Annotated in this window: 147 protein-coding genes (1 of these 147 only partly in view); 56 read left to right on the plus strand and 91 right to left on the minus strand. The window is 70.1% G+C overall.

Going from position 1 to position 162,701, the window contains the following annotated elements; genetic code table 11:
* Both ACX938_RS06580 and ACX938_RS06585 read right to left on the minus strand, forming a co-directional pair.
* On the minus strand, positions 1 to 734 hold the 5' portion of the coding sequence (locus tag ACX938_RS06580) for a class I SAM-dependent methyltransferase (RefSeq protein WP_459430445.1). It extends 472 nt beyond the left edge of the window; the window shows 734 of its 1,206 coding nt (coding positions 1-734); it begins with the start codon at positions 732 to 734; its stop codon lies off the left edge, out of view.
* 844 nt (positions 735 to 1,578) lie between these two features.
* Positions 1,579 to 3,135: a bifunctional metallophosphatase/5'-nucleotidase gene (locus ACX938_RS06585; RefSeq protein ID WP_459430446.1), complete on the minus strand. Its 1,557-nt coding sequence runs from the start codon at positions 3,133 to 3,135 to the stop codon at positions 1,579 to 1,581.
* 132 nt (positions 3,136 to 3,267) lie between these two features.
* On the opposite strand from ACX938_RS06585, the gene ACX938_RS06590 reads away from it, so the two are divergent.
* Genes ACX938_RS06590 through arsC form a run of 3 tightly spaced genes read left to right on the plus strand, consistent with a single transcriptional unit; the run spans position 3,268 to position 5,052 of the window.
* Positions 3,268 to 3,603 (plus strand): DUF952 domain-containing protein, encoded by a 336-nt coding sequence (locus tag ACX938_RS06590; protein ID WP_459430447.1) that lies wholly within the window; start codon positions 3,268 to 3,270, stop codon positions 3,601 to 3,603.
* Positions 3,604 to 3,649: 46 nt separating this feature from the next.
* Positions 3,650 to 4,708, plus strand: a complete 1,059-nt coding sequence (locus ACX938_RS06595; protein WP_459430448.1) for a quinone-dependent dihydroorotate dehydrogenase — start codon at positions 3,650 to 3,652, stop codon at positions 4,706 to 4,708.
* On the plus strand, positions 4,699 to 5,052 hold the full coding sequence (arsC, locus tag ACX938_RS06600) for an arsenate reductase (glutaredoxin) (protein WP_459430449.1): 354 nt from the start codon (positions 4,699 to 4,701) through the stop codon (positions 5,050 to 5,052). Before ACX938_RS06595 ends, arsC begins: the two co-directional genes overlap by 10 nt.
* A 63-nt stretch (positions 5,053 to 5,115) precedes the next feature.
* Here arsC and ACX938_RS06605 read toward each other — a convergent pair whose 3' ends face one another.
* From ACX938_RS06605 to rpsA, 4 genes are all read right to left on the minus strand, one after another.
* Complete coding sequence (locus ACX938_RS06605; RefSeq protein ID WP_459430450.1) at positions 5,116 to 5,778, minus strand: phosphoribosylanthranilate isomerase; 663 nt, start codon at positions 5,776 to 5,778, stop codon at positions 5,116 to 5,118.
* Positions 5,779 to 5,860: 82 nt separating this feature from the next.
* Positions 5,861 to 6,211, minus strand: a complete 351-nt coding sequence (locus ACX938_RS06610; protein WP_459430451.1) for a LapA family protein — start codon at positions 6,209 to 6,211, stop codon at positions 5,861 to 5,863.
* Positions 6,212 to 6,217: 6 nt separating this feature from the next.
* Positions 6,218 to 6,502 (minus strand): integration host factor subunit beta, encoded by a 285-nt coding sequence (gene ihfB / locus ACX938_RS06615; RefSeq protein ID WP_459430452.1) that lies wholly within the window; start codon positions 6,500 to 6,502, stop codon positions 6,218 to 6,220.
* Positions 6,503 to 6,760: 258 nt separating this feature from the next.
* A complete protein-coding gene (rpsA, locus tag ACX938_RS06620; protein ID WP_232753350.1) occupies positions 6,761 to 8,443 on the minus strand; it encodes a 30S ribosomal protein S1 in 1,683 nt (560 codons plus the stop codon).
* A 304-nt stretch (positions 8,444 to 8,747) separates the two neighbouring features.
* Here rpsA and ACX938_RS06625 point away from each other — a divergent pair, with 304 nt between their 5' ends.
* Positions 8,748 to 9,221, plus strand: coding sequence for a type II toxin-antitoxin system PemK/MazF family toxin (locus tag ACX938_RS06625; protein WP_459430453.1), 474 nt, complete (start codon positions 8,748 to 8,750; stop codon positions 9,219 to 9,221).
* 171 nt (positions 9,222 to 9,392) lie between these two features.
* Here ACX938_RS06625 and ACX938_RS06630 read toward each other — a convergent pair whose 3' ends face one another.
* From ACX938_RS06630 to modA, 11 genes are all read right to left on the minus strand, one after another.
* On the minus strand, positions 9,393 to 10,466 hold the full coding sequence (locus tag ACX938_RS06630; RefSeq protein WP_459430454.1) for a hypothetical protein: 1,074 nt from the start codon (positions 10,464 to 10,466) through the stop codon (positions 9,393 to 9,395).
* On the minus strand, positions 10,466 to 11,086 hold the full coding sequence (locus ACX938_RS06635; protein ID WP_232753348.1) for a (d)CMP kinase: 621 nt from the start codon (positions 11,084 to 11,086) through the stop codon (positions 10,466 to 10,468). Before ACX938_RS06635 ends, ACX938_RS06630 begins: the two co-directional genes overlap by 1 nt.
* Positions 11,087 to 11,156: 70 nt before the next feature.
* Positions 11,157 to 11,597, minus strand: coding sequence for a GFA family protein (locus tag ACX938_RS06640; protein ID WP_459430455.1), 441 nt, complete (start codon positions 11,595 to 11,597; stop codon positions 11,157 to 11,159).
* Positions 11,594 to 12,103 carry a hypothetical protein gene (locus ACX938_RS06645; protein WP_459430456.1) on the minus strand — a complete coding sequence of 170 codons (510 nt, stop codon included), beginning with the start codon at positions 12,101 to 12,103 and terminating at the stop codon, positions 11,594 to 11,596. Before ACX938_RS06645 ends, ACX938_RS06640 begins: the two co-directional genes overlap by 4 nt.
* On the minus strand, positions 12,100 to 13,449 hold the full coding sequence (gene aroA / locus ACX938_RS06650; protein ID WP_459430457.1) for a 3-phosphoshikimate 1-carboxyvinyltransferase: 1,350 nt from the start codon (positions 13,447 to 13,449) through the stop codon (positions 12,100 to 12,102). Before aroA ends, ACX938_RS06645 begins: the two co-directional genes overlap by 4 nt.
* 669 nt (positions 13,450 to 14,118) lie before the next feature.
* Complete coding sequence (gene trmB / locus ACX938_RS06655; RefSeq protein WP_459430458.1) at positions 14,119 to 14,829, minus strand: tRNA (guanine(46)-N(7))-methyltransferase TrmB; 711 nt, start codon at positions 14,827 to 14,829, stop codon at positions 14,119 to 14,121.
* A gap of 43 nt (positions 14,830 to 14,872) precedes the next feature.
* Entirely contained in the window at positions 14,873 to 15,778 is a 906-nt protein-coding gene (locus tag ACX938_RS06660) for an EamA family transporter (RefSeq protein ID WP_459430459.1), read from the minus strand.
* Between the two features lie 57 nt (positions 15,779 to 15,835).
* On the minus strand, positions 15,836 to 16,879 hold the full coding sequence (locus ACX938_RS06665) for an aldo/keto reductase (RefSeq protein WP_459430460.1): 1,044 nt from the start codon (positions 16,877 to 16,879) through the stop codon (positions 15,836 to 15,838).
* Positions 16,880 to 17,601: 722 nt separating this feature from the next.
* Complete coding sequence (modC, locus tag ACX938_RS06670) at positions 17,602 to 18,696, minus strand: molybdenum ABC transporter ATP-binding protein (RefSeq protein ID WP_459430461.1); 1,095 nt, start codon at positions 18,694 to 18,696, stop codon at positions 17,602 to 17,604.
* Positions 18,693 to 19,388 (minus strand): molybdate ABC transporter permease subunit, encoded by a 696-nt coding sequence (gene modB, locus ACX938_RS06675; RefSeq protein ID WP_459430462.1) that lies wholly within the window; start codon positions 19,386 to 19,388, stop codon positions 18,693 to 18,695. Before modB ends, modC begins: the two co-directional genes overlap by 4 nt.
* A 16-nt stretch (positions 19,389 to 19,404) precedes the next feature.
* The gene (modA, locus tag ACX938_RS06680) at positions 19,405 to 20,286 is read right to left on the minus strand and encodes a molybdate ABC transporter substrate-binding protein (protein ID WP_459430463.1); all 882 of its coding nucleotides are present in this window, start codon (positions 20,284 to 20,286) and stop codon (positions 19,405 to 19,407) included.
* 97 nt (positions 20,287 to 20,383) lie between these two features.
* On the opposite strand from modA, the gene ACX938_RS06685 reads away from it, so the two are divergent.
* Positions 20,384 to 21,007: an ImuA family protein gene (locus ACX938_RS06685; protein WP_459430464.1), complete on the plus strand. Its 624-nt coding sequence runs from the start codon at positions 20,384 to 20,386 to the stop codon at positions 21,005 to 21,007.
* Here ACX938_RS06685 and ACX938_RS06690 read toward each other — a convergent pair.
* Both ACX938_RS06690 and ACX938_RS06695 read right to left on the minus strand, forming a co-directional pair.
* Positions 20,983 to 21,585, minus strand: coding sequence for an inner membrane-spanning protein YciB (locus ACX938_RS06690; RefSeq protein WP_459430465.1), 603 nt, complete (start codon positions 21,583 to 21,585; stop codon positions 20,983 to 20,985). The two genes, ACX938_RS06685 and ACX938_RS06690, sit on opposite strands and share 25 nt — an antisense overlap.
* Before the next feature lie 38 nt (positions 21,586 to 21,623).
* Entirely contained in the window at positions 21,624 to 22,526 is a 903-nt protein-coding gene (locus ACX938_RS06695; protein WP_459430466.1) for an EamA family transporter, read from the minus strand.
* Positions 22,527 to 22,634: 108 nt separating this feature from the next.
* Between ACX938_RS06695 and ACX938_RS06700 the strand changes: the two genes are divergently transcribed.
* Complete coding sequence (locus ACX938_RS06700; RefSeq protein ID WP_232753336.1) at positions 22,635 to 23,123, plus strand: MgtC/SapB family protein; 489 nt, start codon at positions 22,635 to 22,637, stop codon at positions 23,121 to 23,123.
* A gap of 61 nt (positions 23,124 to 23,184) precedes the next feature.
* On the opposite strand, the gene ACX938_RS06705 is transcribed toward ACX938_RS06700, so the two are convergent.
* Together ACX938_RS06705 and ftsY are read right to left on the minus strand one after the other, a co-directional pair.
* Positions 23,185 to 23,580, minus strand: coding sequence for a GNAT family N-acetyltransferase (locus tag ACX938_RS06705; RefSeq protein ID WP_459430467.1), 396 nt, complete (start codon positions 23,578 to 23,580; stop codon positions 23,185 to 23,187).
* Complete coding sequence (gene ftsY / locus ACX938_RS06710) at positions 23,577 to 25,184, minus strand: signal recognition particle-docking protein FtsY (RefSeq protein WP_459430468.1); 1,608 nt, start codon at positions 25,182 to 25,184, stop codon at positions 23,577 to 23,579. The genes ACX938_RS06705 and ftsY overlap by 4 nt, the downstream gene beginning before the upstream one ends.
* Before the next feature lie 106 nt (positions 25,185 to 25,290).
* On the opposite strand from ftsY, the gene ACX938_RS06715 reads away from it, so the two are divergent.
* Positions 25,291 to 26,202, plus strand: a complete 912-nt coding sequence (locus ACX938_RS06715) for a lytic transglycosylase domain-containing protein (protein WP_459430469.1) — start codon at positions 25,291 to 25,293, stop codon at positions 26,200 to 26,202.
* A 43-nt stretch (positions 26,203 to 26,245) separates the two neighbouring features.
* On the opposite strand, the gene ACX938_RS06720 is transcribed toward ACX938_RS06715, so the two are convergent.
* Both ACX938_RS06720 and ACX938_RS06725 read right to left on the minus strand, forming a co-directional pair.
* A complete protein-coding gene (locus ACX938_RS06720) occupies positions 26,246 to 26,665 on the minus strand; it encodes a hypothetical protein (RefSeq protein WP_459430470.1) in 420 nt (139 codons plus the stop codon).
* A gap of 41 nt (positions 26,666 to 26,706) precedes the next feature.
* Positions 26,707 to 27,720, minus strand: coding sequence for an alkane 1-monooxygenase (locus tag ACX938_RS06725; protein ID WP_459430471.1), 1,014 nt, complete (start codon positions 27,718 to 27,720; stop codon positions 26,707 to 26,709).
* A gap of 196 nt (positions 27,721 to 27,916) precedes the next feature.
* Between ACX938_RS06725 and ACX938_RS06730 the strand changes: the two genes are divergently transcribed.
* Entirely contained in the window at positions 27,917 to 29,602 is a 1,686-nt protein-coding gene (locus ACX938_RS06730) for an NAD(P)H-dependent oxidoreductase subunit E (RefSeq protein WP_459430472.1), read from the plus strand.
* Positions 29,603 to 30,045: 443 nt separating this feature from the next.
* Here ACX938_RS06730 and ACX938_RS06735 read toward each other — a convergent pair whose 3' ends face one another.
* The gene (locus ACX938_RS06735) at positions 30,046 to 32,328 is read right to left on the minus strand and encodes an NADP-dependent malic enzyme (protein WP_459430473.1); all 2,283 of its coding nucleotides are present in this window, start codon (positions 32,326 to 32,328) and stop codon (positions 30,046 to 30,048) included.
* Positions 32,329 to 33,092: 764 nt separating this feature from the next.
* On the opposite strand from ACX938_RS06735, the gene ACX938_RS06740 reads away from it, so the two are divergent.
* The 6 genes from ACX938_RS06740 to ACX938_RS06765 all read left to right on the plus strand — a co-directional run bounded on the left by ACX938_RS06740 (position 33,093) and on the right by ACX938_RS06765 (position 39,026).
* Positions 33,093 to 33,485 carry a cytidine deaminase gene (locus ACX938_RS06740; protein WP_232753328.1) on the plus strand — a complete coding sequence of 131 codons (393 nt, stop codon included), beginning with the start codon at positions 33,093 to 33,095 and terminating at the stop codon, positions 33,483 to 33,485.
* A complete protein-coding gene (locus ACX938_RS06745) occupies positions 33,485 to 34,792 on the plus strand; it encodes a thymidine phosphorylase (protein WP_459430474.1) in 1,308 nt (435 codons plus the stop codon). Before ACX938_RS06740 ends, ACX938_RS06745 begins: the two co-directional genes overlap by 1 nt.
* 315 nt (positions 34,793 to 35,107) lie before the next feature.
* Entirely contained in the window at positions 35,108 to 36,325 is a 1,218-nt protein-coding gene (locus tag ACX938_RS06750; RefSeq protein ID WP_459430475.1) for a phosphopentomutase, read from the plus strand.
* A gap of 4 nt (positions 36,326 to 36,329) precedes the next feature.
* The gene (locus ACX938_RS06755) at positions 36,330 to 37,361 is read left to right on the plus strand and encodes an adenosine deaminase (protein WP_459430476.1); all 1,032 of its coding nucleotides are present in this window, start codon (positions 36,330 to 36,332) and stop codon (positions 37,359 to 37,361) included.
* Positions 37,358 to 37,990 carry a uracil phosphoribosyltransferase gene (gene upp, locus ACX938_RS06760; protein WP_232753324.1) on the plus strand — a complete coding sequence of 211 codons (633 nt, stop codon included), beginning with the start codon at positions 37,358 to 37,360 and terminating at the stop codon, positions 37,988 to 37,990. Before ACX938_RS06755 ends, upp begins: the two co-directional genes overlap by 4 nt.
* 70 nt (positions 37,991 to 38,060) lie before the next feature.
* Positions 38,061 to 39,026 carry a hypothetical protein gene (locus ACX938_RS06765; protein ID WP_459430477.1) on the plus strand — a complete coding sequence of 322 codons (966 nt, stop codon included), beginning with the start codon at positions 38,061 to 38,063 and terminating at the stop codon, positions 39,024 to 39,026.
* Between the two features lie 264 nt (positions 39,027 to 39,290).
* Here the strand turns inward: ACX938_RS06765 and ACX938_RS06770 are convergent, their stop codons facing one another.
* On the minus strand, positions 39,291 to 40,319 hold the full coding sequence (locus ACX938_RS06770) for a hypothetical protein (RefSeq protein WP_459430478.1): 1,029 nt from the start codon (positions 40,317 to 40,319) through the stop codon (positions 39,291 to 39,293).
* Positions 40,320 to 40,767: 448 nt separating this feature from the next.
* Entirely contained in the window at positions 40,768 to 42,393 is a 1,626-nt protein-coding gene (locus ACX938_RS06775; RefSeq protein WP_459430479.1) for an AMP-binding protein, read from the minus strand.
* A 134-nt stretch (positions 42,394 to 42,527) separates the two neighbouring features.
* Between ACX938_RS06775 and ACX938_RS06780 the strand changes: the two genes are divergently transcribed.
* From ACX938_RS06780 to ACX938_RS06790, 3 genes are all read left to right on the plus strand, one after another.
* A complete protein-coding gene (locus tag ACX938_RS06780; protein ID WP_459430480.1) occupies positions 42,528 to 43,010 on the plus strand; it encodes a pyridoxamine 5'-phosphate oxidase family protein in 483 nt (160 codons plus the stop codon).
* Complete coding sequence (locus ACX938_RS06785; protein ID WP_459430481.1) at positions 43,007 to 43,663, plus strand: sulfotransferase domain-containing protein; 657 nt, start codon at positions 43,007 to 43,009, stop codon at positions 43,661 to 43,663. The genes ACX938_RS06780 and ACX938_RS06785 overlap by 4 nt, the downstream gene beginning before the upstream one ends.
* 112 nt (positions 43,664 to 43,775) lie before the next feature.
* A complete protein-coding gene (locus ACX938_RS06790; RefSeq protein WP_459430482.1) occupies positions 43,776 to 45,674 on the plus strand; it encodes a propionyl-CoA synthetase in 1,899 nt (632 codons plus the stop codon).
* Between the two features lie 177 nt (positions 45,675 to 45,851).
* Here ACX938_RS06790 and ACX938_RS06795 read toward each other — a convergent pair whose 3' ends face one another.
* Complete coding sequence (locus ACX938_RS06795; RefSeq protein ID WP_459430483.1) at positions 45,852 to 46,388, minus strand: DUF421 domain-containing protein; 537 nt, start codon at positions 46,386 to 46,388, stop codon at positions 45,852 to 45,854.
* 358 nt (positions 46,389 to 46,746) lie between these two features.
* A complete protein-coding gene (locus ACX938_RS06800) occupies positions 46,747 to 47,502 on the minus strand; it encodes an NAD kinase (RefSeq protein WP_459430484.1) in 756 nt (251 codons plus the stop codon).
* A gap of 197 nt (positions 47,503 to 47,699) precedes the next feature.
* Between ACX938_RS06800 and glyA the strand changes: the two genes are divergently transcribed.
* Positions 47,700 to 48,995: a serine hydroxymethyltransferase gene (gene glyA, locus ACX938_RS06805; RefSeq protein ID WP_459430485.1), complete on the plus strand. Its 1,296-nt coding sequence runs from the start codon at positions 47,700 to 47,702 to the stop codon at positions 48,993 to 48,995.
* Positions 48,996 to 49,319: 324 nt separating this feature from the next.
* On the plus strand, positions 49,320 to 49,733 hold the full coding sequence (locus tag ACX938_RS06810) for a (R)-mandelonitrile lyase (protein ID WP_459430486.1): 414 nt from the start codon (positions 49,320 to 49,322) through the stop codon (positions 49,731 to 49,733).
* Between the two features lie 142 nt (positions 49,734 to 49,875).
* Here ACX938_RS06810 and ACX938_RS06815 read toward each other — a convergent pair whose 3' ends face one another.
* On the minus strand, positions 49,876 to 50,250 hold the full coding sequence (locus tag ACX938_RS06815; protein WP_459430487.1) for a hypothetical protein: 375 nt from the start codon (positions 50,248 to 50,250) through the stop codon (positions 49,876 to 49,878).
* A gap of 75 nt (positions 50,251 to 50,325) precedes the next feature.
* On the opposite strand from ACX938_RS06815, the gene ACX938_RS06820 reads away from it, so the two are divergent.
* Positions 50,326 to 51,090, plus strand: coding sequence for an alpha/beta fold hydrolase (locus tag ACX938_RS06820; protein WP_459430488.1), 765 nt, complete (start codon positions 50,326 to 50,328; stop codon positions 51,088 to 51,090).
* Between the two features lie 77 nt (positions 51,091 to 51,167).
* On the opposite strand, the gene ACX938_RS06825 is transcribed toward ACX938_RS06820, so the two are convergent.
* The 3 genes from ACX938_RS06825 to ACX938_RS06835 all read right to left on the minus strand — a co-directional run bounded on the left by ACX938_RS06825 (position 51,168) and on the right by ACX938_RS06835 (position 52,871).
* The gene (locus ACX938_RS06825; protein ID WP_459430489.1) at positions 51,168 to 51,632 is read right to left on the minus strand and encodes a hypothetical protein; all 465 of its coding nucleotides are present in this window, start codon (positions 51,630 to 51,632) and stop codon (positions 51,168 to 51,170) included.
* Positions 51,633 to 51,909: 277 nt separating this feature from the next.
* A complete protein-coding gene (locus ACX938_RS06830; RefSeq protein ID WP_232753311.1) occupies positions 51,910 to 52,266 on the minus strand; it encodes a hypothetical protein in 357 nt (118 codons plus the stop codon).
* A 326-nt stretch (positions 52,267 to 52,592) separates the two neighbouring features.
* Complete coding sequence (locus ACX938_RS06835; RefSeq protein WP_459430490.1) at positions 52,593 to 52,871, minus strand: acylphosphatase; 279 nt, start codon at positions 52,869 to 52,871, stop codon at positions 52,593 to 52,595.
* A gap of 128 nt (positions 52,872 to 52,999) precedes the next feature.
* Here ACX938_RS06835 and lepA point away from each other — a divergent pair, with 128 nt between their 5' ends.
* Positions 53,000 to 54,805, plus strand: coding sequence for a translation elongation factor 4 (lepA, locus tag ACX938_RS06840; RefSeq protein WP_232753309.1), 1,806 nt, complete (start codon positions 53,000 to 53,002; stop codon positions 54,803 to 54,805).
* A 188-nt stretch (positions 54,806 to 54,993) separates the two neighbouring features.
* On the opposite strand, the gene rbsD is transcribed toward lepA, so the two are convergent.
* Both rbsD and ACX938_RS06850 read right to left on the minus strand, forming a co-directional pair.
* Positions 54,994 to 55,371, minus strand: coding sequence for a D-ribose pyranase (gene rbsD, locus ACX938_RS06845; protein ID WP_459430491.1), 378 nt, complete (start codon positions 55,369 to 55,371; stop codon positions 54,994 to 54,996).
* A gap of 37 nt (positions 55,372 to 55,408) precedes the next feature.
* Positions 55,409 to 55,867: a low molecular weight protein-tyrosine-phosphatase gene (locus ACX938_RS06850; protein WP_459430492.1), complete on the minus strand. Its 459-nt coding sequence runs from the start codon at positions 55,865 to 55,867 to the stop codon at positions 55,409 to 55,411.
* Between the two features lie 57 nt (positions 55,868 to 55,924).
* On the opposite strand from ACX938_RS06850, the gene ACX938_RS06855 reads away from it, so the two are divergent.
* On the plus strand, positions 55,925 to 56,617 hold the full coding sequence (locus ACX938_RS06855) for an NAD-dependent deacylase (protein ID WP_459430493.1): 693 nt from the start codon (positions 55,925 to 55,927) through the stop codon (positions 56,615 to 56,617).
* A 201-nt stretch (positions 56,618 to 56,818) separates the two neighbouring features.
* Here the strand turns inward: ACX938_RS06855 and ACX938_RS06860 are convergent, their stop codons facing one another.
* From ACX938_RS06860 to meaB, 4 genes are all read right to left on the minus strand, one after another.
* Positions 56,819 to 57,355: a copper chaperone PCu(A)C gene (locus tag ACX938_RS06860; RefSeq protein ID WP_459430494.1), complete on the minus strand. Its 537-nt coding sequence runs from the start codon at positions 57,353 to 57,355 to the stop codon at positions 56,819 to 56,821.
* 50 nt (positions 57,356 to 57,405) lie between these two features.
* Positions 57,406 to 57,747, minus strand: coding sequence for a hypothetical protein (locus tag ACX938_RS06865; protein ID WP_459430495.1), 342 nt, complete (start codon positions 57,745 to 57,747; stop codon positions 57,406 to 57,408).
* A 200-nt stretch (positions 57,748 to 57,947) separates the two neighbouring features.
* Positions 57,948 to 58,238 carry a 50S ribosomal protein L28 gene (gene rpmB, locus ACX938_RS06870; RefSeq protein ID WP_232753303.1) on the minus strand — a complete coding sequence of 97 codons (291 nt, stop codon included), beginning with the start codon at positions 58,236 to 58,238 and terminating at the stop codon, positions 57,948 to 57,950.
* A 123-nt stretch (positions 58,239 to 58,361) separates the two neighbouring features.
* Positions 58,362 to 59,360 (minus strand): methylmalonyl Co-A mutase-associated GTPase MeaB, encoded by a 999-nt coding sequence (gene meaB / locus ACX938_RS06875; RefSeq protein ID WP_459430496.1) that lies wholly within the window; start codon positions 59,358 to 59,360, stop codon positions 58,362 to 58,364.
* 106 nt (positions 59,361 to 59,466) lie between these two features.
* Between meaB and gndA the strand changes: the two genes are divergently transcribed.
* The gene (gndA, locus tag ACX938_RS06880; RefSeq protein ID WP_459430497.1) at positions 59,467 to 60,867 is read left to right on the plus strand and encodes an NADP-dependent phosphogluconate dehydrogenase; all 1,401 of its coding nucleotides are present in this window, start codon (positions 59,467 to 59,469) and stop codon (positions 60,865 to 60,867) included.
* Between the two features lie 380 nt (positions 60,868 to 61,247).
* On the opposite strand, the gene hrpB is transcribed toward gndA, so the two are convergent.
* The 3 genes from hrpB to ACX938_RS06895 form a co-directional block, all read right to left on the minus strand.
* Positions 61,248 to 63,692, minus strand: coding sequence for an ATP-dependent helicase HrpB (gene hrpB, locus ACX938_RS06885; protein WP_459430498.1), 2,445 nt, complete (start codon positions 63,690 to 63,692; stop codon positions 61,248 to 61,250).
* Between the two features lie 319 nt (positions 63,693 to 64,011).
* The gene (gene argF / locus ACX938_RS06890) at positions 64,012 to 64,938 is read right to left on the minus strand and encodes an ornithine carbamoyltransferase (protein WP_232753299.1); all 927 of its coding nucleotides are present in this window, start codon (positions 64,936 to 64,938) and stop codon (positions 64,012 to 64,014) included.
* A 70-nt stretch (positions 64,939 to 65,008) separates the two neighbouring features.
* The gene (locus tag ACX938_RS06895) at positions 65,009 to 66,193 is read right to left on the minus strand and encodes an acetylornithine transaminase (protein WP_459430499.1); all 1,185 of its coding nucleotides are present in this window, start codon (positions 66,191 to 66,193) and stop codon (positions 65,009 to 65,011) included.
* 477 nt (positions 66,194 to 66,670) lie between these two features.
* Between ACX938_RS06895 and ACX938_RS06900 the strand changes: the two genes are divergently transcribed.
* Positions 66,671 to 68,245 (plus strand): 2-isopropylmalate synthase, encoded by a 1,575-nt coding sequence (locus ACX938_RS06900; protein WP_459430500.1) that lies wholly within the window; start codon positions 66,671 to 66,673, stop codon positions 68,243 to 68,245.
* A 487-nt stretch (positions 68,246 to 68,732) separates the two neighbouring features.
* Positions 68,733 to 69,791 (plus strand): GGDEF domain-containing protein, encoded by a 1,059-nt coding sequence (locus ACX938_RS06905; protein WP_459430501.1) that lies wholly within the window; start codon positions 68,733 to 68,735, stop codon positions 69,789 to 69,791.
* Here ACX938_RS06905 and ACX938_RS06910 read toward each other — a convergent pair.
* Positions 69,767 to 70,753: a 2-hydroxyacid dehydrogenase gene (locus ACX938_RS06910; protein ID WP_232753295.1), complete on the minus strand. Its 987-nt coding sequence runs from the start codon at positions 70,751 to 70,753 to the stop codon at positions 69,767 to 69,769. The two genes, ACX938_RS06905 and ACX938_RS06910, sit on opposite strands and share 25 nt — an antisense overlap.
* A 100-nt stretch (positions 70,754 to 70,853) precedes the next feature.
* On the opposite strand from ACX938_RS06910, the gene ACX938_RS06915 reads away from it, so the two are divergent.
* Complete coding sequence (locus tag ACX938_RS06915) at positions 70,854 to 71,357, plus strand: SH3 domain-containing protein (protein ID WP_232753294.1); 504 nt, start codon at positions 70,854 to 70,856, stop codon at positions 71,355 to 71,357.
* A gap of 135 nt (positions 71,358 to 71,492) precedes the next feature.
* Here ACX938_RS06915 and ACX938_RS06920 read toward each other — a convergent pair whose 3' ends face one another.
* The 7 genes from ACX938_RS06920 to ACX938_RS06950 form a co-directional block, all read right to left on the minus strand.
* Positions 71,493 to 72,557 (minus strand): Hint domain-containing protein, encoded by a 1,065-nt coding sequence (locus ACX938_RS06920; RefSeq protein ID WP_459430502.1) that lies wholly within the window; start codon positions 72,555 to 72,557, stop codon positions 71,493 to 71,495.
* A gap of 254 nt (positions 72,558 to 72,811) precedes the next feature.
* Entirely contained in the window at positions 72,812 to 73,192 is a 381-nt protein-coding gene (locus ACX938_RS06925; protein WP_459430503.1) for a Na+/H+ antiporter subunit G, read from the minus strand.
* On the minus strand, positions 73,189 to 73,476 hold the full coding sequence (locus ACX938_RS06930) for a K+/H+ antiporter subunit F (RefSeq protein ID WP_232753291.1): 288 nt from the start codon (positions 73,474 to 73,476) through the stop codon (positions 73,189 to 73,191). The genes ACX938_RS06925 and ACX938_RS06930 overlap by 4 nt, the downstream gene beginning before the upstream one ends.
* The gene (locus ACX938_RS06935; protein WP_232753290.1) at positions 73,473 to 73,997 is read right to left on the minus strand and encodes a Na+/H+ antiporter subunit E; all 525 of its coding nucleotides are present in this window, start codon (positions 73,995 to 73,997) and stop codon (positions 73,473 to 73,475) included. Before ACX938_RS06935 ends, ACX938_RS06930 begins: the two co-directional genes overlap by 4 nt.
* 2 nt (positions 73,998 to 73,999) lie before the next feature.
* On the minus strand, positions 74,000 to 75,655 hold the full coding sequence (locus ACX938_RS06940) for a monovalent cation/H+ antiporter subunit D (protein WP_459430504.1): 1,656 nt from the start codon (positions 75,653 to 75,655) through the stop codon (positions 74,000 to 74,002).
* Entirely contained in the window at positions 75,652 to 76,020 is a 369-nt protein-coding gene (locus tag ACX938_RS06945) for a Na+/H+ antiporter subunit C (RefSeq protein WP_232753288.1), read from the minus strand. Before ACX938_RS06945 ends, ACX938_RS06940 begins: the two co-directional genes overlap by 4 nt.
* A 1-nt stretch (position 76,021) precedes the next feature.
* The gene (locus ACX938_RS06950) at positions 76,022 to 78,883 is read right to left on the minus strand and encodes a monovalent cation/H+ antiporter subunit A (RefSeq protein WP_459430505.1); all 2,862 of its coding nucleotides are present in this window, start codon (positions 78,881 to 78,883) and stop codon (positions 76,022 to 76,024) included.
* A 427-nt stretch (positions 78,884 to 79,310) separates the two neighbouring features.
* Here ACX938_RS06950 and ACX938_RS06955 point away from each other — a divergent pair, with 427 nt between their 5' ends.
* The 3 genes from ACX938_RS06955 to ACX938_RS06965 are packed head-to-tail and all read left to right on the plus strand — an operon-like array spanning position 79,311 to position 81,547.
* On the plus strand, positions 79,311 to 80,243 hold the full coding sequence (locus ACX938_RS06955; protein WP_459430506.1) for a sulfurtransferase: 933 nt from the start codon (positions 79,311 to 79,313) through the stop codon (positions 80,241 to 80,243).
* Positions 80,244 to 80,246: 3 nt separating this feature from the next.
* Positions 80,247 to 81,380: a YeeE/YedE family protein gene (locus tag ACX938_RS06960; RefSeq protein WP_459430507.1), complete on the plus strand. Its 1,134-nt coding sequence runs from the start codon at positions 80,247 to 80,249 to the stop codon at positions 81,378 to 81,380.
* Positions 81,377 to 81,547, plus strand: a complete 171-nt coding sequence (locus ACX938_RS06965) for a hypothetical protein (protein ID WP_232753285.1) — start codon at positions 81,377 to 81,379, stop codon at positions 81,545 to 81,547. The genes ACX938_RS06960 and ACX938_RS06965 overlap by 4 nt, the downstream gene beginning before the upstream one ends.
* 87 nt (positions 81,548 to 81,634) lie before the next feature.
* Here the strand turns inward: ACX938_RS06965 and aroQ are convergent, their stop codons facing one another.
* Positions 81,635 to 82,072 carry a type II 3-dehydroquinate dehydratase gene (aroQ, locus tag ACX938_RS06970; protein WP_459430508.1) on the minus strand — a complete coding sequence of 146 codons (438 nt, stop codon included), beginning with the start codon at positions 82,070 to 82,072 and terminating at the stop codon, positions 81,635 to 81,637.
* A 395-nt stretch (positions 82,073 to 82,467) separates the two neighbouring features.
* Between aroQ and rpe the strand changes: the two genes are divergently transcribed.
* Together rpe and gph are read left to right on the plus strand one after the other, a co-directional pair.
* Entirely contained in the window at positions 82,468 to 83,148 is a 681-nt protein-coding gene (gene rpe, locus ACX938_RS06975) for a ribulose-phosphate 3-epimerase (protein ID WP_232753283.1), read from the plus strand.
* Positions 83,145 to 83,789, plus strand: a complete 645-nt coding sequence (gene gph, locus ACX938_RS06980) for a phosphoglycolate phosphatase (protein WP_459430509.1) — start codon at positions 83,145 to 83,147, stop codon at positions 83,787 to 83,789. The genes rpe and gph overlap by 4 nt, the downstream gene beginning before the upstream one ends.
* Before the next feature lie 364 nt (positions 83,790 to 84,153).
* Here the strand turns inward: gph and ACX938_RS06985 are convergent, their stop codons facing one another.
* The 3 genes from ACX938_RS06985 to ACX938_RS06995 form a co-directional block, all read right to left on the minus strand.
* On the minus strand, positions 84,154 to 85,368 hold the full coding sequence (locus ACX938_RS06985; protein ID WP_459430510.1) for an acetyl-CoA C-acyltransferase: 1,215 nt from the start codon (positions 85,366 to 85,368) through the stop codon (positions 84,154 to 84,156).
* 70 nt (positions 85,369 to 85,438) lie between these two features.
* The gene (locus ACX938_RS06990) at positions 85,439 to 86,488 is read right to left on the minus strand and encodes an FAD-binding oxidoreductase (RefSeq protein ID WP_232753280.1); all 1,050 of its coding nucleotides are present in this window, start codon (positions 86,486 to 86,488) and stop codon (positions 85,439 to 85,441) included.
* An 8-nt stretch (positions 86,489 to 86,496) separates the two neighbouring features.
* On the minus strand, positions 86,497 to 87,732 hold the full coding sequence (locus tag ACX938_RS06995; RefSeq protein ID WP_459430511.1) for an aromatic ring-hydroxylating oxygenase subunit alpha: 1,236 nt from the start codon (positions 87,730 to 87,732) through the stop codon (positions 86,497 to 86,499).
* A gap of 634 nt (positions 87,733 to 88,366) precedes the next feature.
* Between ACX938_RS06995 and ACX938_RS07000 the strand changes: the two genes are divergently transcribed.
* The 8 genes from ACX938_RS07000 (at position 88,367) to ACX938_RS07035 (ending at position 97,627) form a co-directional block, all read left to right on the plus strand.
* Positions 88,367 to 89,020, plus strand: coding sequence for a paraquat-inducible protein A (locus ACX938_RS07000; protein WP_459430512.1), 654 nt, complete (start codon positions 88,367 to 88,369; stop codon positions 89,018 to 89,020).
* Positions 88,990 to 89,631: a paraquat-inducible protein A gene (locus ACX938_RS07005; protein WP_232753564.1), complete on the plus strand. Its 642-nt coding sequence runs from the start codon at positions 88,990 to 88,992 to the stop codon at positions 89,629 to 89,631. The genes ACX938_RS07000 and ACX938_RS07005 overlap by 31 nt, the downstream gene beginning before the upstream one ends.
* A gap of 6 nt (positions 89,632 to 89,637) precedes the next feature.
* Positions 89,638 to 92,094 (plus strand): PqiB family protein, encoded by a 2,457-nt coding sequence (locus ACX938_RS07010; RefSeq protein ID WP_459430513.1) that lies wholly within the window; start codon positions 89,638 to 89,640, stop codon positions 92,092 to 92,094.
* A gap of 4 nt (positions 92,095 to 92,098) precedes the next feature.
* Positions 92,099 to 92,665: a PqiC family protein gene (locus ACX938_RS07015; RefSeq protein ID WP_232753276.1), complete on the plus strand. Its 567-nt coding sequence runs from the start codon at positions 92,099 to 92,101 to the stop codon at positions 92,663 to 92,665.
* A gap of 770 nt (positions 92,666 to 93,435) precedes the next feature.
* Positions 93,436 to 94,059, plus strand: a complete 624-nt coding sequence (locus ACX938_RS07020) for a CDP-alcohol phosphatidyltransferase family protein (protein WP_459430514.1) — start codon at positions 93,436 to 93,438, stop codon at positions 94,057 to 94,059.
* Entirely contained in the window at positions 94,056 to 95,279 is a 1,224-nt protein-coding gene (locus ACX938_RS07025) for an ABC transporter substrate-binding protein (protein ID WP_459430515.1), read from the plus strand. The genes ACX938_RS07020 and ACX938_RS07025 overlap by 4 nt, the downstream gene beginning before the upstream one ends.
* Before the next feature lie 4 nt (positions 95,280 to 95,283).
* Positions 95,284 to 96,993 (plus strand): ABC transporter permease, encoded by a 1,710-nt coding sequence (locus ACX938_RS07030; RefSeq protein ID WP_459430516.1) that lies wholly within the window; start codon positions 95,284 to 95,286, stop codon positions 96,991 to 96,993.
* Entirely contained in the window at positions 96,986 to 97,627 is a 642-nt protein-coding gene (locus ACX938_RS07035; protein ID WP_459430517.1) for an ATP-binding cassette domain-containing protein, read from the plus strand. Before ACX938_RS07030 ends, ACX938_RS07035 begins: the two co-directional genes overlap by 8 nt.
* Before the next feature lie 745 nt (positions 97,628 to 98,372).
* Here ACX938_RS07035 and ACX938_RS07040 read toward each other — a convergent pair.
* The 3 genes from ACX938_RS07040 to ACX938_RS07050 form a co-directional block, all read right to left on the minus strand.
* The gene (locus ACX938_RS07040; protein ID WP_459430518.1) at positions 98,373 to 98,807 is read right to left on the minus strand and encodes a c-type cytochrome; all 435 of its coding nucleotides are present in this window, start codon (positions 98,805 to 98,807) and stop codon (positions 98,373 to 98,375) included.
* Positions 98,808 to 99,010: 203 nt separating this feature from the next.
* Positions 99,011 to 100,093 carry a Gfo/Idh/MocA family protein gene (locus ACX938_RS07045; RefSeq protein ID WP_459430519.1) on the minus strand — a complete coding sequence of 361 codons (1,083 nt, stop codon included), beginning with the start codon at positions 100,091 to 100,093 and terminating at the stop codon, positions 99,011 to 99,013.
* 18 nt (positions 100,094 to 100,111) lie between these two features.
* A complete protein-coding gene (locus ACX938_RS07050) occupies positions 100,112 to 100,813 on the minus strand; it encodes a GntR family transcriptional regulator (protein WP_459430520.1) in 702 nt (233 codons plus the stop codon).
* A 92-nt stretch (positions 100,814 to 100,905) separates the two neighbouring features.
* Between ACX938_RS07050 and ACX938_RS07055 the strand changes: the two genes are divergently transcribed.
* The 12 genes from ACX938_RS07055 (at position 100,906) to ACX938_RS07110 (ending at position 113,470) form a co-directional block, all read left to right on the plus strand.
* Positions 100,906 to 102,063, plus strand: coding sequence for an LLM class flavin-dependent oxidoreductase (locus ACX938_RS07055; protein ID WP_459430521.1), 1,158 nt, complete (start codon positions 100,906 to 100,908; stop codon positions 102,061 to 102,063).
* A 2-nt stretch (positions 102,064 to 102,065) separates the two neighbouring features.
* On the plus strand, positions 102,066 to 102,956 hold the full coding sequence (locus ACX938_RS07060) for an aldo/keto reductase (RefSeq protein ID WP_459430565.1): 891 nt from the start codon (positions 102,066 to 102,068) through the stop codon (positions 102,954 to 102,956).
* A gap of 13 nt (positions 102,957 to 102,969) precedes the next feature.
* Positions 102,970 to 103,476 carry a flavin reductase family protein gene (locus ACX938_RS07065; protein WP_232753267.1) on the plus strand — a complete coding sequence of 169 codons (507 nt, stop codon included), beginning with the start codon at positions 102,970 to 102,972 and terminating at the stop codon, positions 103,474 to 103,476.
* A gap of 82 nt (positions 103,477 to 103,558) precedes the next feature.
* Positions 103,559 to 104,146 carry a TRAP transporter small permease gene (locus tag ACX938_RS07070; RefSeq protein ID WP_459430522.1) on the plus strand — a complete coding sequence of 196 codons (588 nt, stop codon included), beginning with the start codon at positions 103,559 to 103,561 and terminating at the stop codon, positions 104,144 to 104,146.
* Entirely contained in the window at positions 104,146 to 105,621 is a 1,476-nt protein-coding gene (locus ACX938_RS07075) for a TRAP transporter large permease (RefSeq protein WP_459430523.1), read from the plus strand. The genes ACX938_RS07070 and ACX938_RS07075 overlap by 1 nt, the downstream gene beginning before the upstream one ends.
* A gap of 29 nt (positions 105,622 to 105,650) precedes the next feature.
* Complete coding sequence (locus ACX938_RS07080) at positions 105,651 to 106,712, plus strand: TRAP transporter substrate-binding protein (RefSeq protein WP_459430524.1); 1,062 nt, start codon at positions 105,651 to 105,653, stop codon at positions 106,710 to 106,712.
* Positions 106,713 to 106,835: 123 nt separating this feature from the next.
* On the plus strand, positions 106,836 to 107,834 hold the full coding sequence (locus ACX938_RS07085; RefSeq protein ID WP_459430525.1) for a YeiH family protein: 999 nt from the start codon (positions 106,836 to 106,838) through the stop codon (positions 107,832 to 107,834).
* A gap of 252 nt (positions 107,835 to 108,086) precedes the next feature.
* Entirely contained in the window at positions 108,087 to 108,425 is a 339-nt protein-coding gene (locus ACX938_RS07090) for a hypothetical protein (protein ID WP_459430526.1), read from the plus strand.
* Positions 108,426 to 108,619: 194 nt separating this feature from the next.
* The gene (locus ACX938_RS07095) at positions 108,620 to 110,779 is read left to right on the plus strand and encodes a GumC family protein (RefSeq protein ID WP_459430527.1); all 2,160 of its coding nucleotides are present in this window, start codon (positions 108,620 to 108,622) and stop codon (positions 110,777 to 110,779) included.
* Between the two features lie 40 nt (positions 110,780 to 110,819).
* Positions 110,820 to 111,350, plus strand: a complete 531-nt coding sequence (gene nusG, locus ACX938_RS07100) for a transcription termination/antitermination protein NusG (RefSeq protein WP_232753260.1) — start codon at positions 110,820 to 110,822, stop codon at positions 111,348 to 111,350.
* A 106-nt stretch (positions 111,351 to 111,456) separates the two neighbouring features.
* Positions 111,457 to 112,119 (plus strand): potassium channel family protein, encoded by a 663-nt coding sequence (locus ACX938_RS07105; protein ID WP_459430528.1) that lies wholly within the window; start codon positions 111,457 to 111,459, stop codon positions 112,117 to 112,119.
* A gap of 1 nt (position 112,120) precedes the next feature.
* Positions 112,121 to 113,470: a TrkH family potassium uptake protein gene (locus ACX938_RS07110; protein ID WP_459430529.1), complete on the plus strand. Its 1,350-nt coding sequence runs from the start codon at positions 112,121 to 112,123 to the stop codon at positions 113,468 to 113,470.
* A 284-nt stretch (positions 113,471 to 113,754) separates the two neighbouring features.
* On the opposite strand, the gene ACX938_RS07115 is transcribed toward ACX938_RS07110, so the two are convergent.
* The 6 genes from ACX938_RS07115 to ACX938_RS07140 form a co-directional block, all read right to left on the minus strand.
* Entirely contained in the window at positions 113,755 to 115,170 is a 1,416-nt protein-coding gene (locus tag ACX938_RS07115) for an alkaline phosphatase D family protein (RefSeq protein WP_459430530.1), read from the minus strand.
* An 80-nt stretch (positions 115,171 to 115,250) separates the two neighbouring features.
* Positions 115,251 to 116,168: a lysylphosphatidylglycerol synthase transmembrane domain-containing protein gene (locus tag ACX938_RS07120; RefSeq protein ID WP_232753256.1), complete on the minus strand. Its 918-nt coding sequence runs from the start codon at positions 116,166 to 116,168 to the stop codon at positions 115,251 to 115,253.
* A 239-nt stretch (positions 116,169 to 116,407) separates the two neighbouring features.
* On the minus strand, positions 116,408 to 117,436 hold the full coding sequence (locus ACX938_RS07125; protein ID WP_459430531.1) for a histone deacetylase family protein: 1,029 nt from the start codon (positions 117,434 to 117,436) through the stop codon (positions 116,408 to 116,410).
* 251 nt (positions 117,437 to 117,687) lie between these two features.
* On the minus strand, positions 117,688 to 119,910 hold the full coding sequence (locus tag ACX938_RS07130) for an NADP-dependent isocitrate dehydrogenase (RefSeq protein WP_459430532.1): 2,223 nt from the start codon (positions 119,908 to 119,910) through the stop codon (positions 117,688 to 117,690).
* Between the two features lie 124 nt (positions 119,911 to 120,034).
* Complete coding sequence (locus ACX938_RS07135) at positions 120,035 to 121,648, minus strand: PAS domain S-box protein (RefSeq protein ID WP_459430533.1); 1,614 nt, start codon at positions 121,646 to 121,648, stop codon at positions 120,035 to 120,037.
* Positions 121,649 to 121,815: 167 nt separating this feature from the next.
* The gene (locus tag ACX938_RS07140) at positions 121,816 to 123,825 is read right to left on the minus strand and encodes a PAS-domain containing protein (RefSeq protein WP_459430534.1); all 2,010 of its coding nucleotides are present in this window, start codon (positions 123,823 to 123,825) and stop codon (positions 121,816 to 121,818) included.
* A 204-nt stretch (positions 123,826 to 124,029) separates the two neighbouring features.
* On the opposite strand from ACX938_RS07140, the gene ACX938_RS07145 reads away from it, so the two are divergent.
* On the plus strand, positions 124,030 to 124,410 hold the full coding sequence (locus ACX938_RS07145; RefSeq protein ID WP_232753251.1) for a response regulator: 381 nt from the start codon (positions 124,030 to 124,032) through the stop codon (positions 124,408 to 124,410).
* A 39-nt stretch (positions 124,411 to 124,449) separates the two neighbouring features.
* Here the strand turns inward: ACX938_RS07145 and ACX938_RS07150 are convergent, their stop codons facing one another.
* The 5 genes from ACX938_RS07150 to ACX938_RS07170 all read right to left on the minus strand — a co-directional run bounded on the left by ACX938_RS07150 (position 124,450) and on the right by ACX938_RS07170 (position 130,110).
* Positions 124,450 to 124,809, minus strand: coding sequence for an Hpt domain-containing protein (locus ACX938_RS07150; protein WP_232753250.1), 360 nt, complete (start codon positions 124,807 to 124,809; stop codon positions 124,450 to 124,452).
* Positions 124,806 to 125,807 (minus strand): response regulator, encoded by a 1,002-nt coding sequence (locus ACX938_RS07155; RefSeq protein WP_459430535.1) that lies wholly within the window; start codon positions 125,805 to 125,807, stop codon positions 124,806 to 124,808. Before ACX938_RS07155 ends, ACX938_RS07150 begins: the two co-directional genes overlap by 4 nt.
* A gap of 193 nt (positions 125,808 to 126,000) precedes the next feature.
* Positions 126,001 to 127,377 (minus strand): polysaccharide biosynthesis/export family protein, encoded by a 1,377-nt coding sequence (locus ACX938_RS07160; RefSeq protein ID WP_459430536.1) that lies wholly within the window; start codon positions 127,375 to 127,377, stop codon positions 126,001 to 126,003.
* 37 nt (positions 127,378 to 127,414) lie between these two features.
* Complete coding sequence (locus tag ACX938_RS07165; RefSeq protein WP_459430537.1) at positions 127,415 to 128,023, minus strand: YjbF family lipoprotein; 609 nt, start codon at positions 128,021 to 128,023, stop codon at positions 127,415 to 127,417.
* On the minus strand, positions 128,020 to 130,110 hold the full coding sequence (locus ACX938_RS07170) for a YjbH domain-containing protein (protein ID WP_459430538.1): 2,091 nt from the start codon (positions 130,108 to 130,110) through the stop codon (positions 128,020 to 128,022). Before ACX938_RS07170 ends, ACX938_RS07165 begins: the two co-directional genes overlap by 4 nt.
* A gap of 253 nt (positions 130,111 to 130,363) precedes the next feature.
* Between ACX938_RS07170 and ACX938_RS07175 the strand changes: the two genes are divergently transcribed.
* Entirely contained in the window at positions 130,364 to 131,095 is a 732-nt protein-coding gene (locus ACX938_RS07175) for a metallophosphoesterase (RefSeq protein WP_459430539.1), read from the plus strand.
* Positions 131,096 to 131,108: 13 nt separating this feature from the next.
* Here ACX938_RS07175 and ACX938_RS07180 read toward each other — a convergent pair whose 3' ends face one another.
* The 4 genes from ACX938_RS07180 to hmgA form a co-directional block, all read right to left on the minus strand.
* Complete coding sequence (locus ACX938_RS07180; RefSeq protein WP_459430540.1) at positions 131,109 to 131,312, minus strand: DUF2783 domain-containing protein; 204 nt, start codon at positions 131,310 to 131,312, stop codon at positions 131,109 to 131,111.
* Positions 131,309 to 132,934 (minus strand): FAD-dependent oxidoreductase, encoded by a 1,626-nt coding sequence (locus ACX938_RS07185; protein ID WP_459430541.1) that lies wholly within the window; start codon positions 132,932 to 132,934, stop codon positions 131,309 to 131,311. The genes ACX938_RS07180 and ACX938_RS07185 overlap by 4 nt, the downstream gene beginning before the upstream one ends.
* A gap of 78 nt (positions 132,935 to 133,012) precedes the next feature.
* A complete protein-coding gene (locus tag ACX938_RS07190; protein WP_459430542.1) occupies positions 133,013 to 133,963 on the minus strand; it encodes an MBL fold metallo-hydrolase in 951 nt (316 codons plus the stop codon).
* Between the two features lie 39 nt (positions 133,964 to 134,002).
* Entirely contained in the window at positions 134,003 to 135,364 is a 1,362-nt protein-coding gene (gene hmgA, locus ACX938_RS07195; protein ID WP_459430543.1) for a homogentisate 1,2-dioxygenase, read from the minus strand.
* Positions 135,365 to 135,560: 196 nt separating this feature from the next.
* Here hmgA and ACX938_RS07200 point away from each other — a divergent pair, with 196 nt between their 5' ends.
* Positions 135,561 to 136,001, plus strand: coding sequence for a MarR family winged helix-turn-helix transcriptional regulator (locus tag ACX938_RS07200; RefSeq protein ID WP_232753241.1), 441 nt, complete (start codon positions 135,561 to 135,563; stop codon positions 135,999 to 136,001).
* Between the two features lie 394 nt (positions 136,002 to 136,395).
* Here ACX938_RS07200 and ACX938_RS07205 read toward each other — a convergent pair whose 3' ends face one another.
* A complete protein-coding gene (locus ACX938_RS07205; protein ID WP_459430544.1) occupies positions 136,396 to 137,592 on the minus strand; it encodes a winged helix-turn-helix domain-containing protein in 1,197 nt (398 codons plus the stop codon).
* A 186-nt stretch (positions 137,593 to 137,778) separates the two neighbouring features.
* On the opposite strand from ACX938_RS07205, the gene ACX938_RS07210 reads away from it, so the two are divergent.
* Complete coding sequence (locus ACX938_RS07210; RefSeq protein WP_459430545.1) at positions 137,779 to 138,804, plus strand: LacI family DNA-binding transcriptional regulator; 1,026 nt, start codon at positions 137,779 to 137,781, stop codon at positions 138,802 to 138,804.
* Between the two features lie 6 nt (positions 138,805 to 138,810).
* Here ACX938_RS07210 and ACX938_RS07215 read toward each other — a convergent pair whose 3' ends face one another.
* The 19 genes from ACX938_RS07215 to ACX938_RS07305 all read right to left on the minus strand — a co-directional run bounded on the left by ACX938_RS07215 (position 138,811) and on the right by ACX938_RS07305 (position 161,608).
* Complete coding sequence (locus tag ACX938_RS07215) at positions 138,811 to 140,070, minus strand: glycerate kinase type-2 family protein (protein ID WP_459430546.1); 1,260 nt, start codon at positions 140,068 to 140,070, stop codon at positions 138,811 to 138,813.
* Positions 140,067 to 141,089 (minus strand): LacI family DNA-binding transcriptional regulator, encoded by a 1,023-nt coding sequence (locus tag ACX938_RS07220; protein ID WP_459430547.1) that lies wholly within the window; start codon positions 141,087 to 141,089, stop codon positions 140,067 to 140,069. Before ACX938_RS07220 ends, ACX938_RS07215 begins: the two co-directional genes overlap by 4 nt.
* Positions 141,082 to 142,245: a dihydrodipicolinate synthase family protein gene (locus ACX938_RS07225; protein ID WP_459430548.1), complete on the minus strand. Its 1,164-nt coding sequence runs from the start codon at positions 142,243 to 142,245 to the stop codon at positions 141,082 to 141,084. Before ACX938_RS07225 ends, ACX938_RS07220 begins: the two co-directional genes overlap by 8 nt.
* A 23-nt stretch (positions 142,246 to 142,268) precedes the next feature.
* On the minus strand, positions 142,269 to 142,586 hold the full coding sequence (locus ACX938_RS07230) for a Dabb family protein (RefSeq protein ID WP_459430549.1): 318 nt from the start codon (positions 142,584 to 142,586) through the stop codon (positions 142,269 to 142,271).
* Positions 142,583 to 144,175: a GMC family oxidoreductase gene (locus ACX938_RS07235; protein ID WP_459430550.1), complete on the minus strand. Its 1,593-nt coding sequence runs from the start codon at positions 144,173 to 144,175 to the stop codon at positions 142,583 to 142,585. Before ACX938_RS07235 ends, ACX938_RS07230 begins: the two co-directional genes overlap by 4 nt.
* 9 nt (positions 144,176 to 144,184) lie before the next feature.
* Positions 144,185 to 144,943 carry a 3-ketoacyl-ACP reductase gene (locus tag ACX938_RS07240; RefSeq protein ID WP_232753233.1) on the minus strand — a complete coding sequence of 253 codons (759 nt, stop codon included), beginning with the start codon at positions 144,941 to 144,943 and terminating at the stop codon, positions 144,185 to 144,187.
* Positions 144,940 to 146,418: an FAD-dependent oxidoreductase gene (locus tag ACX938_RS07245; protein ID WP_459430551.1), complete on the minus strand. Its 1,479-nt coding sequence runs from the start codon at positions 146,416 to 146,418 to the stop codon at positions 144,940 to 144,942. The genes ACX938_RS07240 and ACX938_RS07245 overlap by 4 nt, the downstream gene beginning before the upstream one ends.
* 6 nt (positions 146,419 to 146,424) lie before the next feature.
* Positions 146,425 to 147,531: an ABC transporter ATP-binding protein gene (locus tag ACX938_RS07250; protein ID WP_232753231.1), complete on the minus strand. Its 1,107-nt coding sequence runs from the start codon at positions 147,529 to 147,531 to the stop codon at positions 146,425 to 146,427.
* A gap of 4 nt (positions 147,532 to 147,535) precedes the next feature.
* Complete coding sequence (locus ACX938_RS07255; protein WP_459430552.1) at positions 147,536 to 148,462, minus strand: carbohydrate ABC transporter permease; 927 nt, start codon at positions 148,460 to 148,462, stop codon at positions 147,536 to 147,538.
* Positions 148,462 to 149,364 (minus strand): carbohydrate ABC transporter permease, encoded by a 903-nt coding sequence (locus ACX938_RS07260; RefSeq protein WP_459430553.1) that lies wholly within the window; start codon positions 149,362 to 149,364, stop codon positions 148,462 to 148,464. Before ACX938_RS07260 ends, ACX938_RS07255 begins: the two co-directional genes overlap by 1 nt.
* Positions 149,365 to 149,425: 61 nt before the next feature.
* Positions 149,426 to 150,670, minus strand: a complete 1,245-nt coding sequence (locus tag ACX938_RS07265) for an ABC transporter substrate-binding protein (protein ID WP_459430554.1) — start codon at positions 150,668 to 150,670, stop codon at positions 149,426 to 149,428.
* A 41-nt stretch (positions 150,671 to 150,711) separates the two neighbouring features.
* Positions 150,712 to 152,250: an aldehyde dehydrogenase family protein gene (locus ACX938_RS07270; protein WP_459430555.1), complete on the minus strand. Its 1,539-nt coding sequence runs from the start codon at positions 152,248 to 152,250 to the stop codon at positions 150,712 to 150,714.
* A gap of 2 nt (positions 152,251 to 152,252) precedes the next feature.
* The gene (locus tag ACX938_RS07275) at positions 152,253 to 153,020 is read right to left on the minus strand and encodes an enoyl-CoA hydratase/isomerase family protein (protein WP_459430556.1); all 768 of its coding nucleotides are present in this window, start codon (positions 153,018 to 153,020) and stop codon (positions 152,253 to 152,255) included.
* Positions 153,017 to 154,588, minus strand: a complete 1,572-nt coding sequence (locus tag ACX938_RS07280) for an acyl CoA:acetate/3-ketoacid CoA transferase (RefSeq protein WP_459430557.1) — start codon at positions 154,586 to 154,588, stop codon at positions 153,017 to 153,019. Before ACX938_RS07280 ends, ACX938_RS07275 begins: the two co-directional genes overlap by 4 nt.
* A gap of 2 nt (positions 154,589 to 154,590) precedes the next feature.
* Entirely contained in the window at positions 154,591 to 155,589 is a 999-nt protein-coding gene (locus ACX938_RS07285) for a Gfo/Idh/MocA family protein (RefSeq protein ID WP_459430558.1), read from the minus strand.
* Positions 155,590 to 155,879: 290 nt separating this feature from the next.
* A complete protein-coding gene (locus tag ACX938_RS07290; RefSeq protein ID WP_459430559.1) occupies positions 155,880 to 157,199 on the minus strand; it encodes a short-chain fatty acid transporter in 1,320 nt (439 codons plus the stop codon).
* Between the two features lie 21 nt (positions 157,200 to 157,220).
* Positions 157,221 to 158,657, minus strand: a complete 1,437-nt coding sequence (locus tag ACX938_RS07295) for an amidase (protein WP_459430560.1) — start codon at positions 158,655 to 158,657, stop codon at positions 157,221 to 157,223.
* Between the two features lie 59 nt (positions 158,658 to 158,716).
* Positions 158,717 to 160,240, minus strand: coding sequence for a malonate--CoA ligase (locus tag ACX938_RS07300; protein WP_459430561.1), 1,524 nt, complete (start codon positions 160,238 to 160,240; stop codon positions 158,717 to 158,719).
* 42 nt (positions 160,241 to 160,282) lie between these two features.
* A complete protein-coding gene (locus ACX938_RS07305; RefSeq protein WP_459430562.1) occupies positions 160,283 to 161,608 on the minus strand; it encodes a malonyl-CoA decarboxylase in 1,326 nt (441 codons plus the stop codon).
* Between the two features lie 125 nt (positions 161,609 to 161,733).
* Between ACX938_RS07305 and ACX938_RS07310 the strand changes: the two genes are divergently transcribed.
* Positions 161,734 to 162,414 carry a GntR family transcriptional regulator gene (locus tag ACX938_RS07310; RefSeq protein ID WP_459430563.1) on the plus strand — a complete coding sequence of 227 codons (681 nt, stop codon included), beginning with the start codon at positions 161,734 to 161,736 and terminating at the stop codon, positions 162,412 to 162,414.
* Positions 162,415 to 162,701 lie beyond the last annotated feature (287 nt).

A 162,701-nucleotide genomic window follows, 5' to 3' on the forward strand; every position in this document is an offset into this window, starting at 1 on the left:
TGCCAGCCGGTGCGCGCCAGCGCCTCGGCGAGGTCGGTGACGCTATAGGCGCGGTCCTGGCTGTGCAGGAGCAGGTCGTAGAAGCCCGCGTCGCTTTGCTCGTGATCGACGAGGTTGCGGTTGGCGCGGAAGGGATGGCCCTCGGGCAGCGCCGCCACGATCTGCCGCGCGCGCTCGAGCCGGGCTTCGGGCGGCAACCCCTCGAACAGCGCGCCGAAGGCCTCCTGCAGGGGGTAGACCCCGGAGCGGCCATAGGGCGCATAGACCATGATCCCCGCCCCGCCGCCCGGCGCCAGCGCCGCGCGTAAAGCCCGGAAGCCCTGGTCGGGTTCGGGCAGATGGTGCAGCACCCCGCAGCAGTCGATGTAGTCGAAGCGCCCGAAGTCCGGCGCATCGAGGAGGCTCGCCTGGTGGAAGGTGATCCCGCTCAGCCCGCGCGCCTCGGCCCGGGCCTCGGCCACCGCGCGGGCGCGTTCGGAGAGGTCGAGATAGGTGATCCGGTAGGGCCGCCTGGCGCTGGTCAGGACCTGGGCGAGCTGGATGAGCCCGTCCCCGGTGCCGCCCCCGGCGACCAGGATGCGGATCTCGCGCGACCAGTCGCGGGTGCCGCCCCAGAGGAAATGGTCCATCTCCAGGGGATGCGAGGGCGAGCCGGTGATCAGCCGGCGCGCCTCCTCGGCGGGGTCGCGCTCGGGGTAGGGATAGGCCTCGTATTGTTCCTGAACGCTGACCATGGATCTCCGCCGGGCTGCGGCCCCCGGTCGGGCCGGTGCCGGTCTGTCTGAGGGCTGTCTGCCGGGCGGCGGGCCGCCCTTTCCGACAGGTCTACCCAAGCGCAGGGCGCGGGGAAATCCCCCTTGGCGGGGGAATGTGGGGGGATGGGTTTGGTTGCGGCTGATCAGCCGGTTGTGGCGGGCGGCGGGCGGCGTTGCCTGTGCGAGTGGCGCGCGCCATGGCCCTTCCCAAGCGGGCGGCGGACGCGCGCCGGATGCGATCGTCGCTCAGACCAGCAGGCTTTCCGGTTCGAGCGCTGTCACGGTGAGAGGACGGGCCAACGGTCTCCTTCTCCCCCGCGCCGTGTCCTACTCTCCCCGAGCGGGCGTCGGGCGCGCGCCGGGCCGGGGACTGGCGCTACGACAGACGAGCGGCAGCGCTTTATGGCGGCCATGTTCCTCCACAAGACGAGCGATGCGCGCCACCCACAAGAGCGCCAGGCCGAGGGGCCGGCCAGGCGCGCGCCCGGCGCCTGCGGCGCTGTTCGGGCGCAAGGGGGGGGCGTGGGGTGGTGAGGTTGGGTTGGGATTTGAGGCGGAGTGCTGGGCGGCCGGGACTGCTAGTCCAGCCGGCGACTGGGGTTTGCCTGCGCAAGTGCCGGGATTGGGCGGGCGCTAGACGTCTCCCGTCCAACTCGCGCTCAAGCGTCACCAATACAGGCCTCCAGCGCCTTCCTCTTGAAAGCCCCTCATCCCCAAAGCCACGCGCCCCTACCCCAAGAACCCCAAACAAAAAAGACCCCCGCCAACCGGCGGGGGCCCAAAACCGCACGACGGGAGGCCCCAAAAGCCCCCCGCCAGCGCCTTACTTCATCGTGATCCGCCCGTCGGTATAGGGCGCATAGGGGCCGTTCTCGGCCAGGTATTCCGCCGTCACATCGGCCAGGTCCGGGCCGAAGTCATAGGCGTCCTGGGCGTCGATGAACATCCGGTAGCCGTCGCCGCCGTTGCGGACGTAGTTGTTCGACACCACGCCGTACATCTTGTTCGCCTCGAGCGGCGCGCCGCCGACCATGATCTCGGAGACCCGCGCGCCGGGCTCGGCGGCGGCATCCACGGTGAAGCTCATGCCCGCGACCTGGGGGAAGCGGCCGGCGCCTTCCTCGATCTGGCCGACACCGTTCTCCAAGGCCTCCTTCAGCACCGCGCCCGAGACCCGGAAGGTCGAGAGCGTGTTCTGGAAGGGCAGCACCGTCAGCACCTCGCCCATGGTCACCTCGCCCGCGTCGATCGAGGCGCGCAGGCCGCCGGAGTTGGCGATGGCGACCTCGATGCCCTGGTCGGCCACCCGGTCGAGCATGGCGTCGGCGACGAGGTTGCCCATCTGGCACTCCATCGCACGGCAGACGTCGCGCGAGCCCTCGATCGCGGCCTCGGTCTCGGCCACCACCTCGTTGCGGATCTCGTCGAGCGGCACGGCCGCCTCGGAGATGCGCGCCACCGTGGCCTCGTCCTCGCTGACCGCGGCGTCGAGCAGGTTCGGCTGGCCCGACGCCTCGGTCACATTGCCCGCGTCGTCGAAGGTCACCGAGAGCTCGCCCAGGAACTTGCCGTAGGCATAGGCCTGCACGATGGCGGTCTCGCCCACCATGGTGGGATAGGGGCCCGCGGCACCGTCCATGTCGCCCAGGAGCGTGTTGGAATGGCCGCCGACGATCACGTCGACGCCGGTGGTCTCCTCGGCGACCCGCTGGTCGACCCCGTAGCCCGAATGCGAGAGCACCACGATCTTGTTGATGCCCGCCTCGGTGAGCTTGTCGACCTCGCCCTGCACGGCGTCGACCGGATCGGTGAAGATCACGTTCGGGCCGGGGCTCGCCAGCTCGTCGGTGTCCTGCGGCGTCAGACCGATGAGGCCGATCTTCTCGCCGCCCTTCTCGATCACCGTGGACTTCATGATGGCATCGGCGAGCTCGGGCTCCTGGCTGACGTCGGCGTTGGACATCAGCACCGGGAACTCGACCGCATCGATGAAGCCGCGCAGCACCTCGGGGCCGTCGTCGAACTCGTGGTTGCCCACGGTCATCGCGTCGTAGCCCATCTGGTTCATCATCTCGGCGGCGAGCTTGCCCTTGTAGTAGGTGTAGAAGAGCGTGCCCTGGAACTGGTCGCCGCCGTCGACCAGCAGCGGGTTCTCGACCCGGTCGCGCGCCGCCTCGATGGCGGTCACGAGCCGCGCGGAGCCGCCGAAGCATTCGCCGGCCTCGTTGTCCTCTGCCGCGCAGGTCGAATCGTATTTGGAAATCGGCTCAAACCGCGCGTGGAAATCATTCGTGTGAAGAATGGTCATTGTATACTCGGCCTGGGCCGCGCCCGCGACAAGCGCGAGCCCGGCAACGCCGGAAAGAAGTCGGATCGACATGGAAACCTCTCTGTCGGAAGGATCGTGATTTGATCGTGCTACGCGCGCGGCGCTCTGTCAAAGCTGCCGTGGCGCCGCCCTTGCCCCGCGCGCGGTCTTGACCGACCCCGGCGAACCCGGCATGTCCGCGGCATGCTGATTTACAAGATCCTGCGCGCCGAGGAATGGGCCGCGCTCGAGGCCGAGGGCGAGACCGGCGGCGCGCCGATCGACCTGGCCGACGGCTACGTGCATTTCTCCACCGCCGAACAGGCCGCCGAGACCGCGGCCAAGCATTTCGCCGGCGCCGAGGGGCTGAAGCTCCTGGCCTATGACGCCGAAAGCCTGCCCGAGCTGCGCTGGGAGCCCTCGCGCGGAGGGCAGCTTTTTCCGCATCTCTACGCGCCGCTCCGCCGCGACCAGGCGCTCTGGGTGGCGGATCTGCCGCTCGGCCCCGAGGGCCACGTCTTCCCGCCCGAGATGCGATGACCCCGCGGCGCCGCCCCTGCCCCGCCGCCAGACCGGAGACCCCGCGATGAGGCTCACCGAACGCGCCGGCATGGCCCTCCTGCACCGCGTCGACCCCGAGCGCGCCCATGGGCTGGCGCTGACCGCGCTCCGCGCCGGCGTCGCGCCCTCGCCGGGGCTGCTGACCTCGGACCGGCTGGCCTGCGAGCTGGCCGGGCTGCGGCTGCCGAACCCGCTGGGCCTGGCCGCGGGCTTCGACAAGAACGCCGAGGCGCTGCGCGGGCTGTCGCGCGCGGGCTTCGGCTTTCTCGAGGTCGGCGCCGCCACCCCGCGCCCGCAGCCGGGCAACCCCCGCCCGCGGCTCTTCCGGCTCTCGCAGGATCACGCGGCGATCAACCGCTTCGGCTTCAACAACGACGGGATGGAGAGCATCGCCGCCCGGCTCGAGACCCGGCCCCGCGACGCGGTGATCGGGCTCAACCTCGGGGCCAACAAGGACAGCGCCGACCGCGCGGGCGATTTCGCCCGGGTGCTGGCGCGCACCAGCGCGACGCTGGATTTCGCGACGGTCAATGTCTCCTCGCCCAACACCGAGAAGCTGCGCGACCTGCAGGGCAAGGAGGCGCTGGCGGCGCTTCTGGCCGGGGTGCTCGAGACCCGCGACACCCTGCCCCGGCGGCTGCCGATCTTCCTGAAGATCGCGCCGGACCTCGACCCCGAGGGCCTGAAGGACGTGGCCGAGGTCGCCACGGCGGCGGGCGTCGACGGGATCATCGCCACCAATACCACGCTCTCGCGCGAAGGGCTCATCTCGCCCCAGGCGCAGGAGGTCGGCGGGCTCTCGGGCCGGCCGCTCTTCGACCGCTCGACGCGGGTGCTGGCGCGGCTCTCGGAGCTGACCGAAGGGCGGATGCCCTTGGTCGGCGTCGGCGGCATCGAGACCGTCGAGACCGCCTTCGAGAAGATCCGCGCCGGGGCCTCGGCGCTGCAGCTCTACACCGCGCTGGTCTACGGCGGGCTCGGCCTCGTGCGTGAGATCGTCGAGGGGCTGGACGCGCGGCTCGCCGCCGAGGGCTTCGCCTCGGTCGCCGAGGCCCGGGGCACGGGGCGCGCGGCATGGCTCTAGAGTTCTGGCACAACCCGCGCTGTTCGAAGTCCCGCGCGGCGCTCGCGCTTCTGGAGGAGCGCGGCGTGGCGCTGAACCTGCGCCGCTACCTCGACACGCCGCCCGACCAGGAGGAGCTGCGCGCCCTGGCGGCCAAGCTCGACCGCCCGGTGATCGAGATGGTGCGGGTGAAAGAGGCGGGCTTCAAGGCCGCCGGGCTGACCCGGGAAAGCAGCGAGGACGCGCTCTTCGCCGCCATGGCCGCCGATCCCAAGCTGATCGAACGCCCGGTGCTGATCGGCCAGGAGCGCGCCGCGATCGGGCGGCCGCCCGAGGCGGTCCTGGCGCTGATCGAGGACGATTGAGCGGGGAACGCCCCGGGATCGCAAGATAAAACTGCCGTCAGAGAGCCCCGCGGGCGCCCCGGTTCAGAGCCGCGGCACCGCGCCCGCGCCCTGGGCGCTCTCGATGAAGGCGCGGATCTTGCCCGCATCCTTCAGCCCCGGCTCGGACTCCACGCCGGACGACACGTCGAGCTGCACCGCCCCGGTCATGCTGACCGCGCGGCCCGCGTTCTCGGGCGTCAGCCCGCCCGCGAGCATCCAGGGCACCGGCCAGCGCCGCCCCTGCACCAGCCGCCAGTCGAAGGCCAGACCGTTGCCGCCGGGCAGCGGCGCGCCCGCGGGCGCCTTGGCGTCGATCAGGAGCTGGTCGGCCACCCGGCCATAAGCCGCGACCTCGGCGAGGTCGGCCTCGGAAGAGACCCCCAGCGCCTTCATCACCGGCAGGCCCATGCGGGCGCGGATCTCGGCCACCCGCTCGGGGCTTTCGCGGCCGTGCAGCTGGATCATGTCGAGCGGCACTTCCGCCAGCACCGCGTCCAGAAGCGCATCCTCGGGCGAGACGAAAAGCCCGACCTTGGCGCGGCCGATCGGCGCCGAGAGCGCCAGCGCCCGGCCCTGGGCGACCTCGACGTTGCGGGGGGATTTCGGGAAGAAGACGAAGCCCAGGTAGGCCGCGCCCGCCTCGGCGGCGGCGGCGACATCGGCTTCGCGCGTCAGCCCGCAGATTTTCACGCGCACATCGGGCACGGGGCGGATCCTGCTTGTCTTGTGTCGTCACGGCGAAGGGCCAAGGGGCGCGCGCGGGCGCACCCCTGCCCGGACCCGGGGTCTAGCTCGCCTGATCGAGAATGGCGAGCACCTCGTCCTTGTCCTTGTCACGCTCGTTCTGGGTGCGCTTCAGCTCGCGCTCGAGCCGGCGCACCTCGCGGTTCTTCTGCGCCGCCTCGGCGCGGTGCTTGTGTTCGCGCAGCCATTCCCAGGCGAAGCCCAGCATCAGCCCCGAGACGATGCCGAGGAAGATCACCAGGAACAGCGGCAGCGACACCGAGTGCTGCACGCCCAGAAGCTCGGCCAGGTCGCCGGGCAGGAGCTGCAGCGTGACCAGGCCGCGATTGGCCAGCGCCACGGCGATCAGCACCACCGCCACGGCGGCAAGGAAGGCGTAACGAATGTATCTCATGGGGGCTCAGGCCTTTCCGTTCAGCCGGTCGCGTAGGAGCTTGCCGGTCTTGAAGAAGGGGACGTGTTTTTCCTCGACCTCGACCGCCTCGCCGGTGCGCGGGTTGCGCCCGGTGCGGGCGTCGCGCTTCTTCACCGAGAAGGCGCCGAAGCCGCGCAGCTCGACCCGGTCTCCGCGCGCCATGGCGCCGATGATCTCTTCGAAGATCGTGTTCACGATCCGCTCCACGTCACGTTGATAGAGATGCGGATTCTCATCCGCGATCTTCTGGATCAGTTCCGATCGGATCATCCCTCATCCCTCCCAGGCACACGCAGTTGTCGCGTGTTTGTTTCCCACGACTATAGGGCGGGGCGGGCGAGCGCGAAACCAATTCCTGCCGGTTTTGGGTCGCGAATCCGCATACTTGGCGGAAATCGCGCCATGAGCGCGCCCCGCGGGCGCATGGGCGGCAAGGCCACCGGCCGGGGGCGGCTCGGGCGATTCGGCCAAGAAAAAGGCCCCGGTCGCGGGGACCGGGGCCTTTCTCGTGCGATGATCGCGGGGCGATCAGTCGTCGTTCTGCTTGAGCGCCGCGCCCAGGATGTCGCCGAGCGATGCACCGGAATCCGAGGAGCCGTACTGCTCCACCGCTTCCTTCTCTTCGGCGATCTCGCGAGCCTTGATCGACAGACCCAGGCGGCGCGACTTCATGTCGACGTTGGTGACGCGGACGTCCACCTTGTTGCCGACCGAGAAGCGCTCGGGGCGCTGCTCTGCGCGGTCACGCGACAGGTCGGAGCGGCGGATGAAGGACTTCATGCCCTCGTATTCCACCTCGATGCCGCCGTCCTCGATCGCGGTCACTTCCACGGTGACGATCGAGCCGCGCTTCACGCCGCCGGTCGCCTCGGCGAATTTGTCGCCGCCCAGTGCCTTGATCGAGAGCGAGATGCGCTCCTTCTCGGTGTCGGTCTCCTGGACCACCGCCTTGACCACGTCGCCCTTGCGGTAGTTCTGGATCGCGTCCTCGCCGCGCTCTTCCCAGGACAGGTCCGAAAGGTGGACCATGCCGTCGATGTCGCCCTCGAGGCCGATGAACAGACCGAATTCGGTGATGTTCTTGACCTCGCCTTCGACCTCGGTGCCCGGGGGGAACTGCTCGTCGAAGACTTCCCAGGGGTTGCGCATGGTCTGCTTGAGACCCAGCGACACGCGGCGCTTGGCCGGGTCGATCTCGAGAACCATGACGTCCACTTCCTGGGAGGTGGAGACGATCTTGCCCGGATGGACGTTCTTCTTGGTCCAGGACATCTCGGAGACGTGCACCAGACCCTCAACACCCGGCTCCAGCTCCACGAAGGCGCCGTAGTCGGTGATGTTGGTCACGCGGCCGGTGTGGACCGAGGACAGCGGGTACTTGGCGCCCACCAGATCCCAGGGATCTTCCTGCAGCTGCTTCATGCCGAGGCTGATGCGATGGGTCTCGCGGTTGATCTTGATGACCTGCACCTTGACCGTCTCGCCGATCGAGAGGATCTCGGAGGGGTGGTTCACCCGGCGCCATGCCATGTCGGTGACGTGCAAGAGGCCGTCGACACCGCCGAGATCGACGAAGGCGCCGTATTCGGTGATGTTCTTGACCACGCCGTCGACCGCCTGGCCCTCTTCGAGGTTGGCGATGACTTCGGCGCGCTGCTCGGCACGGCTCTCCTCGAGGATGGCGCGGCGCGAGACAACGATGTTGCCGCGGCGACGGTCCATCTTGAGGATCTGGAACGGCTGCTTGAGACCCATGAGCGGGCCGGCGTCACGCACCGGGCGCACGTCGACCTGGCTGCCCGGCAGGAAGGCCACGGCGCCGCCGAGGTCGACGGTGAAGCCGCCCTTGACGCGGCCGAAGATCGCGCCTTCGACGCGGGCGTCGTCGGCATAGGCCTTCTCGAGACGGTCCCAGGCTTCCTCGCGGCGTGCCATCTCGCGGCTGAGGACGGCCTCGCCGCGGGCGTTCTCGGCCGCGCGCAGATAGACCTCGACCTCGTCGCCGACGGTGATGTCCGCGGATTCGCCCGGGTTGGCGAATTCCTTGAGCTCGACGCGGCCTTCCATCTTGTAGCCGACGTCGATGATGGCCTGGCCCGCCTCGACGGCGATGACCTTGCCCTTGACGACAGAGCCCTCGTCGGGCGTGTCCATTTCGAGGCTTTCGTTCAGGAGGGCCTCGAATTCCTCCATAGATGCGTTCTGAGCCATGTGGCGTCTGGTTCCTTTACGTCATTCTATTCCGGCCGCGCGGTTGTCTCCGCCGGTCTTTGGGTTGGTCCTTGGCCCGCAAAACAAAGAGGGCCGGACGGGGCCGACCCTGCTCGCCTCACTCTTCGCTTCGCGGCGTTTGCGCCTTTTCGACGCGCGCGTGTCTACTCCCGGGAGGCGGCTTTGGCAAGCCCCGGCGGGGGTGTGACGGGGGAATGCGCAGGACGGAGCGTGAGATGGGCAGTTTTGGCCAATCCGACTATCGTCATGACAAAAACAACCTTAACGTGCATAATGCGTATTAATGATTGACCATACGGCGAGGCGCCGGCGCAGCCCGGTCGTCCCTGCCATTTACGAGCAAAACGCAGTGCCGATTAAATACTTTCCCCGCGCCGGCCAGGTATTGGTTTGCAGCTTTCGCGGCTTCGAAGTGCCTGAAATGGTGAAAACAAGGCCGGTCATGGTCATCTCACCGCGCCTGCCCCACCGCAGCCAAATCGTGACGATCGTTCCGATCAGCACCTCACCGCCTCTGCACGACCTGCCGTTCGTGGTGCGCCTATCCAAAAACTACCATCCGAACGAGCGTGACGATCTCCCGTGCTGGGCCAAGTGCGACATGGTGATGAACCTCAGCCGTGAGCGCCTGGACGGCTTCAAGATCGACCGCCGGAAATGGGCCACGCCCCATGCTTCCGCGGATAACCTGAAGGCGGTGCAGACAGGAGTTGTTTACGGTCTTGGCATAGAACACTTGCTGGCAAGCACCGACTAGCCTACTTTTAAGGGGTATCCCGGTCATCGGGCTTTAAGACCTAGAGTACTAGGCAGGTTGGCCATCGGGCGATGACAAGCCCTGGTCAACCTAGGTTTTCGAAGGCAAGCCCCCCGCTTTGGCGGGGGTTTGTTTTTTCGGGCCGAGGCCCTGCCCCACCTCAGGACGCCCCTACCCTTCCCCGTCATGGGCGGCGAAGAAGGCGCGGGCCTCGGGGTCAGGCTCGGTCCGCTGCGAGACGTTCAGCCGGTTCTTGTTCTTCCAGTTGGTGCTCACCCCGCGGCAGTGCAGGTAGCGCAGCCCCTTGGCGGGGAACCGCTGCAGAAGCGACAGCCGCTCAAGCGTGTGGATGTCCCAGCTCGCCCCGCCCAGGGGGCCCGAGGGATCGAGGCACCATTTCGTCGGGCTGGGCTTCGGCGGGCGGTAGCGGAAGTGGTGGTCGGCATGGGTGAAGGGCGCCGCGGCGTCGGGCGGCGGGCTCATCCATTCGCCGGCGATCTGCACGAAGCCCAGCCGCGCGGCGCGGGCGCGTTCGAAGACGTTGTCGCCAAGGACGATCTCGTCGATGTCGGCGTTCAGCACCGCCCCGGCCCGGTCGAGCCCGCGCAGCCTCAGCGCGTTGAACAGCGCGGTCTGCAGGTATTTCTCGGTGCGGCGGTAGGGCTTCAGCCCGACCGGCCCGTAGGGGAAGGGCGCCTCGAAGACCAGCGGCGTCACGCCCGCGCCCTCGAGCGCCGCACCGATCTCGCCGGGCGCGTAGCGGCTCGAGCCGTTGTCGATCACCGCCACCGCCTCGAGCCCGTGCACCCGCCGGGTCAGCCGGGCGTGTTCGGCGATCCAGGCCAGGTCGTTGTCCTTGTTGATGCAGAAATGCACCCGCGCGCCGTCGATCCCGGGCAGCCCCGCCTGAGCGACCAGCGTGCCGCCCTGCCAGTCGCCGATCTGCACCTCGATGCGGTCGGGCGCATGGGCGGCGAGGATCTCGAGCACCGCGTGCCGCCGGTAGCGGCGATGTGCCCGGATCGAGGCGGGCTTGCCGTCGAGCCGGTAGTCGGCCCCCAGAACCGCGCCGGCCAGGTTGTTCAGCGGCGGGCAAACCAGGTGCACCACGCCCTGCCGCCAGATCGCGTCGTACCAGAAGGTCTCGGCGTCGAAGCCCGCCTCGTAGCCCTCGGGCCGGTAGGCGGGCTTGACCGCCGAGGCGCGGCGCAGATGCGCGGGAAAGGCCAGCCGGTGGAACTGCATCAGCGCGCCCTGCGGCCGCCCGCCCCTTCGATCGCCGCCACGGCGGCGGCCACGGCCTCCTCGACGCTGAGCCGGGTCGTGTCGATCTCGACGGCATCCTCGGCCGGGCGCAAGGGCGCATCGGCCCGGCCCATGTCGCGGGCGTCGCGGGCGCGCACGTCCTCAAGGACCTTGTCGTAATCGACCTCGGTGCCCGCGGCGACATATTCCTGGAAGCGCCGGCGCGCGCGGGTCTCGGGGGTGGCCACGACAAACAGCTTCGCCTCGGCCTCCGGGCAGATCACCGTGCCGATGTCGCGCCCGTCCAGCACCGCCCCGCCGTCGCGCCGGGCGAAGGCGCGCTGGAAATCCACCAGCGCGGCGCGGACCTCGGGGATCGCCGCCACCTTGGAGGCCGCCTCGCCCGCCTCGGGGCTGCGCAGACCCTCGGCCTCGAGATCCTCCGGTCGCAGGTCGCGGGCGGCGGCCACGGGTTCCTCGCCCAGGAGCATCCGCTTGCCCACGGCGCGATAGAGCAGCCCGGTGTCGAGATGCGCGCAGCCGAAGAGCCGGGCGACCTCGCGCGAGATCGTGCCCTTGCCCGAGGCGGCGGGTCCGTCGATGGCGATGGTGAAGGCCATGGCGAGGCTCCTTCCTTCGGTCGGTGTCGCGGCGGGCGGCCTTCGGGCCGCGGCCCCCGCGCGCGGCAGGTCAGCGCGGCGCCAGGGCCAGGTCGGGGTCGTCGCCCGCGGCCTGCGGCAGCCCGTCGGTGATCTCGTAGTAGGCCCCCTTGTCGCCGCAGAAGATATGGCCCGCAAGCCTCAGATCCGCGGGCGCGGCATCGAGCGAGCCGGCCCAGAGCGAGACCCGCCCGGCGCTCCGCCAGAAGAGGTTCGACCCGCAGGTCGGGCAGAAGCCGCGCTCGGCCCGCGCGGAAGAGCGATACCAGCGCGCCTCACCGGTGATGGCGACATGCTCTTCGCGGGCGGCGGTGGCGGCGACGAAATGGCCCGAGGTCTTGCGGCACATGACGCAGTGGCAGGCCACCACCAGGCGCAGGGGCCCGGTGACCCGGTAGCGCAGCGCGCCGCAGAGGCAGGAGCCGCGCGCGACCTCGGCGCCGGATGCACTGGGCCCGCCCGCGCCGCTCATCGCGAGCGCTCGATCCGGGCGGCGCGGCGCGACCAGACCGACAGCAGGATCACCGCCGCGAGGCCGAGCTTGGCCAGAGTGAACCAGGCCGCCGGCGCCAGCGGCGCATCGGCCAGGGGCAGCGCGAGGATCGGGTCGGCGAGGCTCGAGCCGAAGCCCGTGGCGCCCAGGAGCAGGAAGTTCTCACCCAGGTCGGCCAGCGTGAAGGCCAGCGGCAGAAGCACCCAGCGCCGCCCGAGCGGGCGCAGCGACAGCCCGCCCCAGAGCGCGAAGGCCAGGATGAAGAGCGGGTCCACCACCGCGAGCTGCAGGTGGTAGAGGCGCGCGATGTCTGGGCGGCCGGCGATCTCGAAGCCGAAGACCGCGAGCTCGGTGGTGCTGTAGCCCCACCAGGCGGCCTGGGGCAGGAAGCCGCCGGTGACCTCGGGGGCGACCACCAGGAGGTTGTAGGCCGCCATGACCAAGAGGAGCGCCAGCGCGCTCCAGCCCAAGAAGGAGCGCATCATCCCTCTGCCCTCCAGATCGCCGCGCCGAGCCCCTGCATGAGCGGTTCGAAAACCGGGAAGGAGGTGGCGATCGGCCCGCCGTCGTCGACCGCGATCCCGTCGCGCGCGGCCAGGCCGAAGACCAGGAAGGACATGGCGATCCGGTGGTCGAGCCGCGAGGCGACCCGGGCGCCGCCGGCCACATCGCCGAAGCCGCGGCCGGTGACCGTCCACCAGTCCTCACCCTCGTCGACCTCGATGCCATTGGCGCGCAGCCCCTCGGCCATGGCGTCGATCCGGTCGCTTTCCTTGACCCGCAGCTCCTTGACGCCCGGCATGTGGGTCTTGCCGCGGGCGTAGGCCGCGACCGCCGAGAGGACGGGGTATTCGTCGATCATCGAGGCGGCGCGCTCGGGCGGCACCTCGATGCCCTGCAGTTCCGGCGAGAAGCGCGCGCGCAGGTCGGCCACGGGCTCGCCGCCCTCCTCGCGCTCGTTCTCGTAGGTCAGATCCGCGCCCATCTCGCGCAGCGTGGTGAAAAGCCCCGCGCGGGTCGGGTTCAGCCCGATGTTGGGCACCAGCACGTCCGAGCCCTCGGTGATCAGCGCCGCGCAGACCGGGAAGGCCGCCGAGGAAGGATCGCGCGGCACCGCGATGGTCTGGGGTGCAAGCTCGGGCTGGCCGGTGAGCGTGATCACCCGGCCCTCGGCGGTGTCCTCGCTGAGGACCTTGGCGCCGAAGCCCGCCAGCATCCGCTCGGAATGGTCGCGGGTCGCCTCGCGCTCGATCACCACGGTCTCGCCGGGGGCGTTGAGCCCGGCCAGCAGCACCGCCGATTTCACCTGCGCCGAGGGCACCGGCGTGGCGTAGCGCACCGGCACCGGCATCTCGGCGCCCTGGATGGTCATCGGCAGCCGCCCGCCCGAGCGCCCGAAGGCCCGCGCCCCGAAAAGCGCCAGCGGATCGGTGACCCGCGCCATGGGCCGGCCGTTGAGGCTCGCGTCGCCGGTGAAGGTGGCGGCGATCGGCGAGGTCGCCATGGCGCCCATGATCAGCCGCACGCCGGTGCCGGAATTGCCGCAGTCGATCACCTGGTCGGGCTCGGCGAAGCCGCCGACGCCGACGCCGCGGATCACCCAGGTCTCGCCGTCCTTCCAGACCTCGGCCCCGAAGGCGCGCATCGCCGCCCCGGTGTCGAGCACGTCCTGGCCCTCGAGAAGCCCGGTCACCCGGGTCTCGCCCAGCGCCATGGCGCCGAGAATCAGCGACCGGTGCGAGATCGACTTGTCGCCGGGAACATGCGCCTCGCCGGTGAGCGGGCCGGAGGGTTTGGACTGCATCGGGATGGCTGGGCCGTGGCCGGACATGGGGGGCTTCCTCGCTGAGACTTGAGCGCGCTTTAGCAAGCCCGCGGGGCGGGGTCTATCCGTCGTGGCGGCTGGCGGGGGTGTGGGTGTGGTTTGGGGTGGTGTGGTGCGGTCGGTGGCTTGCGCTTTGTCCGGGGAGCGTGGGGCCCCGGATGGGGCTTCGATCAGTTCTGGCCGGCATGACGCGGGTTTTGCTGGACGGACCGCGCGTGGCGCAGGGTGGGCCGGGGCGGAAGCGCGCCGGTGCCCGGCGCGCGAGGGGGCTCGCCGCCCCCTCTGCCGCCCGTGCCGGGCGGCATTCACCCCGCGAGTATTTTCGGCCCGGTCAGGCCTGAAGTGGGGCTGCGCCCGGAGCGGCGTGGTCAGCCGCGGCAGGCCGAACGAGGGAAGTCGGTCGGGTGCGGGTGGCGGGCTTCGGGACTCTTCTTGCCGGCCCATTGGCGGTGCGCGGGGTGGCGGGGCCTGCCGCTGGAGGCCGAACCGGGGGACGGTCGGGCGCGGGAGGTGGGCGTGGGGCTCAATTTCCGGCCGAGGGACGGTCGCAGGCGACGGGGCGTGGAGCCCGGCTCCCGGCCGATTGGCCGGGTGCGGGGTGGCGCGGGCGCGCGGTGTTTCACCGGGGGCGCGGCGGCGGCCCGGCGGTGGGGGCGGTGCCCCCGGCGGCCGCGCTCAGGTCTTGATGAAGGTCAGGTAATGCGGCGTCCGGCCTTCGCGCAGGGCCTTCTGCTCGTAGCGCGTCGAGAGCCAGTCGTCCCAGGGGCGGCGCCAGTCCTCGGGGCCTTCGGCTTGCCAGCGGAAGCCGGCGCGGGGCACCTCCTGCAGGGTCTGGCGCACGTAGTCGGGGATGTCGGTCGCGACCCGGAACTCGGCGCCGGGCTTCATCGCCCGGGCCAGCGGCTCGAGGTGTTCCGGCGTCACGAAGCGGCGGCGGTGGTGCTTCTTCTTCGGCCAGGGGTCGGGATAGAGCAGGAAGCACTTGTCGAGGCAGTCCTCGGGCAGCACGTCGAAGAGGTCGCGCACGTCGCCGGGGTGGATCCGCACGTTGCCCGCCGGGTTCTCGCGCAGCTTGCCGAGCAGCATGGCGACGCCGTTGATATAGGGCTCGCAGCCGATGATCCCGGTGCCGGGGTTGGCCAGCGCCTGGTGCACCAGGTGTTCGCCGCCGCCGAAGCCGACCTCGAGCCAGACCGGGCGGTCGCCGAGGGCGGCCTTGAGGTCCAGGGGCGCGCGCTCGGGGTTGGCCTCCCAGTCGACGGCGCCGGGGGCGTAGCTTGCGAGATCCTCCTCGAGGTAGGCTTCCTGCGCGCGGCGCAGGCCCTTGCCCTTGAGGCGGCCGTAGAAGTTGCGCCAGGGGGCGCCGGAGGGATGCGATTTCGACATGACGCGGGCGGCATAGCGCCCCCGCGGGTTTTCCGCAACGGGCCTAGAGCAGCACCAGGAGCGCCAGGATCGAGAGCGTCAGGAGGCCGATGCCGCCGAGCTCGCGCCGGGTGATGCGCTCGCGGAAGATCAGCGCCGAGACCATCATCGAGAAGATCAGCTCGATCTGCCCCATGGCCTGCACATAGGCCGCCTGCTGCAGGGTGAAGGCGCTGTACCAGCAGGCGCTGCCGGCCATGGAGGCGAGCCCGAGCCAGACGCCCTGGCGCCGCGCCGCCCAGACCGCGGCGAGGCCCGCGCGGTCGCGCAGGCCCATCCAGAGGATAAGCGCGAGGCTCTGCGCCGCGGTCACGATGACCAGCGCCAGGAGCGCGCGGGACAGCGGGTCCTCGGCGCCGATCGCCAGGGTGGCGCCGCGGAAGCCCACGCCCGAGAAGGCGAAGAAGAAGCCCGAGCCGAGCCCCAGCGCCACCTCGCGCGGGCCGATCCGCTGCCACCAGCGCCCCGCGAGCCCCGGCGTTTCGGAGAGGAGCAGCACGCCGCCAAGACCCAGCAGGATCGCCAGCCAGCCGCCGGGCGAGACCACCTCGCCCAGGACGATCAGCCCCAGGATCGCGGTCTGGATGACCTCGGTCTTCTTGAAGGTGATGCCGACGGCGAAGTTGCGGGTCTCGAAGAGCGCCACGACGCAGATCGTGGCGAGGATCTGGCCCAGCGCGCCGACGCCCGCATAGGCCCAGAAGGCGGGCGCGATCTCGGGCCAGGCGCCGGGCGCAGGCCCGAGGTAGAGCATGGCGGCCAGCGCCGCGAAGGGCAGCGCATAGGCGAAGCGCGCCAGCGTCGAGCCGGTGCTGGTGAGTCCGCCCAGGCTCAGCACCTTGTGCAGGGTGAAGCGCAGCGTCTGGAAGGCCGCCGCGCCGATGGTGAAGAGGATCCAGGGTTCCATCATCTCGCACCCCTTGGGGGCGGAGGCCGGCCGCCGGGCGGTCCGGCCTCGCCCGCGCCGTCAGTAGGGGAAGGGATGCGCGCGCCAGGCGGCGTCGAGCGCGGCGAGGCACTCCTCGGAGAGGGTCACATCCACCGCCCCGAGCGCATGTTCGAGCTGGTCGAAGGTGGTCGCCCCGAAGATCGAGGAGGTCACAAAGGGCCGCGCTGCCGACCAGGCGAAGGCCATCTGCACCGGGTCGTGGCCGAAGTCGCGGGCGATCTGCAGGTAGGTCTCGACCGCTTCGAAGGCCCGGTCGCCCTTGCGCCCGCCAAGATCGCCGTTGATCGCCATGCGGCTGCCCTCGGGCAGGGCGCCGGCCTGGTATTTGCCCGACAGGAGGCCCGCAGCGAGCGGCGAATAAGGCAGGAAGCCCACCTCTTCGTGCAGCAGCACCTCGGCGAGGTCGGTGTCGGCATGGCGGTAGAGCAGCGAGTATTCGTTCTGCACCGACTGCATGCGCGGCAGGCCCTCGGCCTCGGCGATGCGGTTCCAGGTCATCGTGCCCCAGGCGCTCTCGTTCGAGAGGCCCATGGCGCGGATCGTGCCGCGCTCGACCTGTTCGGCGGCCCATCCCAGGGCATCGGCCATGTGCTGGCGCTCGGCGGCGGCGTCCTGCCGCCAGGGCGCGAAGCCCCACATCTTGCGGAAGGCATAGGAGCCGCGGTTCGGCCAGTGCAGCTGGTAGAGGTCGATGACATCGGTCTGGAGCCGCCTGAGCGAGGCTTCCAGCGCCTCGGTCATGGTGGCCGGGCTGATCGGCGCGCCGTCACGCACCGCGGCGAGGCCCTCGCCCGAGACCTTGGTGGCCAGCACCCAGTCGGCGCGGCGGCCGGACTTGGCGAACCAGTCGCCGAGGATCTCCTCGGTGCGGCCCACGGTCTCGGCGGCGACCGGGTTCACGGGATACATCTCTGCGGCATCCATGAAGTCGATGCCGGCGGCGGAGGCGGCCTCGATCTGGCGGTGTGCGGTGGCGGCGTCGGTCTGGCTGCCGAAGGTCATGGTGCCGAGGCAGAAGGCGCTGACCTCGATGCCGGAGCGGCCAAGGGGGTTTCGTCTCATCGGGGGTCTCCTTTGTCGCGCGCGACCCTAGCGGCCCGCGCCCGGTCCGCAAGCCCTTGGTTGGGGGGGAGCGGGAGCGGGTTGGGAGTCGGTGAGTTTGGATTGGAGGGATGGAGGATGGGTGCCGGATTGGTTCAGATTCGGGAGGCGCGGACGGTAGCGCGGCACTTGGAGCAGGTATGGGTCGGAAAGAACGGCAGGCTAGTCGGGTTGGCAGATGCCGCCATGGGTCAGATGGAAGTCGGCGTCGAAAACGCTCGCTATCGGCAGCGAGCTACTCGGCAAAGACCGACTCGCCCCCTAGCCGTCCTGCGCCCCGACTCAGCTCCCCCCCACACGCGCCTTCTCCCAAATTGCAGAACCACCTACTGCAACAGGCACCAATCCGCCCTCCACCCCTCACAACAGAGGGCGCGCGCCGGACCGGGGGCCGGCGCTGCTAAGGTCTGAGCTAGGCGCTTTATCCCAGCATGGTCAGGGCTAGGGGTGAGCTACGCACTCCGCCCCAGGGAGCGCCGGCCCAAGGGGCCGGTCCGGCGCGCGCCCGGCACCTTCGGTGCTATTCGGGCGCAGGGTGGGGAAGACGTCGCGGAGGGCGACTTTGGATGATATTGGGGTGAGCGGGGCGCATCTGAGCAGCGGGGCGCCACGATCGGGAACTGTTCGCTTCTCAGCATCTGCGCCCCACTCCGGCCGAACACCTCAGCCTCAACCCTCTCAAGTCACCCCCGCAACCCCTGCCCCACGTCCGCGGGCGCAACGGCGACCGTCTTCATCACCGCGTAGCAGGCGCGGCCGGGGACCAGGCCCAGGGCCTCGGCGCTGCGCTGGGTCACCCGCGCGAGGATCGTGTCTCCGCCGAGGTCGAGCTGGGCGACCATGCCCGGGCCCTCGCCGCGGCGGATCGCGGTGACCGTCGCGGGCAGCACGTTCAGGGCCGAGATCCCGCGCGGCGGCTCGGTCGCCACGATCACGTCCTGCGCCAGGATCCGCACCCGCAGCTCCGAGCCCGGCGCGGCCTCGATGCGCGGCAGGTAGAGCCGCCCGCCGGCGGCCTCGAGCGCGGTCAGCCCGTCGGCCTCATGCCCCGCGACCCGGGCGGTCAGCACCGCCCCGGCCTCGCGCAGGCCCATGACCGGCACCAGGTCCGGGTCCGACAGAAGCGCCCCGATGGGTCCCGATTTCAGCACCCGCCCGCCCTCGAGCACCACCAGGTGTGTCGCCAGCCGCGCCACCTCGGAGAGGTTGTGGCTGACGTAGAGGATCGGCAGGCCGGTCTCGGCGCGCAGGCGCTCCAGATAGGGCAGGATCTCGCCCTTGCGCGGGGCGTCGAGCGCCGCCAGCGGCTCGTCCATGAGCAGCATCCGGGGCTCCGACAGCAGCGCCCGGCCGATCGCCACGCGCTGTGCCTCGCCGCCTGAAAGCGCCCCGGGCCGGCGGTCGAGTAGCGGGCCGAGCCCCAGCAGCTCGGTCACATGGGCCAGGTCCCCCTCGCCCCGCAGATGCCGCGCGCGGCGGCCGTAAAGCAAGTTCTGCCGCACGCTCAGATGCGGAAAGAGCCGGCTTTCCTGGAAGACATAGCCCAGCCGCCGCCGGTGCACCGGCAGGTCGCGCCGCCGCGCCGCATTGAACAGCAGATCCCCGTTGAGCGCGATGCGCCCGGCGTCGGGCTGCATCAGCCCCGCGATGGCATGCACCAGCGAGGTCTTGCCCGCGCCCGAACGCCCGAACAGCGCCGTCACCCCGTCGGGCGCCTCGAACTCGAGGTCGAGGCCGAAGGCGCCGAGGCGCTTTTTGATGGCGACGGAAAGCGTCATCGCCCGGCCACCCGCCGCGCGACCCGCCGCGCCAGCCATTCCGAGACAAAAAGCGCCCCGAGCGACAGCGCGATGGAGATCACCACCAAGGTCATCGCCGCGCCCTCGCCGCCCGGCACCTGCAGGAAGGCATAGATCGCCGTCGGCACGGTCTGGGTCTGGCCGGGGATGTTCGACACGAAGGTGATCGTGGCGCCGAACTCGCCCATGGCCTTGGCGAAGGCCAGGACTGCACCCGCGATCACCCCGGGCAGGATCAGCGGCAGGGTCACCGTGGCGAAGACCCGCGCCCGCGAGGCCCCGAGCGTCGCCGCCGCCTCCTCGAGGCCGGGGTCCACCGCCTCGATCGCCAGCCGGATGGCGCGCACCAGGAGCGGGAAGGCCATGATGCCCGCGGCCAGCGCCGCCCCGGTCCAGCGGAAGGCCAGGCTGACGCCGAAGACCGCCTCGAGCGGGGCGCCGAGCCAGCCCTGCCGCCCGAAGCTCAGAAGCAGCAGGTAGCCGGTCACCACCGGCGGCAGGATCAAGGGCAGATGCACCAGCCCGTTCAGGAGCCCGTGGCCCGGGAAGCGCCCGCGCGCGAGCAGGTAGGCCACCGCCAGCCCCGGCGGCAGCGCCACGAGCGTCGCCCAGAAGGCGACCTTGAGCGAAAGGCGCACCGCCTCCCAGGCTTCGGGTCCGAGGCTCTCCATCCCTTCTGCCGATACCCTAGTCCGGCACCGGCGGGAAGCCGTGGCGCCGGTAGATGGCCTGGGCCTCGGGCCCGGCGAGCCAGTCCAGGAAGGCCGCGGCGGCCTCGGGCGCGCGCGCGGAGCGGGTCACCGCGGCGGGGTAGCGGATCGGCGGGTGGCTGGCCTCGGGGAAGACCGCGAGGGCGCGCACCCGCGGCTCGGCCCGGGCGTCGGTGGCATAGACCACGCCCAGGGGCGCCTCGCCGAGCGCCACCAGCGCGAGCGCCGCGCGGACGCTGTCGGTCTCGGCCAGCCGGGGGGCGAGCCCCTCCCAGAGGCCCAGGCTCTCGAGCGCCGCCCGGGCATAGAGCCCCGCCGGCACCGCGTCGGTCAGCGCCACCGCGAGCCGCCCCTCGGGCCCGAGGGGCTCGAGGATCGAGGTGGTCCGGGTGACCTCGGGCAGGTCTGGGAGGTGCGTGGCGGAGAGCTCCGGTCCCGTGTCACCCCCCTGCCCGCCGGGCGCCTCCGCCGCGTCCCCGAGCGCCTCACCCTGCCCCGCGCCATGACCGATCAGCACCAGCCGGTTGCCGAAGAGCACCCGCGGCGCCCCCGCCAGCGCGCCCTCGCCTTCCAGCCAGTCCATCCAGCCGGGATTGGCCGAGACAAACAGATCCGCCGGCGCGCCCCGGGCGATCTGCCGGGCGAGCGTGGCGCTGCCCGCCGGGGCGACGCGGATCGTCACGTCGCGACTCTCGGCGTAGCGCGCCGCCGCCGCCTCCAGCACCTCGCGGGTCGAGGCGGCAGCGAAGACGGTCAGCTCCACCCCCCGCGCCGGCAGGCCGGCACCGAGGATCATCAGGAGTAGAAGCGGCAGAAGGCGCATCGGCGGGTCCGGCTCCGGCAGGGGTCCTGCGCCCATGGGTGGCATGCGGCCGGCCCGCCCGGCAAGCCGCCTTTGGTCGCTGCCCCGCCACACGCCGCTTGAGAACAAAATGGGAACACGCTACATTTGACCCATGTCCGACACGCTCCTTGCCCGCAAACCCCAGACCGCCGCGCCGGCCCTGACGCTTGTCGGGGACATCCGCCTGACCGAGGGCCGGGTGCACGAGGCCTGCGGGCTTGGCCGCCACGCCTTCGCCGCGGCGCTGGCCGGGCGCTGCACGGGGGCGGTGGTCTGGATCGGCGACGCCGAGGCCGCCGGGCTCGCCGCCGAGGGGCTGGCGCCCTATTGCGATCCCGGGCGGCTTCTCTTCGTGGCCGCGCGGCGCCCGGCCGACCGGCTCTGGGCGCTGGAGGAGACGCTGCGCTCGGGCGCCACGGCGCTGGCGGTGGCCGATCTCGACACCCCGCCCGCGCTGACCCCGGTGCGGCGCCTGCAGCTTGCCGCCGAGGCCGGCAGCCAGGGCGGGCTGCGCCCGACGGGGCTGCTGCTGACCCCCGATCCCGGCGGCGCGGCGGGGGTCGAGAGCCGCTGGCGGCTGACCCCGGAGCATGCGCCCGGCCGGACCCGCTGGCAGGCCGAACGGCTGCGCGCCCGCATGGCCCCGCCCCGCGCCTTCACCCTGTCCCGCGGCCCCGGCGCGCCGGCGCACCCCGCTTGGTCAGCAGAGCCCTACTCTTCCTCCTCCACCCCGTAGTCGCGGAAGAGCGCGCTTTGCGCGAGGAAGAACAGAAACAGCGCCGCGGTCAGGCCGAAGGTCTTGAAGTAGACCCAGCTTTCCGTCGACATCGTCCGCCAGACCAGCTCGTTCAGCAGTGCCAAGGCGAAGAAGAACCCGCAGAGCCGCTTCGTCAGCTTCATCCAGCCGGCCTCCTGGAGCGGCATCAGCCCCTCCATCAGTGAGCGCAGGTAGCTCTGCCCGCGCATCAGACCGATGCCGAGGACACCGCCGAAGAGCAGGTAGATCAGCGTCGGCTTCATCTTGAAGAACCGCTCGTCGTTGAGCCAGACCGAGAGCCCGCCGAAGACCACGATCAGCACCGCGGTGACGAGCTGCATCCGGCTCAGGTGCCCGGTCAGCGCCCAGAGCGCCGCGGTCGAGGCCAGGATCACCGGGATGAAGCCCGCGGTGACCACGATGAAGCCATCGTATTCCCTGCCGCCGATGGTGAAGACCTCGTCCTTCAGCCAGAGGTAGGCGGCGAAGAACAGGATCACCGGGCCCAGTTCCAGGGCCGTCTTCACTAGCGGGTTGACCTCGCGCCGGTCGCTCATCTTCGTCCTCACTTTGGTTTCCGGGGGATATGGGGCGCTCAGCCGCCGAACTCAACGATGACCGCGCCCAGCGCGATCAGGGTCATCAGGAAGATGCGCCGGGGCCCCACCGTCTCTTTCAGGACGATCCAGCCGATCAGCGCGGCGAAGACCGTCGAGGTCTCGCGCAGGACCGCCGCCTCGCCGACCTTGTCGAGCCGGGTCGCCAGCATGATCGACCCGAAGCTCAGGAAGGCCACCATGCCGCCGATCAGCCCGCGCAAGGCCAGCGGCCCGGGCGGCGGCGGATCGGGCATCCGCGCGTAGCGGAAGGCCGCGAAGATCGGCATGGCGATGCCGTCGATCATGAAGAACCAGGCCAGGAAGGTGAAAGGATCGGCGGTCGAGCGGATGCCGAAGGCGTCGTAGGTGGTGTAAAGCGCCACGAAGAGCCCGGTCGCCACCGCGAAGGCCAGGGCCGGGCCCAGCGTCGCGCGGCCCTGTTCGAGGAAGATGTAATTGTAGACCGCGAGCCCGAAGATCCCGGCCATGAGCACGCCGACGCCCAGCCATTGCATCGGCGCGAAGGTCTCTCCGAAAAGAAGATAGGCGCCGATCACCGCGAAGAAGGGCGAGCTGCCGCGCACCACCGGATAGACCACGGTATAGGCCCCGCGGGTATAGGCCAGCGCCTGCAGGATCTTGTAGACCGTGTGGATCGCGAAGGCCCCGGCGAAGATCGGCCACATATGCGGCTCGGGCCAGGGCACCAGGAACAGCGCCATGGGCGCGGCCATGAGCCCGTAGGAAATGTCGATCGCCCCGCGCGACAGCCAAGGATCGTGCCGGCCTTTTTGCAGCGCCCCGAAGACCGCGTGCAGGAAGGCCGCGAGCAGCGCCAGCCCCATGGCGAGGTGGTGCCCCGCCTCGGTGCCCTCGAGCGAGAGAAGCCAGGCGCTCATGAGCGCATCCCGGGGGATGGAGCGGGGCCGAGGCCCGTCCCGCGCAACCGCGCGCCAGGGGCGCGCGTTGGGCCCGCGTCAGACCCGCAGATCCCCGAGGAGGCCCAGATGCTCGACCTTGTGCGCACCGAACTGCTCACGACCTTTGCCGCGACCTCGCTGCCCGCGGCGCTTTTCCGGCTGATGGCCGCCGCGCTGCTTGGCGCGGTGATCGGCTGGGAGCGCGAGGCCCATGACAAGCCCGCGGGCCTGCGTACGCATATCCTGATCTCGATCGCGGCCTGCCTGTTCACGCTGATCGCCTTCGACCTCATGGCGCTGGACGAGAAGGCGGCGGGCGATGCGCTGCGGGTCGATCCGATCCGCGTGATCGAGGCGGTGACCGCGGGCGTGGCCTTCCTCGCGGCGGGCTCGATCATCACCCAGGGCGCGCAGGTGCGCGGGCTGACGACCGGCGCGGGCATGTGGATGGCGGGCGCCGTGGGGCTCTCCTGCGGGACCGGCAACGTGCCGCTGGCGGCGCTGGCGACGACGCTGACCGTGGTGGTGATGTGGCTCCTGCGGCGCTTCGTGCGCGACACCCTGCAGGAGCGCTGAGCCCGCCCCGTCGCGCGCCCGGGCGCCTGGCCCGCCGCGCCTGCGAGCAGGGCCGCGTCGCTCACGGCAGCGTCCGCGCCATCCCGGTGCGGATCTCGAAGCCGAAGCGCTTGTAGAGCTCGAAGGCGCCTGGGTCCGCGATCAGGCTCAGGTGGCAGGAGGCCGGCAGCTCGGCCTCGGCCCAGGCCATGAGCCGCTCCAGCACCCCCGTGGCGATGCCCTGGCCGCGAAAGCCCGGGTCGGTGGCGATGTCCACGACCTGGGCGAAACAGCCGCCGTCGCCGACGATCCGGCCCATGCCGACCAGCCGCCCGCGATTGCGCACCGAGACCGCCGCCAGCGAGCCCTCGAGCCCGCGCGCCGCCGCGCCGGGCGCGCGCCGCCCGAGCCCGGCGAGCCGGCGCAGCTCGGTGTATTCGCCCACGGCGGGCACTTCGTCGGACCAGGTCAGGCTCACGCGCCCACCCCGGTCAGGGCCGCGGCGAACTCCTCGGGGTCGAAGGGCGCCAGGTCGTCGATCTGCTCGCCGACGCCGATGGCGTGGATCGGCAGGCCGAAGCGGTCGGCGAGCGCCACCAGCACGCCGCCCTTGGCGGTGCCGTCGAGCTTGGTCATCACCAGCCCCGAGACATCGGCGAGCTTCTGGAAGGTCTCGACCTGGTTCAGCGCGTTCTGCCCGGTGGTCGCATCCAGCACCAGGAGCGTGTTGTGCGGCGCATCGGGGTCCTTCTTGCGGATCACCCGGACGATCTTTTCCAGCTCGGCCATGAGGTCCGCGCGGTTCTGCAGCCGCCCGGCGGTGTCGATCATCAGCAGGTCGGCGCCCTCGGACTGGGCCTTGCCCATGGCGTCGAAGGCGAGGCTTGCGGGGTCCGAGCCCTCGGGCGCGGTCAGGACCGGCACCCCGGCGCGGTCGCCCCAGACCTGCAGCTGTTCGACCGCCGCGGCGCGGAAGGTGTCGCCGGCGGCGATGACCACGGATTTGCCGGCGGCGCGGAACTGGCTGGCGAGCTTGCCGATGGTGGTGGTCTTGCCCGAGCCGTTCACGCCGACGACCAGCACCACCTGCGGCTTCGAGGGGTAAAGCGGCAGCGGCTTGGCGACGGGCTCCATGATGCGGGCGATCTCGGTCGCCAGGAGCTCCTTGATCTCGCGCGAGGAAAGCCGCTTGCCCATGCGTCCCTCGGCCATATTGGCGGTGACGCGCAGGGCGGTCTCGACGCCCATGTCGGCGGCGATGAGCAGCTCCTCGAGGCTTTCGAGCATGTCGTCGTCGAGCGCCCGGCGGGTCTCGCCCGGAGTGTCGCGCAGCCCGAAGAGCCGCGAGAGCATGCCGCCCTTGGGCGCTTCGGGTTCGGGCGCCGGGGCGGCCGCCTCGACGCCGATCGGCGCGGGGCCCGCGGGGGCGGGGTCGCTGCGGGGGGTGTCGCTCTGGGGGGCCGCGTCGCGACGGGCTGCGGGTGCGGGGGCGTCGCTCTTGGCGGGCGCCGGGTCGGCGGGTTTGGCACTTGCAGGGCGTGCCTCGGGCGCGGGCGTCTGGCTCTCCGCCCGCGGCGCGGGACTGGCGGGCTCCTGTGCGTCGGGGCGCGACGTGGGTTCCGGGTCGCTCTCGGGGGTCTGCGGCGCCTCTTCGGACGTCGGTGCCGCCTCGGGCGTCGTGCTTTCGGGAGTCTCCGGGCGCGGAGCGGCTTCGGGCGCGCGCGTCTCGGGGCGGGTCTCCGGGGTCTCGGGCTCCGGCGCGGGAGCTTCGGTGCGCTCTGCGGGACCACGGTCGCGCGGGGCGGGCTCGGCCTGCGGGGCGTCCTCGGACGGTCTGGGAGCCTCCTCGGCCTTTTCGGGCGCGGGGGAGGTCTCGGCGCTCTCGGGCGCAGGCGGCGTCTCACCAGGTGCCTCTGCCGCCCCCGTCTCCGGTCCGGTCTGCCCGTCACCCTCCCGGCGGGTCTCCGCCTCAGGGGCCTCCGGCTCGGCGCTGCCGCCCTCGGCGACAATCGCGTCGAGCCCCTCCTCGAGCTTCGAGGAGGATTTGAACAACCGGGATTTCAGCTTGCCGAAAAAGGACATCTGAGGGGGGCCTCGCGCGCTTCCAGACCCTTTTCACCTATCCCCTCACCCGCCCGAGGAAAAGGCCCGTTGACCGGGCGGCGGCGGCGGCCCTTAGACTGGCGCCATGCGCCGCGCCCTCAGAGCCCTTTTCCTTGCCTGCCTCCTGGCGCCCGGGCTGACGGGTCCGGCGCCCGCAGCAGGCCCGCGCGATCCCGGCACGCTCTGTTCCGCGGGGCGGTTCAGTGCCCCGCTCTGCATCCGGCCCGCGCATCATGTCTACGACACCTGCGCGGCGATCGGCAGCTTCGCGCGGACCCATGGCATCGACCCGCATTTCTTCGCGCGGCTTCTCTGGCAAGAAAGCCGCTTCGACCCCAATGCCCTCTCGCCCGCCGCGGCGCGCGGCATCGCGCAGTTCATCGACAGAACCGCCGCGCGGCGCGGGCTCACCGACAGTCTCAACCCCGCCCAGGCGCTGGAATATTCCGCCCATTACCTGGGCGAGCTGACCCGCCGTTTCGGCAATCCCGGGCTGGCGGCGGCGGCCTATAACGCGGGCGAGGCGCGCACCGCGGCGCATGTCCGCGACAAGCGCCCGCTGCCGCCCGAAACCCGCGACTACGTGCGGATCATCACCGGGCTCAGCGCCGAGACCTGGCGCGACGACCCGCCCGAGGCGCCCGATTTCCGGCTCGACGGCGCGGCGCCCTTCGAGCCGGCCTGCCGCGCGCTGGCCCGCACGCGGCGGCTCAGCCCCTATCCCGCGCCCGAGCGCGAGCACGCGCCCTGGGGCGTGCAACTGGCCTTCGGGCCCGACGCCGAGGCCGCCCGCGCGGCCTTCCGCGCCCGGACCCGCGCCTGCCGGGCGCTGGCCGAGAGCGCGCCGCTCGAACTGGTGTCGGTGGCGCATCGGGTGGCGGGGCGGCAGGGCTACGTCATGGCCCGGCTGGGCGTCGAGACGCCGGAGGCGGCGGGCAAGCTTTGCGACGGGCTGCGCGCCCGGGGCTGCCGCTGCGCGGTGCATGAGAACCCGTGAGGGGTGAATTTTTGGCGGGGGAGCGCCGGCTGACCGCCCGCGCCTAGACCCCGACCTCGGGGCCGAGGCAGAGCATCTCGCCCTCACTCTCGGCCTCGTAAAGCTCCGTCGCCCCGCCGCCGTCGAAGAGCGCCCGAAGCCCGCCCGGCTCGCGGAAGAATCGCCAGCACTGCGGCATCGGGTCGTCCTCGTAGACAAAGCAGATGCGCTCGCCTTGCGGGAACCAGCGCCCCTCCTTGCAGGCGCCGTCGAGGAAGGACCAGCGCACCCGGCGGTCGGGCAGGTAGCGCTCGATCCCGTAGGGCTGCCCGGCCTCCGAGAAGGTCAGCGTGCGCCCGGTCACATAGGCCTCGAACTCCGCCGCGGTCATCGGCGCCTCGAGCGCCCGCGCGGGCGGGGCTGCAGCGGCGGTCAGAAACCCCAGCGCGAGGGTCAGGGCGAGAAGGAAAACACGCGGCCTCATGCCCTTCAGTCTGACATGAGCGCCCCCTTCTGCGGAAGGAATCACCGCCAGGCCCGCGCCCGGCGGTCCATCATCCGCCGCCAGACCGGCGGCACCAGCGCGATCACCGCCATGACCGGCAGCGACTGCGGCAGGATCGGCATCTCCGCGCGGTCGAGCCGCAGGCCGGGATAGGCGCGCCCGGGATGCGCGTGATGGTCCGAATGCCGCGGCGCGTTCAGCATGAGCGCGCCCGAGAACCCCTGCGGCGCGTTCCAGCTGTGCCGCGCGCCCATGGGCTCGGGCCGGCCCGCCTTGCCGAGCCGCCGCCGCAACCCGTAGTGCTGGACGTAGTCGGACAGCAGGAGCTGAAGCTGCGCGTAGAGGCAAAGCGCCCCGTAGATCAGCGCCGCCCGCCAGCCGCCCGCCGCCAGGACGCTCAGGAAGGCCGCGAGCCCGCCGCCGAGATAAAGCGCATAGGGCGTGCGCCAGGAGGGCCGGCCCGCACGGGCGGCGCGCTTGGCCTCGGCACGGTAGCCCGCCCGGAAGCTGCCCCGCCAGGCCCGGAGCGCGAAGCGCCAGAAGCCCTCGCCCAGGCGCGCGGAATTGGGGTCGCGCTTGGTCGCCGCATGGACGTGATGCACCAGCCGATGCGCCGAGGCGTGATGCCCGAAAAGCAGGCTCACGTAGACCGCGACGCCCAGGGCGCGCGGACCCCGGCCCGGCCGGTGGATCAGCTCATGCGCGTTGGCCATGCTGACCTGCCCCAGGAACAGCGCGAGCCCGAAGAACAGCGCCGCGGCCTCGGCGAGGCCCCGCCCGCCTGCCGCAAGCGTCAGCGCGCCGCCGAAGAGCAGCGGGAAGTGCAAGACCCCGAGCGTCAGCGACAGCGCGAGCCCGGCGGGAAACTCCGCCCCCTCGGGCGCATCGGGCGCGGCAAGCGCCCCCAGCCGGTCGAGGAAGAAGGCCACAAGCGTGATATGGGCCAGCGCCGCCCAGGCCAGCGCCCCGCCATGGACGACCCCCAGCGCCAGGAGCGCCACGAGCGACAGCGTGATGAGCGTGAAACGCGCCATGGGCCTCCAGTGGAGTTTGACGGGGGTCGGTCTATATCTGCCCCCGTCTCCTATCGGAAAATTTCGTCGCCACGAAGGCCCCTTCGCGGCAGGATGAGGTCGCAAGGCGGCCCTCAGGCGCCGCATCCCGCGTGACGGCGGGGCCCTGCGCGGGCTACACCCGGGGACCAGAGACAGCAGCGCGCGAGGAGGCGACATGGCGCTCGATCAGGGCAAGGGCAGCTGGAAATCCGGGCGCGGCAAGGGCCGCCCCACGCCCAAGGGCCGGCCGCTCGACGAGACGGCCCAGGCCGAGGTGCGCGCGCTTCTGGGCACCGCGCCCAGGCGGCGCGATCTGCTGATCGAATTCCTGCACCGCATCCAGGACGCCTACGGGCATCTCTCGGCGGCCCATATCCGCGCGCTCGCCGAGGAGCTGCGCCTGTCCCAGGTCGAGGTCTACGAGGTCGCGAGCTTCTACGCCCATTTCGACCCGGTGAGCGAGGGCGAGACCCCGCCGCCGGCGCTGACCGTGCGGGTCTGCGATTCGCTCTCCTGCGAGCTGGCCGGGGCCGAGGCGCTGCGCGAGGCGCTGGAGGCCGGGCTCGACCCCGCCGAGGTGCGCGTCCTGCGCGCCCCCTGCATGGGCCGCTGCGACACCGCCCCGGTCTGCGAGCTGGGCCACAACCACATCGACGCCGCCACGCCCGAGAGCGTCAAAGCCGCGATCACCGCCGGCGCCATCCATCCCCGCATCCCCGACTACGAGGCCCTCGCGGCCTATCGCGCGGGTGGCGGCTACGCGGCGCTGGAGCAGCTCCACGCCGAGGGCGACTGGCAGGAGGTGCAGGAGCGGGTCCTGGGCGCGGGCCTGCGCGGCCTCGGCGGCGCGGGCTTCCCCGCCGGGCGCAAATGGGGCTTCGTGCGCGCCGAGCCCGGGCCGCGCTACCTGGCCGTCAACGGCGACGAGGGCGAGCCCGGCACCTTCAAGGACCGGTATTACCTCGAACGCCAGCCGCATCTCTTCCTCGAGGGGCTCCTGATCGCCGCCTGGGCGGTCGAGGCCGACCACGTCTTCCTCTACATGCGCGACGAATATCCCGCCGTCCTCGAGATCCTGCGCCGCGAGATCGCCGCGCTCGAGGAGGCCGGGCTTGCCCCGCGCGACTACATCGAGCTGCGGCGCGGCGCCGGCGCCTATATCTGCGGCGAGGAAAGCGCGATGATCGAATCGATCGAGGGCAAGCGCGGCCTGCCCCGCCACCGCCCGCCTTATGTCGCCCAGGTCGGCGTCTTCGGCCGCCCGACGCTGGTGCACAACGTCGAGACCCTGCATTGGGTCGCCCGGATCTGCCGCGAGGGGCCCGAGGTGCTCTCATCCACCGAGCACAACGGACGGCGCGGGCTGCGCAGCTTCTCGGTCTCGGGCCGGGTCGCCAAGCCGGGGGTCTACCTTCTGCCCGCCGGCTCCACGATCACCGAGATCATCGCGGCCGCCGGCGGCATGGCCCAGGGCCATGTCTTCAAGGCTTACCAGCCCGGCGGCCCCTCCTCGGGCCTCCTGCCCGCCGCGCTTGACGATGTCCCGCTCGATTTCGACGTGCTGCAGGAGCACGGCTCCTTCATCGGCTCGGCGGCGGTGGTGGTCCTTTCCGACCAGGACAGCGCCCGCGGCGCCGCGCTCAACATGCTGCGCTTCTTCGAGGACGAAAGCTGCGGGCAATGCACCCCCTGCCGGGTCGGCTGCGAGAAGGCGGTGAAGCTGATGCAGGCGGAGCACTGGGACCAGGGGCTGCTCGAAGAGCTGAGCCAGGCCATGGTCGACGCCTCGATCTGCGGCCTCGGCCAGGCCGCGCCGAACCCGATCCGCGCGGTGATGCGGCATTTCCCCGAGGAGATCTGAGGGGCGGTTTGGTTGGGCTGTTGATTGGGCGGTCGCCCGCCTGGCGGCGGGCGGATGGTCTGGCCCGCTGATCGTGCCGATCATCGGGCGGGGCGAGGGCGCTGCCCTCGCGCTCCCGGAGGTATTTTCAGCCCGGTCATGCGCAAGGAGGGGCTGCGCGCCGGGGTGATGGCGGGCGCGGTTTTTTTGGGTTTGGGTGGTGAAGTGGGTCGGCTGTGGCCGGTGTGGGCGCGGGTTTTCTGGTCCGGGCGCGGCTGGGATTGCGCGGCGGCGCTTTGATGGAAGCGTTGCGCGGCGCGGGCGTTCGCGCGGCGGTGCGCTCGATCGAGGTGCCGGGCGGCGCAGACTTTTGTCGCGCGCGGCGGCGCTGGTCACGCGCCTCTGCTCAGGGCCGGGCTTTGGCGGCGCGCGCCCGACCTCCCAGCGGCAGGGCGCGCGGGCTGTCAGCCGTAGTCCGAGACCGGCGTGCCGGCGAGGGCGGCCATGTTCAGGAGGCCGCGCGTGGTGATCGAGGGGGTCACGATATGGGCGCGGTTGCCCATGCCCATCAGGATCGGGCCGACCTCGAGGCCGCGGGCGGTCATCTTCAGGATGTTGCGCACCCCCGAAGCCGCGTCGGCATGGGCGAAGATCAGCACGTTGGCCTTGCCGACCATGCGGTTGCCCGGCAGGAGCCGCTCGCGCAGATCGGGGTCGAGCGCCGCCTCGACGCTCATCTCACCCTCGTAGCAGAAGTCCCGCGGCTGCGCGTCGAGCAACTCGAGGCCCGCGCGGATGCGCGCGGCGGCCTCGTTCGACTGGGTGCCGAACTGCGACTGCGAGCAGAGCGCGATCTTCGGCTCGAGCCCGAAGCGGCGCACGTGGCGCGCAGCGCCCACCGCGGCGCGGGCGATCTCTTCGGGGGTGGGGGCGAAATGCACATGGGTGTCGGCGATGAAGAGCGGCCCGTCCTCGAGGATCATCAGGCTCAGCGCGCCGTGAGGCGAGAGCTCCGGCGAGCCCAGCACCTGCTCGATGTAGTTGAGATGCCAGCGGTATTCCCCGAAGGTGCCGCAGATCAGGCTGTCGGCCTCTTCGCGGTGCACCATGACCGCGCCGATGGCGGTGGTATTGGTGCGCATGATCGCCCGGGCGATGTCCGGGGTCACGCCGCGGCGGGCCATGATCTCGTGGTAGGTGGTCCAGTAGTCGCGGTAGCGCGGGTCGTTCTCGGGGTTGACGATATTGACGTCGCGCTCGGGCCGGATCTCGAGGCCCATGCGCTCGCAGCGCATGTTGATGACCTCCGGCCGGCCGATCAGGATCGGCTGTTCGGTGGTCTCCTCGAGGATCGCCTGGGCGGCGCGCAGGACGCGCTCGTCCTCGCCCTCGGCGAAGACGATGCGCCGCGAGGCCCCGGCGGCGGCGGCGAAGACCGGGCGCATGATCAGCGCCGAACGGTAGACCGAGGCGCGCAGCTTGGCCTTGTAGGCCTCCATGTCGGCGATCGGCCGTTCCGCCACGCCCGAGGCCATGGCCGCCTCGGCCACCGCCACCGAGACCGTGGCCGAGAGCCGCGGGTCGAAGGGCTTGGGGATCAGGTAGTCGCGCCCGAAGGTCAGGCTTTCGCCGTGATAGGCGGCGGCGGCCTCGGCCGAGGTGGTGGCCCGCGCCAGCGCCGCGATACCCTCGACGCAGGCGATCTTCATCTCGTCGTTGATCGTCGTGGCGCCGACGTCCAGCGCACCCCGGAAGATGAAGGGGAAGCAGAGGACGTTGTTGACCTGGTTGGGAAAATCCGACCGGCCGGTGGCGATGATCGCCTCGGGGGCAACCTCGCGGGCGGCGTCGGGCATGATCTCCGGGTTGGGGTTGGCGAGCGCGAAGATGATCGGGCGCTCGGCCATCTTCGCCACCATCTCGGGCTTCAGGACATTGGGGCCGGAGAGGCCGAGGAAGAGGTCGGCGCCCTCGATCACGTCGCCGAGGTCACGCGGCCCGCCGGGCTGGGCGAAGGCGGCCTTCTGCGGGGTCATGGCCTCGTCCTCGCGGCCCTCGTGCACCAGCCCGTTGATGTCGCAGAGCCAGACGTTCTCGCGCTTGACGCCGAGCTTCAGGAGCATGTTGAGGCAGGCGATGCCCGCCGCGCCGCCGCCGGTGGAGACGATCTTGATGTCCTCGAAGGATTTGCCCGCGAGCTTCAGCGCGTTGAGCGCCGCGGCGGAGACCACGATGGCGGTGCCGTGCTGGTCGTCGTGGAATACGGGGATGTTCATGCGCTCGCGGCAGATCTCCTCGACCACGAAGCAGTCGGGTGCCTTGATGTCCTCGAGGTTGATCGCCCCGAAGGAGGGCTCGAGCGCGCAGACGATCTCGGCCAGCTTCTCGGGATCACGTTCGTTCAGTTCGATGTCGAAGCAGTCGATGCCGGCGAATTTCTTGAAGAGCACCGCCTTGCCCTCCATCACCGGCTTCGACGCCAGCGCGCCGATGTCGCCGAGGCCCAGGACCGCGGTGCCGTTGGAGACCACGGCGACGAGGTTGCCGCGGGCGGTGTAGTCGCGGGCGGTGGTCGGGTCGGACTTGATCTCGAGGCAGGCCTCAGCGACGCCGGGCGAATAGGCGCGGGCCAGGTCGCGGCCGTTGGCAAGCGGCTTGGTGGCCTGGATCTCGAGCTTCCCGGGCTTGGGATAACGGTGGTAGTCGAGCGCCTGCTGCCGTTGCCCCTCGGTGGTCTGATCCGACATGCCTCTCTCCCCTCACTGGTCCGGGAATCTCGCGTAGCGCAAAACGCGGGGGGCGGAAAGACGTGACGTCATTTGGGGGGAGGTGGTGAGCCTGAGGTTGGGGCCTGCGCAGATCTGTGGAGTGGGGAAGCGCTGAACTGTCCAAGGCAAGGAAAGCGTCAGTGTGCAAGCGGGGTTGTTTCTCAGGAAGCTGCAACATCGCGGCGAGGCTGCGCCTCTGAGGACAGCTACGGCCCAAGCGAGGCCCAATGCTAACCCATCAAAACACCGGCCCCTTCTTGCGCCCGAATAGCATCGAAGATGCCGGGCGCGCGCCGGACCGGCCCGATGGGCCGGCGCTCCTTGGAATGGCGCGCCTAGATCACCTCTAGCCCTGACCTTGCAGGGATAAAGCGCCTCGCTCGAAGCGCAGCAGCGCCGGCCCCCGGTCCGCCGCGCGCCCTCTGGTGCGAGGGGTGAGAGGGCTGGGCGACGTGGGGTCCGGGTTTGGGCGGTGTGTTTTTCCGATGGGTTTGGCTTGTGCTTCGCCGGGGGCCTGTGATCCCGAACCGGGGAAGTGCCCGAGCGAGTGGATGGCCACAAAACCAAACCACCCGAGCGAAGGACGGCCTCTGCGCAATACGCCCAGCCCGCGCAGTCTTGCCCAAGCCCCCCTGCCCTTCCCGACCCCGCGTCAGCTCCTGACCGCCCCAAGCCTCCCCCCTTGCGCCGCCTCCGCCCGCGCTCCACCATGCCGCTTCCCGAGAGCTGCGAGAGGTGCCCCGATGTCCCTGCGCGACGCCGCGCTTGCCGTGCGCGAAAACGCCCATGCCCCCTATTCCGGCTTCAAGGTGGGGGCGGCGCTGACCACCCCCTCGGGCGCCGTCCACCGGGGCTGCAACGTCGAGAACGTCGCCTACCCCGAGGGCACCTGCGCCGAGGCCGGGGCCATCGCCGCCATGGTCGCCGCGGGCGAGACCGAGATCGCCGAGATCTACGTGGTCGCCGACAGCCCCGCCCCGGTGCCGCCCTGCGGCGGCTGCCGCCAGAAGATCGCCGAGTTCGCGGCCCCCGCGACCATGGTCACCCTGGCCACGCTCGAGGGCACCGAGACCCGCCTCTCGGTGGGCGAACTGCTGCCCGGGGCCTTCGCCGCGTCGCATATGGACAAGTCCTGATGGAGCCCGCCCGGCTGATCGCGGCCCTGCGACAGGGCCAGGAGCCCGACCCCGCGGCCATCGCGGGCTTCGCGCGCGGGCTCGCCGACGGCTCGGTCTCGGACGCCCAGGCCGGGGCCTTCGCCGTGGCGGTCTGCTGGCGCGGGCTCTCCGAGGCGGGGCGCACGGCGCTCACCCGGGGGATGCGCGATTCGGGCCGGAAGCTCGACTGGGACCTGCCGGGCCCGGTCCTCGACAAACATTCGACCGGCGGCGTGGGCGACTGCGTGAGCCTGGTGCTCGCCCCCGCGCTGGCCGCGCTCGGGGTCTATGTGCCGATGATCTCGGGGCGCGGGCTGGGCCATACCGGCGGCACGCTCGACAAGCTCGAGGCGATCCCCGGCTTCCGCACGGCGCTCAGCGAAACCGAGTTCACCCGCTGCGTCCGCGAGACCGGCGCGGCCATCGTCGGCGCCTCGGCGGATATCGCGCCCGCCGACCGGCGGCTCTACGCGGTGCGCGACGTGACCGGCACCGTGGCCTCGATCGACCTGATCACCGCCTCGATCCTGTCGAAGAAGCTGGCCGCCGGGCTCGAGGGGCTGGTCCTCGACGTCAAGCTGGGCTCCGGCGCCTTCATGAAGACCGAGCCCGAGGCCCTGGAACTGGCCGGGGCGCTGGCCGCGACGGCCAATGACGCGGGCTGCCCGACGGTGGCCTGCCTGACCGACATGGACGCCCCGGCGGCCCCGGCGCTCGGCAATGCGCTTGAGGTCTGGGAGGCAGCGGCGGTCCTCAAGGGCCAGGACCCCGAGGGCCGGCTCGCGGCGCTGACCGAGCTTCTAGGCGGTGCGCTCCTGGCCAAGGCGGGGCTTGCCAAGGATGCCGAGGCCGGCGCGGCCCAGGTCCGGGCGACGCTGGGCGACGGGCGCGCGGCCGAGGCCTTCCAGAAGATGGTCTATGCCCAGGGCGGGCCCATGGGCTTTGTCGAGACGCCGGGCCGCTTCCTGCCCGAGGCGCCGGTGATCCGCGAGGTCACCGCCGAGGGCGCGGGCCATGTGGCGGCGATCGACGGCGAGGCGCTGGGGCATGTGGTGGTGCGGCTCGGTGGCGGGCGGCGGGTCGAGACCGACAGCGTCGACCCGGCGGTGGGTCTCTCCGAGGTGGCGCCGCTCGGGCGCGCGGTCGCGCCGGGCCAGCCGCTGGTGAAGCTGCACGCCGCCCGGGTCGAGGACGCCGAGGCGGTGGAAGCGGCGATCCGCGCGGCCTTCACCCTGGGCGAGGCCCCGGCGCGCAAGCCCATCGGGCGGATCGCGGCGGGGGCCTGAACGGGGGGCGGATCAGCACCGGGCGGCCCTGAAGCGGGCGTGTCAGCCGAGAGCGCCCGAGCCGGGGACAGCCCAGCAGCGGCTGGCTCCACGGCGGGCCCCGGAGCAGCGGGCGCCGCAGACCTGGGCCTCTCAGCGGCAGGTGTCTCAGACCTGGACCTCCAGGCCGCACGCGGCCCGGCAGCGCGCAGCCCTGCGCCAGGCGCCAGACCACCGCCCGACGCGGCGGCGCCCCGCCGCCCGCCCCTTGCCCAAATCTTTCGCGCGCGCTAGGCCCGGTGCCACCCTCAGACGCCTGCCCGTGAAGGATCACCCATGCCCCGCGCCTTCCTTGTCGTGATGGATTCCGTCGGTATCGGCGGCGCCCCGGATGCGGGCGACTTTTTCAACGACGGCAAGCCCGACAGCGGCGCCAATACGCTCGCCCATATCGCGCGGGCCTGCGCCGAGGGCCGGGCCGAGGAGGGCCGCTCGGGCCCCCTGCGCCTGCCGCATCTCGACGGGCTGGGCCTCTCGCGCGCGGTGACGCTGGCCTCGGGCGATCCGGCCCCGGACCTGGGCGGCGGCGACCTCTCCGGCACCTGGGGGGCGGCGACCGAGGTCTCGCCCGGCAAGGACACGCCCTCGGGCCACTGGGAGCTCGCCGGTCTGCCGGTGCCCTGGGACTGGCATTACTTCCCCGACACAAGGCCCGCCTTCCCCGAGGATCTGACCGCCGAGGTCTGCCGCCTCGCCGGCACCGAGGGTATCATCGGCAATATCCACGGCTCGGGCACGGTGATGCTCGATCGTTTCGGCGCAGAGCACATCGAGACCGGCTTCCCGATCTGCTACACCTCCGCCGACAGCGTCTTCCAGATCGCCGCCCATGAAGAGCACTTCGGCCTCGACCGGCTGCTCCAGCTCTGCCGCGACATCGCCCCGCGCCTGCACGAGATGCGCGTCGGCCGGGTCATCGCCCGGCCCTTCGTGGGCCGCCCCGGGGCCTTCCAGCGCACCGCCAACCGCCGCGACTACGCGATCCGCCCGCCTCAGCCGGTGCTGACCAACTGGGCCCAGGACGCCGGGCGCCGCGTGCGCGCCATCGGCAAGATCGGCGATATCTTCACCATGGAGGGCATCGACGAGCTGCGGAAGGGCGCCGACGCCGAGCTGATAACCCATCTCGGCACGGCCATCGACGAGATGCCCGAGGGCAGCCTGACCTTCGCCAATTTCGTCGAGTTCGACAGCCACTACGGCCACCGCCGCGACGTCTCAGGCTATGCCCGGGCGCTCGAATGGTTCGACGCCGAGCTGGGTCCGCTCCTCGACCGGCTGCGCCCGGGCGACATGCTCTGCCTGACCGCCGATCATGGCAACGATCCGACCTGGTTCGGCACCGACCACACCCGCGAGCGGGTGCCGGTGCTGATTGCCGGCCAGGGCCCGGGAGAGCTGGGCCGGATCGCTTTCGCCGATGTCGCCGCGACCATCGCGCGACACCTCGACATTCCCGCAAAGGGGCCCGGACGCCCCGCGCCCCACGAGTGACCAGATGACCGACGAGACCCAAGAGATCCGCCACGACGAAGAAAGCCTCGCAGCGATTGCCAACCTGCCCAAGGTCGAGCTGCACCTGCACCACGAGGGCGCCGCCCCGCCGGAGTTCATCCGCCGCCTCGGAGAGGAGAAATCCATCCGCCTCGACGGCGTCTTCGACGCCGATGGCGGCTATGCCTTCTCGGGCTTCGAACGCTTCCTGCGCACCTATGAGGCGGCCACCGCCGTGCTGAAGTCGCCCGAGGACTTCCACCGCCTGACCCTGGCGCTCCTTGAGCAGTCGGCCGAGAACGGCGTGGTCTACACCGAGAGCTTCCTCTCGCCCGATTTCTGCGGCGGCGGCGACCTTTCGGCCTGGCAGGACTACCTGGCCGCCATCCGCGAGGCCGCCGAGATCGCCGAGCGCGACATGGGCGTGACCCTGCGCGGCGTGGTGACCTGCGTGCGCCACTTCGGCCCCGACCAGGCGCGCCGCGCGGCGCGCTGCGCCGCCGAGACCGCGGGTGACTTCATCACCGGCTTCGGCATGGGCGGCGACGAGAACCAGGGCGCGCTCAAGGATTTCGCCTGGTCCTTCGACATGGCCCGCGAGGCCGGGCTTCAGCTCACCGTGCACGCCGGCGAATGGCGCGGGCCCGCCGAGGTCGCCTCGGCGGTGGACGACCTGCGCGTCGCAAGGATCGGCCACGGCGTGCGCGCCGCCGAGGACCCCGCCCTGGTCGAGCGGCTGGCCGAGGCGGGCATCTGCCTCGAGGTCTGCCCGGGCTCGAACGTGGCGCTGGGGGTCTACAAGCGGCTTGCCGACCACCCGATCGCGCGGCTGCGCCGCGCCGGGGTGCCGGTCACCGTCTCGACCGACGATCCGCCCTTCTTCCACACCACCATGCGCGACGAATACGTGAACCTCGCGCGCTGCTTCGGCTGGCAGGCCGAGGATTTCACCACCCTCAACCGCACCGCGCTGGCCCATGCCTTCTGCGACGAGACCACCCGCGCGGCCATCGCCAAGAGACTGGACACCCAATGACCGAGACCCTGAAGATCGTCGATCACCCGCTGGTGCAGCACAAGCTCACGCTGATGCGCGAGAAGGAGACCTCGACCGCCTCCTTCCGGCAGCTCCTGCGCGAGATCTCGCAGCTCCTGGCCTATGAGATCACCTCGGAACTGCCGATGACCACGCGCCGCATCGAGACCCCGCTGATGCCGATGGAAGCGCCGGTCCTCGACGGCAAGAAGCTGGCGCTGATCTCGATCCTGCGGGCCGGCAACGGGCTCCTGGACGGCGTGCTCGAGCTGATCCCCTCGGCCCGGGTGGGCTTTGTCGGGCTCTACCGCGACGAGGAGACGCTGCAGCCGGTGGAATATTACTTCAAGGTGCCCGAGGGCCTCTCGGACCGGATGACCATCGCCGTCGACCCGATGCTGGCCACCGGCAATTCCTCGGTCGCGGCCATCGACCTTCTGAAGAAGGCCGGCGCGACGAACATCCGCTTCCTCTGCCTCCTGGCCTCGCCCGAGGGCGTCCAGCGCATGGCCGAGGCACATCCCGACGTGCAGGTGGTGACCGCCGCGCTCGACGAGCGGCTGAACGAAAAGGGCTATATTGTGCCCGGTCTCGGCGATGCGGGCGACCGGATGTTCGGGACTAAATAGGCCATGGCATAGCTTTACAGACGCAACCTGTTGCGGCATCGTTGCGAAAACGCCTTCGGGGGGCCGTGATATGAAACTGACACGTCTGGCCGTGCTGGCCCTGGTTGCCGGGACCTTCGGTCTTGCGGGCGAGCTCTCCGCCCAGCAGCGGTCGACCGATGTGCCGATGGAGTTTCCGCCCAGTTCCTACGAGGGCCGCCAGTATGTCGACAGCCGCGGCTGCGTCTACATCCGCGCGGGCATCGACGGGGCGACCAACTGGGTGCCCCGGGTGAGCCGCCAGCGCCGCCACATCTGCGGCCAGACCCCGACCCTGGGCGAGAGCGGCACCCGCACGGCCGCCGCCGCACCGGGCAGCGAGGTGGAGCGGATCACCCTCGACAGCGCGCCCGCAACCTCGGCCGCGGCGCCGCGCCAGGCGCAGGCTCAAGCACAGGCCCGGACCACGACCACCGCGCCGCAGCCGCAGGCCCAGCGCCGCGCCCCCGCGCCGCAGCCGCAACAGGTCAAACCCGCCCCGCAGATCGTCCGCCAGGTGCCCGCGCCCGCCGCGCAGCCCGCGCCCGCCCGGACCCGCGTCGCGACCGAGGGCGGCTGCCGGGGCGCCTCGGCGATCTCGCAGCAGTATATCGGCAATTCGCAGGGGCTGCCGGTGCGCTGCGGGCCGCAGACCACCAGCCATGTGACGGTGATCCGCCGCGGCGAGACGCCGGGGCCGAACGCCAATGTCTACATCCGGCAGGGCTATGACGACAGCAACCTGCGCCTCGCCCCCGCCGCCCCCCGCAGCGGGCCCGGGCCGACCATCGTGCCCGACCAGGTCTACGAGACCCTGCGCGCCGAGGCCGCCGTCCGCGTGCCCGAGGGCTACGAGCGCGCCTGGGACGACGACCGCCTGAACCCGCGCCGCGCCTTCCAGACGCCAGAGGGCTACTACGCGACGCAACAGGTCTGGACCAACACCGTGCCGCGCCGGCTGGTCGCCACCGCCGACCGCCACCGGGTGCGCGATCCGATCATCATCATTCCGCGCTGAGGTTGGCGCCGAGGTTGGGCGGGGCCGCTTGAGGCGGGTCTGCGCTGAACTGGTGCGGTGCGCATCTCAAACCATTTGGTGAGACAGCCAGAAGCCGCGTCGTGGGGCGTTCCCCGTGCTTTGAAAAGCCTTGCAATATCACCCTGCCGAGGTGATGTGCGCAGCCTCGGTCATGCCGTCGTGCCTCCGGCAGCTTTCCTGACCTAATCCGAGACACACGACGCGCCTCCCGAACGGCACCTCGGCGCCCTCAGGCCCAACACCCTACCCCGTGCAGATCCCCTGCAGCCGCACCCATTCCGCGTCCGTCAGCACCGGGCGGCTGCCGGTCTCGCGCCGGGGGTCGGCCTCGATCAGCGGCAGCGTCGTCTCGCCGGTCATGTCGAGCGCATAGGCATAGGGGCTCGAGCGCAGCTCCGCGCCGTCGAAGGCCGTCAGGAGCGCCTCGGTCGAGACCCGCGCCGGGGTCTCCGAGAGGATCGCCTCGGCATGGGCGTCGAGCGCGCTTTCCGGCAGCTCGCCCGTGGTCAGAAGCTTCAGCGTCGCGAAAAGCCCCGCGCGCTGGAGAAGCTCGCCCAGCGGATCGGCCCGCCCGGCGCGCAGCGCCTCGGCCAGGACATAGCCCGCGGTGACATCGGGATCCTCGGGATCCTCGACCAGCCGCCGGTTCAGAAGGATGCGCCCGCCCGGCAGATGCGCGGTGTCCGGCACCGCCTGGCGCAGCACCGTCAGGTCGCCGCCCCGCTCGGGGCCGAGCACCCGGCGGCCCAGCGCGCGCAGGGGCTCCTCGGCCTCGCTGGCGCTGCAGGGCCGGCCCGCCACCCGCTCGATCCGCTCCAGAAGCGCCGCGCCGATCTCGTCGCGCTTGACCGGCGGGACGACCTCGGTCGAATAGGCCAGAAGCGCGCCGGGCAACCAGAAGACCGTCGCCAAGACGCCCGCCGCCGCCAGCCCGCCGGTGATCCAGAGCCGCAGCTTGCCCGGCCGGGGCCGCGCCCGCGAGATCGCCCGCAGCACCCGGTCGATGCCCTCGATCATCTCGGGCGCGTCCTCGCCCAGCTCGAGCGTCTCTCCGGGGTCGCCGTCGGGGTGGTAGATCGCCGGCAGCTCGCCTCGCGCCGTGGCCCGCTCCACCGCCGCCAGCGACCAATGCGCCAGCGGGCGCTCGTTGCCGTCGCTGATCGTCAGGGAAGCCTCGCCCAGCGAGACGATCACCTCGCGCCGCTGCGCCTCGGCATCGGCACGCCAGAGGCCCGAGGCTTCGAGACGCTGGTATTGGGTAAGGGCTGTCATGCGCTCCGGGGGCTCGTCTGCACCTGTGGCTCGGCGCAAGCTACACGCGGCGGTGGGAGACGGCAATCGCATGGGCGCGCGGGGCGGTGGCGCCGGTTTCGGACAGGGGGAGTGCGGTATTTTTGCCGAGGGTGAGGGCGTTGGGGCTTGGCGGGGGCGCTGGGGTGAGACCGGGGTCGGGGGCGCGCTGCCCCGGCGGGGGCGGCGGCTGAGAGCGTCGGTTTAGGTATTTTTGCCAAGCTGAAGCCTGGGGGGGGGCGCTTCGGGCCTTGGCTGGGGTGTTGGGTTGAGAGCGCGGTGCGTGGAGTGCTGCCCCGGCGGGCGTGGCGGCTGAGAGCCGGGTGCGTGACGCGCCGGCCTGGCGGGCGTGGCGGCTGCGGGCGGCGCGGATGTCGAGGGCCGCGCCTTCACCTGGGTGTCCGGCCCGAGCCCCCTGCCCTGCCCGGCCTCACATCTCCTTGGCCTGCGCCCTGAGCTGAAACTTCTGGATCTTCCCCGTCGAGGTCTTCGGCAGCTCTCCGAAGACCACCTTTTTCGGCGTCTTGAACCCGGCGAGCTGGCCGCGGACGAAGGCGATCAGCTCCGCCTCCTCCGCCGCTGCGCCGGTCTTCAGCTCCACGAAGGCGCAGGGCACCTCGCCCCAGGTCTCGTCGGGCTTGGCCACCACCGCGCAGAGCGAGACCGCGTCATGGCCCATCAGCACGCCCTCGACCTCCACCGAAGAGATGTTCTCCCCGCCCGAGATGATGATGTCCTTGGCGCGGTCGGCGATGCGGATGTAGCCGTCCTCTTCGAGGATCGCGATGTCGCCCGAATGGAAATAGCCGCCCGCGAAGCTTTCCTCGGTGGCCTCGGGGTTCTTGTAGTAGCCCTTCATCACGCCGTTGCCGCGGAACATGATCTCGCCCTTGGTCTCGCCGTCATGCGGCACCTCGACCATGCGCTCGTCCATGACGGTCACATGTTCGAGGAAGGGCATGGCCACGCCCTGCCGGGCCTTCAGATCGGCGCGCGCCGCGCCCTCGGTGCCGTCCCACTTGGCCTGCCAGGTGCATTCGGTGCCCGGCCCGTAGGTCTCGGTCAGCCCGTAGACATGCGTGACGTTGAAGCCCATGGGCTCGATCTTCGCCAGCGTCGAGGGCGCCGGCGGGGCGCCCGCGGTGAAGACCTCGACCACCTGCGAAAAGGCGCGCCGCTCGGCCTCGGGGGCGTTGATCAGCGTGTTGAGCACGATCGGCGCGCCGCCGAAATGGGTCACGCCCTCCTCGGCGATGGCGTCGAAGATCGGCTTGGCACGGATCTCGCGGCAGCACACCAGCGTGCCGCCGACCACCGGCATCATCCAGGTGTGGCACCAGCCGTTGCAGTGAAAAAGCGGCACGATGGTCAGATAGACCGGGTTCAGCACCATGCGCCAGGACAGCACCTGCCCCATGGCGTTCAGATAGGCGCCCCGGTGGTGGTAGACGACGCCCTTGGGCCGCCCGGTGGTGCCCGAGGTGTAATTGAGCGCGATGCTCTCCCATTCGTCCTCGGGCATGATCCAGGGCGCATCGGGCGCGCCCTCGGCCAGAAGCGCGTCATAGGTGGTGTGGCGCCCGCTGGCGGTGCAGCCCGCCTCGGCGTCGACCACCTCGATCAGCACCGGGCCCGGGCCCTCCATCTCGGCCAAGGCCGCCTCGGCGACCTCGATCACCTCGCTGTCGACGAGCGCCAGCTTGGCCCCGCCATGGGCGAAGATATAGGCCACGGTGCCAGCGTCGAGCCGGGTGTTGATCGCGTTCAGCACCGCCCCCGCGGCGGGCACGCCGAAATGCGCCTCGGCGTGGGCGGGGATATTGGGCAGGAGCGTCGCCACCACGTCGCCGGGCTGGATGCCGCGTCCGGCCAGCGCCGAGGCCAACCGGCTCACCCGCGCGGCATAGGCGCGGTAGTCGACCCGGTGGCTGCCGTAGGCCACGGCCAGGTGGTCGGGATAGACCTCCACCGCGCGCTTCAGGAAGGACAAGGGTGTCAGCGGGGTGTAATTGGCGGGCACCTTGCCCAGCCCGGTCTCGTCCGGCAACCAGCCCATGCTGTCCTCCCTTGCCCGTCACTCGCGCTCAGATTGCGGCCAAGCGCGGGCGCAGGCAAGCCTTGCGGCGGCCCTCGGGCTGGAGGCAAGCTGCGCCCGACCTGACCCCGCCACCCCGCCATCCCGGAGGCCCGATGTCCCGAAGCGCGCTTTCCGACGACAGCCGCGCCGCGCTCGACCGCGCGGTGCTGGTCTGGCTCGCCACCGCCGATGCGGAGGGCCGGCCCAATGTCTCGCCAAAGGAGGTCTTCCTGCCCGCGCCCTCGGGCGAGATCCTGATCGCCGAGATCGCCTCGGCCGGCAGCCTGCGCAACATCCGCGCCAACCCCGCGGTCTGCGTCTCGGCGCTGGACGTCTTCCGGCAGAAGGGCATGACCTTCCACGGCACCGCGCGGATCATCGCCCCAGAGGCGCCCGACTTCGCCGAGGCCGCCGCACCTCTGGCCCGAAAGGCCGGGCCCGCCTTCGCCATCCGCCATGTCATCGCGGTCAGCGTGCGCCGCGCCCGGCCGCTCCTCGCGCCGGGCTACCGGGTCTTTCCCGACAAGACCGAGGCCCAGATGGTCGCCGAGGCCCATCGCCTCTACGGCGTCCGCCCCGGAGGCGAGCGCCCATGATCATCTCGCCCGGGCGCGGCTATCTCTTCGTGCATATCCCCAAGACCGGCGGCACCTCGCTGGCGCTGGCGCTCGAGGCGCGGGCGCATCGCGACGACATCCTGATCGGCGACACCCCCAAGGCGCGCGCCCGGCGCAAGCGGCTGAAGACGCTGGGTCCCGCCGCCGGGCGGGTCTGGAAACACGCCAGCCTGCGGGACGTGGCGGGCCTCCTGCCCGAGGCGGCGCTGGCGCCCCTGAAGGTGGTCACCCTGGTGCGCAACCCCTGGGACCGGATGGTCAGCTATTACCACTGGCTGCAGGATCAGAGCTTCGACCACCCCGCGGTGCGGCGCGCCAAGGCGCTGAGCTTCGCCGATTTCCTCGCCGACCCCGCCACCGGCGCGGCCCTGCGCGCGGCCCCCTACGACAGCTATGTCACCCGCCCGGATGGGCGGGAGGCCGAGACGCTCTTCCTGCGGCTCGAACACCTCCAGACCGACCTGCCCGCCTTCGAGGCGCTCCTGGGCTTCCGGCTCGCGCTGCCCCATGCCAACCGCTCGGCCCGGGCCGAGGACTGGCGCGGCTATTACGACGCCGAGACCCGTGCCCGGGTGGCCGATCTCTGCGCCCCCGACATCGCCCGCTTCGGCTACCGGTTCGAGCCGGCCTGAGCGCCCTCTCCGACCATTTTCCGACCCGGGCCGCGCGCGCGGCGCTTGCATCCCCGCCCCGTGGCTCCGTAACACAACAGACGAGGAGCTTGAGGCAGGGAGGAGCCGCAAAATGACATATGCCGATGTCTACCAGTCCTGGAAGACAGACCCCGAGGCCTTCTGGCTGGAACAGGCCCGCGCCATCGACTGGGACGAACCGCCGACCCGCGCGCTCTACGACCGCGGCCATCATGTCTTCGAATGGTTCGCCGAAGGGCGGCTCAACACCTGTTACAACTGCGTCGACCGCCACGTCGAGGCCGGCCGCGGAGAGCAGGCGGCGATCATCTACGACAGCCCGGTGACCGGCACCAAGGCGACAATCACCTATGCCGAGCTTCAGGACCGGGTCGCCCGGCTGGCCGGCGCGCTGAAGGCGCGCGGCGTGGAAAAGGGCGACCGGGTGATCATCTACATGCCCATGGTGCCCGAGACCGCGGTGGCCATGCTGGCCTGCGCCCGGCTCGGCGCGATCCATTCGGTGGTCTTCGGCGGCTTCGCCAGCCACGAGCTCGCGGTGCGCATCGACGACGCCACCCCCAAGGCGGTGATCGCCGCCTCCTGCGGCATCGAGCCCGGCCGCACCGTGGCCTACAAGCCGCTGCTCGACGGGGCGCTCGACCAGGCCAAGCACAAGCCCGAGTTCACGGTGATCTTCCAGCGCCCCGAGGAAGAGGCCGGCCTGACCGAGGGCCGCGACTTCGAGTGGCACGCCTTCCAGGAGGGCGCCGAGCCCGCGACCTGTGTCCCGGTCGAGGGCACCCACCCGGTCTATGTGCTCTATACCTCCGGCACCACCGGCGCGCCCAAGGGCGTGGTGCGGCCCACCGCCGGGCACCTCGTCGCGCTCTACTGGTCGATGAAGAACATCTACAACGTCGACCCCGGCGAGGTCTTCTGGGCCGCCTCGGACGTGGGCTGGGTCGTGGGCCACAGCTACATCGTCTACGGCCCGCTGGTGCACGGCAACACCACGGTGCTTTTCGAGGGCAAGCCGGTGGGCACGCCCGACGCCTCGACCTTCTGGCGGGTGATTGCCGAACACGGGGTGCGCAACTTCTTCACCGCGCCCACCGCCTTCCGGGCGGTCAAGCGCGAGGACCCCAAGGGCGCGCTTCTGGAAGGCCACGACATCTCCAAGCTCCGGGCGATCTATCTCGCCGGGGAACGCGCCGATCCCGACACGGTGGAATGGGCGCAGGAGATCTCCGGCAAGCCGATCTACGACCACTGGTGGCAGACCGAGACCGGCTGGCCGATCGTCGCCAATCCCGCCGGGCTCGAGGCCATGCCGGTCAAGGTCGGCTCCCCCTCCGTTGCCATGCCGGGCTACGACGTGCAGGTCCTCGACGAGGGCGGCACCCCGGTGGCGCCCGGCAACCTCGGGGCCATCGCGATCCGCCTGCCGCTGCCGCCGGGCACGCTGCCGACGCTCTGGAACGCGCCCGAGCGCTTCCACAAGAGCTACCTCGCGCGCTTCCCGGGCTACTACGAGACCGGCGACGCGGGGCTGATCGACAAGGACGGCTACCTCTACATCATGGCGCGCACCGACGACGTCATCAACGTGGCGGGCCACAGGCTCTCGACCGGCGCCATGGAAGAGGTGCTGGCGGGCCACCCGGATGTGGCCGAATGCGCGGTGATCGGGGTCGCCGACGACTTCAAGGGCCAGCTGCCCATGGGCTTCGTCTGCCTGACCAAGGGGGTGAACCGCCCGCACGACGAAATCGAGGCCGAATGCGTCGCCCGGGTGCGCCAGCAGATCGGCCCGGTGGCGGCCTTCAAGCTCTGCAAGGTGGTGGACCGGCTGCCGAAGACGCGCTCGGGCAAGATCCTGCGCCGGACCATGGCCAATCTCGCCGACGGCCAGGACTTCAAGATGCCCGCGACGATCGACGATCCCGCCATCGTCGACGAGATCCGCGCCGCGGTGAAGACCCTGGGCTACCCGCAGAGCAGCGGCTGAAGCGCGCGTCCGCGGCGGCTCCGGGCAGTGCCGGGGCCGCCGCGGAGTATCTACCCTGAGAGCGGACGGGACGGTCGCCTTTCCGGTCAGTCAGCGCGCCAGCACCGACGCGATCACCCAGCGCGCCACGCTTGCCTCGCTCCCGCCAATCTGCCCATCAGGGCCCGCCGCACGACCTCACCCCCGCCCCGGCGCCTCGCGCCCGCGCGGCCCCGCGACCTCCACCACATCCGCCAGAAGCGCCTCCGCAACCGCCCGGCCCTCGGTGTTCTGCACCACGCTCACGACGCCGGTGCTCTCGACCACCACCGCCTTCACGTCGGCGAGGTCATGCACGTTCGACTGCCGCAGCTTGGCCATGAGGTCCTCGCGGGTGACATTGGCGCGCATCATGCCGTCCCAGAGGATCTCGCCGTCGCGCATCACCAGGACCGGCCGCGCGTCGATCAGCCGGCGCAGCCAGTCGACCCGGGTGCGCAGCGGCGCCATGGCCATCTTCCACAAATAAAGCGCCGCGATCGCCCCGATCCCGGTCCAGAGGCTCTTGTCCGGCGAAGACACAACCGCCGCCAGCACCGAGCCAATGGCCACGGTGACCGCGAAGTCGAAGGCCGACATCTTGGAAAAGGAGCGCAGCCCCAGAAGCCGCGTCAACAGGATGATCGCCGCCATGATGGCGACGGTCTTGACCAGCATGTCGAGAAATTCGGCCACCCCAGTGCCCCCTTCGCCCCGCGCGCCAAAAAAACGCCCCGCCGCGCCCCCGGTTCCCCACCCCCGTCGACGCGTCCGGGCGCCCCCGCCCCACCAAGCGCCACCCCTTCCAGGCCTGACCGGGCCGCAAATACTCCGGGAGCGCGAGGGCAGAGCTCTCGCTCCGGCCGGGCGGGCCTCAATGGCCCGGCCGGACGGACCGCCAGCCCAACCCCAGACAAGAAAAGCACAAACCCAACCACCCAGGCCCAGCCCCCCAGGCCTGACCGGGCCTCAAATACTCCGGGAGCGCGAGGGCAGAGCCCTCGTTCCGTCCGGGCGGGCCTCAATGGCCCGGCCGGACGGATGGCCCTCCCCCTCAGACGAATTGTTCGCGGATCAGCCGTTCCTCGAGCCCATGGCCCGGGTCGAAGAGCACCCGGTGGGCGATCTCCGGGGCGCTGCGGATGTCGACGCGCAGCACGTCGCGGACCGAGCGGCTGTCGGCCTCGGCCATGACCGGGCGCTTCTCGGGCTCCAGGACCTCGATCGAGACATCGGCGGTCTTGGGCAAAAGCGCCCCGCGCCAGCGCCGGGGGCGGAAGGCGGCCATGGCGGTCAGCGCCAGCACGTCGGCGCCGATCGGCAGGATCGGGCCGTGGGCGGAGTAGTTGTAGGCCGTCGACCCCGCCGGCGTCGCCACCAGCGCCCCGTCGCAGACCAGCTCGGCCATGCGCAGCTTGCCGTCGACCGAGATCTTCAGCCGCGCCGCCTGCGGCCCGGCGCGCAGGAGCGAGACCTCGTTGATCGCCAGCGCCTCGTAGGTGCCGCCGTCGGTCTGCACCGCGCGCATCGCGAGCGGCGTGATCACCGCCTCTTCGGCGGCGGCCAGCCGTTCGCTCAGATTGTGCTCGGAGTATTCGTTCATCAGGAAGCCCACTGTGCCGCGGTTCATCCCGTAGACCGGGGCGGCCAGCTCCTGCGTTCGGTGCAGCGTCTGCAGCATGAAGCCATCCCCGCCCAGCGCGACGATGACGTCCGCCTGGGCCTCGGCGTGATCGCCGTAACGCCGCGAGAGCGCCGCCTTGGCGGATTGCGCGATGGCTGCATGCGAGGCGGCAAATGCGATCCTCATCCGTCTCGACCTGTTTCCTGTCCTGCCTGTGCCGTTCCGAAACAAGCACAGCGGCCCGCAAAGCGCCAGCGGGGACGGCATATTGTCCCGAAACGCCGCTTGCGGGCTTTGTGCCGGCGGCGAAACGCGATACATCGCCGCCAGACCCGATGCCGGGGGCCCGGCGCCCCCAGGCCAGATTGCAAGGAGATCTGCCCATGAACGCGCCTCATCGTGACGACGGTTTCTTCACCGAGACGCTCGCCAGCCGCGACCCCGAGCTTTTCGCCGCGATGGAGGGCGAGCTTGGCCGCCAGCGCGACGAGATCGAGCTCATCGCCTCGGAAAACATCGTCTCCCGGGCGGTGATGGAGGCCCAGGGCGGGGTGATGACCAACAAATACGCCGAGGGCTACCCCGGCCGGCGCTACTACGGCGGCTGCGACTGGGTCGACGTGGCCGAGAACCTCGCCATCGACCGGGCCAAGCAGCTCTTCGGCTGCGACTTCGCCAACGTGCAGCCGAACTCGGGCAGCCAGGCCAACCAGGGCGTCTTCACCGCGCTCCTGCAGCCCGGCGACACGATCCTCGGCATGAGCCTCGACGCCGGCGGGCACCTGACCCATGGCGCCAAGCCGAACCAGTCGGGCAAATGGTTCAACGCGGTGCAATACGGCGTGCGCCAGCAGGACAACATGCTCGACTACGACGCGGTCGAGGCCCTGGCCCTGGAGCACCAGCCGAAGCTGATCATCGCCGGCGGCTCGGCGATCCCGCGGCAGATCGACTTCAAGCGCATGCGCGAGATCGCCGACAAGGTCGGCGCCTGGCTGCATGTGGACATGGCGCATTTCGCCGGCCTCGTGGCCGCGGGCGAGCATCCCTCGCCCTTCCCGCATGCCCATGTGGCGACCACCACCACCCACAAGACCCTGCGCGGCCCGCGCGGCGGCATGATCCTGACCAATGACGAGACCATCGCCAAGAAGGTCAACTCGGCGATCTTCCCCGGCATCCAGGGCGGCCCGCTGATGCATGTCATCGCCGCCAAGGCGGTGGCCTTCCGCGAGGCGCTGGAGCCGGGCTTCAAGACCTATGCCCAGTCGGTGATCAAGAACGCCCAGGCGCTCTCGGACCAGCTGATCAAGGGCGGGCTCGACACGGTGACCCATGGCACCGACACCCATGTGGTGCTGGTCGACCTGCGGCCCAAGGGCGTGAAGGGCAACGAGACCGAGAAGGCGCTCGGCCGTGCGCATATCACCTGCAACAAGAACGGCGTGCCCTTCGACCCCGAGAAGCCGACGGTGACCAGCGGCATCCGCCTCGGCTCGCCCGCCGGCACCACCCGCGGCTTCGGCGAGGCGGAGTTCCGCCAGATCGCCGACTGGATCATCGAGGTGGTGGACGGGCTGGCCGCCAACGGCCCGGAGGGCAATGCCGAGGTCGAGGCCAAGGTGAAGGCCGAGGTCGAGGCGCTCTGCGCGCGCTTCCCGATCTACCCCGGGCTCTGAGCGGCGGTTTCTTCGCCGAAGAATGACAGAGGGGACGCGGTGCATGGCCCGCGTCCTCTTTTTTTGCCGATGCTTATGGGTCGGCTTGGGCATTCGCGGGGGTGGCAGGCAGGCCGCTCTTGTCGCCCTGTGGCGTCCGGCACGCCGGGCGCCCAAGCCCGCCGCGCGTCCATCACGCCCGAACCTGCGCTCAGCCCAGGGCCAAGACCTCCGGCCCCAAGCCCCCTCCCCCCCCGCGCCCGTGCCCGCACCTTTGACCCCGCCGCCGGGGCGTGGTCATCTGCCTGCAACCGCTCCGCTCCCGTCTTCCCGAAAGGACGCCCCATGCAGATCACCCGCGCCGGCAACCGCCCCTCGCAGACCCCTTCGCCCGAGTATTTCACCGGGCGCGTCCGCATGGACCCGATCGGCGCCGCCGAGGAGCCGGGCCGCCACCGCATCCTGCGGGTGACCTTCGAACCCGGCGCGCGCACGAATTGGCACACCCACCCCTACGGCCAGACGATCCACGTGGTCTCGGGGCTCTGCCTCGCGCAGGTCGAGGGCGAGGCCATCGAGGAGCTGCGCCCCGGCGACACCGCCTGGTTTCCCGCCGACGTGCGCCACTGGCACGGCGCCGCGCCCGAGGTGGCCATGGTGCATATCGCCGTGCAGGAGGCCCGCGACGGCGCCACCGCCGATTGGGCCGAGCCGGTCTCGGAGGCGGATTACAGCGGCCCGCGGGCGGGCGGCTCGTAAGGCGGGCGGGCGGCTCGTAAGGGAGGTGCGCCTGGCGCATTGGGGCGGTCCGCGCTATCGGCCTGCCCCGGTTCCAGCGCGGAGGCCCCTGCGCGCTGACCGCCTGCCCCGCGTCAGGCGGTGACGCGCGCCCGCTGCGCGCTCAGAGATACCCGCGCCAGAGCAGCACCGCCAGCACCAGCGCGAACAGCAGGATCAGGTTGAAGGCAAGCCCGCCCAGCAGCCCCAGGAGCCGCCCGATCCGCCTGTCGCGCACATCCACGGTCTTCAACCAGTCCTCGGCCCGCGACCCCGCCGCCAGCGTCTTCGGCAGGTCGATCTGCCGGCCGAGCTTCGGATGCCGCGCGAGCGACCAGGCGCGCTCGACTTGATCGAGGTCGCGCCGGACCTTGCCGGGCAGAAGCCGCCCCGGCGCCGCGATCCGCCGCCGCAGCGGGCCGCGAGACGCGCCGAACTTCGCCTCGAGCAGACGCTCGAGCCGGGCCACCATCTTTTCCAGTTTGGGATCCGCGCGCATGGCGTCCTCCTATCCCGCCCCGGGCGCGAGGAAAAGCGGCTGGATGCCCGCGCGGCCTGCCGCTATCCATGCCTCATGCTGAACACCATCCGCCACGGCGACGCCTCCCTGCCCCCGCTTGTCATCGTCCATGGCCTCTACGGCCAGGCGAAGAACTGGACCCGCATCGCCCGCGCGCTTTCGGGCATTCGCCACGTCGTGGCGGTCGACCAGCGCAACCACGGTGCCTCGGATTGGCGCGAGAGCCACGGCTACGAGGACATGGCCGCCGATCTGATCGAGGTGATCGAGGATCTCGGCGGGCCGGTGGACCTCGTGGGCCATTCCATGGGCGGCAAGGCCTCGATGCTGGCGGCGCTGACCCGGCCCGAGCTGGTGCGCCGGCTGGTCTCGGCGGACATGGCGCCGGTGAGTTACGACCACGACCACCAGTCGGGCTACATCCGGGCGATGCAGGCGGTGGATCTGGAGCAGGTCAGCAAGCGCTCCGAGGCGGCGGCGCAGCTCGCAGAACATGTCTCGGACCCGACGCTGCAGGGGTTCTTCACCCAGTCGCTCGACATGAAGGAGAAGCGCTGGCTTCTGAACCTCGAGGTGCTGGGCCGGGAGATGCCGAAGATCCTCGGCTGGCCGGGCAGCGAGGGCGTTTTCGAGGGGCCGACGCTGTTCCTCTCGGGCGCCGAGAGCGATTACGTCATACCCGAGATGCGCCCCGCGATCCGCGCGCTGTTCCCCCGCGCGCGCTTCGCGAAGATCCGCGGGGCGGGGCACTGGCTGCACGCGGAGAAGCCCGACGAGTTCATCGCGGCGCTGGAGGCGTTTCTGACGGCGGAGGGGTGATGATGGGGGGGTGGCGAAGGGCTTCCTTAACCAAGAGCGCCCTTCGTCAATTGAGGAATTCGCTCACAATCTGCGACTTACCAAGGCTCGCACGCAGCAAAGAAGTCCCGTTGTTCGAACTGTCCCCCGACAAGGACACCGCCGAACATTGAATAGCCTACGTATCCGCCCATGCGGTTCTTGCCGTTGACTTCGCCACAGACCCGGCGCTCCTGTTCACCGTTTTCAAGCGTCACATCTACAGCCCGAATGTCGCGGAACTGAGCCGCTGCGGGGTCGAAGAAGTCTCGGGTAACAGTGGTCTCAATTTGCCTTACCTGAGAAGTAGTGAGCGGAACCGGTTCGCTTTTTGCGATCGGCGTCATCTGCATGCAGCCAGCCAAAAAGATGCCCAGAAGAGGTGTTGTCCATCGCATAAAATTCAATCCCAAGTTGCTTAAAGCCATAGAGAGCAATAGGAGCGCTGGCCCGATCAACCCCTTCCAACCAAGCACCACCAGAGGGCGCGCGCCGGACCGGGGGCCGGCGCTGCTGACTTCCAAGCTATGCGCTTTATCGCAGCAAGGTCAGGACGAAAGACAAGCTAGGCACGCCACCCCAAGGAGCGCCGGCCCAAGGGGCCGGTCCGGCGCGCGCCCGGCACCTTCGGTGCTATTCGGGTGCAAGAAGGGGATGGGTGCAGCGTTCGCTCAAATTGTGTGAGCGCGTGAAAATCTAAAAGACCGGAGACCGGTCTGCGAAAAGCGCCGACGCTGACCCGCCGCCCTCGGCCAACCCACGACCCGACACTCGCCGAACCGCGCCAACCTCGCCCCGACCTCACAGCCCCCGGCAGGTCCGTTCCGAGCGCGAGACGAAGGCCTCGTAGCGGTCCCAGAAGGCGTCGTCCCGGGCGGTCTTGGAGTATTTCACGTCATGCGCCTCCTGCGGGTCGCGGAAGAAGCGCGCCGCGCGCCGCGAATCGGAGCCGGTGAGCGTGTCGTTCGCCATGGCCTGCACGCAGCCGCAGAGCGCCCGACTGCGCGCCTTGCGGTCCGAAGCCATGCAGCCCGAGTAGATCGGGCCCGAGGCGAATTTCACCACCGGGGCCGAATAGGACGACCCGCCGCCGCCGCATGCCGAAAGGATCAGAAGTGCCGAGACCGCGCCCAGAAGCGCCCGTGCATTGCCCGTCATAACTCCGCCTGCTCATGCCTGGCCGGGTTTGTCCCGGCATTCTTGGGGACATGATGCCCGAAGCGGGGGCGCGCTGCAATTGACCTCTGGCCAAAAGCGCGCGGCCCGGCGGGAGGTGGCCAGCGGGCGCCGGGAGGTGCGGCAAAGGCGAGGGCGCATGAGCTCCGCATGGGCGCCTCGGCGCCTGCGCTGCCGCCGAGTTGGCGCTCCAGACACGCGCCCCAGAATGCCCTTGCCCCGGCACAGACGCTCGTTCCGCAGCAAATCCGCCGCGAGAGACGGCAAGAGACGCATTGATCACCGCACCAACGGCCCGCGCCCACATTTCACCCCGGCCGGATCTCGAAACCATCCGCCAGCGAGCCGCTCGCCGGGCTTACCGCCACATCCGAGACGCGCGCCATGCGCGGGCCCTGCCAGAGCCGCTCGCAAAGCGCCGCTACCTGCGCCTCGGGGCCCGCGATCTCGGCCTCGACGCTGCCGTCCTCGCGGTTGCGCACCCAACCCGAAAGGCCCAGCTCGCGCGCGGTCGCCTGGGTCCAGGCCCGGAAGGACACGCCCTGGACCCGCCCGGTGACGATCACCCGGATGTGCTGTCGCGCCATCTCGCCTCCTTCACCTCGTGCCGGGGCGGCGGGGCCCCGCGACACGGCGACCCCCAGCCTGTCAGCGAGGGGCCCCGGCATTCAACCCACCTTGACCGTGACGCCCCCCCGCGTCATATCCCAGCCCCATGACAACGCCTCTTTCGCGCATCCGCAACTTCTCCATCGTCGCCCATATCGACCACGGGAAATCCACCCTGGCCGACCGGCTGATCCAGCTCACCGGAACGGTCTCAGAACGCGACATGAAGGACCAGCTCCTCGATGCCATGGACATCGAACGCGAGCGCGGGATCACCATCAAGGCCAACACCGTCCGCATCGAATATCCGGCCAAGGACGGCGAGACCTACGTGCTGAACCTGATCGACACGCCCGGACACGTCGACTTCGCCTATGAGGTCGCGCGCTCCATGCAGGCGGTCGAGGGCTCGCTCCTGGTGGTCGATGCGACGCAAGGGGTCGAGGCGCAGACCCTCGCCAATGTCTATACCGCGATCGACGCCGACCACGAGATCGTGCCGGTCCTGAACAAGGTCGACCTGCCCGCGGCAGAGCCCGACCGGGTGCGTGAGCAGATCGAGGACGTGATCGGCATCGACGCCTCCGAGGCCTGCCTGATCTCGGCCAAGACCGGCGTCGGCATTCCAGACGTGCTCGAGGCCATCGTCCAGAAGCTGCCCCCGCCCGAGGGCGGCACGGCGGATGCACCGCTGAAGGCCATGCTGGTCGATTCGAAATACGACCAGTACCTGGGCGTGATCTGCATCGTGCGCATCGTCGAGGGCACCCTGAAGAAGGGTGACCGGATCCGCATGATGAAGACCGGCGGCACCTATGACGTCGACGACGTCGGCGTCTACCGCCCGGCGATGAAGGCGGTCGAGAGCCTGGGCCCGGGCGAGATCGGCTATCTCAACGCCTCGATCAAGCAGGTCCGCGACACCCGCGTCGGCGACACGATCACCCACGAGAAGAAGCCCTGCGCCCAGGCGCTGCCGGGTTTCAAGCCCTCGGTCCCGGTGGTCTTCTGCGGGCTCTTCCCGGTCGATGCCAACGACTTCGAGGACATGCGCGAGGCGATCGAGAAGCTGGCGCTGAACGACGCCTCCTTCACCTACGAGATGGAGACCTCGGCGGCGCTGGGCTTCGGCTTCCGCTGCGGCTTCCTGGGGCTTCTGCACCTCGAGGTGATCCGCGACCGGCTGGAGCGCGAATACAACATCGAGCTGATCACCACCGCGCCCTCGGTGATCTATCACCTCTATACCAAGGACGGCGAGCGCCGCGACCTGCACAACCCCGCCGACATGCCCGACATGACCTATGTCGGCCATATCGAGGAACCGCGCATCAAGGCGACGATCATGGTGCCCGACGACTACCTGGGCGACGTGCTGAAGCTGTGCCAGGAGCGCCGCGGCATCCAGATGGACCTGACCTATGTCGGCGGCCGCGCCATGGCGGTCTATGACCTCCCTCTGAATGAAGTTGTCTTCGACTTCTACGATCGCCTGAAATCGGTAACAAAGGGTTACGCCAGCTTCGATTACGAGATGATCGGCTACCGCGAGGACAACCTCGTGAAGATGTCGATCCTGGTGAACGACGAACCGGTCGACGCGCTCGCCATGATGGTGCACCGCGACCGTGCCGAGATGCGCGGCCGGGCGATGTGCGAGAAGCTCAAGGAGCTGATCCCGCGCCACATGTTCAAGATCCCGATCCAGGCCGCGATCGGCGCCAAGGTCATCGCCCGCGAGACGCTCTCGGCGATGCGCAAGGACGTGACCGCCAAGTGCTACGGCGGTGACGCCAGCCGAAAGAAGAAGCTGCTCGAGAAGCAGAAGGCCGGCAAGAAGAAGATGCGCCAGTTCGGCAAGGTGGAGATCCCGCAAGAGGCCTTCATCTCGGCCTTGAAGATGGACAGCTGAGGGGCGGTCATCGCCTCTCGCCACGGGCTTCGGGCCGGGCAGATGCCCGGCCTGGGCCAAGCCACCGCTAAAGCGCGGTGCCCTGCCCTCACAGCAACAAATCTAGCCCCGCCGTCAGCCGCCCTTCAGCGGCGAAGCCCTGACGCGGGGTCTAGCACCCGGGCCCCTAACGGCGCGTTAAAGCCCGCTCAGAATCCCGTCCCGCTCCAGAGAATCACGTTGGTATAGGGCACCACTTCGCCGGTGCGCACGAGGCAGACCGCCCCAGCGGAGAGCGCCTTCAGCTCGGCATGCGGCACCGTCTCGGGGGTCAGCCGTTGTGCGAAGCCTGCGCGGACTTCGGCGCCCGCCTCCTCCGCCACCACGGCGCGTTCGACGACCATCTCGGAGAGCACCGCGTCGAGCACCGGCCAGAAGCTCGGCAGCCCGCGCGTCACGGCGAGGTCGATGACCGCAACGCCGGGCGGCACCGGCAGGCCCGCGTCGCCGATCACCAGCGCGTCGGTATGGCCAAGCGCCGCCACCACGCGGGCCAGCTCGGCGTTGAGAATTCCCTCTTTTTTCATGCGCTTGCCTTTCCTTGCGCGGGGATCATCCCGCCCCTCACCCCGCCGCCTCGAGCTGGTCCAGAAGCGCCTCGGCGGCCTCTTCCACGAGGTCGAGCACGCCGTCGAAATCGCGCGTGTAATAGGGGTCGGGCACCTCGCTGAGCCCGGGCCGGCCCAGCGCCTCGGTGAAGAGCCGGGGCGCGGGCGCGCCCTCGGGTCGCAGTGCCTGAAGCGTCGCGAGGTTCTCCGCGTCCATCGCCAGGAGAAGGTCGAAACCGTTGAAATCACCCGCCGAGACCTGCCGCGCGCGCTGTTCCGAGAGGTCGTAGCCCCGGGCGGCGGCGGCGCGGATCATCGGCGGATAGGGCGGCTCGCCCAGGTGCCAGCGCCCGGTCCCGGCGCTGTCGAGCCGCAAAGCCAGCCCCCGCGCCCGGGCGCGCGCGCCCACGACCCCTTCCGCCACCGGCGATCGGCAGATATTTCCAAGACAGACGAAGAGGATAGATCGGATCATGCGCAACAGGCCCCGCGTGTGTTCCGGAGCCTAGCAGGCCAACCCGAGGAGGCAATCATGGCCCCGAAAATCGTGATTCTGACCGGCGCCGGCATCTCGGCGGAAAGCGGTCTCGGCACCTTCCGCGACAAGGATGGGATCTGGACCAAACACCGGATCGAGGATGTCGCCACGCCCGAGGCTTTTGCCCGCAACCCCTTGCTGGTGCAGGATTTCTACAATGCCCGAAGGGCGCAGGCGGCGGAGGCCAGGCCCAATCCCGCCCATGCCGCCCTGGCCGAGTTGCAGCGCGGCCACCCGGGCGAGGTGGTGATCGTCACGCAGAACGTCGACGGGCTGCACGAGGCAGCGGGCGCCGAGGTGCTGCACATGCACGGGGCCCTGGCGGGCGCGCTTTGCGGGGCCTGCAACCACCGCTGGGAGGCCCCGGCCGCCATGGGGGCCGAAAAGCCCTGCCCTGCCTGCAACCGCCCCGCGGCGCGCCCAGATGTGGTGTGGTTCGGCGAGATGCCCTACCACATGGAGGAGATCCTCGATCACCTGCTCTCGGCGGATCTTTTCGTGGCGATCGGCACCTCGGGCAATGTCTATCCCGCCGCGGGCTTCGTCGAGGAGGCGCGGGTGGCCGGGATCGAGACGCTGGAGATCAATCTCGAGGCCACCGAGGCTTCGGCGCTTTTCGACCGGACCCTGACCGGTCCGGCAAGCGAAGCGGTGCCGGACTGGGTGGCGGGGCTGCTGCGCGGGTAGCTGTGCGTTAAGCGGGTCGGGTGCTCGGAGGCTTGGGGGCCTAAGGGCCTCAAGGCTCAGAGGCTCAGAGGCTCAGAGGCTCAGAGGCTCAGAGGCTCAGAGGCTCAGAGGCTCAGAGGCAAGGCTGGCCGGGCGATACAGCCCGGCGCAACCTGCGACGCCGCGCGCGGATCCTAAGCAGGACACAAGCGCGTCACCCGCTCACTCCTTGGCGCTGTCGTCCTTGGCCGCGCCGTGGCCCATCTCCCCATGGCCCATCGCGCCATCACTCGAACCGTGATCCATCTCCCCGTGACCGCCATGCGCATCCTGCCGCTCGCGGTCGACCGGCACTTCGAGCGCCACCTCGCTGCCGTCCTCGAAGATCAGCGTCAGCGGCACGCTGGCGCCCTGCTCAAGCGCATCGGCGAGCCCCATGAACATCACGTGATCCCCCCCACGCGCGAGGCGGTGGCTGGCGCCCGGGGCGATCTCGATGCCGCCCTCGATCTCGCCCATGACCATCATGCCGTTGGGGTCCTCGCTGTGGCTGTGCAGTTCGACCCGGGCGGCGGCCTCGGAGGCGGCGCCGGTCAGGCGCATGGGCGCCGCGCCGGTGTTCTCGATCACCATGAAGGCCGCGCCGGTCGGCGAGACCGGCGTGGCCGAGCGGATATAGGCGTCCGAGACGCGGATCTCGGCGCTGGCAAGCGTGGCGGTTGCGGCGAGCGCCGCGGCGACAAGGGAGGTGCGAAGCATCTGCGGGGTCCTTTCCCGGCTGCTGAAATCTGGAAATTCTTCTTGGGATTTCAGAGCACTGCTGGCGGCGCCCGGGCCCGAGGCGCGGGGCCCCGGCGGCAGGAGGCATGGCGCGCGGCGGCCTCCCAGCGGGGGGCGGTGAGCACACCTTCGCGGGGGGCGAGGGCCAGGGTCTCGGGGTCGAGCGCCAGCAGCGCATCGCCCGCATCGGGGCAAAGCACGCTCTGGCGCACGGGGCGCCCGTCGCGGTCGAGGTGAATCACCACCCGCTCGAGCCCGGTGCAGAGCACGACGCTGTCCGCCGGCTGCGGCGCGGCGCGCGCGGCGGCCGTCTCGACGCTGGTCAGCGCGAGCAGGACGGCCAGGCAGAGGGAGAGGAGGCGGGCGTGCATGGGCGCATGTCTACCCGCTGGGCCGGGCGCGGGAAAGCCGCACCGGGGGTCTGGGGCCCGCGACCAAGCGTCCCTTCGCCGAGGGGGCGCTCCGGCACCGGGCGCGCGCGCCCCGCGCCGCCACGCCCCAGCCCGTCACACAACAACAAAAAAGGCGCGCCGCCATGCGGACGCGCCTTCTTCGCGTTCTTCCGAAAGGATCAGGCCTGGGCGGCGCGCGCCTTGGCAATCTCTTTCTTGACCTTCAGCGCCACGTCGGACAGCTGGCTGTCCTTCGCCTTCTCCAGGAACCGGTCGAGCCCGCCGCGGTGATCCACGGTGCGCAGCGCCGCCGAGGAGATCCGCAGCTTCACGCCACGGCCCAGGGTCTCGGACTGCAGGGTCACGTTGTTCAGGTTCGGCAGGTAGCGCCGCTTGGTCTTGTTGTTGGCGTGGCTGACATTGTTGCCAACCATCGGGCCTTTACCGGTCAGTTCGCACACGCGCGACATGGGTTCATCCTCGTCAATGTCAGGGCGAAAGATCGGTGGTCGACTTTCACCAAATGGAAAGGGCGCCGCGGGAGCGACGCCCGGAATCTCGTCGCGCTTCTCTAGGCAAGCGCGGGAGCGGCGTCAAGTCCTGAGGCCGGGCCGTTGCAGGTAGGTGGTCAGAAGCTCCTCGGCGGCGGCCGCCGCGGTCAGATCGCCGGTCTCCACCGCGCCCGCAAGCCGTGCCATGGCGCCTTTCACGGGCTCCCGGGCCAGGGTGGCGAGCAGCGCCTCGCGCACCTCGGCCTCGAACCAGTAGCGCGCCTGGGCCCGGCGGCGGCCATCCCAATGCCCGGCCTCCCGGCGCCATTCGGCCAGCGCCGTCATCTCGTCCCAGGCCTTGGCGAGCCCTTCTGATTCCACCGCCGAGACGGTCAGCGCCTTGGGAAAGCCCTCGGGGTCCTGCGGGCGCTTGCGCAGCAGCCGGAGCGCGCCGGCGTAATCCGCGCAGGTCCGCGAGGCGGCGGATTTGAGCTCGCCGTCGGCCTTGTTGATCAGGATGATGTCGGCCATCTCCATGATCCCGCGCTTGACCCCCTGCAGCTCGTCGCCGCCCGCGGGCGCCAGCAAGAGCACGAAAAGATCGGAAAGCTCGGCCACCACGGTCTCGGACTGGCCGACGCCCACGGTCTCGATCAGGATCACGTCGAAATCGGCGGCCTCGCACAGCTCGATCGCCTCGCGGGTGCGGCGCGCGACGCCGCCCAGGTGGCTCTGGCTCGGCGAGGGCCGGATAAAGGCGTTGGGCTCGCGCGAGAGCCGCTCCATCCGCGTCTTGTCGCCCAGGATCGACCCGCCCGAGCGCGCCGAGGAGGGATCGACCGCCAGCACCGCGACCTTCATGCCCTGCGCGGTCAGCATCATGCCGAAGGTCTCGATGAAGGTGGATTTGCCGACGCCCGGCGTGCCCGAGAGCCCGATCCGCAGCGCCTGGCGGCCGTGGTCGGCCTCCTTCAGCCGCTGCAGCAGCGCCACCGCATCGGCGCGGTGATCGCCGCGGCCGCTTTCGACCAGCGTGATCGCTCGCGCCAGGGCGCGCCGCCGGCCCGCCAGAATGTTCGCGCTTTCCGCCTCGATGTCCATCGCGCCCCCAGATGTGCCGGTTCCGCCTCGTTCTGACGCCGCCTCCGCCTCTTGTCCAGCAACCCGCAGATGCATACGAGGAGGGCCAGCTCGGAAAGGAACGCATATGGCAGACCCACAGATCGGCATCTACGGCCTTGGCACCATGGGGGCCGCGCTGGCCCTGAACCTGGCGGAAAACGGCGTGGAGATCGCCGTCGCCAACCGCAGCACGGAAGCGATCCCGGCCTTCCTCGACCGCGCCGGGCCGCTTGCTGCGCGGATCGCCACCGCCGAGGACCTCGACGCGCTGATCGGCGCCCTGCCCCGGCCGCGCCAGCTTCTGGCGATGATCCCCTCGACCGCGCCGATGGATGCGCTGATCGAGGAGCTGATCCCCAAGCTGGCCGAGGGCGACACGCTGATCGACGCCGGCAACGCCGATTTCCACGCCACCCGCGCACGCAGCGCCAAGCTGGCAGAGCACGGCATCCATTTCGTGGGTCTCGGCGTCTCGGGCGGCGAAGAGGGCGCCCGGCGCGGCCCCTCGATGATGTTCGGCGGCACCGAGGACAGCTGGGAGCGGCTGGCGCCGATGCTGCGCGCCATCGCCGCGCGCTTCGGCGATGACCCCTGCGTGGCGCATCTCGGCCCCGACGGCGCGGGCCATTTCGTCAAGACCGTGCACAACGGCATCGAATATGCCGACATGCAGATGATCGGCGAGCTTTTCGACCTGCTCGAGACCGGCGGCCGCGATGTGGGCGAGATCGCCGATATCTTCGCGGGCTGGAACGAGGGCCCGCTTGGCTCCTATCTCTTCGAGATCACCGCCGGGCTCCTGCGCCGCACCGACAGCGCCACCGGCGCGCCGATCCTCGACGTGATCCAGGACAGCGCCGGGCAGAAGGGCACCGGACGCTGGACGGTGATCGAGGCGGTCAAGCTCGGCCAGTCGGCCACGATGATCGAGGGCGCGGTCGCGGCCCGCGCCTGGTCTTCCGAACGCGACGCCCGCCGTGCGGGGGCCGAGGTCTTCGGCAGCGCCCGCGGTGCCGTCGAGCTTGAGGTCGAGACGCTGGAGGCCGCGGCCCGCGCGGCGCGGGTCCTGGAATACGCCCAGGGCTTCCGCATCCTCGCCGCCTCTGCCGAGGAATACGACTGGCCGCTGGCGCCCGCGCGGATCGCCGAGATCTGGCGCGCCGGCTGCATCATCCGCGCCAAGATGCTGGACGACATCGCGGGGGCCTTCGCCGAGGGCACGCCGATGGCCGACCTGATGCGCGCCGAGGCCTTCCGCGAGACGCTGGAGACGGGCATCCCGGCCCTGCGCAAGGTCGTCGGCACCGCCGTGGCCGCGGGGTTGCCGGTGCCGGTTCTGGCCTCGGCGCTGGCCTGGTTCGACACCATGCGCACCCCGCGCGGCACCGCCCGGCTGATCCAGGCCCAGCGCGACGTCTTCGGCCGTCACGGCTTCGAGCGCACCGACCGCGAGGGCAAGGGCTTCCACGGCCCCTGGTGGGATTGATGTGCTCGGGGGCGGGCCGGGTGCCTGCCCCTTTTCCTAGGGTCTTGGGACTGCCGGGGGCGGGCCCGCGCGCCGAAGGTCATTGGGCGTGGCGCAGGGCTCCTCGGCCCAACGGCTTGATTTGTGCGTTTATGAGCCCGCGCGCAGCGCCAGCCCAACGGCTCAAAATGACGGCGCGCCGCCCGACGGGACGACCCGTCACAAAGGCGTATCCAGGCGCAACCGCTCTCTCCTAGCAAGCCACCTCAAAACGCCCCCAAAAACCGCCACCCCCAAAACGCACCACACCACGCCCCCAAAGCGCCCCGCCCCTGCTTCAGCTTGGCAAAAATACCTCGGGGGCGCGGGGGCAGAGCCCTCGCAAAACCCTGAAGCCAACCCTACCCCCGCCGCTTCGCACGCAGCGTCGGATCGGCCTCGCGCGGATCCTCGGGCCAGGGGTGCTTGGGGTAGCGCCCGCGCATCTCCTTGCGCACCTCGGCGTAGGAGCTCTCCCAGAAGCCCGGCAGGTCCATGGTGGTCTGCACCGGCCGCCCGGCGGGGGACAGGAGCGTCACCCGGAGCGGCTTGCCCGCCACCTTGGGGTGGTCGCGCTGGCCGAACATCTCCTGCAGGCGCAGGCTGATCTCGGGGTCCGGCGCGCCGTAGTCGATCGGGATCGAGCGGCCGAGCGGGGTGGTGAAGGCGCCGGGCACCTGGGCGTCGAGCGTCTGGCGCGCGGGGTAGTCGAGCCTTGCCTCGAGGGCCGGCAGAAGGTCGAAGCGCCGCCAGTCCTCGCGGCTGGTCACGCCGGTCAGGAAGGGCAGGAGCCAGTCCTCGGCGGTCTCGAGCAAATGCGCCTCGTCCGAGGCCGGCAGGTCGATGCCCCCGGCCCGGCCGATCTCGATCCGGGCGAGGAAACGGCGGGCCTTCTCCGAGAGCCGCAGGCCCATTTCCGAGACGCCTTCGAGCATGGCGCGGGACAGCGCCTCGGGCGGGGCGTCGCGCCAGATCCGGCTGTCGAGCGCGATGGCGCCAAGGCGCTCTTCCTGGCGGGCGATGACCTTGCCCTCGCGGCGCGACCAGGCGCAGATGTCCTGCCAGGCGATGGCCTCGGGGAAGAGCGCGCGCAGGGCGCTCTCCTCGATGCGCAGGGCCTGGCGGATGCGCGCCTCGCGGCGGTCGCCGTCGAGGTCGGTCGCCACGATCAGCCGGGCGCCGCCGAGGCTGTCCTCCTCCGGCAGGGCCGCGCCGCTGCCGCCCGAGAGCCTGTAGCGCGGGGCGTCGCCCTTGCGGCGAAGCCCGATGCGGTCGGGATAGGCCAGCGCCGCCATCTCGGCGGGGCCAAGCCCCCGGTCGGGCCCGGCCCCGCGCGCGAGGCGCTTGGCCTCCGCCTGGATGCGGCTCAGGCCCGGGCGATGGACTTGATATGGCCGCCGTTCGGCGAAGCCCTTGGGATCGCGCAGCGCCTCGAGCCGAAGCGCCAGGTCGGCGGGGGCGCCCCGCAACGGGTCGCGTTCGGCCAGAAGCGCCGCCAGCGGCGCCGCGCCTTGGCCCGCCCGGGCCAGCATATGCGCGAGCCGCGGGTGCAAGGGCGTGCCCGCCATCTCGCGGCCATGGGCGGTGACGCGATGCTCGGCATCGAGCGCGCCCAGCATGCGCAGGAGCGCCTGGGCCTCGGCATAGGGCCCTGCGGGCGGCGGGGTCAGGAAGGGCAGATCCTCTGGGCCCGCCCCCCAGACCGCCAATTCCAGCGCCAGCCCGGCCAGGTCGGCGACCTCGATCTCGGCGGGCGGGAACTCCGGCAGCGCGCCCTCCTCGCCGCGGGTCCAGAGCCGGTAGGCACGGCCCGGCGCGACGCGGCCGGCCCGACCCGCGCGCTGCGCGGCCTCGGCGCGCGAGACCCGTTCGGTGACCAGCCGCGACATGCCCGAGCCGGGATCGAAGCGCGCCCGCCGGGCCAGCCCGGCATCGACCACCACGCGCACGTCCTCGATGGTCAGCGAGGTCTCGGCGATGGCGGTGGCCAGCACCAGCTTGCGGCCCTGGGGCTCGGGGCGGATGGCGCGGCGCTGCTCGGCGAAGGGCAGCGCGCCGTAGAGCGGGCGGATCATGGTGTCGGCAGCCAGCCGGCCCGAGAGTTTCGCCGCGGTGCGCCGGATCTCGGCCTCGCCGGGCAGGAAGACCAGGATGCCGCCGCTGGTCTCCTCGGCGGCCTCGGTCACGAGGTCGGCCAGCGCCTCTTCCAGGCGGCGGGACTTGGGGCGCGGGGTCTCCAGCCAGCGGGTCTCGACGGGGAAGCTGCGGCCCTCGGAGGTGATCACCGGCGCGCCGATCAGCTCCGCCACCGGGCCCGCGTCGAGGGTCGCGGACATCGGCAAGAGGATCAGGTCCTCGCGCAGGGCCTCGGCGACCTCGAGGCAGAGCGCGAGGCCGAGATCGGTGTTGAGCGAGCGTTCATGGAACTCGTCGAAGAGCACCGCGCCGACGCCTTGCAGTTCGGGATCGCGCTGCAGGCGGCGGGTCAGGATGCCCTCGGTCACCACCTCGATGCGGGTCTCGCGCGAGACCTTGGCCTCGCCGCGGATGCGGTAGCCGACGGTGGCGCCGAGCGGCTCGCCCAGCATCTCGGCCATGCGTTCGGCGGCGGCGCGGGCGGCGAGCCGGCGGGGTTCGAGAACGAGGATGGTGCCGGAGGTCAGCCCGGCCTCGAGAAGCGCCAGCGGCACGCGGGTTGTCTTGCCCGCACCGGGCGGGGCCTGGAGGACGGCGCGGCCGTGGGCCCCGAGGGCGTCGAGCAGCGCGGGCAGCGCCTCTTCGATGGGCAGGTGCGGCGCGCGGGTCATGCAAAACCTTTCCAAGGTTTTGCGGGGAATTTCACGGAAATTCCCGCGCGCCGCTCGGGGTGCGTGCCAAGGGCGACGCGGGTGCGCCGATCGGGCCAGGGTGCGCGAAACCTTCCCAAGGTTTCGGGAGGAATTTCACGGAAATTCCCGCGCGGCGCGCGGGTTGGGCGCCTGGGGTGACGCGTGGCCGCCGGGCGGGCCGGGGCGCGCGAAACCTTCCCAAGGTTTCGCCGGGAATTTTGCGAAAATTCTCGCCCGGCGCCCATGCAGCACACCCCGGGTGACAGGCGGGCGGTGTCCGGACAGGACCCCGCCCCGCTCACGCCCCGAGGCACCAGCGCATGATGGCCTTCTGCGCGTGCAGCCGGTTCTCGGCCTCGTCCCAGATCACCGAGGCCGGGCCGTCCATGACCTCCGAGGTCACCTCTTCCTCGCGGTGCGCGGGCAGGCAATGCATGAAGAGCGCATCGGGCTTCGCCGCCGCCATCAGATCGGCGTTGACCTGGTAGGGCCGCAGCATGTTGTGACGCCGCTCGCGCGCGCTTTGCGCGTCATGCATGGAAACCCAGGTGTCGGTGACCACGAGGTCCGCGTTCTCCACGGCCTTCTTCGGGTCGCGCTCGATGCCCACGGTCACGCCCTGGTTCCGCGCCAGGCCGACGAACTCCATCTCGGGATCGAGCTGCACCGGCCCGGTGAAGGTGAAGTCGAAGCCGAACTGCGCGGCGGCATGCAACCAGGAGGAGCAGACGTTGTTGCCGTCGCCCGACCAGACCACCTTCTTGCCGGCGATCGGGCCGCGGTGCTCCTCGTAGGTGAGGATGTCGGCCATGATCTGGCAGGGGTGGGTGCGGTCGGTCAGCCCGTTGATCACCGGCACCTCGGCGAACTCCGCCATCTCGGTCAGCACGCTTTCGTCGAAGGTGCGGATCATGATCAGGTCGACGAAGCGCGAGAGCACCCGCGCGGTATCGGCGATGGTCTCGCCGTGGCCGAGCTGCAGGTCGGAGCCCGAGAGCACCATGGTCTCGCCGCCCATCTGGCGCACGCCCACGTCGAAGGAGACCCGCGTCCGGGTCGAGGGCTTCTCGAAGATCAGCGCGACCATATGGCCGGCGAGCGGCTGCTCGGCGTCGGGCGAGGCCTTGGGCGCCCCGTCGCGGGCGGTCTTGATCCGCCGCGCGGCGTCGAGGATCGCCCGCAACTCGGCGGGGTCGGTCTTATGGATGTCGAGGAAGTGGTTCATCGGCTTCAGCTTTCTGCGGTCCGGCGGCACGGGGGTCAGCCCCGCGCGCACCGGAGACGGTCGATCGGGATCACGAGGCTTCGGCGGGCGCGAGGCTTTCGGCGGCGCGCGCGAGGCGGTCGGTGGCCTCGCCGATCTCCTCTTCGGTGATGGTCAGGGGCGGCAGGAGGCGCACCACGTTGTCGGCGGCGGGCACGGTCAGAAGGCCCGCGGCATAGCCCGCCTTCACCACCTCGGTGTTGGGCGCCTTGCAGACCAGGCCCAGCATCAGGCCCGAGCCGCGCACCGCCTCGAAGACCTCGGGGTGATCGGCGACGAGCCCCTCGAGCCGCTGGCGGAAGAGCCCCGCGCGGCGGCTGACCCCGGCCAGGAACTCGGGGTCGGCGATGATCTCCATGACCTTCAGGCCCACCGCGCAGGCCAGCGGGTTGCCGCCATAGGTCGAGCCGTGGCTGCCCGCGCTCATGGCCGCGGCGGCGCTCTCGCTGGCCAGGACCGCGCCCAGCGGGAAGCCCCCGCCGATGCCCTTGGCGACCATCATGATGTCGGGCGCGATACCCGCCCATTCATGCGCGAAGAGCTTGCCGGTCCGGCCCATGCCGCATTGCACCTCGTCGAAGATCAGAAGCGCGCCGGTCTCGTCGCAAAGCTCGCGCAGCCCCTTCAGGCAGGCGTCGGGCAAGGGGCGGATGCCGCCCTCGCCCTGCACCGGCTCGACGATCACCGCGGCGGTCTTCTCGGTGACCGCGCGCTTCAGCGCCTCGTGGTCGCCGAAGGGCACATGGGTGAAGCCCGGCAGGAGCGGCCCGAAGCCCGCGGTCATCTTCTCCGAGCCCGCCGCGGCGATGCCCGCCGAGGAGCGGCCGTGGAAGGAGCCGGTGAAGGCGACGATCTCGGTGCGCTCAGACTGGCCCGCCGCGGACCAGTGCTTGCGCGCCATCTTCACCGCCAGCTCGCAGCTCTCGGTGCCGGAGTTGGTGAAGAAGACCGTGTCGGCGAAGGTCTCGGCGACCAGCGCATCGGCCAGCGCCTCCTGCTGCGGGATCTTGTAGAGGTTGGAGACATGCCAGAGCGCATGCGCCTGTTCGGTCAGCGCCGCGACCAGCGCGGGATGGGCATGGCCCAGCGCGTTGACCGCGATGCCCGCGCCCAGGTCGAGAAAGCGTCGCCCGTCCGCCTCGATCAGCCAGGCGCCTTCGCCTTTCACGAAGGTCAGCTCCGCGCGGTTGTAGGTCGGCAGGACGGAGGGGATCATGGATGTCTCCTAGGCATGAAGGCCGAAGTGGTGCCAAGCACCCGGGGCCAAGTCAAGTTTCTGAGGGCAGATTGATGGGGACGCAGCGCGACGGCCCGGGCGCCGTCCGGCACCGGGCAGGGAGGACCTAGCGGCCTCGTCGGATGGAAGTCACACGCATCATGGGAAACGCCTTAGCCCGGAGCCTGCCCTCACGGCAAGGACATTCCGCCGGGCGCCGCGAGATCGCCGAAATTGCCCCCGCGAAAATCGGGGCTTTTCATTTGGCCTTTGTCACTTATAGTCCGCCCCATGACGATGACGGGCCATATCAGCTGCACGACGCCGCGCGACCTGCGCGCGCTGCCGCTTGCCCTGCTTCTTCTGCTTACCCGCCTCTGAGCGTGGGCCGCACCGGCGCGACCGCTCAGGGGAGATCGGGACACCGCGCCGGACCTTGAAGCCCCGCGAGAAGAAGCGACAGCAAGAGACGACATCATGAACACCACCGACAAAGACCGCGTGTTGATCTTCGACACGACCCTGCGCGACGGCGAACAGAGCCCCGGCGCGACCATGACCCATGACGAGAAGCTCGAGATCGCCGAGCTGCTCGACGACATGGGCGTCGACATCATCGAGGCCGGCTTCCCGATCGCCTCCGAGGGCGATTTCCGCGCCGTGGCCGAGATCGCCGACCGCTCCAAGCAGTCGGTGATCTGCGGGCTGGCGCGCGCGCAGCTGCCCGACATCGACCGCTGCTGGGAGGCGGTGCGCCGCTCCGAGCGGCCGCGCATCCACACCTTCATCGGCACCTCGCCGCTGCACCGGGCGATCCCGAACCTCAGCCAGGACGAGATGGCCGAGCGCATCCACGAGACGGTGACCCATGCGCGCAACCTCTGCGACAACGTCCAGTGGTCACCGATGGATGCCACCCGGACCGAGTGGGACTACCTGCGGCGGGTCGTGGAGATCGCCATCAAGGCCGGCGCCACCACGATCAACATCCCCGACACCGTGGGCTATACCGCGCCGCGCGAAAGCGCCGACCTGATCCGCCGGCTGATCGAAGATGTGCCCGGCGCCGACGAGGTGGTCTTCGCCACCCATTGCCACAACGACCTCGGCATGGCGACCGCCAACGCCCTGGCCGCGGTGGAAGGCGGCGCGCGGCAGATCGAATGCACGATCAACGGTCTCGGCGAGCGGGCGGGCAACACCGCGCTCGAAGAGGTGGTCATGGCGCTCCGCACCCGCGGCGACATCATGCCCTGGGACACCCGCGTCGATACCAAGAAAATCATGCATATCTCGCGCCGCGTCGCGACGGTCTCGGGCTTCCCGGTGCAGTTCAACAAGGCGATCGTCGGCAAGAACGCCTTCGCGCACGAGTCGGGCATCCACCAGGACGGCATGCTGAAGAACGCCGAGACCTTCGAGATCATGCGCCCCGAGGACGTGGGCCTCGCCGCGACCAACCTGGTGATGGGCAAGCACTCGGGCCGGGCGGCCCTGCGCGACAAGCTCAAGAACCTGGGCGTCGACGTGGGCGACAACCGGCTCAAGGACATCTTCGTCCGCTTCAAGGAGCTCGCCGACCGCAAGAAGGAGGTCTACGACGAGGACATCCTGGCGCTGGTGACCGCGACCACCACGGACGGGCACAAGGACCGGCTGCAGCTGGTGAACCTCGCCGTGACCTGCGGCACCGGCGGGCCCGCCGAGGCGACGCTCGAGATGGAGGTCGACGGCACCGAGGCCAGCGCCACCTGCCAGGGCGACGGCCCGGTCGACGCCACCTTCAAGGCGGTGCGCGAGCTGCATCCCAACAAGGCGCGGCTGCAGCTCTACCAGGTGCACGCGGTGACCGAGGGCACCGACGCCCAGGCCACGGTCAGCGTGCGGCTCGAGGAGGACGGCATGATCGCCACCGGCCAGTCGGCCGATACCGACACGGTGGTGGCCTCGGCCAAGGCCTATATCAACGCGCTCAACCGGCTGATCGTCCGGCGCGAGAAGTCCGGCCCCGGCTCGGACCAGAAGGAGATCAGCTACAAGGACGTGGGCTGAGGCCCGGTTTTTTGGGCCAGGAGCCTTGGGGCGCGCGGTCGGCGGATCGCGCGCCCCTTTTCTTTTGGGCGGCGCTTGGTTGTCCGGCTCCCGGAAGGCGGCGTTGCAGCTTTGAAGGGCGGCACGCGGGCCCGCGTTAAGGATTTGTTCACCTCCTCGGCGCAGTCTCCCGGGGCAAAGGATGAGGTGAGGCATGTCCTATCGCAGCAGGGCGCGCGCCGCGGCGCGCCGGTCTCCGGCCGCCCCCGGCCCGGAGGACAGAAGCGACCCCAGGGACCCGGGCCGCGCCGCCTCGGGCGGCTGTCGCGGCGGCAAGGTCGTCGCGGGCGCTGGGGATGGCGGCGCTCTGGTGGAGGCGCAGGGTCTTGCACTCGGCGCGGGCGCGCAGGCCGGCCCGCCGGGCGCAGGGGTGCCTGCCATCGCTCCACGTGTGGCGGGCGCAGAGGCGCAGGCTCAGGGCGCAGGGACACAGGCCGGTGCGCCGCGTGTGGCGGGCACTGGGGCCGGCGCCCCGGGCACGGCAGGCGAGGACGCCGCGCTTGCGCCTCTCGCAGCGCTCTTCGGCGATGCGCCCCGGCGGATCATCGTCTGCGATCGCGTGGGGCGGGTGATCTACCTCAACCCCGCCGCCCGGGCCTCCCTGCCCTCCCTGGTGCAGGCGGGGCTCCGTGCCGGTGGCTCCGTGGCGGGCGCGAAGGCGGCGGCGCTAAATGGCTCACCCGAGTTGGGCACCAAACGCCCCGCCCCGCCCACCGGCCCCGACCGCGCGGCGCTGCGGGCATTGGCGCAGATCGCCGAGACCGGACGCGCGCGGGTGCTCTCGCTGACCATCGCGGGCCAGCGGCACGCGATGCTCGGCTGGCGCGTGGGCGAACTGCCGGGGCTACCGCCGGGGCTCGTTGTCCTGAAAGACGCCGAACCGACCGCGCCGAGCCGGGGCCATGACCCGGCCGCGCGCCCGACCGCCGCCTTCGAGGAAGAGCGCCGCCGCCTGCGCAGCCAGGCCGCCTGGCTGTCGCGCATGGCCACCGCGGACGCGCTGACCGGGCTTCTGAACGCCGCGGGCTTCGAGCAGCGCTGCGCCGGGCGGCTGGCCGCAGCCAGCGGCGCCGCGGGCGCGCTGGTCTTCCTCGACATCGACCGTTTCAAACAGGTTAACGACCGCTTCGGCCATCCCGCCGGCAACAGCGTCCTGACCGAGATCGGCAGCCGCCTGCGCGCGGTGCTCGGCCCCCGCGACCTGGCCGCGCGCATCGGCGGGGACGAATTCGCGCTCTGGCTCGAGGGCGCGCGCCCCGAGGCCCTGCCCCGCCGGCTCAAAACCCTGCGCGAGGCGCTCGACCGGCCGGTCGCCCACATTTGTCCAGCGGAGAACACAGCGCAGGAAATCCCGGTGAGCCTCGCGATCGGGGCCGCCACGGCGCCGGGGGACGGCAAGGGCTACGCGCTCCTCCTCGCGCTGGCCGATGACCGGATGTATGCCGACAAGCGCGCGCGGCAGACCCGCGCCAGCGCCGGGCCTCACAGCATCGCGGGCACCACCTGATCCGGCGGGCGGTGCCCGTCGGCGAAGGTCTTCACGTTGATGATCACCTTCTCGCCCATCTCGAGCCGCCCTTCGCGCGTGGCCGAGCCCATATGCGGCAGCAGCACCACGTTCGGCAGGTTGCGCAGGTCGGGATTGATGTCGGTGCCGTGCTCGTAGACGTCGAGCCCCGCGCCCGCCAGCTCCCCCGCGCGCAGCATCCGCACCAGGGCGTTCTCGTCGATCACCTCCCCGCGCGAGGTGTTCACGATCACCGCGTCGGGCTTCATCAGCTTCAGCCGCCGGGCGTTCATCAGGTGAAAGGTCGTCGGCGTATGCGGGCAGTTGATCGACAGGATGTCCATCCGCGCGACCATCTGGTCGAGGCTGTCCCAATAGGTCGCCTCGAGCGCGGCCTCGGTCTCGGGGCGCAGCTTGCGGCGGTTGTGGTAATGGATCTGCATGCCGAAGGCCCGCGCCCGGCGCGCCACCGCCTGGCCGATCCGGCCCATGCCCAGGATGCCGAGCCGCCGCCCGCCGAGCCGCCCGCCGAGGAAGGCCGTCGGCGCCCAGCCCTGCCAGTCGCCCGCCTGCATGGTCGCCAGCCCCTCGGGGATGCGGCGGGTCGCTGCCAGCATCAGCGCCAACGTCATGTCGGCGGTGTCCTCGGTCACCACGCCGGGGGTGTTGGAGACCAGGATGCCGCGCGACCGGGCGGTGTCGACGTCGATGTGATCGACGCCCGCGCCGAAGTTCGCGATCAGCTTCAGGCGGTTGCCCGCCTGCCCGATCAGGCCCGCGTCGATGCGGTCGGTCACCGTCGGCACCAGCACGTCGGCCTCGCGCATGGCGGCGGCCAGTTCGGGCTTGGTCATCGGGGTGTCGTCATCCCTCAGCGACACGTCGAACAGCTCGGACAGGCGGGTTTCCACCGCCTCCGGCAAGCGTCGCGTGACGACAACACTCAGACGTTTTGACGGCATCCGAGCCCTCCTCATCTTTCCCGATCCGCTGATCGGAGGCAGAGTGTCCCAAGACCGGACGGGGCACAAGAACCCCGCCTCAAAAACTCGAGCAGAGGCCATGATCCAAGCGTTTACGGGCGTCCTCCTCGCCCTCGCCCTTCTCGCGCAGAGCGTCGCGGCCGAGGCCGCCGAAGAGCGCGGCCCCATCACAAATCTGCCGCTGCCGCGCTACGTCTCGCTGAAGGCCGCCGAGGGCAATGTGCGCCGCGGCCCCTCGCTCAGCCATCGCATCGACTGGGTCTACGTGCGGCGCGACATGCCGCTGGAGATCACCGCCGAGTTTGGCCACTGGCGCCGGGTGCGCGACCGCGACGGCGCCGGCGGCTGGGTGCATTACGCGCTGCTTTCCGGCGTGCGGACGGTGATCGTCGAACGCGACAAGCTGCAGATCCGCGCCCGCCCCGAGGACGCCGCCCCCGCCACCGCCGAGCTGGCGCTCGGGGTCATCGCGCGGCTCGGCCGCTGCGAGCCCGCCTGGTGCGAGATCGAGGCCGGGGGCTATTCCGGCTGGGCGCCGAAATCGGCGCTTTGGGGCGTGAAGCCGGGCGAGCTGCGGGAGTAAGCGGGGGGCGTCCGAGCGCGCCTGCGCCGCGGCTTCGCAAGAGACGCGCGCAACCCGCAAACCGGACAGGCCCTGAACCGCCCTGCCCCGCGTCACCGCACCTCTAGGAAAACCTCTAAACCTAGCCCGCGCCCGTCAGGCCGCGTCGTGGAACAGGATCGCCGCCTCCGAAGCGCTCAGCATCCGCCGCGCGCAGGCGCCATAGGCCTGGGGCATGCGCTCGACCTCGGGCACCACCCGCGCGAGCCGCGCCCGGTCGCCGGGATCGAGCGTGTCGAGCGCGGTTTCCCCGGGATGGAAGCTCTCGGATTCCACCCCATTGGCAAAGAGGATCTCGTGGCGCGGCAGCAGGAGGTGAATATAGGTCACCTCGCGCACCTGGGTGTCGCCCAGGACCGAGCGCCCATCGATCAGGTCCGAGGCCGCGACCAGCACCTCGTCGGTGTTGAAGAGCGACCGCGCCTTGCGCCCCTGCACCAGGAGCCGGTGCTGCGGCGAGACCAGCAGCTCCTCGTCCGGCCGCTCGATGCCAAGCGCGCCAGCGCGGATCCGCACCGGCCGGAGCTTCGGCAGCGCGAAGAGCCGCGCGCCGCTCATCCGGCGGCTGCCGATCCAGGCGATGGGCTGCAGCCCGTTGTCCTTGGTCTGCACCAGGTCGCCCTCGCGCAGATCCTCGACCGCGCGGCTGCCGCCCGCGGTGCGGATGCGGGTGCCACGGGTGAAGCAGATCACTCCGGTGCCGAGATGCGATTGCGGGTCGCCCTGGGCCCGGTCGAGGCTGTGATGCACGACCCAGAGATCGGTGCGCGGCGGCGGCACCGCGTCGACGAACATCAGCAGCGGCGCGCTGTCCGGGCCGACCTCGATCAGCGTGACGGTGAAGCTTTGCCGCCCGTCGGTGACCACGAAGCTCTGGTCGGCGAGCGGCGGTTCGGGCAGATCCTCGGCGGGGCTGCGGCTGCTATCCAGCGCCGCGCCCACGAGGCGCCGCACCATGCGCGCCGCGCGCTTCCTCAGATGCACGTCATCCTCGGTCCGTTCGAGTTGCAACACGGCGCTCGGTCCGTCCACACGCACCGCCTCGCCCTGCCAGGACCATACCGCCCCAACGTCGATCGACGCGACTGGTGCCGCGTCGAGCCCGTCTATACCCGTTTGAGACCACGAGATGACGAACGTGCCACGATAGCCCGTTCCCATTCTCTGCTGCCTGCCTCTGTTCTTTTTTTCTTCGGCAAACCTAGCAAGTCGCGATTGTTTCTCAAAGAAAGACAGCGAGCGAGGCGCCGCTTCGGGCCCGGTCGGAGGCCACGGGTGGCTTCTGCGCAACAGAAAGGGCGGGGTTTGGCGGGCGGGTGGCGGGAAATGCGGCGCGGCCCCTGCCCCGCCGAGACGCAAGCCAAGGTGCGCAAAACACACCCGGAGAGGCGCCCCGCACGCGAGGCACCTTCCCCTCAGGCGTCGGTGCTGTTGGCCCCGCCGATCTCCTCGGGGCGGGCGCGGGTCGCCCAGTCGCGGCCCGGTTCGGGCGCGGGCGGCTCGGCGCAGGTGCCCCGGTGCAGATGCACCTTGGAGACGAAATGCGCCGAGATCGGCGCAGTCACGAAAAGGAAGGCCATGACCAGCACCTCGTGCACCGAGTTCCCGCCGGTGGCGAAGGAATGCAGGATCGAGGCCATGATCAGCGAGCCGATGCCCAGCGTGCCCGCCTTGGTCGGCGCGTGCAGGCGCTTCATCGGGTCGTCGAGCTTCAAGAGCCCGTAGGAGCCCACCAGCGTGAAGAGCGCGCCGATGATCAGCGCCAGGGCCGCGGCAAATTCCAGAAGCTGGCTCATTCGATGATGTCCCCCCTCAGGATGAAGCGCGCATAGGCCACGGTCGAGACGAAGCCCAGCATGGCGAAGATCAGCGCACCCTCGAAGTAGACCTCGGAGCCCTCGGCGATGCCGAGCAGCACGATCAGGCCGATGGCGTTGATCACCATGGTGTCGAGCGCGAGGATCCGGTCGCCGGTGTTCGGCCCCAGGATCAACCGCACCATGGCCAGCACCTGGCTCAGCGCCACCGCGGCGACGGCGATGACCAGCGCCCAGTCGAACAGGCTCTCGGGAGGCATCATTCGAAAATCTCCTTCAGGCGGGCCTCGTAGCGGCTCTTGATCTCGTCGCGCACCGCCGCCGGGTCCTCGGCGTCGAGCGCATGCACCAGGAGGCAGCGCCCGTCTTCGGACAGATCCGCCGAGACGGTGCCCGGGGTCAGGGTGATCGTGCCCGCCAGTGCGGTGATCGCCTCGGGGGTGCGCAGCTCGAGCGGGATCGTCACCCAGCAGGACCGCATGTCGGCGTTGCGCCGGGTCAGCACGATCCAGGCCACCACGACGTTGGCGACCATGATGTCCCAGATCACCAGGCCCGTGTAGCTGAGCATCTTCAAGGGCCGGAAGCCCGCCGGCACGTTGGGCCAGTAGGGATAGGTGAAGAAGGGGATCAGGACCCCCAGGATCACGCCCAGGACCAGCGTGTTTAGCGTCAGCGCGTTCGACAGGATGCACCAGACCACGATCAGCAGGAGCGTCAGCAGTGGGTGCGGCAGGATGCGCCGGATCAGGCCGGGGCCTTCGGTGTCACGGGGTTCGGCCATGTTCAGTGCCCTCCGCTTTCGTCGCTGCCCTTGGCCGCGTCATCCTTGCCGCCCTTGTCCTTCTTGTAGCCCAGCGCGTTGCCACCCTCTTCGATGGTCTTGCCCTCGGTGCCGAGCACCAGGTTGATATAGGGCGCGGGGTTCAGAAGCTGGTCGGCGGTGGCCCGGAAATAGGCCGTCGCGGGCCCCGCCCAGAGCGAATGCACCGCGATCAGCGCCACGAGCCCGCCGATCGCCACCGCCGGCAGCGCGGCGGGCTGGCCCTCGGGGTAGTCGGGCTTGGAGGCGACGTTGTCCATCTCGCTGCGCGGGTCGTCCTGCTCCGAGGCGATCTGCTTGGCCTTCCAGAAGACGATGCTGCCGGCGCGGGCGAAGCCCACCACGGCGATCAGCGAGGAGCCGAGGATCACCGCCCAGGCCCAGACCACCAGCTCGCTGGTGAAGGCCGCATCCAGGATCATCAGCTTGCCGAGGAAGCCCGAGAGCGGCGGCAGCCCGGTCATGGCGATGGCCGAGGCGAAGAAGAAGCCCGCGATCATCGCGTTGCCGCGAATGGGCGTGGTCGCGTAAAGCCGCAGCCCCGCGCCGCCGCGCTGGGTCAGCACCAGGTCGGCGATCAGGAACAGCGCCGCGGTCGCCAGCGTGGAATGCACGATGTAGTAGAGCCCCGCGGTGATGCCCGCCTCGGTGAAGATCGAAATGGCGATGGTCACCATGCCCATCGAGCCGATCACCGAGAAGGCGACCAGCCGGTCGAGCCGCCAGGCGCCCAGGACGCCGACCATGCCGACGGCGAGCCCCAGAAGCCCCAGCGGCATCAGCCACCAGCCGTGCAGCCCCGCCACGATGTCCAGCTCTGGCGGGAAGACCATGGTGTAGATCCTCAGGATCGCATAGGCGCCGACCTTGGTCATGATGGCGAAAAGCGCGGCCACCGGCCCCGGCGCCTCGGAGTAGGAGGAGGGCAGCCAGAAGTGCACCGGCGCCACCGCCGCCTTGATCGCGAAGACGATGATCAGGAGCACCGCCGCCACCCGGATCCCGGCGTTGCCGTCCTCGGGGATCGCCGCCACCCTTCCCGCGAGATCGGCCATGTTGAGCGTCCCGGTCTCGGCGTAGATCGTGCCGAGCGCGAAGAGGAAGAGCGTCGAGCCCAGGAGGTTATAGAGCACGTATTGCGTGCCCGCCTTCAGCCGCCGCGCGCCGCCGCCGTGGATCATCAGCCCGTAGGAGGCGATCAGCAGCACCTCGAAGAAGACGAAGAGGTTGAAGAGGTCGCCGGTCAGGAAGGCGCCGTTGATGCCCATGATCTGGAACTGCATCAGCGCGTGGAAATGCCGCCCGCGGGCGTCCCAGCCCGAGCCGATGGCGTAAAGCAGCACCGCGATCGACAGCGTGCCGGTCAGCACCAGCATCATCGTGGCGAGCCGGTCGGCGACCAGCACGATCCCGAAGGGCGCGGCCCAGTCGCCGAGCTGGTAGAGGCTCAGCGTGCCGTCCGAGGCCTGGACGAAGAGCCCCAGCGCGATGACCAGCCCGAGGGTCGCGCCGCCCAGCGACACGGTGCGCTGGATGCCGCGGTGGAAGCGCGCGGTCAGCACGATGAAGGCCGCCAGGAAGGCCGGCAGCACGACCGGGGCGATGATCCAATGGCTCATTGCGCGTTCTCCTTGCGGCCTTCGCGCCCGTTGTCGAAGGCGGCCTGCGCGTCGTTCACGCGGTCGTCGTCGCCGCCCAGGTAGGCCCCGAGCGCGATCACCACGACCACGGCGGTCATCCCGAAGGAAATCACGATGGCGGTCAGCACCAGCGCCTGCGGCAGCGGGTCGGCATAGCTTTCCATGCCGTCGCGCAGGATCGGCGCGGCGCCGACGGTCAGCCGTCCGCTGGCGAAGAGGAAGACGTTGACCGCATAGGTCAGAAGCGCGGTCCCGAGGATCACCGGAAAGGTTCTCAGCCGCATCACCAGGTAGATGCCGGCCGCGGTCAGCACGCCGACGGCGCTTGCAACGACAAGTTCCATGTCAGGCCCCTTCCCTCGTGTCCCCGTCCCCGCGCGAGGGGTCGATGTCCATCGGATGTTCCGGATCTCGGCTGTCGGCGCGCCGGGCGAGCCGCGAGAAGCTCTCGAGCGACAGGAGCACCGCGCCCACCACCGCGAGGAAGACCCCGAGGTCGAAGAACAGCGCCGAGGCCACCTCGAAGGGTGCTAGGCCCGGCAGCTTCACGTAGCCGAAGCTCGAGGCCAGGAACTCGGTCGCGGTGAACCAGGCGCCGATGCCGGTCAGCCCCGCCGCCAGCACGCCCGAGCCGATGATCCCGTGATAGGGGAAACGCTGCCGGTCCGAGGCCCAGGCAAAGCCCGAGGCCATGTATTGCATGACCACCGCCACCGCGACGATCAGCCCCGAGATGAAGCCGCCGCCGGGCTCGTTGTGGCCGCGCAGGAAGATGTAGACCCCGACCATGAGCACGATCGGCATCATCACCCGGGTCAGCACCACCATCATCAAAGGATGCATGTCCCCCGCCAGCGGCTTGTCGGCGACGCGGTTCAGGAGCCGCGCTCGCACCGGGCCGGACAGAAGCGTCTCGGTCAGCGCGTAGATCACCAGCGCGGCGATCCCCAGCACGATGATCTCGCCGTAGGTGTCGAAGCCCCGGAAGTCGACGAGGATCACGTTGACCACATTGGTGCCGCCGCCGCCGAGGTAGCTGTTCTCGAGGTGATAGCCCGAGATCGGCGCCATGACCGCCTCGCGGTTCAAGAGGTTGAAGCACAGAAGCCCCGCGCCGAGCCCGCCCAGCACCGCGACCGTGCCGTCGAAGAAGCGCTGCATCGGCAGGCTTTCCTTGGGCGTCCAGTCGGGCAGGAAGTTCAGCGCCAGGAGCATCAGGATGATCGTGACCACCTCGACCGAGATCTGCGTCATCGCGAGGTCGGGCGCGGAGAAATAGGCAAAGCCCACCGACACCATGGTGCCGATCACCCCCATGAGGATCAGCGCCAGAAGCCGGTTGTGATGGGTCAGGACCAGAAGCCCCGTCGCCGCCACCAGCATCAGCCAGCCGAGGCCCGCGGCGAGGTTCGGCAGTTCGGCCTCCTGGGTGGCGGGCGCGCCGGTGCCGGTCATCCAGGCATGGCCCGCCGCGGCGATGATCGCCAGCGCCAGGATCGCGGCGTAGCGGGTGAAGGCCCCGTCGTGCAGCGCCCCGGTCAGCCCGCGCGCCAGCGTGATGGCGCCCTGGATGATCGCGTCGAAGATGGTCTTGGCCTCGGGCCGCGGCGCCGCGTCCCAGCCCTTCTGCAGGCCGCGGTGCAGCGCCAGGAGGACCAGGCCGCCCGCGACGGCCACCGCCGACATGTAGAGCGGCGGCTTGAAGCCGTGCCAGATCGCCAGGTGATACTCGGGCACCGGCGAGACGCCGCCCAGCACCGCCCCGGTGACGAATTTCACGAAGGGCTCCGCCAGGAAGGGCGCCACGCCGATCACCACCACCGGCACCACCAGAAGCGCCGGGGGCAGCCACATGCCCGGATTGGGATCATGCGGATGCGAGGGGTAGTCATTGCGCTCGGGCCCGAGGAAGGCATGGGCGATGAAGCGGAAGGAATAGGCCGCCGAGAAGAGCGCGCCGAAGGTCGCCAGCACCGGCACCAGCCAGCCCGGACCGAAGAGCGTGGTCTTCACCGCCTCTTCCAGCATCATCTCCTTCGAGATGAAGCCGTTGAGGAGCGGAATGCCCGCCATGGCGAGCGCCGCGGTGATCGCGATGGCCGCGGTCACCGGCATCAGCCGCCTGAGCCCGCCGAGCCTGCGGATGTCGCGGGTATGCGCCTCGTGATCGACGATGCCCGCCGACATGAAGAGCGCCGCCTTGAAGGTCGCGTGGTTGAGGATGTGGAAGACCGCCGTCAGCACCCCGAAGGCCGTGCCGGTGCCCAGCAGCATGGTGATCAGCCCCAGGTGCGAGACCGTCGAGAAGGCCAGGATCGCCTTCAGGTCATGCTTGAAGAAGGAGATCACCGCGCCGAGGCACATGGTGATCAGCCCCGCCGTTGTGACCAGGTAGAACCATTCCGGCGTGCCCGAGAAGGCCGGCCAGAGCCGCGCCATCAGGAAGATGCCCGCCTTCACCATGGTCGCCGAGTGCAGATAGGCCGAGACCGGCGTCGGCGCGGCCATGGCGTGCGGCAGCCAGAAGTGGAAGGGGAACTGCGCCGACTTGGTGAAACAGCCCAGCAGGATCAGGATCAGCGCCGGGGTGAAGAGCTCGGAGCTCTGGATCGCCTCGCGCGCCGCGATGATGTCGGAGATGCGGTAGCTGCCGGCGATCTCGCCCAGGATCAGCGCGCCACCGATCATCGCGAGCCCGCCCGCGCCGGTCACCGCCAGCGCCATGCGGGCGCCCTGCCGGCCCTCGGGCAGATGCTTCCAGTAGCCGATCAGCAGGAAGGAGGACAGCGAGGTCAGCTCCCAGAAGATCAGCAGAAGCAGGATGTTATCGGAGAGGACAATGCCCACCATCGCGCCCTGGAAGAGCAGCAGATAGGTGAAGAACTCGCCCATGTGGTCGCCGCGCGACAGGTAATAGCGCGCATAGGCGATGATCAGGCAGCCGATGCCCAGGATCAGCGCCGCGAAGAAGAAGCCCAGGGGGTCGAGCCAGAGCTCGAGGTTCAGCCCCAGGACCGGCAGCCAGTCGACCCGGGCCGAGATCACCTCGCCCCGCCAGAGCGCCGGAAGATGGGTCAGAAGCCCGATGAGCGCGGTCAGCGATACGGCCAGGGTCACGCTCGCGCAGGCGCGGCGGCCCGCACCATACATCAGCCCGGGCAGAAGCGCCCCGAGGAATGGCAAGGCCACGATGAGGAAAAGCGACAAGACTACCCCTTCCCAGGAATGACACCGATGGCGGCGTTATTGCGAAAATTTTGCCCCGGTCTCAAGGCGAACCGGACCGGATTGCACGATTTCTGAGGCGAAATGGTGCGGAAACGGACCGGGTCAAAGCGGTTTCGGCAGCTCCGCAGCGTGGGGTTGCGCGCGCTCGGCGCGCCACCCGCGGCCCCGGTGCCGCTTTTTTCGGCAGTTTGGAAAAATAAGGACGGGCGTCGGGCGCTTGCCCGGGGCGCGAAACGGCTGTTTTGCCCCGCCCGCCCGGTCCAAAACAGCGCCGCGGGCCCGCCTGCCCCGGCGGAACGCTGTTCCCGGCGCGGGATGCGCGCCTGGCCCACCCCGCCTTGTCCCTGGCCGTCCGAGCGACAATTCAGAAGGGAGACACAGACACAATCGGCTTTGGGGATCCGACATGAAAACTCTTGCCACATCTTCCGCGCTGGCGCTTCTCGCCGCGCCCGCCTTCGCCGCCATCGACGGCCCGCTGGTCTCGGCCGCCGATCTGCAGGCCGAGCTGGGCCAGGGCGAGGTGCAGCTTCTCGACATCCGCGCCGAGGGCGAGGACGGCTACGGCGGCGGCCACATCGAGGGGGCGGTGAACGCGCCCTACGGCCTCTTCCGCGGCCCCTCCGACAACCCGGGCCAGCTGGTGCCCGCCGGGGAGCTGACCGCGACCTTCCAGCGCCTCGGCCTCGAGCAGGACAAGCCCGTCGTGGTGACCTACCAGGGCGCAAGCGAGACCGACTTCGGCGCCGCCGCGCGCGTCTACTGGACGCTGAAGTCCTCGGGTTTCGAGGAGATCGCCATCCTCAACGGCGGCATCAACGCCTGGGACGCCGAGGGCTTCGCGCTCTCGACCGAGGCGGTGAGCCCCGAGGCCTCCGACATCACCGTGAGCTGGGACGACAGCTGGACCGCCAGCGTCGAGGACGTGCAGACCGCCATCGACGGCGGCAGCGACACGCTCCTGCTCGACGCCCGGCCCGAGAGCTTCTGGAACGGCCAGCAGTCGCATCCGGCCGCCGCCAAGCCCGGCACCCTGCCGCAGTCGCAGTATTTCGTGCACTCGAGCTGGTTCTCGGGCGGCCCGGCGATCATCGACGCCGCCGCCGCGCGCTCGCTGGCCGAGGAGAACGACCTGTCCTCGGCGGAGAACCTGATCTCCTTCTGCAACACCGGGCATTGGGCCGCGACCAACTGGTTCGCGCTTTCCGAGCTGGCCGGGATCGACAACGTGAAGCTTTATCCCGAAAGCATGGTCGGCTGGTCGAACGCGGGCTATGACATGGCCAATGTGCCGGGTCCGCTCAGCACGCTGTGGAACCAGATCAAGGACGTCTTCTAAACCATGTCCCATGCCAGCGCGACGGGGGCCGCTGCGGCCCCCGCGACATCGCTTCTGACCCGCACCGGCCTTCTGGCCGGTGCGCTTGTTCTTGTCCTCGCCGTGGCGATGCTGGTGGGGCTGCGCTTCGGGCTGCTCCTGGCCATCGGCCTCGGCTTCGGCCTGGTGCTCGAGGGCTACCGCTTCGGCTTCGCCGGCCCCTGGCGGCGGCTCATCCGCGAGGGTGACCCGACCGGCACGGTGGCGCAGCTCGTCTCGATCGCCGCGGTGGCGCTGGTCGCCTTCCCGCTCCTGGCCTCGAGCGGCGGCGAGCTGATCGGCGCGCATGCGCCGGTGGGCTTTGCCATGATCGGCGGGGCCTTCGTCTTCGGCGCCTGCATGCAGGTGGTCATGGGCTGCGGCTCGGGCACGCTGGTCAATTCGGGCAGCGGCAACCCGGTGAGCCTCCTGGCCCTGCCCTTCTTTGCGCTCGGCAGCTTCTTCGGGGCCGATCACCTGCTCTGGTGGACCGGCTTCGGCACCCTGCCGACGGTGGTCTTCGAGGGCACGCTTGGCCTGCTGATCACGCTGGCCGCGCTGGCGAGCGTCGCCGCCGTCCTGATGTGGCGCGCCGCCCCCGAGCAGCGCAGCATCCCGCGCCGCTACTGGGTGGCGGCGCTGCTGCTCGCGGGCCTCGCGGTCCTGAACCTGGTGGTCGCGGGCCAGCCCTGGGGCGTGGTCTACGGGCTCGGCCTCTGGGCCGCCAAGGGCGCGACGGTGCTCGGCGCCGACCTCTCGGGCTCGAGCTTCTGGGGCACCCCGGGCAACATGGAGCGGCTGGGCGACAGCCTTCTGACCGACGTGACCTCGCTCACCAACCTCGGGATCATCGGCGGCGCCTTCTTGGTCGCGGCCTGGCGCGGCGGCTTCAGCCAGGGGCTGCCGAAACTGCCGGCGCGGGCCTGGGTCGCCACGGTGATCGCCGGGTTCCTGCTGGGCTATTCCTCGCGGCTGGCCTTCGGCTGCAACGTGGGCGCCTTCTTCTCGGGCATCTCCACCGGCTCGCTGCACGGCTGGGCCTGGTTCGTTGCGGCCTTCGGCGGCGCCTTCTACGGCGTGAAGCTACGCCCCTGGCTGGGGCTGGAGGCGCGCTCATGAGGACGCGCAAGCTGACCGCCGGGCTGACGCTGGCCTTCGTCCTGGGGCTCCTGATCCTCGATCAGGCCCAGAGCGGGCCGGTAAACCGCTTCCAGCAGCCCGCCGCCATCGCCTGGGGCAGCAACGAGAGCGCGGGCGGCGCGCATTGCGCCGCGCTGCCGCAGTAGGGACTGAGGACGCGGGACCGGGGGCGCAGGCATCCGGTCCTGCGCCGCCGCTCGTCCGAATTTTCCTGAAATACCGCCCGGGGCCCTTCAGCCCAGAAGCCGCGCCAGCCGCTCCAACGCGAAGAGATAGCCCTGCGTGCCCGCCCCCGCGATCACCGCATCGGCGCGGTGTGAGACATAGCTGTGGTGGCGGAAGCTCTCGCGCTTGTGGATGTTGGAGATATGCACCTCCATCACCGGTCCCTCGAAAGCGTTGAGCGCATCGAGGATCGCCACCGAGGTGTGCGAATAGGCCCCGGGGTTGATCACCAGCCCCGCGGAGTCGAGCCGTGCCTCCTGGATCCAGTCGACCAGCTGCCCCTCGGAGTTCGACTGCCGCGCCTTCAGCGCAAAGCCCAGCCGCTCGGCCAGCTCGGTGCAGTCGCGGGTCACATCCGCCAGCGTCTCGGACCCGTAGATCTCGGGCTGGCGCTGGCCGAGCAGGTTCAGGTTCGGCCCGTTGAGAAGAGTGATCTGTGTGCTCATGGCTGGCACCTCGCGCGGCAAATGCCGCCCTTGTGGGGCCTCCCTGCCCTGCCCGGCAAGGGGCGGGCGCCGGTCGGGCCCCGCGCTGTGGCGGAAAAACCGCCGCGCGGGGCTCGGGGCCAGCTCAGTCGAAGAGGTCCGGCCGCGGCCGGCCCAGAAGCCGGGCGATCGGGCCGCTCGGCGAGGCCGCGAAGCAGCAGGTCAGCACGTAGCGCAGCGGGTTCAGCTCCATCATCTCTCGGTCCCCCGGATCCGATCCATCTCTGCCCCGCCACCTAGCCCAGCCCCGTGACGCTGCCATGACACTCGGCGGGGGCCCGCCGCGCGCCGCTCTCGACCTGGGCGGCCCGGCGTGCCAGAAGCGGGCCGATCCAGACCCACAAGAGGGACAGCCCATGCCGTTCGACCGTTCGATCAAGATCGCCCCTTCGATCCTCTCGGCCGATTTCGCCGACTTCGGCCGCGAGATCCGCGCCATCGAGGACCAGGGCGCCGACTGGGTGCATATCGACGTCATGGACGGGCATTTCGTGCCCAATCTCACCTTCGGCCCGCCGGCGGTGAAGGCCTTCCGCCCGCATGTGAAAACGGTCATGGACGTGCATCTGATGATCGCCCCGGTCGATCCCTATATCGAGGCCTATGCCGAGGCTGGCGCCGACATCCTCACCGCCCATGTCGAGGCGGGCCCGCACACCCACCGCACCCTGCAGGCGATTCGCGCCGCGGGCATGAAGGCGGGCGTCGCGCTGAACCCCGGCACCCCGGCCGAGGCGGTGGAGCATCTTCTGCCGCTCGCCGACCTCGTTTGCGTGATGACCGTGAACCCGGGCTTCGGCGGGCAGAAGTTCATCGACCTGACCGAGAAGGTGCGCCGGCTGCGCGCGATGATCGGCGACCGCGAGACCCACATCGAGATCGACGGCGGGGTCGACACCACGACCGCGCCGCTGGTCGCCGAGGCCGGCGCCGACGTGCTGGTCGCGGGTTCGGCGGTCTTCAAGGGCGGCTCGGCGGATGCCCCCGGGGTCTACGGCGAGAACATCGCGGCGATCCGCGCGGCGGCCGGCCGGTGAGGATCGCCTTCGACCTCGACGGCACGCTGATCGACAGCGCCCCCGAGATCCGCGGCATCGCCAACGGGATCCTGGCCGAGGAGGGCCGCGCGCCCCTGAGCCTGGCCGAGGCCACCGGCTTCATCGGCAGCGGCGCGGGCGTCTTCATCGCCCGGATGCGCGCCGCCCGCGACCTGCCCGAGAGCGCCCAGGAGGACCTGCGCGCCCGCTTCGAGGCCCGCTACGAGGTGAGCTTCGGGCTGACCCGGCTGTATCCCGGCGTGCCCCGGGCGCTCGAGGCACTGGCCGCGGCGGGCCACCGGCTGGCGCTCTGCACCAACAAGCCGATCGGCCCGACCCGGGCGGTGCTGGCGCATCTCGGTCTGACGGGGATTTTCTCGGCGGTCTTCGGGGGCGACAGCCTCTCGGTGCGCAAGCCCGATCCCGCGCCGCTGCTCGCCGCGCTCGGGGCCATGGGCGCCGGGCCCTGCCTCTACATCGGCGACAGCGAGGTCGACGCCGAGACCGCCCAGCGCGCCGGGGTGCCCTTCCTTCTCTACTCCGAAGGCTACCGCAAGACGCCCGCCGAGGAGCTGCCGCAGGCCGGGCGCTTCTCGGATTTCGCCGAACTGCCCGACTGGGTCGCGCGGCTGGCGGGGTAGCGGTAGGGCGAGGGTTGTTTCGGGCGCAGCGCCGGGGTGAGCCCGGACGCGTCAGACGCGCCCTCGACCGTCCCACCCCGCCCGAACAGAGCGCCAGCGCCGTCCCGAGGGGTGGCGCCTCCAACAGCCGGGCGGCGCGCTTTATGGCAGCAAAATACCTCCGCCCCACGCCCTGCGCGTGTCCCTATCAAAAGCGCCGCCCCAAAGGGGCGGGACGGCGCTGGCGCGGCGGCCTGCGGCCTTGTTCCGCGCCGGGTGGGCTCGGGTGTGAGCGTCGGCTATTTCCAGACCGACAGAACATCACCTGCCCGAGGAGCAGCGAGGCACCCCCAGGCCAGCGGACAGCACCGCCGAGCCCAGCCCCCTACCCCAGCATCTCCACACCCACGGCGGTCGCCTCGCCGCCGCCGATGCAGATGGAGGCCACGCCGCGCTTGGCCTTGGCCTCGCGCATGGCGCCCAGAAGCGTCACCAGGATCCGCGCGCCGGAGGCGCCGATGGGATGGCCCAGCGCCACCGCGCCGCCGTGCACGTTGAGCTTCTCGTGCGGGATGTCGAGCTCCTTCATGGCGGCCATGGCGACCACCGCGAAGGCCTCGTTGATCTCGAAGAGGTCGACGTCCTCGACGCTCCAGCCGAGCTTGTCGAAGAGCGCCCGCTTGGCGTGGATCGGCGCGGTGGTGAACCAGCCCGGCATGCCCGCATAGGCCGCGTGGCCGACGATCCGGGCGATGGGCTCGAGCCCCAGCCGCTCGGCCTCGGAGGCCCGCGCCAGGACCAGCGCCGCCGCCCCGTCGTTGATCGAGGAGGACGAGGCTGCGGTGATCGTGCCCTCCTTCTTGAAGGCCGGGCGCAGGTTGGGGATCTTCGCCGGATCGATCCGGTCCGGCCCCTCGTCGCGGCCCACCTCGACCGCGCCCTTGCGGCTCTTCACCTCGACCGGCGCCAGCTCCCAGCCGAAGGCGCCGCTGTCCGAGGCGCGCTTGGCCCGGGTCACGCTTTCGATGGCATAGGCGTCCTGCTGGTCGCGGGTGAACTGATAAGCCTCGGCGCAATCCTCGCCGAAGGTGCCCATCGAGCGGCGGGTGCCGTCGGGGGCGATGTCATAGGCGTCCTCGAGCCCGTCGAGCATCATGTGATCGAGCATCCGCGAATGCCCGAGCCGCGCGCCCGCCCGGCCCTGCGGCAGGAGATACGGCGCGTTGGTCATGCTTTCCATGCCGCCCGCCACGGCCACGCCGACCGAGCCCGCGCGCATCGCGTCGAAGGCCTGCATCACCGATTTCATGCCCGAGCCGCAGACCTTGGAGACGGTCGTGCAGGGCACCGAGACCGGCAGCCCCGCCCCGATCGCCGCCTGCCGCGCCGGCGCCTGGCCGAGACCCGCGGGCAGGACGTTGCCCATGAGCACCTCGCCCACCGCCTCGGGGGCGAGGCCCGCGCGCTCAAGTGCCGCGCGGATCGCGGTCGCGCCCAGCTCGGTGGCGGAGACCCCGGAGAAGGCCCCCTGGAAGGCCCCGAGCGGCGTGCGGGCCGCCCCGCAGATCAGGATCGGATCGTCGGCTGTGTCGCGTGGCATCGCGCCCTCCCTTGCGCAGACAAGTTTCCGCGCAGTCTGACCGAGCCCCGCGGGAAGCGCAATTCGACGCTCAGGCCTCGACCTCGACCCGGCCCACCGGATGCGAACAGCAGGCCAGGATGTAGCCCGCGGCGATGTCCTCCTCGGAGATACCGCCGTTATGCACCATGAGCACCTCGCCCGCGGATTTGCGCACCTTGCAGGTGCCGCAGATCCCGAAGGTGCAACCCGAGGGGATGCGCAGCCCGTTGGCCCGCGACAGCGACAGCACCGTGTCGGTCTGGTGGCAGGGCACCGAGACGCCGGAGCGGGCGAAGACCACCTCGGCCTCCTCGGCCTCCTGCGGGGCGAGATGCTCGTAGTCCGGCACGTCCTCGGCCAGGGCCACCGGCGCGGCAAAGCTTTCCTGGTGGTAATGCTCCATGTCGAAGCCCATGCCGACCAGCGCCTCGCGCACCATGGTCATGAAGTCCTCGGGCCCGCAGCAGTAGATCTCGCGGTCGAGGTAGTCGGGCGCCATGAGGCCCAGCATGAGCTGGTTCATCCGCCCGAGGTAACCGGTCCAGACCTCGTAGGGCTCTTCCTCGGTCACCGCGAAGCTCAGGTGCAGCCCCGGCACCCGCGAGGCCATGTGAATGAGCCGCTGCCGGAAGATCAGGTCCGAGGGCCGCCGCGCGCAGGCGATGAGCCGCGCGTCGGGCTCGTGGCCGTAGTCGTAGAGGTAGCTCGCCATGGACATCATCGGCGTGATGCCCGAGCCCGCGGCGATGAAGAGATACTTCCGCTCCGGCGATCCGAGCTGGAACTGCCCCGCCGGCCCGTAGGCGCGGAGCCGCATGCCCGGGCGCAGGTGCTCGAACATCCAGCGGGTGCCCTGGCTCTCGGCCTGGCATTTCACCGTGACCGAGAGGACCAGCGGCCGCGAGGGGCTCGAGGAAATCGTGTAGGTCCGCTCCACCGGTCCGCCGGGCAGCGGCAGCTCCAGCGTGATGAACTGCCCCGGGCGGTAGGCGAAGGGCCGCCCCGAGGGCGCGCGGAAGGCGAAGGTCTTCACTCCCGGCGCCTCGGGCACCACCATCACGCAGTCGAGCGGTTCCTCGTCGGTCCAGTGATCCGCCATGTCCCCTCTCATTCCGCCACGTAGAGCGCCCGGCCGGTCAGCCGCGCGGTCATCACCCGGCAGTACCAGTCGACGAACTGGGACACGCCGCTTTCCTGCGCCGGGCTGTAGGGCCCGGGTTCATAGGCCGGGGAGTTCACCCCCAGCTGGTTCTCCTCGACGATGGCGCGGTCCTCGTCGTTGGTGTGCCGCCAGACCGTGGTCAGCCGCTCGAGGTCGTAGTCCTGCCCTTCGACCGCGTCGCCCCGGACGAACCACTTGGTGGTGACCGCGGTCTCCTCGGGGCCGATGGGCATCATCGAGAACAGCATCACCACGTCCGAGAGGAAGTGGTTCCAGCTGTTGGGATAGTGGAAGAACAGCAGCGAGCCCGCGTCGCGGATCGCCACATCGCCCACCAGCTTCTCGCAGGACGGGCCGCCGTCGAGCGTGTAGCTGACCGCCTTGCCCAGAAGCGGCACCCGCACGAAGCGCCATTGCTCGTCCGGCGCGATGGTGAAGCCCGAGGGCAGGCCCGCGCCTTCGCATTTCGCCAGATGCGCGGCGATGGCGGGATCGTCCCGCCCCGAGCCGTCGCCCGCGATATTGGGGTTGTCGTCGAAGCTGACGCAGAGCGAGGGATGGCTGCCCGAGCAGTGGTAGCACTCGCGGTTGTTCTCCATCACCAGCTTCCAGTTGGCCTTCTCGATGATGGTGGTCTCATGGGCGAGCTTGCAGCCCTCGAGCCCGTGCGGCCCGGCGTAGCGCCGCGCGGCGGCGGCCAGCGCGTCGAAGGCGGGCGCCTCGGCGGCGAGCGAAAGGAACAGGATGCCCGCCGCCTCGCGGCAATGCACCGGCTTCAGCCCGTGCCGGGAAGGGTCGAAGCCCGGCCCCATGTCGCGCGCCCAGAGCAGCCGCCCGTCGAGGTCGTAGGTCCATTGGTGGTAGGGGCAGACGAGCTTGGGGCTCGCTCCCTTGCCGGTCTTGCAGAGCCGCGAGCCGCGGTGCCGGCAGGAGTTGTGGAAGGCCCGCACCTGCCCGTCGGCGCCGCGCACGACGATCACCGAATAGGCGCCGATCTGCAGCATCATATGGGCGCCGGGCTTGGCGATCTCGGCACCCGCGCCGATCAGCAGCCAGTCGCGATACCAGATCTGCTCCATGTCGACCTCGAAGAGGTCAGCGTCGCGGTAGAGCGCGCGGGGCAGCGTGTAGCCGGGGCTGCGGCTCATCAGGTGGGCCAGCATGTCGGAGCGGGCGGTCATCGGGCGGCTCCCGTGTTGGGCGCGGTGGGGTTCAGGGTGGCCGCAAGGGAAGCGGAGTGCCTGTGCGGGGTGCGGCTCGGGGGTGCGGGGTGTCTGCGCAGAGCGCGGCTCAGGGGGGCGATACCGGACGCGGGGTGTCTGCGCAGGGTGCGGCTCCGGGATGCCGCAGCGGGCGCGGAACGGCGGCTCCCGAGGCGGCAGGTTGCGAAACCCGGCGTGGGACGGAGGCCGGCGGGACGGCGGGGCACGGAAGCCTGCGCGGGGCCGATGCGCCGGGGGCGGCGGGGCGCGGGACCGGAACGGTGTGACATGGGACCTCCCCTCTCTGGGCGCCGCCCCGAGGGCGGCTCTGGCCCCGAGCAATCCGCCAAAGCGCCCGGCCCCGCCTGTCGCAAGGCGACCCCGGCGTGCCTCTTTGCGACCAAACGCCGCTTTGCGGCCCCGCACCGCGAAAGCCCGTCCCGAGCGGCCCCTGACGCGATCGTGACGGGCCGGACGGGCGCCCAACCCGCCCCGAGGGCACGCACAAAGGGCACGCGGCCTTTTCCTTGTGGCCAACTGCCCCTAGTCTTCACCTTCGGTTGCCGCACCCGCCCGATGCGCGGGTTTAACCCCCGGGGAGAGAGCCGCCCAGATGCAGGCAGAGATGACCACCGACGCGCCCCTGGGCGGCCGGCCGATCGAGGAGCTGATCGCCTGCCCCCATTGTGACGCGCTCTACGTGGCGCGGATGCCCGAGAAGGGCGGCCGCGCGGTCTGCCGCGACTGCCACACGGTGCTGATCTCGCCCCGCCGCAAGGCCGGCGCGCGGATCATCGCGCTGACGCTGGCGGTGATGATCCTGGTGATCGGGGCGCTGTTCTTCCCCTTCCTCGACATCAACGCGCGGGGCTTCGGCAATTCCACCTCGATCCTCGACACCGCCTCGAGCTTCCGCTCGGGCTACATGACTTTCCTGTCGGTGGTGGTGGCCGCGGGGATCATCGTGATCCCGCTGATCCGCACGCTGCTGATCCTCTACGTGCTGGTGCCGGTGGTGGCCGACCGCCGGCCCTTCCCGCAGGCCCGCCGGGCCTTTCGCCTGAGCCAGGAGCTGAAGCCCTGGGCCATGGCCGAGATCTTCGCCATCGGCTGCGCCGTGGCGCTGGTCAAGGTCGCCGATCTGGCGCAGATCGGCTTCGGCCCCGCCTTCTGGATGTTCGCCGTGCTGGTGATCCTGGTCCTCTTCAACGACAACTACCTGTGCACCTGGTCGGTATGGAAATCGCTGGAACTGGAAGAAGAGTGACCGCCCGCGAGGCGGGGCTGGTAGCCTGCCGCCGCTGCGCCCGGGTCTGGCCGATGGGCCAGGACCGCTGCGGGCGCTGCGGCAGCCACCTGGTCTCGCGCGATCCGACCAGCCTGCAAAGGGTCTGGGCCTGGTGGATCGCCGGGGTGATCGCCTACATCCCGGCCAACATCTACCCGATGCTCAGCACCCGGACGATCGTGTCCTCTTCCGAGAACACCATCGTCGGCGGCGCGGTGGAGATCGCCAGCCACGGCTCCTACGGGGTCGCGGCGATCATCCTCATCGCCAGCGTGCTGATCCCGGTCGGCAAATTCCTGGCCATCGCCTTTCTCGCCATCTCGGCGCGGCGCGGCTCGACCGTGCCCGCGCGCAAGCGCACGCATCTCTACGAGGTCGTGGAGTTCATCGGCCGCTGGTCGATGATCGACGTCTTCGTGGTCGCCATCCTGTCGTCGCTGGTCCAGCTTTCCGTGGTCGCCTCGATTCGGCCCGGACCCGCGGCCTTTACCTTCGCCCTTTCCGTCATCTTCACCATGCTGTCCGCGCAGGCCTTCGATCCGCGTCTCATCTGGGATGCCCGCTCGCGCGAGGCCAAGAGGACCGATTAACCGCCCATGACCGACCGTCCCGAACCCGATGCCGTGCCCCTTGAAGAGGGCAAGCCGCCGCTCCGCGAACGCCTGTCGCTGATCTGGCTGATCCCGCTGGTGGCCCTGGCCGTGGCGCTGGGGGCGGCCTGGCGCAACTACGCCGACCAGGGCCCGCTGGTCGAGATTACCTTCGACAATGCCGCGGGCGTCAAGGCCGGCGAGACGCTCCTGCGCTACCGCGACATCGAGGTCGGCCTGGTCGAGACCGTGCGCTTCAGCGCCGACCTCGAAAAGGTCGTGGTCGAGGTCCGCATCGAGAAGGACTTGGCCGATTACATCGACGGCGACTCGCGCTTCTGGGTGGTCCGCCCCGAGGTCTCGGCCCGGGGGGTCAGCGGGCTCGATACGGTGCTGTCGGGCGTCTACATCCAGGGCGCCTGGGACAGCGAGCCCGGCGGCTTCGCCAGCCGCTTCGAGGGCCTGCCCAACGCGCCGCTCCTGGGTGCCGACCAGGAAGGCGTGGCCTTCCGCCTGCGCTCGGCCCAGGGGCTGCCCGCGGCCAATACGCCGATCTACTTCAAGGGCGTCGAGGTCGGCCAGGTGGCTGCCGCCGAGATCAACCAGGATGGCTCGGGCGTGGCCACCGAGGCGGTGATCTACGAGCCCTACACCCGGCTCGTGACCGACACGACGCGGTTCTGGGACGTCTCGGGCTTCTCCTTCTCGCTCGGGGCCTCGGGCGCGCGGCTGAACTTCGACAGCTTCGCCTCGCTGATCTCGGGCGGCATCACCTTCGAGAACATGGGCTCGGGCGGCGCGCCGCTGGCCGATGGGGCGGTCTTCGACCTCTTCCCCGACGAGGAGGCCGCGCGCGACGACTTCCTGGTCGAGGGCGACGGGCGCAGCGTCACCATGTCCATGGTCTTCGAGCAGAACCTCTCGGGACTTTCGACCGGGGCGGCGGTGGAACTGGGCGGCCTGCGCGTCGGCGAGGTCACCGCGATCACCGGGCTGGTCGACGCCGAGCGCTTCGGCGACGAGGACGTCCGCCTCCTGACCACCGTGCGGATCAACCCGGGCCGGATCGGCCTTGGCGACGGCGCGGGCGAGGAGGAGCTGTTCGACTACCTCACCTCGCGGGTCGCGGACGGGCTGCGCGCGCAGCTCACCAATGCCTCGATCCTGACCGGCGGGCTGAAGATCGTGCTGGTCGAGACCGGGACCGCCAGCGAGGCGCGCTTCGAGCGCGCCGCCGATCCCTACCCGCAGATCCCCACGACGCGGGCGGATGTGACCGACATCTCCACCTCGGCCCAGGGCGTGCTGCAGCGCGTCAGCGACCTGCCGATCGAAGAGGTCATGCAATCGGCCATCGGCTTCCTCGACAACGCCACCGCGCTCGTTGGCAGCCAGGCGTTGCAGGAGGCCCCGGACGAGCTGCAGGGCATTCTCGCGGCGGTGCGCGGCGTGGCCGAAAGCCAGGACGTCCAGGGCCTGCCCGGGCAGGTCTCGGGGCTCGTCGGCGACCTGCAGGAAATCTCGGGCTCGCTCAATGCGATCCTCTCCGAGCTCGAGCGCCAGGGCATCTCCGAAACGCTCGCCGGCGCGGTGGCGGACCTCGGCCGGGCGGCCGAGGGGCTGCCGGGCGTGGTCGAGGAGGTCGACGCCGTGGTCGCCCGCGCGGGCGAAGTGCCGCTCGATGCGCTCAGCGCCGATGTGCGGGCGCTCCTGGCCTCGGTGCAGAGCTATGTCGACAAGCCCGCCACCCAGGCGATCCCCGACGAGCTGGTCGCCGCCATGGACGAGGTGCAGGCCATCCTCGCCGATGTCCGCGGGCTGACCGGCGGCGCGGCGGTCCAGGGCGCGCCCGACCAGATCGCCGCGGTGCTAGGCGACCTCGAGGAGATCTCGGGCTCGCTCAACACCATTGTCTCCGAGCTCGAGCGCGAGGACATCGCCGCGCGGCTGACCGCGACGCTCGAGGACGTGCAGCGTTCGGCGGAAGGGCTGCCGGGCCTCGTGGACCAGGCCGAGGGCATCCTCACCGAGGCCGGCGAGGTGCCGCTCGAGACGCTGGCCAACCGCACCTCCGAGCTTCTGGCCTCGGCCGAGGCGATCCTCGACCAGCCCTCCACCCGGGAGCTGCCGGGCGAGCTGAACGGCGCGCTCTCCGAGCTGCGGCTGATGCTCGAGGAGCTGCGCGAGGGCGGCGTGGCCGAGAACGCCAACGCCACGCTGGTTTCGGCCCGCGATGCGGCGGCGGCGGTGGAAGAGGCGACGCAGCTTCTGCCCGGCATCGCCACGCAGCTGCGCAGCGTCGCCAACCAGGCCGGCGCCACGCTCAGCAACTACGGAAGGGAGTCCGAGTTCTCGCGCGACACGCAGCAGGCCATCCGCCAGATCGAGGCGGCGGCGGCGGCGATCGAGCGGCTGGCCCGGACCATCGACCGCAAACCCAATTCGCTCATCCTGGGACGGTGATCACATGACGATGTTGAAACTCTCGCGGCTGGCCGCGCTTGGCCTTGGCCTTCTCGTCGCGGCCTGCGGGCCGGAACCGCGCTTCGCCAGCCCCATCAGCCCGCCCGAGGCGCGGGTCGCCTCGGCCTTCCCGAGCCTCGAGGTGGTGGAGGTCACCCTGCCCTCCTATGCCGCCGACGAGCAGATCTTCCAGCGCGGCGCCGACGGGGCGATCGCGCCGGCGGGCACGCTCTGGGCCGATCTGCCGGCGCGGGCGATCACCCTGCAGCTGTCGCGGGACCTCGCGGTGATCACCGGGGTGACCGTGGCGCCCGAGCCCTGGCCCTTCCGGCCCTTCCCCGCCGCGCGGGTCGACGTGCGGCTCGAGGAGATGCTGGCGACCTCCGAGGGCACCTTCCGGCTCGCCGGACAGTATTTCGTCGCCCCCGAGGCCGGCGGGCGGGCCACGGCGGGGCAGTTCGCCATCGTCGAGCCGATCCAGGGCGACACCGGCTCCGCCGCCGCCATCGCCACCGCCCGCGGCCGCGCCGTCGCCCGCCTCGCCGAGCAGATCGCGCGGGAGGGGCTGTGAGGTGAGGGCGCGGGCGCCCTCTTCCTCCTGAGCGGAAGTGTGGAGGACGGTGGAGCGTTGCAGGGTCCGCGAGGCCGTGACGCGGTGAAGCCGGGCTTCCCCGTTCTCCGGGTCAACACGGTCCCCTTCCGCGCAACAGAGGGCGCGCGGCGGACCGGGGTCCGGCGCTGCTGTCCACTGAGCGAGGCGCTTTAACCCAGCAAGGTCAGGGCTAGCGATGATCTAAGCGCTTCGCCCACAAGAGCGCCGGCCCATCGGGCCGGTCCGGCGCGCGCCCGGCACCTTCGGTGCTATTCGGGCGCAAGAAGCGCGGCGTTACCTTCGGCGCCTCAATGTGCAGGACGGCGGTGCATTGGAGGAAGGGCGAAGCCGTGACGCGGTGAAGCCGGGCTTCCCCGTTCTCCGCGTCAACACGGTCCCCTTCCGCGCAACAGAGGGCGCGCGGCGGGCCGGGGGGCGGCGCTTCTGACGACTGAGCCGTGCGCTTTATCCCAGCAAGGTCATTGCTCACTGTGAGCTAGGCACGCCACCCCAAGGAGCGCCGGCCCAAGGGGCCGGTCCGGCGCGCGCCCGGCATCTTCGATGCTGTTCGGGCGCAAGGGGGTGCGGCGTTACCTTCAGGGCGGGAAAGTGCAGGACCGTCGCGCCGCGGAGCGCGCCAACCCTCCCTCCCCCGCATTACGACCCATCACGTTCCCGTTGAACCGATGGACGGGTCCGGCGCCCGGGTGCATTGATTGGCCGCATCCAACGCTGGAAGGTTGCCGCCCATGCTCGATGCCCGTCTCAGGCCGCTGATCGACCCGCCGCTGAACGCGGCCGGGCGGCGGCTGGCGGATATGGGGATCGGGGCCAATACCGTCACGCTGGCGGGCCTGGCGCTTGGCCTCGCAGCCGCCGCGATGATCGCGCTTGGCGCGGTGACCTGGGCGCTCCTGCCGCTCCTCGTCTCGCGGCTCGCCGACGGGCTCGACGGGGCCATCGCGCGGGCCAGCCGCAAGACCGACTACGGCGGCTATCTCGACATCACCAGCGACTTCCTCTTCTACGGCGCGGTGCCGCTGGCCTTCGTGCTGCTCGATCCCGCGCAGAACGGCCTCGCGGGCGCCTTCCTGCTCGCCGCCTTCTATTTCAACGGCGCGAGCTTCCTGGGCTACGCGATCCTCGCGGCCAAGCGCGGGCTGACCACCGAGGCCCAGGGCTCCAAGTCGCTCTACTTCTCCAACGGCATCCTCGAAGGCACCGAGACCATCGGCTTCTTCGTGCTACTCTGCCTTCTGCCGTCCCAGTTCCCGGCGCTCGCCTGGATCTTCGGGGCGCTCTGTTATCTGACCGGCGGGCTCAGGCTCTGGGCCGCCTCCGGTGTGTTCACCGACCCCAAGGAGAGACAATGACCCCGTTCCAGACCGCCCGGACGCTTGCCCTCGCGGCGTCGCTCGCCCTGCCCGCGCCCCTGGCCCTGGCCCAAGCTCCCGATCCCGCCGACTGGGCCCAGGTCACCGCGGCCGCCGAGGGCCAGACGGTCTACTGGCACGCCTGGGGCGGGGACACCGCGACCAATGACTTCATCTCCTGGGTCGGCGACCGGGTCATGGCCGAACACGGCGTCACCCTCGAACACGTCAAGCTCTCGGACACCGGCGATGCGGTCACCCGCGTCCTCTCCGAGAAACAGGCCGGCGAGGACGCGGACGGCGCGGTCGACCTGATCTGGATCAACGGGCCGAATTTCGCCGCCATGAAAGAGGCCGGCATCCTCTTCGGCCCCTTCGCCGAGGACCTGCCGAACTGGCAATACGTCGATGTCGCGGGCAAGACCGTGCAGACAGATTTCACCGTGCCGACCGAGGGGCTCGAGGCGCCCTGGGCCATGGCGCAGGTGGTCTTCATGTATGACACCGCCGACATCGACCGCCCCCTGCCCTCAGCCGAGGCGATCCGCGACTGGGCGGCGAACAACCCGGGCCGCTTCACCTATCCGCAGCCGCCGGACTTCCTGGGCGCGACCTTCCTCAAGCAGACGCTGATCGAGCTGGTCGACGACAACGCGGTGCTGGGCGCCCCGGTCGACGAGGCCGACTTCCAGGCGGTGACCGCGCCGCTCTGGGACTATCTCGACGCGCTGACGCCGAACCTCTGGCGCCAGGGCCGGGCCTATCCCGCCTCGGGGCCGGCGCAGATCCAGCTTCTGGCCGATGACGAGATCGACCTGGCGATCTCCTTCAACCCCAACGAGGCCTCGCGCAACATCGCGCAGTTCAAGCTGCCCGAGACGATCCGCACCTTCGTCCTCGAGGACGGCACGCTGGGCAATGCCTCCTTCGTGGCGATCCCCTACAACTCGGGCTCCAAGGCCGGCGCCATGGTGGTGGCCAACTACCTGATGTCGCCCGAGGCGCAGGTCCGCGCGCAGGACCCCGAGGTGCTGGGCTACAACACCGTGCTGGACATGCAGGCGCTCTCGGAGGAGCAGCGCGCTGCCTTCGACGCGCTGGAGCTGGGCGTCGCCACGCTCTCGCCCGCCGAACTGGGCCGGGTCCAGCCCGAGCCGCATCCGAGCTGGATGACCCGCGTCACCGAGGAATGGATCGAACGCTACGGCGTCGTCCAGTAACCGCATGAGCCGCCGGACGATCAGCGGAGCGGGGCCGTTCGCCGCCGCGCCGGTCCTGACCGTCTTGGTCATGCTGGGGCCGGTGGCGGCGGGGCTGGCGGGGACGCTGCTGCCGGCCTTCGGCTACCTGCCGGCGGCGGGGCTCGACGCGGTCTCGCTCGATCCCTTCCGCGACCTGGCCGATTGGCCCGGGCTCTGGCCCGCGATGCGCCTCTCGGTGACCACCGGGCTTGCGTCGACGCTTCTGGCGCTGGGGGGCGTGGCGCTTCTCTTCGCCGGCTGGTCGGGCACCCGCGCCTTCCGCGCGCTCGAACGGCTGCTGTCGCCGCTCCTCTCGGTGCCGCATGCGGCCATGGCCTTCGGGCTGGCCTTCCTGATCGCGCCCTCGGGCTGGATCGCCCGGGCGCTCTCGCCCTGGGCCACGGGCTGGGAGCGGCCGCCCGACCTTCTGATCGTGCAGGACCCCTGGGGCATCGCCTTGACCATGGGGCTCGTCGCCAAGGAGATGCCCTTCCTGCTGCTGATGGCGCTGGCGGCGCTTGGCCAGACCGACGCGCGGCGGCGGCTGCGGGTGGCCCAGGCGGCGGGCTACGGGCGGGTCGCGGGCTGGCTGAAGGCGGTCTTCCCGGGCATCTACGCCCAGATCCGGCTGCCGGTCTACGTGGTGCTCGCCTATTCCATGAGCGTCGTCGACGTGGCGCTGATCCTCGGGCCTTCGACGCCGCCGCCGCTCTCGGTGCAGGTGGTGCGCTGGATGAGCGACCCGGACCTCTCGATGCGGCTGGTGGCCTCGGCGGCGGCGCTGCTGCAACTGGCGCTGGTCCTGGGCGCGCTGGCGCTCTGGCGGCTGGGCGAGGCGCTCGTCGCCCGGCTTGGGCTCGCCTGGATCGAGCGCGGCGGTCGCGCGCGGCTTGCCGACCGGGTGCTGCGCCCCCTCGGCGTGGTCTCTGGCGGCTTCTCGGCGGCGGTGATCCTGGCCGGGCTCGCGGGGCTCGCGGTCTGGTCGCTCGCGGGCTTCTGGAGCTTTCCCGAACCGCTGCCCCGGGGCTTCACCGCGCAGAACTGGATGCGCCACGGCCCGGGCGCCTGGGAGGCGACGGGGCTCACCGCGCTGGTGGCGCTGGCCTCGGTGGGCCTGGCGCTGGCGCTGGTGGTCGGCTGCCTCGAGGCCGAATACCGCCGCGGCCGGGCGCTGAGCCAGGCCGGGCTCTGGCTCATCTACCTGCCGCTCCTGGTGCCTCAGATCGCCTTCCTGCCGGGGCTGCAGACGCTGCTCCTGGTGCTGGGCTTCGGGGCCGGGCCGGGGCCGGTGATCCTGGGTCACCTGGTCTTCGTCCTGCCCTACGTCTTCCTCTCGCTCGGCGATCCCTGGCGCGCCTGGGACGGCCGCGCGGGCACCGTGGCGCGGGCGCTCGGCGCGGGGCCGCTGCGGGTGCTCCTGCGCGTCCGGCTGCCGATGCTGATCCGCCCGCTCCTGACCGCCGCGGCGGTGGGCGTGGCGGTCAGCGTCGGGCAATACCTGCCGACGCTGCTGGTCGGCGGCGGGCGGGTGCCGACGCTGACCACCGAGGCCGTGGCGCTGGCCTCGGGCGGCGACCGGCGGGCGATCGGGGTCTATGGCGTGGCCCAGACGCTGGCGGTCATGGTGCCCTTCGCCGCCGCGCTGATGCTGCCGGCGCTGATCTATCGCAACCGCAGGGGGCTGCATGGCTGAGGGGCTGAGGCTCGAAGAGGTGGTGATCTGCCAGGGCCGCGCGCCCCTGGTGTCGCTCGACGCCGCGGTGCGCCCCGGCGAAGTGCTGAGCGTCATGGGCCCCTCGGGGGTCGGCAAGTCGACCATCCTGTCGCTGATCACCGGCTCGCTGGCGCCGGTCTTCCACTTCGAGGGGCGGGTGCTGCTCGATGGCGAGGAAATCACCGCGAAGCCCGCCGAGGCGCGGCGGATCGGGATCCTGTTCCAGGACGACCTGCTGTTCCCGCATCTCTCGGTGGCGCAGAACCTGGCCTTCGGGCTGGCCCCCGGCGGCAGCCGCGCCGCGCGCCGGACCCGGATCGAGGAGGGTCTCTGCGAGATCGGCCTCGAGGGCTTCGGGCCGCGCGATCCCGCGACCCTCTCGGGCGGGCAGAAGGCGCGGGTGGCGCTGATGCGGATGCTGCTGTCGGACCCCCGGGCGCTGCTGCTCGACGAGGCGTTTTCGGGCCTCGACCAGGGCCTGCGCGCGCAGATGCGCCGGCTGGTCTTCGAGCACGCCCGCGCCCGGGCGCTGCCGGTGCTGATGGTGACCCACGACCCCGAGGACGCCGAGGCCGCCGGGGGGCGGGTGGTGGACCTGGGGTCTGGGGGGTGAGGTTTGGGCCGGCTGGTGTGTGGCTGGCTGGTGCGGGGCGCCGTGTGTGGCGCGGCGCGCGGTTCCAATCGTGCCGAGATGGCGCAACGGCTTAGGTGGCGTCTCACTCCGACGTCCTAAGTGCCATCTCCCTTCGAGAACGAGACCAGCCCCCTCACGCTGCGCTTTGACGTGGCTGTGAGCCGATCCGCAGACCTAGCCGCCCCGAGCACCGGTCGAAATAGAGGCCGCGTCTCGCCTCGCGCCGCTCTCACCCCTCGCACCAGAGGGCGCGCGCCGGACCGGGGGCCGGCGCTGCTGACAGTCGAGCGGCGCGCTTTATCCACGCAAGGTCAGGACGAGGGGTGAGCTATGCGCTTCGCCCACAAGAGCGCCGGCCCAAGGGGCCGGTCCGGCGCGCGCCCGGCACCTTCGGTGCTGTTCGGGCGCAAGTGGAAGAGCGTCTCCGTTTGCGACAAACGGTGAAGGCGGTGCGGGTAGCGAAGGCAGTGAAGGCGGTGAAGGCTCGAGCGTCAGCTATTGGCGGGCAATCCGTGGCCCCACGCCGTCTCGGCGACAGGCCCCACGCCATGCCGACGACCGGCCCCACTCCGCCTAGACGACAAAGAAAAACGCCCGGCGGAGGTCCACCGGGCGTTCTTGTCTCAGCCCAGGCGCGCGGGGCTGCGCGGCGTCAGCAACCTCTTGCGGCGCGGCGCGTCACCAGCGGAAAACCAGCGCCACAACCCACGCCCCACACCAAGGATCACTCCGCCCGGGTGCCGTCCGCGTTATACGTCGCGAGGTAGGCGATCACATCCGCGCGCTCTTCCTCCTTGCGCAGACCGGCGAAGGACATCTTTGTGCCCGGCGCCCATTCGCGCGGGTTCTCGAGGAAGGCGTCGAGGTTCTCGGGCGTCCAGACCACGCCCTCTTCGGCCTTCTCCATCAGCGCGTCGGAGTAGTTGAAGCCCTCGACCGCGGCGACATCGCGGCCGACAACGCCGTTCTGCTGCGGGCCGACGCGGTTCTGCGCGTCCTCGCCCACCATGTGGCAGGCCATGCACTTGCGGTAGACGCGCTCGCCGGCCTCGGGATCGCCGGTGATCTCCATGCCTTCGCCGGATTCGTGGCTTTCGGCCCAGGCCATCCCGGCGGGCAGCATGGCAAGGACACTCGCGGCGAGAAGTTTGTTGAACATGATCTCTCTTTCCTCAGACTGATGCGACACGGAAATCCAGCCGGTCGGGTCGGACGCGCCCTTGTGCCGGGCCGGGCCGACCTTGCGGTCTGGGTCTCCTCCTTCGGTTCCCACGGCGGAAACTCTAGCGCAGCCCGGGAATTTGACCATGCCTCTTGTGTGTTAGGCGATAACCGGCGACCCGAGGCCGCACCTCGCGGGCGCTAAAGCGCGACCGCCGCGCCGGTCTCGGCCGAGCGCTGCGCGGCCAGCCCCATGCGCACCGCCTTGGCGCCGTCGCTCAGCGAGACCTCGACCGGCCCGCCCGAGCGGATCACCTCGAGGAAGCGGCGGTGCTGGTAGAAGGTCGATCCGTTGTGATCCCCGGCATCCAGCAGCGCCGGATCCACCGGCACGTCGAGCACCTGCTCGCCCGAGGGGTTGCGCGGGCTCAGCACCACCTGCGGCACCGGCGCGGGGCCCAGATGCTCGGGCCAGAAGCGCGTCGGCCCCGGCACCAGCGCCTCGATCTTGCCGCGCGGGCCGACGGCGCTCAGGTGCTCCTGATACTTCGAGCCCTCGGCGAACATGCAGAGCTCGAGCATCGCCCGCGCGCCGTTGTCGAAATCCACGATCGTATAGGCGTTGTCCCAGATGTCGGGGGCGCGGCCGTCATAGCTTTCCTCGCGGTGGTTCACCGACTGGCCGCCCGAGGCCATGACCCGCACCGGCTCGGCCCCGGTGGCCAGCCGCATGAGGTCGAAGAAATGGCAGCACTTCTCGACCAGCGTGCCGCCCGAGGTGGCGTTGAAGCGGTTCCAGGCCTGCACCTTGTCGAGGAAGGGAAAACGGTGCTCGCGGATGGTCAGCATCTTCAGCCCGCCGGTCTCGGCCTCGGCGCGCTCGAGCATCATCGCGATGGGCGGCATGTAGCGGTATTCCATCGCCACCCAGATCGGCGCGGGATAATCGCGGGCCAGCACCTCGACGCGGGCGGCCTCGGCCTCGCTGGTGTAGAGCGGCTTCTCCACGATCATCGGCAGCGGGCGGATCGCGGCGACCTCCTCCATCTGCGATACATGCAGGTTGTTCGGCGAGGCGATCAGCAGGCAGTCAAGCGTGTTCCGGCGCAGCATCTCGGGGATGCTGGCAACGAGCGCCGCATCGGGCGCCAGCGCCCCGGCCCGGCCGCGCATCTCGGCGTCCGGCTCGAAGATCGCGTCGACCCGCGCCCCGCCCAGAAGCTGGATGTTGCGGATGTGCTCCTGCCCCATCATGCCGGCGCCGATGATGCCGTAGTTAACCATGCTCAAGTCGTCCCTTCGTTATCTGAGGCGTGCCACGTAGCGGACGTGGCGGCTGTCGAACCAGGTGCGGGAATATTCCACCCGGGCGCCGTCGGCGGCCTGGCTCACGCGTTCGATGAAACCGGCGGTCTCGCCCGGCGTCAGCGTGGAGGCGCCGGGCACCCAATCGGGCACCGGCGCCACGCCGAGCCGGTCCTCGGCCCGGGTGATCACCAGGCCCAGCCGCTCGCGGTAGTAAAGATAAAGGCTCTCGGAGAGGTCCGAACGGTCGATCTCGGCGACCGCCGCGCCATCGAGCCAGATCTCCTCGAGCACCGCGGGAATGCCGCCGATGCGGCGCAGGCGGCGGATGCGGTGGCCCTCGGGGGCCGGGCCGAAGTCCGGCATGGCCGGCTCCTTTTCGCGGCGCTCCACGGCGATCAGCTCGGCGGTGGGCAGCCCGCCGCCCTCGACCAGCTCGAGCCGGAAGAAGGCGTAGAGGCCCAGCTCCTGCGGGGCGTGGCGCACGTAGTTGCCCGAGCCCTGGATGCGCTCCAGAAGCCCCGCCTCCTCGAGCCGCGCCAGCGCCTTGCGCAGGGTGCCGACCGAGACCTCGCGCTCGGCGGCCATCTCGCGTTCGGGCGGCAGCCGCGCGCCATCGGCCAGCCGCCCCGCCGCGATCTCGCGGATCAGGGTTTCGGCCACCTGGAGGTAGCGGGGAAGGGCTGTTTCGTCGGGCATCGATTCTGCGGCGAAAAATTGATACACTATTGATGCACATCAATGACGATGCTACGCAAGGGCCAATTCACGCCGAGCTTCCGAGGAATCACATGACCGTAGTGCCCGTCACCTCCGCCGATCTCGACGCCGCCGAGGTGTCCTGGTTCGCCGCGCTCTGCTCGGACGACTACCAGTTTCTCGGCGTGCCCGAGGGGCGGCTGCGTTCGAGCTGGGACCACTGCTCCTCGATCCTGAAGGAGGCCGAGGCCCAGGGCTTCCGCAACATCCTGTGTCCCTCGTCCTACCAGGTCGGCCAGGACGTGCTGTCCTTCGTGGCCGCGGGTGCCCAGGTGACCAAGGACATCAACATGCTCGCCGCGATCCGCTGCGGCGAGATGCAGCCGATCATGCTGGCGCGCACCGTGGCGACCATCGACCACATGATGAAGGGCCGGCTGACGCTGAACGTCATCTCCTCGGATTTCCCCGGCGAGAAGGCCGACAGCGCCTTCCGCTACCAGCGCTCGCGCGAGGTGGTGGAGATCCTCAAGCAGGCCTGGACCCGCGACGAGATCAACTACGAGGGCGAGGTCTACAACTTCAAGAACCTCTGGACCGACCCCGCCAAGCCCTACCAGCAGAACGGCGGGCCGCTTCTCTACTTCGGCGGCTACAGCCCCCATGCGCTCGAGCTTTGCGGCCAGCACTGCGACGTCTACCTGATGTGGCCCGAGCCCGAAGAACAGCTCGCCCAGCGCATGCGCGACGTGAACGCCGTGGCCGAACGCTACGGACGGACGCTCGACTATGGCGTGCGGGTGCACATGATCGTGCGCGACACCGAACAGGAGGCGCGGGAATACGCCGATTACATCGTCTCCAAGCTCGACGACGAATACGGCCGGCTGATCCGCGAACGCTCGCATGACGCCACATCGCTCGGGGTCAGCCACCAGGCGCGGGCGCGCGAGCTGGCCGACCAGTTCGGCTACGTGGAGCCCGGCCTCTGGACCGGCATCGGGCGGGCGCGCTCGGGCTGCGGCGCGGCCCTTGTCGGCTCGGTCGACCAGGTCATGTCCAAGATCGAACGCTACAAGCAGATGGGCATCCGCGCCTTCATCTTCTCGGGATATCCGCATCTCGACGAATGCCGCCACTTCGGCGAGAAGGTGCTTCCGAACCTCGAAACCTGCTCGCTGCCCCATGTCTATGGCCGGGTGCCGAGCGAGACCCCCGCGACCCCCCTCGCAGAAGGAGAGCGTAAGTGACCGTGTCCCGCGTCCAACTCGCCCAGGATCTGAGCCTCAGCCGCATCGTCTACGGCATGTGGCGGCTGTCGGACGACAGCGACACCTCGCCGGCCCATGTGCAGGCGAAGATCGAAGCCTGCCTCGAGCAGGGCATCACCACCATGGACCAGGCCGACATCTACGGCGGCTACGAGGCCGAGGAGGTGCTGGGCCAGGCGCTGAAGGGCTCGGACCTGCGCGACAAGATCGAGATCGTCACCAAGTGCGACATCGTCGCGCCGGCGGGGCGTTACGCCGACCGCCGGGTGAAATATTACGACACCTCCGCGGCGCATATCGAGGCCTCGGTCGACCATTCGCTGCGGCTGATGGGGATCGAGCATATCGACCTCTTGCTGATCCACCGCCCCGACCCGCTGATGGACCACCAGGAAACCGGCGCGGCGCTCGACAAGGCGGTGGCATCGGGCAAGGTCGGCCAGGTCGGCGTGTCGAACTTCCGGCCCTACGACTGGACGCTGCTGCAATCGGCGATGAAGACGCCGCTGGTGACCAACCAGATCGAATTGTCGCTCCTGGCGCATGAGGGCTTCACCAATGGCGACGTGGCCTTCCTGCAGGAACGCGGCATCGCGCCCATGGCCTGGTCGCCGCTGGGCGGCGGCTCGCTCTTTGCCGAAAGCTCGGCGCGGCTGCGCGCCAAGCTCGACGAGATCGCGACGGCACAGGGCGTCGACGCGGCGGCGGTGGCGGTGGCCTGGCTCCTGCGCCATCCCGCGCGCATCCTGCCGGTGATGGGCACCAACAACCTCGAGCGGATCAAGGGCCTCGGGGCCGCCGAAAAGGTTGAGATCGACCGCGAGACGTGGTTCGAGCTTTATACCCTTGCGCTGGGCCACGAGGTGCCCTGACATGGATGGTGGCATGAGCACGATGGACGAGATCTTCGAGCCCGGACCGGGCCGCGAGCGCGACTTCCGCGACGCGTTGGGCCGTTTCGCGACCGGGGTCACCATCGTGACCACCCAGACCGAGGACGGGCCGATCGCGATCACCGCGAACAGCTTTGCCTCGCTGTCGCTCGATCCACCGCTGGTGCTCTGGTCGCCGGCCAAGGCCTCGAGCCGCTTCAAGCCCTTTGCCGAGGCACAGCACTTCGCGATCCATGTCATCGCCACCGACCAGGCCGCGCTCTGCGGCGAGGTGGCCAAGGACGCGCGGCGCTTCCGCCCCGGCGACCTGACCGAGAACGAGAACGGCGTGCCGCTGATCGAATCGGCGCTGGCGCATTTCGAATGCGCCCGCGAGGCGGTGCACGACGGCGGCGACCACGTCATCGTGGTCGGCCGGGTCCAGCGGGTCCGCATGCGGGAGGGAGAACCGCTGCTGTTCCTGCAGGGCCGCTACGGCGCCTTCCAGGCGTTCGACTGACACCGGCCCGGCGCCCCGGGAGGGGGCGCGGGAGACTTGGACCGGCGCGCGCCCCGATGCGCGCAGGCAGGGGAGGAGACAGATGGGGCTGATCCGGGCTTTGCTCGTCCCGCTCGAGCTGTTCAACACCTGGGCGCTGGCGCTCGGGCGCTGGCTGGCGCTCCTGGCGCTGGGCATCATGGTGGTGGTGATCCTCGCGCAGGTCTGGTTCCGCTACGTGCTGAACAACGCCCTGCCCTGGCCCGACGAGGCCGCGCGCTTCCTGATGCTCTGGATGACCGGCCTGGCCGCACCCTCGGGGCTGCGCCGGGGCGGCTTCGTGGCGATCGACATGATCACCGAGGCCCTGCCCCGCAAGCTCGCCGACACGGTGATCCTGGTCCTGCTGTTCATGTCGATGAGCGTCCTGGCCATGGGCGTCCAGCTTGGCCACACGCATGTGAATTCCGGCTGGCTCTTTGCCTCCTCGTCCCTGCGGGTGCCGCTCGACCTGATCGGCGGCGAGGTCGTGAAGGTCAAACTCGCCTGGATGTATATGTCCGTTTTCCTTGGGATGATCCTGCTCGCGCTGGTCAACATCGAGCTGATCCTGCGCCGCATCCTGATCCTGGCCGGGCGCGGTGACGAGCTGTCGCCGCTGGCCCCCGCCGACCTGCCGGAGGCCGAGTGATGCTTGTCTGGTTCCTGCCGCTGTTCCTGCTGCTCCTGATGATCGGCCTGCCGGTCTTCTTCGCGCTCCTTTTCGCGCCGGGCGCGCTGCTCTGGCTGAACGGCCAGGAGCGCGACCTCGCGCTGCTCTACCGCAATCTCTACAACGGCATGGACAGCTTCCCGCTGATGGCCCTGCCCTTCTTCCTCTTGGCGGGCGAAATCATGAACCGCGGCGGCATCACCGAGCGGCTGGTGCTGTTCAGCCAGGCCTTCATGGGCCACCTGCGAGGCGGGCTCGCGCATGTGAACATCCTGTCCTCGATCCTCTTCGCGGGGCTCTCGGGCTCGGCGGTGGCCGATACCTCGGCGCTGGGTTCGACGCTCATTCCCGCGATGGAGCGGCAGGGCTATTCGCGCCGCTTCGCCGCGGCGATCACCGCGGCCTCCTCGGTGATCGGGCCGATCATCCCGCCCTCGGGCATCATGATCATCTACGCCTATGTCATGGGCCAGTCGGTGGCGGCGCTCTTCCTCGCGGGCATCGTGCCCGGCATCCTGGTGGGCCTCGGGCTCATGGTCATGGTGCGCATCCTCGCAGACCGCTTCGACCTGCCCAAGGCCGAGCGCATCGTCGCCCGCGGCGCCAAGATCGGCCGGGTCGAAAGCTGGGTGAGCTTCGCGCTCCTGCGGCTGAACCTCGCGGGCATCTTCTACCTGCTCGCGGGCCTCCTGCCCGAGGGCATGGCGGTGGGCGGCATCGCCGTCTACATCGCCCTCCTGATCCCCGCGCATTTCCTGCTGGTCTTCTACCGCAACCGCGTGGACGCGGATTTCCGCATCGTCTGCAAGAAGGCCGTGGCGCCGCTGCAGACCCCGATCATCATCCTGGGCGGCATCCTCCTGGGCGTCTTCACGCCGACCGAGGCGGCGGCCATCGCTGTCCTCTACGCGCTGATCATCTCCTACGGGGTGCTGGGGGCCATGACGCTGGCCGATCTGGCCGACGTGCTGCGCCGCTCGGCCATCGCCTCGGCCACGGTGCTGCTGCTGGTGGGTGCCGCGGTCAGCTTCAAGACCGTCGTCAGCCTCAGCCATGCGCCCGAGATCATGGCCGAGTTCATCCTGGCGCTCTCCGAGAACCCGCTGACCCTGCTGTTCCTGATCAACATCCTGCTGTTCATCGTGGGCATGTTCCTCGACGCAGGGCCCGCGATCATCATCCTCGGGCCGATCCTCGGGCCGGTCTTCACCTCGCTCGGCGTCGACCCGGTGCATTTCGCCATCATCATGTCGGTGAACCTGACCGTGGGGCTGGCGACGCCGCCCATGGGGTTGGTGCTTTTCGTCGCCTCATCGGTGTCAGGCGAGAAGGTGGAATCCATCTCGCGGGCGATCCTGCCCTTCCTCGCGGTGGAGGTTCTGGTGATCCTCTTGATCACCTATGTCCCCGCGATTTCCCTCACCATTCCGCGACTTGCGGGATTCGTGAACTGATCAGCATCCAAAAAACAGGGAGGACTACCATGCTGAAACAGACCCTCACCGGCCTCGGCCTCGCGGCGGCGCTCAGCCTCTCCGCGGGTGTGGCCCAGGCGCAGGAATACACCCTGCGCGCCACCGCCAACTCCAACGACCAGGACGAGGACTACGACGGCCTCGTGGTCTTCAAGGACTACGTCGAGAAGGCCTCGAACGGCGCGATCGAGGTCGAGCTCTTCATCGGCACCCAGCTTTGCGGCAACGGCACCGAGTGCCTGCAGGGCGTGGCCGACGGCTCGATCGACATCTTCGTGACCACCTCGGGCGGCGCCGCGGGCATCTTCCCCTACGTCCAGGTCTTCGACCTGCCCTACCTGATGCGCGACGACCGCATAGCCGAGGCGGTCCTGACCAACGGCACCTTCACCCGCACCCTGCGCGAGATGGGGCTCGAGGATTCCGGCGACGCGATCCGCATCATGACCATCGGCAACACCGGCGGCTGGCGGAACTTCGCGAACACCCAGAAGCGCATCGCCTCGCCCTCGGACCTCGAAGGCATGAAGATGCGCACCGTGGTCGCCGACCTGCCGCAGGAGCTGGTCAAGACGCTCGGCGCCTCGCCGACGCCGATCCCGTGGCCGGAACTCTTCACCTCGCTGCAGACCGGCGTCGTGGAAGGCGCCAAGAACGGCGTGACCGACATCATGAACATGAAGTTCACCGATGCCGGGCTGAAGCATCTCACGCTCGACGGGCACGCCTATATGGCTGCCATCTGGGTGATGAACAACGAGCGTTTCTCCTCCATGCCGGAAGAGCTGCGCACGGTGGTCGTCAACGGCTTCAAGGAGCTGCAGCAGGCGACCTTCGCCAGCCCCAAGCGCAAGCAGATCTCGGCCTACCAGGCCTTCACCGAGGCCGGCGGCGAGATCTACGTGCCCACCGCCGAGGAGATGGACGCCTTCTCCGAGGCCGTGACCCCGGTCTACGACTGGTTCGCGCAGAACGTCGACGGCGGTGAAGAGGTGCTCCAGGCGCTGCGCGACAGCGTGGCCGAGGCCGAAGAGCGCATCGACGCCGAAATCGCGGCCGATATCCAGTAAGGCCCGCGGGCCCCGCGCCATGGACGCGCGGGGCCACCCTTTTCTCCGCTTTCCCACATGCGTAAACGGCAGCCGCGCCGGCCCCCGGCCGCGCCCGAGCTATTGCCCAGACCCGGAGCCGAGATGACGACCCAGACGCTGCGCGACCGCTTCCAGACGATCTTCCCCGGCCTCGCGGTGACCGCGCTGGTCGCGGTGACGGCGGCCTTCCTGTCGGAACATTACGGCGCGCCGGCCATGCTGATGGCGATCCTCCTGGGCATCGCGCTGCATTTCCTCTCCGAGGAGGGGCGCACCGCGCCAGGCGTCGATTTCGCCGCCAAGGTGGTGCTGCGCTTCGGGGTGGCGCTTCTGGGCCTGCGGATCTCGGCGGGGCTGGTGGCCGACCTGGGCTTCGGCTTCGTCGGGCTGATCGTGCTGGCCACCGCGGCGACCATTGGCGTGGCGCTCCTGGCGGCACCGCTTTTCGGGCGGCGCCAGCGCTTCGCGCTGCTGACCGGCGGCTCGGTGGCGATCTGCGGCGCCTCGGCGGCCATGGCCATCGCCGCGGTCCTGCCGCGCGACGAACGCTCCGAACAGGACATCGTCTTCACTGTCGTCGGCGTCACCGTGCTGTCGACCTTCGCGATGATTCTCTACCCGATGCTGGCCGCCTGGCTGGGCTTCGACGCCACCGTGACCGGGGTCTTCCTGGGCGGCACGATCCATGACGTCGCGCAGGTCGTGGGCGCGGGCTATTCGGTCAGCGACGAGGTCGGCGACGTGGCCACGCTGGTCAAGCTGATCCGGGTCAGCCTCCTGGCGCCCGTGGTGCTGCTGGCCGCCCTGGCCTTCCGCCGCAGCGCCGAGGCCGGCAGCCGCCCGCCGCTCCTGCCGGGCTTCGTCCTGGCCTTCCTGGTGTTGGCCGGGGTGAATTCGACCGGGGTGGTGCCCGACACGGTCAATGCGCTGGCCTCGGACCTGTCGCGCTGGGCCCTGCTGACCGCCATCGCGGCGGTGGGCATGAAGACCTCGCTGCCGAAACTCATGCAGGTGGGCCGCGCGGCAATGCTGATGCTCTGCCTCGAGACGGTCTTTCTCGCGGGCTTCGTGGCGCTCGGCGCGATCTTCGTTCTGGGCTGAGCGCGGGCTCCGGTCCCGAGCCGAATCGTTCCGGCCCGTGGCCCGCCCGCCACAGGCTTGTCGCCTGAATTTTCGCGATTTTCCGAAGAATTCCGCATCCGCCCCGGCGACTTCCCGCCCAATTCGCGGGCTTAACCGGGATTCCTCAAAAAATATTCGTCAAGCTTGTGACGAGAGCCGGTTTTGAGCTATGCCTTGGACAGCCAGAACGTTATTCATTTTTTCGAGTCTTCGAACCTAAGGAGCTTGGCCATGTCTATTCGTGCGATTACCGCATCCCTCGCCCTCGCCGTGACGGCGAGCGCAGCATCCGCTCAGGGCACCAGCGCGGAAGCCCTGCAAATTGCTCAGGCACAGAACGCCTGCGGAAGCGGGGCGTCGATCCAGTCGGCCGAGTTCCTGCCCAACGGCAACGTCCGCGTGGTCTGCCTGCGCGCCGGTGGCGGCGATCTCGGCGGCACTCTGGGCGCCACCGGCACCGCCGTGGCCGGCCTGACCTTCGTGGCGATCATCGCGGCGCTTGGCGGCGACGGCGACGGATCCTCCAGCTCGGCAACTTCGGGCACGTCGGGCACCGGCGGCACCGACTGATCGGCCGATCAGCACAGGATTTGAAAGGTGGCCCCCCGGGCCACCTTTTCTGTTTGTGAGGGGTGTATATTCCGCACCTGGCACCCGGATTTCTTGCTATTCTGCACCCAATCCAGCCCTAGGCCCTTCACTGTCAGCCGACACCTGATAAAAGTTTCGCAAAAGAATTTGCCCCAGAAATTCGAGAGCGCGCCGTGAATAAAAGCTACTCCGCATTCCAGAACAGGCCGAGCGTCACCCCTCCACCGCAACCGGCGGACCATGACGACGAGATCGACCTTCTGGAACTGGCCGGCACGCTTTGGCGCGGCAAGCTGATGCTGGCGGGCGCGGCGCTCATCGCGCTCTTCATCGGGGCCTATTACGCCTATGTGGTGGCGGTGCCGAAATACACTTCGACCACCACCGTGGCGATCTCGGTGCAATCCTCGCCCATCGCGGACATCGAATCGATCGTGAGCGGCGTCTCCACCGAAGACGCCAGCATGAACACCGAGCTCGAGATCCTGCTCTCGCGCAACGTGCTTCTGCAGCTGGTGGAGCGGCTGGACCTGCTGGACGACCCCGAGTTCAACGCCGCGCTGCGGCCCGAGCCCGCCTTCTCGATCGGCAACGTGATGGAGGTCGTCGCGGGTCTGACCGGCGCCACGGCCAACACCGGCGAGGCGCTCACCGAGGAGGATATCCTCAACAAGACCGTGGAGAACCTCCGCGAAGCCATCTCCGCCAGCGTCAAGCGCGACACCTATGTCTTCAACGTCTCCGCCACGACGACCAGCCGGGCGAAATCCCAGCAGGTCGTGAACACCCTCGCCGAGGTCTATATCGACGACCAGGTGCAGGCGAAGTTCGACAGCCTGGAGACCGCGGTGACCTGGCTCTCCGAGCGCGTCACCGAGCTCGAGCAGGAGCTGAACGACGGCGAGGACCGGCTCCAGCAGCTGCGCACCGAGACCGACCTGATCACCCCCGAGGCGCTGCAGGCGGTGAACCGTCAGCTCATCGACGTGCGCAACCGCCTCGAGGAGACCCGCGCCGATGTCGACGCCCAGGCCGCCGAGGTCGCCATGCTGACCGGCGCGCTCGAGACCGAAGACCTCGAGCTTCTGGCCGAGGAACTGGACGACCCGATCCTCACCCGCCTGCGCTCCGAGGCCCAGGCCGGCGACGCCGAGGCGCGCCAGAGCTTCCTCGACCGCGCCGGGATGCTGGTCTCCCGGCAGGAGACCACACTAGCGCGGCTGCGCTCGCAGTCCGCCGCCCTCGAGGCCTCGATGCGGCGCCAGGAGAACGAGCTCCAGGCCCAGTCCGAGGACCTCTCGGCCCTCGAACAGCTCAACCGCGAGATCGAGACCACCCGCACGCTTTACGAGACCTTCCTGGCCCGGCTGAAGGAGGCCACGGTTCAGCGCGGGCTGATGAACGCCGACAGCCGCGTCCTCTCCGAGGCGACGCCGGGCCGCTACGTCGAGCCGCGCAAGGGGCTGATCCTGGCGCTTTCCATGGTGCTCGGCCTGATGATTGGCGCCGCCGTCGTGCTGGGCCGGCAGTTCCTGCACCAGGGCTTCCGCACCGCCGAGGACCTCGAGGCGCATACCGGCCGCACGATCCTCGGGCAGATCCCCAAGATGCCGATCAAGAAACGGCAGGGCCTCATCCAGTATCTCAACGACAAGCCGACCTCGGCCGCCGCCGAAGCGATCCGCAACCTGCGGACCTCGGTGCTGCTCTCGGATGTGGACCACCCGCCGCAGCTCATCATGTCGACTTCCTCGCTGCCCGGCGAGGGCAAGACCACCCAGGCCATCTCGCTGGCGCATAACCTCGCGGGCCTCGGCCGCAAGGTGCTGCTGATCGAGGCCGACATCCGCCGCCGGACCTTCCAGGAATACTTCGAGGTGCCCGCGAACCAGCCCGGCCTCGTCGCGGTGATGATGGAGGAAGCCTCGGTCGAGGACGCGCTGGTTCGCGACCCGCGCCTCAAGGTCGACGTGCTGATGGGCGACAAGTCCAGCCTCAACGCCGCCGACGTCTTCTCCTCGGAGCGCTTCAAGCAGTTCCTCGAGAAGATGCGCGGCATCTACGACACGATCATCATCGACACTCCGCCGGTGCTCGTGGTGCCCGACGCCCGGGTGATCGGCCAGCATGTCGATGCCATTGCCTTCACCACCGCCTGGGACCGCACCACAAAGTCCCAGGTCAGCGAGGCCATGCGCCAGTTCGCCACCGTGAACGTGCCGGTCACCGGCCTGGTGCTGAGCCAGATCGACCACAAGGGCATGAAGCGCTACGGCTACGGCGGCAAATACGGTGCCTATGGTGCCTATGGCGCGGGCTACTACGACAGTTGAGGCCCGCAGCCCTGCGATTGATGTCATGGACACAGACGCGATGGACAGGAACAGCGACACGCAGAATCCCCGGAACTGGTTCGCGGCCCAGCTCAAGCCCAACGGGCTGACGCTGGCCGAGCGCAACCTCGCCCGCCAGGGCTTCGCGCATTTCGCGCCCCGGCGGATGGAGACGACGCGCCGCGCGGGCAAGCTCACCAGCCGCCCGCGCCCGCTTTTCCCGGGTTATGTCTTCGTGCAGTTCGACCCCGCGGGCGCGGATTGGCGCAAGCTCAATGCCACGCGCGGGCTGACCCGCGTGGTGCTGGACGACCCGCGCCACCCCCGTCCCCTGCCCCAGGACTTCATGGCGGGCCTCCTGGCGCGCTGCGACCGGGACGAGGTGCTGGAGACCGTGCCCGCCTTCGCCGAGGGCGACCTCGTGCGGGTCATCAACGGCCCCATGGCCATGCTGGTCAGCCGCATCGAGGCGCTCGGCGACGACGACCGGATCCGGCTCCTGATGGAGTTCATGGGCCAGAAGACCCGCGTCACGGTACCCGCCGTCTATCTCGAGAAAATCGAGGCCTGAGCCACCCGCCCCGCGGCCCCAGCGCCTTGCCTTCGGGCCCGGGCGCGCCACCCTCAGCCGCGGTCAGGCCCGAGGGCCGCCTTCCAAGCTAGGACAGCATTCCATCATGGCAGAGAAATCCCGCATCTTCGGCGTCGTGGGCCTGGGCAATTTCGGCTCCACCGTCGCCCGCGAGCTCACCCGTTTCGGCAACCAGGTCATCGGCATCGACATCGACGAGACCCGGGTCTCGGCGCATGCCGACAAGCTCTCGCAGGCGCTGATCGTGGACGCCCGCGACGACCAGGCCCTGAAGGAGGCCGGCATGGGCGATTGCGACGTGGCGCTGGTGGCGCTCGGCTCGGATCTCGAGGCTTCGATCCTCTCGGCGATCAACCTCAAGCTGGTGGGCGTCGACAAGATCTGGGCCAAGGCCCGGACCAAGACCCACCACCGAATCCTTTCGCGGCTCGGCGTCGACCGGATCGTGCACCCCGAGGTCGAGGTCGGCCAGCACATCGCCCAGGTGCTGCACAACCCGCTGATCCGCGACTACATCAGCCTCGGCAACGGCTTCTACGTGGTGAACTTCCGCATCCCCAAGAGCCTCGAAGGCAAAAGCCTCGGCGACCTCGCCCATGGCGAGAAGTTCAACCTGCGCTGCGTCGGCGTGATGCGCGGCACCAAGTTCATCGCCCAGGACGGCGAGGCCTGCACCTTCGAGAGCGACGACCTCCTGCTGCTGCTCGGCCAGCGCGCCGACCTGCGGCGCTTCGCGGCGAGCCTCTGACATGGCGCTCATCGGCATGCGCTCGCGGCTCCTCGACCGCGTCGTGCGGCTCTCGCCGCCGATGCTCCTGGTGGCGCTCTATCTCTGCGTGATCGTCCTCGGCGCGGGGCTCCTGGCGCTGCCGATCTCGCAGAGCGGCGGCGTGGGGCTCTATGACGCGCTTTTCACCTCGACCTCGGCGGTCACGGTGACCGGGCTCGTGGTGGTCTCCACGGGCCAGGATTTCACCTTCTTCGGCCAGCTCGTGATCGCGCTTCTGATCCAGTTCGGCGGCCTCGGACTGATGACCTTCGCGGTCTTCGTCCTCTCGGCCATCGGGGTGAAGGTCGGCCTCGGCCAGAGGCTGGTCCTGCGCGAGGACCTCAACCAGTCCTCCTTCGGCGACCTCTTGCGCCTGGTGCGGGTGATACTGGTGGTCTCCCTCTCCTGCGAGGCCCTCGGCGCGCTCCTCCTGATGACGGTCTTCGTGCCCGAGATGGGCTGGGCCCAGGGCGGCTGGTACGCGGTCTTCCACGCGGTCTCGGCCTTCAACAACGCGGGCTTCGGGCTCGACGACGGCTCGCTGATGCCCTGGGTCGGCAACCCGGTGATCAACCTTGTGATCCCGCTCCTCTTCATCCTCGGCGGGCTCGGCTTCGTGGTCCTGGCCGATCTCTACGAGGCCCGGCGCTGGCGGGCACTGACGCTGCACAGCAAGATCATGCTCTACGGCACGCTCTGCCTGATCCTCGCGGCCTGGGCGCTCTTCGCGGCGCTGGAATGGCGCAACCCCGCAACCCTGGGCGGGCTCGAGGGCACCGGCGCGAAGATCCTCGCGAGCTGGTTCCAGGCGGTCACCCCGCGCACCGCGGGCTTCAACACGCTCGACACCGCGGGCATGGAGAACGCCACGACGCTGATGACCATGACGCTCATGCTGGTCGGCGGCGGCTCGACCTCGACCGCGGGCGGCATCAAGGTGACCACCGCCATCGTGCTGGTGCTCGCCACCATCGCGTTTTTCCGCAAGAGCACCGAGCTGCATGCCTTCGGGCGCAGCCTCGGCCTCGAAGAGGTGATGAAGGTCCTGGCGCTGACCACGGTCTCGATCCTGATCGTGTTCCTGGCGCTTTTCCTGGTGTCGATCACCTACCAGGGCAGCTTCATCAGCCTCGCCTTCGAGGTGGTCTCGGCCTTCGGTACCGTCGGCCTCTCGCTCGGCGCGACCGGAGAGCTCGACGCCCTCGGCCGCGCGGTGATCATGGTGGTGATGTTCCTCGGCCGGGTCGGCCCGCTGACGCTGGGCTTCTTCCTCGCCACCCATAGCGCCGTGCGCGTGCGCTACCCCAAAGGCCGGATCTACCTCGGCTGAGCGCCCGCCTCGCCTCGCCCCTCCAACAAGCCGCGCGCCCACGTCACCACGGCGCGCCGCCGCCCGCCACAAGCGCCGCTCCCCCCAACACCCAACCGCTCCCACCACAGCCCCACACCCTCTCCCGAAGCGCCCCGCCCCATGCTTCAGCTTGTCCAAATACCTCGGGGGTGAATGCGGGCGGCACGCCCGCAGAGGGGGCAGCGCCCCCTCCCCCGGTCCGGGACGCCAAAGGCGGCCCGGACCCAGCAAAAAACACCAACCGACCGCCCCGAGACCAACCCTCAGATCGGCAGCGCCGGGGTCACCCCGCTCTCCTCGAGCGCCCAGCGGGCCGACCAGGCGCCGCCCTCGCGTTCGAGCATCAGGTAGTTGCGCTCGGCGGTGTAATTGGTGCCGCGCCCGGGCAGCGGCGCGATGCGGATCGGGTGCTCGGGCAGCGGCGCCTCGCCGAGCCGCGCCAGGGTGCCCAGCATCCAGGCCCAGGCCTTGGGCGGGGCGCGATGGGCGATGCCCGAGGCCACCAGCTGGTGCACCGGCCCGCGCGGGCTGTCGAGCGTGGCGCGGGTCGCCAGGTGGATCTCGCCCGAAAGCGCGGTGACGTCGGACCCGCCGGCCTCGATCTCCAGGACCCGGCGCAGCATGCGCTGCCATTCGGCGCGATGGGCGCGGCTCTGCCATTGGTCGCGCAGGTCGTCCTCGTATTTCTGCATGGTCGGGATGGCGTTCATCAGCCGCTCGAGGATCGAGAGCCGGGGCCCCAGAAGCGGCACGCTGGAGACCAGGAGGACGCGTTCCTCGGGGGCCTCGGCCGCCGTCTCGAATCCCTGCCAGCCCGCCGGGCCCATGATCCGCTCCATGCCGCGCTCCGAGCGCAGGTCGGGGGCGATCACGCTGACCCCGGGCAGGTCGCGGCGGAAGGACAAGGAGCGGCCCTCGGGGTCGAGGAAAAGCGCCGGCACATCGTCCTCGGTCGCCGCCTGCTGGTAGAGCAGGAAAGCCTCGCGCGCCGCGCGGAAGAGCCGCCGCGCGATCGGATGCGCGGCCAGTTCCTCACCCAGCGAGCCCCAGCCGTCGCAGATATCGTGGTCGTCCCAGATCATCAGCGCGGGCACCTCGGCGGCCATCCGGGCAAAGCCCGCCCCGGCGTAGGTCAGCCGGTAGCGTTCGAGAAAGCCGCGCCGCAGGTGGTCCTCGAGGTGGTCGAGGGCCTCGGTGCCGGGCGCCTCTTGGAGGTCCTCGGGCCAGCTCTCGCTCAGCGCGTGGCCGCGGGTGACCTCGTCGGCATAGACCTGGTCGCCGCCGTGCAGGATCAGGTGGAAGGGCGATTGCAGATGCGCCTCGCGCATGTGCCGCCACATGGCGTTGCGCTCGGCCTCGTCGCGGTCGAGGTCGCCGTGCTCCTCGCCGTTGCAGGAGACGAAGCCGATGCGCAGGTCGCCGTCGAAATCCGTGGCGACGCGGTGGCTCACCCCGTCGAAGGCATAACTCGGGCGCCCGCCGCGCGGCAGGGCGAAATCGAAGCGCCAGACGCCCTCGCCGCCGATCTCGGCCAGGAGCTGCGGCGCCACGCGCCCCGCCTCGGTCTCGAGCTCGGGCGGCGGGCTCTCGGCACTGTCGGTCAGGACCAGGGCGGCAAGCCGCAGCGCGCTGTCGTCGAGCGCGCGGAAGATCAGGACGGGGCCGGCGGTCACGGGCATGGGGCACTCCTCGGGGCCCGGCAGGGCGCCGGGCGGAACAACGGCCGGGCGGATCCGCGGGCCCGGCGCCGCATTGCCAGCTAGGTCGGGTCTGGGTCTTCCTCAACACGCTTGCGGCGGAAAAGGATCGGCAGCACCCCGGGCAGCACCGCCGCGAGGAAGACCAGCCCGAAGGCGATCGAGGCCGCGAGCCCCGAGTAGCCGCTGGCGCCCGCCACCGGGAAAAGCGCCGCGGCCACGCCCTCGCGCAGGCCCCAGCCCGAGACGGTCACCGGCACCAGCATCATGAAAAGGATGAGCGGCACCAACCCCAGGACGGCGGCCAGCGGCAATTCCGTGCCGATGGAGCGCGCGCAGGCATAGAAGGCGAAGATGTTGCAGGCCGCGGTGATCAGCGCCAGCGGCACCTGGTAGGCCAGGATGCGCGGCTTCAGAAGCGAGGCCTCGAGCGCCGACCACAGGTCCTGCAGCGCCCGGCGCTGAGGTCCGGGCAGAAGCCAGCCGAACCAGAGAAGCACCGGCAGCGCCAGGCAGATCAGCAGGAAAGGCGCGGTGATCGAGGTCAGCCAGACCGGCCAGCGGAGGCCCCCGGGCTGCACCGTGGTCACCACATAGGTCACCGCGAAGATCGCGAAGATGCCCGCCTGCTGGGTCAGCCGCTCGAAGAAGACGCCCTGGGCCGCGCGCAGGAGCCCCGCCGCCTTGCGCGCCCGGAAGGCCCGGCCCGCGTCGCCCACCATGCCGCCCGGCAGCGACTGGTTCACGAATTGCGAGAGGTAATATTCCGCCAGCGCGTGTTTCAGCCCGAAGACCTGGCCGAGCCGCCCGGCGATCAGCTTCCAGCGCACCGCCGAAAGGATGGTCTGGGCGCTCATCACCAGCCAGGCCAGCGCGATCCAGCCCAGGTCCGCGCGGCGCAGGATCCGCAGCGCCTGCTGGCCGTCCACCGCGAGCCAGAGCAGCGTGAGCAGGGTGAGGCTCACCAGGATCTGGATCACGCGGAGTTGCGTCCGAGATAGCCGCATCGCCGCCGCCTATGATGCCCACGCCAACATGCCGCGCCTATACGCCCTGGGTGCGACCGGCACAACACGCGCGGGCCGGCGCCCCGGGACGCGGGCGGGGTTCCGGGCAGTCTAGGCCGGGCGGCGGCAAAAGTATGCCCGCAGGGCGCGCGCGCCCGGCCGAGCGGTGCATGGGCGGCACGCTTGGGTGCGCAGCGCAGGGGCTTGGCGGCTCACCCGCCCTGCACGCCCTCGAGCGCCGCGGTCAGGTTGTGTTCCAGCGCGTCGGAGAGATAGCCGCCCTCCTGCACGAGCAGCAGCGGCAGCCCCGACGCGGCCAGCGCCGCGCCGATCCGGGCGAAGCCCGGGGTGGTGACCGCCATGCCCTGCAGCGGATCGCTCTCATGGGCATCGAGCCCCAGCGCCACCACCAGCACATCCGCCCCGAAGGCCCGGACCGTGGCGAGCCCGCGCTCGAGCGCCTTGAGGAAGGCCGCGTCATCGGCCCCGCGCGCCAGCGGCAGGTTCAGGTTGGCCCCGCGCCCCGCGCCTTCTCCGCGCTCGTGGGCATGACCCCAGTAGAAGGGATAGAAGCCCGCCGGATCGGCGTGGACCGAGACGGTCAGCACGTCGCCCCGCGCGTAGAAGATGCCCTGGGTGCCGTTGCCGTGGTGCACGTCGACGTCGAGGATCGCCACCCGGCGTCCCTCGGCCCGCAGCACCTCGGCGGCGATGGCGGCATTGTTGAGAAAGCAGAAGCCGCCCGCGAGATCGGCGAAGGCGTGGTGCCCGGGCGGGCGGCAAAGCGCGTAGACCGGCCCCTCTCCGGGCGCGCGGGCCAGGGCCTGGGCGGCTGAAACTGCGGTCTGCGCCGACCAATAGGCCGAGCCCCAGGTCTCGGCCCCGATCGGACAGGCGGTGTCGGCCTGGTGATACCCCGCGAGCCCCGCCGGAGAGGCCGGGTAGCTGTCGCTGCGGTTGGCGGGATGCACGTTCGGCACCACCTCGGGCCCCGCGCCCGGCAGCCGCGCCCAGCGGGTGTGGATGGTCTCGAGAAAGCGCAGGTAGTCGGCGCCATGCACCGCCGCCAGAGGCGCCATGCCGTGGTCCGAGGGGGCCTCGAAGGTGCAGCCCGCCGCCTCCGCCCCGCGCTTCAGCCGCGCCGCCCGCTCGGGCTGTTCCGGCGAGGGCTGCAGGATTCCCGCGACCAGGAAGGTCTGCGGGTCGTGACGGCTTTGGCGGTCGTCGAAGAAGGCGCGCATGGGGGCTCCGGGGGTCAGGGTCGGGATGCCGGGAGCCTAGGGGCGGGCTGCGACGGTGGGAAGGGGGGGCTCCTGGGGCAGGGTCGGGATGCCCGGAGCCTAGGGGCGGGCTGCGACGGTTGGAAGGGGCTGCCGGCGCGCGCCGACGCCCGGCCCCGCGCATCCGCCGAAGGCCCCCTCCCCCCAACAAAAAACCCGCCGGCCCCCATTCCAGGGACCGGCGGGCGTCTTGTCGCCAAGACCTCTCGGCGTCAGCCGAGGATCTCGTTCAGCGTCTTCGAGGGGCGCATCACCGCCGAGGTCTTGGCCTCGTCGGTGTTGTAGTAGCCCCCGAGGTCTACCGCCTGGCCCTGCGCGGCGGCCAGCTCGCCGGTGATGGTCTCGGCGTTCTCCTCGAGCGCCTTGGCGATCGGGGCGAAATGCGCCGCGATCTCGGCGTCCTCCCCCTGGTCGGCCAGCGCCTTGGCCCAGTAGAGCGCGAACCAGAAGTGGCTGTCGCGGTTGTCGGGCTGGCCGACCTTGCGCGAGGGCGAGCGGTCGTTGTCGAGCACGCCCTGCGTCGCCGCTTCCACCGCCTGGCCCAGGACCCGCGCCTTGGCGTTGCCCTGCTGGTCGGCCAGGAACTTCAGGCTCTCGCCCAGGGCGCAGAACTCGCCGAGGCTATCCCAGCGCAGGTGGTTTTCCTCAACGAGCTGCTGGACGTGCTTCGGGGCCGAGCCGCCCGCGCCGGTCTCGAAGAGCCCGCCGCCGTTCATCAGCTTCACGATCGAGAGCATCTTCGCCGAGGTCCCGAGCTCGAGGATCGGGAAGAGGTCGGTGAGATAGTCGCGCAGCACGTTGCCAGTGATCGCGATGGAGTTCTCGCCGCGGCGGATGGTCTCCAGCGTCTGCCGGGTCGCCTCGCGCGGGGCCATGATCGCGAACTTGTCGGCCACGCCCTCGGCCTCGAGGATCGGCTTCACGAAGCGGATCAGCTCGGCGTCATGGGCGCGCTTGGCGTCGAGCCAGAAGATCGCCTCGCAGCCCTCGGCGCGCTGGCGTTCGATGGCCAGCTTCACCCAGTCCTCGATCGGCGCCTTCTTGGCGCTGGCCGAACGCCAGATGTCGCCGGGCTCGACCGCGTGCTCGTGGATCACCTCGCCGTTGGCGGCGGTCATCCGCACCTTGCCCTTGGCGGGGATCTCGAAGGTGGTGGGATGCGAGCCGTATTCCTCGGCCTTCTGGGCCATCAGGCCGATGTTCTGCACCGTGCCCGAGGTGGTCGGGTCCAGCGCGCCGGTCTCTTTGAAGTAGGCGATGGTCTCGTCGTAGACGGGCGCATAGGAGCTGTCGGGGATCACGCAGTTGACGTCGTGCTGGGCGTCGTCGGGGCCCCAGCCCTTGCCGCCGGCGCGGATCACCGCGGGCATCGAGGCGTCGATGATCACGTCCGAGGGCACGTGCAGGTTGGAGATGCCCTTGGAGCTGTCGACCATGTACATCGGCGGCCGCTCGTCCATGACGCGCTTGATCTCGGCCTCGATCTCCTCGGCCTTGCCGGTCTCGGGGAGACGCGCCATCAGGTCCTTGATGCCGGAGTTCGGGTCGACGCCCGCGGCCTTCAGCGCGTCGCCGTATTTCTCGAACACCGGCTTGAGGAATTCCTTCACCGCGTGGCCGAAGATGATCGGGTCGGAGACCTTCATCATCGTCGCCTTCATGTGCAGCGAGAAGAGCACGCCCTCGGCCTTGCTGGCGGCGATCTGCTCGGCCAGGAAGGCGTCGAGCTTCTGGGCCGACATGAAGGTCGCGTCGACCACCGTGCCCTCGGGGAAGTCCACGCCTTCCTTCAGCACCGTGACGCTGCCGTCCTCGGCCTCGAGCTCGATCTTCGCCTTGCCGGCCTGGGCGCCGCTGAGCGTGGTCGAGGTCTCGTTCGAATAGAAGTCGCCGCCCGACATGCTGGCCACGGTGGTCTTGCTCTCGGCCGACCAGTTGCCCATCGAATGCGGGTTCGCCATGGCGTAGCTCTTCACCGGCTTGGCGGCGCGGCGGTCGGAGTTGCCCTCGCGCAGGACCGGGTTCACCGCCGAGCCCTTGATCGCGTCGTAGCGCGCGCGGGCGTCCTTCTCGGCGTCGCTCTCGGGCGCCTCTGGGTAGTCGGGAATGTCGTAGCCCTGCCCCTGCAGCTCGCGCACCGCGGCCACGAGCTGCGGCACCGAGGCCGAGATGTTCGGCAGTTTGATGACGTTGGCCTGCGGCTCCTTCACGATCCGGCCCAGCTCGGCCAGGTCGTCGCTGCGGCGCTGCGCCTCGGTCAGCTTTTCGGGGAAGGCCGCGAGGATGCGCCCGGCAAGCGAAATGTCCTTCATGCCGACGCTAACGCCCGCGGCATCGGTGAAGCTGCGGATGATCGGCAGAAGCGAATGCGAGGCAAGCTCGGGCGCTTCGTCTACCTTTGTATACACAATATCCGGATATGCTTTGTCGGTCATGGCCTCGTCCTGTGCAGGTTTCGCCGAGACCACTACAAGACAATTCCGCCCGGGTCCACGGGGCCGGGAGGGCTAGGCGCCCCCGGCGCCGATGACAGGTGTCAGGCGGTGAAAGAGGCGGCGCTCAGGCCGCGATCACCCGCATCCGGTTGCTGCCGTCGTCGACCAGCTTGGGGATGTCGAAGTAGAAGGTCGAGCCCTTCCCGATCTCGCTCTGCACCGCGATCCTGGCCTGGTGGTTGTCGAGGATGCGCCGGGTGATGGCGAGGCCGAGCCCGGTGCCGAGACGCTTCTTGCCGTCGGCGGCCGAGATTTGCGCGAAGGTGTCGAAGAGCTTCTTCTGGTTCTCGCGGCTGATGCCGGGGCCGCTGTCGCGCACCGCCACCCGCCAGCAATTGCCGTTGTCGGCCAGGGACACGGTGACGACATCCCCCGAGGAGGAATATTTCGCCGCGTTCGAGACCAGGTTCGACATGACCTGCATGAGGCGCGCCTGGTCGGCCTCGACCATCGCGTTGTCGCAGTCGGATTCGAGCGCGATCCGCACGTTGAGCCCGCTGGCATAGGTCTGCAGCGTGGTTACAGCCTCGTTCACCAGGCCGTTGAGGTCGATGTGCTTCTTGTCGAAGGCCATTTTGCCGGCCTCGATCTTCTCGACGTCGAGGATGTCGTTGACGATGAACAAAAGCCGGTCGCAGTTGCGCTCGGCGATCTCGACGACACCCGCGGCCTCGCGGCTCATGTCCTGCTCGAAGCGGCCGCGCAGCATCTTGATGGCGCCGGAAATGGCGGTGAGCGGCGTGCGCAGCTCGTGGCTGACCACCGAGACCGAGGAGAGCTTGGCCCGCGCCAGCGCGTGGCGCTCGCGGATGTCGCGCAGGATCGAGATGAAGACCCGCTCGCCGTCGGCGGTCTCGAGGATGCTGGTCGAGACCTCGACCGGCGAGCCCGCGAGCTTGCCCTGGGCGTAGGTCGCATCGACCTTGCCTTCGAGCAGCGGCGCCACATGGGCGCGGAAGCGGTCGATCTCGAAATCCTCGCGGATGTCGCGCATGGATTTGCCCGCCACCTCGTCGAGCGCCCAGCCGAAGCGGTCGCAGGCCGCGCGGTTCATGTAGCGCAGCGAGGTGTCGTCGAGATTGTAGATGAAGACCTCGTCCTGGAGGTTGTCGAGGATCGCGCGCATCTGGCGGTCACCCTCGGCGGCGCGCTGCTCGGTCACGTCGGTGCGCACCGAGATCGCCTTCATCAGCTTGCCGCGGCGGTCCATCATCGGGACCACGGTGACCTCGAACCAGCGCCGCTCGCCGTTCTTGGTGACCGAGCAATGCTCGCCGTGCCAGCTCAGCCCCTGGTCCAGCGACTTGCGGATGACGTGGAAGGTGTTCTCGCCCTCGGCGCATTCATGCAGGAAGCGCGGGGTGCGGCCGATGGCTTCGCTGCGGGTGTAGCCGGTCAGCTCCACGAAGCGCTCGTTGACGTCGATGATCGTGCCCACCGCATCGGTGACCGAAACGATCGCATGGGTATCGAGCGCCACGCGCATCGCGGCGTTTTCCTTGCGCTGCATCATCAGCATCTGGTCGCGGCGCAGGCTGGTCTGCTGGAGCTTGTAGAAGGCCCCCACCGCCACGAACAGAAAGGCGGTCAGCAGAAGGTAGATGTCGGGAGATCGGGCTTCTTCGGATTCGACGGTGGCAAAGGCTGTGACGATGAAGGTGGCCAGCAGTCCGATCATCACCAGTCGAAGCGCAAAGGCCTGTTTGTTTCTAACGGAGAACACCCGTTTCACTGCCCTGTACATTTAAAAACCCTTACCAAAATCGAACCAAAGACCATTTTTGATTTGTCCGGAAGTTAACCCGAGATTTGGGCATAACTTTGGCAGTGCGGGAAACGCACTGTTCACGAGACAGCGACAAGGTCTTCAGCCTTCCCCCGAGGGAAGGTTATGTCGACGAAGTCCTTCGTTTCGTTGACCTTCCGGTAACGGAAGGTGCCGCCGGCGCGGCTGACCAGCCGTTCGGCGACGGCCAGATCGAGCGTCAGATCGGCGGCACCGGCGCGGTCCGGGTCGTCGGAGGCGGGGCCGAAGAAGCGCTCGGTCAGCACCGGTTCGGTGCGTTTGCCCGAAATCACGAAGGCCAGCGACACATGGCGGTCGGTGGCGGCCACGCTCAGTTCGGCCTTGCTCTCGGCGAAGCCGTCGCGGCCGTGGCGCAGGATCGCCCCCAGCGCGTTGCGCACCGTCTCGCCGTAGGGCACCGGCAGCGGCCCCTTGGCGTGACGCAGGTCCAGCGTCATGCCGCGCGGCAGGGCGGCGTCGAAAAGCGTGCGCTGCTCTTCCAGCAGCTCGCCCAGGAGCACCTCGCCGCTGTCGGGTGCCTCGCGTTCGGCGCGCGCCACGTCGAGCAGCCGGTCGATCAGCGCCATGAGGTGGCGCGCGGACTTGCCGATTCGTCCCGCGTGGCCGGTGATCTCGCCCTCGAAGGCGGTCAGCTCCCCGCCCTCGATCCGCGCCGCCAGCGCCGCCCGGGTGGCGAGCCGCTCGGGCCGTTCGAGGAAGGCCGCCGAGCCCATGAGCACCGCCAGGGGCGTGCGCAGCTCGTGGCTCATCCGGTCGAGGAAGACGGACTTGGCGCGGCTGCCCGCCTCAGCGGCGCGGCGCGCCTCGACCAGCTCGGTGATGTCGACCCGCAGGCCCACGGTGCTTCCGTCCGACAGCCGGTGGTCGGAGACCTTGATCCAGCGCCCGCCCGCCAGCTCGTGGATGAAATGCCGCTCGGGGTGCATCCGGGCGTTCAACCGCTCGCGGATATATTCCGGCTCGCGGCCCTTGGCGTCGGCGTATTCGCCCCGCGCCACGCCGTATTCCAAGAGATCCTGGAAGCGCACGCCCGGCTGGATGATCCGCGCCGAGCGCGGGTAGTAGCGGCGGTAGGTCTCGTTACACAGGACCAGCCGGTCCTCGGGGTCGTAGAGCGCGAAGCCGTCGTCGATGGATTCGATCGCGGTGGTCAGCTGCTCCTCGGCGCTGCGCCGCGCCCGCGCCGCGCGGTCGAGCAGCAGGTAGACCATGAAGACCAGCGCCCCGATGCCGAAATAGCCCAGGAGGATGCGCCCGGCGAAATCGGTCCAGGTCGGCCAGCCCTCGGAGGGCACGACCGAGAGATACCAAAGCCCGTCCGGCACCACGAGCTGCACCATGACCGGCTCGCCCTCTTCGGGGTTGGCCGGGCCATACATCTGCTGCCGACCCTCCTGGCGCGCCTCCTGCTTGGAGATCGCCAGTTCCAGCTTGGCGGTCCGCGCCATCTCGACCGCGCCCGAGAAAAGATCCTCGAGCAGCGCCACCACGCCCACGACGCCGAAGACCTCGTCGCCGCCGATCTCGGTCACGCCGATGCGGGCGATGATGCCGCGCCCGCCCTGGATCAGGTTGACCGGCGCCATCATCACCACGTCATCGCTGCGCATCGCCGCCTCGACGTTCGGGAGCTGGCCGGGCAGGTCGCGGTAGTCGACGCCCAGGACCGAGGTATTGCCTTCCAGCGGATAGACGTAGCGGATCACATAGCCGTCCGAGGCGCCGATGTTGATCAGCCGCAGCCGGTTGTCCGAGGGGCCCTCGGGGCTGAAACTGCGGGCGATCCGGGCGAAGACCTCTTGGTCCATGGTGGTGTCGCGGGCGATGGCGGTGGCGACGCCGCGTGCGGCCTGCAGGATCTGCTGCACCGAGGCATCGAGCTCGGCGCGGATCATCTCGGCCTGTTCGCGGGTCTGCAGTTCTTGCTCCGCGCGTTGGCGGTCGACCAGCAGCGACACGGTGAAGGCCGTCGCGACCAGGATCACCACGACGAGTTCAGCGGCGACCACGGCGTGGCGCCACGAGGTCTTGAGGATGGATGCGCGCATTCAGGTTCGGCCCGATATCGTTCGCTTTTTTCTGCTCGTCGCGCGTCGAGGCGCGTTCACGGCACCGTGATGCCAAATCTCCGCCCGGCCTATCCCCTATCCGGGCCGAGTTCCGACATTGTTGCGCGAAATCAACGGCGGGCGTTTTTTGTCGTTGGCAATTGCGCGCGGCCTCTGCCACAGTCCCGGAAAAAAGGACGGACCGTGAGCGAGCTTTCCCATATCCTGCACATCGAGGATGACGCCGACATCCAGGAAATCGCCCGTCTGGCGCTCGAGATGATCGGCGGGCTGACCGTCACGCAGTATTCCGACGGCACCCTGGCGCTGTCGGATGCGGAAACGCTGAGCCCGGACCTTTTGCTGCTCGACCAGATGATGCCCAACATGAGCGGCGAGGAAACGCTACTGGCGCTGCGCAATTTCCCGCATCTGAAGGATGTGCCGGCGATCTTCATGACCGCCCAGACCGAGGACAGCTCGGCCTCGCTGGTCGAACGCACCGGCGCGGTGGGCTTCGTCACCAAGCCGTTCGACCCGATGACGCTTGCCGATCAACTGCGGGAGATGCTGGCGGCGCGCTGAGCCTCTGGGCCCGCGCGCACCACAATAGATCAGAGGGGATCAGGCCGCGGCCTGCTCCTCGAGGATCTGGTCGATGTCGTCCAGAAGCCCTTCGAGCGCGGCCGAAAGCGTGGCCTCGTCGCGCGGATTGGCGGGCTTGTTCAGGTAATGCTCGATCGCGGTATCAAGGCGGCCCGAACGCGCGCCCAGCGCGGCGAAGCCCAGCGAGCCCGCGACGCCTGCGATCCGGTGGACCCGGAGGCGGATCTCTTCCCAGACGCGGGCGCGGTTGGCCTCGCCCTTGAGCAGGCCCGACAACGAGTCGAGCTCGGCGAGCCGGGTCTCCAGGCCCGAGAGGAACTTTTCACGGATCGCGGTGATCGCCGGGTCCGGCTGAACCTCACGGGCCTGCATGTTCATGCTGCGATACCTCCAAACAGACGGTCGAACAGACCGCCGCTACGCTTCGGCATGGGATGGACGGCGGCAAGGCCGAGCTCGCGCGCCACCATCGCTTCGGCGATGCCCTCGGCGCTGAGGACCGCTTCGCGCATGGCCTCGATCCGGGCCCCGCGCGAGGTGATCCGCGACGCGCTGGACGAGCCGACCACGATGTCGAGCACCACTTCCTCGCCCGAGGCGAGCGTCACGTCGAGGCCCGAGGCGTCGGACATGATCGAATGGATGATCTCGTCCTCGGTCATGTCGGTGCCGCCATGCACCACGAAGCTCACCACGCCGTTGCCGGCATGCGAGATGAAGTAGTTGGCGCCCGACAGCACATCGGTGACCGCATCGGCCAGCGAGTTGATGATGAAGTGGTAGTCATCGCCCGTCGACTTGCGGTGCAGCTCGCTGGCGTTGACCAGCTTGAGCGCGAAGAACAGCATGCCCGAGCTGCCGACCGGCACGCTTTGCAGGTAGCTTTCCAGCGCGTGGTTGTTGATCGCATAGGGCACGTCGTCGAGCTGGAAGGGCTCGGCCAGGCGCGGCAGCGGCGTCTGCGGCGCGTCCACGGCGGCGGCGGCCAGCGCCTTCTGCTGGCGGCTGACCTGCTCGGCCAGGCCCAGGCGCACCTTCAGCTCGGTCGGCTCGAAGGGCTTGGTAACATAGTCGCTCGCCCCGGCCGCGAAGGCCCGGTCGAAGTGATGTTTGTCATCGAGGCGCGACACCATGAGAATCGGCGTCTGCGCATACTGCGGCATCGCGCGCACCGCCCCGGTCAGGGCCACGCCGTCGATGCCAGGCATCATAATGTCGAAAAGAAAACAGTCGAACCCGCGGTCGGTCCGTTCGATCACGCTCACCGCTTCTTCGGCGGAACTTGCGGTGGCGAGGTCGGTGTAACCGGCTTCACTCAGAACCGTCCGCAACAGGTCGAGGATGATCGGATCATCATCTACTGCCAGAATGCGCATCGGTTGCCTCCAGTCGGTCGGCAAGACGGAATTGTCCTACCGGATGCGACCAACTTCGTGGTTAATCGTGATCGAAATGAGGCGAAAAAGGGGATTCACCGTCGCATTCAACGCAATCCGGTAAACCCAGCGTTGCAGAAATAGAAAGGCCGCAGGGGTCTGCCCCGCGGCCTTTCCACTCAAGCGCTTGATCTTACTGCGTCAGCCCGGTGCGCACGACACCCGCGGTGGTGTTCAGAAGCGTCGGGAAGACCTGCTGAAGCGCGCGGTTCCACTTGGTGATCGGCTGTTCCTCGACGAAGACCACGTCGTTCGGGCGCATCTCGAAGCGCGTCGCAAGCGTCAGGTTCACCGCGTTGGCGGCGTTCAGATGCCAGGCGGTGACCGCTCCGAACTCGGCCGGATTGGCCGAGGCGCGCAGCACGTAGATCTCCGACGGATCGCCCGTAGTGGTCGGGAAACCGCCGCTGTCATAAAGCACATCGGCCAGGGTGACCTGCTGGTTGTAGGGCATGACGTAGCGGCTCTGCTCGCTGACCTCGCCGGCCAGATAGACGAAGTCGCGGTCCTCGGCGCCCAGCTCGAGCCGTGCGCTGAAATTGTCGCGCACCTCGGACAGCTGGCCGCGACGCAGAGCCACCTCGGCCTGAAGCTCCTGGATGGCGTTGCGCCGCGCTTCCTGGCGGACGGTGATCACGTCGATCCGCGAGCGGTAAAACTCCAGCGCCTGCTCGAGGTCGTAGCTCGTGTCGACATAGATCGCGTCGCCGTCGGTCAGCCGCACGCGCTGCAGGTCCGGCCGCGAGAGGAACTCCTCGTAGGGGATCTGGTAGAGCGTGCCCTCGCGGTAGATGCGGATCGAGGCAAACTCTTCGTTGGTGACGCGGATGCCGCCCGCGGCGGTGACCGCCTCGCCCAGGTCCAGCGTGTTGAGCGTGATCGGCACCAGCGTCGGGCTGCCGACCGCGCCGCCAACCACGACCCGCTTGGAGTTGAACTCCGCCACCTCGAGCGAGAAGGCCGGGTCGATCTGGTTCGAGACCAGCGAGTCGAAAAGCATCGCCTCGGCCTCGTCGATGGTCATGCCGGCAACCTGCACCGGCCCGATGTCGGGGATCGCGATGGCCCCGTCGTCGCGCACGGTATAGCCCTGCCGGGAGTTCTGCGCGGCCAGGAGGCCCGACAGTTCCTCGACGGTCGAGCCGGCGGATTTCGTCGCCAGCAGAAGAATGTCGCCGACGCCGATGCGGTAGGGCTCGGCCGGGACCTGCGGCGGCACGCGCAGCTCCAGCGCCTGGCGGCGTTCGTCGGGCAGATAGGGTTCCTCGGGCAGCGCGCCCACGCCGCGTAGCTGACCGCCGCCGGCGGCCTGGTAGAAGACCTCGGGCAGGGTCTTCGGCGCATAGGGCGCGCGGTTCGCGACCAGCACCGTCTCGGGGTCGACATCCACGACGCGCACTTCGGCGCCACCGGCCTGGCGGCTCACCGAGGGGCTCGTGTAGGATACGCCGCATCCCGTCAGCGCCAGCACGGCGACGGCCAGCGCCGATCCGAACAGAGCTTTGTTCATCTGATAGTCCCTCATCTTCCGTCCCTGTCTGGCGGGGTCAGTTCAGTCTTTCGGTTATGATGACACCCACGCCTTCACTGATCCACTGCCGCGCGCGCAGCATGGTGCCGTCGGCGGCGCGCCAGTAGCTGTTGGTGACCTCGCGGCCCGGGGTGGTGCAGGTCTCGTCGGTGCGCACGGTGGCACGGGCGCGCCCCAGGATCACGATGTCTTCCGATGTCCGGGCGCTGACCCGGCACTGGAAGGCCTCGAACTCGGGCTGCGAGAGCCCGTCGAGCGTGGTGTGGAAGCGCGGGTAATAGCCGCTGCCCCCCTGCCCTTTCGAGGCCGCGACCGAGCCCGCGATGTCCGCAGCCATGAGGTCGTCGCCCAGCGAGCGGGTCGAGACCACGAGCCCGTCGCGCGTGGAGATCGCCGAGGTGCCGTCGGGCGTGCGCCAGGTGGTGACACCGTCGAGCTCCTGCAGCGGCTGCACGGTGGATTCGCGGCCCAGCCCCTCGACGCCGACATAAAGCAGCGGGTTGTCGACGGTATCGACCAGCTCCTGCGTGAGCCCGGCCCGGAAGGCGCCGAAGGGCGGCTGTGCCGCGCAGCCCGCCAGGAGCGCCAGCGCCGCCAGAGCTGAGAGAGTCGCGAGAGGCTTCATTTCCAGAACCTCCCCCAGCCGTTGCGCAGGGCGTCGCGCTGGTTCTGGTTGACCCGCTGGTAGAGCCGGTCGCGGATCGTCAGCCGCGCGCCGCCGTCCCGCAGGATCGGCTTGAGGTTGTAGCCGAAGGTCTGCCGGGTGGGGTCGCCGCGCGCCCAGTCGATCGGGATGGTGATCAGGATGCCCTTGTCGAAGGAGCCTTCGCCGAACTCCTCGAAGGGCACATCGGTCAGCGTCGCATAGGCGCCGACCTTCCAGCCGTTGGCAAAGCCGCGCTGCAGGGTCAGCGTCGCGCCCCAGTCGCCGGCCAGGTAGCGCCCGGCGTCGAGCTGCGCCTCGAAGCCGTTGTCCCATTCGTAATAGACCGAGGCGAAGCCGGTGGCGGTCTCGTAGTCACGGAACTCGAAGCCCTGGTCGAAGGCGCGCTGCTTGACGTAGTTGGCCTCGAGCCCGAGGCCGAGGCTGCTGTCGACCGGCTTCCAGAGAAGCTCCGAGGAGACGCCGCCGAAGTGGCGTTCGAGGTAGCCCACGGTGACCCGCCCGTAGAGATCCCGGCCGGGCTTGAAGAAATAGGTCGCGGTCAGATCGGTCAGATCGAGTGGGCCGGTGCGCTCGTAGATGTTGGTCTCGCTGCGCACCCGCGGCAGCACCGAGTTCGAGACCCGGGTGGAGTCGTCGAGGTTGCCGAAGACCTTCTGGCGCACCGCGCCCCGCAGCACCACGCCCGGCGCGGGCTCGGCCGTCGCTTTGAGCTGCACGCCCGCGTCGAGCCGGACCGGCGCGTCTGGGTCAAAGAGGCTCGGCTGGAGGTAGGGCGAGATGTCGTATTCGAACCGCGGATAGGTGCCCGGCCGCGGCGCGGAGCCTTGGGTCACCGGCGCGATGCCCGCGCGGGCGTAGCTTTCCCAAGAATTGTCGAGCGAGAAGGCCAGATCTTCCATGTCGGCGCGGCGGATGGTGACCTGCGAGCCGGCAAGCCCGGTGACCATGGGCACGATCACGAAGGTGTCGACCGAGGCCGGCATGGAGGCCGTCAGGATCCGCGCCGTGCGCCCGATCGCCTGGGCATTGGCGCGCCAGCGGTTGTTCTCGATCTCGACCCGCGCGGTGCCGCCCTGGATCGAGAGGCCGTGCAGGAAGATTCCCTCGGCCTCGAGCACCTCGGCCAGCTGGTCGGTCGCGGTGGCGCCGCCGTCGTCGAGGGTCCAGCCCAGCGCCTCGGCATCCACCTCGCCGCGCGGCGTGACCGGGTAGGGCGCGGCATCGCCGCCGCCGAAATAAGGCGGGTTCTTGGGGTTGAGCGCGAAGGTCAGGTTCACCCCGACCTCGGAGCCGTACATGTAGCTCGCCGTGAGGTTCACGCCGTCGCGCAGGGCGTAGCGTAGGCCGAAGTTCCAGGGCGAGCGGTAGTTGAAGGTGGGGCCGTCTTCCCGGAGGTTGGCGTCGGAAGAGTATTCAACGGCAAGACCCAGCTTGTCGGTCGCCTGGATCTCGATGCCGCCGAAGAAGGCCGCGTCACCGCGGAAGAACTGGTCGAATTCGGCTTCGCCGCCGACACCGAAATCGCGTGCCGGCCGGGTCTCGAAGTTCTCGTTCAGCGCGCCCAGCGGGTTCGTGAACCCGTTGTGCGAGCCAAGCCGACCCCAACCAAGACCTCCGGTCACACGCAAGCGCGGGGTCAGATGTTTGGTGGCCACGAGGTATTCGGAGGCGTAAATCCCGGTGCCGATCAGGTCGTTGATGCCCAGTGACAACGCGGGACGCGACGCAGTCTCGCTCAGCAACTTGAAATGCAGGGAGAAGCTTCGGTCGTAGAGCGGGTCATCCGGGCCAAAGAAATTCGCGATCCGCGAATACCGAAACGACCCCGTCACCCGCGGCAGGATCTGGAACGAGCCCGTCAGGCGGTTGGTGCCCCCAAAATAGGCATCCGTGACCGACAAGTCCGCATCGGGAAAGCTCAGCGCGTTGGGCATGTCGAGGAGGCCCGGCAGGCCGTAGTTGTTGCGCCAGGTCTCGAAGGTCTCCGCGCCCGCGGCCGAGCCGGCCGCGCAGGACAGGACCGCGATGGCGGCGAGACGCTTCACGACAATTCCCCCCTTTGGACGTCTCCTCGTGCTTAGTGCATCCCCGGGCGCGCGGCACCCCCGGGGGGCGGCCCGCGCCGGCGCCAAACCGCCGGCTGTGGCGGGGCGGACACAGTTCCGAATAATCTGGAAAGTTATCCACAGGCGAGGCGCCTGACGCCCCCGTGACCCCAGGCCAAGCCCCGCCCCCGTGGCCTTTCGGCGCCCGGATTGGTAACAGGGGCGGACCCGAAAAAACCAAAAGGGCTCCCGCGTGATCAAATCGCTTCTCGACCGCTTCCGCAAACCCGCCGGCGCGCGCTTCGAGCCGCCTGCGCCCGAGGTGCCCTTTGCCGCGGTGGGCGACATTCACGGACGGCTCGACCTGCTCGAGGAGCTACTGCCCCAGCTGCCGCAGGGCCACCAGATCATCTGCGTCGGCGACTACGTCGACCGGGGGCCGGCCTCAGTGAACACTCTGCGGTTCCTGAAGGACCACCCGGAAATCCTCTGCCTCAAGGGCAACCACGAGGACATGCTGCTCGACTTCATCGACCGCCCGGACGAGCGCGGGCCGCGCTGGCTGCGCAACGGCGGGCTGCAGACCCTGGCCGACATCGGCGTGCGCGGGATCAGCGAGACGACCCAGGGCGAGCCGCTGATCGAGGCGCGCCACCGCATGGCCGAGGAGATGGGCGCGGAGCTGATTTCCTGGGTGCGCGAGCTGCCGCTTCTGCACGAGACCGGCAATGTCGCGGTGCTGCACGCGGGCGCCGATCCGGCCAAACCGCTGAGCGCGGCGGACAAGCGGACGCTGATCTGGGGACACCGCGACTTCCTGCAGGTGCCGCGCCAGGACGGCACCTGGGTGGTGCATGGCCATACGATCGTCGATGCGCCCAGCGCCGAGGACGGGCGCGTGGCACTCGACACCGGGGCCTATGCGACCGGCCGACTGACCGCGGGCGTCGTCGAGGCGGGCGAGGTGCGCTTCATCTCCACCTGAGCGGCGCGGCGCCTTAGCCGCGCGCGCCCGCCTGTCGGGCGGCGGCAAGCGCGGCGCGCAGGGTCTCGGGCGCGCCGATCTGATTGGCCAGCACCAGGATCAGGCGCGCGTTGAAAGCGGCGCTTTCCTCCTCGCTCAGGCCCTCGTGGGCGGCGAGGAGGTCGGCGTAGAAACCGTCCGGGTCGGCCAGGTTTGGGTCGGTGACGAACTCGCTCATGTCATCTCCCTTCCGAAAAGCCTGTCGCAGGCGGCGCGGATGGCCTCCGCTTCCGGGGCCGCCCAGCGTGCCGCGACATGCTGGTCGGGGCGGAGCAGGTAGACCGCCTGCGTGGCCTCTCCCAAATACCGGGCGGCCAGGGCGCCGCTGGCGTCATCACTCGAAGACAGCGCCAGGTGGGTCACGCCCTCGGGCAGCGCCCCCTCGGGCAGCGCGCAATCCAGCGTCAGAAGCGTCACCCCCTGCCCCAGCCGGCCGAGCAGGTAGCCCTGACCCAAGGGCGCGTCGGGACACGGGCTGCCGGGTCGGGTGCGCGCGGGGCCGCCGGGCAACGCATCGGCGCCGTTCAGCGGGCTGCCGTCATAGCTGCAGGGCAGCGACAGCCGCCCCGAGTTGACCAGCGGGCGGGCGAAGGGGAAAGCCTCGGCCAGGTCCAGCACCGCGTTGCGGAAGACATGGCTGATCTGCGACTTGGGCGTGATGAAATCCGTCGAGCGGCTGGAGTTCAGGATGTTCTCGTCCGCCGCCTGCCGCCGCTCGCTGTCGTAGCTCTCGAGCAGCGCCTCGGGCGCAGCCCCCTGCAGCACCGCGGCCAGCTTCCAGCCCAGGTTGTCCACGTCCTGGATGCCGGAGTTCGCCCCGCGCGCGCCGAAGGGCGAGACCTGATGCGCGGAATCGCCCGCGAAGATCACCGGGCCGTGGCGGAAGCGGCGCATCCTGCGGCACTGGAAGCGGTAGATCGAGGTCCAGACGATCTCGTAATCCACGCCTTCGCCCAGCATGGCGTCGAGCCTGGCGCGCACGTTCTCCTCGCGCAGCTCCTTGTCGCGGTCGATGTCCCAGCCGATCTGGAAATCGACCCGCCAGATGTCGTCGGGCTGCCGGTGCAGGAGGCAGGAGGCGCCCGAGGACTTGAAGGGCGGCTCGAACCAGAACCAGCGCTCGGTCGGGAAATCCGCGGTCATGCGGATGTCGGCGATCAGGAAGTTGTCCTCGAAGACACGGCCCTCGAAATCGAGCCCCATGCGCTTGCGCAGGGGCGAGCCCGTGCCGTCGCAGCCGATCAGCCAGTCGGCCTCGAGGCTGTAAGGCCCCTCGGGCGTCTCGACCTCGAGCCGGGCGTGATCCTCGTCCACCTCGACCGAGGTGACCTGGTTGCGCCCGCGGATCTCGATCGGCGCGCCCGAAGCCTGGGCCGCACGGATGCGTTCGACCAGGTAGCGCTCGAACCAGGGCTGCGGCAGGTTGATGAAAGCCGGGAAGCGATGGCCCTCTTCGGGCAAGAGGTTGAATTCATAGACCTTACGGTCCTCGTGGAAGACCTTGCCGAGGTTCCAGACCACGCCTTTCTCGACCATCGGCCGGGCCGCGCCCCAACGGTCGCAGATCTCCAGCGTGCGCTTGGCGAAACAGATCGCGCGGCTGCCCTGCCCCACGCCCTCGTGGTCGTCGAGCAGCACCACCGGCACGCCGCGCAGACCGAGGTCGAGCGCCATCGCCACCCCGACCGGCCCGCCGCCGAGCACCACCACCGGGTGGCGCACCGGCGTCTCGGCGTCCTGGTCGGCGGAGCGTTCATAGGGGTAGAGCCGGAAGGCCAGGTCGTATCTGTCGTCTAGCATGGCGTCCTCCCTCAGCGCCTGCGGGGGTGGCCGGGGCGCGGCGGCGGCAGGGCCGCCCGGCGCCCCCCTTAAGGCCCGTCAGCCCTGAAGGGCCTCCCACATCTCCTTGTCGCGGGCGGCGGTCCAGACCCGCGGCGTGTCGATGCCGCGCGCCTCGTCGTAGGCCCGGGCGACGTTGAAGGGCAGGCAATGCTCGTAGATCGCGTAATCGGCGAACTTCGGGTCGCATTCGGCGCGCACCGCGTCCCAGGCCTCCTTGAGGCTGCCGCCCCGGCCGACCACGCGGGCGGCGGGCTTGTAGGTGCTCTCGACGAAGTCGCGCGTGTTGGCGATGGCCGCGGCGACCATCTCGTCGCCGACCAGCGCGTCGCCCCGGCCCGGCGCGATGGCGCGCGGCTCGAAGGCGGCGATCCGGTCGAGCGTCGGGCCCCAGTCCTGTAGGTGCCCGTCGCCGCAGTAGCAGGCGGAGTGGTATTCCACGATGTCGCCGGTGAACATCACCTCGGCGTCGGGCACCCAGATCACCGCGTCACCGGCGGTATGGGCCCGCCCGAGGGTCATCAGGTCGACGCGCCGCTTGCCGAGATAGACGCTCATGCGGTCGCGGAAGGTGGTGGTCGGCCGGGTCAGGCCGGGGATTTCCTCGTGGCCCTGGAAGAGCCGGGGGAAGCGGGCGAACTCGCTGTCCCAGTCCTCCTGGCCGCGTTCCTCGACCATGGCGGCGGCGGCCTCCGACATGATCACCTCGCGCGCGCCATAGGCCGAGGCGCCGAGCACCCGCACCGCGTGGTAATGGGTCATCACCAGGTGGCTGATCGGCTTGTCGGTGACCGAGCGCACGCAGTCGATGACCTTGCGGGCCAGCCGGGGCGTGGCCTGGGCCTCGACGATCATCACGCTCTCGTCGCCGATGATCACGCCGGTGTTGGGGTCGCCCTCGGCGGTGAAGGCATAGAGCCCCTCGCCCACCTCGGTGAAGCTCACCTGTTTCTCGTCCATGTCTCCGGCAGAGGCGAAAGCCTTGGCCATGTCAGCGTCTCCTGTCTTGCGTGATGCGGGCGGGCGGCCTCACTTGGGGCCCGGGGTCCCGTCGAACTTCTTCTCGATGCCGTCCCAGCAGTCGACGTAATCGTCCTGCAGCGGCGCTTCGCGGCCGGCAAACTCGGTCAGATGCTGGGGGAAGCGGGTCTCGAACATGAAGGACATCGTGTCGGCGAGCTTGTGCGGCTTCAGCTCGGCGTTCGAGGCGCCCTCGAAGGCCTCGCGGTCGGGCCCATGCGGCAGCATCATGTTGTGCAGGCTCATGCCGCCCGGCACGAAGCCCTGCGGCTTGGCGTCATACTGGCCGTAGATGTTGCCCATCAGCTCGGACATGACGTTCTTGTGGTACCAGGGCGGGCGGAAGGTGTCCTCGGCCACCATCCAGCGGTCGCGGAAGAGCACGAAGTCGATGTTGGCGGTGCCCTCGACGCCCGAGGGCGCGGTCAGCACGGTGAAGATCGACGGGTCGGGGTGATCGAAGAGCACCGCGCCCACCGGGCAATAGGTGGTCAGGTCGTATTTCACCGGGGCGTAGTTGCCGTGCCAGGCCACCACGTCGAGCGGCGAATGCCCGATCTCGCAGGTGTGGAACTGGCCGCACCACTTGATCGTCAGGGTCGAGGGCGTCTCGCGGTCCTCGAAGGCCGCCACCGGCGTCTTGAAGTCGCGCCGGTTGGCCATGCAGTTGGCCCCGATCGGGCCGCGACCCGGCAGGTCGAACTTCTGGCCGTAGTTCTCGCAGACGAAGCCGCGGGCGGGGCCCTCTAGCACCTCCACCCGGTAGACCAGCCCGCGCGGGATGATGGCGATCTCCTGGGGCGCGAGGTCGATCACGCCCAGCTCGGTGGAAAAGCGCAGCGTGCCCTCCTGCGGGACCACCAGCAACTCGCTATCGGCGGAGTAGAAATAGGCGTCGCGCATGCTGTCGGTGACCAGGTAGATATGGCTCGCCATGCCGACCTGGGTGTTCACGTCGCCCGCCGTGGTCATGGTGCGCATGCCGGTGAGCCAGGTCAGCGCCGCGTCGCTGTGCGGCACCGGGTCCCAGCGATACTGCCCGAGGCTCGTGACCCTCTCGGGCACATGCGGCGCGGTCTTCCAATAGGGCAGATCGATGCGCCGGTAGCGGCCGGAGTGTTTCACCGACGGCCGGATCCGGTAGCACCAGGTGCGTTCGTTCTGATGCGCGGGCGCGGTGAAGGCGGTGCCCGAGAGCTGCTCGCCGTAGAGCCCGTAGTTGCACTTCTGCGGGCTGTTCATGCCCTGGGGCAGCGCGCCGGGCAGGGCCTCGGTTTCGAAGTCGTTGCCGAAGCCGGGCATGTAGCCTTCCACCGTGCCGCCGCTGTGGGGGGCGCGGATCATGCCTTCGGGCAGCTCCTGCTGGGTCATCGGGTCTCCTCCCAAACTCGCCGGAATCGCCCGGGCAGTATTCGTTGCATGTGCAATGAAGTCAATATTCGTTGCAAATGAGATGAAATCCGGGGATGCTGGCGGCGCTGCGCCGCTCTTTTTTGCGGTTGGTTGTTTGCCCGGGCGCGGGCTTTTTGCCCCTTCGCTCGAAGGACCCTCGGAGGACCCCTGCCCCGTGACCAAGGACCTGCCGGATTTCGACCTTGCCCGCTTCCTGCCTTACCGGTTGACCGTGGCCGGCGACCGGCTGAGCGCGGGGCTCGCCCGGCGCTACCGTCAGGATTTCGGCATCTCGGTCGCGGAGTGGCGGGTGCTGGTGCATCTGGCCGACGAGGGCGCGGTCTCGATCCGCGACCTCGAACGCCGGGTGAGCCTGGAGAAATCCAAGGCCAGCCGCGCCGCCGCCCGGCTGGCGCAGGACGGCTATATCACCAAGATCCCCAACCCCGAGGACCGCCGGCTCCTGCGCCTGTCGCTGAGCGACAAGGGCCGCGCGCTGATGGCCGAGCTCCTGCCCCTCGCCGCCGACTACCAGGCCCGGCTCGAGGCGCTGCTGTCCGAGGAGCTCGACGCGCTGCACAGGGCGCTGGACCGGGTGATGGCGGAGGATTTGTGAGGGGGGTGGGGTGGCCCGCTCTGTGTTTGGCTGAACTCAGCGTCACCTCACGCGGCGCGTGTCTGAAGCCACCACCCAAAGCCCAAATGACGACCTCCCCCCCCAAGGCCCGCCTCCTTCACACCCCGCATCACCAGAGGGCGCGCGCCGGACCGGGGGCCGGCGCTGCTGCCCTCCGAGCTATGCGCTTTATGGCAGCAAGATCATCGCTCGCGTTAAGCTAAGCACGCCATCCCAAGGAGCGCCGGCCCAAGGGGCCGGTCCGGCGCGCGCCCGGCATCTTCGATGCTATTCGGGCGCAAGAGGGGCGGGTGTGCGCGGTGGGCGCTGTTGGGTTCGTGGCAGGGTAAAGCTGAGGAGCAGAGACTCCAACCAAGCCCCCGCAAAGCCCCCCTCACCCCCGCAGCCAGTCCCGCGCGACCTCCAGCCGCTCGGTGCCGGCCAACCCCTGCACCCGCTCCAGCTCCGAGAACAGACCCGCGCGGCGGGCCTTGCCCATAGCGACCCCGGCCTCGGGCCAGAAGGCGCGCAGCTCCAGCGCCGATCCGCTGCGCTTCACGTCCATGCGCCCGATCAGCCGGTCGCCCTGCAGCACCGGGAAGACGTAGTAGCCGTAGCGCCGCTTGGCCTCGGGGGTGAAGATCTCGATCCGGTAGTGAAAGCCGAAAAGCCGCTCGGCCCGGGCCCGGTCGCGCAGCGCGGGATCGAAGGGCGACAGGAGCCGCACCCGCGCCGAGGGCTGCGGCAGGGCCCGCGCCTCGGCCAGCGCGTCCTCGGTGGTGTAGCTTCGCCGGAGGCTGCCGTCGGCCAAAGCCACCTCGACCTCGCGGATGCGGCCCTCGGCCAGCGCCCGGGCGCACCAGTCGCGGGCCTCGGCGCGGGTGACGATCTCGAAGAAGCCCGCGAGCTCGCCGCTGGTGGCGAAGCCCAGCCGCGCCAGCGCCGCCGACATGGCCCAGTCGATCACCCCGGCGTCCGACACGAAGGCGTTGAGCGCCTCGGGCGGGATCACCCGTTCGGCCAGGTCGTAGACCTTCTGGAAGCCCGCGCGGTGACAGACCGACAGCCGCCCCGAGCGCCAGAGAAACTCCAGCGCGGTCTTCGAGGGGTGCCAGTCCCACCAGCCCGAGGAGCCCTTGGGGGTGTCGCCGCCCAGATCGCGCGAAGCCGCCGGGCCATGCTCTGCGATATGGGCCAGAACGCCTTCAAGCTCCTCCTGCCAGCCGGCGCGGCGGGCGGCGGGCCAGCGCGCCAGCATGCGCGCGCGGTCGCGCTCGAACTTCAGCCGCCACATCGGGTAGGCCGCCATGGGGATCACCGAGGCGTCATGGGTCCAATGCTCGAAGGCGCTGCGGCGGTGCGACACGAGGCGCGAGAGCGCCGCCGGCCGGTAGCGCCCGCGCCGCGCCCAGAGGATCAGGTCATGCGCCCGGGCGAGCGTGTTGACGCTGTCGACCTGCACGAAACCGAGCTGGTCGAGCACCGTCTCCAGATCCGCGCCGCGCCCCGGCCCGCCGCCCGGCGCGAGCAGCAGGTGACGGTCGAGGAAGAGCCGCCGCGCGGTGGTGTTGTCGAGCCGGTCGAGAGTCATCCGCGCAGCCTAACGCGCCGGGCGGCAGGGGGAAGGGGCGCTTTCGGCAAGCGTGCCCTGCCCCAAGCGCCAAACGCGGCTTGTCGCCACCAAACGCCCACCGCCATTCCCCCCTGTCACCGCCGCGCCCGAGCCGCCATACTGCGCCGAGCCGCCCCAACCCGACCCCCGACCCCAGGACACCCGATGCCCGACAGCTCCCAGCGCCGGATCACCATCCTCGACGTCGCGCGCGAGGCCGGCGTCTCGAAATCCACCGTCTCGCTGGTGCTGCGCGGCTCCTCGCTGGTCAATTCCGAGACCCGCGACCGGGTCACCGCCGCGGCCGAGCGGATCGGCTATGTCTACAACCGCGGCGCGGCGGCGCTGCGCTCGGCCAGCAGCTCCTTCGTGGCGCTGGTGATCCCGGACCTGGTGAACCCCTTTTTCGCCCAGCTCGCCGTCGCCGTGGAAGAGGCGCTTTCGGCCCGGGGCTTCGTGCCGCTTCTGGCCAATACCAACGACGACCCGGCGCGCGAGCGCGAGCTTCTGCGCTCGATGCGCGAACATGGGGCGGCGGGGGTGATGATCAGCCCCGCGCAGGGCTCGGACGGCGCACACCTGGCCGAGCTGGGCCTGCCCATCGTGACCATGATGCGCCGCCCCGCCCCGGGCTCAGGTCTGCCCTACGTCGGGCCGGACAACGGTGATGGCGCGCGCCAGCTCGCGCGGCACCTGGTCGGGCTCGGGCATGACCACCTGGCCTTCCTGGGCGGCATGGCGGGCATGGCGACTCAGCGCGAGAGGCTCTCGGGCCTGCGCGCGGGGCTCGCCGAGGCGGGGCTCGACCCCGACCGCGTCGTGGAGGTCGTCGACGCCCTGCCCTCGCGGGCGGGCGGGCACGAGGCGGCGCGGGCGCTCCTGGAGCGCACCGAAAGCGGCCCGCAGCCCGGCGCGCTGGTGGCCTACAACGACATCGTGGCTTTCGGCGTCGGCGCCGCGCTGCAGGCCCGCGGGCTCGGCATCGGCCGCGACATCGCGCTGACGGGCTTCGACAATATCGCCGAGACCGCGCATCACGCGCCGCCGCTGACCACGGTCGACGTGCAGATCGACGAGTTGGGCCGCGCCGCCGCCGGGGCGCTGCTCGCCCGGATCAGCGGCGAGACGGTGCCCGAAGAGACGATCCTGCCGACCCGCCTGGTGGTGCGCGCCTCCTGCGGCGCGGGCTGAGGCCCCCTAGCCCGTCACCAGGATCGCGCGGAAGTCGTTCACATTGGTCAGCGTCGGGCCGGTGACCACCTGCCCGCTGATGGCCCCGAAGAAGCCATGCGCGTCGTTGCTGGCCAGCGCCGCCTCCGGCTCGCACCCCGCCGCGCGGGCGCGGGCCAGCGTCTCGGGGCCGATCACCGCGCCCGCGACCTCGGCGGCGCCGTCGACCCCATCGGTGTCGCAGGCGATGGCGGAAATGCCGGGCTGCCCGTCGAGGACCAGCGCCAAGGCCAGGGCGAACTCGGCGTTCGGCCCGCCCGAGCCCGCGCCGCGCCGGGTCACGGTGCATTCGCCGCCCGAGAGCAGCAGGAGCGGCGCCTCGCCGGGGCGCATGTCTGCCTGCCGCGCGCGGGCCAGCCGGGCTTGCTCTGCGGCCAGCGCGCGGGCCTCGCCTTCGAGCGCATCGCCCAGGATCTCGACCCGGCAGCCGGCCTTGCGGCCGACATCGGCGGCGGCCTCCAGCGATTGCGAGGGCGCGGCGATGAGCCGGGTCTCGCCCCGCGCCAGCCGCGGATCGCCGGGCGGGATCACGCCAGTCTCACCGGAGAGCAGCTCGTCGACCGAGGGCGGCACCGCGATGCGATAGCGGTCGAGGATCGCCCGGGCCTCCGCCGGGGTCGAACTGTCCCCCACCGTGGGCCCTGAGGCGATGGCCGAAAGCGCATCTCCCGCCACGTCGGAGATCACCAGCGCGGTCATCGCCGCAGGCGCAGCCGCGGCGGCGAGCTGCCCGCCCTTCACCGCGCTCAGGTGCTTGCGCAGGGTGTTCATCTCTTCGATGCGCGCGCCCGAGGCCAGGAGCGCCTCGTTGATCGCGCGCTTCTCGGGCAGCGTGACCCGCCCCGCGGGCGCGACCAGCAGCGCCGAGGCCCCGCCGGAGATCAGCGCCAGCACCTGGTCGTCCGGGCCGAGCGCGTCGAGCCGCGCCAGCATCCGGCGGGTGCCCTCCTCTCCGCGCGCGTCCGGCACGGGATGGGCGGCCGAGAGGATCTCGATGCCTTCGGTTCGCCGCTCGTAGCCGTCGCGGGTGATCACCAGGCCCTCGCAGGGGCCCCAGGCCGCCTCGACCGCCTCGGCCATGCGAGCGGCGGCCTTGCCCGCGCCGACGACCAGCGGACGCCCGGGCGGGCGCGGCGGCAGCGCGCGCGGCAGGCAGCGCATCGGGTCGGCGGCGGCCACGGCGGCGTCAAAGAGCGCGCGCAACAGGGTCTCGGGGTCTTGGGTCATCGCGTCTCTCCCAGGCTCGAGCGGCGGGCCACCAGCTCCACCGGCAGGCGGCGGGTGTCGGGCGGGCGTTCGCCCTCGTCGATCCAGGCCAGCAGCGTCCGCGCCGCGTCGCGGCCGAAGCGGGTGGTGTTGCAGCGCACGGAGCTGAGCTGCGGATAGACCAGAGAACATTCCTCGATGTCGTCGAAACCGACGAGGCGGAAGGCCTCGCCCAGGGGCACGCCGGCCTCGGCGAAGCCCGAGAGCATGCCCAGCGCCACGAGGTCGCTGAAGCAGACCGCCGCGTCGACCTCGGGGTGGGACCGGGCCAGCTCCAGCGCCAGTTCGCGGCCGAAGCTGCGCGAGGGACGGCCCGGGAAGACCCGCGGCGCGCGGCCCTCGGCCTCCATGACGCCCGCGTAGCCCTGCATGCGTTCAAGCGTGATCGGCCGGTCCTCGAGCCCGCCGACGAAGGCGATGCGCCGGGCACCCGCCTCGACCAGATGCCGCGCTGCGAGCTGCCCGCCCTCGGCGTAATCAAGCGAGGCGAAGGGAAAGAGATCGGTGCGCGGATCGACCATGCGCAAGACCTGCATGCAGGGCACCCCGGCCCGGGCGATGCGGTCGAAGCCCGAGGGATCACCATAGGCCGGCGAGATCACCATGGCGGTGACCCCATGTTCGATCATCGAGTCGATCACCTGGGCCTGAAGCGCCGGGTCCTCGTCGGTATTGGCGATCACCGTGGCGAAGCCGCGTTCGGCGAAGCCCATCTGCGCGCTGGCGGCGAACTCGGTGAAGAAGGGGTTGCGCAGGTCGTTGATCACCAGGCCCACGAGCCCCTTGGCCGCGCCGCGCAACCCCGCCGCGGCGCGGTTGTAGACGTAGTCGAGCTCCGCCATGGCCACCTCGACCTGCGCCCGGGTGCTGTCGCGCACCAGCTGCGAGCCCTGCAGGACCAGCGAGACGGTGGATTTCGACACCCCCGCCCGCTGGGCGACATCGCGGATCGTGGCGCGGCGCGGCATGGTCTCAGCCAAGCCCGTGCAGTTTCAGCAGGCAGCCCATGCGGTCCTCGGCGAGATCGGGCCGCGCCAGGAGCCGCGCCTGGTCGGCGAGGCGGTAAATCTCGGCGTAATGGGTGATCTCGCGCGAGGACTGGAAGCCCGCGGGCATGATGAAATGCTCCTGCGCGCCATTGAGCCAGGCCAGGAAGGCGATGCCCGCCTTGTAGAAGCGCGTCGGCGCCTTGAAAATCTCGCGCGAGAGCGGGACCGTCGGGGCGAGAAGCGCGTGGTAGGTCTCGCGGTCGTGCCGGGCCAGCGCCTCGAGCGCCTGGCTCGCCGCCGGGGCGATGGCCGCGAAGGCCCCCAGAAGCGCGTGGGAATGGTGCTTGCCGTCGCCCTCGATCAGCGGGGCGTAGTTGAAATCATCGCCGGTATAGAGCCGCACGCCCGCGGGCAGCCGGGCGCGGAAGGCTTCCTCATGGGCCTGGTCAAGAAGGGAAATCTTGATCCCGTCGACCTTGTCGCGATGGGCCTCGATGATCGCGAGGACGGCATCCGAGGCGGCGGCCACGTCCCGCGCGCCCCAGTAACCGGCCAGCGCCGGATCGAACATCTCGCCCAGCCAATGCAGGATCACCGGCTCTGCGGCCTGGTCGAGCAGGCGCCCGTAGACCCGGGCGTAGGTCTCGGTATCGGCGCCCATGGCCGGCAGCGCCCGGGTCGCCATGAGGATGACCTGCCCGCCCTCGGCCTCGATCGCCTCCATCTGTTCGGCATAGGCGGCGATGATGGCCCTCTCGTCGCGCAGGTCCTCGGGCGGGCACTGGTCGGTGCCCGCGCCGCAGGCGACGCGCGGCTTCAGGGGATGCGCCTTTGCCTCGCGCATGGTCCGCGCGATCAGCTCGCGCGCGGTCGGCCAGTCGGTGCCCATGCCGCGCTGCGCGGTGTCCATGGCCTCGGCCAGGCCCAGGCCCTGGTCCCAGAGCCAGTGCCGGAAGCGGAGCGTGTTCTCCCAGTCGACCGCCGGCGCCCCGACCCAGGGGTCGCGTTCGCCCAAGGGGTCGGAGACGATGTGCGCCGCGGCAAAGGCGGTGCGGGTCAGCGGCACCTCGGGGGCGCGCGGGGTCAGGGGCGTGCCGGACAGCGCATAGGCTTCCAGACGGCGGTCGGCGGTGGGCAGGGTCAGCATGGAGCTCTCCGGCAGGGACAGGATCAGCGGTCGGCGACAGGCAGGTCGAAGACCAGGAGGCCGTCGCGCCCGCCCGCGGCATGGGCGGTCAGGCGCTGGCCGAAGCGGATGTGGTCGGGATGCGCCTGGTAGGCGGCCAGCGCCTCCCAATCGGCGAAATCGGCGGTGAAACCGTGCATGTAGCCGCGCTCGATCTGCTCGGGGCTTTCGCTTTGGCCCGAGGCGATGCCGAGAAGCCCCGGCAGCTGGCCCTCGATCTGGTGCAGCTCTTCCCAGAGCCCGGCGATCTTCGCCTCCGTGGTGCCGGGGGCGAAGCGGACAAGGACGATGTGGCGGATCATGCGGGCACTCCATGGTCTGCGCGGATCATGTCGGCGGCCTTTTCGCCGATCATGATCGCCGCGGCGTTGGTGTTGGACGAAATCAGGGTCGGCATGATCGAGGCGTCGGCGACGCGCAGCCCCTCGATGCCGTTGAAGCGCAGCCGGGGGTCGAGCACGGCCCCGGGGTCACTGCCCATCCGGCAAGTGCCGGCGGGGTGGTGCGAGGTTTTGGAGTGGCGGCAGATGAAGTCGAAATACTCCGCCTCGGTCCGCACCTCCGGCCCCGGCAGCCGCTCGGCCCGGACGAAGGGCTTCAGCGGCGCCTGCGCCATGATCTCCTGGGTGAGCTTCAGCCCGCGGATCGACATCTCGCGGTCATGCGGATCGGCGAGGTAGTTGGGGTCGATCAGCGGCGCATCCGTCGGATCGGCGCTCCGCAGCCGCACCGTCCCGCGCGAGCGCGGCCGCAGGTAGCAGGAGTTCAGCGTCACCCCGCCGTCGGGCATGGCCTCGACGCCCGCCTCGATGCCGGTGCCGAGCCCGAAGTGGAACTGCAGATCCGGCGAGCGCGCGCCCGGCTCGGCATACCAGAAGCCGCCGGTCTCGAAGAGGCTCGAGGCCACCGGCCCGCTGCGCGAGACCAGGTATTGCAGCCCCGCCAGCACCGACCAATGCGGCTTGGCATAACGGTCGTAGCTGTGCGGGCCGGTCAGCTCGGAGATGCAGTAGAGGTCGAGGTGATCCTGCAGCTCCGCGCCGACGCCGGGCTGGTCGCAGACCGGGGTGATGCCCAGTTCGCGCAGCGCCTCGGCGGGCCCGATTCCCGAGAGCTGCAGAAGCCGCGGCGAGCCGATGGCGCCCGAGGCCAGGATCACCTCGGCCGCGGCGGTGATGCGGCTGCCGTCGATCATCTCGACGCCCCGTGCACGGCCCTGGGTGACGGTGATCCGCCGCACCTGCGCGCCGGTCCGCACAGTCAGATTGGGCCGGTCGCGGTTCGGCGCGAGATAGGCCATGGCCGCCGAAGAGCGCCGCGCGTCGCGCTGGGTGAGCTGGTAGAAGCCCACGCCGTCCTGGCTGGCGCCGGTCAGATCGTGGTTGCGCGGGATGCCCAGCTCGGCGGCGGCTTCGAAATAGGCCTGGCAAACCGGCAGCGGCGCGCGCGGCTGCGAGACCCCCAGCGGGCCGCCGCGCCCGTGGTAGCGGTCGTCGAAACTGTCGTTGTCCTCGGCCTTGCGGAAATAGGGCAAGACGTCGTCGTAGCCCCAGCCGGTGCAGCCCTTCTGGCGCCATTCGTCGTAATCGAGCGGATTGCCGCGGGTGTAGATCTGTGCGTTGATCGAGGAGCCGCCGCCGATCACCTTGGCCTGGGTGTAGCGGAACACCCGGTCCTGCATGTGGCGCTGCGGCACGCTGCTCCAGCCCCAGCTGCCGATGCCCTTGGTCATCTTCGCAAAGCCCGCGGGCAGGTGGTAGAAGGGATGCCGGTCGCGCCCGCCCGCCTCGAGCAGCAGGACCCGCGCGGCGGGGTCCTCGGAGAGCCTTGCGGCCAGCACGCAGCCCGCGCTGCCGCCGCCGATGATGATGAAATCGTATCCGTCTGCCATGGTCCGTCCTCAGAGCCGCGGAATGGAGAGGCCGCCGTCGACCCGGATCGCGCTGCCGGTGGCAAAGGCCATGCGGCCCTCGGCGATGGGCAGCACCACGTCGGCGATGTCGCCGGGCCGTCCCCAGCGCGCCGCGGGCACCAGCCCGCCGGCGATGCGGCTGTCGTAGGTATCCTTCACGCCGGCGGTCATGCCGGTCTCGATGATGCCGGGGCGGATCTCGAAGACGCCGATGCCATGCGGCGCGAGGCGCACGGCGAAGAGCTCGGACATCATCGCCGCGCCCGCCTTCGAGATGCAGTATTCGGCGCGTTCCACCGACACCATGTCGGCGCTGACCGAGGTCACGAAGCTGATCGAGCGGTAGCTCTCCTCGGGGCGGGCGAGCATCCGCCGTGCCACCTCCTGGGCCAGGAAGAAGGCGCCGCGCAGGTTCACGCCCAGCACGAAGTCGAAGCTGTCGGGCTCCATCTCCAGCATGTCGCCGCGCCGCTTGGCGGGCACGCCCGCGTTGGAGACCAGGCAGGTGACCGGACCGAGGTCGGCCTCCACCCGGTCGAGCAGCCCCGCGTGCCCCTCGATCGCCTGGAGGTCATGGGCGTAATAGCGCGCCTGCGGGCCCAGCCGGTCCAGCGCGTCCTGCACCTCGGGGCTGTCGGCGGGGCTGCGCGAGGCCAGCGCCACGGCGAAGCCCGCCTCGGCCAGGGTCTCGGCGATGCCGAGGCCGATGCCTCTCTGGCCGCCGGTGATCAATGCGACACGGGTCATGCTGCAAGGTCCTTCTTGATGGTGTCCGCCGCGCGCAGCGCCAGCGCGGCCACGGTGAGCGCCGGGTTCACGGCGGCCGAGGTCGGCAGGGCGCCGGCATCGGCGATGAACAGGTTGGGGTGGTCCCAGGCGCGGCCCTCGGGATCGGCGACCGAGCGGGCCGGATCCGCGCCGATCCGCAGCGTGCCGCATTGGTGCGAAGGCACCCGCCCGTCGAAGAGCCGCGACAGCACGATCGGGAAGCCCGCCGCCCGGAAGGTCTGGCGCGCCCTGGCCACCAGCTTGCGATGCGCCACCATGTTGGAGCGCCGCCAGGCCAGCCGGATCTCTCCGCCCGCAAGCGTGACCCGGCTTTCGGGATCGGGCAGATCCTCCGAGATCAGGTAGGCATCCACCGCATGGCCCGAGATCCAGCGCGCCGCGGCGCGCGGCAGGGTCGGCACCTGGATCTTCAGGATCTCCGGCACCACCCGGCCCAGGAGCTGCAGGTTGCCGAGCGGCGGCCCGCCCTGCCCGTCCGAGAGATACCAGTCGTTGATCCCGAAGGTCTTCTGGTAGGTGCTGTCGTTGCGAAAGCGCGGGTCGATGGCGATCATCGCGCTGGCGTTGTGGTTCATGAAGCAGCGCCCGACCTGGTCGTTGCCGAGCCCCGCGCGCAGCATCAGCGCCGCCGATTGCACCGCCCCGGCGCAGAGCGCCACGGTGCCCGGCGTCAGGTGATGCGTCTCGCCGTCTTTCTCATAGGTGACCCGCGTGATGCGCCGCCCGTCGGGCCCGGTGGCGAGCCCGGTCACCCGCGCGCCGGTCGCCAGTTCGACGTTGTCATGGGCGAGCGCCGCGGCAAGCCCGCAGGTCTCGGCGTCCATCTTGCCGCAGCGCTGGTCGGGGTAGCCGTCCCAGCCGGTGCGCCCGGCGGCGAGCCAGCGGTCGACGTCGACGCCGAGCGGCAGGCTGAAGGGCCGCACGCCCGCGCCCGCCAGCCGGGCGCGCACCGCCGCGATGGCGGGCTCGTCGGGCACCGGCGGATGCGGATAGGCCGTGCTGTGGGGCGGCTCGCTTGCGTCCGAGGCGGCATCCCCGCGCACCTGGTAAAGCGCCTCGGCGCGGTCGTACCAGGGCGCGAGCTCGGCATAGCCGAAAGGCCAGGCCGGAGAGAGGCCCTCGTGATGGGCCATCTCGCCGAAGTCCTCGGAGCGGTAGCGCATCAGCACCGCGCCGTAGAACTTCGAGTTGCCGCCGACGTTGTAGTAATTGCCCGGCGAAAAGCGCCGCCCGGCGCCGTCGAGCCAGGTCTCGGGGTCGCGGAAGGCACCCCGGCCGTGCACCGCGGCGGGGTCGCGCGCCGGGGCATCGGCGGCGATCGGCGCGCCGCGTTCGAGGATCACGATCCGCGCGCCGCTGGGCGCCAGGCCCGCGGCCAGGCTTGCGCCGCCCATGCCGCTGCCGATCACCACGATATCCGGGGAGCCTGTCATGCCGCCTCAGCCGATCCGCATTTCCGTTTTCGGGTCGAAGGCCACCGCCTTGTCCATGTTGATGGCAAAGGGGAAGGTCTCGCCCGCGCGCACCGGCACATCGGCGCGGAAGCGGCCGGTGACCTCGCGCCCGCCCATCTGGCTGACCACGAAGATGTCCGATCCCGCCGGCTCGGTGACCTCGACCCGCGCGTCGATGACCTGCAGCGCCCGGGCGTTGCGGTCCGCGCCCTCGCGGTCGGTGATCGCCTCGGGCCGGATGCCGAGCATGATCTCGCGGCCCTCCTGGCCGGCGAAGCCCTCGGCGAAGGGCAACCGTGCCAGGCTGCCGTCGCCGAGCCGGATCTCGGCGGCCGGACGGCCCTCATGGCCCGTCACCCGGGCCGGGAAGAGGTTCATCGAGGGCGATCCCATGAAGCCCGCCACGAACATGTTGGCCGGATTGTCGTAGATTTCCTTCGGCGTGCCGAGCTGCTGCACATGGCCGCCATACATCACCGCGATCCTGGTCGAGAGGGTCAGCGCCTCGATCTGGTCGTGGGTGACATAGACCACCGTGGTGCCGAGCTTCTGGTGCAGCTTCTTGATCTCGGTGCGCATGTCGACGCGCAGCTTGGCGTCGAGGTTCGACAGCGGCTCGTCGAAGAGGAACACGTCGGGGTCGCGGGTCAGCGCCCGGCCCATGGCGACGCGCTGGCGCTGGCCGCCCGAGAGCTGGCCGGGCTTGCGGTCGAGAAGCGGCTCGATCTGCAGAAGCTGCGCCACATCGGCGATCTTGCGCTCGCGCTCGGGCTTGGGGATGCCGTGCATCTCCATGCCGAAGGCGATGTTTCCGCGCACCGTCATGTTGGGGTAGAGTGCGTAGCTCTGGAAGACCATGGCGATGTTGCGCTCGGCCGGCTTCACGCCGTTCATGCTGCGCCCGCGGATCGCGATGTCGCCCGAGCTCACCTCTTCGAGGCCGGCGATCATGTTGAGAAGCGTGGACTTGCCGCAGCCCGAGGGGCCGACCAGCACGAGGAATTCGCCCTCTTCGACCGAGATGTCGGTCTCGTGCAGGACCTTGACCGCGCCGTAGGACTTGGTGGCCTGTTTGATGTCGAGAAAGCCCATGGGTTTATCCTTTCACGGAACCGGCCATCAGACCGCGCACGAAGAAGCGCCCGGCGACGGCATAGACGAACAGGGTGGGCAGTGCGGCCATGATCGCACCGGCGAAGTGGACATTGTACTCCTTCACGCCGGTCGAGGACTGCACCAGGTTGTTGAGCGCCACGGTCATCGGCTGGCTGTCGAAGTCCGAGAAGGAGGCGCCGAAGAGGAAGTCGTTCCAGATGTTGGTGAACTGCCAGATCACGCAGACCACCGCGATCGGCCCCGAAGAGGGCAGAAGGATGCGCCAGAAGATCCGGAAGAAGCCCGCGCCGTCGATCTGCGCGGCGCGCACCAGCTCGGTCGGGAAGGCGGCGTAGTAGTTGCGGAAATAGAGCGTCGAGAAGCCGATCCCGTAGACGAAATGCACGAAGACCAGCCCCGGCACGCTGCCCGCGAGGCCCATCAGCCCCAGCATCCGCGCCATCGGGATCAGCACCATCTGGAAGGGGATGAAGCAGCCGAAGAGCAGCAGCCCGAAGACCAGCGTCGCGCCGCGGAAGCGCCACTTGGTCAGCACGTAGCCGTTGAGCGCGCCCGCCACCGTCGAGAGCGCCACCGCCGGCACGACCATCAGGATCGAGTTGATGAAATAGGGCCTGAGACCCGTGGCCTCGACACCGACCTGGGCGCTCGACCAGGCGGCGCGCCAGGGCGCCGTGGTCCAGTCGCCGGGCAGCGCCATCATCCCGCCCGCGGTGATCTCGGAAAGCGGCTTCAGCGAGTTCGAGAGCATCACGTAGAGCGGCAGCAGGTAATACAGGCAAAACAGGATCAGCACGGCGTAGAGCGCGAACCGGGGCAGCCGCGCGGCAAGCCGCGCTCCGCCGGCCCGGCGGGCGGGACGCGCGGTCCCGGCCTCGGCCGCCATGGAGGTGGAAGCACTGGCCATCACGACTTCTCCCTGAGTTCGGACCAGAGGTAGGGCACGATGATCGCCGCGATGGTCATCAGCATGATCACCGCCGAGGCCGCGCCGATCCCCATCTGGTTGCGCGTGAAGGTGTAGGAATACATGAAGGTCGCCGGCAGTTCGGTCGCCGTGCCCGGCCCCCCGCCGGTCAGCGCGATGACCAGGTCGTAGGACTTGATCGCCATATGCGCGAGCACCACGAAGGCCGACATGAAGGCGGGCCGCAACTGTGGGATGACGATGCGCCGGTAGAGCGCAAAGCTCGTCGCCCCGTCGATCTGCGCGGCGCGCAGCATCTCGCTGTCGATGCCCCGCAGCCCGGCGAGGAACATCGCCATGACGAAGCCCGAGGTCTGCCAGACCGCGGCGATGACGATGGTGTAGATCGCCATGTCGCTGTCCTTGATCCAGCCGAAGCTGAAGCTCTCCCAGCCCCAGCCGCGCACCACCGCCTCCAGGCCGATTCCGGGGTCGAGGAACCACTTCCAGGCGACGCCGGTCACGATGAAGCTCAGCGCCATCGGGTAGAGGTAGATGGTGCGGATCGCCCCCTCGGCGCGGATCTTCTGGTCGAGCAGGATCGCCAGCATCAGCCCCAGCGCGCAGCAGATCGCTATGTAGAGCAGCCCGAAGATCGCTAGGTTGGCGACCGCGGTGTCCCAGGCCCGGATGCGGAAGAGGTTCTCGTAGTTCTGCCAGCCGACCCATCCGAAGGAGGGCAGGATCCGGCTGTCGGTGAAGGACAGGTAAAGCGTGAAGGCGATGAAGCCGTAGACGAAGACCGCGACCATGGCGACGGTCGGGCTCAGGACGAGTTTCGGCAGGGCGTCGCGCAGCCGGTCGGCGGCGCCGGGCCCGCGCCCCGTCTCGGAGAGGGACATGGCGGTTCTCCCGGTTGAAGGCTTGGGTCGGGGGCGGCAGGCACCGCCCCGGAAGGAAGGATCACCGGTTGATCTGCACCGCGGTCACCAGCTCCTCGACGGCGACCTCGCTGTCGTATTCGCCGTTGAAATGCGCGGTCACGACGTCATACATCGCGTTCTTCACCGCCGCCGGGTTGGCGTGGCCATGGGCGAAGGAGCCCAGGAGGTTGCCGGTCTCGGCCGCCGCCTTGAACTGCGCGTAGCCCTGCTGGCCGCAGGCATCGAGGGCATCGACCTCAAGATCGGTGCGCGCCGGCACCGAGCCCTTCACCTTGTTGAAGGCGATCTGGAACTCGGGCGAGAGGATCGCCTGGGCCAGGGCCGCCTGTTCGTCCGAGACGGCGCCCGACTGGTCGAACATGGCGAACTGGTCGGAGTTGAAGATCACCTGGTCCTGGGTGCCCGGGAAGCGGAAGCAGAGGAAGTCCTCGCCCGGCGTCTCTCCGGCGTTCAGGAACTCGCCCTTGGCCCAGTCGCCCATCATCTGGAAGGCGGCCTCGTCGTTGATGACCATGGCCGTGGCGAGGTTCCAGTCGCGGCCCGAGAAATTGTCGTCGACATAGCCGCGAAGCGTCGCCATGCGGTCGAAGACCTGGCGCATGGTGTCCGAGGCCAGCGTGTCCTCGTCGAGCGCGATGAAGGCCTCTTGGTAGAACTCCGGGCCGCCGGTGGCCATGGCGACGGCGTCGAAGACGGTCGCGTCCTGCCAGGGCTGACCGCCATGGGCGAGCGCGACGTAGCCGGCCTCCTGCGCGGCCTCGAGCGCGGCGACGAAACCGTCCCAGTCCTGCGGCGGCTCGAGACCCAGCTCGGCGAGGATGCCCGCGTTGGCCCAGACCCAGTTGGTCGAATGCACGTTCACGGGGGCGGCGACCCACTGGCCGTCATGGGTGGCGAAACGCTGGATCGCCGCGGGGATGACCTGGTTCCAGCCCGCCGCCTCGGCGATCGGGTTGAGGTCCGCGAGGGCGTCCTCGGCGGCCCAGTCCTGGATGTCGAAGTCCAACATCTGCACCGCGGTGGGCGCATTGCCCGAGGTGACGCGGGCGCGCAGCACCGTCATCGCCTGGGTGCCGCCGCCACCGGCCACCGGCATGTCCTGCCAGCCGATGCCCTGCCCGCCCAGGTCGTCCTTCAGCACGTTGAGCGCCGCGGCCTCGCCGCCGGCGGTCCACCAGTGCAGGACCTCCACATCCTCGGCCTGGCCCGCGGTCGCGGTTCCCACCAGGGCGAGCGCCGTCATAGTTGCTGTCAGTCTACGCATGGTTCTCCTCCTTCTTGCGTATCCTCGCGTGATCCGTGCGCTCAAAGCCGCGCGGACCCTTGCACCCAGGGCGCCCGCGATCCGCGGCCGATCCGCATGGTCACGGTCTTCGCCTCCAGGAACTCCTCCAGCCCGTAGCGGCCGAGCTCGCGGCCCTGCCCGCTTTCCTTCATTCCCCCGAAGGGCATCTCGGGGAAGCCGTCCATCCAGGTGTTGGTCCAGACCGTCCCGGCCTCGGCGCGGCGCGCGAAGTCGAGGCAGGTGTGCACGCTCTCGCTCCAGACCCCGGCGGAGAGCCCGTAGCTGGCGTCATTGGCCAGGGCGACGGCCTCCTCGAAGCTCGAGAAACGCAGCACCGCCAGCACCGGCCCGAAGACCTCGGCGCGGGCGATGGCCATCTCGGGGCGCACCTCGGACAGGATCGTCGGCTGGTAGAACTGGCCCGAAAGCCCCGGCACCGGCAGGCCCGCGCCGCCCAGCCGCAGCCTGGCGCCGCCCGCCACGGCGTCCTGCACATGGGCGTCGATCTGGTCCTGGTGCTCGGGCGAGATGATCGCGCCGACCTTGGTCGCGGGATCGAGCGGGTCGCCGAAGGGCACCGCGCGGGACAGCGCCACGACCTTCTCGATCAGCGCCTCGGCCACATCCTCGTGGACGATCACCCGCGAGGAGGAATTGCAGCATTCCCCGGCGTTGAAATAGACGCCGAAGGCGATGGCATCGGCAGCGGCGTCAAGATCCGCGTCGGGGAAGACCACCTGGGGGTTCTTGCCGCCCAGCTCCAGCGAGACCTTCTTGAGCGTGCCCGAGGCCGCCGCGGTGATCGCCTTGCCGACCCCGGTGGAGCCGGTGAAGGTCACCATGTCGACGCGGGCGTCCTCGGTCATCGCCATGCCGACCGGATCGCCCTGGCCCAAGACGATGTTGACCACGCCGTCCGGCAGCCCCGCCTCGATCAGCAGCTCGCCCAGCATCACCGTGCTCGAGGGCGTCAGTTCGGAGGGTTTGACCACCGCCGTGCAGCCCGCCGCCAGCGCGAAGGGCAGCTTCTGGCTGACGATCAGGAAAGGGAAGTTCCAGGGCGTGATCACCGAGACGACGCCCACGGGCTCCTTCAGGACCACACCTAGAATGTCGGGACCCAGCGTGTTGTGGCTTTCGCCATGCATGGTCCGCGCGAGCGAGGCCGCGTAGCGCCAGAGATCGGCGGCGCCCGCCACCTCGTCCCGCGCCTGGGAGATCGGCTTGCCGGATTCCAGCGTCTCGATCCGCGCGATGCGCTCGAGGTCGCGCTCGATCAGGGCGGCCACGCGCAAGAGGAGCCCCGCCCGCGCCTTGCCGTCCCGGCGCGACCAGTCGCCCGCGTCGAAGGCGGCACGCGCCACGGCCACCGCCTCGGAGACTTCGGCGCGGCCGCCCTCGGCGGCGGTGCTGACCAGCAGGCCATGGGCGGGCGAGCGACGCTCGATCACCGCGCCGTCGGCGCTGTCGCGGAAGGTGCCGCCGATCAGGTGGCGGGCGCGGAAAGGCCGGTCCTCGGGGGTCGCCGCTGCGGCGGAGATCACGGTCAGCTTGGTCATTCTCAGGTCCCGGTGAAGTTCGGTTTGCGTTTCTCGGCGAAGGCGGCGACGCCCTCGTCGCGGTCCCCCGTGGCGCCGGCCATGCCGCCGCCCAGGGCCTCGATCATCGCGGCGCGGTCCTCGCCCGCCGCGGCGTGGATCATGTATTTCGCCACTTCCACGGCGCGCGGGGAGGTGCCGGTCAGCCGCTCGGCCATGGCGAAGGCCGCGGCCTTGGGCGCCTCGGCCAGCTCGCAGGCAAAGCCCAGTGCAAGCGCCCGCTCGGCGGAGATGCGGCGCCCGAAGAGCGCCATTTCCTTGACCGCGGGCTCGCCGATCAGCCGCAGGAGCCGCTGGGTCCCGGACCAGCCAGGCACGATGCCGACCCCGGCCTCGGGCAGCGCCAGGGTCGCGCCCGGCGCCATGACCCGCGCGTCGCAGGCCGCCGCGAGCTCGAGCCCGCCGCCGAAGGCATGGGCGCCCAGCGCCGCGACGCTCGGCAGCGAGAGCCGCGCCAGCCGGTCGAAGACCCGATGGCCCGCGCGCACCCAGTGGCGGGCGAAATCGGCGGGCGCCAGCGCCGACCAGGCGGCGATATCAGCGCCGGCGCAGAAGGCCTTGGCGGGCGCGGCGGTCAGGACAAGCGCACGCAGCGCGGGGTCGCCCTCGATCTCGGCGCAATGCGCCTCAAGCGCGGCCAGCATCTCGGGCGTGAAGGCGTTGAGCTTGGCGGGATTGTCGAGCCGCAGCTCGACCACCGCGCCGTGCCGGATGAGGTCGATCCCGCTCATAGCGCCAGCTCCATCGGCCCCTCGGCGAAGAGCGCGCGCGGCATCTCGGTCGCATTCTCGGCGATCTGCACCCGGCCCTCGGAGGCCGCCACGATGTCGCGCGCCGGATCGACGCCCGGCATGATCTCGGTCGCCAGGAGCCCCGCCTCGGTCAGCCGGATCACGCAGCGCTCGGTGATATAGAGCACCTCCTGCCCGGTCTCCCGAGCGCGGGCGCCCGAGAAGGTGACATGTTCGACCGCGTCGACCATCTTGGTGAACTTGCCCGGCGCGCGGACGGTCAGCCCGTCCTGGCCGAGCGCCAGGTCCGCCCCGGCCTCGAAGAGCCCCGAGAAGACGATCTTGCGGGCATGGGCGGTGATGTCGACGAAGCCGCCGCAGCCGGCGGTCAGATAGGGCTTCTTGCCCAGCTTCGAGACGTTGACGTTGCCCGCCCGGTCAACCTCGAGGAAGGACAGGAAGGACAGGTCGAAGCCGCCGCCCTGGAAATAGGTGAACTGCTGCGGCGAGGGCATATAGGCGTCCGCGTTCGAGGCGCAGCCGAAGGCGAAGTCGAGAAGCGGCATGCCGCCCGTCGCCCCCTGCTCGATGGCCCAGGTCACGGCGTCCGGCTCTCCGGCCTCCAGAAGGATGCGCGGCACCAGCGCCGAGATCCCGAAGCCCAGGTTGGCGGTCATCCCGCGCGACAGCTCCATCGCGGCGCGGCGGGCCAGGAGCTTTTCCACCCCCGGAGGCGCGGCGCTGAAGCTCGACCAGGGGCGCATGATCTCGCCCGAGATCGCCGGATCGTAGAGCGTCTCGGTGGTCTGGCGCTGCTCGGCATCGACGACCACGAGGTCGACCAGGTGCCCCGGCACCCGCACGTCATGCGGGCGCAGCGAGCCCGAGGAGGTCACGCGCTTCACCTGCGCGATCACCAGCCCGCCGTGGTTGCGCACCGCGATGGCCTGCTCCAGCCCGCCGAGATAGGCGCCCTCGTGTTCGTAGGTCAGATTGCCGCGCTCGTCGGCGGTGGTGGCGCGGATCACCGCCACGTCGGGCACGATGTTGGGGAAATGCAGCCAGGTCTCGCCGCCCATCTCCTGGCGGCTGACGATCGGCGCTTCGGCGGCGGCGGCATTCATCGCGCAGCCCTCGCGCCGGGGATCGACGAAGGTGTCGAGCCCGACCTTGGTCAGCACCCCGGGCCGGCGCGCGGCCACGTCGCGATGCATGTCGAAAAGGATGCCCGAGGGCACGTTGTAGGCCGCGACCCGGTTCTCGGTCAGCATCTTCCAGATCTCGGGCATCGGCAGCGAGGACGGCCCCGAGGGATAAGACCCCGCGATGATCCGGCTCAGCAGCCCGTCGCGGGCGATGTGGTCGATGCCCTTGATGCCGTACATGTCGCCGGCTGCGATTGGATGCAGGGTGGTCAGCCCACGCGGGTGGCCTTCGGCCAAGAAGCGGGCGCCGATCGCGGAGAGGACCGCGTCCGGGCAACCGAGCCCCGAGGAGGAGGAGACCGTGACCACCGCGTCATCCGCGATCTGCTGCGCGGCCTCGGCCGCCGAGACGATCCGCGCCATGTTCAGAGCCCCCCGTAATCGACGTCGACCGCCCGGCCGGTCCGGGCCGCCTCGCGCACCGCCAGCGCCACGGCGAGGGATTTCACCCCGTCGACGCCATCGGCCGAGGGCGCGCCCGCGCCCCGGGCCGCCGCGGTGAAGAGCGCCAGCGCCTGGTGGTAGAGGTTGTGCCCCTCGAAGGGCAGCGCCCGGCGGCCCTCGGCGTCCTCGATCCAGACCTCGCCCACCGGCTCCTGGGTCATCACGCCGCGCGCGAAGATCGAGCCCTCGGTGCCGTGGATCTCGAGCCCGGTGCCGGCGAAACGGTGGGTGAAGCTTTCGTGCGACTGCACCATGACGCCGGAGGGCATCGACCAGACCGACATCACGCTGTCCTCGACGCCCTGCCCGAGCCCGCTTTCGCCCGCCCGCGCCACGACCCGCGCCGGGTCCTCGCCGAGGTGGAAGCGCACGGTGTCGGCGTCATGCACGGTGATGTCAGGGATCACCCCGCCGCCCGCCGCCGCATCGGCCACGCGCCAGCCGCGCAGCTCTTCGGGCAGCGAGACGGCGTGGAAGACCCGCATGCTGAGAAGCGAACCGATCCGGCCCGCGCTCACCGCCTCGCGGATCGCCAGGTGGGCGCCCGCGTTGCGCAGGTGGTGGTTGGTGCCGAAGGTGACGCCCGCGTCCCGCGCCGCCGAGACCATCTCGACCGCCTGGGCGAGGTCCATGGCGAGCGGCTTCTCGCAGAGCACGTGCTTGCCCGCCGCGATGGCCGCCATGGCCTGGGGGAAGTGCTTTTCGTTGGTGGTGGAGATGTAGACGGCCTCGACATCCGCGCCCAGAGCCGCGTCCAGGTCGGTGGTGCTGCGGGCGATTCCGTGGCGCTCCGCATAGCTGCGCCCGCGCTCGGTATCGGAGCTGAGGACCGTGGTGATCTCGGCCCCCTCCTGCGCCCGGATCGCGTCGATCATGTAGGATGAGGCGATCCGGCTCGCCCCCAGCAATGCCCAGCGCATGACGTCTCCCTTGTGTGCCGTCCGTGATTTGGATCGTTCCAAAACATGTGTAATTGGAACGATCCAAATCCGTCAAGGGGATTTTTCAAAGGCAAGGGTTCGAGGGCGTTGGGGAGGAAGCCAAGACCGCGTTTTGGCGTCGAAAACCCAAGCCTTAGGCTCGGGAGTGGGTCAGCCCTACAGACGGTGCGCCGAGCGAGAGCCAATCCTGAGAGATCAATCCCCGCCCCGCCTCAACAAGAAACGGGCAGCCAGAGACCGGCTGCCCGCAAAGCTTCAGGGACGCCCGCTCACGGCAGGAAGGTCAGCCCGCAGGCCAGCACCACCCCGGTCACCAACAACACCACCAGGCAATAGCCCATGATGTCCTTGGCCGAGAGGCCGGCGATCGCCAGAGCGGGCAATGCCCAGAAGGGCTGGATCAGGTTGGTCCAGGTATCCCCCCAGGCCACGGCCATGGCCGTCCGGGCCGGCTCGACCCCCAGGGCCGCGCCGGCTTCGAGCATGATCGGCGCCTGCACCGCCCATTGGCCGCCACCCGAGGGCACGAAGAGGTTCACGATACCCGCGGAGAGGAAGGTGAAGAGCGGCAGCGTGTCCGCCGTCGAGACCGAGACGAACCAGTTCGACATCGAGACCGCCAGCCCGGAGCCCACCATCATTCCCATGATCCCCGCATAGAAGGGGAACTGCACGATGATGCCGCTGGCCCCGTCCACCGCCTCCTTGACCGAGGCCAGGAACTGCGACGGGCGGCCGTGCAGGAGGATGCCCAGGAACAGCAGCGTGAAATTGACGATGTTCAGGTTCAGCCCGCCATCCGTGCCGAAGGTGTAGAAGCCGACATAGACCAGCCCAAGCGCCCCCGACGCCAGCGACAGCGCCATGCTGTCCTCAAGCCGGGCCGAGGGCGTGTCCGGCGCGGTGCGGCGCGTGGTCTCCTCTGCGTCCAGCTTGTCCCGGGAGATCGTCACCTCCTGCCCTTCCGGCGGCGCGATCAGCCAGTTGACCAGCGGAATGACGATGAAGAGCGCCAGCAGGATCCCGAGGTTCATCGGCGAGAAGATGGTTTCGCTGGTCGGCACGACCCCGATCCTGTCGGCGGTGAAATGCCCGTCGGTGGCGATCACCAGGGGGACCGAGCCCGAGAGCCCGCCGTGCCAGACCATGAAGCCGCTGTAGGCGCTGGCGATGGCCAGCCGGTAGTCCAGCCGGGGAATGGCGCGGGCCAGCTCACGGGCGAACAGCGCGCCGATCACCAGGCCGAAGCCCCAGTTGATCCAGGCCGCGACCAGCGACACGAGCGTCACCAGCACGATGCCCTGACGGGGCGTGCGGGCCAGTTTGGCCAGCACTCGGAGCAGGCGCTTGAAGATCGGCGTGCTGGCGACCACGAAGCCGGTGACCAGGATGAGCACCATCTGCATGGAGAAGCTCAAGAGGTTCCAGAAGCCTTCGCCCCAGAACTGCGCCATCGCCATGGGGCCATGGCCCTCCAAGAGCATTCCGGCGCCGAAGACGGTCAGGGTCAGCAGGAGGACCAGCACGAAGGCGTCCGGGAGATAGCGCTCGACCATGGTGACCGAGGCGCGGGTGAGTCCTTGTATCATCTTGAATTCCCTCGGGCTGTATCACTTGCGCGGGTGGATCGGCATCGGACCGGCGAGGTCCAGCTCGGCTTCCAGGACCTGGGCCGCCGACAGCAGGTCGAAGTCGCCTTTCGGCTTGCCGATCAGCTGCAGGCCCACCGGCAGGCCGCTGGCGGTCGCCCCGCAAGGGATCGAGATTGCCGGGCAGCCCGTCAGCGTGATCACGAAGGTCAGGAACATCCAGTCGATGTAGCTGGTCAGCTCCTCGCCGCCGATATGGGTCGGGAAGCGCTGCTCGACCGGATAGGGCGGCACCGCCACCGTCGGGCAGGCCAGGAGGTCGTAGGTCTCGAAGAAGGCCGCGACATTGTGGAAGATGGCGGCGCGGGTGCGTTCGGCGCGCAGCACCTCGTCGGCGGTGATGTTCTGGCCTTTCTCGATGTTCCAGATGATCTCCGGGGCCACGCGGTGGCGGTCGGTTTCCAGAAGATCGCCGCGCAGGCTGGCGACCAGCACCGCGCGCAGGGTTTGAAAGGCCTCGAGGCCGCCGGAGAGATCCGGGCAGGCCTCCGCGACCTCTGCGCCGGCCCGGGCGAAGGCCTGCGTGCCGCTGCGGCAGATGTCGGCGACCTCCGGGTCCACCAGCGAGAGGTTCAGATCCGGCGTGAAGGCCACGCGCTTCGGCGCCTTGGGGGCCGCGACCGCGTCCACGAAGGGCCGTGCCGGTGCCGGCACGGACAGCGGGTCCCTGGGATGCCCATGTGCGAGCGAGTCGAGCATCAGAGCCGCATCCGCCACGTTGCGCGCCATCGGACCCTCGACCCAGAGCGGATCGAAGGGCAAAAGGCCGGCGCCGCGTGGCACGCGGCCCACGCTGGGGCGCATGCCCACGATGCCGCAATAGCTGGCCGGGATGCGCAGGCTGCCGCCCAGATCGTTGCCCGTGGCCAGCCAGGCCTGCCCGGCGGCCAGCGCGGCGGCGGAGCCGCCGGAGGAGCCGCCCACGGTCATCCGCAGATCCCAAGGGTTGCGGGTGGCGCCGAACACCGGATTGAAGGTGTTGGCCCCGGCAATCTCGGGCACGTTGGACTTCGCCATCGGGATGCCGCCGCTGTCTTCCAGCGTCTGAACCGTGAAGTCGGAGGCCGCCACCTTGTTCTCCGCGAAGATCGGCGAGCCGTAGGTCGTCACCTGCCCGGCGACGTCGTTGTAGTCCTTCACGACGACCGGCAGCCCGGCCAGCCAGCCCGGCCGATCCGCACCTGCGTGCTCTTGCGAGGGGAAGGCCTTGGCGACCTTGCGCGCCTCCTCGAAGAAGCGGATCGGCAGGGCGTTGATGTCCGGCTCGACCTCCTCGATCCGGGCGATCGCCGCGTCGAGGAAATCGAGCGGCGCCGCCTCCCCTGTCTTCAGCGCCGCAACCGCCTCGGTCGCGGTCATGTTGATGAAGTCATCGGTGGCTTTTGATTTGGCAGTCATCTGGGCTCCTCCCCATGCGTGATGTTCTGTTGCTCTGAGCTTGGCCGCCGGGCCGGGCGTCAGCCGGCGGCGGGGCTGTGCAGGTTGGCGAACCTGCGGCGCAGCTCCGCCTTCTGGACCTTGCCCATGACGTTGCGCGGCAGCTCATCGGCCAGCAGGACCGATTTCGGCTGCTTGTAGCGGGCGATTTCCCCGGAGAGCGCCTTGAGCAGGGCATCGCTGTCGAGAGACACGCCGGCTTCCGGCACCACGAGGGCCGCCACCGCTTCGCCGAAATCGGGATGCGGCACCCCGAAGACAGCGGATTCGGCCACGCCGGGCAGCGCGTCGAGCGCGGTTTCGACTTCCTTGGGATAGACGTTGTAGCCGCCGCTGATCACCAGGTCCTTGTCGCGGCCGATGATCTGCAGATAGCCCTCCTCGTCGAAGCGGCCGAGGTCACCGGTGACGAAATAGCCGTCCTCGCGGAACTCCGCGGCCGTCTTCTCCGGCATGCGCCAGTAGCCCTGGAACACATTCGGTCCGCGCACCTCGATCGCGCCGGTCTCTCCCTGCGGCAGGGCAGCGCCGGTCTCGCGGTCCGTGATGCGGATGTCCACCTCCGGCAGGGCAAAGCCGACCGCCCCGGTGCGGCGCTCGCCGTCGTAGGGATTGGAGGCGATCATGCAGGTTTCCGTCATGCCGTAGCGCTCCAGGATCACATGCCCGGTGCGCGCGGCGAATTGCCTATGCACATCCTCCGGCAGGGGCGCCGAGCCCGAGACGAAGACCCGCATCTCCGCGACCGCAAGCGGGTCGAGACGGGGCGATTCCAGCAGGCGGGAATAAAAGGTGGGGACCCCCATGAGCACCGTGGCGTCGGCCATCTCGTCGATGATCTGGTCGACGTCGAAACGCGTCAGGAAGATCATCGTGGCCCCGGTGCTGATCGCCATGTTGCAGGCCACGAACAACCCGTGGGTGTGAAAGATCGGCAAGGCGTGGATCAGCCGGTCGGCGCTGGTGAACCGCCAGGCCTGGTTCAGCGCCACGGTGTTGGACGCCAGGTTGCCATGGGTCAGAACCGCGCCCTTGGAGCGCCCGGTGGTCCCGGAAGTGTAAAGGATCGCCGCGGGATCATCAGTGCCGCGCGCGACCGGCGCGGGCTGCCGCACGGCCTCGGCGGCGCGCTCCATCAGCGTGCCATCGGCGGCGGCGCCCAGGCTTTCCACGGCCAGCGTCTCCGAGGCCCGGCCTGCGTATTGCGGCAGTGCCTCGGGCGCGCAGACGAAGAGGCGCGGCTCGGCATCCCCCAGGAAATAGTCGATCTCGGGGCCGGGATAGGCGGTGTTGAGCGGCAGGAACAGACCGCCGGTGCGCAGGCAGGCCAGGTAGAGCAGCACGGCCTCCGGGCTCTTTTCCACCTGCACGGCCACCCGGTCGCCGGGACACACGCCCAGCTCGACAAGCGCGGTGGCCAGGCGCAGCACCAGGTCATGCGCCGCGGCATAGGTGATCGGCGGCTGCCCCGGCCGCTCGAACATCACCTTGGCGCCCTCCTCGCGGCAGATGGCATCGAACATTTCAGGGATGGTGCAGGTCATTGTCTGTCTCGCTTCCATATGGGTTTCGGTGAGCCGGGCGCGTCAGGCGGATGCGCCCTTGCCGCTTCGCAGGGCGCGCCAGACGGCGGGGCCAGAGGTCACGGTGCCCGCGCCGGCGAAGGCCTCGTGGCGGGCTTCGATCTGATCCAGCTCGTAGAGGTAGTTGATCATCAGGCCATGAGCGCGCCGCAGCGCCCCTTCGGCGAAGTCCGCAGGCCAGTTGATCCGGTGGGCCGAGGCGCCGTTGCCGAGGTGAAACCGGGCCACGGGATCGGCCGGCAGCCCCGCACCGGTCTTGCCCTCCACGAAATATCGCGCGGCCCAATACTGAACCCTGGGCGCCAGCACCTCACAGAGGCCCTCGTCCTGCTGCCAGCGCCCCTCGGTCAGTTCTGCCGACAGCGCCTGCGCGTCGTCCTCGTCCTGCGCCGCGAGCCAGCGGGCGAACCCCGGCGCCGGGGAGAGCGTGACGAAGGTGCGGATCTGCGGCAGCTCCTGCGACAGGCTGCGGACCACCTGCTTGATCAGGAAATTCCCGAAGGACACGCCCTTGAGGCCGGGCTGGCAATTGCTGATGGAATAGAACACCGCGGTATCGGCGGCCTCGCCTGCCCCGGCGCTGTCCCCGGCCAACAAGGGACCGATGGCGCCGGGGATGCCCTGACAGAGGGCGACCTCGACGAAGATCAGCGGCTCGTCCCCGGTCGCGGGATGGAAGAAGCCGTAACACCGGCGGTCCGAGGGCTCGAGCCGCCGCCTGAGGTCGTTCCAGTCCTTGATTTCATGCACCGCCTCGTAGGCGACGATCTTTTCGAGGATCGCCGCCGGCGAGTTCCAATCGATGCGCCGCATGACCAGGAAGCCGCGGTTGAACCAGGACGACAAGAGGTGGCTGAAGTCGCTGTCGAGCGGCGCCAGCTCCGGCGCCTCGCGCATCAGCCGCAAGAGGTCCTGGCGCATCCGCACCAGCTGCAAGGTGCCGCCGGCCGCGTGGTTGAGCATGCGCAAGAGGCTTTGACGCCTGGGCTCCACGGCCTCGAAAAGGCTCTGCAGCGCCGCCTCGGACTGGCCGGCGTCCCAGTCCGCATAGGCCGACCGGAGAGCCGCTGGGTCCGCGCTGTAGCTCTCCAGGAGCACGCGGAAGAACCGCGCCTTCTCTTGGTCGTCCAGCTCGGCGTAGGCGGCAAGCGCCTGTTCCGCCACGGCGATCCGGGAGGCTTCGCCGCCTCTCCGCATCAGCTCGGCGCAGCCGGCCTCAAGCCGCTGGGCGGGAGGCTGCGATGACGCCTGCACCGCCCCCATCGACCGCATGCGGCCACCGATGTTCTGCAGAAGCTCACTCAGCAGCGAGATATTGGAACCGGACATCAGCTCTCCTCCACCTTCGCCAACCTTATACATCATACCAGTCACGTTGTATATAACAAAAACGAACGTGGATTTTTCACCCGGCCCCATCTATATCTTTAAGGAGGCTTCAGAGGGCGCCGATCATGGCTCGAAAATCAAACACGGTGCGCGTCCGCGAGGCGCTGGAGAACGCCATCGTCAACGGCCGTCTGGTGCCGGGCATGCGGATCGACCCGGAGGCGCTGGCCCAGGAATTCGAGTGCTCCCGCACCCCAATTCGCGATGCGCTTCAACAGCTTGAGGCGTCAGGCCTGGTTCGGATCCACTCCAAGCAGGGCACATTCGTCACCGAGTGGACGGTGGACGAACTGGCCGAGCGGTTCGAAGCCATGGCCGAGATGGAGGCCACCTGCGCGCGCCTCGCGGCCAGGCGCATAACCGGCGAGGAGCTGGCAGAGCTCGAGGCCCGGCACGCGTCGTGCCGCCAGCTGGCCGAGGAAGAGCGGTTCGACGATTACTACTCGGAGAACTCGGCCTTCCACGCCTGCATCTACCGGGCGACTCACAACAGCTTCATCGAGCAGGAGGCCAAGCGCCTGCACTCCATGCTGCAGCCCTATCGCCGCATCCAGCTGCAGGTCCGCAACCGGGTGAAGCGTTCGTTCCACGAGCATGACGCCGTGGTGGCGGCGATCCGCAACGGCGACGACGAGGCCGCCGACAAGGCCATGCGAGACCACGTGCTGGTTCAGGGCGACCGCTTCCACGACCTGCTTGCCGCCCTGCGGATGGATGCGCAGAAACGGAAGGTGGACGCCTCCTGAACGGGCGGGCTGGCCTGCGTCGCGATTTTTCGGGGCGCTTGCGTTCTCCCAAGGTTCGGATGGCCGCGCGAATGATCCAACCGCTGGAGATGTTGCCCATTTCTCAGCGGCCGGGACGTGAACCTAACATCCGTCCAAAGCCCCGAACTGCTGTGACCCCCAATCTTCATCCACCCGAAGCCGGAGCCCGGCGGTCAGATTGGCGCGGGTGCGCCGGTGGAGCAATGGGCGATCCGCGCAGCGTTTCAGGTGCGCGGAGCGGATCATCCATTGCGGTGAGGTTGGCG

It is taken from the genome of Roseivivax sp. (assembly GCF_054552075.1).

Bases quoted from the DNA above. Each gene is read 5' to 3' on its own strand.
- ACX938_RS06585 (WP_459430446.1), bottom strand. From the start codon at position 3,135: ATGTCGATCCGACTTCTTTCCGGCGTTGCCGGGCTCGCGCTTGTCGCG.
- ACX938_RS06590 (WP_459430447.1), top strand. From the start codon at position 3,268: ATGCTGATTTACAAGATCCTGCGCGCCGAGGAATGGGCCGCGCTCGAG.
- ACX938_RS06595 (WP_459430448.1), top strand. From the start codon at position 3,650: ATGAGGCTCACCGAACGCGCCGGCATGGCCCTCCTGCACCGCGTCGAC.
- arsC (WP_459430449.1), top strand. From the start codon at position 4,699: ATGGCTCTAGAGTTCTGGCACAACCCGCGCTGTTCGAAGTCCCGCGCG.
- ACX938_RS06610 (WP_459430451.1), bottom strand. From the start codon at position 6,211: ATGAGATACATTCGTTACGCCTTCCTTGCCGCCGTGGCGGTGGTGCTG.
- ihfB (WP_459430452.1), bottom strand. From the start codon at position 6,502: ATGATCCGATCGGAACTGATCCAGAAGATCGCGGATGAGAATCCGCAT.
- rpsA (WP_232753350.1), bottom strand. From the start codon at position 8,443: ATGGCTCAGAACGCATCTATGGAGGAATTCGAGGCCCTCCTGAACGAA.
- ACX938_RS06625 (WP_459430453.1), top strand. From the start codon at position 8,748: ATGATTGACCATACGGCGAGGCGCCGGCGCAGCCCGGTCGTCCCTGCC.
- ACX938_RS06630 (WP_459430454.1), bottom strand. From the start codon at position 10,466: ATGCAGTTCCACCGGCTGGCCTTTCCCGCGCATCTGCGCCGCGCCTCG.
- ACX938_RS06635 (WP_232753348.1), bottom strand. From the start codon at position 11,086: ATGGCCTTCACCATCGCCATCGACGGACCCGCCGCCTCGGGCAAGGGC.
- ACX938_RS06640 (WP_459430455.1), bottom strand. From the start codon at position 11,597: ATGAGCGGCGCGGGCGGGCCCAGTGCATCCGGCGCCGAGGTCGCGCGC.
- ACX938_RS06645 (WP_459430456.1), bottom strand. From the start codon at position 12,103: ATGATGCGCTCCTTCTTGGGCTGGAGCGCGCTGGCGCTCCTCTTGGTC.
- aroA (WP_459430457.1), bottom strand. From the start codon at position 13,449: ATGTCCGGCCACGGCCCAGCCATCCCGATGCAGTCCAAACCCTCCGGC.
- trmB (WP_459430458.1), bottom strand. From the start codon at position 14,829: ATGTCGAAATCGCATCCCTCCGGCGCCCCCTGGCGCAACTTCTACGGC.
- ACX938_RS06660 (WP_459430459.1), bottom strand. From the start codon at position 15,778: ATGATGGAACCCTGGATCCTCTTCACCATCGGCGCGGCGGCCTTCCAG.
- ACX938_RS06665 (WP_459430460.1), bottom strand. From the start codon at position 16,879: ATGAGACGAAACCCCCTTGGCCGCTCCGGCATCGAGGTCAGCGCCTTC.
- modC (WP_459430461.1), bottom strand. From the start codon at position 18,696: ATGACGCTTTCCGTCGCCATCAAAAAGCGCCTCGGCGCCTTCGGCCTC.
- modB (WP_459430462.1), bottom strand. From the start codon at position 19,388: ATGGAGAGCCTCGGACCCGAAGCCTGGGAGGCGGTGCGCCTTTCGCTC.
- modA (WP_459430463.1), bottom strand. From the start codon at position 20,286: ATGGGCGCAGGACCCCTGCCGGAGCCGGACCCGCCGATGCGCCTTCTG.
- ACX938_RS06685 (WP_459430464.1), top strand. From the start codon at position 20,384: ATGTCCGACACGCTCCTTGCCCGCAAACCCCAGACCGCCGCGCCGGCC.
- ACX938_RS06690 (WP_459430465.1), bottom strand. From the start codon at position 21,585: ATGAGCGACCGGCGCGAGGTCAACCCGCTAGTGAAGACGGCCCTGGAA.
- ACX938_RS06695 (WP_459430466.1), bottom strand. From the start codon at position 22,526: ATGAGCGCCTGGCTTCTCTCGCTCGAGGGCACCGAGGCGGGGCACCAC.
- ACX938_RS06700 (WP_232753336.1), top strand. From the start codon at position 22,635: ATGCTCGACCTTGTGCGCACCGAACTGCTCACGACCTTTGCCGCGACC.
- ftsY (WP_459430468.1), bottom strand. From the start codon at position 25,184: ATGTCCTTTTTCGGCAAGCTGAAATCCCGGTTGTTCAAATCCTCCTCG.
- ACX938_RS06715 (WP_459430469.1), top strand. From the start codon at position 25,291: ATGCGCCGCGCCCTCAGAGCCCTTTTCCTTGCCTGCCTCCTGGCGCCC.
- ACX938_RS06720 (WP_459430470.1), bottom strand. From the start codon at position 26,665: ATGAGGCCGCGTGTTTTCCTTCTCGCCCTGACCCTCGCGCTGGGGTTT.
- ACX938_RS06725 (WP_459430471.1), bottom strand. From the start codon at position 27,720: ATGGCGCGTTTCACGCTCATCACGCTGTCGCTCGTGGCGCTCCTGGCG.
- ACX938_RS06730 (WP_459430472.1), top strand. From the start codon at position 27,917: ATGGCGCTCGATCAGGGCAAGGGCAGCTGGAAATCCGGGCGCGGCAAG.
- ACX938_RS06735 (WP_459430473.1), bottom strand. From the start codon at position 32,328: ATGTCGGATCAGACCACCGAGGGGCAACGGCAGCAGGCGCTCGACTAC.
- ACX938_RS06740 (WP_232753328.1), top strand. From the start codon at position 33,093: ATGTCCCTGCGCGACGCCGCGCTTGCCGTGCGCGAAAACGCCCATGCC.
- ACX938_RS06745 (WP_459430474.1), top strand. From the start codon at position 33,485: ATGGAGCCCGCCCGGCTGATCGCGGCCCTGCGACAGGGCCAGGAGCCC.
- ACX938_RS06750 (WP_459430475.1), top strand. From the start codon at position 35,108: ATGCCCCGCGCCTTCCTTGTCGTGATGGATTCCGTCGGTATCGGCGGC.
- ACX938_RS06755 (WP_459430476.1), top strand. From the start codon at position 36,330: ATGACCGACGAGACCCAAGAGATCCGCCACGACGAAGAAAGCCTCGCA.
- upp (WP_232753324.1), top strand. From the start codon at position 37,358: ATGACCGAGACCCTGAAGATCGTCGATCACCCGCTGGTGCAGCACAAG.
- ACX938_RS06765 (WP_459430477.1), top strand. From the start codon at position 38,061: ATGAAACTGACACGTCTGGCCGTGCTGGCCCTGGTTGCCGGGACCTTC.
- ACX938_RS06770 (WP_459430478.1), bottom strand. From the start codon at position 40,319: ATGACAGCCCTTACCCAATACCAGCGTCTCGAAGCCTCGGGCCTCTGG.
- ACX938_RS06775 (WP_459430479.1), bottom strand. From the start codon at position 42,393: ATGGGCTGGTTGCCGGACGAGACCGGGCTGGGCAAGGTGCCCGCCAAT.
- ACX938_RS06780 (WP_459430480.1), top strand. From the start codon at position 42,528: ATGTCCCGAAGCGCGCTTTCCGACGACAGCCGCGCCGCGCTCGACCGC.
- ACX938_RS06785 (WP_459430481.1), top strand. From the start codon at position 43,007: ATGATCATCTCGCCCGGGCGCGGCTATCTCTTCGTGCATATCCCCAAG.
- ACX938_RS06790 (WP_459430482.1), top strand. From the start codon at position 43,776: ATGACATATGCCGATGTCTACCAGTCCTGGAAGACAGACCCCGAGGCC.
- ACX938_RS06800 (WP_459430484.1), bottom strand. From the start codon at position 47,502: ATGAGGATCGCATTTGCCGCCTCGCATGCAGCCATCGCGCAATCCGCC.
- glyA (WP_459430485.1), top strand. From the start codon at position 47,700: ATGAACGCGCCTCATCGTGACGACGGTTTCTTCACCGAGACGCTCGCC.
- ACX938_RS06810 (WP_459430486.1), top strand. From the start codon at position 49,320: ATGCAGATCACCCGCGCCGGCAACCGCCCCTCGCAGACCCCTTCGCCC.
- ACX938_RS06815 (WP_459430487.1), bottom strand. From the start codon at position 50,250: ATGCGCGCGGATCCCAAACTGGAAAAGATGGTGGCCCGGCTCGAGCGT.
- ACX938_RS06820 (WP_459430488.1), top strand. From the start codon at position 50,326: ATGCTGAACACCATCCGCCACGGCGACGCCTCCCTGCCCCCGCTTGTC.
- ACX938_RS06830 (WP_232753311.1), bottom strand. From the start codon at position 52,266: ATGACGGGCAATGCACGGGCGCTTCTGGGCGCGGTCTCGGCACTTCTG.
- ACX938_RS06835 (WP_459430490.1), bottom strand. From the start codon at position 52,871: ATGGCGCGACAGCACATCCGGGTGATCGTCACCGGGCGGGTCCAGGGC.
- lepA (WP_232753309.1), top strand. From the start codon at position 53,000: ATGACAACGCCTCTTTCGCGCATCCGCAACTTCTCCATCGTCGCCCAT.
- rbsD (WP_459430491.1), bottom strand. From the start codon at position 55,371: ATGAAAAAAGAGGGAATTCTCAACGCCGAGCTGGCCCGCGTGGTGGCG.
- ACX938_RS06850 (WP_459430492.1), bottom strand. From the start codon at position 55,867: ATGATCCGATCTATCCTCTTCGTCTGTCTTGGAAATATCTGCCGATCG.
- ACX938_RS06855 (WP_459430493.1), top strand. From the start codon at position 55,925: ATGGCCCCGAAAATCGTGATTCTGACCGGCGCCGGCATCTCGGCGGAA.
- ACX938_RS06860 (WP_459430494.1), bottom strand. From the start codon at position 57,355: ATGCTTCGCACCTCCCTTGTCGCCGCGGCGCTCGCCGCAACCGCCACG.
- ACX938_RS06865 (WP_459430495.1), bottom strand. From the start codon at position 57,747: ATGCACGCCCGCCTCCTCTCCCTCTGCCTGGCCGTCCTGCTCGCGCTG.
- rpmB (WP_232753303.1), bottom strand. From the start codon at position 58,238: ATGTCGCGCGTGTGCGAACTGACCGGTAAAGGCCCGATGGTTGGCAAC.
- meaB (WP_459430496.1), bottom strand. From the start codon at position 59,360: ATGGACATCGAGGCGGAAAGCGCGAACATTCTGGCGGGCCGGCGGCGC.
- gndA (WP_459430497.1), top strand. From the start codon at position 59,467: ATGGCAGACCCACAGATCGGCATCTACGGCCTTGGCACCATGGGGGCC.
- hrpB (WP_459430498.1), bottom strand. From the start codon at position 63,692: ATGACCCGCGCGCCGCACCTGCCCATCGAAGAGGCGCTGCCCGCGCTG.
- argF (WP_232753299.1), bottom strand. From the start codon at position 64,938: ATGAACCACTTCCTCGACATCCATAAGACCGACCCCGCCGAGTTGCGG.
- ACX938_RS06895 (WP_459430499.1), bottom strand. From the start codon at position 66,193: ATGATCCCCTCCGTCCTGCCGACCTACAACCGCGCGGAGCTGACCTTC.
- ACX938_RS06900 (WP_459430500.1), top strand. From the start codon at position 66,671: ATGAACACCACCGACAAAGACCGCGTGTTGATCTTCGACACGACCCTG.
- ACX938_RS06910 (WP_232753295.1), bottom strand. From the start codon at position 70,753: ATGCCGTCAAAACGTCTGAGTGTTGTCGTCACGCGACGCTTGCCGGAG.
- ACX938_RS06915 (WP_232753294.1), top strand. From the start codon at position 70,854: ATGATCCAAGCGTTTACGGGCGTCCTCCTCGCCCTCGCCCTTCTCGCG.
- ACX938_RS06920 (WP_459430502.1), bottom strand. From the start codon at position 72,557: ATGGGAACGGGCTATCGTGGCACGTTCGTCATCTCGTGGTCTCAAACG.
- ACX938_RS06925 (WP_459430503.1), bottom strand. From the start codon at position 73,192: ATGAGCCAGCTTCTGGAATTTGCCGCGGCCCTGGCGCTGATCATCGGC.
- ACX938_RS06930 (WP_232753291.1), bottom strand. From the start codon at position 73,476: ATGATGCCTCCCGAGAGCCTGTTCGACTGGGCGCTGGTCATCGCCGTC.
- ACX938_RS06935 (WP_232753290.1), bottom strand. From the start codon at position 73,997: ATGGCCGAACCCCGTGACACCGAAGGCCCCGGCCTGATCCGGCGCATC.
- ACX938_RS06940 (WP_459430504.1), bottom strand. From the start codon at position 75,655: ATGAGCCATTGGATCATCGCCCCGGTCGTGCTGCCGGCCTTCCTGGCG.
- ACX938_RS06945 (WP_232753288.1), bottom strand. From the start codon at position 76,020: ATGGAACTTGTCGTTGCAAGCGCCGTCGGCGTGCTGACCGCGGCCGGC.
- ACX938_RS06955 (WP_459430506.1), top strand. From the start codon at position 79,311: ATGAAAACTCTTGCCACATCTTCCGCGCTGGCGCTTCTCGCCGCGCCC.
- ACX938_RS06960 (WP_459430507.1), top strand. From the start codon at position 80,247: ATGTCCCATGCCAGCGCGACGGGGGCCGCTGCGGCCCCCGCGACATCG.
- ACX938_RS06965 (WP_232753285.1), top strand. From the start codon at position 81,377: ATGAGGACGCGCAAGCTGACCGCCGGGCTGACGCTGGCCTTCGTCCTG.
- aroQ (WP_459430508.1), bottom strand. From the start codon at position 82,072: ATGAGCACACAGATCACTCTTCTCAACGGGCCGAACCTGAACCTGCTC.
- rpe (WP_232753283.1), top strand. From the start codon at position 82,468: ATGCCGTTCGACCGTTCGATCAAGATCGCCCCTTCGATCCTCTCGGCC.
- ACX938_RS06985 (WP_459430510.1), bottom strand. From the start codon at position 85,368: ATGCCACGCGACACAGCCGACGATCCGATCCTGATCTGCGGGGCGGCC.
- ACX938_RS06990 (WP_232753280.1), bottom strand. From the start codon at position 86,488: ATGGCGGATCACTGGACCGACGAGGAACCGCTCGACTGCGTGATGGTG.
- ACX938_RS06995 (WP_459430511.1), bottom strand. From the start codon at position 87,732: ATGACCGCCCGCTCCGACATGCTGGCCCACCTGATGAGCCGCAGCCCC.
- ACX938_RS07000 (WP_459430512.1), top strand. From the start codon at position 88,367: ATGCAGGCAGAGATGACCACCGACGCGCCCCTGGGCGGCCGGCCGATC.
- ACX938_RS07005 (WP_232753564.1), top strand. From the start codon at position 88,990: ATGGAAATCGCTGGAACTGGAAGAAGAGTGACCGCCCGCGAGGCGGGG.
- ACX938_RS07010 (WP_459430513.1), top strand. From the start codon at position 89,638: ATGACCGACCGTCCCGAACCCGATGCCGTGCCCCTTGAAGAGGGCAAG.
- ACX938_RS07015 (WP_232753276.1), top strand. From the start codon at position 92,099: ATGACGATGTTGAAACTCTCGCGGCTGGCCGCGCTTGGCCTTGGCCTT.
- ACX938_RS07020 (WP_459430514.1), top strand. From the start codon at position 93,436: ATGCTCGATGCCCGTCTCAGGCCGCTGATCGACCCGCCGCTGAACGCG.
- ACX938_RS07025 (WP_459430515.1), top strand. From the start codon at position 94,056: ATGACCCCGTTCCAGACCGCCCGGACGCTTGCCCTCGCGGCGTCGCTC.
- ACX938_RS07030 (WP_459430516.1), top strand. From the start codon at position 95,284: ATGAGCCGCCGGACGATCAGCGGAGCGGGGCCGTTCGCCGCCGCGCCG.
- ACX938_RS07035 (WP_459430517.1), top strand. From the start codon at position 96,986: ATGGCTGAGGGGCTGAGGCTCGAAGAGGTGGTGATCTGCCAGGGCCGC.
- ACX938_RS07040 (WP_459430518.1), bottom strand. From the start codon at position 98,807: ATGTTCAACAAACTTCTCGCCGCGAGTGTCCTTGCCATGCTGCCCGCC.
- ACX938_RS07045 (WP_459430519.1), bottom strand. From the start codon at position 100,093: ATGGTTAACTACGGCATCATCGGCGCCGGCATGATGGGGCAGGAGCAC.
- ACX938_RS07050 (WP_459430520.1), bottom strand. From the start codon at position 100,813: ATGCCCGACGAAACAGCCCTTCCCCGCTACCTCCAGGTGGCCGAAACC.
- ACX938_RS07055 (WP_459430521.1), top strand. From the start codon at position 100,906: ATGACCGTAGTGCCCGTCACCTCCGCCGATCTCGACGCCGCCGAGGTG.
- ACX938_RS07065 (WP_232753267.1), top strand. From the start codon at position 102,970: ATGAGCACGATGGACGAGATCTTCGAGCCCGGACCGGGCCGCGAGCGC.
- ACX938_RS07070 (WP_459430522.1), top strand. From the start codon at position 103,559: ATGGGGCTGATCCGGGCTTTGCTCGTCCCGCTCGAGCTGTTCAACACC.
- ACX938_RS07075 (WP_459430523.1), top strand. From the start codon at position 104,146: ATGCTTGTCTGGTTCCTGCCGCTGTTCCTGCTGCTCCTGATGATCGGC.
- ACX938_RS07080 (WP_459430524.1), top strand. From the start codon at position 105,651: ATGCTGAAACAGACCCTCACCGGCCTCGGCCTCGCGGCGGCGCTCAGC.
- ACX938_RS07085 (WP_459430525.1), top strand. From the start codon at position 106,836: ATGACGACCCAGACGCTGCGCGACCGCTTCCAGACGATCTTCCCCGGC.
- ACX938_RS07090 (WP_459430526.1), top strand. From the start codon at position 108,087: ATGTCTATTCGTGCGATTACCGCATCCCTCGCCCTCGCCGTGACGGCG.
- nusG (WP_232753260.1), top strand. From the start codon at position 110,820: ATGGACAGGAACAGCGACACGCAGAATCCCCGGAACTGGTTCGCGGCC.
- ACX938_RS07105 (WP_459430528.1), top strand. From the start codon at position 111,457: ATGGCAGAGAAATCCCGCATCTTCGGCGTCGTGGGCCTGGGCAATTTC.
- ACX938_RS07110 (WP_459430529.1), top strand. From the start codon at position 112,121: ATGGCGCTCATCGGCATGCGCTCGCGGCTCCTCGACCGCGTCGTGCGG.
- ACX938_RS07115 (WP_459430530.1), bottom strand. From the start codon at position 115,170: ATGCCCGTGACCGCCGGCCCCGTCCTGATCTTCCGCGCGCTCGACGAC.
- ACX938_RS07125 (WP_459430531.1), bottom strand. From the start codon at position 117,436: ATGCGCGCCTTCTTCGACGACCGCCAAAGCCGTCACGACCCGCAGACC.
- ACX938_RS07130 (WP_459430532.1), bottom strand. From the start codon at position 119,910: ATGACCGACAAAGCATATCCGGATATTGTGTATACAAAGGTAGACGAA.
- ACX938_RS07135 (WP_459430533.1), bottom strand. From the start codon at position 121,648: ATGATCGGACTGCTGGCCACCTTCATCGTCACAGCCTTTGCCACCGTC.
- ACX938_RS07140 (WP_459430534.1), bottom strand. From the start codon at position 123,825: ATGCGCGCATCCATCCTCAAGACCTCGTGGCGCCACGCCGTGGTCGCC.
- ACX938_RS07150 (WP_232753250.1), bottom strand. From the start codon at position 124,809: ATGAACATGCAGGCCCGTGAGGTTCAGCCGGACCCGGCGATCACCGCG.
- ACX938_RS07155 (WP_459430535.1), bottom strand. From the start codon at position 125,807: ATGCGCATTCTGGCAGTAGATGATGATCCGATCATCCTCGACCTGTTG.
- ACX938_RS07160 (WP_459430536.1), bottom strand. From the start codon at position 127,377: ATGAACAAAGCTCTGTTCGGATCGGCGCTGGCCGTCGCCGTGCTGGCG.
- ACX938_RS07165 (WP_459430537.1), bottom strand. From the start codon at position 128,023: ATGAAGCCTCTCGCGACTCTCTCAGCTCTGGCGGCGCTGGCGCTCCTG.
- ACX938_RS07180 (WP_459430540.1), bottom strand. From the start codon at position 131,312: ATGAGCGAGTTCGTCACCGACCCAAACCTGGCCGACCCGGACGGTTTC.
- ACX938_RS07185 (WP_459430541.1), bottom strand. From the start codon at position 132,934: ATGCTAGACGACAGATACGACCTGGCCTTCCGGCTCTACCCCTATGAA.
- ACX938_RS07190 (WP_459430542.1), bottom strand. From the start codon at position 133,963: ATGGCCAAGGCTTTCGCCTCTGCCGGAGACATGGACGAGAAACAGGTG.
- hmgA (WP_459430543.1), bottom strand. From the start codon at position 135,364: ATGACCCAGCAGGAGCTGCCCGAAGGCATGATCCGCGCCCCCCACAGC.
- ACX938_RS07205 (WP_459430544.1), bottom strand. From the start codon at position 137,592: ATGACTCTCGACCGGCTCGACAACACCACCGCGCGGCGGCTCTTCCTC.
- ACX938_RS07210 (WP_459430545.1), top strand. From the start codon at position 137,779: ATGCCCGACAGCTCCCAGCGCCGGATCACCATCCTCGACGTCGCGCGC.
- ACX938_RS07215 (WP_459430546.1), bottom strand. From the start codon at position 140,070: ATGACCCAAGACCCCGAGACCCTGTTGCGCGCGCTCTTTGACGCCGCC.
- ACX938_RS07225 (WP_459430548.1), bottom strand. From the start codon at position 142,245: ATGCTGACCCTGCCCACCGCCGACCGCCGTCTGGAAGCCTATGCGCTG.
- ACX938_RS07230 (WP_459430549.1), bottom strand. From the start codon at position 142,586: ATGATCCGCCACATCGTCCTTGTCCGCTTCGCCCCCGGCACCACGGAG.
- ACX938_RS07235 (WP_459430550.1), bottom strand. From the start codon at position 144,175: ATGGCAGACGGATACGATTTCATCATCATCGGCGGCGGCAGCGCGGGC.
- ACX938_RS07240 (WP_232753233.1), bottom strand. From the start codon at position 144,943: ATGACCCGTGTCGCATTGATCACCGGCGGCCAGAGAGGCATCGGCCTC.
- ACX938_RS07245 (WP_459430551.1), bottom strand. From the start codon at position 146,418: ATGACAGGCTCCCCGGATATCGTGGTGATCGGCAGCGGCATGGGCGGC.
- ACX938_RS07250 (WP_232753231.1), bottom strand. From the start codon at position 147,531: ATGGGCTTTCTCGACATCAAACAGGCCACCAAGTCCTACGGCGCGGTC.
- ACX938_RS07255 (WP_459430552.1), bottom strand. From the start codon at position 148,462: ATGGCCAGTGCTTCCACCTCCATGGCGGCCGAGGCCGGGACCGCGCGT.
- ACX938_RS07260 (WP_459430553.1), bottom strand. From the start codon at position 149,364: ATGTCCCTCTCCGAGACGGGGCGCGGGCCCGGCGCCGCCGACCGGCTG.
- ACX938_RS07265 (WP_459430554.1), bottom strand. From the start codon at position 150,670: ATGCGTAGACTGACAGCAACTATGACGGCGCTCGCCCTGGTGGGAACC.
- ACX938_RS07270 (WP_459430555.1), bottom strand. From the start codon at position 152,250: ATGACCAAGCTGACCGTGATCTCCGCCGCAGCGGCGACCCCCGAGGAC.
- ACX938_RS07275 (WP_459430556.1), bottom strand. From the start codon at position 153,020: ATGAGCGGGATCGACCTCATCCGGCACGGCGCGGTGGTCGAGCTGCGG.
- ACX938_RS07280 (WP_459430557.1), bottom strand. From the start codon at position 154,588: ATGGCGCGGATCGTCTCGGCGGCCGAGGCCGCGCAGCAGATCGCGGAT.
- ACX938_RS07285 (WP_459430558.1), bottom strand. From the start codon at position 155,589: ATGCGCTGGGCATTGCTGGGGGCGAGCCGGATCGCCTCATCCTACATG.
- ACX938_RS07290 (WP_459430559.1), bottom strand. From the start codon at position 157,199: ATGATACAAGGACTCACCCGCGCCTCGGTCACCATGGTCGAGCGCTAT.
- ACX938_RS07295 (WP_459430560.1), bottom strand. From the start codon at position 158,657: ATGACTGCCAAATCAAAAGCCACCGATGACTTCATCAACATGACCGCG.
- ACX938_RS07300 (WP_459430561.1), bottom strand. From the start codon at position 160,240: ATGACCTGCACCATCCCTGAAATGTTCGATGCCATCTGCCGCGAGGAG.
- ACX938_RS07305 (WP_459430562.1), bottom strand. From the start codon at position 161,608: ATGTCCGGTTCCAATATCTCGCTGCTGAGTGAGCTTCTGCAGAACATC.
- ACX938_RS07310 (WP_459430563.1), top strand. From the start codon at position 161,734: ATGGCTCGAAAATCAAACACGGTGCGCGTCCGCGAGGCGCTGGAGAAC.